At 37.8% G+C, this 230,686-nt stretch carries 194 protein-coding genes and 4 tRNA genes (1 of these 198 only partly in view); 128 read left to right on the forward strand and 70 right to left on the reverse strand.

Going from position 1 to position 230,686, the window contains the following annotated elements:
• From ACYT6F_RS12385 to ACYT6F_RS12445, 13 genes are all read left to right on the forward strand, one after another.
• On the forward strand, positions 1–5,274 hold the 3' portion of the coding sequence (locus tag ACYT6F_RS12385) for an alpha-2-macroglobulin family protein (RefSeq protein ID WP_472597977.1). 630 nt of this gene lie to the left of the window's left edge; the window shows 5,274 of its 5,904 coding nt (coding positions 631–5,904); its start codon lies beyond the left edge, outside the window; the stop codon is at positions 5,272–5,274.
• Positions 5,275–5,444: 170 nt separating this feature from the next.
• Positions 5,445–5,900 (forward strand): DUF1569 domain-containing protein, encoded by a 456-nt coding sequence (locus ACYT6F_RS12390; RefSeq protein ID WP_472597978.1) that lies wholly within the window; start codon positions 5,445–5,447, stop codon positions 5,898–5,900.
• Positions 5,897–6,442, forward strand: a complete 546-nt coding sequence (locus tag ACYT6F_RS12395) for a hypothetical protein (protein ID WP_472597979.1) — start codon at positions 5,897–5,899, stop codon at positions 6,440–6,442. Before ACYT6F_RS12390 ends, ACYT6F_RS12395 begins: the two co-directional genes overlap by 4 nt.
• A gap of 13 nt (positions 6,443–6,455) precedes the next feature.
• On the forward strand, positions 6,456–6,929 hold the full coding sequence (locus ACYT6F_RS12400; protein ID WP_472597980.1) for a hypothetical protein: 474 nt from the start codon (positions 6,456–6,458) through the stop codon (positions 6,927–6,929).
• A gap of 27 nt (positions 6,930–6,956) precedes the next feature.
• Entirely contained in the window at positions 6,957–7,328 is a 372-nt protein-coding gene (locus tag ACYT6F_RS12405; protein ID WP_472597981.1) for a VOC family protein, read from the forward strand.
• A gap of 22 nt (positions 7,329–7,350) precedes the next feature.
• Positions 7,351–7,800 carry a VOC family protein gene (locus ACYT6F_RS12410; RefSeq protein WP_472597982.1) on the forward strand — a complete coding sequence of 150 codons (450 nt, stop codon included), beginning with the start codon at positions 7,351–7,353 and terminating at the stop codon, positions 7,798–7,800.
• 168 nt (positions 7,801–7,968) lie between these two features.
• The gene (locus ACYT6F_RS12415; RefSeq protein ID WP_472597983.1) at positions 7,969–8,643 is read left to right on the forward strand and encodes a DUF2490 domain-containing protein; all 675 of its coding nucleotides are present in this window, start codon (positions 7,969–7,971) and stop codon (positions 8,641–8,643) included.
• A 165-nt stretch (positions 8,644–8,808) separates the two neighbouring features.
• Positions 8,809–9,234, forward strand: coding sequence for an SRPBCC family protein (locus ACYT6F_RS12420; RefSeq protein ID WP_472597984.1), 426 nt, complete (start codon positions 8,809–8,811; stop codon positions 9,232–9,234).
• Positions 9,235–9,360: 126 nt separating this feature from the next.
• Complete coding sequence (locus ACYT6F_RS12425; protein WP_472597985.1) at positions 9,361–10,383, forward strand: glutaminyl-peptide cyclotransferase; 1,023 nt, start codon at positions 9,361–9,363, stop codon at positions 10,381–10,383.
• Positions 10,384–10,402: 19 nt separating this feature from the next.
• Positions 10,403–11,428 (forward strand): glutaminyl-peptide cyclotransferase, encoded by a 1,026-nt coding sequence (locus tag ACYT6F_RS12430; protein WP_472597986.1) that lies wholly within the window; start codon positions 10,403–10,405, stop codon positions 11,426–11,428.
• 115 nt (positions 11,429–11,543) lie between these two features.
• Complete coding sequence (locus ACYT6F_RS12435; protein WP_472597987.1) at positions 11,544–12,506, forward strand: hypothetical protein; 963 nt, start codon at positions 11,544–11,546, stop codon at positions 12,504–12,506.
• 31 nt (positions 12,507–12,537) lie between these two features.
• Positions 12,538–13,152 carry a deoxynucleoside kinase gene (locus tag ACYT6F_RS12440; protein ID WP_472597988.1) on the forward strand — a complete coding sequence of 205 codons (615 nt, stop codon included), beginning with the start codon at positions 12,538–12,540 and terminating at the stop codon, positions 13,150–13,152.
• An 84-nt stretch (positions 13,153–13,236) separates the two neighbouring features.
• A complete protein-coding gene (locus tag ACYT6F_RS12445; RefSeq protein ID WP_472597989.1) occupies positions 13,237–13,587 on the forward strand; it encodes an arsenate reductase family protein in 351 nt (116 codons plus the stop codon).
• A gap of 37 nt (positions 13,588–13,624) precedes the next feature.
• Here the strand turns inward: ACYT6F_RS12445 and ACYT6F_RS12450 are convergent, their stop codons facing one another.
• Both ACYT6F_RS12450 and ACYT6F_RS12455 read right to left on the reverse strand, forming a co-directional pair.
• Positions 13,625–13,930 (reverse strand): DUF493 family protein, encoded by a 306-nt coding sequence (locus ACYT6F_RS12450; RefSeq protein ID WP_169230951.1) that lies wholly within the window; start codon positions 13,928–13,930, stop codon positions 13,625–13,627.
• Positions 13,931–13,969: 39 nt separating this feature from the next.
• A complete protein-coding gene (locus ACYT6F_RS12455) occupies positions 13,970–14,647 on the reverse strand; it encodes a DUF4197 family protein (protein ID WP_472597990.1) in 678 nt (225 codons plus the stop codon).
• 426 nt (positions 14,648–15,073) lie between these two features.
• Here ACYT6F_RS12455 and ACYT6F_RS12460 point away from each other — a divergent pair, with 426 nt between their 5' ends.
• The 14 genes from ACYT6F_RS12460 (at position 15,074) to ACYT6F_RS12525 (ending at position 36,406) form a co-directional block, all read left to right on the forward strand.
• Positions 15,074–17,896, forward strand: a complete 2,823-nt coding sequence (locus ACYT6F_RS12460; RefSeq protein WP_472597991.1) for a SusC/RagA family TonB-linked outer membrane protein — start codon at positions 15,074–15,076, stop codon at positions 17,894–17,896.
• Positions 17,897–17,900: 4 nt separating this feature from the next.
• Positions 17,901–19,364, forward strand: coding sequence for a RagB/SusD family nutrient uptake outer membrane protein (locus ACYT6F_RS12465; RefSeq protein ID WP_472597992.1), 1,464 nt, complete (start codon positions 17,901–17,903; stop codon positions 19,362–19,364).
• A 342-nt stretch (positions 19,365–19,706) separates the two neighbouring features.
• Positions 19,707–21,095 (forward strand): glucoamylase family protein, encoded by a 1,389-nt coding sequence (locus ACYT6F_RS12470; protein ID WP_472597993.1) that lies wholly within the window; start codon positions 19,707–19,709, stop codon positions 21,093–21,095.
• Positions 21,096–21,474: 379 nt separating this feature from the next.
• The gene (locus tag ACYT6F_RS12475) at positions 21,475–22,464 is read left to right on the forward strand and encodes an IS110 family RNA-guided transposase (RefSeq protein WP_472597994.1); all 990 of its coding nucleotides are present in this window, start codon (positions 21,475–21,477) and stop codon (positions 22,462–22,464) included.
• A 110-nt stretch (positions 22,465–22,574) separates the two neighbouring features.
• Entirely contained in the window at positions 22,575–23,282 is a 708-nt protein-coding gene (locus ACYT6F_RS12480; RefSeq protein ID WP_472597995.1) for a carboxylesterase family protein, read from the forward strand.
• 14 nt (positions 23,283–23,296) lie between these two features.
• Positions 23,297–24,493, forward strand: a complete 1,197-nt coding sequence (locus ACYT6F_RS12485) for a hypothetical protein (RefSeq protein ID WP_472597996.1) — start codon at positions 23,297–23,299, stop codon at positions 24,491–24,493.
• 81 nt (positions 24,494–24,574) lie between these two features.
• Positions 24,575–26,905, forward strand: a complete 2,331-nt coding sequence (gene bglX, locus ACYT6F_RS12490) for a beta-glucosidase BglX (protein WP_472597997.1) — start codon at positions 24,575–24,577, stop codon at positions 26,903–26,905.
• A gap of 274 nt (positions 26,906–27,179) precedes the next feature.
• Entirely contained in the window at positions 27,180–28,607 is a 1,428-nt protein-coding gene (purB, locus tag ACYT6F_RS12495) for an adenylosuccinate lyase (protein WP_472597998.1), read from the forward strand.
• 63 nt (positions 28,608–28,670) lie between these two features.
• Positions 28,671–29,669 carry a hypothetical protein gene (locus tag ACYT6F_RS12500; protein ID WP_472597999.1) on the forward strand — a complete coding sequence of 333 codons (999 nt, stop codon included), beginning with the start codon at positions 28,671–28,673 and terminating at the stop codon, positions 29,667–29,669.
• Positions 29,670–29,695: 26 nt separating this feature from the next.
• A complete protein-coding gene (locus tag ACYT6F_RS12505; RefSeq protein WP_472598000.1) occupies positions 29,696–30,649 on the forward strand; it encodes a WG repeat-containing protein in 954 nt (317 codons plus the stop codon).
• Positions 30,650–30,713: 64 nt separating this feature from the next.
• Positions 30,714–31,760: a PDDEXK nuclease domain-containing protein gene (locus ACYT6F_RS12510; RefSeq protein ID WP_472598001.1), complete on the forward strand. Its 1,047-nt coding sequence runs from the start codon at positions 30,714–30,716 to the stop codon at positions 31,758–31,760.
• 13 nt (positions 31,761–31,773) lie between these two features.
• Positions 31,774–35,472, forward strand: a complete 3,699-nt coding sequence (locus tag ACYT6F_RS12515) for a phosphoribosylformylglycinamidine synthase (RefSeq protein ID WP_472598002.1) — start codon at positions 31,774–31,776, stop codon at positions 35,470–35,472.
• Positions 35,473–35,518: 46 nt separating this feature from the next.
• A complete protein-coding gene (locus ACYT6F_RS12520; RefSeq protein ID WP_472598003.1) occupies positions 35,519–35,899 on the forward strand; it encodes a barstar family protein in 381 nt (126 codons plus the stop codon).
• Positions 35,900–36,073: 174 nt separating this feature from the next.
• Complete coding sequence (locus tag ACYT6F_RS12525) at positions 36,074–36,406, forward strand: gamma-glutamylcyclotransferase family protein (protein ID WP_472598004.1); 333 nt, start codon at positions 36,074–36,076, stop codon at positions 36,404–36,406.
• Positions 36,407–36,471: 65 nt separating this feature from the next.
• Here the strand turns inward: ACYT6F_RS12525 and ACYT6F_RS12530 are convergent, their stop codons facing one another.
• The 3 genes from ACYT6F_RS12530 to ACYT6F_RS12540 form a co-directional block, all read right to left on the reverse strand.
• Positions 36,472–36,993 carry a hypothetical protein gene (locus ACYT6F_RS12530; protein WP_472598005.1) on the reverse strand — a complete coding sequence of 174 codons (522 nt, stop codon included), beginning with the start codon at positions 36,991–36,993 and terminating at the stop codon, positions 36,472–36,474.
• Between the two features lie 4 nt (positions 36,994–36,997).
• Complete coding sequence (locus tag ACYT6F_RS12535) at positions 36,998–37,369, reverse strand: hypothetical protein (RefSeq protein WP_472598006.1); 372 nt, start codon at positions 37,367–37,369, stop codon at positions 36,998–37,000.
• Positions 37,370–37,502: 133 nt separating this feature from the next.
• Complete coding sequence (locus ACYT6F_RS12540; RefSeq protein ID WP_472598007.1) at positions 37,503–37,871, reverse strand: diacylglycerol kinase; 369 nt, start codon at positions 37,869–37,871, stop codon at positions 37,503–37,505.
• A 198-nt stretch (positions 37,872–38,069) separates the two neighbouring features.
• Between ACYT6F_RS12540 and dnaN the strand changes: the two genes are divergently transcribed.
• From dnaN to ACYT6F_RS12555, 3 genes are all read left to right on the forward strand, one after another.
• Complete coding sequence (gene dnaN, locus ACYT6F_RS12545) at positions 38,070–39,200, forward strand: DNA polymerase III subunit beta (RefSeq protein WP_029297223.1); 1,131 nt, start codon at positions 38,070–38,072, stop codon at positions 39,198–39,200.
• Positions 39,201–39,977: 777 nt separating this feature from the next.
• Positions 39,978–42,380 carry a phenylalanine--tRNA ligase subunit beta gene (gene pheT, locus ACYT6F_RS12550; protein ID WP_472598009.1) on the forward strand — a complete coding sequence of 801 codons (2,403 nt, stop codon included), beginning with the start codon at positions 39,978–39,980 and terminating at the stop codon, positions 42,378–42,380.
• A gap of 291 nt (positions 42,381–42,671) precedes the next feature.
• On the forward strand, positions 42,672–43,079 hold the full coding sequence (locus tag ACYT6F_RS12555) for an META domain-containing protein (protein WP_169230930.1): 408 nt from the start codon (positions 42,672–42,674) through the stop codon (positions 43,077–43,079).
• A 52-nt stretch (positions 43,080–43,131) separates the two neighbouring features.
• On the opposite strand, the gene ACYT6F_RS12560 is transcribed toward ACYT6F_RS12555, so the two are convergent.
• The 7 genes from ACYT6F_RS12560 to rplS all read right to left on the reverse strand — a co-directional run bounded on the left by ACYT6F_RS12560 (position 43,132) and on the right by rplS (position 49,521).
• Positions 43,132–43,371 (reverse strand): hypothetical protein, encoded by a 240-nt coding sequence (locus ACYT6F_RS12560; RefSeq protein ID WP_002977986.1) that lies wholly within the window; start codon positions 43,369–43,371, stop codon positions 43,132–43,134.
• A 38-nt stretch (positions 43,372–43,409) separates the two neighbouring features.
• Positions 43,410–44,726 (reverse strand): hypothetical protein, encoded by a 1,317-nt coding sequence (locus ACYT6F_RS12565; RefSeq protein WP_472598010.1) that lies wholly within the window; start codon positions 44,724–44,726, stop codon positions 43,410–43,412.
• A 74-nt stretch (positions 44,727–44,800) separates the two neighbouring features.
• Entirely contained in the window at positions 44,801–45,691 is an 891-nt protein-coding gene (locus tag ACYT6F_RS12570; RefSeq protein WP_472601119.1) for a 3-hydroxybutyryl-CoA dehydrogenase, read from the reverse strand.
• Between the two features lie 25 nt (positions 45,692–45,716).
• Complete coding sequence (locus ACYT6F_RS12575) at positions 45,717–46,124, reverse strand: hypothetical protein (RefSeq protein ID WP_472598011.1); 408 nt, start codon at positions 46,122–46,124, stop codon at positions 45,717–45,719.
• A 31-nt stretch (positions 46,125–46,155) separates the two neighbouring features.
• On the reverse strand, positions 46,156–47,034 hold the full coding sequence (gene bla-A, locus ACYT6F_RS12580; RefSeq protein ID WP_472598012.1) for a CGA/CIA family class A beta-lactamase: 879 nt from the start codon (positions 47,032–47,034) through the stop codon (positions 46,156–46,158).
• A gap of 226 nt (positions 47,035–47,260) precedes the next feature.
• A complete protein-coding gene (locus ACYT6F_RS12585) occupies positions 47,261–48,982 on the reverse strand; it encodes a cellulase family glycosylhydrolase (RefSeq protein ID WP_472598013.1) in 1,722 nt (573 codons plus the stop codon).
• Positions 48,983–49,164: 182 nt separating this feature from the next.
• Positions 49,165–49,521 carry a 50S ribosomal protein L19 gene (rplS, locus tag ACYT6F_RS12590; protein ID WP_034709455.1) on the reverse strand — a complete coding sequence of 119 codons (357 nt, stop codon included), beginning with the start codon at positions 49,519–49,521 and terminating at the stop codon, positions 49,165–49,167.
• Positions 49,522–49,804: 283 nt separating this feature from the next.
• Between rplS and ACYT6F_RS12595 the strand changes: the two genes are divergently transcribed.
• Together ACYT6F_RS12595 and ACYT6F_RS12600 are read left to right on the forward strand one after the other, a co-directional pair.
• Complete coding sequence (locus ACYT6F_RS12595; RefSeq protein ID WP_472598014.1) at positions 49,805–52,024, forward strand: purple acid phosphatase family protein; 2,220 nt, start codon at positions 49,805–49,807, stop codon at positions 52,022–52,024.
• A 187-nt stretch (positions 52,025–52,211) separates the two neighbouring features.
• On the forward strand, positions 52,212–52,541 hold the full coding sequence (locus ACYT6F_RS12600; protein ID WP_472598015.1) for a T9SS type A sorting domain-containing protein: 330 nt from the start codon (positions 52,212–52,214) through the stop codon (positions 52,539–52,541).
• A 286-nt stretch (positions 52,542–52,827) separates the two neighbouring features.
• Here ACYT6F_RS12600 and ACYT6F_RS12605 read toward each other — a convergent pair whose 3' ends face one another.
• A complete protein-coding gene (locus ACYT6F_RS12605; RefSeq protein WP_472598016.1) occupies positions 52,828–53,205 on the reverse strand; it encodes a DoxX family protein in 378 nt (125 codons plus the stop codon).
• Between the two features lie 131 nt (positions 53,206–53,336).
• On the opposite strand from ACYT6F_RS12605, the gene ACYT6F_RS12610 reads away from it, so the two are divergent.
• The gene (locus ACYT6F_RS12610; RefSeq protein ID WP_472598017.1) at positions 53,337–54,038 is read left to right on the forward strand and encodes a CoA transferase subunit A; all 702 of its coding nucleotides are present in this window, start codon (positions 53,337–53,339) and stop codon (positions 54,036–54,038) included.
• Positions 54,039–54,316: 278 nt separating this feature from the next.
• Here ACYT6F_RS12610 and ACYT6F_RS12615 read toward each other — a convergent pair whose 3' ends face one another.
• Entirely contained in the window at positions 54,317–56,110 is a 1,794-nt protein-coding gene (locus ACYT6F_RS12615; RefSeq protein WP_472598018.1) for an ABC transporter ATP-binding protein, read from the reverse strand.
• A gap of 120 nt (positions 56,111–56,230) precedes the next feature.
• Between ACYT6F_RS12615 and ACYT6F_RS12620 the strand changes: the two genes are divergently transcribed.
• The 19 genes from ACYT6F_RS12620 to gldG all read left to right on the forward strand — a co-directional run bounded on the left by ACYT6F_RS12620 (position 56,231) and on the right by gldG (position 81,367).
• The gene (locus tag ACYT6F_RS12620; protein ID WP_472598019.1) at positions 56,231–56,884 is read left to right on the forward strand and encodes a CoA transferase subunit B; all 654 of its coding nucleotides are present in this window, start codon (positions 56,231–56,233) and stop codon (positions 56,882–56,884) included.
• Between the two features lie 331 nt (positions 56,885–57,215).
• Positions 57,216–59,477: a family 20 glycosylhydrolase gene (locus tag ACYT6F_RS12625; protein WP_472598020.1), complete on the forward strand. Its 2,262-nt coding sequence runs from the start codon at positions 57,216–57,218 to the stop codon at positions 59,475–59,477.
• 16 nt (positions 59,478–59,493) lie between these two features.
• Positions 59,494–60,126: a Crp/Fnr family transcriptional regulator gene (locus tag ACYT6F_RS12630; protein WP_472598021.1), complete on the forward strand. Its 633-nt coding sequence runs from the start codon at positions 59,494–59,496 to the stop codon at positions 60,124–60,126.
• 260 nt (positions 60,127–60,386) lie between these two features.
• On the forward strand, positions 60,387–61,181 hold the full coding sequence (locus tag ACYT6F_RS12635; protein ID WP_472598022.1) for a sulfite exporter TauE/SafE family protein: 795 nt from the start codon (positions 60,387–60,389) through the stop codon (positions 61,179–61,181).
• 1,447 nt (positions 61,182–62,628) lie between these two features.
• Positions 62,629–64,035: an MBL fold metallo-hydrolase gene (locus ACYT6F_RS12640; RefSeq protein WP_472598023.1), complete on the forward strand. Its 1,407-nt coding sequence runs from the start codon at positions 62,629–62,631 to the stop codon at positions 64,033–64,035.
• Positions 64,036–64,232: 197 nt separating this feature from the next.
• Positions 64,233–64,796 (forward strand): YeeE/YedE family protein, encoded by a 564-nt coding sequence (locus tag ACYT6F_RS12645; RefSeq protein ID WP_472598024.1) that lies wholly within the window; start codon positions 64,233–64,235, stop codon positions 64,794–64,796.
• 10 nt (positions 64,797–64,806) lie between these two features.
• Positions 64,807–65,289 (forward strand): DUF6691 family protein, encoded by a 483-nt coding sequence (locus tag ACYT6F_RS12650; RefSeq protein ID WP_472598025.1) that lies wholly within the window; start codon positions 64,807–64,809, stop codon positions 65,287–65,289.
• A gap of 99 nt (positions 65,290–65,388) precedes the next feature.
• Positions 65,389–66,384, forward strand: a complete 996-nt coding sequence (locus ACYT6F_RS12655) for an isoaspartyl peptidase/L-asparaginase family protein (protein ID WP_472598026.1) — start codon at positions 65,389–65,391, stop codon at positions 66,382–66,384.
• Between the two features lie 83 nt (positions 66,385–66,467).
• Positions 66,468–67,130 carry a copper homeostasis protein CutC gene (locus tag ACYT6F_RS12660; protein ID WP_472598027.1) on the forward strand — a complete coding sequence of 221 codons (663 nt, stop codon included), beginning with the start codon at positions 66,468–66,470 and terminating at the stop codon, positions 67,128–67,130.
• Positions 67,131–67,309: 179 nt separating this feature from the next.
• Complete coding sequence (locus tag ACYT6F_RS12665; protein ID WP_472598028.1) at positions 67,310–67,687, forward strand: GxxExxY protein; 378 nt, start codon at positions 67,310–67,312, stop codon at positions 67,685–67,687.
• Positions 67,687–70,167: a beta-mannosidase gene (locus ACYT6F_RS12670; protein ID WP_472598029.1), complete on the forward strand. Its 2,481-nt coding sequence runs from the start codon at positions 67,687–67,689 to the stop codon at positions 70,165–70,167. Before ACYT6F_RS12665 ends, ACYT6F_RS12670 begins: the two co-directional genes overlap by 1 nt.
• 125 nt (positions 70,168–70,292) lie before the next feature.
• The gene (priA, locus tag ACYT6F_RS12675) at positions 70,293–72,740 is read left to right on the forward strand and encodes a replication restart helicase PriA (protein ID WP_472598030.1); all 2,448 of its coding nucleotides are present in this window, start codon (positions 70,293–70,295) and stop codon (positions 72,738–72,740) included.
• Between the two features lie 160 nt (positions 72,741–72,900).
• Positions 72,901–74,373: a D-alanyl-D-alanine carboxypeptidase/D-alanyl-D-alanine endopeptidase gene (gene dacB, locus ACYT6F_RS12680; RefSeq protein WP_472598031.1), complete on the forward strand. Its 1,473-nt coding sequence runs from the start codon at positions 72,901–72,903 to the stop codon at positions 74,371–74,373.
• 86 nt (positions 74,374–74,459) lie between these two features.
• Positions 74,460–76,388: a M1 family metallopeptidase gene (locus ACYT6F_RS12685; protein ID WP_472598032.1), complete on the forward strand. Its 1,929-nt coding sequence runs from the start codon at positions 74,460–74,462 to the stop codon at positions 76,386–76,388.
• A gap of 85 nt (positions 76,389–76,473) precedes the next feature.
• Positions 76,474–77,670, forward strand: coding sequence for a glycine C-acetyltransferase (gene kbl, locus ACYT6F_RS12690; protein ID WP_472598033.1), 1,197 nt, complete (start codon positions 76,474–76,476; stop codon positions 77,668–77,670).
• A gap of 185 nt (positions 77,671–77,855) precedes the next feature.
• Positions 77,856–78,317 carry a hypothetical protein gene (locus tag ACYT6F_RS12695; protein WP_472598034.1) on the forward strand — a complete coding sequence of 154 codons (462 nt, stop codon included), beginning with the start codon at positions 77,856–77,858 and terminating at the stop codon, positions 78,315–78,317.
• A gap of 9 nt (positions 78,318–78,326) precedes the next feature.
• Positions 78,327–78,875, forward strand: a complete 549-nt coding sequence (locus ACYT6F_RS12700) for a CopD family protein (RefSeq protein ID WP_472598035.1) — start codon at positions 78,327–78,329, stop codon at positions 78,873–78,875.
• 88 nt (positions 78,876–78,963) lie between these two features.
• On the forward strand, positions 78,964–79,692 hold the full coding sequence (locus tag ACYT6F_RS12705) for an ABC transporter permease (RefSeq protein ID WP_472598036.1): 729 nt from the start codon (positions 78,964–78,966) through the stop codon (positions 79,690–79,692).
• Positions 79,693–79,696: 4 nt separating this feature from the next.
• Entirely contained in the window at positions 79,697–81,367 is a 1,671-nt protein-coding gene (gene gldG, locus ACYT6F_RS12710; RefSeq protein WP_472598037.1) for a gliding motility-associated ABC transporter substrate-binding protein GldG, read from the forward strand.
• Positions 81,368–81,404: 37 nt separating this feature from the next.
• On the opposite strand, the gene ACYT6F_RS12715 is transcribed toward gldG, so the two are convergent.
• The 4 genes from ACYT6F_RS12715 to ACYT6F_RS12730 form a co-directional block, all read right to left on the reverse strand.
• Positions 81,405–81,734, reverse strand: a complete 330-nt coding sequence (locus tag ACYT6F_RS12715) for a type II toxin-antitoxin system RelE/ParE family toxin (RefSeq protein ID WP_472598038.1) — start codon at positions 81,732–81,734, stop codon at positions 81,405–81,407.
• Positions 81,725–81,967, reverse strand: a complete 243-nt coding sequence (locus ACYT6F_RS12720; protein ID WP_472598039.1) for a hypothetical protein — start codon at positions 81,965–81,967, stop codon at positions 81,725–81,727. The genes ACYT6F_RS12715 and ACYT6F_RS12720 overlap by 10 nt, the downstream gene beginning before the upstream one ends.
• A gap of 517 nt (positions 81,968–82,484) precedes the next feature.
• Positions 82,485–83,147, reverse strand: a complete 663-nt coding sequence (locus ACYT6F_RS12725; protein ID WP_472598040.1) for a hypothetical protein — start codon at positions 83,145–83,147, stop codon at positions 82,485–82,487.
• A 680-nt stretch (positions 83,148–83,827) separates the two neighbouring features.
• The gene (locus tag ACYT6F_RS12730; RefSeq protein WP_472598041.1) at positions 83,828–84,742 is read right to left on the reverse strand and encodes a helix-turn-helix domain-containing protein; all 915 of its coding nucleotides are present in this window, start codon (positions 84,740–84,742) and stop codon (positions 83,828–83,830) included.
• A 256-nt stretch (positions 84,743–84,998) separates the two neighbouring features.
• Between ACYT6F_RS12730 and ACYT6F_RS12735 the strand changes: the two genes are divergently transcribed.
• From ACYT6F_RS12735 to ACYT6F_RS12815, 17 genes are all read left to right on the forward strand, one after another.
• Positions 84,999–85,589 carry a Crp/Fnr family transcriptional regulator gene (locus ACYT6F_RS12735; RefSeq protein WP_472598042.1) on the forward strand — a complete coding sequence of 197 codons (591 nt, stop codon included), beginning with the start codon at positions 84,999–85,001 and terminating at the stop codon, positions 85,587–85,589.
• A gap of 76 nt (positions 85,590–85,665) precedes the next feature.
• Positions 85,666–86,070 (forward strand): VOC family protein, encoded by a 405-nt coding sequence (locus tag ACYT6F_RS12740; RefSeq protein WP_472598043.1) that lies wholly within the window; start codon positions 85,666–85,668, stop codon positions 86,068–86,070.
• A 24-nt stretch (positions 86,071–86,094) separates the two neighbouring features.
• Positions 86,095–86,619, forward strand: a complete 525-nt coding sequence (locus tag ACYT6F_RS12745) for a DinB family protein (protein ID WP_472598044.1) — start codon at positions 86,095–86,097, stop codon at positions 86,617–86,619.
• 72 nt (positions 86,620–86,691) lie between these two features.
• The gene (locus ACYT6F_RS12750; protein ID WP_472598045.1) at positions 86,692–87,390 is read left to right on the forward strand and encodes an alpha/beta fold hydrolase; all 699 of its coding nucleotides are present in this window, start codon (positions 86,692–86,694) and stop codon (positions 87,388–87,390) included.
• 607 nt (positions 87,391–87,997) lie between these two features.
• The gene (locus ACYT6F_RS12755; RefSeq protein ID WP_472598046.1) at positions 87,998–88,429 is read left to right on the forward strand and encodes a VOC family protein; all 432 of its coding nucleotides are present in this window, start codon (positions 87,998–88,000) and stop codon (positions 88,427–88,429) included.
• A gap of 63 nt (positions 88,430–88,492) precedes the next feature.
• Complete coding sequence (locus tag ACYT6F_RS12760) at positions 88,493–88,906, forward strand: SRPBCC family protein (RefSeq protein WP_472598047.1); 414 nt, start codon at positions 88,493–88,495, stop codon at positions 88,904–88,906.
• Between the two features lie 16 nt (positions 88,907–88,922).
• Entirely contained in the window at positions 88,923–89,186 is a 264-nt protein-coding gene (locus ACYT6F_RS12765) for a helix-hairpin-helix domain-containing protein (protein WP_472598048.1), read from the forward strand.
• A 201-nt stretch (positions 89,187–89,387) separates the two neighbouring features.
• Positions 89,388–90,254, forward strand: a complete 867-nt coding sequence (locus tag ACYT6F_RS12770) for a VOC family protein (protein WP_472598050.1) — start codon at positions 89,388–89,390, stop codon at positions 90,252–90,254.
• Between the two features lie 421 nt (positions 90,255–90,675).
• Positions 90,676–91,509, forward strand: coding sequence for an SDR family oxidoreductase (locus ACYT6F_RS12775; protein WP_472598051.1), 834 nt, complete (start codon positions 90,676–90,678; stop codon positions 91,507–91,509).
• Positions 91,510–91,544: 35 nt separating this feature from the next.
• Positions 91,545–91,973, forward strand: a complete 429-nt coding sequence (locus ACYT6F_RS12780) for an SRPBCC family protein (RefSeq protein ID WP_472598052.1) — start codon at positions 91,545–91,547, stop codon at positions 91,971–91,973.
• A 237-nt stretch (positions 91,974–92,210) separates the two neighbouring features.
• Positions 92,211–92,672, forward strand: coding sequence for an SRPBCC family protein (locus ACYT6F_RS12785; protein WP_472598053.1), 462 nt, complete (start codon positions 92,211–92,213; stop codon positions 92,670–92,672).
• 13 nt (positions 92,673–92,685) lie between these two features.
• The gene (locus tag ACYT6F_RS12790) at positions 92,686–93,144 is read left to right on the forward strand and encodes a DoxX family protein (RefSeq protein ID WP_472598054.1); all 459 of its coding nucleotides are present in this window, start codon (positions 92,686–92,688) and stop codon (positions 93,142–93,144) included.
• Positions 93,145–93,249: 105 nt separating this feature from the next.
• Positions 93,250–95,253 (forward strand): S9 family peptidase, encoded by a 2,004-nt coding sequence (locus ACYT6F_RS12795; RefSeq protein ID WP_472598055.1) that lies wholly within the window; start codon positions 93,250–93,252, stop codon positions 95,251–95,253.
• Positions 95,254–95,522: 269 nt separating this feature from the next.
• Complete coding sequence (locus ACYT6F_RS12800) at positions 95,523–96,077, forward strand: RNA polymerase sigma factor (RefSeq protein WP_472598056.1); 555 nt, start codon at positions 95,523–95,525, stop codon at positions 96,075–96,077.
• 13 nt (positions 96,078–96,090) lie between these two features.
• Positions 96,091–96,432 carry a hypothetical protein gene (locus ACYT6F_RS12805; protein ID WP_472598057.1) on the forward strand — a complete coding sequence of 114 codons (342 nt, stop codon included), beginning with the start codon at positions 96,091–96,093 and terminating at the stop codon, positions 96,430–96,432.
• An 83-nt stretch (positions 96,433–96,515) separates the two neighbouring features.
• Positions 96,516–96,785: a hypothetical protein gene (locus ACYT6F_RS12810; RefSeq protein WP_472598058.1), complete on the forward strand. Its 270-nt coding sequence runs from the start codon at positions 96,516–96,518 to the stop codon at positions 96,783–96,785.
• 1,745 nt (positions 96,786–98,530) lie between these two features.
• The gene (locus ACYT6F_RS12815; RefSeq protein ID WP_472598059.1) at positions 98,531–99,181 is read left to right on the forward strand and encodes a J domain-containing protein; all 651 of its coding nucleotides are present in this window, start codon (positions 98,531–98,533) and stop codon (positions 99,179–99,181) included.
• On the opposite strand, the gene ACYT6F_RS12820 is transcribed toward ACYT6F_RS12815, so the two are convergent.
• Positions 99,178–99,333 carry a hypothetical protein gene (locus tag ACYT6F_RS12820; protein ID WP_472598060.1) on the reverse strand — a complete coding sequence of 52 codons (156 nt, stop codon included), beginning with the start codon at positions 99,331–99,333 and terminating at the stop codon, positions 99,178–99,180. The genes ACYT6F_RS12815 and ACYT6F_RS12820 overlap by 4 nt on opposite strands.
• Positions 99,334–99,711: 378 nt before the next feature.
• On the opposite strand from ACYT6F_RS12820, the gene gcvP reads away from it, so the two are divergent.
• Both gcvP and ACYT6F_RS12830 read left to right on the forward strand, forming a co-directional pair.
• On the forward strand, positions 99,712–102,570 hold the full coding sequence (gene gcvP / locus ACYT6F_RS12825) for an aminomethyl-transferring glycine dehydrogenase (protein WP_472598061.1): 2,859 nt from the start codon (positions 99,712–99,714) through the stop codon (positions 102,568–102,570).
• Positions 102,571–103,115: 545 nt separating this feature from the next.
• Complete coding sequence (locus ACYT6F_RS12830) at positions 103,116–106,118, forward strand: LamG-like jellyroll fold domain-containing protein (RefSeq protein ID WP_472598062.1); 3,003 nt, start codon at positions 103,116–103,118, stop codon at positions 106,116–106,118.
• Positions 106,119–106,249: 131 nt separating this feature from the next.
• Here ACYT6F_RS12830 and ACYT6F_RS12835 read toward each other — a convergent pair whose 3' ends face one another.
• Positions 106,250–106,567, reverse strand: coding sequence for a nuclear transport factor 2 family protein (locus tag ACYT6F_RS12835; RefSeq protein ID WP_472598063.1), 318 nt, complete (start codon positions 106,565–106,567; stop codon positions 106,250–106,252).
• Positions 106,568–106,697: 130 nt separating this feature from the next.
• Complete coding sequence (locus tag ACYT6F_RS12840; protein ID WP_472598064.1) at positions 106,698–107,492, reverse strand: SDR family oxidoreductase; 795 nt, start codon at positions 107,490–107,492, stop codon at positions 106,698–106,700.
• 124 nt (positions 107,493–107,616) lie between these two features.
• On the opposite strand from ACYT6F_RS12840, the gene ACYT6F_RS12845 reads away from it, so the two are divergent.
• On the forward strand, positions 107,617–107,982 hold the full coding sequence (locus tag ACYT6F_RS12845; RefSeq protein ID WP_472598065.1) for a winged helix-turn-helix transcriptional regulator: 366 nt from the start codon (positions 107,617–107,619) through the stop codon (positions 107,980–107,982).
• A gap of 27 nt (positions 107,983–108,009) precedes the next feature.
• Here the strand turns inward: ACYT6F_RS12845 and ACYT6F_RS12850 are convergent, their stop codons facing one another.
• Positions 108,010–108,732 carry an AAA family ATPase gene (locus ACYT6F_RS12850; RefSeq protein WP_472598066.1) on the reverse strand — a complete coding sequence of 241 codons (723 nt, stop codon included), beginning with the start codon at positions 108,730–108,732 and terminating at the stop codon, positions 108,010–108,012.
• Between the two features lie 793 nt (positions 108,733–109,525).
• Positions 109,526–110,263 carry a DNA-formamidopyrimidine glycosylase family protein gene (locus tag ACYT6F_RS12855; protein ID WP_472598067.1) on the reverse strand — a complete coding sequence of 246 codons (738 nt, stop codon included), beginning with the start codon at positions 110,261–110,263 and terminating at the stop codon, positions 109,526–109,528.
• A gap of 134 nt (positions 110,264–110,397) precedes the next feature.
• Here ACYT6F_RS12855 and ACYT6F_RS12860 point away from each other — a divergent pair, with 134 nt between their 5' ends.
• The 3 genes from ACYT6F_RS12860 (at position 110,398) to ACYT6F_RS12870 (ending at position 115,128) form a co-directional block, all read left to right on the forward strand.
• Complete coding sequence (locus ACYT6F_RS12860) at positions 110,398–111,753, forward strand: deoxyguanosinetriphosphate triphosphohydrolase (protein WP_472601120.1); 1,356 nt, start codon at positions 110,398–110,400, stop codon at positions 111,751–111,753.
• Positions 111,754–111,891: 138 nt separating this feature from the next.
• Complete coding sequence (locus tag ACYT6F_RS12865) at positions 111,892–112,845, forward strand: SPFH domain-containing protein (protein ID WP_472598068.1); 954 nt, start codon at positions 111,892–111,894, stop codon at positions 112,843–112,845.
• A 261-nt stretch (positions 112,846–113,106) separates the two neighbouring features.
• A complete protein-coding gene (locus ACYT6F_RS12870; protein WP_472598069.1) occupies positions 113,107–115,128 on the forward strand; it encodes a DUF3857 domain-containing protein in 2,022 nt (673 codons plus the stop codon).
• Positions 115,129–115,197: 69 nt separating this feature from the next.
• On the opposite strand, the gene ACYT6F_RS12875 is transcribed toward ACYT6F_RS12870, so the two are convergent.
• Together ACYT6F_RS12875 and ACYT6F_RS12880 are read right to left on the reverse strand one after the other, a co-directional pair.
• A complete protein-coding gene (locus ACYT6F_RS12875; protein ID WP_472598070.1) occupies positions 115,198–115,539 on the reverse strand; it encodes an Mpo1-like protein in 342 nt (113 codons plus the stop codon).
• A gap of 105 nt (positions 115,540–115,644) precedes the next feature.
• Positions 115,645–117,315: an APC family permease gene (locus tag ACYT6F_RS12880; protein WP_472598071.1), complete on the reverse strand. Its 1,671-nt coding sequence runs from the start codon at positions 117,313–117,315 to the stop codon at positions 115,645–115,647.
• A 252-nt stretch (positions 117,316–117,567) separates the two neighbouring features.
• On the opposite strand from ACYT6F_RS12880, the gene ACYT6F_RS12885 reads away from it, so the two are divergent.
• The 3 genes from ACYT6F_RS12885 to ACYT6F_RS12895 all read left to right on the forward strand — a co-directional run bounded on the left by ACYT6F_RS12885 (position 117,568) and on the right by ACYT6F_RS12895 (position 122,526).
• Positions 117,568–120,528, forward strand: coding sequence for a tetratricopeptide repeat protein (locus tag ACYT6F_RS12885; RefSeq protein WP_472598072.1), 2,961 nt, complete (start codon positions 117,568–117,570; stop codon positions 120,526–120,528).
• Positions 120,529–120,622: 94 nt separating this feature from the next.
• Complete coding sequence (locus ACYT6F_RS12890) at positions 120,623–122,383, forward strand: TonB-dependent receptor (protein WP_472598073.1); 1,761 nt, start codon at positions 120,623–120,625, stop codon at positions 122,381–122,383.
• 69 nt (positions 122,384–122,452) lie between these two features.
• Positions 122,453–122,526, forward strand: a tRNA-Arg gene (locus ACYT6F_RS12895).
• Positions 122,527–122,623: 97 nt separating this feature from the next.
• On the opposite strand, the gene uraH is transcribed toward ACYT6F_RS12895, so the two are convergent.
• Together uraH and ACYT6F_RS12905 are read right to left on the reverse strand one after the other, a co-directional pair.
• Entirely contained in the window at positions 122,624–123,031 is a 408-nt protein-coding gene (gene uraH, locus ACYT6F_RS12900) for a hydroxyisourate hydrolase (protein ID WP_472598074.1), read from the reverse strand.
• Between the two features lie 101 nt (positions 123,032–123,132).
• On the reverse strand, positions 123,133–123,702 hold the full coding sequence (locus ACYT6F_RS12905) for a Crp/Fnr family transcriptional regulator (protein ID WP_472598075.1): 570 nt from the start codon (positions 123,700–123,702) through the stop codon (positions 123,133–123,135).
• A 202-nt stretch (positions 123,703–123,904) separates the two neighbouring features.
• Here ACYT6F_RS12905 and ACYT6F_RS12910 point away from each other — a divergent pair, with 202 nt between their 5' ends.
• The 3 genes from ACYT6F_RS12910 to ACYT6F_RS12920 all read left to right on the forward strand — a co-directional run bounded on the left by ACYT6F_RS12910 (position 123,905) and on the right by ACYT6F_RS12920 (position 126,867).
• Positions 123,905–124,669 (forward strand): tryptophan-rich sensory protein, encoded by a 765-nt coding sequence (locus ACYT6F_RS12910; RefSeq protein ID WP_472598076.1) that lies wholly within the window; start codon positions 123,905–123,907, stop codon positions 124,667–124,669.
• 55 nt (positions 124,670–124,724) lie between these two features.
• Positions 124,725–125,345, forward strand: coding sequence for a flavin reductase family protein (locus ACYT6F_RS12915; RefSeq protein WP_472598077.1), 621 nt, complete (start codon positions 124,725–124,727; stop codon positions 125,343–125,345).
• A 274-nt stretch (positions 125,346–125,619) separates the two neighbouring features.
• On the forward strand, positions 125,620–126,867 hold the full coding sequence (locus ACYT6F_RS12920; protein ID WP_472598078.1) for a hypothetical protein: 1,248 nt from the start codon (positions 125,620–125,622) through the stop codon (positions 126,865–126,867).
• 106 nt (positions 126,868–126,973) lie between these two features.
• Here the strand turns inward: ACYT6F_RS12920 and ACYT6F_RS12925 are convergent, their stop codons facing one another.
• The 7 genes from ACYT6F_RS12925 to ACYT6F_RS12955 all read right to left on the reverse strand — a co-directional run bounded on the left by ACYT6F_RS12925 (position 126,974) and on the right by ACYT6F_RS12955 (position 132,873).
• Complete coding sequence (locus ACYT6F_RS12925) at positions 126,974–127,255, reverse strand: TIGR03643 family protein (protein ID WP_472598079.1); 282 nt, start codon at positions 127,253–127,255, stop codon at positions 126,974–126,976.
• A 95-nt stretch (positions 127,256–127,350) separates the two neighbouring features.
• Positions 127,351–128,829 (reverse strand): cryptochrome/photolyase family protein, encoded by a 1,479-nt coding sequence (locus tag ACYT6F_RS12930; RefSeq protein WP_472598080.1) that lies wholly within the window; start codon positions 128,827–128,829, stop codon positions 127,351–127,353.
• Entirely contained in the window at positions 128,814–130,112 is a 1,299-nt protein-coding gene (locus ACYT6F_RS12935) for a DASH family cryptochrome (protein ID WP_472598081.1), read from the reverse strand. Before ACYT6F_RS12935 ends, ACYT6F_RS12930 begins: the two co-directional genes overlap by 16 nt.
• Positions 130,064–130,219 (reverse strand): DUF2256 domain-containing protein, encoded by a 156-nt coding sequence (locus tag ACYT6F_RS12940; protein WP_169230861.1) that lies wholly within the window; start codon positions 130,217–130,219, stop codon positions 130,064–130,066. Before ACYT6F_RS12940 ends, ACYT6F_RS12935 begins: the two co-directional genes overlap by 49 nt.
• 188 nt (positions 130,220–130,407) lie before the next feature.
• Positions 130,408–131,724 (reverse strand): ABC1 kinase family protein, encoded by a 1,317-nt coding sequence (locus ACYT6F_RS12945; RefSeq protein WP_472598082.1) that lies wholly within the window; start codon positions 131,722–131,724, stop codon positions 130,408–130,410.
• A 2-nt stretch (positions 131,725–131,726) separates the two neighbouring features.
• Positions 131,727–132,209: a DUF1905 domain-containing protein gene (locus tag ACYT6F_RS12950; RefSeq protein WP_472598083.1), complete on the reverse strand. Its 483-nt coding sequence runs from the start codon at positions 132,207–132,209 to the stop codon at positions 131,727–131,729.
• A 7-nt stretch (positions 132,210–132,216) separates the two neighbouring features.
• The gene (locus ACYT6F_RS12955; RefSeq protein ID WP_472598084.1) at positions 132,217–132,873 is read right to left on the reverse strand and encodes a TetR family transcriptional regulator C-terminal domain-containing protein; all 657 of its coding nucleotides are present in this window, start codon (positions 132,871–132,873) and stop codon (positions 132,217–132,219) included.
• Between the two features lie 486 nt (positions 132,874–133,359).
• Between ACYT6F_RS12955 and ACYT6F_RS12960 the strand changes: the two genes are divergently transcribed.
• From ACYT6F_RS12960 to ACYT6F_RS12980, 5 genes are all read left to right on the forward strand, one after another.
• Positions 133,360–133,938 (forward strand): CinA family protein, encoded by a 579-nt coding sequence (locus tag ACYT6F_RS12960; protein ID WP_472598085.1) that lies wholly within the window; start codon positions 133,360–133,362, stop codon positions 133,936–133,938.
• A gap of 350 nt (positions 133,939–134,288) precedes the next feature.
• Positions 134,289–138,221: a response regulator gene (locus ACYT6F_RS12965; protein WP_472598086.1), complete on the forward strand. Its 3,933-nt coding sequence runs from the start codon at positions 134,289–134,291 to the stop codon at positions 138,219–138,221.
• A 12-nt stretch (positions 138,222–138,233) separates the two neighbouring features.
• A complete protein-coding gene (locus ACYT6F_RS12970) occupies positions 138,234–138,590 on the forward strand; it encodes a response regulator transcription factor (protein WP_472598087.1) in 357 nt (118 codons plus the stop codon).
• A gap of 6 nt (positions 138,591–138,596) precedes the next feature.
• Complete coding sequence (locus tag ACYT6F_RS12975) at positions 138,597–139,661, forward strand: HEAT repeat domain-containing protein (RefSeq protein WP_472598088.1); 1,065 nt, start codon at positions 138,597–138,599, stop codon at positions 139,659–139,661.
• Positions 139,655–143,092, forward strand: a complete 3,438-nt coding sequence (locus ACYT6F_RS12980; RefSeq protein WP_472598089.1) for a sulfatase-like hydrolase/transferase — start codon at positions 139,655–139,657, stop codon at positions 143,090–143,092. Before ACYT6F_RS12975 ends, ACYT6F_RS12980 begins: the two co-directional genes overlap by 7 nt.
• Before the next feature lie 397 nt (positions 143,093–143,489).
• Here ACYT6F_RS12980 and ACYT6F_RS12985 read toward each other — a convergent pair whose 3' ends face one another.
• The 3 genes from ACYT6F_RS12985 to ACYT6F_RS12995 form a co-directional block, all read right to left on the reverse strand.
• Positions 143,490–144,722, reverse strand: a complete 1,233-nt coding sequence (locus tag ACYT6F_RS12985) for a YaiO family outer membrane beta-barrel protein (protein ID WP_472598090.1) — start codon at positions 144,720–144,722, stop codon at positions 143,490–143,492.
• Positions 144,723–144,848: 126 nt separating this feature from the next.
• Positions 144,849–145,493, reverse strand: a complete 645-nt coding sequence (locus ACYT6F_RS12990; protein ID WP_472598091.1) for a MarR family winged helix-turn-helix transcriptional regulator — start codon at positions 145,491–145,493, stop codon at positions 144,849–144,851.
• Between the two features lie 40 nt (positions 145,494–145,533).
• Positions 145,534–146,232 (reverse strand): SDR family NAD(P)-dependent oxidoreductase, encoded by a 699-nt coding sequence (locus tag ACYT6F_RS12995; protein ID WP_472598092.1) that lies wholly within the window; start codon positions 146,230–146,232, stop codon positions 145,534–145,536.
• A 113-nt stretch (positions 146,233–146,345) separates the two neighbouring features.
• On the opposite strand from ACYT6F_RS12995, the gene ribA reads away from it, so the two are divergent.
• The gene (ribA, locus tag ACYT6F_RS13000; protein ID WP_472598093.1) at positions 146,346–146,936 is read left to right on the forward strand and encodes a GTP cyclohydrolase II; all 591 of its coding nucleotides are present in this window, start codon (positions 146,346–146,348) and stop codon (positions 146,934–146,936) included.
• 39 nt (positions 146,937–146,975) lie between these two features.
• Positions 146,976–148,409 carry an SDR family oxidoreductase gene (locus ACYT6F_RS13005; RefSeq protein WP_472598094.1) on the forward strand — a complete coding sequence of 478 codons (1,434 nt, stop codon included), beginning with the start codon at positions 146,976–146,978 and terminating at the stop codon, positions 148,407–148,409.
• 267 nt (positions 148,410–148,676) lie between these two features.
• Here the strand turns inward: ACYT6F_RS13005 and ACYT6F_RS13010 are convergent, their stop codons facing one another.
• The 8 genes from ACYT6F_RS13010 to ACYT6F_RS13045 form a co-directional block, all read right to left on the reverse strand.
• Positions 148,677–149,498 carry an alpha/beta fold hydrolase gene (locus ACYT6F_RS13010; RefSeq protein WP_472598095.1) on the reverse strand — a complete coding sequence of 274 codons (822 nt, stop codon included), beginning with the start codon at positions 149,496–149,498 and terminating at the stop codon, positions 148,677–148,679.
• Positions 149,499–149,628: 130 nt separating this feature from the next.
• A complete protein-coding gene (locus ACYT6F_RS13015) occupies positions 149,629–150,147 on the reverse strand; it encodes a DsbA family protein (RefSeq protein ID WP_472598096.1) in 519 nt (172 codons plus the stop codon).
• 1 nt (position 150,148) lies between these two features.
• Positions 150,149–150,610 carry a redoxin domain-containing protein gene (locus tag ACYT6F_RS13020; protein WP_472598097.1) on the reverse strand — a complete coding sequence of 154 codons (462 nt, stop codon included), beginning with the start codon at positions 150,608–150,610 and terminating at the stop codon, positions 150,149–150,151.
• Positions 150,611–150,964: 354 nt separating this feature from the next.
• The gene (locus ACYT6F_RS13025) at positions 150,965–151,516 is read right to left on the reverse strand and encodes an antibiotic biosynthesis monooxygenase (RefSeq protein ID WP_472598098.1); all 552 of its coding nucleotides are present in this window, start codon (positions 151,514–151,516) and stop codon (positions 150,965–150,967) included.
• 97 nt (positions 151,517–151,613) lie between these two features.
• On the reverse strand, positions 151,614–152,672 hold the full coding sequence (locus ACYT6F_RS13030) for an NADH:flavin oxidoreductase/NADH oxidase (RefSeq protein ID WP_472598099.1): 1,059 nt from the start codon (positions 152,670–152,672) through the stop codon (positions 151,614–151,616).
• Positions 152,673–152,678: 6 nt separating this feature from the next.
• A complete protein-coding gene (locus tag ACYT6F_RS13035; RefSeq protein ID WP_472598100.1) occupies positions 152,679–154,871 on the reverse strand; it encodes an ATP-binding protein in 2,193 nt (730 codons plus the stop codon).
• 91 nt (positions 154,872–154,962) lie between these two features.
• Positions 154,963–155,658 (reverse strand): LytR/AlgR family response regulator transcription factor, encoded by a 696-nt coding sequence (locus ACYT6F_RS13040; RefSeq protein ID WP_472598101.1) that lies wholly within the window; start codon positions 155,656–155,658, stop codon positions 154,963–154,965.
• Between the two features lie 66 nt (positions 155,659–155,724).
• Positions 155,725–156,198 (reverse strand): Dps family protein, encoded by a 474-nt coding sequence (locus ACYT6F_RS13045; protein WP_472598102.1) that lies wholly within the window; start codon positions 156,196–156,198, stop codon positions 155,725–155,727.
• A gap of 271 nt (positions 156,199–156,469) precedes the next feature.
• On the opposite strand from ACYT6F_RS13045, the gene ACYT6F_RS13050 reads away from it, so the two are divergent.
• On the forward strand, positions 156,470–156,646 hold the full coding sequence (locus tag ACYT6F_RS13050) for a histone H1 (protein ID WP_034684091.1): 177 nt from the start codon (positions 156,470–156,472) through the stop codon (positions 156,644–156,646).
• A 157-nt stretch (positions 156,647–156,803) separates the two neighbouring features.
• Here ACYT6F_RS13050 and ACYT6F_RS13055 read toward each other — a convergent pair whose 3' ends face one another.
• The 3 genes from ACYT6F_RS13055 to ACYT6F_RS13065 all read right to left on the reverse strand — a co-directional run bounded on the left by ACYT6F_RS13055 (position 156,804) and on the right by ACYT6F_RS13065 (position 161,937).
• Entirely contained in the window at positions 156,804–157,304 is a 501-nt protein-coding gene (locus ACYT6F_RS13055) for an RDD family protein (RefSeq protein ID WP_472598103.1), read from the reverse strand.
• A gap of 9 nt (positions 157,305–157,313) precedes the next feature.
• Positions 157,314–159,437 (reverse strand): Tex family protein, encoded by a 2,124-nt coding sequence (locus ACYT6F_RS13060; RefSeq protein ID WP_472598105.1) that lies wholly within the window; start codon positions 159,435–159,437, stop codon positions 157,314–157,316.
• 97 nt (positions 159,438–159,534) lie between these two features.
• The gene (locus ACYT6F_RS13065) at positions 159,535–161,937 is read right to left on the reverse strand and encodes a hypothetical protein (RefSeq protein ID WP_472598106.1); all 2,403 of its coding nucleotides are present in this window, start codon (positions 161,935–161,937) and stop codon (positions 159,535–159,537) included.
• A 282-nt stretch (positions 161,938–162,219) separates the two neighbouring features.
• On the opposite strand from ACYT6F_RS13065, the gene ACYT6F_RS13070 reads away from it, so the two are divergent.
• From ACYT6F_RS13070 to ACYT6F_RS13080, 3 genes are all read left to right on the forward strand, one after another.
• Positions 162,220–162,897 (forward strand): YceI family protein, encoded by a 678-nt coding sequence (locus ACYT6F_RS13070; protein ID WP_472598107.1) that lies wholly within the window; start codon positions 162,220–162,222, stop codon positions 162,895–162,897.
• 360 nt (positions 162,898–163,257) lie between these two features.
• Positions 163,258–164,409, forward strand: coding sequence for a zinc-dependent alcohol dehydrogenase (locus tag ACYT6F_RS13075; RefSeq protein ID WP_472598108.1), 1,152 nt, complete (start codon positions 163,258–163,260; stop codon positions 164,407–164,409).
• 28 nt (positions 164,410–164,437) lie between these two features.
• Positions 164,438–164,965, forward strand: a complete 528-nt coding sequence (locus ACYT6F_RS13080; RefSeq protein WP_472598109.1) for a hypothetical protein — start codon at positions 164,438–164,440, stop codon at positions 164,963–164,965.
• Between the two features lie 83 nt (positions 164,966–165,048).
• Here ACYT6F_RS13080 and ACYT6F_RS13085 read toward each other — a convergent pair whose 3' ends face one another.
• From ACYT6F_RS13085 to ACYT6F_RS13100, 4 genes are all read right to left on the reverse strand, one after another.
• Positions 165,049–165,345 (reverse strand): hypothetical protein, encoded by a 297-nt coding sequence (locus tag ACYT6F_RS13085; RefSeq protein WP_472598110.1) that lies wholly within the window; start codon positions 165,343–165,345, stop codon positions 165,049–165,051.
• Between the two features lie 225 nt (positions 165,346–165,570).
• Positions 165,571–166,029: an RHS repeat-associated core domain-containing protein gene (locus ACYT6F_RS13090; RefSeq protein ID WP_472598111.1), complete on the reverse strand. Its 459-nt coding sequence runs from the start codon at positions 166,027–166,029 to the stop codon at positions 165,571–165,573.
• A 424-nt stretch (positions 166,030–166,453) separates the two neighbouring features.
• A complete protein-coding gene (locus ACYT6F_RS13095; RefSeq protein ID WP_472598112.1) occupies positions 166,454–166,852 on the reverse strand; it encodes a hypothetical protein in 399 nt (132 codons plus the stop codon).
• 84 nt (positions 166,853–166,936) lie between these two features.
• Positions 166,937–167,683, reverse strand: a complete 747-nt coding sequence (locus ACYT6F_RS13100; RefSeq protein WP_472598113.1) for an RHS repeat-associated core domain-containing protein — start codon at positions 167,681–167,683, stop codon at positions 166,937–166,939.
• A gap of 86 nt (positions 167,684–167,769) precedes the next feature.
• Between ACYT6F_RS13100 and ACYT6F_RS13105 the strand changes: the two genes are divergently transcribed.
• The 3 genes from ACYT6F_RS13105 (at position 167,770) to ACYT6F_RS13115 (ending at position 169,573) form a co-directional block, all read left to right on the forward strand.
• On the forward strand, positions 167,770–167,946 hold the full coding sequence (locus tag ACYT6F_RS13105) for a helix-turn-helix domain-containing protein (protein ID WP_472598114.1): 177 nt from the start codon (positions 167,770–167,772) through the stop codon (positions 167,944–167,946).
• Positions 167,918–168,133, forward strand: coding sequence for a hypothetical protein (locus tag ACYT6F_RS13110; RefSeq protein ID WP_472598115.1), 216 nt, complete (start codon positions 167,918–167,920; stop codon positions 168,131–168,133). The genes ACYT6F_RS13105 and ACYT6F_RS13110 overlap by 29 nt, the downstream gene beginning before the upstream one ends.
• Positions 168,134–168,235: 102 nt before the next feature.
• Positions 168,236–169,573, forward strand: a complete 1,338-nt coding sequence (locus ACYT6F_RS13115; RefSeq protein ID WP_472597713.1) for an IS1182 family transposase — start codon at positions 168,236–168,238, stop codon at positions 169,571–169,573.
• A gap of 126 nt (positions 169,574–169,699) precedes the next feature.
• On the opposite strand, the gene ACYT6F_RS13120 is transcribed toward ACYT6F_RS13115, so the two are convergent.
• The 7 genes from ACYT6F_RS13120 to ACYT6F_RS13150 all read right to left on the reverse strand — a co-directional run bounded on the left by ACYT6F_RS13120 (position 169,700) and on the right by ACYT6F_RS13150 (position 180,831).
• Positions 169,700–170,206, reverse strand: a complete 507-nt coding sequence (locus ACYT6F_RS13120) for a hypothetical protein (RefSeq protein WP_472598116.1) — start codon at positions 170,204–170,206, stop codon at positions 169,700–169,702.
• Entirely contained in the window at positions 170,203–171,102 is a 900-nt protein-coding gene (locus ACYT6F_RS13125; RefSeq protein WP_472601121.1) for an RHS repeat-associated core domain-containing protein, read from the reverse strand. Before ACYT6F_RS13125 ends, ACYT6F_RS13120 begins: the two co-directional genes overlap by 4 nt.
• 5 nt (positions 171,103–171,107) lie before the next feature.
• Positions 171,108–171,479: a hypothetical protein gene (locus ACYT6F_RS13130; protein WP_472598117.1), complete on the reverse strand. Its 372-nt coding sequence runs from the start codon at positions 171,477–171,479 to the stop codon at positions 171,108–171,110.
• A 116-nt stretch (positions 171,480–171,595) separates the two neighbouring features.
• Complete coding sequence (locus ACYT6F_RS13135) at positions 171,596–171,985, reverse strand: hypothetical protein (RefSeq protein WP_472598118.1); 390 nt, start codon at positions 171,983–171,985, stop codon at positions 171,596–171,598.
• A complete protein-coding gene (locus ACYT6F_RS13140) occupies positions 171,985–175,494 on the reverse strand; it encodes a DUF6443 domain-containing protein (protein WP_472598119.1) in 3,510 nt (1,169 codons plus the stop codon). Before ACYT6F_RS13140 ends, ACYT6F_RS13135 begins: the two co-directional genes overlap by 1 nt.
• Positions 175,495–175,499: 5 nt before the next feature.
• Complete coding sequence (locus ACYT6F_RS13145) at positions 175,500–179,075, reverse strand: hypothetical protein (protein ID WP_472598120.1); 3,576 nt, start codon at positions 179,073–179,075, stop codon at positions 175,500–175,502.
• 4 nt (positions 179,076–179,079) lie between these two features.
• Complete coding sequence (locus tag ACYT6F_RS13150; protein ID WP_472598121.1) at positions 179,080–180,831, reverse strand: T9SS type A sorting domain-containing protein; 1,752 nt, start codon at positions 180,829–180,831, stop codon at positions 179,080–179,082.
• Between the two features lie 493 nt (positions 180,832–181,324).
• Between ACYT6F_RS13150 and ACYT6F_RS13155 the strand changes: the two genes are divergently transcribed.
• The 3 genes from ACYT6F_RS13155 (at position 181,325) to ACYT6F_RS13165 (ending at position 183,016) form a co-directional block, all read left to right on the forward strand.
• A complete protein-coding gene (locus tag ACYT6F_RS13155) occupies positions 181,325–181,588 on the forward strand; it encodes a helix-turn-helix domain-containing protein (protein ID WP_472598122.1) in 264 nt (87 codons plus the stop codon).
• Positions 181,589–181,870: 282 nt separating this feature from the next.
• Positions 181,871–182,512, forward strand: coding sequence for a DUF6266 family protein (locus ACYT6F_RS13160; protein ID WP_472598123.1), 642 nt, complete (start codon positions 181,871–181,873; stop codon positions 182,510–182,512).
• 174 nt (positions 182,513–182,686) lie between these two features.
• Positions 182,687–183,016 (forward strand): GIY-YIG nuclease family protein, encoded by a 330-nt coding sequence (locus ACYT6F_RS13165; protein WP_472598124.1) that lies wholly within the window; start codon positions 182,687–182,689, stop codon positions 183,014–183,016.
• A gap of 307 nt (positions 183,017–183,323) precedes the next feature.
• Here ACYT6F_RS13165 and ACYT6F_RS13170 read toward each other — a convergent pair whose 3' ends face one another.
• Complete coding sequence (locus ACYT6F_RS13170) at positions 183,324–184,652, reverse strand: lipase family protein (protein ID WP_472598125.1); 1,329 nt, start codon at positions 184,650–184,652, stop codon at positions 183,324–183,326.
• A gap of 584 nt (positions 184,653–185,236) precedes the next feature.
• Here ACYT6F_RS13170 and ACYT6F_RS13175 point away from each other — a divergent pair.
• Genes ACYT6F_RS13175 through ACYT6F_RS13200 form a run of 6 tightly spaced genes read left to right on the forward strand, consistent with a single transcriptional unit; the run spans position 185,237 to position 195,091 of the window.
• Positions 185,237–186,784, forward strand: coding sequence for a type I restriction-modification system subunit M (locus tag ACYT6F_RS13175; protein ID WP_472598126.1), 1,548 nt, complete (start codon positions 185,237–185,239; stop codon positions 186,782–186,784).
• Positions 186,781–187,929: a restriction endonuclease subunit S gene (locus ACYT6F_RS13180; protein ID WP_472598127.1), complete on the forward strand. Its 1,149-nt coding sequence runs from the start codon at positions 186,781–186,783 to the stop codon at positions 187,927–187,929. Before ACYT6F_RS13175 ends, ACYT6F_RS13180 begins: the two co-directional genes overlap by 4 nt.
• Before the next feature lie 37 nt (positions 187,930–187,966).
• Positions 187,967–188,584, forward strand: a complete 618-nt coding sequence (locus ACYT6F_RS13185) for a transposase (protein ID WP_472598128.1) — start codon at positions 187,967–187,969, stop codon at positions 188,582–188,584.
• 14 nt (positions 188,585–188,598) lie between these two features.
• Positions 188,599–191,706: a type I restriction endonuclease subunit R gene (locus tag ACYT6F_RS13190; protein WP_472598129.1), complete on the forward strand. Its 3,108-nt coding sequence runs from the start codon at positions 188,599–188,601 to the stop codon at positions 191,704–191,706.
• A 47-nt stretch (positions 191,707–191,753) separates the two neighbouring features.
• Positions 191,754–193,655: an AAA family ATPase gene (locus ACYT6F_RS13195; RefSeq protein ID WP_472598130.1), complete on the forward strand. Its 1,902-nt coding sequence runs from the start codon at positions 191,754–191,756 to the stop codon at positions 193,653–193,655.
• Positions 193,655–195,091: a 5-methylcytosine restriction system specificity protein McrC gene (locus ACYT6F_RS13200; protein ID WP_472598131.1), complete on the forward strand. Its 1,437-nt coding sequence runs from the start codon at positions 193,655–193,657 to the stop codon at positions 195,089–195,091. Before ACYT6F_RS13195 ends, ACYT6F_RS13200 begins: the two co-directional genes overlap by 1 nt.
• 52 nt (positions 195,092–195,143) lie before the next feature.
• On the opposite strand, the gene ACYT6F_RS13205 is transcribed toward ACYT6F_RS13200, so the two are convergent.
• The gene (locus ACYT6F_RS13205) at positions 195,144–195,500 is read right to left on the reverse strand and encodes a hypothetical protein (protein WP_472598132.1); all 357 of its coding nucleotides are present in this window, start codon (positions 195,498–195,500) and stop codon (positions 195,144–195,146) included.
• Between the two features lie 61 nt (positions 195,501–195,561).
• On the opposite strand from ACYT6F_RS13205, the gene ACYT6F_RS13210 reads away from it, so the two are divergent.
• The 9 genes from ACYT6F_RS13210 to ACYT6F_RS13250 all read left to right on the forward strand — a co-directional run bounded on the left by ACYT6F_RS13210 (position 195,562) and on the right by ACYT6F_RS13250 (position 207,811).
• Positions 195,562–195,810 (forward strand): DUF1294 domain-containing protein, encoded by a 249-nt coding sequence (locus ACYT6F_RS13210; protein ID WP_472598133.1) that lies wholly within the window; start codon positions 195,562–195,564, stop codon positions 195,808–195,810.
• A gap of 389 nt (positions 195,811–196,199) precedes the next feature.
• Complete coding sequence (gene typA, locus ACYT6F_RS13215; protein WP_472598134.1) at positions 196,200–198,005, forward strand: translational GTPase TypA; 1,806 nt, start codon at positions 196,200–196,202, stop codon at positions 198,003–198,005.
• Positions 198,006–199,910: 1,905 nt separating this feature from the next.
• Positions 199,911–201,503, forward strand: coding sequence for a glycoside hydrolase family 10-like protein (locus tag ACYT6F_RS13220; protein WP_472598135.1), 1,593 nt, complete (start codon positions 199,911–199,913; stop codon positions 201,501–201,503).
• A gap of 1,481 nt (positions 201,504–202,984) precedes the next feature.
• Entirely contained in the window at positions 202,985–203,536 is a 552-nt protein-coding gene (locus ACYT6F_RS13225; protein WP_472598136.1) for a ferritin, read from the forward strand.
• Between the two features lie 208 nt (positions 203,537–203,744).
• Positions 203,745–204,836 (forward strand): redox-regulated ATPase YchF, encoded by a 1,092-nt coding sequence (gene ychF, locus ACYT6F_RS13230; RefSeq protein WP_472598137.1) that lies wholly within the window; start codon positions 203,745–203,747, stop codon positions 204,834–204,836.
• Positions 204,837–204,922: 86 nt separating this feature from the next.
• Positions 204,923–205,672, forward strand: coding sequence for a hypothetical protein (locus ACYT6F_RS13235; RefSeq protein WP_472598138.1), 750 nt, complete (start codon positions 204,923–204,925; stop codon positions 205,670–205,672).
• A complete protein-coding gene (locus tag ACYT6F_RS13240) occupies positions 205,641–205,967 on the forward strand; it encodes a hypothetical protein (protein WP_472598139.1) in 327 nt (108 codons plus the stop codon). Before ACYT6F_RS13235 ends, ACYT6F_RS13240 begins: the two co-directional genes overlap by 32 nt.
• Before the next feature lie 45 nt (positions 205,968–206,012).
• Positions 206,013–206,960, forward strand: a complete 948-nt coding sequence (locus tag ACYT6F_RS13245) for a helix-turn-helix domain-containing protein (protein ID WP_472598140.1) — start codon at positions 206,013–206,015, stop codon at positions 206,958–206,960.
• Between the two features lie 86 nt (positions 206,961–207,046).
• On the forward strand, positions 207,047–207,811 hold the full coding sequence (locus ACYT6F_RS13250; protein ID WP_472598141.1) for an SDR family NAD(P)-dependent oxidoreductase: 765 nt from the start codon (positions 207,047–207,049) through the stop codon (positions 207,809–207,811).
• Between the two features lie 233 nt (positions 207,812–208,044).
• On the opposite strand, the gene ACYT6F_RS13255 is transcribed toward ACYT6F_RS13250, so the two are convergent.
• Positions 208,045–209,193, reverse strand: a complete 1,149-nt coding sequence (locus ACYT6F_RS13255) for a methionine aminotransferase (protein ID WP_472598142.1) — start codon at positions 209,191–209,193, stop codon at positions 208,045–208,047.
• A gap of 338 nt (positions 209,194–209,531) precedes the next feature.
• On the opposite strand from ACYT6F_RS13255, the gene ACYT6F_RS13260 reads away from it, so the two are divergent.
• Genes ACYT6F_RS13260 through ACYT6F_RS13275 form a run of 4 tightly spaced genes read left to right on the forward strand, consistent with a single transcriptional unit; the run spans position 209,532 to position 215,200 of the window.
• Entirely contained in the window at positions 209,532–211,403 is a 1,872-nt protein-coding gene (locus ACYT6F_RS13260) for a DNA topoisomerase IV subunit B (RefSeq protein WP_472598143.1), read from the forward strand.
• A 59-nt stretch (positions 211,404–211,462) separates the two neighbouring features.
• Positions 211,463–211,975: a hypothetical protein gene (locus ACYT6F_RS13265; protein ID WP_472598144.1), complete on the forward strand. Its 513-nt coding sequence runs from the start codon at positions 211,463–211,465 to the stop codon at positions 211,973–211,975.
• Complete coding sequence (locus tag ACYT6F_RS13270; RefSeq protein ID WP_472598145.1) at positions 211,953–214,535, forward strand: DNA gyrase/topoisomerase IV subunit A; 2,583 nt, start codon at positions 211,953–211,955, stop codon at positions 214,533–214,535. Before ACYT6F_RS13265 ends, ACYT6F_RS13270 begins: the two co-directional genes overlap by 23 nt.
• 11 nt (positions 214,536–214,546) lie before the next feature.
• The gene (locus ACYT6F_RS13275; RefSeq protein WP_472598146.1) at positions 214,547–215,200 is read left to right on the forward strand and encodes a rhomboid family intramembrane serine protease; all 654 of its coding nucleotides are present in this window, start codon (positions 214,547–214,549) and stop codon (positions 215,198–215,200) included.
• Positions 215,201–215,253: 53 nt separating this feature from the next.
• Here the strand turns inward: ACYT6F_RS13275 and ACYT6F_RS13280 are convergent, their stop codons facing one another.
• The 4 genes from ACYT6F_RS13280 to ACYT6F_RS13295 form a co-directional block, all read right to left on the reverse strand.
• Positions 215,254–216,504: a hypothetical protein gene (locus ACYT6F_RS13280; protein WP_472598147.1), complete on the reverse strand. Its 1,251-nt coding sequence runs from the start codon at positions 216,502–216,504 to the stop codon at positions 215,254–215,256.
• 104 nt (positions 216,505–216,608) lie between these two features.
• Complete coding sequence (gene prmC / locus ACYT6F_RS13285) at positions 216,609–217,460, reverse strand: peptide chain release factor N(5)-glutamine methyltransferase (RefSeq protein ID WP_472598148.1); 852 nt, start codon at positions 217,458–217,460, stop codon at positions 216,609–216,611.
• Positions 217,461–218,219: a peroxide stress protein YaaA gene (yaaA, locus tag ACYT6F_RS13290; protein ID WP_472598149.1), complete on the reverse strand. Its 759-nt coding sequence runs from the start codon at positions 218,217–218,219 to the stop codon at positions 217,461–217,463.
• Between the two features lie 78 nt (positions 218,220–218,297).
• On the reverse strand, positions 218,298–218,912 hold the full coding sequence (locus tag ACYT6F_RS13295) for an L-threonylcarbamoyladenylate synthase (RefSeq protein ID WP_472598150.1): 615 nt from the start codon (positions 218,910–218,912) through the stop codon (positions 218,298–218,300).
• A 101-nt stretch (positions 218,913–219,013) separates the two neighbouring features.
• On the opposite strand from ACYT6F_RS13295, the gene ACYT6F_RS13300 reads away from it, so the two are divergent.
• From ACYT6F_RS13300 to ACYT6F_RS13315, 4 genes are all read left to right on the forward strand, one after another.
• A tRNA-Met gene (locus ACYT6F_RS13300) sits at positions 219,014–219,086 on the forward strand.
• Positions 219,087–219,125: 39 nt separating this feature from the next.
• Positions 219,126–219,198: transfer RNA gene (locus ACYT6F_RS13305), tRNA-Met, on the forward strand.
• Positions 219,199–219,237: 39 nt separating this feature from the next.
• Positions 219,238–219,310, forward strand: a tRNA-Met gene (locus ACYT6F_RS13310).
• A 103-nt stretch (positions 219,311–219,413) separates the two neighbouring features.
• Positions 219,414–219,824 carry a hypothetical protein gene (locus tag ACYT6F_RS13315; RefSeq protein WP_472598151.1) on the forward strand — a complete coding sequence of 137 codons (411 nt, stop codon included), beginning with the start codon at positions 219,414–219,416 and terminating at the stop codon, positions 219,822–219,824.
• A gap of 42 nt (positions 219,825–219,866) precedes the next feature.
• On the opposite strand, the gene ACYT6F_RS13320 is transcribed toward ACYT6F_RS13315, so the two are convergent.
• Together ACYT6F_RS13320 and ACYT6F_RS13325 are read right to left on the reverse strand one after the other, a co-directional pair.
• Positions 219,867–220,073, reverse strand: a complete 207-nt coding sequence (locus ACYT6F_RS13320) for a hypervirulence associated TUDOR domain-containing protein (protein WP_472598152.1) — start codon at positions 220,071–220,073, stop codon at positions 219,867–219,869.
• 111 nt (positions 220,074–220,184) lie between these two features.
• Positions 220,185–220,769 (reverse strand): hypothetical protein, encoded by a 585-nt coding sequence (locus tag ACYT6F_RS13325; RefSeq protein WP_169230796.1) that lies wholly within the window; start codon positions 220,767–220,769, stop codon positions 220,185–220,187.
• 334 nt (positions 220,770–221,103) lie between these two features.
• On the opposite strand from ACYT6F_RS13325, the gene ACYT6F_RS13330 reads away from it, so the two are divergent.
• From ACYT6F_RS13330 to ACYT6F_RS13345, 4 genes are all read left to right on the forward strand, one after another.
• Complete coding sequence (locus ACYT6F_RS13330; RefSeq protein ID WP_472598153.1) at positions 221,104–221,469, forward strand: BlaI/MecI/CopY family transcriptional regulator; 366 nt, start codon at positions 221,104–221,106, stop codon at positions 221,467–221,469.
• A 6-nt stretch (positions 221,470–221,475) separates the two neighbouring features.
• Positions 221,476–223,317 (forward strand): M56 family metallopeptidase, encoded by a 1,842-nt coding sequence (locus ACYT6F_RS13335; protein ID WP_472598154.1) that lies wholly within the window; start codon positions 221,476–221,478, stop codon positions 223,315–223,317.
• Positions 223,318–223,383: 66 nt separating this feature from the next.
• Positions 223,384–224,286, forward strand: a complete 903-nt coding sequence (locus ACYT6F_RS13340) for a GLPGLI family protein (protein ID WP_472598155.1) — start codon at positions 223,384–223,386, stop codon at positions 224,284–224,286.
• 96 nt (positions 224,287–224,382) lie between these two features.
• Complete coding sequence (locus tag ACYT6F_RS13345) at positions 224,383–224,943, forward strand: sugar O-acetyltransferase (protein ID WP_472598156.1); 561 nt, start codon at positions 224,383–224,385, stop codon at positions 224,941–224,943.
• A gap of 55 nt (positions 224,944–224,998) precedes the next feature.
• Here ACYT6F_RS13345 and fsa read toward each other — a convergent pair whose 3' ends face one another.
• Positions 224,999–225,652: a fructose-6-phosphate aldolase gene (gene fsa / locus ACYT6F_RS13350; protein ID WP_169230791.1), complete on the reverse strand. Its 654-nt coding sequence runs from the start codon at positions 225,650–225,652 to the stop codon at positions 224,999–225,001.
• A gap of 427 nt (positions 225,653–226,079) precedes the next feature.
• Positions 226,080–226,664 carry a tetratricopeptide repeat protein gene (locus tag ACYT6F_RS13355; protein WP_472598157.1) on the reverse strand — a complete coding sequence of 195 codons (585 nt, stop codon included), beginning with the start codon at positions 226,662–226,664 and terminating at the stop codon, positions 226,080–226,082.
• 185 nt (positions 226,665–226,849) lie between these two features.
• Between ACYT6F_RS13355 and pepE the strand changes: the two genes are divergently transcribed.
• From pepE to ACYT6F_RS13370, 3 genes are all read left to right on the forward strand, one after another.
• Entirely contained in the window at positions 226,850–227,542 is a 693-nt protein-coding gene (gene pepE / locus ACYT6F_RS13360) for a dipeptidase PepE (RefSeq protein ID WP_472598158.1), read from the forward strand.
• Between the two features lie 141 nt (positions 227,543–227,683).
• A complete protein-coding gene (gene dacB, locus ACYT6F_RS13365) occupies positions 227,684–229,054 on the forward strand; it encodes a D-alanyl-D-alanine carboxypeptidase/D-alanyl-D-alanine endopeptidase (protein ID WP_472598159.1) in 1,371 nt (456 codons plus the stop codon).
• Positions 229,055–229,060: 6 nt separating this feature from the next.
• Positions 229,061–230,224, forward strand: a complete 1,164-nt coding sequence (locus ACYT6F_RS13370) for a sensor histidine kinase (RefSeq protein ID WP_472598160.1) — start codon at positions 229,061–229,063, stop codon at positions 230,222–230,224.
• Positions 230,225–230,686: the final 462 nt, after the last annotated feature.

Genomic DNA, 230,686 nt, shown 5'->3' on the forward strand with positions numbered 1-230,686 from the left:
TTCACCAAAAATGAACTTGAAGAAAACCGTATTAAAATCAACGCCGATTTTGATGAATTAATCGCTCAGAACACCGGGAATTCCAAACTGTATTTTATGCACAAAAAACTGCAGCAAAACTGTAATTTCAATCAGTGTAAAGACAGGCTTACCCAGCTTCAGAACCTTTTGAAATCTGATGCAGAAGGCGATTATAAAGTTCTCATTATGGAGGATATTATGAACCAGCTGATTCTGGAAAAGAAAGAAAAGCAGGCTCTGGAAATTGCTGCCCAGGCGAAAAATCAATATCCGAAATCTCTATTCATCGGCAATATAAAAAATATAGAAAATCAGATTTTAAACCCGTTTTTAAATATTAAATATGAGCAGCAGACCCAGAGCAATAAACCGATTCACTTTGTTGCAGAATATAAAAATGTTTCTGGTTTTTCAATCAATATTTATGAAGTAAAAGAGGATGTAGCATCTTTTTTAAAATATGCCAAAAATCCCTACGCCAATAAATTAAGCAGTGTCAAAAAAAATCCCGTAAGAAAAGAGGTTTATCAACTGAATGATCCAAAAGACTTTCGGAATCACAAAACATCGTTAGAAATAAAAGCGCTTCCACCCGGAATTTATCTCGCAGAATATGCTGTTGACGGAATCAGCGCCAAAGATGCCGAAGCCGAAAAAGATTTTTATTTTCTGGTCTCAGACAACAGAATTATTTACCAGTCAAAGACAGACAGAAACCAGTTAGAGAATGAATTAAAGTTGGTTAACAGCGAAAACGGACAGCCTGTTGCTAATGAAAGTCTTACGTTTTATGAATTTGTTTCAAATAAAAACGTCAATACAATACAAGGTAAAACCGACGGTAAAGGGGGTTTTAAATTTCCAGCAACAACCAACAAAGATTATTACAGAACCTTTCTCCTTCTTCAGCCAAAAACAAATGATTTTCAGTTGATGGAAGTGTATGGAAGCAGAGTGTCTGCTATTGATCAGAATAAAGAAACGAAGCGTAGTAAAGCCCAGATTTTTACCGACCGGGCCATCTACCGACCCGGACAAGCGGTTTATTTTAAAGTGATTAATACCAGTCGCAATAAGGAAATAGAGTCTGTTGTTTCAGGATTACAGCAAAAAATTAAATTAACGGATGCAAACGGACAGGAAGTTTCGTCGCAGACATTTACAACCAATGAGTTCGGCTCTTATCACGGAAGTTTCATGCTTCCGAAGGGTAAGCTGAACGGAGTGTTTTATCTCCGGACCGATACCAATGAAGGCTATAAAAATTTCAGTGTTGAAGAATATAAACGTCCGAAATTTGAAGTAACGTTTGATCCTGTAAAAGAAGAATATAAATACGGACAAACCATCGAGCTCAAAGGTAAAGCCATGATGTTTTCAGGAGTTGCTTTAAGCAATACGACGGTAAATTACGAAATTAAAAAACACAATATTCGCTGGAGATATTTCTCATGGTACCCGCAAAATGATGACAATGAAAACTCTGTTTTAGGAGAAGCCAAAACCAATGAAAAAGGAGAATTTATCATTAAGCTTGATCTGAAAAAAGATGAAAATGTGGAAGGAATTCAGGTTGATAATTACGAAATCAATGCTTCCGTTACGGATATCAACGGGGAAACACAGAGTGCGGATACACAGTTGAAAGTTGCTTCGGTGTCTCATTATATACAGGCTGAAGAAATTAACAGTATTTCTTCGGATGAAAATATAAAGCTTAAAGTTGAAACCAAAAATTATAATGAACAGAACCTTAAAAAATCGTATCTGGTAACATTATCAAAGCTGCAGGCACCGGACAGAATTTTCAGAAATAACTTCAAATCTGAGGTTCAGGATCTGCCGAAATACTCAAAAGAAGAATTCATCAGCAAATTCCCGCATGATCTTTATGATAAAAATGATGACAAGAGAAACTGGAAAACAGCTTCTGTCATTTTGGATGGAACAAAAAGAAATGAAGAATCTCTTGATCTTGGAAAACTGGAAGCGGGAGATTACCGTCTCGAATTGTACAATATCGAAGGGAAAGACACGATAAAAACGATGCAGAATTTCAGTGTCTGGGATAAAAAATCGTTAAAGCCCAATCAGAAAACCTTCCTTACGGTTTTGAAGCCTAAAAAAGAATTTGCCAGAGGAGAAAAAGCGATGGTTACTGTTTATTCTTCAGTTCCGAACACTTTATTGAATATTTTCGTTCAGGATGGTTCAGGAAAAACAATTTCAGAAGTTAGAGAATTTAAAAACGGAATTATAGAGTATACGGCTGACATTCCGAAAGATAAAAATGTACAAAATTTAAATGTTCAGTTTCAGGTAGTGGCACTCAATGATGTTCAGACCGAATCTGTCAATCTTGCCATAAAAGATGCTGAACAGCCTTTAAGAATTGAAACCGTAACATTCAGGGATAAAATCCAGCCGAATTCAAAAGAAAAATGGTCGGTAAAAGTTTCAGGAAATGAAAAAGAGAAAATCAATGCGGAGGTTTTAGCGAATATGTACGATATGTCTTTGGATAAATTTGTAATTCATAGATTCAATTGGTATAACTTATCTGTTCAGACTTCAATGGTGACTTCTTATGATATCAGAAAATATCTTAATCAGCAGTACTATCAGAAAAGACTGGAATATTTTCAGCAAAAACAGGTTGAAATTCCTGCTTTTAATTGGTTCGACGGAAGTATAAATTCCTATCAAGAATATTTGGAAGGTAAAGTTGCTGGAATTGAGGTTTATAATAACGTTGTACCAGAGCCTGTAAAAGCTCCGAAAATGGAAAGCGCGGCTATGGGGAATGAAATCGTTGTAAGGGGCTACAGTAAGGCAAAAGTTGCCAGGACAGCTTCTGAAGTTGTTTATGATAATACTAATGGTGACGGAGTTCTTGATAAAGACGACAAACCGTTGGAAAATATTCCGGTGCGCCAAAACCTTAATGAAACTGCTTTCTTTTATCCGGATTTAAAAACCGATTCTGAAGGAAACGTAAGCTTTGAGTTCACGTCCCCGGAAGCCTTAACGAAATGGAAGTTAATGTTCCTGGCTCATACAAAAGATGCCAAAGCTGCAACTTTGGAAAAAGAAGTCATAACCCAAAAAGAATTTTCGGTAACCCCGAATTATCCAAGATTTTTAAGAGAAGGTGACGAATTAAATTTACAATCAAAACTGTCGAATTTAACGAATAAAAAATTAAACGGTTCGGCAAGCTTACAAATTCTGGATGCTTTCACCAATGAAGATATTTCTTCTAAGTTTGGATTAAATTCAGCGGTTCAGAATTTTGATTTAAATGAAAACGGAAATTCGGCATTAACATGGAAAATAAAAGTTCCTGAAAATGTTTCTTCGATTATTTTGAAAGTGGTAGCCAAAGCCGGTCAGTATTCTGATGGTGAGCAAAAAGCAGTAGCCGTTTTACCCAACAGAATGCTCGTAACAGATGCGGTCCCGGTTTTCGTGAAGGAAGGTGAAACCAAAACGTTTGCATTGGAAAATCTTAAAAATACAAATTCAACAACAATTTCCAATGTTTCCAATACGCTGGAACTGACGACGAATCCGATCTGGGAAATTATGTTTGCGTTGCCAAGCCTGAAAAATGACCCGAATAATTCTGCCGATGTGATCTTCAATAAATGGTTTGCAGATGTTCTTGCTTCAGTAACTTTCAAAGCAAATCCGAAAATGCAAGCTGTTTTTGAAGAGTACCAGGATAAAGGTTTATTAAACTCCAATCTTGAAAAAAATCAGGAACTGAAACAGTTGCTGCTGGAAGAAACGCCATGGGTTTTGGAAAGTAAAAATGAACAGGAACAAATGGCTAAACTGGCATTGTTATTTGACGTTAATTCGATGAAAAATTCAATTAACCAGGATTGGGACGATTTAAGTAAACTGCAGAACCCGGATGGAGGATTCTCCTGGTATCAGGGATATCCGAGTTCCTACTCCACATCATTGTACATCCTGAAAAACTTAGGGAAAATTAATGTATGGCTGAAAAATCATGTAAGTGATTATCAAAGTTCCGAACAAAATGAACTGGTGAAAAAACTGGTTCAGTACGTAGATAATGAAGTTGCAAAATATGATACTTCAGCTTCGCTCAGATCAAATAAAGAAAACATCCTGAACAACTGGACGCTGGACTATCTTGATGCCCGTAATTACTGGGAAAAACAATATCCTTTAAAAGGAAAAGGAGAAACAATAAAATCGTTGGTAAAGCAAAAAGCCAAAACGGCAAAAATCACGGATTTCACATTTTTTGGATTACATCGCGCGGCTTTACTGATGAATGATTTCGGTTTGAAAGATGTTTCAGATAAACTGATGAATTATTTAAAAGAAACTTCTGTAGACTCAAAAACTCAGGGCGTTTACTGGAAGCAGAATCTTGATGACTGGGGCTGGTTCAGTTCTAAAGTGGTGAATCATGCCGGGGCATTGGAAGCATTTAATAGATTAAAGCCTAATGACCAGAAATTCATTGAAGACATGAAAATATGGCTCATCACGCAGAAAGAAGTGAATTCATGGGGAAGTTCCCGTGGAACGGCGGAAGTTATTTTCACGATCTTAAATTCAGGAAAATCATGGACTTCTGCTGAAAGTGATAAAACAACCATCATCTGGGGCGGAAAAGAACTGAAGCCGGAAACTCAGGCAACGGGCTATGTGAAATCTACAATAAAAACGGATGTTCTCAATAAAAATCTTGCGGAGGTTACCGTTACCAAGCCGGGACCGGGAGTTGTTCAGGGTGGCCTGTTCTGGCAGTATTATGAAAATCTGGATCAGATCAAATCTTCTGAGAATTATGTATCCATAACGAAAGAACTGTACAGAAAAATTAAAACAGTTAACGGAGAAGAATTACAGAAAATTTCCCAGGAAACGCCATTGAAAATTGGTGATAAGGTGACAGTACGTATGATTTTGAACACAGACCGCGCTATGGAATTTATTCACATCAAAGACATGAGAGCCGCAGGTTTTGAGCCTTTGGATGTATTATCCGGTTACCAGTGGAAAAATAATTTAGGCTATTATCAGTCTACCAAAGATGCTTCCACAAATTTCTATATTCAGTACATGCCGAAAGGAAAATATGTATTTGAATATGATTATGTAGCCAATGCTTCCGGAAAATTTTCAAACGGGATCACCACAATCCAGAATTATTATGCCCCGCAGATGAATGCGCATACGAAAGGAAGCAACGTCAATATCTCGGAATAAATCATAATTATTAAAACTTCTCATTTTGAGAAGTTTTTTTATTTAAAAATAGTTTTTTGTTTAAAAAAAAATGACAAATAGGGGAAGTTGTGAAACAAATTCTTTTTAATAAAAGGTGAAATAAATTCTTCAAAAACTGATATATTTGCTTTTCAACAATATAATAAACTATGGAAAATGTTTTTGATGCTAAAGTAGCTCAGAATTACATCGACAGAATCAATGCACTAACTCCTGAAATACAGCCGTTATGGGGAAAAATGACGGTAGACCAGATGCTGGCTCACTGTAATGTTTCTTATGAAATGGTCTACGAACCGGAAAAGCACAAAAAACCGGGATCCATTGCGAAATTTATCCTAAAGACATTCGTGAAATCTAAAGTTGTCGGTGAAAAAGGGTATCCCCGCAACAGCCCTACTGCTCCGCAGTTTATTATTGCCGACAGAAAGAATTTTGAAGATGAAAAGAAAAGACTGATCGGCTTTATTCAGAAAACCCAGCAGTTGGGAGAATCTGCTTTTGACGGCAAAGAATCTTTTTCATTCGGTAAGCTGAAAGCGAAAGAATGGAGCAACATGTTTGCGAAGCATCTCAATCATCATCTGGCACAATTTGGCGTATGATGAGTATGAAAAAAATTGTACTGCTTATTCTGCTTTCACTTTTTTCATTTTCTTTCGGTCAGTCATTGAATAATTTTCCCGCGAAAAACGAAGACTTCAGTGCCTTTCTGATGAATTATGAAACACCTTTTCAAGGAACCATTGCCGATGCTGAAACAATAATAAAAATAAAGGTTGAAAAAGCAGTGAAGAATCCCGAAAGACAGGAACAGTACTTTATCTCCGGATATTCTGAAGTGAAGGAGGGGAACAGAACAAAATTTTCCGGTAAGATCGTATTTACCCAGAGATATAATGTGAAAGATCTTCCTGATGATATGCTGATCTTTGGAGATTTTGTTCTGAAAGAACCAGAATCGGGAGAGCATTCAGGCGTGTTCACGGGGAAAATAAGAATCCAGTCGCAGAAAGTTATTACAAAAACCAGCCGCGCAGGTGTTACCTGGAAAGGAAAATGGAAAAACTATTCCCAAACCCTGGAGTATGAAGCCTGGTGGGCTAATTTCGTACCTACCGATATTTCCAAAGTAATATTCAAATAAAAAGCAAAAACACATGAAAAAATTATTATTCTTCTTTGTTCTCATTTCAAATGCTGCGTTTTCGCAAATGCCCGATATATCTAATGTCTGGCTGAATAACAGCAAAGCTTACACGGGAACAATCGGCAGCAAAAATCAGGAGATTAAGCTTAAAATCGATATTTCCGAGCAGGACAGGAAAAATGATCAGGAATATTTTGTTTCCGGCTATACGCTTGTCGATAAGAACTATACAAAGTTTGAAGGCAAATTTAAAATCAAAAAGTATAAAGACTCCGGTAAAAAAGGAACTGTTTACGGTGAATATGAGCTTGCCGAAGAATACAAAGGAAAGCATTCGGGGATGTTCAGGGGGAAATTTGTTTATAATTTCCGTTGGGATAAAAACAGCGAAAAAATTGAACAGCAATATATAGAGCTTACTGGTGACTGGAAAAGCTATGACGGTACATTGGATTTCAAAACCCGCATACAGAACAGTCAGTAATTAAGATAATCCTTAAAAAAACAAAATATGAAATTAGGAGCTTTTTCAATAAGTCTTAGTGTCAAAGACCTTCAGAAGTCCAAAGATTTTTACGAAAAACTAGGATTCAGCCAGATGGGCGGAAATATGGATCATAATTATCTTATTATGAAAAACGGAGATCACATCATTGGCCTTTTTCAGGCTATGTTTGACGGAAATATGCTTACTTTTAATCCAGGGTGGGACCAGAATGCCCAGAACCTTGAGAGTTTTGACGACGTGCGCGATATTCAGAAACGTTTAAAAGAGCAGGGAATCGAACTTGAAAAAGAAGCCGATGAAAACACTTCCGGTCCGGAACATATTTACCTTAAAGATCCCGACGGAAACATGATCCTGATCGATCAGCACAGATAATAAATAATTAGAAATAAATTTTATGGCAACAGTAAATGTGTATTTAACATTCAACGGAAACTGCAGGCAGGCTTTCGATTTCTATAAATCCGTTTTTGGCGGAGAGTTTCCCTATATTGGTACTTTTGGCGAGATGCCTCCAATGGAAGGCAAAGAAACTCCCGAAGAAGACAAGGATAAAATTATGCACGTAAGTCTTCCGATTTCCCAGGAAACCATCCTTATGGGAAGCGATACAGGAAGAGAGTGGGCATCCAACCATAAAGAAGGAAACAATTTCTCGATTTCCATCAACGCAGAATCAAAAGAGGAGGCAGATAAGCTGTTCAACGGACTCTCCGAAGGCGGTAAGGTGACCATGCCGATGGAAGATACTTTTTGGGGAGCCTATTTCGGAATGTTCACCGATAAATTCGGAATCAACTGGATGGTAAATTATGACGATCCTGCAAAAATGCAGCAGCATCCTTAAACATTAAAGAATATACCGGCCTACACGCCGGTTCTTTTATGATAATTTGTAGCCGATAAACAATATTCCTAATATAAATCATTTTCATAACCTGATTATTTTGCTTATTATTGATAGATAATATTAAATTTTAATGATTTAATAGATTTTAATAATAAATAAAGCGAAATGAAAATTTTAAGATTGTTTGCAGCAGGGCTTTTTATGTTCGGAATCTCTTCATTGCAAGCCCAGAAAAATGATCTCGGTGCATGGTATATGTATTTTGGGAACAATAAGATCAGCAAAAAATTAAACCTGCATAACGAAATCCAGTACAGGAATTTTGATGCAGGAGGAGATCTGGAACAGCTTCTCGTCCGCACGGGAATCGGGTATGATCTTGCAGAAAACAACAATAATATATTGCTCGGCTACGGATTTATTCTCAGCAGGCCCTACGTAAACGGTGAAAAAACCGAAAATATTGAACACCGAATATTCCAGCAGTATATTACAAAACAGAAATTCGGGCGCTTCAATATTCAGCACCGTTACAGACTGGAAGAACGCTTTCTTGAAGACAACTTTAGGATGAGGTTCCGGTATTTCTTAGGATTTAATATTCCGATTAACAATAAAGAACTTCTTCCGAAAACTTTTTATGCATCTGCTTATAACGAAATTTTCCTGCATTTCGACAGTCCGGTTTTCGACAGAAACAGGGTGTACGGCGCTTTGGGATATGTGATCAACAAAAATATGAGAATCGAAGCCGGATATATGAATCAGATCCAGGAAAACAGAAACCGCGGACAAGTTCAGATCGGGTTTTACAACAATATTCCTTTCACCAAAAATTAATAAATGTAATATTCCGGGGATTTAATTTGTGTTTGTGATATGGTTTTTCAGCAGGTAAAATTCGTTAGCATTCTTTTTTAAAAAAAATAGTACATTTAGTAATGAATATGATTTATGTAGAAGAGAATGTCAGAAAAATTGCATTAAAATGATAAAACAAAAGATATGAGCCATCCGATTATCATAGAACAGAAAGTCAATGCTCCTGCAGAAAAGGTCTGGAAAGCGTTAACCGACAGGACCGAAATGAAAATATGGTATTTTGATATTCCTGATTTTATTCCGGAAGAAGGAGCTGTTTTTAATTTTTATGAACCCGGAAACGATAGGAAATATCATCATCAGGCAGAAATTCTGGAAATTATCCCGGGAAGAAAGTTGAAACATACATGGTTTTACCCTGAATTTTCGGATCGGAAGACAACTTTAAGCTGGGAGCTTCAGCCGGATGGTGAACAAACTATTCTAAGACTGGTTCATGAAGATATTAATGGTTTTAACGATCTTGGCGAAAATTTTTCCGAAAAAGCTTTCACGGAAGGATGGAGACAGATTATAGACCAGAGTCTTGTACCTTACCTTGAAAGTTAATTGTTCATCACAATCAGTCAGTACAAATATTGCAGGGTATAAATATTACAATTTAGTGAACCAATGAAGGAAATTAGCAGGGAGCAATAAATTTTGCTAATTTTGGAAAAATTTATTTAGAAATCAATGAAGAAAAATATTATAGCTGGTTTTGCAGCAATCTTGTTACTGACAGCTTGTAAGAATGATAAAAAAGTTCTGGATGCACTGATAGACTACAACAACTCAATGGAGCAGAAGGGTTATCACTTCGGAGACAAACTGATACTGCCAAATGAAGTCACCAGTGAAGCAGAAAGTATTTCCATAAGTTTCGGAGATAAAGAAACTTCTAATTTAACGATTGACCCGAGATTTTTCACCTTGGGCGATAATCCGGTTACGTTTAATATTAAAACAAAAGGAGGCGAAACCCTCACTCAGGATGCCACTATTAACGTTTTTGCAAAAAATCCGGAAGCAAAAATATCCTACGAAATTGTAGCAGAATATCCTCATGATCCCAAAAACTTTGTTCAGGGTTTCCAGATCGAAGGAAATACGATTTATGAAAGTGACGGACAGAACGGTTCTTCCCAGATTTTAAAATATACATTGGGCACTACAACGCCGCTGGCATCAACAAAACAGCCTCAGGAAGATTTTTCTGAAGGCAGTACCATTGTAGGCGATAAAGTGTATCAGCTTACATGGCAGAGTAAAAAAGGATATATTTATGATAAAAGTTCTTTGAAATTATTATCTGAATTTGCCTATCCCAATGTGTTGGGCGAAGGCTGGGGACTTACCTACGACGGTAAAAACCTGATCGCATCAGACGGCAGCAAGCTTTTATACTTCCTTGATCCGGCCAATCCTTCGAAACTGGTAAAATATATTGCGGTAGCCGGAAGCTCACAGGCCTACGATCAGCTCAATGAGCTGGAATACCACAACGGATTTATTTACGCCAATGTATGGCAAAAACCGGTTATTCTCAAAATTAATCCTCAAACCGGCGAAGTCGTAGGTACATTTGATTTCACTGATATTGCAAAACAAAATACCAAAGGAAGTGATGATGTACTCAACGGAATTGCCTTTAAAGGTGAAAATATGCTGGTAACCGGAAAAAACTGGCCTAAAATCTACGAAGTAGCTATTAAATAATTTAGATCGAAACAAAAAATTGAAAAAAAATCTCATCTCCGGTCTTGCACTGATAATGTTGCTGATATCGTGTAATGACGATAAAAAAATGCTGGATATTCTTGCAGATTATAATCATTCAATGGAAGATAAAGGTTATCATTTTGGAGAACGTATTAATCTTCCGGGAGATGTAACAGATAATGCAGAGGCCATTACCATCAGTTTCGGAGATAAAGAAACCTCTGCAATGATTGTTGACCCTAAGTTTTTTGAGTACGGAGAAAACAAAGTAACATTCAGGATCAGCACCAGGGGTGGCGAAACACTCAATCAGGACGCAACGATAAATGTTTTTTCAAAGTATCAGGAGCAGAATATTTCTCATAAAATCGTAGCGGAATATCCTCATGATCCCGACAATTTCCTGGAGGGTTTCCTGGTTGAAGGAAATACGGTTTATGAAAGTGATGGCTTAAAAAATTCTTCACAACTCATTAAATATACTTTAGGAAGCACAGCTCCTACAATTACGGAAAAGCAGCCTGCTCATATATTCTCAGAAGGATGCGCTGTTGCGGGTGATAAAATTTATCAGCTCACCTATCAGAATAAGCTCGGATTTATTTATGATAAGACAACATTAAAAAAGCTTTCTGAATTTCCTCTGCCGAATGAGATCGGAGAAGGATGGGGGCTTACCTTTGATGGTACAAACCTTATCGCTACAGATGGCTCAAACAAACTTTATTTTCTTGATGTTAATAATCCTTCTAAGGTAGTCCGGGAACTTTCTGTAGGAGGTTATAAAGATATTTATACGCAACTAAACGAATTGGAATATCACCAAGGCTTTATCTATGCAAATGTCTGGCATCAGCCCTTTATTCTTAAAATTAATCCACAAACTGGAGAAGCCGTAGGAAAATTTGATTTTACAAAGATTACGGAAGAAAATACAAAGAATGATAAAGAGCATGTACTGAATGGTATTGCCTTCAAAGGTGAAAATATGCTGGTAACAGGAAAAAACTGGCCAAAAATTTATGAAGTTGCCATTCGGTAACGGACATCATCACTGTTAAAATTTCCGGCATTTTTATAAATAATAAAATAAAATAGTAAATTGGTAGCGTTCCGGATGAACGCTACTTTAGTAGAATAATTTGAGAGTAATATATTTGATATTTGTATTCGTTTTCTGTTCACTTTCTGCACAGAAATCTCTTCCTTTGGATACTCTGAAACTGAAGGAAGCCAGAGATATGCTTGCCGATGATTACGGAAATCTCTATATCTACAAAAACAAAAATTTCAGTCTTACCAAGTATGATTCGCTTGGAAAACAGATCGGGCAGATGATGCTTACGGTGCCTTTCAAAGTCCAGTCTGTACAGAATCCGCTGAGTGTGCCGCTTTTCTCAGAAAATGCCCAGGAACTTAAATTCGTTGACCAGAATATGAATGAGATCCAGCGTGTGGATTTTAAACAGAAATTCGGGTTTATCAAAATAGCCTATGCGGAAGATCTTCAGCAGCTTTGGTTACTGGACGAGAGTACGAAAAGACTCATCCAGTACAATTTCAGGAACGAAACCATTATCAATTCTTATCCTTTTGATGCAAGTTTTGACGATCTTATGGATCTTCTGGTGTACGAGAATAAGATTTATATATTAACCAAACAGGCTTTCAGGGTATATACTTTTAAGTTTGAAAAAATCTTTGAGGCACCGGTAGAAAACGGAAAACGCTTCAGAAGAGAAAATGAATTTATTTTAGTAATTACCAATAATTCTATTCTAAAATACGTTCCGGAACAAGAAATGATTAAGATTTTTCAGGATCCGAAGGCACGGATTGTGGATAAAAATACTCTTTCTTATTTTGAAATCAAGGCCAACAAACTTTATCTTTACAGCCTCGAAAACAACGATGAGACTCAGCAACAGGCAGAACCTGATCTTCAGCAGAAAGTGCCGGAGCAGGTGGTAAAGCAACCGGAGGAGAAGGTTTCTGAAGCGGGCAGCCAGGAAGAAAAGCTGGAGAAAAAAACTCAGGAAATTGAGGAGAAAAATCCTGCCGAAAGTTCTTTGCAAAAGCTGATTGAGGAAATCTCTACGCTGGAATCGGTCGGTGATTAATCGGATAAAACCATAATATTAAGGAGAAGATATGCATATTGCAGTTACAGGAAATATTGGAGCTGGTAAAACTACGTTAACGACCATGCTTTCTAAGCATTACGGATGGGATGCACAATTTGAGGATGTCGATCACAATCCTTACCTTGAAGATTTTTATGCGGATATGAGTAAGTGGAGCTTCGCGCTGCAGATTTATTTTTTGGGAAGCAGATTCAAGCAGGTGAAAGAAATAAGGGAAAGTGGTAAAAATATCATTCAGGATCGTACGATTTATGAAGATGCCCACATTTTCGCAGAAAACCTGAACGATATGAATTTACTTTCAGACAGGGATTTTAATAATTATTCATCTGTATTCAGTTTGATGAAATCGTTTGTTTCAGCACCGGATCTTTTGATTTATCTTAAATCTGATGTTCCTAATCTGGTAAAAAAGATTTATAAGAGAGGAAGAGAATATGAAGCATCCATCAGCATCGAATATCTTTCCAAGCTTAATCAGAAATACGAAAAATGGATCTCTAATTATACGGAAGGTAAGCTTCTGATTATAGAAGTTGATGATCTTGATTTCGTAGAAAAGCCCGAAGATTTCGGATTTATACTGGAAAAAATAGAGGCAGAGCTTTATGGACTGTTTTAACAAAGATTTATTATAAATTAAACAGAATCTGGCGATATTCTTGCTAAATTTGTTAAGAACAGTATATTTTAAACACCAATAAACATGTTAGTGAAAGTTTTACACAACGGGAATTGCTCAAAATCCAATGCGGTTTTGGAATATCTTGATGAAAATGGGGTTCCGTTTGAAATCATTAATATAGTAGAGGAGCCGCTGAGTGTTCAGGAAATTAAGACCGTTCTAAAAAAGCTGAATCAGAATGTTTCTGATATCATCAGAAAAAATGAGAAGCTGTATCTTGAAAAATATGCTGATAAAAACCTTTCGGAGGAAGAATGGATACAGGTTTTATCTGAAAATCCTTCTCTTATCCAAAGACCTATCCTGATCAAAGGTTCCGTAGCAATGCTGGGAAGGCCGGTTGAAAATGTGAAATATTTTATAGAAAAGTAATAAACGAAAGAAGTCAGCCCTGGAGCTGACTTACTTTTTATAAGAGAATCACGCCTTCTATTTTGGCAACTTCCTTATAGATCCTCACAACCTGATGGGCATCCAATACAAAGGCGTTGATATTGCAGGCCGTATATTTTCCGTTTTTGCTTTCTCTGTTTCCCAGAGTGAATTTAATTCCGTCGAAAACCCTGTAAATCTCAGTAAGCTTAGCCTGGTCCGTCGGAATGATAAATTTAAATAAATAGTCTTCAGGAAAATCATGATGATCTTCCAGTTTCGTCCTTAAAGAATTATAAAAATCCTCAGGACTTGCATGTTGATTTCCTTGTAAAATATCCATCTCCAAATTGTAAATTATATAAATATAACGAAAATTCTTCTATTTTCCAAGCGGCCCTAGAAGCGAACTTGAATTCTGTATTTCGTAGTCTTCGATGATGTTGAACATACCGTTTACCAGCTGTTCAGAAGCAAGCTGGCTTAGTCCGCCGGCATTTACCGTACTTTTGCTGCCTCCAAGCAGTCCGCCCAGCAGATTGCTGCCGGATAAAGCGGTATTGATGCTTCTTGTAATACCATACTGATTCAGCTGCTCTTCAACTTTCGGGGTGATGGCTGCGATGAGCTGTTGCGATGTTTTCTCTTTCAGGATCAGTGTGGCAGTTCCTTTTTCTCCCTGGATAATTCTTGTGACATCCTGAGCATTCAGGCTGTTAACAGCATTTACAAGGATGGGTTTCGAAATATTCACGGTGTACACCGCTGCGTCTGCAATATATGCTCTCTCTTTTGCTACCAGCGCAGGAGCTACTTTTTCCAGCATAGAATTGATTTCCCGCAATTGTTTCGGAAGCGCCTTGTCTACCATATTATTTTGCAGAAAAGCATCTCTGTTGCTGTATATATTTACGCCTTTATCAATTCCGTTCAGTAGAAATCTTTTGATGACCGACAACCCGAGATCCGATGTTGCCAGAGTAGTGCAGGATTGCACGGTTGTATTAATAACAGCTCCCGTTCCTATGATCAAGGCAGCAGCAATAATGTACTTTTTCATTGTTGTTGATTAAAATAAATATATTCTCAAATAATAAACCAAATTTAATTACAATTATTGTTTTAACAAATTTTATAACAATAAAGGAGATGCATACCAAGAATTAAACTATAAGGCCATAATCTGGATTTTATATAAATTACCTAAAATGTTTTTTTTATTAAAATGGTGCTGGTAATTAATTATAATAATCATTTTGTTCTTAAAAATTAAATATCCTGTTTAAAATGGAATTATTATCTCTCTTTTGCGTAAAATTAACTATTTAACTAAAGAATAAAAACATTAAGTAAAATTAACATTGTTCAAGATATTTTTATAATTTTGACTAATGTCTTTTTATGAGAATAAGTATATTTTCATGATAAGCACGAAAAGATCAGGCATCTTTTCATAATTATGATTGTACGAATAAAAGATAACTATATGAAACAAAGTGATTTAAAGTATTCATGTCTCATTGCTGTTTTATACTTTGGTATGAATGTCAATGCACAAACTACACCAAGAGATACTGTTGCAAAAGAACAGAAAATTGAGGAGGTGGTGATGATTGGGTATGGAAGTAGAAAGAAAGTAGACAATACGACGTCTATTAGTTCTATTAATGCAGATGAAGTAACTAAAACAAAAGTCTTAAATGCAACTCAGGCTATTCAGGGAAAAGCAGCAGGTGTTCAGGTTATGGCTTCTGATTCACCTGGCTCTACACCTACAGTAATGATTAGAGGTTTGGGTACTGTTTTAGGAGGTAGAACTCCTTTATATGTAGTAGATGGGATGTTCATGGATAATATAAATAATATTAACTCTAATGATATTTTATCATATGATATTTTAAAAGATGCTGCAGCATTGGCTATTTATGGTAATAGAGCTGCTAATGGAGTAATTATAATTACAACAAAGTCAGGAAGAGGAAAGCTTAATGTGGAATATGATGGCCTAGTTGGTATCAGGAACCCTTTGAAAAAGGTAAAGATGGCCAATGCAAGCGAATTTGTTAATTATAATAATACAGCGAATAGCTATCTAACGCCGCCTGGAAGATCATTCTCAACAAATCAGCCTTACAATACAGATTGGTTTAAAGAAATTACGAGAACGGGTGTTTATAATCAACATAACGTTTCCATATCAGGTGCATCCGAAGCAGTTAAATATTTTTTTAGTTTAAGTAATTATGACGAAGAGTCTATACTTAGAGGGACTGACTATAATAGAACTACTGTCAGAACCAATAATGAGTTTAAGATTTCCAAAAAAATTACTTTATCACAGAATTTAAGTGTTGCATTTACCAATGTTACACCAAAACCTTTCAGTGCCTTTACTACGGCTTATAAGCAATCTCCTTTGGTGCCAGTGTATTACCCTTCAGGTCAATATGGACAGCCAATCTATGATGCTGGTGGTAATATAAGTTACTCAGGTGGTAGATTTAATAACGTTGGTAATCCTGTTAGTCAGTTGGCTTTCAATAATGAAAGAAACAAAAACATGTTGATGCAGGGGGGACTTAAATTAGATGCCGAAATTATTAAAGGTTTGAAATTTACTTCTCAATTTTCCGGAGAATATTCCAATTATAAGGCCTACAGCTATACAGATGCTTTAGGTATTTTCCTCGCTGGAGACCCTACTCGTGTTGAGTCACAATTTACAGATAGTGCAAGAAACACGTTAACAAATACCAGACAAGATTACTATAACTGGATATTATCTAATGTGTTAAGCTATAACAGAACTTTTGGGAACCATAACATAGATGCTATGATCGGTACCGAAGCTTCAGTTAAGAACGGAATTTCCGGTACATTTGTTTCCAGGAAGAACTTAGGAAATGTCTCAAATTACTGGAATCTTGAGGGAACAAATTATATTAATGATATTGTTGTTTTCAATTCTACACAAGGTAATAGAAATACCACTATTTCATACTTTGCAAGAGCGCAATATAAATTTATGAATCGTTATCTTCTAAGTGCTACGGTAAGAAGAGATGGTTCTTCTCAATTTGCTGCTGGCAATAAATGGGGAACGTTTCCATCATTTGGTGCGGGATGGATTATTTCAGAAGAATCATTCTTAAAAGACGGACCTTTTAATTTGCTGAAATTAAGAGGTGGTTGGGGAAGACTTGGAAATCAAAATGTTCCACTTAATTATCTTCCTCTGGCATCTGGTAATTCTTACAATTATGCCTTTGGCTCTAATCCGGTAAGTAATGGGATAACAATTAATAAAGGTCTTGATCCTAATCTGGGATGGGAAATTACTGAAGAATCATCCTTAGGTTTGGATTTCGGAGTTCTTAATAATAGGTTAACAGGTACATTAGATGTGTATAACCGAGAAACAAAAAACCTTATTCTTGATGTTACAAATTATTTAACTTCGGGTCAGAGTGATAAATTTAATTCACATGTGGGTTCTGTAACTAATAAAGGAATAGAAGCTTCGTTAAATTGGTCAGATAAAATAGGAGAAGAATTTTCTTATTCCATTGGAGCAAATTATTCTTACAATAAAAACGAATTAACCAACGTAAATGCAGCTAATAATATTTCACCAATCAATGGCGGAAGCTTAGGAAATGGACAATGGACAAAATTATTTGATGCTACGACTGTTGGGCACGCATTAGGAAGCTTCTACCTTTGGGAATTTGATGGTTATGATGCTAATGGAAATCTGAAATACAAAGACAATGATGGGGACGGTATTACCGGATCAGCAGATGCCGATGATAGAAAATATTTTAATTCTTATATACCTAAATCAACTTTAGGCCTAAATATCTCAATGGCATATAAAAATTGGGATTTTAATCTTAGTGGTTATGGAGCCTTTGGATTTAGCGTTTATAATGGTAAAAAAGCCCAGAGAATTTCAGGGGAAAATGTGGAAGCATCAGTCGCAAATGATTACTGGACAGCTTCTAATACAAATGCGGGTAATCCAAGACCTTATACCAGTATTCCTATTGCTTCTACCTTCTTCTTAGAAAAAGGCGACTATTTTAGAATTAATAATATTTCAGTGGGTTATACAATAAGAAATGTTGTAAATTATGTGAAGTCCGTAAGATTATATGTGAGTGCTATTAATCCCGTTATCTTTACGAAATACTCAGGATTTAATTCTGAATTAAATGCTGACGGAAATCCATATAACCTTACAGGAATCGAATTAGATTCTTATCCTTCACTGAGAACTTTTGTATTTGGTTTAAATGTTAATTTTTAAGAAAATGAAAAAAAAATATATAATAATATCAGCGCTTATTTTAACTGGGATTTTTAATCAGAGCTGCAGCGACGATTTTATAGAGGTGGCACCTACACAGCAAGTCAGTGCGGAAGACTTATCTTTGTACAATAACAATGCAGGTGCTACTAGTTTTGTAAATTCTATTTATGCAAAATTTTTAGATTGGGATATGAGCACATTCGCATGGATTGGTGTAACATCAATAACCTCGGATGATGCTGATAAGGGTAGTACTCCGGGAGATACTGGATCGGATAAAGATATCTTGGATGCTCTTACTTTTACCCCATCTACTCCTTCTTTTGAAAGCTTATTTTCTTCAAACTATCAGGGCATTAACAGGTGTAATCAAGCCCTTAAATACCTTCCTCAGCTAGATAAGGCTGATGAAAGTTTAAAATCCAGATTAGCTGGTGAAGCTAAATTTCTTAGAGCTTTTATGTATTTTACATTAGTAAGATCCTTCGGAGGTGTTCCTTTAGTCGATCGTGTTCCCACTTCAAGTGTTGAAGATGTAGAAATGCAATTAACAAGAAAAACTAAAGAAGAAATTTATGCTTTTATTGAAAAGGATTTACTGGAAGCAGCAGCAGCATTACCCGATAAAACAGCATACGGTGGAGCTGATATAGGGCGTGCTTCCAGAGGTGCAGCACACGCACTACTTGCAAAGGTTTATCTGTATCAGAAAAAATATCAATTAGCTGTTGATCAGTGCAATCTCGTTACAGGATACTCTTTAACGCCAAACTTTATAGATATTTATAAAGTTTCCGGTGAAAATAATGCTGAATCAATCTTTGAAATTCAAGGGTCAGGTAGTGAAAAAGGGAAAGGTATTCAGCAGTACACCCAAGTACAAGGCGCCAGAGGAACAGGTGGCTGGGGCTGGGGCTTTAATACTCCTACTCAAAACCTATACAATGCTTATACTGCAGAAGGCGATACTGAAAGAAGAGATGCAACAATTATCCGTAAAGGTATGATTTTATATGATGGAAGAGTTGTTGGAGCAGACGCTGATAACGAATATTATAATTATAAAGCTTATTCATCAGCATATACAACACAAAGTTCTACAGATACAAATATTCGTTATCTGAGATATGCGGAGGTATTACTGATCAAAGCAGAAGCGTTAAATGAATTAGGGCAGACTGCTGCAGCTATACCTTTACTAAATCAAGTAAGGCAAAGAGCAAAGATAGCAAATACAACAGCTACATCGCAATCGGCTGTTAGAACTGCAATTTGGAAGGAAAGACGACTTGAGTTAGCATTTGAACATGATAGATGGTTTGATTTGGTAAGAACTGGGCAAGCGCAATCTGCAATGGCAGCTAATGGTAAAACATTTATAGTTGGAAAGCATGAAGTATTTCCTTTACCACAGAGATTTATAACAGAATCCAAAGGTCGTTCGGTACAGAATCAGGGGTATTAATTGGATCTGAAAAGAATTTTTATAATCAGAATAATATTCAAGATGAATATTATTCTGATTAATCTCAATTTTGACTTCTTTAACCATTTTCCTTTCTCGCAATATCTTGCTTAAATATAATATTGATTGGAGCCAACCATTAAAATCTAATTAATGAAATTCCATGAAATATAAGTCATCCACTTAAATTAAGTAAATTAATGCTATGAAGGAAGTTGGAATAATTTTAATCTGAAGTTTCATACATAATTAATGACTAGCTAGCAATTTATTTAATTATATTTAGGATTACTTAGAAGTAATCCTTTTCTTTATAAATGTAAAACATTGTAATATTAAATTATGAAGAGGATTTTAATGTCAATCACCTTAATATCATTATTCACAGTTTCCTGTAAAAATTCACAGACACCGCAACAGCAGGCTGCGAAATCTCAGGCTGTAAAAAACGGTATTACAGACCAGCAGTTAATGGACCGCGTGCAGAAAGATGCATTGAAATATTTCTGGGACTACGCAGAACCGAACTCTAAACTGGGACGCGAGCGCTATCACGAAGATAATATCTATCCGGACAACGACAAACATGTTGTGACCACTGGTGGTTCCGGGTTTGGCTTGGCAACCGTTCTGGTAGGGGTTGAAAGAGGTTTTGTCCCAAGAAAAGAGGCGGTAAAACGATTGACCATAATGATGGACTTCCTGGCAAAAGCAGATCGTCACAAAGGAGCATGGTCTCATTGGATCAACGGAGAAACCGGCAAAACAGTACCTTTCGGGAAAAAAGACAATGGCGGAGACCTTGTAGAAACGGCATTTCTAACTTCAGGAATTCTAATGGTCCGTGAGTATTTCAAAAACGGAAATGCTGAAGAAAAAGCGCTTGCCAAAAAATGTGATGAACTTTGGAAAGGAATTCAGTGGAACTGGTACACCAAAGGAGGCGAAAAAGTATTGTACTGGCATTGGTCGCCGGATTATGGCTGGGAAATGAATTTTCCGCTTGAAGGCTACAACGAATGTCTGATTACTTACATTTTAGCCGCATCATCACCCACTTATCCTATTGATGCTGAAACCTACTATAAAGGCTGGACGAGAAACGGAACGTACCTTTCAGACAAAACAAAATACGGTCTCCCGTTATATGTGAAACATAACGGAGCCGAAGAATATGGTGGTCCTTTATTTTGGGCACATTACTCATACATCGGGTTGGATCCGACCAATCTTTCGGATAAATTAATCAAAAATTTTTTCGACCTCAACAAAAATCAGGTACTTATTGACTATAAATATTGTGTTGAAAACCCGAAAAACTGGAAAGGTTACGGACCAAACTATTGGGGATTAACTGCAGGTTACTCCAGAAATAATAACGGAACAGCCGGGTACGATGCACATTTCCCTCAGAATGACAGAGGAGTAATTACACCAACTGCCGCATTGAGCAGTTTTCCGTATACCCCGAAAGAATCTATGGATTTTCTGAGATTCATTTATACGCAGAAGCCTGAATTTATTGGTTCGGCCGGACCTTATGACGCAACGTCGATCAATTATGACAACTGGTTTACCCCAAGATATCTCGCAATAGACCAGGGTACCATTGCAACGATGATTGAAAATTACAGAACAGGATTCTTGTGGAAATTATTTATGAATGCACCCGAAATTCAGCAGGGATTAAAGAAATTAAGCTTTAAATCCGAAAAATATAATATCAGGTAATTGATAATTATTAATATCTTTAACAGATACATATAGCAGAAAGCATAAACCAGATTTATTTTGGAGCTTGATCCCGCTTTCGCTACTCGCTTTTTCATTTTCGGCGGCGCGGCGAAGCCGCACCGCCGAAAATGAAAAGAGCTCAGACATGCCGCTCAATGGTAAGTTTGTATTAAGAAATATAGATTACTATTTTAGTTAAAAATAATAACAAAGAGAAAAGCAGCAGGATAAAGGTAAACGCTCAATTGATACTCCGATATCGCCCCTGATTTTATTCCCCTGCTGCTGTTTTCTTCCAAATCCGGATAGAACGTTGTTTTCGGTAAACTTTTACCATGGTGGATCAGAAGAAAACCTCTTTATAAAAAGATTGACGATGACAAAATTATCAAAAAAAGTGATTGGTGTGGATGTAGGAGCGAAGTTTTTAACTGTGAGCTTCAATGACAACAATAATCAGGACCAGGTGCAAAACATTGAAAACAGCCAGCGTTCGATTTTATCTTTTTTAAACAAATTTTCAACAGATGATTATTGCTGTGTTATCGAAGCTACGGGTAATTACAGCAGCAGAGTGCTTCATCTTTCTTTGGGTAAAGGCTTTGAGACGAGCCTGATTAATTGCATGTCGGTAAAGCACTTTGCCAGGATGAAGAATATTATCACTAAAACGGATTCTGAAGATGCTCGGCTCATAAGGCATTACGGGGAGATGTTTAGCCCTGAATGTTATCAACCCAAAAATATTGAGATTGAACATCTTGATCAGGAACTCAAATTGCTGAACGATTTGGAAGAAGAGAAACGCAGGTATAGTGTTAAACTTAAAGCTCTTCGCTTTCATCCTCACCTGAATCCCAATACAGAGAAGCATTATGAAAAAAGGCTTAAACAATTGGAAAAAGAGATCAGGGAGGTTGAACTACGTCTTCCTAAACTTCAGGATGATGAATTTAAGGAAGTAAAAGATTTAATACAAAGTGTCTCGGGAATCGGTGAGAAAACAACGCTTCAGTTAATGGCTGCCACTTCCGGTTTTAAGAATTTTGATTCTGCCAAATCATTGGTTAAATACTTTGGCTTGGCACCCCGGATTTACCAGTCCGGCAGGAAATCTTATTCACCGGGTAAATGCAGAACTTCTAAACCCCATATCCGCAGCCTTCTTTATGTTTGTTCTTGGACAGCAATAAAGCATAATGTACCTTGTAAAGAGCTTTACCTTCGTTTACTAGGAAAAGGGAAGCCCAAGAAATTAGCCTTAATTGCTGTTTGCAACAAGCTTCTAAGAATCTGTTTTGGTGTGGTGAAAAACAAAATGGCTTATCAAGCAGATTATCAAAAGAACTTGAAAATTTTAACTTAAATAATTTGCATATGAACATAGAACATCGGGGCTATTTTAGAGAAAATTCAATATTGGTCACAGGATCAAATTAAATCAATTAAAGCCGGAAACAAACATAAAAAGTAAAAATGAAATTGAAGCTGAAATACTTACCGCTTTTATTCCTGCCATTCTCATTGAGTGTCGGCGCTCAGGAAATAAAAGCAGAATTAAATAAAGAAGTCAGAAGACAGGAAAAGATTTCCTATATCCTCGACTATCCGCAGAATACCAAAGGAAATGTACCGCTTATTGTTTTCCTTCATGGTTCCGGAGAAAGAGGAAATAACCTGGAGGTCGTAAAAGCACACAGTCCGTTCACCTATAAAAACCTGATTAAGGAACCCGTGGCAATTTTAGCACCCCAATGCCCGGAATATACATGGTGGGATACCGTTACTGTATATGCTCTGATCAAAGAAATTCAGGCAAAATATAAAATTGATGCTTCCAGAATTTATCTCACAGGACTTTCAATGGGAGGTTGGGGAACGTTAAAACTGGCGATGGAACACCCCGAAATGTTTGCAGCAGTTGTTTCCGTTTGTGCACCTACCGACCGGGTCATGTATGCCAATATCCATCAGTACAAAAATATGAATATGAAAATTTTCCACGGTGGAATGGATGATGTAGTGCTTCCGGAAAACGCTTTTAATTTTTACCAGAAGCTGCATCCGGTAAATCCTTCGGCAGAGCTTACCATTTTCCCTAATGACAACCATAATTCCTGGGATTCAGCCTATTCCAATCCTGCACTATATGAGTGGATGCTAAGTAAGCGCAAAGAAAGATAATAAAAATGAGTTCAATGCTTCATACCTTTTTTTGTAATAGTTTATGTCCGAGATCTTTTAAAGAAAAATCCGATGAGGTAAAGGAAATCCATTACTTTAAAAATGATAAACTTCTGTTTTCTACTTTCTATGAAAAATCAAAACTAATAAAGAAATTTGATTTTGAGAATAAAGAAAGATATAAATCGGTCTTAAAGTACCATCAGAATTATCACTTTAAAACTGTTTATGCTGAATCGGGGGAAATTTCTTCTATGTACATTAGTATAGACGATATTTTTAACGATAATGAAAGGAAGAATTATCAAATTCAGTCAGAAAATGATTGGCAAGTTCAAATACTGGAAAATGGAGTTCAGGAAATCAGTCTTAATGATGAAGGGGTAAATATTTCCTATAATTTTCAGGGAGACAAATTGGTTAAGTTGATTTTTGATGTTGCTGACTATAAAGACTCTTATGTTATTAGTGCAGAATATGACAACTTAGAAAGGATGGTGAAGAAAGTTAAAGAATTTACAAAACAAGGCTTTTCCGAGTTAAATTGGTTTGACTATGATGATGATTTAATCATAGAGAGATCACATGAAAGTAATTTTAAGGTAAAAAAACTTAATGATCAGAAACTTCCTTTAATAATTATAGATTTTAACAATCATGAAGGGAAATTGGATCTTGTTAAGAAATATATAAGAGATCCAAATGAAGAAAATTTAAGTCCCATTATGAAACTGGTTCACCTTGAAACTTTTCAATATGATCAGTTTGATAACAGAACTGCCCATAACGTTATGTATTACCGACCGGATTTTTCACAAGAATATCTGACTTCCTATATTGAAGATCATGTGTATTATGATCGGTACAATATTAATTACGGATATTATTACTGTAAAACAAAAGAGGATTATGATGACGGTTCGGAATCTCTTTCTAGACTGGAATATCTGGAAAACAAGGTATATCAGTATACTGATGAGGTTTTAGAAGCAATTCATTACATAGAAAATGATAAAAAAGTAAAATCAGAATTTTTTAGTAAAGAATATGATTTTGAAAAAACAAAAGAAGACAGAAATGCCGAAATAAGTATCAGTGATATTTATGTGGTTGAAAAATACGATGAATTTGGAAATGCTGTGGAATCTTTTGTCAACAATAGAACAACCGGAAAAATAGACAACTATAAAATTGAAGTAATTTATCAATAGATTTAAACAAAATAGAACTAATTAAGAAGATAGATTTATGAAATCGAAGATTCACGAATTCCTTAAAATAATGAAGAAGTTATGAGAAAAAAGTTAATTGTAATCGCCATGTTGGCACTGGCTCCTGTATTTTCTGCACAGGAAATGGTATCGCAGCCTGTCCAGTCTTATCAGACGGCTCAATACCAGGCTAAAAAGAAAGCTTTCGTAGACAATCTTTTGTCAAAAATGACCCTAGACGAAAAAATCGGACAGCTTAATCTTCCAAGCTCAGGCGATTTTACTACAGGTCTGGCAAAAAGCTCAGATATTGGTAAAAAAATCGAGCAGGGATTGGTTGGAGGACTATTCAACATAAAAGGAGCGGATAAAATTAAAGCCGTTCAGAAAGTTGCCGTTGAAAACAGCCGTCTCAAAATCCCTTTGATCTTCGGAATGGATGTAATCCACGGATATGAAACCACGTTCCCGATTCCATTAGGGCTGGCTTCGTCATGGGATATGAACTTAGTACAGCAATCTGCAAGAGTAGCGGCCAAGGAAGCTTCAGCAGATGGGATCAACTGGACCTTCTCGCCAATGGTGGATATTTCCCGTGAGCCAAGATGGGGAAGAGTTTCCGAAGGTTCCGGAGAAGATCCGTATTTAGGAAGTGAGATCGCTAAAAATATGGTCTACGGATATCAGGGTAAAGACCTTTCTTCAGGAAACACTATTTTAGCATGTGTAAAGCATTTCGCATTATACGGAGCCGGTGAAGCGGGGAGAGATTACAATACTGTTGATATGAGCCACGTAAGAATGTTCAACGAATATTTCCCTCCTTATAAAGCAGCTGTTGATGCAGGAGTAGCTTCTGTAATGGCTTCCTTCAATGAAGTGGACGGCGTGCCGGCTACAGGAAGCAGATGGCTTCAGACGGAAGTATTGAGAAACCAATGGAAATTCAAAGGGTTTGTAGTGACCGATTATACCGGAATCAACGAAATGGTAGATCACGGAATGGGAGATCTTCAGCAGGTTTCTGCACTGGCGTTAAAAGCAGGTGTTGATATGGATATGGTAGGGGAAGGTTTTTTAACAACATTAAAAAAATCTCTGTCCGAAGGGAAAGTTACTCAAGCTGAAATAGATATGGCAGCAAGAAGAGTGCTGGAGTCAAAATATGATCTGGGACTGTTTGATAACCCATACAAGCATGGAGATGCTAAATTAGCAGCTAAAGAAGTTTTCAGTCAGGAAAACAGAAATACCGCAAGAAATGTTGCAGCACAGTCAATGGTTTTATTAAAAAATGAAAATCAGACGCTTCCTTTAAAAGCAACAGGAACAGTGGCCGTAATCGGGCCACTCGTAAATAATGCCATCAATATGACCGGAACATGGAGTGTTGCAGCGAAGCACGATAAATCGGTTAATCTGGTTCAGGGTCTTCAGGCAAACTACGGTAAAAATGTAAGATTCATATCCGCAAAAGGAGCCAATATCGATGATGATGCAAAGCTGGAAGAAATCTATGCGGCTCATGGTAAAAAGACAGACAGAGACAGCCGTTCAAAAGAAGCTTTATTAAAAGAAGCTGTTGACGTAGCCAATAAAGCAGATGTTATTGTTCTGGCCATCGGAGAATCTGCTGAAATGAGCGGAGAATCTTCTTCAAGAACAGAAATTACCATTCCGCAATCTCAGGTAGACCTTTTAAACGAACTGAAAAAAACAGGAAAGCCTATTGCAATGGTATTGTTCACAGGCCGTCCCCTTGCGCTTACCAATGTTAAAGATGCTCCGGACGCTATTCTTAATGCGTGGTTCCCTGGTTCTGAAGCTGGAAATGCGATTGCAGACGTTCTTTTCGGAAAAGTAAATCCTTCCGGAAAACTACCGATGACATTCCCGAGAAGTTTGGGACAGGTGCCTATTTACTATAATGCTAAAAATACAGGTAGGCCTTTAGATCAGAAGCTTGTGGATAAATGTGAATACCAGAGATTCCGTTCCAATTATATGGATGAGTGTAATACGCCGTTATATCCTTTCGGATACGGTTTAAGTTACACAAAATTCAACTATTCTGATGTTACAGTTTCCAACACTAATCCAAAAGGAAATCAAACGATTCAGGCTTCGGTTACGGTAACGAATTCCGGAAATTATGACGGATCAGAAGTTGTTCAGCTTTACATCAGAGATATGGTAGGAAGCATTACCAGACCGGTAAAAGAGCTGAAAGGCTTCCAGAAAGTAATGCTTAAAAAAGGGGAATCAAAAAAAGTGACCTTTAGCATCAATCCTGAAAATCTGAAATTCTACAACGGAGATCTGAAATACGACTGGGAACCGGGAGAATTTGATATCATGATCGGAACAAGTTCCGAAGATGTGAAACATTCAAAAATCAACTGGACAAAATAATTTAACAAGTCACTCATATTGAGTGACTTTTTTTGTGTCTCAGAATGAATCAGAAATTAATAAAGACTCAACGGAAAAACTCTTTCATTGAGTATGCTGCTACTTTTCTCTTGTCATGCACAACAGAATGGAGTCGGAAAACTGGCTTTTTCCGTAAATTTTCAGAAAATAAAATTAAAACATTCAATCCTTTAATTAGCCGATCCGCCATAAAACCATTTTCAAATCTCAGCCAAAAACCTTATTTTTGCATAGCTAAAAAGTAAAAGAAAGAATGAATTCCTACAAAAATCCATTGGAAGAGCGTTACTCCAGTGAAGAAATGTTATTTAACTTCTCACACAATAATAAATTCCGTACCTGGAGAAAACTTTGGATCGCGCTTGCTGAAATCGAAAAAGACTTAGGCCTCGAAATCAGTGATGAACAAATTGCAGAACTGAAAGCCAATGCTGAAAACATCGATTATGGTAAAGCAGCCGAATATGAAAAAAAGTTTCGTCATGATGTAATGGCGCACGTTCATACCTATGGAGATGTGGCTCCTTCAGCCAAAGGAATCATTCACCTCGGGGCAACTTCAGCATTCGTAGGAGACAATACGGATTTGATCCAGATCCGTGACGGACTTTTAATCTTAAAGAAAAAGCTCGTTAATGTTATTAAAAATTTAGCAGATTTTGCTATTGAATATAAAGATCTTCCAACGTTAGGATTTACCCATTTTCAGCCGGCTCAGCTTACCACCGTTGGTAAAAGAGCGACACTGTGGTTGCAAAGTCTTGTGCTGGATATCGAAGAGCTTGATTTCTTTCTGGAAACATTAAGATTCAGAGGTGTGAAAGGAACCACCGGAACTGCAGCGAGTTTCCTGGAGCTTTTCAACGGAGATTATTCTAAAGTAAAACACCTGGATAAAGAATTATCCAAAAGATTCGGTTTCGAAAAAGTATTCGGAGTTTCCGGACAGACTTATGACAGGAAAATCGATGCTAAAGTAGTCGCTTTATTAGGAAATATTGCACAGTCTGCCCATAAATTCACCAACGATTTACGTCTACTTCAGAACCTTAAAGAAATTGAAGAACCGTTTGAGAAAAACCAGATCGGTTCGTCCGCAATGGCGTACAAACGCAACCCGATGAGAAGCGAAAGAATCGGAGCCTTGGCAAAATATGTAATGTCTTTAACGACAAGTTCTGCTATGGTAGCTTCGACCCAGTGGTTTGAAAGAACCTTGGATGATTCCGCAAATAAGAGACTGACAATTCCACAGGCATTTTTAGCAGTGGATGCGATCCTTCTAATCTGGAACAACATCATGAACGGCATCGTAGTATATCCGAACAGAATCAACAAACACATTATGGAAGAGCTTCCTTTCATGGCGACAGAATATATCATCATGGAAGAAGTGAAAGCCGGTGGCGACCGCCAGGAAATTCATGAAGTGATAAGGGTTCATTCTATGGAAGCCTCAAAGCAGGTGAAAGTAGAAGGAAAAGAAAACGACCTTATCGAAAGAATTCTGAACGACCACACCTTAAAGCTGGATAAATCGAAGCTAAAAGAAGTGCTTGATCCGAAAAACTTCATCGGTTTTGCCCCGATCCAGACGGAAGAATTTATCAAAAACGAAGTACAGCCGATTATCGATCAGAACAAAGACCTGATCGGGCTCGAAGCTGATCTTAAAGTATAAACGATATGCAGTCTTTTGGGCTGCATATTTTATTTAAATAGTATGAAAAGATTTTCTTTTTTTATGATACTCATAGTTCCTGTGATGATATTTTCACAGAACCTCAAACCTAATAAAAAGATCAAATCAACTACGGATTTCGATCATGCTATTTCCGGAATTTCCGCTCCGGTGAGTCTAGGAAATTTCTCAAGAACTGCACTATTTACAAACTCTAAAAACGACAGTATTCTTTCTGCAGAATATGAGGATAAAAATATTGACGCTGCCTTCCAGTTTAAAATAGTTCTCGGATATCTTGATGAAGAAAGACTTTTTAATTATTACTTTGAAAACCTGAAAAGCAGACAATATACTCCAAGACAAACCGTAAATAAAGCAGTTGTTTTTAATGACGGTGATTTCCAGTTAAATGGAATAAGCACTTATTTTAAACATCTCGACAGGTTAGTCAACGTAAGAGTATATGACGCAGGGTTCTGGATGTTTGTTTCGGAGACAAGCCAGAAAGGAAATGATACTTTAGCATTGGATGCCATGCAGGAAGAATTTCTTAAAAAAATAATGCCATCTAAAATTGTTAAGAAAAACCCTTTGACAAGATACACGAATATTTATTATGCAAAAGCAGCTTTTCGGGATTCATTGATGCTAAGAAGTGCAATGAGCAGCTCAATGAATAAGTTAAAATGGGTCTACGACAATAGCAACAGGTATAAAAGAGCATCTGGAATTCCCGGTATATTTTTAGAATATCAGCTTGCCGGAATTAATGGTTTTATTGATTATAAGACAGAGCTAAATCCCAAGCCCAGCAATGGTGTTTATGAAACAACAAATCTGATTGAGTTTTTCACAAAATTAAGAAATGCGGGTTTTATGGACGAGTTTTTAATGGAGAGCTATTACTATCTGCTTGTCCCGCCTGAAAAACATCAGTTTGATTTTGAAGGTTACCAAAAGTGGAAATCAGACAATCCGATAGAGTATGATACTTCTTCTAGATATTATGTGATTGCCAATGTACGCAGGAAAACAGACCTCAGCAAAGACGAAGAATAAGTAATTATGTCAGCCAGATGAACAAAATGTTTTTAGCTTTTTTAGTAATGCCTCTCCTTTCTTTTTCTCAGAAGAAGGATGTTTTAGTATATTTTAAATCTAAAGATTCATTATTTGGGGTAAAAAAACAGGATGGTAAAATCATCATCCCGGCACAGTTTAAGATTTTCTCATACTTAAAAGACGGAGATTTGGTAAAAGGAGAGACTATTTATTTTGACGGTCCGAAAGCAAATGAAATCCCGGAAAAAAATGCCTGGGGATATGTCTACGACAGAAATGGAAATTTCCTATACCGGCCTTTTTTCCATGACAATGGAGCAGATTATTTCTCAGAAGGAGTGAGAAGATTCGTTAAAAATGGGAAAGTTGGTTTTGCAGACAGAAACGGAACCATAGTTATCAGACCGGAATACGATTTCGCATCATCATTTAATTACGGATATGCTGCCTATTGCAACAGCTGCGACTGGGAGAAAACGGAAGAAGAACATAAAGCAATCGTTGGCGGAACCTGGGGTGTGATAAATTTCAAAGGAAAGATTGTTCAGCCTGTTGCAAAATCAGAAAATACCATCGAAATTAACGGTAAACACTATCCATACCCTTTTTCATATAATGAAAAAGAAAAAAATATTCTCCGGTTTTTTGAAAAACAGAATAGAAATATCTCCGGGATATATTACGTTAATTATTACAATAAGCTGTCAGAAGATGAGAAGAAATTATTCTTTGAAATCGTAGAACGGCCGAAGGAAAACTTCCCATTTTATCAGGTAAATGCTTATGATTACCGAAAAACACAAGCCGGATTATCCGGTTATAAATTCCTGGTTTCAGAAGACGGTAAAACAGTTCTCGAACTGGAATATGACGATGAAAGAATTCCTTTTGAAAAATGGCTAAAGGAAGAAAGAAAAAATGCGGAGAAATTTCAAGAAGAACATCCGGATAACCCGAATAAGTTAATTTTGAAATAATTTTTTAGTGAAGAATTTCGGATTGATTAATAATAAAACTACTTTTGTAAATTGAACATGTAATATGTTGCAAAATCAGAACCATCAGGATTTAATGAAAGATTTAAAAGACCTTGTTGCTCAGACAAAAAGTCAGCTGGCAATTCAGGTCAATTCCGCGATGGTAGTTTTGTATTGGAAGATCGGGGATAGAATCAACAAAGATATTCTGGAAAATAAAAGAGCACAATATGGTAAAGAAATAATTGTGCAGATTTCAAGACAGCTTACTTTAGAATTTGGAAGTTCTTTTTCGGAAAAAAATATCCGGAAAATGATGCAGTTTGCATCTGTTTTTGATGATTTTCAAATTGTCGCATCGGCGATGCGACAATTATCTTGGACCCACTTTCTGCTGCTCATTCCTATTTCAGAAGATGTAAAAAGAAAATTTTACCTTGAAATATGCAAAATTGAAAACTGGAGTGTAAGAACTTTAAAAGAGAAAATTAATTCTTTACTCTTCGAAAGAACTGCAATAAGCAATAAACCCGAAGAAATAATTGATAAAGAAATCAAAAACTGGTCTGAAAACAACGTCTTAAATCCTGATTTGGTATTTAGAGATCCATATTTTCTGGATTTTTTAGAATTGAAAGAAACATTCTCAGAAAAAGATCTCGAAGAAGCAATCATTGTTGAATTGCAGAAATTTATTTCCGAATTAGGTACTGATTTCGCGTTTTTATCAAGACAGAAAAGAATCACCATAGATAACAGAGATTACTATCTGGATTTGCTTTTTTTTCACAGAAAGCTAAAAGCCCTTGTTGTTATTGAACTTAAGTTGGGAGAATTTGAAGCCTCACACAAAGGACAAATGGAACTTTATCTCTCTTATCTTAATACATATGAAAAAGTAGAAGGAGAAAATCCTCCCATAGGTTTAATTCTTTGCTCAGGAAAAAATTCCGAACATATCGAGCTGATGAATCTTGATAGCAGTAATATAAAAGTTGCAGAATATTTTTTGGTTCTTCCTTCCAAAAAAATCTTACTTGAAAAATTGCACCGGTCGATAAAAATAGCCAGGAATAAATTTGAAAATAAAAATAAGTCTAATAATATATAATATCTGACATCTAATGTCTCAAAACAAAAGAATTTTCGTAGAAAAAAGAGGAATTTTCGATGTGGAAAGTCCAAAAATTTTTGATGAAGTAAAAGCAGTGGTTTCCACGGTACAGCAGGTAAAAGTGTACAATGTGTATGATATCTTCGCACTGAATGACGGAGAATTTGAAAAGGTGGTCAACAGCACCTTTGTAGATCCGGTGACGGACATTCTTCACGAAGAAAATCCGGCTTCATCCATTCATTTTGCCATGGAGTTTTTGCCCGGACAATACGATCAGCGCGCAGATTCTGCACAACAGTGTATTGCGTTGCTTACTGAAAATGAGAAGTCTAAAGTAAGAAGTGGTAAGCTGATAGAATTTGAAGGAATTTCAGAATCGGATTTGGTTAAAATTAAAGAACTGCTTATCAATAAAGTGGAATCTCAGGAAAAAGATTTAACCATTTTAGACATTCCTGCGGAAGAAGCGCCGTCAAAAGTTATCACCCACGAAAATTTTATCAGTTTTGATGATGCGCAGCTGGAAAATTTCTACAAAAACCACGGATTTGCACTAGGACTGGATGATCTTAAATTCATTCAGGAATATTTTAAGTCGGAAAACAGAAATCCTACGGAAACCGAACTTAAAGTTCTGGATACCTATTGGAGCGATCACTGCCGTCATACCACCTTTGAAACAGAACTGTCGAATATTGAATTTGAAGGACAGTTTAAACATACATTGGAAACTATTTTCAATGATTATATCGAAAAAAGAAAATTCCTGGGCCGCGAATTAAAGCCCATTTCCCTGATGGACTTAGCGACGGTTTGCGCAAGGTATTTCCATAAAACAGGCAATCTGGAGAACCTCGTGGTTTCAGATGAGATCAATGCCTGTACCATCCAGATTGAAGCAGAATACGACGGTAAAAAAGAACCTTGGTATTTATTATTTAAAAACGAAACCCACAACCACCCGACAGAAATTGAACCTTTCGGTGGAGCATCGACCTGTCTTGGAGGTGCGATCAGAGATCCTTTGTCAGGACGTTCTTTTGTATTTCAGGCGATGAGATTAACGGGGGCAGCAGATGTGCTGGAGCCGGTTGATCAGACTTTGCCGGGTAAATTACCTCAGAAAACCATCACAAAACAGGCGGCAAACGGATACTCTTCTTACGGTAACCAGATCGGTTTGGCAACAACTATGGTTTCTGAAATCTATGATGAAGGGTATAAAGCCAAAAGAATGGAAGTTGGCTTCGTTGCCGGAGCAGTTCCTGTAGACTGGGTAAGACGCGAAAAACCTGAAGCCGGCGATTCAATCATTATTTTAGGAGGAGCCACCGGCCGCGACGGAGTAGGCGGAGCAAGCGGAAGTTCTAAAGAGCAGGACGAAACCTCAATCCACACCATGAGTTCTGAAGTTCAGAAAGGAAATGCCGTTGAAGAACGTAAAATCCAGAGATTATTCAGAAATCCTGAAGTGACAAGGCTGATCAAAAAATCAAATGACTTCGGAGCTGGAGGAGTTTCTGTAGCAATTGGGGAAATTGCTGATTCTTTGGAAGTTAATTTGGATGTTTTACCTTTAAAATACGAAGGTCTGAACGGAACGGAACTCGCTATTTCCGAATCTCAGGAAAGAATGGCAGTTGTTGTGGAGCCGAAAGATAAAGAACAGTTCATAAAATTCTGTGAAGCAGAAAATATTGTAGCCGTTGAAGTGGCGAAAGTTACCGATTCCGGAAGAATGCAGATGTTCTGGAAAGGAAATAAAATTGTTGACCTTTCAAGGGCATTTTTAGATACCAATGGTTGTTCAAAAAGCCAGGAAGTTAAAATTACCCATCTTAACGAAATAAAAGAAGAAACACCTTCATTCAATGAAGAGAATTTCTTAAAAATATTAAGTGAAAAAAATGTAGCGTCTCAAAAAGGGCTGCTGGAAATGTTCGATTCCTCTATCGGAGCGACTACCGTTGCGATGCCTTTAGGCGGAAAATACCAGCAGACTTTGATGGAAGGAAGTGTTCAGACATTACCAATCATCGGGGCCAAAGATATTGAAACGGTTTCTTTGGCAAGCTGGGGATTTGATGCTGAAATTTCAAAGCAAAACTCATTGCTTGGAGCGTCATATGCAGTTGTGGAAAGTGTGGCGAAAATCGTAGCGATGGGTGGCGATTACAAAAATATCAGATTCAGTTTCCAGGAATATTTTGAAAAATTAGGTCAGAACCCTGAAAAGTGGGGCAAACCGTTGGCTTCTCTTTTGGGAGCTTATGATGCTCAGATCAACTTCGGGCTTGCTGCAATTGGAGGTAAAGATTCTATGAGTGGAACGTATCAGGATTTGAATGTTCCCCCAACTTTGATCTCCTTTGCCTGTGCCAATGGAGAAAAAACAACGATCATCTCTCCTGAATTTAAAAATGAAGGAAATAACATATATTTCTTCAACCATATCCCACAGGAAAACGGACTTCCGAATTACGATGCTTTAAAAGAAATCTATGAACTTATTTTCGAAAATATTAAAGCCGGAAAAATCGTTTCTGTAAAAACGGTGAAAGAAGGCGGAGTTGCCGTTGCCTTAGCAAAAATGAGCTTCGGAAACAGATTGGGAGCAGAGATTACAGTAGATGATGCTTCTACATTGCTCAGCAAGCAAATTGGTAGTTTAATTATAGAATCTAAAGAAGAATTAAGTTCTGTAAACCTTCAGCTGATCGGAAAAGTAGTTTCGGATGAAACTTTAACGATCAACCAACAATCAATAGCCATTGACAAACTTTTGGCTGCTAACACCAATACCTTCGAAAATCTTTTCCCAACGGTGGAAAAAGAAAAAATCACGGTTGAACTTGACGAAAAATTAAATTCCGTCAATCCAAGAAATATCATCATCAAAAAACACGGAATTGCTCAGCCGAAAGTCTTTGCACCGGTATTCCCGGGAACGAACTGTGAATACGATACATTGAATGCCTTTGCCAAAGAAGGTGCTGTTATAAGCAGTCTGCCGTTAATCAATATTAATCACCAATTGTTGGATGAAAGTATTGATGCATGGGTTAAAGAAATCGCTTCATCCCAGATTTTAGCATTCTCAGGAGGTTTCTCTGCCGGTGACGAACCGGACGGTTCTGCAAAATTCATCGTCAACGTTCTGAAAAACGAAAAGATGAGAAATGCCGTTCATGAGCTGCTGGACAGAGACGGGATGATCATCGGGATCTGTAACGGATTCCAGGCGTTGGTAAAATCAGGATTGTTACCTTATGGAAGAATAAAAGATTTAGATGAAAATTCACCGACGTTGGCGCACAATGCCATCAGAAGACATATTTCCCAGATGGTGAACGTAAAAGTCACAAATGACGAGTCACCTTGGTTAAAAGGCATGAAAGATCAGGTTTTCACTATCCCGATTTCTCACGGGGAGGGACGTTTCATAGCATCCGAGGCGGAAATTCAGAAGCTGTATGAAAACGGACAGATTGCAACGCAATACCTGGATCTTGATGGAAATATCGCCCACGGAATGCCGTTCAACCCAAATAATTCATTATTCGGAATTGAAGGAATAACAAGTCCGGAGGGGAAAATTTTCGGAAGAATGGGCCATCCTGAACGTTTTGCAGAAGGGTTGATGAAAAATATTCCTACAGCGAATTATCACAACATCTTCAAAAACGGAGTGGAATACTTTAAATAAGCTGCTGGTTTTAGTAAGCTTTTGGCTTCAGAATGTTAAAAATAAAATGAATAATAATTCAAATAAACAAATGACTGTCATCAATGGCAGTCATTTTTCTACCCTGGAAGGTTTCTATGATGAGGTTTCCGGACTTTTCATAAAGGATGAAGACTGGAAGATCGGAACGCTGGATGGATTTAATGACATCTTATATGGCTTTCAGGGCGAAATTATATGGAAAGGTTCCAAAAAGTCTAAAGAAGAGTTAGGTTTTGAGGTAACTAAAAAATTTTATGAAAATAAAATCCTGCAGGGAAAGCCTTTTAACATAAAATTGATTCAGCAAAAACTGGATGATCTTGCTGCAGGAAACGGACAGGCGCTATTTGAAATTTTAATTGAAATTATTGAATCTCATAAGAATATTACGCTCATTTTAGATTAATTCATGATATCATTAAAGTTATCAAATAGCTAAGATCATTTAATAAATCAGTAAAAATCATTTTAAATAAAGTACATTAGAATTCCGGAATGTTATGAGGAGTTTGCCGAAGCATCCTGATCTATTACTGCAATTTTATCGCTGACAATTATTTATTTTAAAAAACATTTTTCAATGCCCAATTTATTTTCATACGGAACACTACAAAAAGAACAGGTTCAGATCGAAACTTTCGGACGGATTTTACACGGACAGGAAGATATTCTGACGGGTTACAGACTTGAAATGCTGGAAATTACAGATCCTGAAGTTTTACGGAAAAGCAACCAGAAATATCATCCTATTTTGGTGTTTTCGGGAAATCCCGAAGATCAGGTAGAAGGCATTCTGTTTGAAGTAACAGATGAAGAAATCCTACAGGCCGACGAATATGAAGTGGATGATTACAAAAGAATTGAAACGGTTTTCAGATCCGGCAAATCCGGATTTATATATGTGGGAAAATAATCCGCTTGTGAAAATAAAGCCTGTCAGAACTGCTGACAGGCTATTTTATTGAGTTTTATTTTAATTTACTGAACATTTATCCATAAATCTCCTCCAAACATAAAAGCATCAGCATTGAAACTATAGTTTGTACCATTGAGGCTTCCCGTACCTGCAATACTTGCAGGCACTCCTGTACAGCTGTTATAAAAGCCTACAGATCCGCCAAGAGTTGGCGTGATTGGGCCGGGATTAAGAGGGTCGCTGAGTGAGAATTTTATATAGCTCCATCTTTGGGCACTTGCTATAATCGGAGGATAAGAAAGTACATCGGGAGACCAGTGATCTATAGGATAAGGGTGTCCTGCTGCTGAAGTTGAATTGATATAAGTAGTGTAGCTGGCAATTTCATTGGGAGGTAAATGTACAAGATCCAGTGCTTGTACACCTGCGCTGCAGGTGGACGGAACAACGGTAAAAATCGTATAGTATAAATCCAGCTTATGATTGATAATATCATTAAAAATATGCAAATTGCCTGACCCGTTTTGCGCAAATGCAGATGATCCTAAAGCTAAACCAAATATAATTGTGAATATTTTTTTCATGTAATTAGTTTTTAGAATTTTGATTAATTTTTTGAAGTTTTTCATTGTAGATCTTTACTGCCCATGTTAAAATCTTATCCCTGTCGCCTTGCGTATTTTGGGTAATTTCCCTGTCTTTTACCCCTGTGGATTTTATCAGTTCTAATGCCGAAGGAATCAGAATATCTTTTCTTCTGTCGCTTAATTCAAGAGATTTTTTGTTCCTGAGTTCTTCAGGAGTTTCACGGTTCTCGGGTCTGGATAAGCTTTTGATGGACTTTTCAAAATTCAGAACTTCTTCACTTTTTGTCGTGCTCATCGGGTTGAGAGTAGATGTTTCGGTGCTGCACGAAATAAATCCTGCCAATAGAATGACATAGAGTAATTTGACTTTCATATTATTAATTTGTTTATTGTGAAACAAATATATGAAATAATTTATCATTATATAGTGATAAATTACTTTTATTGCAGAAATATTAATATAAAAATGTTTTTAGATTAAAAAATTATCAATCTTAGAATAAAAATTAAAATAATGATAATTCTGAGATGTATTTCCAGTAGACTAAAGCTCCAACAACAACAGAAACGACTGTCATTAAAATAACTGCTCCGGCAGAAATATCTTTAATAAAACCGATCCGTTTGTCAAATTCGGGTTCAATAATGTCACAAATCCGCTCAACAGCTGTATTGAAGATCTCGGCGGCCAAAACGCCTGAAGAAACAATGATGATAAGAGCTGCATCAGTGGCAGTCAATTTTAAATAAAAAATCAGAAAAATATTAACAAAGAAAGCGAAGGCTTCAATCTGGAAGTTTCTTTCACTTCTCGCCATCATGTATACACCGCGGAAAGCATTGAAAAAACTTGTATAAAGAGGCGGTTTTCGCATAATGAAAAGATATTGGCAAATATAATTATTTGCGTGAAGAAAATCCTTACCTTTAGTCATTATCAATTTGATATCTGCTGATATCAGAAAATAGGGCAGAAGATCACAGAATCTTTGATGGTTGTTAATAACTCTCAGGATTATTCTTTTCAATCTGTTTTCTATTTATTATATTTGTAAAAATTTATTTTTAAATCTATGAAATTTATTATTTCAAGTGGTGAACTGCAGAAAGCTTTGCAAACTGTAAGTGGCGTAATATCAAGCTCTCAGTCGAGACCGATTTTAGAAAATTATCTTTTTGAATTAGACGGAACTCAGGTTACCATTACAGCATCCGATGGCGAGACGACTCTTGTGACTTCTCTTGAAGTAAAGTCTGATGACACGGGGAAATTTGCCGTTCCTGCCAAGATTTTTCAGGATTTTATCAAGACCTACGGAGAACAGCCATTAACGCTTGTTGTAAAAGACAATGCAGAAGGCACCGGAAGTCAGCTTGAAATTTTAGATGAAAAAGATAACTTTGCCGTAGCGCTGGATAATGCAGACGACTATCCGGAACTTCCTGAGTTTGACGCAGCACAAAGTGTTACCATGTCAGCAGGTGTTTTGTCTGAAGCACTTACCAATACTCTTTTTGCTACAAGTAACGACTCTCTTCGTCCCGTAATGACAGGGGTTCTGTTCCAGTTTGGAGAAAATGAAACCAACTTTGTTTCTACCGATTCTCACAGACTGGTTGTTTACAAAAGAAGTGACCTGATGAATGCCGAACCTATGGAATTCATCATGCCGAAAAAACCGCTGAACATTTTCAAGAATATTCTGGCCAGCTCAAACGACGATGTAACCATCGATTTCAATGAGAATATGGCAAGATTCACCTTCGGAAAGCATACATGGATCTGTAGGCTCATTGATGGGAAATATCCGAATTATACAGCGGTAATCCCGAAAGAAAACCCGAATGTATTAACAATCAACAGAAACCTTCTTTTAGGAGCAATCAAAAGAGCTTCCATTATGTCAAACAAATCGACCAACCAGGTGCGATTCAAATTGTCGGCAAATATTCTTCACCTTCACGCAGAGGATACGGAATATGCAAACAAGGCAGACATGCAGATTCCTTGCGATTATAACGGAGAAGATATCAATATCGGATTCAGCTCTAAATTCTTAACCGAAATGTTGACAATTCTTGGTTCAGACGATATTACCATGAAAATGTCCCAGCCAAACAGACCGGGAATTATTGAGCCTCTTGACGGTCTCGAAGAAAACGAAAGTATTTTAATGTTATCCATGCCGGTAATCGGATTATAGCATTAGTTTAAATAAAATTATAAAGAGGTCTTGATTTTCAGGACCTCTTATTTTTTGAAGCTTTTTCCCGCTTTTCGCACTCGCTATTTTACAGTTTCGGCGGCGCGGCGGAGCCGCGCCGCCGAAACTGTAAAATGAGCTCAAACAAAGCTGCAATCGGGGCTAGGTAGTAGTGTTTGATGGAATATTAGAGGAAATGGAAGACTTTTGTCATGTTGAAAACATCTAAGCGTAGTATTAGAAAAGATCCATGTGTAAAAGTTTTCAGCAGACTAATCTTGTTAAATAAGCTCATTGCAATAAATCTGCATAATCTGCACAATCAGCGGGAGAAACAACAATCAGCTTTAAAAAATAGGGTTTACCTGCCTGTGGCATACCAAACTTACGTAACAACATTAAAAAATCTGCGCCATCCATGGAATCCGCGGGAGAAAACAACAATTAGCTTAAGAAAATAGTATTTAGATGCTTCCAGCATGACAACTGCATGCAAATTTCTTTGTAATAAAAAATCTGCGTCATCTGTGAAATCCGCGTGAGAAAACAATACCTCAGAAATTATAAGAAAGGATAACAAAAATTCCAAGGACCGTACACCAACGAAGGAAGACAGTGAAAGCTGATAAAATTAACGCTGAAAATTCATTATAAATTTCCCTGTTTCTCAAAAAAACACGACATTTGTAAAATTAAAAATTCAACAAAAATTTTTCAAAATAGATCAGGTGAAAACATAAGATGACATCTGCTTCTGGAAAAAATAAAAATTATCAGATGAAAATATCAAACAATTGGCTTAAAGACTTTATCAGAACGGAATTGAAAACTGAAAAAATCGGTGAATTCCTTACAGATATAGGCCTAGAAGTTGAAGGGATAGAAAAATTTGAAAGCATACAAGGCAGCCTGGAAGAAATTGTTGTGGGTAAAGTTCTTACCTGCGAAAAACATCCCAATGCGGACAAACTCAAAAAAACAACGGTAGACGTTGGAAACGGGAAAATCTTAAACATTGTTTGCGGGGCTCCAAACGTAGAAGCCGGACAAACGGTTCCCGTTGCCGTAGTAGGAACAAAGATCTATGATAAATCCGGAAGCTTTTTTGAAATTAAAGAAGCAAAAATCAGAGGTGAAGTTTCCCAGGGAATGATCTGTGCAGAAGACGAATTGGGATTGAGCGACGACCACGGAGGAATTATGGTTCTTGATGAAGAAAAATTTGAAGTCGGAAAAAAATTCGCTGATTATTTTGAAATTGCAAATGACGAAGTTCTGGAAATAGGTTTAACGCCTAACAGAACCGATGCTATGTCTCACTATGGTGTAGCAAGGGATCTTCATGCATATCTTTCCACAAACAAACAAAAATCTGAGTTTGAAAAAGTTTCTTCAGTAGTACTGAGCAACGAAGGAACAAACGATTTCAGTTTAGTAGTGGAGGACGCTGAACTGTCTCCAAGATATATCGGAGCGGTGATTGAAGATATAAAAGTAGCGGAATCTCCGGCATGGCTGAAAGACAGGCTGAAAGCCATCGGCCTAAGCCCCATCAATAACGTGGTGGATATTACCAACTATATTCTTCACGGATTTGGTCAGCCGCTTCATGCTTTTGATGCCAACAAGATTGCAGATAAAACAGTGAAAGTAGGAACTGTAAAAGAAGGAACAAAATTCACAACCCTTGACGGTGTGGAAAGAACGCTGAACGGTTCTGAAATCATCATCAAAGACGGAAAAGACAACCCTATGTGTATTGCAGGAGTTTTCGGAGGCGCAGATTCAGGAGTTTCTAATGAAACAACAACAATCTTCCTGGAAAGCGCTTACTTCAATCCTGTAGCAGTACGGAAAGCGGCAAAATTCCATGGGCTGAATACCGATGCTTCATTTAGGTTTGAAAGGGGAGTAGATCCTAATATTACCAGAACAGCAATCACGCACGCCATAAAAATGATTCAGGATCTTGCCGGCGGAAAACTTGCCGGTGAATTGCTGGAAGAATATCCTAAGAAAATTGAGGATAACTACGTGATCATCAGATTTTCTAAAATCGAGCAGATTTTGGGTACCAAAATCCACAGGGAAAAAGTAAAAGAGATTTTAAAGGCACTTGATATTCAGGTGTTAAATGAAATACAGAACGGGTACGAGATTTCTGTTCCGGCATACAGAGCTGATGTGACGAGAGAAATTGACGTCATTGAAGAGATTTTAAGAATTTACGGATACAATAAAATTGATGCTCCTCAGAAAATATCTTTTACACCGGTAAAGCTTCATGCAAAAGATCAGGATGAACTAGAAAACAGCTGGGCAAGAACATTGCAGAGTCTGGGTTTCAATGAAGTGATGAACAACTCATTAACTTCCGTAAAAGATGAAACAGACGCGGTAAAACTGTTGAATCCGTTAAGCAGCGATCTTGCTTTTATGAGAAAATCCTTGCTGGAAGGGCTCTTACAGAATGCGATCTATAATATCAACAGGAAAAATCATGATATCAAATTCTTCGAATTTGGAAAGATCTATCATAAAAAAGAGAAATACGAAGAAAGAAAGCAATTGGCCATTCTTGTTTCGGGAAGAGATGTAGCTGAAAACTGGCTGCAGCCTAAATCTGCAACAAGCTTCTACAATTTAAAAGCATACGTAAAGGTATTGCTGGAGAAATTAGCAATTGATTATAAAGAAGTTGCTTTGTCTGACGATAGGTTTTCTGATGCCCTCGCTTATGAAGCTGATGGCAAGGCATTGGTAAGAATAGGGAAAGTTTCCGCTCAGATGCTGAAAGATTTTGATATCGATCAGGAGTGCTTTTACGCGGAAATCGAACTGGAATTTGCCCAAAAGCTGCGTTCTCAAAATGAACTGAAATTTAAAGATATTCCTAAATTCAACAAGATCCGAAGAGACCTTGCCTTATTGATTGATAAGCACGTGAATTACGAAGACCTTTATCAGGCTGCGAAGAAAAATAAATCGCCTTACATTAAAAACATCAACCTTTTTGATGTCTATGAAGGAAAAAATCTTCCTGAGGGTAAAAAATCTTATGCGATGAGTTTTGAACTGCTGAATGAGGAGAAAACGCTTGAAGAGAAAGAAATTACGGCAGTAATGGATTCTCTGATTAAATCCTTCCAAAAGGAATTCAATGCGGAACTAAGAGGTTAATTTCTTTACAATAATATTAAAAAGATTAAATATTAATAGAAGCGGGCTTTAGCCCGCTTTTCTAATAACCATATCAGGTCGGCTTTAGCCAAAACATACAATTAAAGGCGCAAATATTTCACCAATAAATTGAAGTGTTTCACCATGATCTCATGATTTGCGAACAGCAATTTCAACTATATTTTCTTTAAAAATTTCATTAAAAACTGTCGTTAAAAGAATAATAAAATCTTCTCAAGAGCGTTTAAATAATAATATTTCCGTAAATTTGATTGAATCAAAAAGAAAAAAATGAAAAATCTTTTTTTAAGTATAAGTACGGCAGTGGTTTTGGTTTCCTGCGGTGCGATGTCCGGTTCGGCTTCAAAAGTAGGGAAGGCACAGCCTTCACTGGCCGGTACAAAATGGGCTCTGGCTGATAATGTGAAAGGAAAAATTCCTACCCTGAATATTGAAGGTGAAAAGATCAGCGGAAATACGGGATGCAACAACTATTTCGGAACAGCTAAAGTAGAACCTTCCACAGGGAATTTCTCTGCCGGACAGATGGGTTCTACCAAAATGGCTTGTGAGAATATGAGCGTAGAAAAGAATTTTATGGATATGATGTCCAAAGCCAATAAATATGTCATCACAGGAAATGTGCTGGAATTATATCAGGATAACCTCCTTCTTTTAAAATTCAATAAAGCTGAATAATAATAAAAAGAAAAGGAACTCAGATGAGTTCCTTTTTTATGTTTAGATTGTATTAATCTTCCTCTTCTTCGTCGTATTTGGCCAACTCTTCATCGCACCATTTAAACGCAGCTTCCACTACTTTTGTAGCCTCATCCGCCATAGTTTCCTCATCGTCGCCTTCAAGATCATCCAGCCATTCCACTTCTTCCTCCTCAACATTCAGGATGAACCTCGGATATTCTGTGTGAACTACGAACAAATCTTCTGGAAATTCCGAATTATCTGCTAATAAAAACTTTGGTAATTTCATTTTTTTAATGTTTTAACTTTAAATCAAAGATAATAAAATTATTGGTATTTGTTCTTGTCTATCTTTATTTTTTGTAAAACTTTGTACCTCGTTAAAGTTGTTTTCCGTAAAGTGTCTTTCGGCTTAAAACTCAGTGTAATATTCGGATTTACGGTGCTGATCAATTCGGCAACCTGTATCTTGTCCAGGTCTTCAGCAGTTTCCAGAAAAAATTGTAAAGGTACCTTGTCCAGTTTTTCAGACTGTAAAAAATGTTGCATCTCTTTCCTGTTTTCCAGGTAATTTCCTCTTGACAGCCATGTGAAGAGCATCCCTGAAACAATACTCAAAAAGCCGATTGCATATACTTTACGAGTAAACACCAGGAACAGTTTTCTGAAATATATAAGCCACACCGGAAAGCTAAAGGGCGCCATTAAACGGTAATCAATTGGATTAACAGAATAAAAATATTGAATGAAATAGGAACAGACAATTCCCGCAACACTTATAAAAATAAAGAAAGATTCAGTCTCGGTAAGTTTATATCTTATAAAAAGCCAGCATATCAAAAGAATGTTCAAAAGTCCGATACCATAGATCGCATAGTTAATAAGCCCTCCTCCCGGATTTGCAATATGAATGAAAGGATTAAAAGTGGTACACAGACCCTGAAATAATTCAGCCAACAGCTTGGAAGTAGGATGAAGGCCGATTTCAAGGAATTCATTGACGTAGTTTTCATTAAAATAATCTATGAATAAAAATTTATATAAAACCACGAATATACCGCCGATTAACCCTGAAATAATGAAGACCGCCGAGTATTTTCTCTTCATAAAAATCAATCCGAAAAGTCCGGTTCCGGCCATGATGAAAAGCGAGCTGTACCGTATATTGTAGAGTGCAATTAAAGATAATGAAAGATAAAAAACAGCTTTCCCTTTTTCCAGTTTACCTTCAATGATTAAAGAACAGGTATAGAGAAATAACAGTACAAACGGCAGTATCAGCGCTTCGCTCATCGTATAAGAATAAATCGATAGAAAGCTAAAGAGCGCACTTAAAACGACCGATTCTTTAAAGAAAAACTTCTTTTTCCAGGTAAAAAAAAGAATGAACAGAAATGATGAAATTCCTACGATTTTACTGCTCCAGAATTCATCTGCCCCAAAAAAAGTAAAAAATTTAATACTCAGAGGATATCCTAATGGAGTAGTGGTATTATCAATTGTAGGAAAAACATGGGCAAACCGCATGTAGCGTATAGAATCCGGGTTGGTTCTGCCTTTTTCGTTGAGTAAAAAACGCAAAATGATCATCATTAACGTAATGATGATCATTGATATCTGAATATTTCGTTCTTTAAATTTCATCGGTGGTGAAATTAATCAATTTTGTAAAACAAATCAATTAAAATTCACTGTTGCCTATTCACCGTTCATAATTCTTATTTTGCAAACATCTTTGCTACTTTTTCTGCTTTTTTGCTTTCCGAGTAATCGTAGAAACCTTCTCCTGATTTTACGCCTAATTTTCCCGCCATCACCATATTTACCAATAAAGGATTCGGTGCGTATTTAGGATTTTTGAAGCCGTCATACATTACGTTAAGGATTGCCAGACAAACATCAAGACCGATAAAATCTGCCAGCTGAAGCGGTCCCATCGGATGAGCCATTCCCAATTTCATTACCGTATCGATTTCCTCAACACCGGCAACACCGTTGTATAAGGTTTCGATAGACTCATTGATCATCGGCATCAAGATTCTGTTAGCCACAAATCCCGGATAATCATTAACTTCCACAGGAACTTTCCCTAAGGTTTTGCTCATTTCATAAATCGCATCAAAAGTTTCTTTAGAAGTAGAATATCCTTTAATAATCTCCACCAGTTTCATGATCGGAACAGGATTCATAAAGTGCATCCCGATTACTTTATCTGCTCTTTTAGTAGCAGCTGCAATTTTCGTGATGGAAATAGAGGAAGTATTGGTCGCCAGAATACAGTTTTCGGGTGCAAATTCATCCATCTGACCGAAAATTTTCAGCTTTAATTCCTGGTTTTCCGTTGCTGCTTCCACGATAAGATCTGCAGAACTCACCGCATCCTGAAGTGCAGTAAAAGTATTAATATTGCCTAATGTTTCAGCTTTTTGTTCTTCTGTAAGGTTTCCCTTGGCAATTATTCTGTCGAGATTGGTAGTAATGGTTTTCAGCCCTCTGTCCAAAGCTTCCTGAGATACATCTACCAGGTTTACTTTAAAACCGCTTTGTGCAAAAGTATGGGCAATACCATTTCCCATGGTTCCGGCTCCGATAACGACAATGTTTCTGATCATTTTTCCTTATTTAGTTAATTATTTATTTTATTAAAGTTATATTTCTTCCGTTCAGCAATTCTGATTTTTTTATCATTTCGGTCTCGTCGAAACTCACATTCCCGTCTCTGTTGGGTTTTTTCATTCTGTTTTGGGCGTCAATTGCCGCTTTAAGACCATTTACAAACTGAGCTTTCTGTAATTTGGAAAGCTTATCGTTCCCGATATAAAGGTTGAATTCACCTTCTCTTCCTAATCCGTTCTGTCTGTACACCTCGAAATTCTTCACCTTGTTCTTTTTCTGGAACTGATTGATAAAGTCCATCACCGGCTGATCCGACGGCGTACCGCAGCAGATACTGTGATAACCGATCACAAAGTAATTTTCATTTTTCTGGGCAAAGAATAATACTGTGCTGAATAATCCTATGGTTAATAATACTTTTTTCATTTTTAACGGTTTTAAAATTAAGCTTAAATTTTTACTTATTAAAATAATCCCAGACCGACTTTGAAATATCCGAAATCATTTTACAGTTGACCACATCCGTTTCCGTTGAGTTACTGATAAATACAGCTATTGCATAATGCCTGCCATTCGGTAAAGTGACGATGGCAATTTCATTTTCAGCGCCTGTTAAGCCCGCATTATTCTTTCCGGAAGCTCCCGTTTTTCTTGCCACCGGAGTATCTTTCGGCAACTGCTCAATTAATTTGTTCTTTCCTGTAGAAGTGGAAAGCATTATTTTCATCAGGTAATCCGTAGACATTTTGGAGAGTAATTTTCCGTCATAGAATTTTTTCAGGACGTCTGTTGCAGAGGCTGCGGTGCTGTAATTTTCATACTGCGCGTTCCAGTCTTCATGCATTTCTGCTTCATTAAATTTTATCTGAAAACCTTTCACTCCTTTAGCATCCATAAATTTCTGCACCTTTTGTGTTCCTCCCAGTAATTTCAGGAGAATATCGCAGCCATTATTGTCACTCTTAGCAACCGTATATTCAAGGATTTCACTTAAAGGTACGCCGGCGTTTCCTTCCGGATATTTGTCACGAAGCGGCGACCAGGTATTTTCCAGTAAATTGGTTTTATCTAAAAGAATTTTCTGATCTAAAGACAGTTTTCCCTTATCAACATAATCCAAAACGGCTGCAGCAATATGAAATTTAAACACGCTCTGCATCGGGAGTTTCTTGTCAGCGTTTTTATTGTATTTAAAACCATTTTCAAAGCCCAGAACAGAAATTCCTACCGTAGCATTTTTATCTTTAATAATTGCGCTGATTTTTTGTTCTAAAACAGATTGCTGGCCAAAAACAAATGCCGAAATCAAAACAAATAATAACCCGATTTTTTTCATAATATTTTGTTTGATATTTTACCGCAGGAGGTAAAGATAGTTTATAGTGCTAATATTTTAGCTTATTTAAAGTCTGCAAAATAATAAACTCAGAAATTTTAGCTAATGTATTCTATTGTATAATAAAGATTAGTGCTAAAATCTGTTGTTTCTTTTGCGGTTAAAAAATTAAAAAAATAAATCCCTTTCAGATAGCTAAAAGGGATTTGCAATTTAAGATTTTTTCTTATTTCACCTCAAAATAATTAAGGTTTATGCCGTCATTTTCAAAATAGATCCGGATTTTGTTTTCTCCTTTTTTAAGGCTGATGCCTTTCACCGAAAGGGTTTTCCAGTTCTCATTGCCGCCTGTGGAAGCTAGTGAAACGGTAGATAATCGTTTTCCTGAAGCATCTTCAATCCTGATTTTTGCTGCATTGTTGCTTGCATAATTAATATCGAAAGTATAAGCTTTATCAGCTTTTGCACTAATCGTATACTGAAGCCATTCCCCGCTTTCTGTTTTTCCTACGTAATACTCATTATCAGAGGTTTTATAAATATCTACACCGTCATTTCTCAGCTGGTTTCCGGAATTCCAGTCAGATCTTTTTTCAGGATCACTTACCCAAAGGTTGACAAAATCTTTATCGAGATAAGCTGAACCCATTCTTCCCAAATCATAATCGGCTGCCAAAATTTTACCGGGAGCCTGAAGGTTTTTAAAAGGTTTTGTGGAAGCATCCGTTGTTTGCCTGAACATCGCATCGATCACATCATTTTTAATCTCTACATTGCTGAATTTGTAATTTTCTGCAATTTGCATCAATGCTTTTCGGGCAAATTCTTTTGAAGGTTTTTCGCCGCCGTTCTGCCAGTAATCTAATAATTTCTGATATTCAGGAGTGATTTTTACGTTGGTAACTCCTGCAATATTATCGATTTTTTTCATTGGCCAGAATGCATAGCCGATGTTGTGTTTATCCAAAAGCTGGATCAGCTCCGTAAACCACACATTAGAGTTTTCACCTGTTTCTCCCAGCCAGATCGGAATATTATGCTTTTCACGAAGATCCAGTGCAAACTTAATGGTTGCATCATCCGTATAATTCCAGTATTTATGGAAACTGAAAGCCATATTGTTGTCCCAAAGCGGCGTAAGTCCATTGTAATTATTTCCCCAGCCGTTTCCTTCAATAATGATGATGTGCTTTTTATCAACCGTTCGAATGGCTTCCGTAATATCTTTCTGCAGCTTCCAGAGTGGTGCATTCGACATTTCATCGGTTCCGTTCGGATTTTTTCCGGTGAAGTTGATGTTTGGTTCATTGATTAAATCATATCCTCCGATCCATGTTTCATCCTTATATCTTTCTGCCAGTTTTTTCCAGAGCGCAATTGTTTTTTTCTGGTTTTCATCACTTTCCCAAAGAGAAGGTTTCGATTTGTCGTTATCGGAAATATTCACGTCATTTCCCTGTCCGCCCGGAGCAGCGTGAAGATCCAGAATCAGGTACATTTTATTGTCGGCACACCATTTTAAAAGATCATCGGTCATTTTAAAGCCTTCTTCCAGCCATGTATTTTGCCCTTTTTTCGGCTCTTTTTCAATAGGCAAAGTATACAGATTATAATGCATCGGAAGCCTGATCGAATTGAATCCTGCTTTCTTCAGAAAATCAATATCCTGTTTTGTGATGCCGTTTTTCTGATATGCTTTGTAGAACTCATTCATTCCGTCTTCTCCAATAAGTTCAGCAATTTTTTCTTTTATTTTGTACTGAGGACCCGCAAAATCCCCGGTTTTCAGCATGTATCCTTCCTGAAGCATCCATCCTCCAAGGCCGAGGCCTCTCAGTTGTATGTTTTCACCATTGTCATTAACAATCTTTTGACCTTCAGTTTTTAAAAGCTGTGATGTCCCAAATTGAGACAATAAAAAAGCGGATAATAGGAGGGCTCGTTTCATAGTTGTTTTAATATTAAATATTATGGGGTATTTTTAAGAATTATTATTTGATAATCACAAATATATTTAAAATTTATTGAATAAAAACCATATAGCCCTGCAATATGAAATTAAGGTTTGTTGAAAATAAAAAGAGACTGCTAATTTTTAGCAGTCTCTTTTCGTATGTATTGTTGTCTGAATTATTTCTTCTTGTAAGCAGCGTCTTTAATTCTCGCTTTTTTACCTCTAAGGTCTCTGAAGTAGTAGATTCTTGATCTTCTAACTCTACCTCTTCTGTCAACTTCAATTTTTTGAAGAGCAGGCATGTTGATTGGGAATACTCTTTCTACACCTACATCACCAGACATTTTTCTGATCGTGAAAGTTTTTGTAGAACCGGTACCTCTTAATTGGATAACTGTTCCTTTGAAGAACTGAGTTCTTGTTTTCTGACCTTCTTTAATCTCGTAATACACAGTGATTGTATCACCTGCTTTGAATTCAGGGAATTCTTTTTTTGTAATGTACTTGTCTTGTACGTACTTTAATAAATCCATTATTAATAAAATAAAATGTTAAGGCTAAGCAACTTACACGGACTTCGTCAGAGGTTGAATAACAGGTTGCAAATATACAAATCTTTTTTTCAATATTCCAAACACATTACTATTAAAATATAATGAAATTTTAAAGAAAATTTCGGTTATAAATTAATATTTCCTTGAAGTTGGCATCAACTACAGTTTACATGCGTATTTTACTTTTGCACGATGATAAAAAGGGTTTCTTCAGCCTTACTGTTATCAGCTAAACTATTAAAACATTATACACATTGTACTCATGAAACAGCTCTTATTCTTTTTTTGCTTTGCCGTCCAGATGGCTTTCGGGCAGGCTCTGTATCCTTATTTACAGAATCCTACATCAACTTCAATGATTGTCAGCTGGAAAACTTCATCCAATAATGAAACAACCGTTTTCTATGGAACAAGCCCAGCCAATCTTAATGTGACTTTTACCGGAACCACCAATATATTTTCCGATACCGGTTACAACAATAACTATTATTATCATACGGCAAAAATCACCAACCTTCAGCCGAACACGAAATATTATTACAAAATCAAAACAGGAAGCAGCGAATCGGCTGTTTACAATTTCAGAACACTGCCTTTACCGGGACAGGCTGCTACTGCCAACGGAAAAATCCGTTTCCTGATTATGGGAGACAATCAGATCAAGGCAGAACCGAGATATGACACCTTGACGCTGAATGCCTATAAAAAGCTAAAGGAAAAGTTCGGTCCAAATTCTGACCCTTCCGATAATGTTGCTTTGACTTTTATGGTCGGAGATCAGGTGGATGTGGGAACACTCGATCATTATGAAAATGTTCATTTTAAAAAGAATATCAATCTTTCACCATATCTTCCTATACAGACCACGGTAGGAAATCACGAAACCTATGGGACGCTGGGAATGAATTCTTATTATGCCCACTTTTATATTGATGAAATAAAATATAAAAATATCTCATCCGGAAATGAAAACTATTATGCCCAACAGGCTGGCAATGTTTTATTTATCAGTTTGAGTTCTGAACATACCGGTTCTGCACAAATGACCTGGCTGCAGCAGATTTTAAATGCGGCTGAGAACGATTCTACTGTAGACTGGATTATTTCTTTAAGTCACAGACCTTATCAGGCAGAGCAATATGTAGGAGATATTTCAACCTGGGTAAGAAACAGCGCCGTTCCTCTTTTAACCACATCTTCAAAATATTTAATGCACGTAGGAGCGCATCACCATTTGTATCACAGGGGACAGCTGAAAAATACGCCGAATTACCAGATTATTTCCGGTGGCGTTGCCTGGGACCAGTATTGGGGAATGTCTACCGAACAGGATTTTGATGATGTTCAGAAAACTCTTACTGACTGGACATACCAAATCGTGGAAGTGGATGTCAATACAGGCAAAGTGGATGTTGAATCCTATTCCATCGGAGGAGTGTATCATAAAAAATATAATGAACTGATTGACACTTTCCACCGCTATAAAAATCAGCCTAAGCCGGCAAAGCCTGCTATTTCAAACACATTTACCGCACCGGTTACTTTACCTCTTACACTGAACGGATCAGCTTTTTCAAGTTCAAACGGAGAGTTGTTGAACACGACTCAGTTTCTCATCAGTAAAGCTGCCGATTTTTCCATTATTGAAAAGGAATTTTACAGAGATTACGAAAACTGGTTCGGGAAAGACGGAAACGGAACACCTGATATTACCAAAAACCTTAATGCAGGTGTTGACATTACAAAAGCTACCATCGGTGCAAACTCTATTACCAACGGTGTTTATTATGTGAAAGTACGCTACAGGGACCGAAATATGGAATGGAGTGACTGGAGCGATGTAAAAGAATTTACCGTTACGGGAAGTGTTGTTTCAAACCCTGTTTTTACTTTAAATAAAACAGAATATCTGCAGAACGAACCAATTACAGCCAATTTTACAGATGGTCCGGGCAATAATCAGGATTGGGTAGGAATTTACAGGAAAGGCCAGAATCCTGCGGCGGTAACTTCCCAGGCTTATGTTTATACCAACGGACAGACATCCGGAACAGCTTCATTTCCGAACGGAATTGCCACGAAAGGTCAGTATTTTGCAGGCTTCTTCGCAAATAACGGCTATACCGAAATTACCCCGAGAAAAAACTTTTATGTAGGACCGAAAGTAGTTCTAACAACAACTTCTGATGTGTATCCTGTCGGCGGAACGGTAACCGTTAATTTCTCCAATGGACCAAATCTTAGCAAAGACTGGATCGGAATCTATAAAATGGGACATACGCCGGGGAATGTAAATTCTACACAGTGGAGCTATGTGACAACGGCTTCCGGAACACTCAATTTTACAGGTCTTGCAAAAGGATATTATTATGCACAGTATTTCTTAGAAGATGGTTACACGACAATAGGCGAAAAAGTCTTCTTTAAAGTCGGAGATATTGTAACCGAACTTTGGACCAATAAACCTGTTTACATTAGGTGAAAATATCACAGCTTCCTGGACCGATTCTCCAGGCATCATCAAAGACTGGCTGGGAATTTATCCTCAGAATATTACCGTTCCGGATGATAATTTTATTTCTTATACATATTTTGACGGAATTACCCAGGGTACAAAAACCATTCAGGGAACAGCAGTTCCAACAACGCCGGGAAATTATTATATGGTGATGTTTACCAATGATTCGTATACCGAAGTATCTAACAGGGTACAGTTTCAGGTAACCGGTTCAACGCTGGGTACGGCCGAAACAAAAAGCACTGAAAAAAACGTAGTCTTATATCCGAATCCTACAAAACCGGGAGAACCGACCTTTATTAAAAGTGATTATCCTATCGAAAAAATAGAATTGCTGTCGGCAAATGGAGATCTTCTTTATGAATCAAAGAATATCAACAACCAGCGTTTCTCTTTAGTAAATGAAAACCTTCCGAAAGGCGTATATTTTGTAAAAGTACATACCAGAAAATTATTTACGTTAAAATTAATCATCCAGTAAAGAGTCCCGAAGGGACGACCTAGACCAGCATTGGACGTAAGTCCAATAAAAAAAAATTAATTTGAGAGAAATTCAATAAAAAGAGTCCCGAAGGGACGACCTAAAACAGCATTGGACGTAAGTCCAATGAATAAAAATAATTGGTCAGGTTAAAAGAAATATACAATAAAGAGTCCCGAAGGGACGAACTAAACTAGCATTGGATGCAAATCCAATGAATAATAAAATAAATCAATTTTACATTAAAAAAATCGGCAAAAATTTTAATTTTTGCCGATTTTTATATTTATTCATCAGTAGATTTCAGCGCCCAAGCTATTAAAGGAGCTTGCATAAAAAGCCTAGCAAATCTTTGATTATCGGTATTTAATCCGAAGGAATCGCGTCTGTTTTTATACTGGGCAATATTTCCGGGAAGTACGGCTGCAAAAAAGCCCGCTACAATTTTACCCATTGTCTTCCTGTACTTTTTGGGTGTAACAATTACCGCCGTTCCCAATGCTATTTCGGCAATTCCGGAATATACAACGGTGTCATCTTTTTCCAGAGGAACCCATTCCGGAACCTGCGCCTGAAATTCTTTTCTTGCAAAAGTAAGATGTCCGATTCCTGCGGTGATAAGAAATGCGCCAAGCGCAACCCTTGAAATGTTTTTCGTTTCCATATGATAATATTTTGTGACGTGATGATTAACAGTAACCAAAATTCAGACCATGAAAAAAATCAAAATATCCGGAACGTCTGGATATATGAGAAAAAGTATTAAATTTAAGCCAACAGAAAATCTAATATTTCATGATAGATAAAAGAGTAAAAAATGCAAAGGAAGCCATCGAGGGAATTAAAGATGGAATGACGTTGATGTTGGGTGGATTCGGACTTTGCGGTATTCCTGAAAACTCAATTAATGCTTTGGTAGAAAGTGATGTAAAAGACTTAACCTGTATTTCAAACAACGCCGGGGTAGACGATTTCGGATTGGGATTGCTTCTGAAAAAAAGGCAGATCAAAAAAATGATTTCTTCATATGTAGGAGAAAATGCAGAATTTGAAAGACAGATGCTTTCAGGAGAACTGGAAGTGGAGCTGACACCACAGGGAACACTGGCAGAAAAATGCAGAGCAGCACAGGCCGGAATTCCTGCTTTTTATACGCCTGCAGGCTTCGGTACTGAAGTCGCGGAAGGAAAAGAAGTGAAAGATTTCAAAGGGAAACCTCATATCCTGGAATATGCCTTTGAAGCAGATTTTTCAATCGTCAAAGCATGGAAAGGCGATCATGCAGGAAACCTTATTTTTAAAGGCTCTGCAAGAAATTTTAACCATCCCATGGCCGGTGCAGGAAAAATTACAATTGCTGAAGTAGAAGAGCTGGTAGAACCCGGACAACTGGATCCGAACCAGATTCATATCCCGGGGATCATGATCCAACGAATTTTCCAGGGAGAAAAGTTTGAAAAAAGAATCGAACAGAGAACCGTTAGAAAAAGAGATTAATTTGATGTTAATGTAAGCTTATTAAGTTAATCACAAAAGAATTTACATACAGCTTTCAACAAAAATCAAAGATTTTTAAGGCTTTTGGTCGCTTATTTAAAGATATATCTAAATCTTTTGCTTCTTTTGCGGTAAATATTAAACTTAAAGAATTTTTTAAATTTTTCTAAAAATATACCCCGAAATCAACTTTCGGGGTAATTTATTTTATTTATAAAGCCTAATTGTCATTCTGAACAAAGTGAAGAATCTCACAATCATATAAACTTCCATCTCATCTATACCAAAGTTTTCCTTTCTCCAATCTGCTGTCTCCACATTGCATAATACAGTCCCTTTTCTTCGATAAGGTTGAGGTGCGATCCGGTTTCTACAACCTGTCCACGCTCCAGAACGAAAATTCTGTCTGCATGCATAATAGTGCTTAATCTGTGGGCAATAAGAACGGTAATTTGTTCCTTCTCCCTGGAAATTTCTTTAATGGTAGTGGTAATTTCTTCCTCCGTAATACTGTCTAAAGCAGAAGTCGCCTCATCAAAAATCAGTAAATGCGGTTTTCTTAATAAGGCTCTCGCAATGGCAATTCGCTGCTTCTCACCGCCGCTTAATTTTAAACCTCCTTCTCCAATTACGGTTTCAATTCCGTTTTCTGCACGTTCTAAAAGATTTGTGCAACTCGATTTTTTTAATGCCAACTGCAAATCTTCTTCTGTTGCGGAAGGATTTACAAACAAAAGATTCTCTTTTATGGTTCCTGCAAAAAGCTGCGTGTCCTGGGTCACAAAACCGATCTGGTTTCTCAGTTCATCAAAATCAAATTCCTTTCCGTCAATATTATTATATAGAATAGAGCCTTCCTGCGGCCTGTATAATCCTACAAGAAGTTTTACCAAAGTACTTTTTCCGGAACCGCTTGGTCCAACGAAAGCAATTGTTTCCCCGTTTTTTACTTTAAACGAAATTGAATTCAGGGCTTTGTAATGAGCAGTCTGATGCTGAAAAGAAACGTTCTGAAATTCAAGATCTTCAATAGCCCCGATTTTCTTAGGAGTTAACGGTTTAGGCTCAACTTCTTTCTTCATCACCCGGTCGAAATTATTAAGCGATGCCTGTGCCTCCCGATAGGAAATAATGATGTTTCCGATTTCCTGCATCGGTCCGAAAATAAAGAATCCGTAAAACATCAATGATAAATACTGTCCTGGAGTTACAATATTTTTAAAAATCAATAATAAAAGCGTAAAGGTGATCATTTGCTGTAAAAAGTTAACCAGAGTTCCCTGTACAAAGCTCAGAGAACGGATGCTTTTTACTTTTCTAAGTTCCAGATTAAGGATTTTATAAGTATTGTTATTCAGACGTTCAACTTCCTGATTGGTCAATCCCAGGCTTTTTACAATCTCGATATTTCTGAGACTTTCGGTGGTGCTTCCCGCCAGATTGGTGGTTTCCGTAACAATATTTTTCTGTATGGTTTTGATTTTTTTGCTCAGTAAATTAGTTACCACTGCAATAAAGATAATTCCTACTACGTATACCGGCATAATAGACCAGTGCAGACGAATGGCATACACCGACACGAAAATAATGCTTACCAGAATTCCGAAGAATACATTGACGAAATTATTGATAAATTTTACGGAGTCTTCCCGAACTTTTGTTAAAATTGAAAGCGTCTCACCGCTCCTCTGATCTTCAAATTCCTGAAACGGCAGTCTCATCGAATGCTTCAGCCCGTCAGTAAATATTTTTGCACCAAACTTCTGAATGATCACATTCACGACATAATCCTGGAATGCTTTAGCGATACGGCTTATCATGGCGGTACCGACCAACAGCCCTAAAAAATAGAAAACACCATGATAAATATCAGTTCCGTAAAGATATTCATTCATGTTTCTAGGAAGCGTCTTCTCTTTATCGAAAAAATTGGGGTGGGTAACAAGTCTGTCTAATATATTCCCTGTAATAGCAGGAGCAAACAAAGAAAAAACCTGATTTACAGCGGCTAAAAACAGCGAAATAATAATCAGCCATTTGTAAGGTTTAAGATAGTGTAATAAAATTTTCATCGGTAAAATTAAAGCGTACAAATTTACAACAAATTGACATTCAAAATTTATCATAGGATAAGAAAGAAAGTATTTTGTAATTCCGTAAAAATGGCTAATTTGGCGGGATAAGATTAAGCTATGCTAACGAAAGAACAAATTGCACAAAGAATTTCCAGAGAAGTTAAAGACAGATACTACGTAAACCTCGGAATCGGGATTCCTACCCTGGTGGCCAATTACGTTTCGGAAAATCTCAATGTAGAATTCCAGAGTGAAAACGGAGTGCTGGGAATGGGACCGTTTCCATATGAAGGTGAAGAAGATGCAGACATCATTAACGCCGGAAAGCAGACCATTACCATTCTGGACGGAGGTTCATTCTTTGATTCTGCTTTCAGTTTCGGGATGATCAGAAGCAAAAAAGTTGACCTTACCATTCTTGGTGCCATGGAAGTTGCAGAAAACGGAGATATCGCCAACTGGAAAATCCCTGGAAAAATGGTAAAAGGAATGGGCGGTGCAATGGATCTCGTAGCTTCTGCTGAAAATATTATCGTTGCTATGATGCACGTGAACAAAGCTGGAGAAAGTAAAATCCTGAAAAAATGTACGCTTCCTTTGACAGGAGTAAACTGTGTAAAAAGAGTAGTCACCGAATTGGCCGTACTGGATGTTACGCCTGAAGGTTTCAGACTTATTGAAAGAGCTCCGGGAGTTTCCGTAGAGCATATCATAAAATCAACAGAGGCGGAACTTATTATAGAAGGTGAAATTCCTGAAATGCAGTTTTAAATAAATACAAACCTTGTCGCCGGCAAGGTTTTTTTATCGAAATAATTTTAACATCTCATAATAAAAACTGACATAGGAAATCGCAGCGTTAAGAAAATTAAAATTAATCCGTTAAGAAATTCCCACTGTTCGAAGCGCGATACAAATTGAAACGAAGAACAAATTTCGATTCGCGCAAGTTTTGGGAATTTTAGGATTAAATTTTAATTTTTAGCGGAGAGTTCCAAGTCTTGAATTTTTGTTTCTTTTGTTTCAAGACAAAAGAAATAATAAATTAAATAACAGATTAAATTTCAGAAAATAAGTATCTTAGCAAAAACCTAAAAATTGCATGATACGCGCTTTCTTACTTGTTCTTCTTTTCTTTTCAGGAGTGGCTTTTTCGCAAAATAAACTTCAGCTGATTCCATATCCGCAGAAGGTTGAATTTCAGAAAGGAGAATTCGTTATCCCTGAAACTTTTATATTAAGTGGAAATCTTCCTCAAAAAGAAACAGATTATTTAAAAAAACGATTGAGTCCAGTTTTAAAATTTGAAAATAGAGTAAAAGGAGGAGGAATTCAGCTTGAGAATTCTTCAATTCCCGCAACTCCTTTAATTACCGAGCAAGATAAAGAAAAATACATATTAGAAATTTCGCCAAAATATATTCAGATTAAATCTGTAACAGACCGCGGCTATTTTCTGGCGCTCCAGACATTAATACAATTAATAGAACAATATACAGATTCGGGAAAAATTCCGGCAATGAAAATTGAGGATGAACCAAAATTCGCCTGGCGCGGAATGCACCTTGACGTCTGCCGACACTTCTTTACGGTTGATGAGGTGAAACAGTATATCGATTATCTGGCCATGTACAAACTGAATACGTTTCACTGGCATTTAACCGACGATCAGGGATGGAGAATTGAAATCAAAAAATACCCGAAATTAACACAGATCGGTTCAAAAAGAAAGGAATCGATGATCGGAGCCTATGTTGATAATACGTTTGACCGAAAGCCTTACGGACCTTATTTTTACACCCAGGATCAGATCAAAGAAGTGGTAAAATATGCTCAGGAAAGACATATTACCGTAGTTCCCGAAATTGAAATGCCGGGTCATGCTTTAGCTGCACTTTCAGCTTATCCTGAATTGGCCTGTACAAAAGGACCTTTTGAGCCGGCAACGAAATGGGGTGTTTTCGATGATGTTTTCTGCCCGAAAGACGAAACTTTCAAATTTTTAGAAAATGTACTGGATGAAGTAATTCAGCTTTTTCCTTCACAATATATCCACATTGGTGGCGATGAATGCCCGAAAACAAGATGGAAAGAATGCCCGCATTGCCAGGAGTTAATCAGAAAAAATAATCTGAAAGATGAACACGGTCTTCAAAGCTATTTTATTCACAGAATTGAAAAATATGTCAATTCAAAAGGAAGAAAAATCATTGGCTGGGACGAAATCCTGGAAGGCGGTTTAGCTCCAAATGCTGCTGTCATGAGCTGGACAGGCATAAAAGGCGGTGTAGAAGCTGCAAATACAGGGCATTTTGCAGTAATGACCCCCGGATCTTATTGCTATTTCGATCATTATCAGGGAGATCCTGCAACGGAGCCGAATGCTTTTGGAGGGTTTACCCCTTTAGATAAAGTGTATTCTTACAATCCAATTCCGGAAGAACTGAATGCAGAACAGTCGAAATATATCTTAGGCGTTCAGGCAAATTTATGGACGGAATATATTCTTGATTTTAAACAGGTTCAATACATGATTTTCCCGAGATTACTGGCGCTTTCAGAAGTAGGCTGGGGAACGGCCGACCCTAAAAATTATAAAGAATTTGAAGGAAGAGTAATTCATGAATTTAAAAATCTTGATAAATTAGGTGTGAATTACGCAAAAAGCATTTATAATGTTTCTGGTAAAGTAATTCCTTCTGAAAATGGCGTTGCTTACGAGCTTTCGACCTCTCAAAATCCGGACGGAATAAGATATACATTGGACGGAAAAAATCCTTCAGCAAGCTCTGAGAACTATAAAAATCCCATACCTGTTTCAAAATCAATGACCATAATATCGGCCTATTTCGAAAACGGAAAACTGAAAAGCGCGGTATCTTCACAAGATTTCACCATATCAAAAACAACAGGAAAAAAAATCATTTTAGAAGAACAGCCAAGCGAAAATTATTCATTCGGAGGTGCTTTCACTTTAGTTGACGGAATTATCGGAAATCAGAAGCAATTGGGAAAAACATGGCTTGGTTTCCCGGGAAAAGATGTTGTGGCTACGATTGATTTCGGACAGAAAACTCAGTTTTCAGAGGTGTACTTTAATACTTTAGACAACAAAGGAAGCTGGATCCATTTCGCAAAATCTGCTCAGATTTTCGTTTCAGACAACGGAACGGATTTTAAACTCATTAAAGAAATCGCAAAAGATGAAATCCTTTCAGCAAAAGGTAAAATCAGGCTGAAAGTAGGAGATCAGAATTCAAAATATATTAAATTTAACATAGAAAATGCAGGAATTATTCCGCCAGGAAATCCGGGTGCAGATTCCAAAGCATGGCTTTTTGTTGACGAAATTGGTGTAAATTAGCCTTAGAAATTTTATTATGCAGGATTCGGTTCTTTCTTCAGAATTTACTTCTTCACCTGAACTGGTAGAAAAGCTCTATCAGTATGGCATCACGAAGACATATCAGGAAGGCGATATTATTTTGGATGAAAATTCGTCCATTCGTTCAATTCCGATCGTGATGAAGGGGATGCTGAAAGTCATTCGGACGGAAGAAGACGGCCGCGAAATTCTTCTGTATTACATCAAAGCCGGAGAAAGCTGTATCATGTCTTTTCTGGGCGGCATGCACAACGAAAAAAGCATTGTAAAAGCCGAAGTGGAAGAAGATACCGAAATTCTTTTTCTGCCTATAGACAAAGTTTCTTTGTTCATCAAAGAATATCCGGAATGGCTGGATTATATTTTCAGGCTATATCATAAGCGTTTTGAAGAACTTCTGGATATTATCAACGCCATCGCTTTCAAAAAAGTGGATGAACGGCTGCTGAATCTTCTCCATAAAAAATCTGAAATTCTTCATTCAAAAACAATAATTATTACACACGAACAACTTGCCAATGAACTCGGAACCGCTAGAGTAGTCGTCTCCCGACTATTGAAACAGCTGGAAGATGCAGGTAAGCTTCAGCTTGGAAGAAATAAAATTACCATTTTGGAAGACATTTAAAACTTTTTAGCGGCTTTGCTGAGTGCAATATGAAAGTTTACAAACGTAGTTCAGCATTTAATGTACTTCCATGAATCTCTTTGCGTGCTTATCTAAGTGAAAAGTTTATGCTGAGCTTGTCGAAGTAGCTTTGCGAAATTAAAAACATTGAGTAGTCAAAAAAAATCTTCCCAGCCTTTGCGTTAAAAAAAACCTTCTGTAACAAAAGTAACTGTACATCTTTTCCGATATATTCAATTTTGCATCATAAAGTTGAGAAAATGGAAATTTTTGGATATATCGCTTCAGTTTTAATAGGTATTTCATTAGGATTAATCGGTGGCGGAGGAAGCATTCTCACCGTTCCCGTGTTAGTCTATCTTTTTGGGTTAGACGCCTTTCTTGCAACAGAATATTCACTTTTTATTGTCGGAATAAGCAGTATTGTAGGTTCGGTTTCATACTTCAAAAAAGGGTTGGTAAATCTTAAAACAGCTTTCGTTTTCGGGATTCCTTCCATAATCTCCATTTTTCTTACTCGAAATTATATTTTACCCTTAATTCCCGATAACGTATTTAGGATCAGTGATTTTTTAATAACGAAAGATATCCTGCTGTTGTTGGTTTTTGCAGGTTTAATGATTGTCGCTTCCTACAAAATGATACGGAAAAGCACCGAATCTCAGATTAAAAACCAGGATTTTCAAAAGAATAGCACGCTTTTGGCAGCCGGAGAAGGCTCAATTGTCGGGATTCTGACCGGTTTAGTTGGAGCAGGAGGCGGATTTATGATTATTCCCGCACTCGTCAACCTTCTCAAAACTCCCATGAAAGTTGCCATCGGAACATCACTGGTTATTATATCTCTCAATTCGCTGATCGGATTTTTTTCTTCAATAAACAATGTAGCAGTCGACTGGAAATTGTTGACAACCATTTCTTCCATTGCCATTGTAGGCATCATTATTGGCTCACAGTTATCCAAAAAAATCGATGGCAGAAAACTTAAGCCTGCTTTTGGCTGGTTCATTCTGGTGATGGGAATTTATATCATCATAAGAGAGGTTTTCTTTTAATTTTATTTGTTATGGCAGCTATTTCCACCTGTAATTTATCCTGAGTTTATCGAAGGTTTCCAGCTTTTTGTTTCGCTGCACTCCACAAAAAGAGCTCCACTCAGGTCGGGCTGCGAGAGATTCCGTGGAATCTGAGAGAATTAAATTACTTTACTTTTTGTAATAATTTCACTTTGCGGACTTGGCTAAGTAGAACGTCTTTGCGACCTTAAAAACGTTTAGTAGTCAAAAACTCTTTGCGATCTTTGCGTTAAAAAGCATTACGATATCAAGATGCTTCCAGCATGACAATCACCTGATAAAGTAAATATTTACAAAAATCTGCATCATCCGTAAAATCCGCGAGAGAAATTAAACTACATTACTTTCCAAAATTCTTTGCGCTCTTATCTGAGTGAAACGCCTTTGCGCCCTTAAAAACGTTTGGTATTCAAAAAATCTTAGCGGTCTTTGCGTTAAAAATCTGCATCATCCGTAAAATCAGCAGGAGAATAAAATCTAGCTTTCTGTAGCATTTCATATCTTCGCGATCTTAATTTAGTGAAACGCCTTCGCGCCCTTAAAAACGTTTAGTATTCAAAAAAACCTTTGTGCGCTTTGCGTTTAAAAAACATTTCGAAATCAAGATACTTCAGCATGACAATCTCCTGATAAGTATAGGTTAAAAAAATCTGCGTTATCCGTGAAATCCACGTGAGAATAAATCTAACTAGTTTTCTGTAGCATTTTATATCTTTGCGCTCTTAGCTGAGTGAAACACCTTTGCGAACTTACAAAAAACAGTTAGTAGCCAAAAAAATCTTTGCGTCCTTTGCGTTAAAAATATATAACGATATCAAGATGCTTTCAGCATGACAATCTCCTGATAAAATAGAAACTTTTAAATAAATCTGCGTCATCTGCGTCATCAGCGAGAATTAAATTTAGTTTACTTTCTGTAGTAATTTCACTTTGCGGACTTGGCTAAGTAGAACGCCTTTGCGAACCTAAAACAGTTGGTAGTCAAAAAGTCTTTGCGTACTTCGCGTTCAAAATATATAACGATATCAAGATGATTCCAGCATGACAATCACGATAAATAAAAGCTTTTAGCCTAACACACTATACGCAAATTAACGATATGCTCGTTTATTTTAAATGCAATAAGTGGTTAAAAAACAATTCTTCGCGCTCTTAGTTGAGTGAAACGCCTTTGTGCCCTTAAAAACGTTTAGTATTCAAAAACTCTTTGCGCCCTTTGCGTTAAAATATATAAGAATATCAAGAAGCTTCCCGCATAACAATCTCATGATAAAGTAAAAACATTCAAATACATTCGCTTCATCTGCGGAACCAGCGAACTTCATGTTTAAAAAATCCCGTTCTGTAACAAAAGTAGCTGTACGCCAAATCCCAAACCTGGAAATTTGTATCAATAAAATAATTAAAATTTAAAATCATCAAAAAAATGAAAATAGAACAGATTTATACAGGATGTCTTGCGCAGGGAGCATATTATATTGTTTCTAATGGTGAAGCAGCAATTGTAGACCCATTGAGAGAAACACAGCCTTACATTGACCGGCTGGAAAAAGACAATGTTAAACTTAAATATATTTTTGAAACGCACTTTCACGCAGATTTTGTAAGCGGACATCTTGATTTGAGCAGAAAAACAAATGCACCGATTGTTTACGGGCCGACCGCAAAACCTGAATTTGAAGCCATCATTGCAGAAGACAATCAGGTTTTTGAAGTAGGAAATATTAAAATAAAAGTGCTGCATACTCCTGGTCATACCCTTGAAAGTTCATCTTTTCTGCTGATTGATGAAAAAGGAAAGGAAACAGCTCTTTTCAGCGGGGATACTTTGTTTTTAGGAGATGTTGGCCGACCAGATTTAGCACAGAAAGCAGCAAATATGACACAGGAAGAACTAGCCGGGTTGTTATATGAAAGCCTGTACAACAAAATCTTACCTTTAGATGATGACATTACCGTTTATCCGGCTCACGGAGCGGGTTCAGCCTGCGGAAAAAATATGCAGAAAGAAACGACAGATTCATTGGGGAATCAAAAGAAAACCAATTATGCGCTGAACCAGAAGGATAAAGAAAGCTTTATAAAAGCAGTAACAGAAGGCCTTCTTCCGCCTCCGGCTTACTTCGGAATGAACGTAGCCATGAATAAAAAAGGCTACAACAGTTTTGATGAGGTCCTGTCAAAAGGTTTACAGGCTCTTTCTCCCGATGAATTTGAAGAAATGGCAGAACAGTCAGGAGCGTTAATTTTAGATGTAAGAAATAATGAAGATTTCGTACGAGGATTTGTTCCGCAATCCATCAATATCGGTCTGAAGGGCGATTTTGCACCCTGGGTCGGAGCGTTGATTGTAGATGTGCAACAGCCGATTCTCCTTATTACGAACGAAGGCGAAGAGGAAGAAACTGTTATCCGTTTAAGCAGGGTTGGTTTCGACAACGTTCTCGGATTTCTGAAAGGTGGTTTTGAAGCGTGGAAAAATACCAAAAAGGAAACAGATTCCGTCAATAGAATTTCAGCACAACAATTTGAAAAAGAAATTAAAAATAAAGGAGCAAAAATTATTGATGTGCGAAAAGAAAGCGAGTACAATGCGGAACATGTCGATCAGGCATTTAATAAACCTTTGGCATACATCAATGAATGGATCAGTTCAGTCGATCCGGCAGAACACTTTTATCTGCACTGTGCGGGAGGCTACCGCAGTATGATGGCAGCAAGTATTCTTCAGGCGAGAGGTTACAGAAACTTCACCGAAATCGGAGGCGGGTTCAGTGCGATTTCCCAGACTGAAGTTCCGGTAAGTGATTTTGTTTGTCAGAGTAAAGTTTAAAGTAATCTGAACCGCAAAAGACACAAAATATTTATCTGTTAAGTAAATAGTCAACGAAAAATAGCATAATGTTTAAAAATTATTTGCTTTTGGAAGCTTTTAGTCTAGGTAAAAAATCAATACCGTTTTCTGTTTCTTTTGCGGTTTTAAATCAAATTAATAATTAATCCGAATATAAAAGTTTAATACAATCATCAATGTTAGAAATCATAAAAGAACCGTGGCCGTGGTATATTGCAGGACCTTTAATAGGTCTTACGGTTCCTGCCTTATTAATTTTGGGCAACAAATCTTTCGGGATCAGTTCATCGCTGAGACATGTCTGTGCAGCATGTATTCCTTCAAATATCAGCTTCTTCAAATACGACTGGAAAAAAGAACTCTGGAACTTATTTTTCGTCTTTGGGATTTTATTGGGCGGCATTATCGCTTCTCAGTTTTTAATCAGTCCGGGAGAGGTTTCTGTTAATTCTGCCTTGAAATCCGAATTAGCAACTTACGGAATTACAGACTACAGCAATATGGTTCCGGTACAGCTCATGAATTTTGCCGGTCTTTTCACTCTAAAAGGTTTCATCGTGATGGTCGTTGGTGGATTTCTGGTGGGTTTCGGAACACGGTACGCCGGCGGATGTACCAGCGGACACGCCATTATGGGACTGTCTAATTTACAGTGGCCATCCCTTATTGCAACAATATGTTTTATGGCAGGAGGGTTTTTAATGGCGAATGTGATTCTGCCAATTATTCTTTCACTTTAATTAAATAAAAATGAAAAAAGAACAAGATATACGGCATCAGGACAGCATCTGTACCAACGAAAGTCATCTCCAGCATCAATGGTATCACCACTTAAAGTATCTCATCGTAGGAATTCTCTTTGGAATTGTTTTCGTGAAGGCAGAAGTCATCAGCTGGTTCAGGATTCAGGAAATGTTCCGCTTACAGTCTTTTCACATGTACGGAATTATAGGAAGTGCTGTTGTAACGGGGATGATATCCGTATTTATTATTAAAAAATTTAATATCAAAACCATTTATGGTGAAAAAATTTCCATTGCTCCGAAGAAATTCAATAAAGGACAAATTTACGGAGGATTGATCTTCGGATTTGGCTGGGCAATTACAGGAGCTTGTCCGGGACCGCTTTTTGCCCAGATCGGAACAGGAGCTTTGGTCATTATTATTACTTTAATAAGTGCCATTTTCGGAACCTGGGTGTATGGATATTTCAGGGAAAAATTACCTCATTAATTTTCAATAAAACTCATGCTGAGCGGTAGAAAATCTGCCGCTTTTTTTATTTCCTGCAAATGCGAAAAATCCTTAATTTGGAGCCAAATAAATCTGAGTATGCAAAGTAGAAGAAAGTTTCTGAAAAAATCGGCAATCGCTTCCCTAGTTTTAGCAGTAAATCCATTGGATCTGCTTGCCAAAGATCTTCCGGAAAACAACAATACCGTAATTAATAAACCCATCGTTCTTTCCACATGGAATTTTGGTTTAAAAGCCAATGAAGAAGCCTGGAAAATCCTCGGAAAAGGAGGAAGGGCTTTGGACGCCGTAGAAAAAGGGGTTCGCATGGTAGAGGATGACCCGAATGAGAGAAGCGTTGGTTACGGAGGCCGCCCAGACAGAGACGGAAGGGTAACTTTAGACGCCTGCATCATGGATGAAAACTACAATATCGGTTCTGTGGCCTGTCTTGAACATATTAAAAACCCGATCTCTGTGGCAAGAGCAGTGATGGAAAAAACACCTCACGTAATGCTGGTAGGAGACGGGGCCTTACAGTTTGCGGTTTCACAGGGATTTAAAAAAGAAAATATTCTCACTCCCGAATCCGAAAAAGAATGGAAAGAATGGCTGAAAGACAGCAAATACCAGCCGATTGTCAATATTGAAAATCACGACACGATAGGAATGATTGCGATGGACGCTAACGGAAATCTCTCAGGAGCATGCACCACCAGCGGAATGGCTTTTAAAATGCATGGAAGAGTAGGAGATTCACCAATCATCGGGGCAGGTCTTTTTGTCGATAATGAAGTTGGGGCAGCTACGGCGACAGGTCATGGCGAAGAAGTGATCCGAACCGTGGGAACTCATTTGGTGGTAGAACTGATGAGACAGGGGAGAACACCACAGCAGGCCTGTAAAGAAGCCGTGGAAAGAATTGTACAGATTACGAAAAGAAGAAATAAAAATCTGAAGGACATCCAAGTAGGTTTTATTGCCATTAATAAAAAAGGAGAATATGGTTCATACTGCATTCAGGATGGGTTTAATTTTGCCGTGTACGGCCAAAAAGGCAACCGCCTTGAAAAACCTGATTTTGCCCTGAAATAATGTAGAGATCAATAGGAACGGGCTTTAGCCCGTTTTTTCAAAATAAAAAATCCATTGGCTTTAGCCTAAATTAAATAATATAAATGTCAAAAATAGAAATAGCATGCTTTAATCCCGAATCGGCAATAATCGCTTTTGAAAACGGCGCAGACAGAATAGAACTGTGCGACGGATTAAGCGAAGGCGGAACCACACCGGACTTTGAAATAACAAAACAGCTTCGCGAAAAAATCAAGATTCCGATATTTGTGATGATCCGTCCCCGTGGCGGAGATTTCACATATTCGGATGAAGAATTTGAGCAGATGAAATCGGATTTAATCCAATTAAAATCTTTAAACGTTGATGGCTTCGTATTCGGAATTTTGGATGATAATGATGAAATTGATATTGAACGCAATAAAATCCTGATTTACCTGGCAAACTCTTATCCCTGTACTTTTCACCGTGCCTTCGACCGCGCCAAAGATTTGGAAAATTCCCTTGAAAAAGTAATTGATTGCGGTTTTAAAACCATTCTTACTTCCGGACAAAAACCCAACGTAGCGGAAGGTAAAGAAAACCTTAAAAAACTAGTGGAATTATCCGGTGGCAGAATTGAAATACTTGTAGGGGGCGGACTGCGTTCTGCCAATATCGAAGAAATCCGCGAGTTTACTAAAGCAGGATATTTTCATTCTTCTGCGATTACAGATGGTGGTGAGTTAGCAAATGCTGCTGAGATAATTGTCTTGAAAAATAAATAATATTAAACGCAAAGCTTATATTAATTTGAATTATATTTAAGGAACAAAGAATGGTGACAAAGTCGCTTAATGAAGCTACTCGTTTAATTTTAGCTTAATAAAATCAATTTATTGATTCTTCTTTGCTCCTTAATTGTGAGAATATTATAAATAATCTTTGCGTTAAAAACAAAACACAAATGACAGAAAACGAATTGTCCTATAAAATTATAGGCGCAGCTTTAGAGGTTCATCGAAATTTAGGAGTAGGCTTATTGGAAAACGCTTATGAAACAGCACTGTTTTACGAAATTAAAAAAATGGGAATTAAAGTAGATAAACAGGTTTGTTTACCCCTCCAATATAAAGAAATATTTATTGAAAAAGCATACAGAATTGATTTAATTGTCGAAAATAAAGTGATTGTGGAAATTAAATCGGTTTTAGAGATGCATCCTATTTTTTATTCTCAAGTATTAACCTATTTAAAACTGACAAATTTGAAATTAGGGCTTCTTATTAACTTTAATACACCACTTATTAAAGATGGCATCCATCGAATAGTAAATAAATTATAATGAAAAAAAATATACTTTTTTCCTTCCTTTTCATACAAATTCTAATCAACGCTCAGTTTTCCGAACGGAATTTATCCTCGGAAAAATGGAACTTTAAAAATGTTAAAGAAAATAAATGGTTGACCGCCTCGGTCCCGGGAACCGTACATTTGGATTTGATGAAGAACAATGTCATTCCTGACCCCTTCAAAGATGAAAACGAGAAAAAAGTACAATGGGTAGAGAATGAAGACTGGGAATATCAGACAAAATTTAATATTTCTCAAAAGGAATTAAGCAATCAGAATATTGATTTGGTATTTTTTGGATTGGATACCTTTTCCGAAATTTATTTAAATGGAAAATTGATACAGACAACAGATAACATGTTCAGAAAATGGACAGTTTCCGTAAAGCAGTATGTAAAAAAAGGTGAAAATATTTTACAGGTAAAATTCAGATCTGCAGTAAATACCGGGAAACAGTTGGCTGAAAAAGTTCCGTTTACCATGCCGGAGTCCCCAAGAAGTTTTGTAAGAAAAGCACAGTATCAGTTTGGTTGGGACTGGGGACCAAGACTCGTCACTGCCGGAATCTGGAAAGATGTACAATTAAATTTCTGGAATCAGGCAAAACTGGAAAACATAAAAATTGAGCAAAAAACGATAACAAGGCAAAAAGCAGAATTAAATATTTATACTGAAATTTCAGCAGATCACGAAGGGAAATATTCAGTTTTAATCAATAATAAAATCAACACAATCCGGTTGAAAAAAGGAAAAAATACGATTTTGATTCCTTTTACTGTTAACAAACCGAATTTATGGCAGCCGAACGGATGGGGAAACCCGAATCTTTATGACATAGAAATTACCCTGCAAAAAGATAATAAACTGATTGATAAAAAATCTGAACGCATCGGACTAAGAACGGTTGAATTAATTCAGGAAAAAGACGAAAAAGGAAAATCCTTTTATTTCAAAGTAAACGGAAAACCAATGTACGCCAAAGGAACCAACTGGATTCCCGGCGACAGTTTTTCTCCAAGAATGACCAAAGAAAAATACCGGAAACTCATCAAAGACTGCAAAGAAGCCCACATGAACATGATCCGTGTCTGGGGCGGCGGAATTTACGAAGATGACGAATTCTACAAAGCCTGTGATGAAAACGGCATTTTAGTATGGCAGGATTTTATGTTTGCGGGAAGCTTTTATCCTGCAGACGAAAACTTTCAGAAAAATGTTGAACGGGAAATAAAAGATCAGGTAGAACGGCTGCAGAATCATCCTTCCCTGGCTTTATGGTGCGGAAACAATGAAATTGATGAAGCAATAGTCAATTGGGGATACCAGAAGCAGTTTAAATATTCCAAAGAAGATTCTCTTCAGGTATGGAAAGATTATAAGACCATTTTCCATGAAGTAATTCCTAATGCCATTCAAAAATATGCGGTTTCTGATAAACGGATCTATTGGCCAAGTTCACCGTCCATCGGCTGGGGCCACAAGGAAAGTTTAACGGAAGGAGACTCTCATTACTGGGGCGTCTGGTGGGGCGAACAGCCGTTTGAAATGTATAATGAAAAAGTTCCGCGCTTCTCTTCCGAATACGGTTTTCAGGGAATGCCGACTTTAGAAACCACAAAATCCATGTTTTCAGGGAGTCCTGAACTGAATTTGCAAAATGGAATTATCAAAGCGCACGAAAAACATTCCAGAGGCTGGGAGATTATTGAAAATTATATGAAGCGGGATTATAACATTCCGAAAGACTTTGTGAAATACAACTATATTTCCCAGTTGCTTCAAGCCCGCGGAATGCAGATTGCTATTGAAGCGCACCGCCGTGCAAAACCTTACAACATGGGAACGTTATATTGGCAGCTGAACGATTGCTGGCCGGTGGTTTCATGGTCTTCGGTCGATTATTTAGGAAATTGGAAAGCGCTGCATTATCAGGTGAAAAGAAGTTTTGAAAACCAGGTGATTTTAACGGAAGAGAAGGATGGAATTCTGAATTTTTACGGAATTAATGACGGATTGAATGCAATTGAAAACGTAACCTTAGAGTTTGAAGTAAACAATTTTAAAGGTGAAAATATTCTTACGGCAGTTTCAGATAATAAACAGAATTTGGAAGGAAATATAAAGTTTGATTCTGCATCCATCAGTGAACTCGTCGGTGATGGCAATAAAAATGAGCTGTTTTTAAATGTAATTTTAAGAGGAAAAAATGAAAAAGTAATTGCGGAGACCAACTATTTCTTTGCAAAACCGAAAGATTTAAAACTGCCAAAACCCCATCTTACAATCAGGAAAATTTCTCCGACTGAAATTGAAGTTTCTACCGATGTTTTAGCGAAAGATGTCTATTTAATGGGAGATACGCACTTTAGTGACAATTTCTTCGATTTGCTTCCAAAAGCTTCGAAAAGAATTACTCTTACAAAGCCTTTGGAAAAAATTGAAATCATGAGTTTGTGGGATACGATGAATTAAAACTTACTCCATCAAAATAACCTTTAATGTTTCAAAAACCTTGAAGATTTAGCTTTAGAAGTTGTTTAAACAAAGATTGCAGTTCCCGAAAGAATCAATTAATTTTACACTTTAAATATTTTCCTTTGCAGTACGCCCAGATTGTTTTACCGTTAAATTTAAAAGGATCTTTTACCTATAAAGTTCCCGAAGAGCTGCAATCCGAAATCCAGACCGGAATGCGCGTTTTGGTGCCGTTTGGCGGTAAAAAGATCTACACCGGAATTGTATTTGAACTTCATAATGACGCGCCGGAAACATTTGTGGCGAAAGAAGTGATCAGCCTTCTGGACGATCAGCCGATTGTTCCTCAAGAGCAGATTAACTTTTGGAACTGGCTTTCCGGGTACTATCTGTGCGGTCTTGGCGAAATTTACCGTTTTGCTTTTCCTTCTTCTTTAAAGCTGGAAAGCGAAACCTATTTAAAATTAAAACCGAATATAACGGTCGATTTCGAAAATCTGGATGTCAACGAAATGTACCTGATCCAGGCGCTGGAAGTCCGGCAGCTGATTAATTTGACGGATATCGAAGCATTTATTCCGAAAAAAGATATCATCAGAACCATCAACTCATTAATTGATCTTCAATATATCGAGATTGATGAAAAAATTGCCGAAAAATACAAAGCAAAAGAAATTGCCTATGTAAAAGTAAAAGATGAGGTTTTAAAAAACCAGAACCTTACGGAAATACTTTTAACCTTAAAAAGATCACAGAAGCAGAAAGACCTTTTCCTTCATATTCTCGAAAAACAGACGGAAAATCCTGATCTTCACATTAAAAAATCAGAGCTTTTTGAAGATGGTTATTTTGGAAGTTCACACTTTAAAGCATTAGCAGATAAGAATCTTGTTGAGGAATATTACATGCAGAAAGACAGGCTGGAGAGCTATGAAGGAGAAATAGAAGAAATAGAAGAGCTTTCGGAACCTCAGAAAACAGCAAAAGCGGAAATAGATGAAGCTTTTGAAGAAGGGAAAAATGTACTCTTGCATGGTGTCACATCATCAGGAAAAACACATCTCTACCTTGAAAAAATAGAAGAATGCATTAAAGAAGACAGGAATGTATTGTTCCTGCTTCCGGAAATTTCCTTAACCAAGCAGATTACCCAACGGCTAGAAAAAAAATACGGCAGACAGCTCGGTTTTTACCATCAGAAACTTACCGATTTTGAACGTGTGGAAGTCTGGAGAAGAATCCGCCAGAATGATATTAAAATCCTGATCGGAACAAGGAATTCCTTATTCCTGCCTTTCCGGAATTTGGGACTGATTGTGGTCGATGAAGAACATGACTCTGCGTACCGGCCAAGAGAAGTGTCTCCTTATTTCAATGCGAAAGATGCAGCATTAATCTTGGGAAATTTCTATAATGCCCGTGTGATTTTAGGTTCCGCAACACCCTCCGTGGGAAGCTATTACAATGCCAGGAAAGAAAAAATGGCCTATGTTTTTCTCGAAGAGCGTTTCGGGAATGTAAAGCTTCCGGAATATGAACTTGTAAATTTTAAAGAAGCCCAGGATTCCAAAAAAGTTTCCGGGAATTTTTCTCTACAGGTTATTGATGAGATTAAAAAAGTTTTAGAGGAAAAAAATCAGGTTATTGTGCTTCACAATCGCCGTGGTTATGCCAATGTGGTGGAATGTGAAACCTGCGGTTATGTCAATTACTGTTCCAATTGTGATGTGGTAATGACGTATCATAAAGCGGCCAATGAAATGAAATGCCATTACTGCGGCCAGAGGGCTTCCAAACCGAAAAACTGCCCTAAATGTTACTCCGAAAACCTGAATGAAAGAGGTGTAGGAGTGGAACAGATCCATGAAGAAGTTTCAAAGCTGTTTCCCGACAACGAAGTTGACAGAATGGATGTTGATTCGATGAGAAAGAAATTTGCCTACGAAAGATTATACGAAAAAATCGAAGACCGCGAAACCGATATTGTAGTCGGCACACAGATGATTTCCAAAGGTCTGGATTTTAATCACATTGAGCTGGTGGCGATACCTAAAGCAGATTCTATGCTGTATGTTCAGGATTTCAGGGCAGAAGAGCGGGCTTATCAGCTCATTACCCAGGTGTCAGGAAGGGCAGGAAGGGTATCCGGACAGGGAAAAGTAATTATTCAGACTTATAACCCGGAACACTCAGTTTTTCAGCTGATTAAAATGAATAATCCGGCAAAAGTGTATAAATACATTTTAACGGAACGTAAGAAATTCCATTATCCGCCTTTTACGAAACTCATCATGGTTGAGATGAAACACCGAAGAGAAGATAAAGCCAACAGGGCTTCACAGTTTCTTGGGTCAATTCTCAGAAAGTATCTTCCTGAAGACTGTGTCTTAGGCCCGGAAAAAGCGCAGATCGCAAAGCTTAACAACCTGTATCAGTTTCAGATCCTTCTAAAACTTCCCAGAGGAAAAAAATATGAAGAATATAAAAAACTGGTTTTAACAAGTTTAAAAGAATTCGATGAAATTACTGCGTACCAAAGCATTAAAAAAGATGTTTTTGTTGATTTTTAACAAATTTTAACAAATTTTATAGGGTTTTATTATCACCTTCCGCATCTACTTTTAGCAATATTTTCTACATTTGGTCGTTGATTATATGTTTGGGGTTTAACTTTCAATTTAACCGATTGATTTTTAATCCATCCAACATATAGCAAAATGAAAAAAATAGATGGTAAATTTCAGAAAGTATATTTCAGGTGTTGCGGTGCTGGCCGCAGGATTCGTCCTTGCCCAGTCTACCGTTTCTACAGTGCTGTATTCTCCGGGTTACGAAAATCAGAACAACAGTTTAAATCTGCCTTCACCGATCACATCGATGGTAGAAAAAACAGTTCTGTCGGCGAAAGAGCTTGTAGACATTAATGTAAACACAATGATGACCGATCCGGTGCTAAAAAATGCAACCTGGGGATTCGTAGTGTACGATCCGAAAACGAAGAAAATTATCTCTTCGTATAATGAAAATACTCCTTTAGTTCCTGCTTCCACCACAAAATTACTGACCACCGAAACGGCAATGAGCATGCTGGGTGAGAATTATCGTTGGAATACGCAGCTGGAATATTCAGGAAGTGTTGATGAAAATGGAATTCTTAACGGAAATCTTTACATCGTGGGAAGCGGCGATCCTTCTTTGGGAACCAATAAAGCAGGAGCCTGGGCCTACAGAGATATTATTTCAGATTTTAAAGAAGGGCTTTCACGTGAGGGAATCAAAAAGGTAAATGGTGATATTATCATCCAGACAGCGCTTTTCAAAGGCAATATTTCGAAGCTTCCGGAAAATGTTGTTTGGTTGGAGAATAATAATTACTACCTGCCTGCAGGAACCACCCGCGAGATCAATCCTGCTAATGAAAAACTGATTGTGAAAAAATCTGCCAACTTCTCAAACGAAAAGAAATTTTTCTACGTTTCCCCTTATAACAACCAGATGGTGTATGCCGACAAATATGAAGGTGACGGTATTTTAACCACAAAATTACCAGACGCTCCGGCGTATCTTGCCAACACATTCAGAACGACTTTGGTAAAAGGAGGAATTCCTGTAACCGGAAAAGTAATCCCGAAAATGACGGATGCCAATCCTGAAAGCAGAAAGCTGGTTTCAACGTATAAATCTCCGACTTTAAGCGATATTATTTTTTATACCAATCAGCATAGTGATAACGGTTTAGCTGAAGCATTGCTGAAAACAGTAGGTTTCCAGAGCTTGGGAGACCAGACTACGGAATCCGGAAGAAAAGTAGTGACGGAACATTTGAAAAGCGAAGGTTTTGATATGATGGGCCTGAATTATATCGACGGAAGCGGGCTCTCTAGAAGCAATAATGTTACGCCGATATCACAGGTAAAATTTCTTACCTCTTTAATGGATGAAAAGTATTATAAAACATATTTGAATTCATTACCTGTAGGCGGGCAGTCGGGAACGTTGAAAAGAATGTTCAACGGCCTTGGAAACGGACAGATTTTTGCAAAAACAGGCACCTTGAACAGGGTAAAAACCCTGGCCGGATATATGAAAACAAATACCGGCAAGACCTTGGTTTTCTCTTTACTGGTAAACAATTATACAGGGTCGGTAGACATGGTGAAGAAAAGAATGGAAAAAATTCTTGAACCAGCTCTAGATTTATAGATTTATTAAAATTTAATTAAGATAAAAACCTTTTAATCAATGATTGAAAGGTTTTTTTATATCTTTGATACAATTTTTTACTAAGTATGAAAAAATTCTATTTTTTGTTATTGGGTGTCTTTACGATGCAGCAGTCGTACGCCCAAAAAGACATAAACAATATTGAAAGAAAGGGACTGATCGCAAAAGAAATGAAATCTTTTGCCAACAAAATGGAAGCCGGAAATACAAATCCTAATACGCTCAATTATGATCTCCAGTACCAGAGAATGGATGTTACGGTAGATCCGGCCGTTTACAGCATCGCAGGTTCCGTAACTTCTCATTTTAAGCCGACCCAGAATATCAGCAGCATCTATTTTGATCTTGATGATCAGATGACGGTTTCACAGGTATCCTATCATGGTAACAATCTTAATTTCCAGCAGCTTTCCACAAAAGAAGTAAAAATTGATTTTGCTTCCGCATTGTCTGCCAATGTACTGGATTCTCTTACGATCAGCTATTCCGGAGCCCCGCCTACCGCCAATAATGCTTTTTTTAACGGAACCCAGGGCGGAACTGCAGTTTTGTCTACGTTAAGTGAGCCTTACGGAGCGCAGGACTGGTTTCCTACCAAACAGAGTTTAAATGATAAAATCGAAAGATTTGATATAAAAGTAACAACGCCTTCCCAATATAGTGTGGCTGGAAATGGTAAATTTATGTCTGAAACCATCCTTGGAAACGGACAAAAACGTACTTTCTGGAGAACACAATATCCTACTGCGGCTTATCTTATCGCGTTTTCTATTACTAATTTTGTTAAGCTAAATGACACTATGGGAAATCCGCCATTCCCTTTTGTGAATTATATTTTTCCGTCTACTTCCAACAATACAACAAGCATGAGCAATATTGAATGGACGAAAACAGTGATGAATACTTTTGAAAATTATTTCGGACCTTATCCTTTCCGAAACGAAAAGTACGGGCATATGGAGTTCCAGGCCGGCGGCGGAATGGAACACCAGACCATGTCTTCAATGGGAGGATGGTCCAGAGGGTTAATTGCTCATGAGCTTGCCCATCAGTGGTTCGGGGATAAAGTTACCTGCGGTGCATGGAATGATATCTGGCTCAACGAAGGCTTTGCAACATTCGGAGAACATCTGGCCAACGAAAAACTGCTGATGAATAATGCGGACTTTTTAAACTACCTGCTCGGACAGAAAAATTATATTACCAGTGCAACGGGTGGAAGTGTATATGTTGCCGACTCAAACCTTTGGAGCGTAGGAACTATTTTCAATGGAAGATTGTCTTATTCTAAAGGCGGATACGTTTTAAGAATGATTAAATGGATTCTTGGAGACACTGCCTTTTATCAGGCTATTAAAGAATACCATTCCAGACCTGCTCTTGCCTACAATTATGTAAGAACACAGGATCTTAATGCTTCATTACTGACTTCCACCGGCAAAGATTTTACAGAATTTTTCAACGACTGGATCTACGGACAGGGTTATCCAACTTATAATATCCGCTGGAAACAGGTAGGAAATACCTTAACTATTAAGGCTTCACAGACACAAAGCAGTCCTACGGTAAGCTTTTTTGAAATGCCTCTTCCGATAAAAGTAAACGGCACAGGTGGCCAGGTTGCGTATTTTGCACCGAATAATACGGTAAACAACCAGTATTTTACACAATCCGTGGCTTTTCCGGTTGCCAGTGTAGAATTTAACTACGAGTATCAGATTTTAGAGAAAAATTCAACGGTGGCTCAGGATAATATATTAGGGACAGCAGAAATGGTGAAGGATGAATTTGCCCTTTATCCCAATCCTGTCAGAAATGAAATCAATATTAAAGGCGTTGATAGGCCTGCGGAATTTACCATCTATTTCTCAGACGGAAAACTTGTGAAGAAAGGAACGTATCAGCCAGGAAAACCAATCAATACATCAGAATTTATTCCCGGAACATATATTTTCAGAATTAATGATAAGAACGTGAAGTTTTTAAAAAAATAAAAGACATATCGCAAATTACAAAGCCGTTTCATCCTTGTGAGACGGCTTTTTTTATTAAATTAGCGCATCTTAAAAAATATTAGAAATGATCTCTCAAAAGTATCTTGAAAATCTACAGAACGAACTGCAAAATATTGAAAACGACGGACTTTATAAAAGAGAAAGAATAATAACTTCTCAGCAAAGTGCGGAAATAGAAGCCAATGGAAAAAAGCTCCTGAACTTCTGTGCCAACAATTATCTGGGATTATCCAACCATCCGGAGGTGATGAAAGCTTCCCAGGAAATGATAGAATCTCACGGTTATGGAATGTCTTCCGTTCGTTTTATCTGCGGAACTCAGGATATTCACAAACAATTGGAGCAGAAGATTGCAGATTTCTTAGGCCTTGAAGATACGATTCTTTATGCCGCTTGTTTTGATGCTAATGGAGGGGTTTTTGAACCATTATTCACCGAAGAGGATGCGATCATTTCCGATGAGCTGAACCATGCTTCCATTATCGACGGAGTACGTCTTTGTAAAGCTGCAAGATACCGTTATAAAAACAACAATATGGAAGATCTGGAAGCACAGTTAATTGCCGCTTCCGAAAAAAATCACCGTTTTAAAATCATTGTTACGGACGGTGTTTTCTCAATGGACGGAATTGTTGCAGACCTTAAAGGCGTTTGTGATTTAGCCGATAAATACGATGCGCTTGTTATGGTAGACGACTCTCACGCTACAGGTTTCATCGGCAAAACAGGCCGTGGAACACATGAAGCCAACGACGTGATGGGTAGAGTAGACATCATTACTTCCACCTTAGGAAAAGCGTTAGGTGGCGCTTTGGGCGGATTTACCTCAGGTAAAAAAGAAATCATCGATATGCTGAGACAGCGCTCCAGACCATATTTGTTCTCCAACTCACTGGCGCCGGGAATCGTGGGAGCAGCGTTGAAAGTATTGGATATGATCTCCGAAGATACTTCTTTGCGTGATAAAGTAATGGAAAATGCTGAATACTTCCGAGCTGAAATGAAATCGAAAGGTTTTGATATTCCGGATGGAGATGCAGCGATTGTTCCGGTGATGCTTTATGATGCACCTTTAGCCCAGAAAATGGCAGAAAAATTAATGGATGAAGGAATTTATGTGATCGGATTCTTTTATCCGGTGGTGCCGAAAGGAAAAGCGAGAATCAGGGTTCAGCTTTCTGCAGCACACACAAGAGAACATTTGGATAAAGCAATTACAGCTTTTGAAAAAGTTGGAAAAGAATTGGGAGTTATTTCCTAATTGATAATATTGATGGGATGCTTCCACAAGTTGCGCATGACACCTGCATAATTGGCTTTAAAAGCAGTAATATTGCAATGTCATGCTGAACCTGTCGAAGCATTTTCTTATAATGTTTCCGAATTAAAAGAATTTATTTTTAAAAATTATATAAAAACTTATCTTTGCGGATAATTTTCAATGAAATGTTTTTTAAATCCAAGTATATAATTGAATTTTCAAAACCAAAAGAGGAAATTTTAAATGATATAGATAAAAATTTATATAAAAAATTCTTTGATTGGAACAAGCGTTTCGCGGGAGAGGTGTCTGAAAATAGTTTTGATGTTAAGTTTTTTCATGATAAAATGTCTCCTTACTTTAAAGGGAGATTTGTTGGAAAAGAAAATAAACCAGAAACAATTGAATTAACTGTATATTCAGGTGTTTTTTCCATTTTAGGAAGCATATTCGGAACTATAATTTTCTTGGGATTTACGATTGCATTTTTTTTACAGGAAAATTATTTATGGACTGCCGCCATGGTCATCATTAATATTTTAATTGTTTTATCAAACCAAGCTGGGATTAATAATACAAAAGATAATTTTTTTGAATATTTAAAAAATTTGGATGCATTTAGTAAGATTGTTCCTGTTAAAAAATAGAATTAATACATGCTTTACACTATAATAAAAGCGCTTCATATTATCTTCATGGTAAGCTATTTTGCAGGGATCTTTTACCTTGTGAGAATCTTTGTTTACTATAAAGATACCGACGAATTTGCCGATGATAAAAAGAAAATCCTGAGAGAACAGTATACTTTTATGGCACGCAGGCTGTGGAATATTATTACCGTTCCGGCAGGTGTCATCATGACCATCTGCGGAATAACCATGATTTTCCTGAATTTAGGATTGATGAAAACACCTTGGTTTCATCTGAAGCTGACGTTTCTTATCGGTCTCGCAATTTACCATTACTGGTGCTGGAAAAAGGTGTTACAACTGAAAGAACTTAACGGAAACACGTTAGAAACAGCCAATATCAAACTAAGACAGGCAAATGAAATAGCAACGTTCATTTTGTTCCTGGTTGTATTCACGGTGATTTTAAAATCTCAGGTTATTGAATATTGGTGGCAATTAATCACCGGATTTTTCGTTCTGGTATTTTTAATTATGATGACGGTGAAATTGGTTAATAAAAATAAGAAAAAGTAATGATTGGTTAATGGTTGTTAGCTCATGGTTGATCGTAAAAAGCTAACAACTAACAACAATTAACTAACAACATTTGACAATAAAAACTATGATTGCAATTTTAAAAAAAGAACTTTGGAGTTACTTCGGAAACTGGAGCGCGTGGATCATCATTGCTGCCTTCAGTCTGATCGCAACCCTGTTTCTGTTTTTTTTCGACAACGATTCCAATATTTTTGAGATCGGGATGGCCTCTTTACAGAGCTACTTTGTTTTGGTTCCCTGGCTGTTAATGTTCATCATTCCCGCTCTTTCTATGAAAACCTTTGCTGAAGAGCAGCAAACAGGAACCTTAAACTGGCTGTTTTCCCAACCTTTAAAAATTTCAGATCTCGTATTCGGAAAATTCTTTTCCGTTTGGATTGTTGGTATTTTATGCCTGATTCCATCGCTGATTTATTTATACACCGTTTACGTATTAGGTGTTCCGGCGGGAAATATAGATCTTGGGATGACGTTCGGAAGTTACATCGGATTGATTATTTTAATTGCAGCATTTTCAGGAGTTGGGATTCTGGCTTCTTCGCTTTCCCAAAACCAGATCATGGCTTATCTGTTGGGCGTTTTCATGTGTTTCATCATGTACTTCGGGATTGAGCAGCTGGCAAGTTATAAATTGCTCGGTGGCGCAGACTTTATTTTACAGAATGTAGGCTTTTATCAGCATTTCTTAGGTTTTACAAGAGGACTTATTGATTTTAAGGATGTGGCTTATTTTGTGCTGGTCATCGGTATTACTTTAGTGTTGTCCAATCATTTCATTAATAAAAAAAAGTAGAATTATGAAGAAGATATCATTTAAATCTCCGCTGGGAATTTTACTTTTCGTCATTTTACCGTTGGTAATTATTCTTGCCGTTTCGGGTATCAGACTGGATTTAACCAAAGAAAAAAGATATACGCTTTCCGACAATACCATTAAAGTATTGGAATCGGTAAATAAACCTTTGGTAGTGGATGTTTACCTTGAGGGAGATTTTCCTGCCAGCTTTAAGCAGCTTCAGAGTGAAACGAGATTCATGCTCGAAGAATTCAGAAAGATCAATCCGAAAATCGATTTTAAATTTATTGATCCCATCAAAACCAAAATGTCCCAGGATACTTTGATGGCAATGGGAATGCAGCCTTCCGTACTTCCGGATATCAAAGACGGAAAAGTTTCGCAGATCATGCTGTTTCCGTATGCGGTGGTAAAATACGACAAAAAAGGAGTTTCCATTCCTTTGGTAGTACAGCAGTCGGGAATTGACGCAGACCAGCAATTGACAAAATCCATAGAAAATTTGGAATACAATCTTGTTTCCAATATTAAAAATATTTCGGCTCATAAAAGAAAAAAGATTGGAATCCTAATCAATCAGGATGAGCTGAGCCCTACGGAATTCCAGGGATTCATGCAGCTGGCAACAGAAAGTTACGATGCAGGGCCTATCATTCCGAAAAACCAGACTGAGCTTAGCCTTGCAGATGTTCCGATGCTGAAGCAAATGAGCGCCTTAGTGATTGCAAAGCCAAGGAAAGCCTTTACGGATGGAGAAAAAGTGATCCTTGACCAATACATCATGAACGGCGGAAAAACCTTATGGATGATTGACGCGGTAAATGCAGAAATGGATACGCTGATGAGGTCTAAAAAAGTAATGCCGTTCCCGGTTGACATCAATATGACCGACTTCTTCTTCAACTACGGAATCAGGATCAATCCTGCTTTGGTAAAAGATGTGAAGAAATTTGCCCTTTTGAGATTAGTGACCGGTGAAGTAAGCGGAAATCCTCAGTACACCAGTCTTCCGTGGCCATATTATCCGTTGGGAATTGCAGAAAACAATAATCCGATTACCAAAAATATCAATCCGGTAAAATTTGAATTCCCGACTTCTATCGATACGTTGGGCGGAAGAAAAAATATTAAGACCAATGTGCTTTTTGAATCAAGTGAAAGAACGTTGCTGAAACAGGTTCCGAATTATGTTGACTTAAAAGAAATTTCCAGTGTAGACAGCCTCGGGCAAATGGAAAAACCCAGCACCCCGAAAATTTATGCGGTAGCTTTAGAAGGAAAATTCAACTCAGCGTATGCTTCTAGGATTGAAAGAAAATCTTACCCGAATTTTAAAAATTCAAGTCCTGAAAATAAAATGATCGTGATCGCCGACGGAGACGTAGGTAGAAATAAAGTCCTGAAAGGCGAAGCGCTTCCTTTGGGTGTAGATCTGCTCACCAACGAACAGTTTGGAAACGAACAGTTCCTGAGAAATGCCCTCGACTATCTTCTGGACGACAGCAACCTGATGGAGCTCAGAAACCGGAACATTGAAGAAAGGCTTCTGGACCGACAGAGAATCACCGAAGAGAAAAAAAACTGGCAATGGTTTAACTTGCTGCTGCCGCTAGTAATCATCGGGATTTTAGGAGGGTTGTTCTTCTGGCTGAGAAAGAAGAAATTTGGATAAAGAATATAGAAAAAGAGAAGTTTTGAGCTTCTCTTTTTTATTTTTTATTACGTTGATCGTCGATCATTTTAATGGGATTTTGTCTTGTGTCGAAAACGTCACTAATTTCAATTCTGTCTTTTTCTTCGTTAAACCAATAAATGATTTTATAATTTTTGTGAATAATATATCTGAAATTCTCCTTTCTGGTTAACAGCAATTCTTCTTTTTGTCCTGCTTCCTTTTGAAGTTTAAGTACATTTGTCTTTTTAACGATCCCGGTAACTAAATTCTGTGCAACTTGTACGCCAGCCTTTAGTTTGTAGTAATCAAAAATATCTCTTAACTGCTCTTTAGAAAAATCTGTCCAAAATATCTTTATTGCCATTGTTCAATTTCTGAAAGTAAATCATTAGAATCAGTAATCTTATTTTTTTTTGAATCATCTAAAGATTGATCAATTCTTTTATTTAATTCCTCCATAGTAAAAGGAACAAAATCAGAATGATCTTCTTTCTCCACTTTAGATAAAATATATTCTTCAATTTTCTCAAAGAAACTTTCATCCTGAAGTTGAGCGAGATAAGTAATTAAGTTTAATTTTCTGGTTTGAATATCCATAACTGAAATATTTAACTCAAAATTACAAATTAAATTTTAATACCAGACGCATTTAAAATGATAGTATCGAAGAGAAAAGCAATGGATAATTGTTTACCCAAAGCGACAAATTACGTAATCTATCACAACGTACGTCAGTTCGAGTTTTTTTCGCAGCACAGCGAAGAAAAATGTATCGAGAACCTTTGAGATAAACACAAACACCTTTCGATACGATTTTTTCAAATCTACCCGAAGCGACGAATTACGTAATCATCACAATGTACGTCAGTTCGAGTTTTTTTCGCAGCACAGCGGAGAAAAATGTATCGAGAACCTTTGAGATAAACACAAACACTTTTCGATACGATTTTTTCAAAATCTACTCAAAGCGACAAATTATAATCTCATCGCAAACATACGTCAATTCGAGTGTTTTCGCAGCAAAGCGAAGAAAATGTATCGAGAACCTTTATATAAACAAAAATGACCGGATTTCTCCGGCCACTCCAAATATTCTAATCTACAATCTCTGAAATTAATTCAGTTTAATAACTCCCGAAGCAGGAGCACCACCGCCTGAAGGAGGAGGTCCACCCGCAGAAGCACTGTCGGCCAGCATACGGTATTGTGCCGTTCCTTTTTCAGTTTTGATCGTTCCGGAAACGGTATATAAGTAAAGATCCCCGGAAACGGAATACGGATTCGCTGAATTATTAATATAAAAATTAATTTCTACGGTTGACATTTTCTTTGCCAGCTCCAGGAAAGCATCCATCAATGTGGTGATCTGAGCCTCTGTAAGCCCTTTTGACAGCATGCTCTCTTTTGTTTTCTCGTAGGAAGCAGAAGCGCCTCCGCCACCGAAAAACCAGGTCCATACCGAAAGATTGGCGCTGGCTGCGGTTTTTTCAAATTCTTTTACCTGGGTCTGAGCGCTTGCATCCAGCATGCCCATTGCAAGGCTGTTAAGTTTCTGTACATCTTCGCTGGACATGGCAGAGATCTGAAGCTTAGCTTTTATTCTCCCTTCAGCGTGGGCCGGAACCGTGTAAGAAAGTCCGGTAAGCTGGCCTTGTCCGGATACTTCAATCGAGTACGCTTCTGTAGCGCTGCCCGATGATTTTGCGGCGTCAAAGATTACGCGTTCAAAAGGATCGTTGATCCCGACTCCTGTTTTGGTGATTTCAATTGTTTCCATTTTCTTTTGTTTTTTGGTTAGTATTAGTTTTTACCCTTTACAGGTAAGTGATTTTGATAAACCAAAGTAACGAAGAAAAAAACAGGAAGGGTAGCGTAGAAATTACCAAATGCAGAATTGCGTGTAAATACTTAGCAAAGTGGTGATTATATTGTTGATAATTAGCTTTTAAAGGTTTTGAAAAGGCATGTGAATTCATTTGTATTTTTTAGCCATTTACTGAATCAGTATTATTTTTTTTTCGCTGAACATGGGTTTATTTGCAAAAGTATTTTCGGGTATGCTAAAATTTTCTACTTATTCGGTTAAATATTTAACTAATACAGGTCGGTATACGTTTAAGATCTATCATTATACGTCTGATTATAATTTTCATACGCATTAAAATTATATTTTTACGTTTTAAATATATACAGATACGCTTTAGACTCATCAATATATATCTTAAGTATAAAATTATACGTATATGACGTAGAAATAATATATCTTAAATGCATAAATACCTATCCGGAACCTGAATACATCTGTATTCGGAACATCTTTCGTTCTAAAATAAAGCTTCAGAGCTGTAAAGAATGGGTGATGAATGCCATTATATCTTTTAATACAACCCGGCCGGAATAAAGACTACGTGAATGAAGCTATAATAAACCGTTACCTGATAGAAGCAGTAAGTATTCTCAATTAAACGCCCTCCTGAATTCCCCCGGCGACTGATTCACCTTCTGCTTAAACAGTTTACTGAACGACTGCGGATGCTCAAAACCCAGCTCATATGCAATTTCGCTCACGGACAAATTGGTTGTGCTCAGACGTTCTTTGGCGTGATCGATCAGCTTATTCTGAATGTGTTGCTGCGTGTTTTGCTGCGTATGAATTCGCAACAGGCTGCTCAGGTAATTCGGGGAAATATTCAGTTGTTCGGCGATGGATTTTACCGAAGGAATCCCTTTTTCCAGAAGATTTCCGCTGCTGAAATACTGCGAAAGCACTTCTTCAAATTTCTCAAGCAGTTCGTGGCTGGATTTTTTGCGGGTAAAAAACTGCCGTTCATAGAAACGCTCGGCGTAGATGAGAAACAGTTCGAGCTGGGCGACAATCAGTTCCTGGGTGAATTTATCGGTATTATTCTGGTATTCCTTTTCAATATTCCTGAAAAGCTCAACAATCACCTTCTCCTCCTTGTCAGACAAAAACAATGCTTCATTGATCTGGTAGCTGAAAAACTCGTACGACTTGATTTTTTTGATCAGCGAAGTTCCCCACAGAAAATCGGGATGAATGAGCAGTAAATATCCCGTGGGTTCCACCACGACATCAGGTTTCATTTCAAGGCTCAGGAACTGGAGCGGGGAAACAAAGCACAGCACGCCCGAATCAAAATCGTATTCCTGCTGTCCGTAGTTGAACTTCGCATTGATATTCCGTTTCAGTCCAACCGAATAAAAATTCTGAATCCATTTCAGCTCCGTATCGTTCACCGGATACTGTATTTTGCTGTAATCAATAAGGCTGATCAGCGGATGTTCCGGATTCGGAAGATTACAAAACGCATGAAAATCTGAAATCGAATTAAATCTGAAAGTCTGTTTCATACCGCTAAATTATTAATTATTTTGAATCATTGAGCATCAGTTATTTACCATAATTGAAAATATAATGAAATTTTTCAACAATAATCATTGAATGGATTATTTTTTAACCATCAACCATCAACCATCAACCATCAACTATCAACTATCAATTATCATTAATCAATCTTCATTCAAGTCATCTTTCAAAATCTAAAAATTTCTCTTCACCGGTTCCCGTAAAAATTCTATTTTTAAAAACACAAAAAACAGTTACCTGATGACCAGCAAGGCTCTTGAAATATGCTATGATTTCCCGTTTTTCTTACCGGAAGAACTTCAGGAAATATTTAGTGCCCATGAGAAAATAACCTTCCATAAAGGAGATTTCATCCTGGAAGAAGGCAAAACAGCCAATGAATATTATATTCTGGAAAAAGGTCTTGCCCGATCATTTGTCACGGACTTTAACGGCAACGACGTTACCACCAATTTCTTTGTTGAGAACGAAATTATTATTGAAGTTTCCTCCCTTTTCCAGAGAATTCCCACCCAGGAAAATATTGTCTGCATTACCGACTGCGAATGCTGGAAATTTGATTTTGAAACCTTTCAGGAGCTTTTTCATAAAATCCCGAATCTCAGGGAGTGGGGAAGGGCATGGATGTCCCGGCAGCTTTTCATCTGTAAGCAGCGTTCCGTGGAAATGTTTACCCTCTCAGCCACCAGACGTTACCTCAATCTTCTGGAGCAGAAGCCTTATGTTATACAATTCGCGCCGCTTAAACAGATCGCTTCCTATCTCGGCGTTACAGATACTTCTTTAAGCCGTATCCGTAAAGAACTGGTTTCACATCCCGGGAAACTGTAAATCTTGCCTTATGGCAAGTTGATTTTCACAGCAAGTTGATAATTTTGGTTACAGGTTAAACCAATACAGTCACACTATGAAAATCAATCAGATCTATGTCAATCTTCCCGTAAAAGATATTCAGGAAACAAAAAAATTCTGGACGAATCTCGGATTTTCTGTCAACGAGCAGATTTCCGATGAAAGAGCAGTCTGTATTATGATGAATGATACCATCGCTATTATGTTCCTGACCGAAGAATTTTTTAAAACTTTCTCCGAAAGACCCGTTCCGAAAGGTGATACGACCCAGGTATTGGTCGCCATCGGATTAGACAGCCGTGAAGAAGTAGACCAGGTTGTGAATGCGGCTGTCGCCAACGGAGCAACACAGCACGAAGAACCACAGGATCATGGATGGATGTACCAGAATTCCTTTTGGGATATCAACGGCCACGGCTGGAACGTCATCTTTGCAGATCCTTCCCAGATTCCATCCTAATTACAAATCCTCAAAAAGAAAATTATGGACACGCCAACATCAAAAAAATTGGACATTATTATTCCTGCATTCCGCGGTCACAGCCAGAATTTCCTGATGGTACTGGATGGGATTTCCGGGCAGGACGCCCTGAAAAGAATAGATGGCAAAACCAATCACATCATCTGGATGGCCGGAAACTTTTTAGACATGAGATATGCTTTAGGATCGGTGCTCGGAATTCAGGAGGAATTTGAATTTAAAGAACTTTTCTTTCAGGGAAAAAGTCTGGACGAAAGTTTTGCGTACCCTTCTTTAGAACAGCTAAAATACGCCTTCCATAAAATTTCACCTCTGGTATATCAGAAATTACTGGCAGCTTCAGACGAAGAATTAGACAAAGCCTTTCCCATGGGAATGAATATCGACTTTTTCCCGGAAACGGTTCTGAATTTCATAGGAATGTGCATCGGCCGGGAAGATTACCTGTGCGGACAAATCGGACTGATGCGGAGAATTCTCGGGTATGAAGGCTTAAAATATGAATTTGATAAAAATTTAAAATATTAAAATGAATCCGGTTGAAAAAGGCTACCAGGAAATTAACGGAATTAAGACGAAATCTACGGTTCCGGAGAACCTTTGGTTTTGATTCATGGCGGCGGCGGTTCCATTCTGTTCGATTACAAAGAAGTTATTGCAAGGCTTGAAAATAAGTTTCAGCTTATCGGCATCGATCTTCAGAATCACGGGAGATCCGGTCATCGCGATATTCCCGAAACTTTTGAACAGGATGCACACGATATTGCTGCACTTCTGAAAAATATTAACATTGAAAAAGCTTCATTGTGGGGATTCAGCAATGGCGGAAATACGGTAATGCAGGTCGCTCATCTCTATCCTGAAGTCGTGGATAAATTGATCGTTGCTTCCGCATTCTACAAAAGAGACGGAATGATGGATGGTTTCTTTGAAAGCATGAACAGTGCTACTCTCGATTCAATGCCAGAACCGCTTAAAATCAATTTTTTAAACCTGAATCCTGATTCTTCTGCCCTTGAAAACATGTTCGATAAAGACAGCAAAAGAATGCAGGCTTTCGAAGACTGGGACCAAAATATTTTAAAAAACATATCATCTCCAACCTTATTTATTTCAGGCGATAAAGATGTGATAAAACCGGAACATACAGCGGAAATGTGGCGGCTGGTAAAAAACTCGCAGCTCATGATTCTTCCCGCAACGCATGGTTCTTATATGATGGCCGATTTCAATGGCAACACCGATGAAAAACTTATCGACTTTACCGTAAGCGAAGCAGAAAAGTTTTTAAATAATTAAAATTTTTCAAAATCAATAGCTCATGTAAATCTAACTCTAACTCTCTTTGCTGAGTAGATCGCCCTTGCGAACTTAAAAAAAATATAGTAGTTAAAAAAATCTTTGCGGTCTTTGCGTTAAAAAAATAAAAATTAAAATAAAAAATCATGGCTAAATTAAATTCTTAGAAACGATTGTTCACGTCACTCTCATCCTTGCTGAGTAGAACGCCCTTGCGAACTTAAAAAGTATAGTAGTAAAAAAATCTTTTGCGGTCTTTGCGTTAAAAAAAATAAACATTAAATAAAAAAATACTTAAATCAAGGCCAATTAAATTCTTAGAAAAATTGTTCATGTAACTCTTATCCTTTTGCTGAGTAGAACGCCCTTGCGAACTTAAAAAAGTATAGTAGTAAAAAAATCTTTGCGGTTTTAGCGTTAAAAAAAAGCAATTATTTTCTTTACTTCTGAAACAATTAACCTTTACTAAGATTAAATTTTTTAAAAATAATTGTCATTAAATCGTAACCTTTTGCTGAGTAGAACGCCCTTGCGAACTTAAAAAAGTATACTAGTAAAAAATCTTTGCGGTCCTTGCGTTAAAAAATAAACATTAAAATAAAAAATCATGGCTAAATTAAATTCTTATTTAAACTTCGACGGGAAAGCCGAAGAAGCTTTCAACTTTTACAGATCCGTTTTCGGAGGAGAATTTCTCGGAGAAATTTACAGAATGGGAAATGCTCCCGGAACCGAAAATTTATCGGACGAAGAAAAAAACAGGGTAATGCATATTGCGCTGCCAATCGGTAACGATCTTTTGATGGCTTCAGATATCGTTCCGGGATTCGGGCAGACCCTGACAATCGGAAACAGCAATTATGTTTCTATTTTCCCGGAATCCAGAGAAGAAGCGGAAAGACTTTTCAGGGGGCTTTCTGAAGGCGGCAATATCGAAATGCCTCTGGAAGATCAGTTCTGGGGAGACTATTTCGGAAGCTTTCAGGATAGATATGGTATCCATTGGATGATAAATTATAACGAAGAATACGTAAAATAGATTATCTTTAATCTCGTAAAGGAAGCGGAAACGATCCTTTCAAAACACCAAATATAGAATAATATGGAACCTATAAAGATTGATATTACGATTCTGGCACCCGTTAATAAAGTATGGAAATACTTTAATGAACCGGAACACATTACCCAATGGAATTTTGCCAGCGATACCTGGGAATGCCCTTCTGCTGAAGTCGACTTAAAAGAAGGAGGAAAGTTTACCACAAGAATGCAGGCCAGGGATGGGAGCTTCGGATTCGATTTTGTCGGAATTTACGATGAAATTATTCCTGAAAAAAGTATCACTTATCACACCGAAGATCAAAGAAAAGTAAAAGTAATCTTCGATACAGTTGATGAAAACACGACAAAAGTTACCGAGATATTCGATCCTGAAAAGCAAAATCCTGTTGAAATGCAGCGGGATGGCTGGTATGCGATCCTGAATAACTTTCATAAATATGTTGAGAATCATTAAATAAAACTTTCCTTCCATGATCAATCTGGTAATAATGGCAAAATGCCTGAACTCGATCTGCGCCGTAAGCCATGCTGAACGGGGGAATTTCCTGATCGGCATCATTCCTGGGCCGGCCAGAAGATCCCTGGAAAAAGAAAAGATAGATTCCCTGGAAAAACTTTCGGAATATTCTGAAAAAGAAATCCTGCAGATGCATGGCTTTGGTAAAAATGCAATGGAGAAATTAAAAATCCACATGATGAAAAATGATATGTATTTTAAAAATAATCAAAGTTAATTTTTGTATACTTAAACTTAATTTTTACTAAACAATCAAATAACATTTTTCGTTTTACGTAATTAAATGAAATGCCTTTGTTTATCTTAAAGATTATCGTATTGCAAAAACTTTGTCTGACCTTGCGATAATAAAAACGTAAAATGATTAATGATCATAAACTTATATTTTAACAGATTAATTTCCTATTAAATCAAAACAATGAACGACAATATATTTCCCTGTCTTTGGTACGACGAAGATGCCAAAGCATCTGCCGAATTTTACTGTAAAATATTCGACGGAAAAATTACCGCCGACACACCTGTAGTCATGAATATCGAACTTTTCGGACAAAAAATGATGCTCCTGAACGGCGGTCCACAATTCAAAAAAAACGCTGCGGTTTCTTTCATGGTGATCTGTGAAACCGAAGATGAAGTGCAGCGGTACTGGGATCAGCTGATGGAAGGCGGTATGGCTTTAATGCCGCTGGATTCCTATTCATGGAGCAAAAAATACGGATGGCTTAAAGATCAATATGATGTTACCTGGCAAATATTCCTCGGAGATAAACAGGAATCACAAAAAATAATTCCTACGCTGATGTTCATGCATGAAAACAATGGCAAAGCAATGCAGGCTATGGAATTATATACTTCAACCTTTCCCAATTCTAAAATCGGTAATATTTTGAGATACGGAGACGGAAGCGAGGGACATCCTGCTTCGGAACCGCGCGAAAATGTTCAGCATGGCCATTTTGTGATCGATGATTATAGTTTTTTCTGTATGGACAGTTCTTACGATCATCAGTTTGATTTTAATGAAGCCATTTCGATGGTGGTCATGACCGAAGATCAGGCGCAGACCGATCATTACTGGGACAGCCTGACCGCAGACGGAGGAAGGGAAAGCATGTGCGGATGGCTAAAAGATAAGTTCGGCTTCAGCTGGCAGATTGTTCCTAAAAAACTGATAGAGCTGATGAGCGATTCTGATCAGGCAAAAGCTCAAAAAGTAGTGCAGGCCATGATGAGAATGCAGAAAATCATTATAGAAGATCTGGAAAAAGCTTATCATTCTTAAATTAATTTTGAATTTTAATATTAATTCTGTTTAAACTTTTATTTAACCGCAAAAGTCACAAAAGATATACTAAACTTTTATTTAAAGTTGATAATTACAAACGAAAAAGTTCACAATAGTTTTTAAAAATCTTTGATTTTTATTCTTTTGAGCACTTTGATTATTCTCTTTAACATTATCTTTTGTACCTTTTGTGGTTATTCTGAAATAAGTTTAAACAGGTTTATTAGTAAATTAGGATTAAAGAACTGCTCTGATTATTTTAAATAATCAATTTTACTTTTAATAAACTTAATTTCTTAATGTTTAAAAATAATTCATTACATAATCTGAAAACTAAAAATTAAAATGTAATCCATATTATTAGATACCCTATTTTCGGCTTCGGCTTGCTGTTTGATGCTGTAAAGAAAAATATGATATGAAAACACACAACAAGTCACAATCTAAATCACAAGTACCTGAAGACGGAATTTTGCCGGAAATCATCCGCGATGATTACAGAGGAAGCGATAAGCTGTTGAATAAAAAAGCCATGATTTCAGGAGGAGACAGCGGGATAGGGCAGGCTGTTGCCGTACATTTTGCACGTGAAGGAGCCGATGTGGCCATTATCTATAAAGAAAGCGATGACGATGCGGAAGAAACGAAAAAGCTGGTGGAGAAAGAAGGTAAAACCTGTCTCTTGCTGAAAGGTGATATTTCAAAGAAGGATTTTCAGAAAGAATGCATTCAGAAAATTAAAAAAGAATGGGAATCTTTAGACATACTGGTTAATAACGCCGGAATTCAGTTCCCAAAAGATGATCTGGAAAGCATTACTGATGAGCAGATTTACGAAACTTTCAACACCAATATCATCTCAATGATCTCATTTACCAGAGATTGTCTGGAGTTAATGAAAAGCGGATCACGGATTATCTGCACAACGTCTGTCACAGCTTACAGAGGAAGCGATCACCTCATAGATTATTCGTCAACAAAAGGAGCTATCGCAACCTTTATACGCTCACTCGCGACCAATATTGCAGAGAAAAATATTCTGGTGAACGGCGTTGCGCCGGGACCGATCTGGACGCCGCTGGTAAAGGAAACCTTTGATGATGTCTCTGATTTCGGAAAAGATAACCCGATGAAAAGAGCGGGACAACCGTCGGAGGTTGCTCCGGCTTACGTGTTCTTGGCATCAAAAGATTCCAGTTTCATTACGGGTGAAATTATCCATATCAATGGAGGAGATTACGTAGGAGGATAATATGACACAAAACAACAGCTATTTTATACAGTTTTATGGAAAAATTACATTTTGATATTCAGATCAATGCGGAAGCAATAAAAGTATGGAGTGTCCTTTGGGATGATTTTTCATTCAGACAGTGGACATCGGCTTTTACGGAAGGTTCTTTTTATCAGGGAAATCTGGAAGAAGGAAGTGTCATCAAATTTCTTGATGGAAAAAATAACGGAATGTACAGCAAAATTACAAATCTTATTCCCAGCCAGGAAATAACCCTTCTACATTTAGGAGAGATTTATGAAGGAGTAGAAACACCCCGGGACTGGGGAGAAGCTACGGAAAAATACGTACTCACTGAAAATGAAAATATGACTCATTTACACGTGGAAATTGCAACTTCGGAAGAGTTCAGGTCTTTCTTTGAAGAAAAATTTCCGAATGCATTATCCAATGTGAAACATCTCTCTGAAAATCAGCTCTAAATAATAAGTCTGTTTAAACTTTTTATTTAACCGCAAAAGTCACAAAAGATGAACTAAACTTTTATTTAAAGTTGATAATTATAAACGAAAAAGTTCACAATAGTTTTTAAAAATCTTTGATTTTGTTCTTTTGAACACTTTGATTATTTTGGAAATTCGCTTTAATATTATCTTTTGTACCTTTTGCGGTTAATTCTAAAGTTATTTTAAACAAGTTTAATAAATAAAATTTCAGCTATGGAAACATTATCTTATGAAATCGTTATAAACGCGCCCAAACAAAAGGTATGGGACATATTGTGGAATGAGAAAACATATCGTGAATGGACGAAATTTTTTAATCCCGCTTCTGCTTCAGTGATGAAATCCGATTGGAAAGTGGGCGGAAAAACCTACTTTTTGAATACAGAAGGTGAAGGAATGGTTTCAACGATTGATAGCCTGGAGGAGCCAGATCAGATTATTTTTAAACATCTCGGAATGGTCGACAAGAACGGAAATGAAGATACCGAAAGTATGCAGGTAAAGCAGTGGAGTGGTTGCTTCGAAAAATATATACTGATCGATTATGAAGGAAGAACCAAGCTCCATGCTGAAGTTCTGGCTGAAAAAGACTGGGAAGATCATATGAATAAAGGTTTTACACAAGGCCTGGAAATTGTAAAGAATCTCGCGGAAAATAGTACCTTGCCAGTCTGAACAAATATAGAACATGAAACTATTAACAATTCTGTTTGTAACCTTCGTTCTTGCTTTGGCAGGAACGAAAATATTTCAGGGTGACTGGAACTTTGTATTTTCCGGAAACCTGGGAATGGCTGTCTTTATTATATTTACAGGGCTTTCGCATTTTAAATTTCAAAAAGGAATGGCAATGATGATCCCGGAATTTATACCTGCCAAACTATTTTGGGTGTATTTTACCGGAGTTATAGAGATTGCCGCGGGAATTGGTCTTATGATTCCTTCCATCCGTGAGCTGACTGCTGTCTTACTGATTATCTTTTACGTATTGGTGTTTATTGCCAATATCAATTCATCAAAGAAGAATATCAATATTTTTAAGGCAGATTTTACCGGCCCGGGAATGGATTACCTGTATAAAGAAAGAATTCCGATGCAGATAATTCTGATAGCCTGGACCTGGTATTTCGGGATTTATCTTAATTAATTTGACGGATAATAATTTGATAAAATATTTCATGGTCCGGATGTAACAATTCTTCAGGCTTAGACGTCTTATTATTATACATACATTTAACCAAACCATGAAAATATGAATATCACTGCTAAAATTTTCGGGATATCACAAGTGGTAATAACCGCCTTAATGATGAATGCACAGACCAACACTGCCAAACTGCCGGGAGACCCTTCCCTGGTTTCTACAAAAGCAACGTTCGACCAGCTTATTTCTTATGACAAAGGAAACTTCAAATATAAAGTGGAGGATTACTTTGCAAGGCCGAAAGCTTCACAATTTAAAATTTCGCCGGACGGCCAGTATCTTTCTTATAAGGAAAAAGACAAAGACAGTAAAAACCATGTCTATGTAAAAGACCTGAAAACAGGAAAAGTTACCAAAGCACTGGAAGAAAAGGACGATCTGATCAGAAGCTATGGCTGGCTGGACAAAAAACGACTGTTTTACACACAGGACCGTGGTGGAAACGAAAATCTGCATCTATATGCCGCAGATATTGATGGTAAAAACTTAAAGGATCTTACCCCTTTTGAAGGAATTACCTTAGGAACCGTAAGGCTTATTAAAGACACGCCGTTTGTAGTGGTGACGATGAACAAAAACAACAAGCAGATTTTTGAGCCGTATAAAATTAACTTTAATACTGGTGAAATCACGCAGTTGTACGAAAACAAAGACGTTAAAAGCCCGATTGACGATTATATTTTTGATAAAGACGGAAACCTGCGCGGATATGTTGTTCTTGAAAACGGCCTGACCTCAAAACTGTATTACAAAGACCTCCAGACCGGGAAATTCAATCTGCTGAAATCTACAGACTGGAAAAATACGTTCTACATCGCAAGTTTTAACGAAAATTCCAAAAATAAGGATGAAGCGTACGTTGTTACCAATCTTGATGGTGACAAATCAAGAATTGTCCTGTACGATTTAAAGAAAGACGCAGTGATTAAAGAAGTTTATTCCCATCCTGATTTTGATGTCAGTTCCATCGGTCTTGCGGGAAAAAACAGAAATTATGAGCTTGACGAAATCAGCTATAACGGGATTAAAAATGTAACGATTCCCGTAAGTAAATTTTATAAGGAAGTTCACGATAAACTTGCTTCAGAATTCGGCGACAAACAATTCTATGTTGTTTCTTCCGATGACAAGGATGAAAAACTTTTAATAGTTGTAGACAGCGATAAAGTATACGGGAAGTATTACGAATATGATACAAAATCAAAAACCGTCAAACTTCTTTTTGATCTCATGCCTCAGCTGAAAGAAGAAGATATGGCGGAAATGCGCCCGATTGAATTTAAAAGCAGGGACGGATTAACCATTCGAGGTTATATCACACTGCCCAAAGAAGCATTGCAGGGCAAGAAAGTCCCTTTGATTGTTAATCCTCATGGCGGTCCACAGGGGATTCGTGACGATTGGGGGTTTAATCCGGAAACACAGTTGTTTGCCAGCAGAGGATATGCGACATTACAGGTAAACTTCAGAATTTCAGGAGGATACGGGAAAGAATTCCAGCAGTCCGGTTACAAACAGATCGGAAGAAAAGCAATGGATGATGTGGAAGACGGTGTAAAATATGTTATCGAGCAAGGCTGGGTTGATAAAAGTAAAGTCGCTATTTACGGCGGAAGCCACGGCGGATACGCTACTTTAATGGGATTGATTAAAACGCCGGATTTGTATTCCTGCGGAGTTGATTATGTCGGGGTATCAAATATCTTCACTTTTTTCGATTCCTTCCCGGAATACTGGAAGCCGTACAAAGAAATGGTGAAGCAGATCTGGTATGATCTTGACAATCCTGAAGAAGCTAAAATTGCCAAAGAAGTTTCCCCGGTTTTCCAGATTGATAAAATTAAAAAACCTTTGTTTGTAGTTCAGGGAGCGAATGACCCGAGAGTAAACATCAATGAATCTGATCAGATTGTAAAAGGTCTAAGAGCTAAAGGCTTTGAAGTTCCGTATATGGTAAAATATGATGAGGGCCACGGGTTCGGAAAAGAACCCAACCGTATCGAATTTTACAAAACCATGATGGGTTTCTTTGCTAAAAATTTTAATCAGTAAATCCAATACATTTTTATAATTAAACTACGGAAAGTTCTCAAGGCTTTCCGTTTTTGTTTTAATGATAAATAGTATTACGATAGATTTCGATTACTGATAGAAAAGTCATCCTCTTAAAAAGTCCCTCTCCAAAGGAGAGGGATTTAGGGAGGGGCTAAACACGATTAATAAAAGAAAATCCAGACTTTCCGAAAAATATTTTAAATTTATTAAAGTAAAACAAAAATTTCAACCGTCATAGCAATATGGAGGTTGTCGAAAAAATAACAATGCCACAGAAGGAGAAGGATAATATCATCTCGCAAACCGTTTCAAAGTACGGAGGAAAGCTGATGTCTTATATTCGTCCTAAAGTGAAAAATGCGGAAGATGCGGAAGATATTCTGCAGGAGGTGTGGTATCAGTTCAGCAGCCTTACCAATCTTTCCGAAATTGTAAACGTAGGCGGGTGGCTGTACCGGGTAACTGCCAATAAAATCACCGATAAGTACCGTAAGAAAAAAACGGAAAATCTTGAAGATTTTGTGTATGAAGATGAAGACGGTGACTTTTCCATTAAAGATATCCTCCTGATGGATGAAAGTGCCGGTCCGGAAGTGAAAATGTTTCAGGATGAAATCTGGAAAAAATTATTTGAAGCACTGGAAGAACTGCCCGAAAAACAGAGAATCGTCTATGTGGAAAATGAGCTCAACGACAAAACCCTTCAAGAAATAGCCGATGAACACGGCGAAAATATCAAAACCATTATCAGCCGAAAAAATTACGCGGTAAAGCACTTAAGAAATAGGTTGAGAAGGTTATACGAAGATTTAAATAGTTAGTAAAAAGAAAAATATGAATCATAAACATAAAAAAGGCTGGATTTTTTTGATACTATGTCCGCCGCTGATTTTTTTAGGAGTGACTTGGATCGTGATGGCCCTTTGGAATCATCTTCTTCCCGAAATTCTGGGAGTGAAATCGATTACTTACTGGCAGGCCATGGGAATTCTCGTCTTAAGTAAGATTCTTTTCGGAGGTTTTCATTTCGGCAAAGGAATGCGGGATTTCAAGGAAAGAAAAATGAGACAGAAAATGATGCACCTTTCACCAGAAGAAAGGGAAAAATTTAAGGAAGTCTGGAAAAACAGATGTGAAAGCGGTTTTTTCGGAAGAAATAAAAAAACAAACGAATAATTGAAATTTAAGAAGTAGTAAAGTAAAGTTCAATACGATTCGTCTTTATAAAAAAGAAGTAGTAAAATTTAAAATTTAAGAAAGTGAAAAATTCAGTATTAAAAGGAGCTCTTGGAGCATTAGCTATTGCAGGTGTTGCCATGATCGTTAAAAAAGCAGCCCAAAGAAAAAGATTTGTAAAAGGTATTTTTGAGGAATACGGAATCAAGGAAAAATCACCTTTCGGACTGGCCGATAAAATCAGGGAAATGAGTGATGAACAATATCAGGAAATGAAAGGGAAGTTCAGAAAAGAGTTCGCTTCAAGATGCCACCATCGATTTGAAAAGAAAGAAAATATTGCGGAAGCATAATAGAAAGTAACTAAATTGAAATTGTTTATTCCGGCTCGGGAAGCGAAGCTTCCCGAGCCGGAATTTTTTATAGCTATTGCAATGAACAGAGAAGAAGCAATCTCAAATGACATCGATTTAATATTACTATTTTGCAGCTCTCAAGGATCCCTTTGACTTCGCCGAATCATATTTATATTTTTTTTAGAAGCAATTTGATTACATCGAAAAGCGGTTTATATTTTTATTTGAAGCTTTTTCCAGCTTTCCGCACTCGCTATTTTGTATTGGTTTCGGGGCGGCGGCTCCGCCGCCGCCCCGAAACCAATACAAAATGAGCTCAGACAATTGCTTCAATCTGGGCTAGGGTTGCAGTCGTTCCTTTCAATATTTAGAAATGTCGACAATAGTTGCCATATTGAAAGCATAATAACTAACGCATTCAGCATTTGCTGAGTGAAACGCCTTTGCGAACGAAACGATATTCTCAGGCATTTAAAAAAAACTTCGTGTACTTCGCGTTTAAAATGCTTGTTGAGATGCTTCCAGCATGACAACATTAGATTAAATTAAACCATTTAAAAAAAAATCTGCGTAATCTGTGAAATCTGCGGGATAAATAAAACTCTGCATTTAATTTCATTAGTCTATTTACGAACTTTGCTGAGTGAAACGCCTTTGCGAACGAAACGATATTCTCAGGCATTTAAAAAAAACTTCGTGTACTTCGCGTTTAAAATGCTTGTTGAGATGCTTCCAGCATGACAACATTAGATTAAATTAAACCATTAAAAAAAAAATCTGCGTAATCTGTGAAATCTGCGGGATAAATAAAACTCTGCATTTAATTTCATTAGTCTATTTACGAACTTTGCTGAGTGAAACGCCTTTGCGAACGAAACGATATTCTCAGGCATTTAAAAAAATCTTCGTGTACTTCGCGTTTAAAATGCTTGTTGAGATGCTTCCAGCATGACAACATTAGATTAAATTAAACCATTTAAAAAAAATCTTCGTAATCTGTGAAATCCGCGGGATAAATAAAACTCTGCATTTAATTTCATTAGTCTATTTACGAACTTTGCTGAGTGAAACGCCTTTGCGAACGAAACGATATTCTCAGGCATTTAAAAAAATCTTCGTGTACTTCGCGTTTAAAATGCTTGTTGAGATGCTTCCAGCATGACAACCTTAGATTGAATTAAAACTTTTATAAAAAAATCTGCGTAATCTGTGAAATCCGCGGGATAAATAAAACTCTGCATTTAATTTCATTAGTCTATTTACGAACTTTGCTGAGTGAAACGCCTTTGCGAACGAAACGATATTCTCAGGCATTTAAAAAAATCTTCGTGTACTTCGCGTTAAAATGCTTGTTGAGATGCTTCCAGCATGACAACATTAGATTAAATTAAACCATTTAAAAAAAATCTGCGTAATCTGTGAAATCCGCGGGATAAATAAAACTCTGCATTTAATTTCATTAGTCTATTTACGAACTTTGCTGAGTGAAACGCCTTTGCGAACGAAACGATATTCTCAGGCATTTAAAAAAATCTTCGTGTACTTCGCGTTTAAAATGCTTGTTGAAATGCTTCCGGCATGACAAACTTAAGGCAAAAAATAAAGTGTTCACCCTTCGCTGAGTAGATGCCTTTGCGAACGAAAATATCCTCAATCATTACAGCAAATCTTCGCGTCTTTGCGTTAAAATAAATTCTCTTGCTTTGCCCGCAATAACAAATTCCTTACTTTTGTATAGCTCAATGAAAGATTACTATTATTTTCTCGGGATTCCGAATGATGCTTCAGAAGAAGACATCAAAAAAGCCTATCGGAAACTTTCTTTAAAATATCACCCCGACAAAAACCAAAATGATGATTTCTTTGCAGACCGATTCAGGGAAATACAGGAAGCTTATGAAACGTTGAGCGATAAAAGCAGGAGATATTCTTACGATCAGAACTTAGAAAGCCAGCAGAAAAGCTTTCGGTATACGGTTCCGCCATCCATAAAGACATTTTCAGCCAATAAAATCCACGCAAAAAAAGGGGAGGAGATTATCGTGACGTGGCAGACACAGAATGCAGATGTGGTGAAAGTCTTGCCTTTCGGACTGGAAAAAGCTTACGGGGAAAGAATATTTAAAATAACAGAATTTAAAGACGGTAAATTTCAGATTTTGCTGCATGCTACCAATTCATTGCTGCACAAAACGGCAGTACAGGGAATCACCATAACCGAGGTTTTTGAAACCGAGACGGATCAATTCAGAGAAAAAGCGGAAGAATTCTTCAGATCACAGCCAAGAACAGCTGCAAATCCGCACGGTCAGCCAAAAATCATGAAAATGATTGTGGCTGTTGGTTTACTTATCCTGGCCCTCTATTTTTTAATAAAAAGCTTCGGAAATTAAGCCATTTTCTTTCTTCCGGGACACTTCTTGCACCGTTTTCCTTTCTTGAATTTCTTGCAGCAGGATTTCTTATCGCCACAAAACATTTCTTCAGGATTGGCAGAATACACAGGCGCTAAAGGCGGTACTTTAAAAGGGACAATCATATTCATGATGCAAATATATTAATTTAGAATAAATACAGATAGTAAAATTACATGAATTTTATTAGGTTGAATTTTAAATAATTAGAATGTAAATAATCTTCCCTAATGTAATGACATATTATAGTATTGTAAAAGCTTGAATTTCTTTATTATTAAATGTTTTTACTAGAAATTTTGTAGTATTTTGAAAAATGAAAATATTATGAGATTTATATTAAAAATAATTTTACCTGATTTTACGTTTAAAATGATAATAAAAACCTGTTAATCCTGAATAACATAGAATACATTGTCGATTTTAGTGTGATTTCAATTTACTTGTACAATTTTCTAAAAAACCGTAATTTTACGAATCTTTTTACAAACAAAATCTAATAAATAAAAATGAATACAGAACAGTTTGTGAGCCGCCACATTTCCATGAATGAAGCCGATAGACAGGCAATGCTGGAAAAGATCGGCGTTTCAAGTGTTGAAGAGCTCATCTCTCAAACCATTCCTTCTTCTATCCGCTTAGAGAAAGATCTTGACATTTCAAAACCGCTTTCAGAGTACGAAATGCTGAATCATTCGAAAGAGCTGGCATCGAAGAATACGGATTATACCAGCTATATCGGTTTTGGATATCACAATACCTTGCTGCCTTCGGCTATTCAGAGAAATATCTTTGAAAATCCGAGCTGGTACACAGCCTATACCCCTTACCAGGCAGAAATTGCACAGGGAAGGCTAGAGGCTCTTCTTAATTTCCAGACTGTTGTATGCGATCTTACAGGATTTGCTTTGGCCAATGCATCATTATTGGATGAGTCTACGGCAGCAGCAGAAGCAATGCACATGTTCTTCAACAACAGAACAAAAGATCAGAAAAAGGCGGGAGCAAATAAATTCTTCGTTTCCGATCTTGTTTTACCGCAGACGGTTTCTGTTTTAAAAACAAAAGCACAAGGCCTTGAAATCGAGATAGTTGAAGGAGATCATGCTTCTCATGAATTCGACGGTTCTTACTTCGGTGTGTTATTGCAGTATCCGGGGAAAAACGGAATCGTTTTAGATTATACCCAAAACATCGCTGAATATAAAAAATCAGATCTACAGGTAGTAGTTGCCTGTGATCCGATGGCTTTGGTTAAGCTAAAATCTCCTGCATCAATGGGTGCCGACTGTGCAGTAGGTACAACACAGAGATTCGGTATTCCGTTGGGTTACGGTGGGCCTCATGCGGCATTTTTCTCTTGTAAGGAAGATTACAAAAGAGATATTCCGGGAAGAATCATTGGAGTTTCTCAGGATGCTTACGGAAAACGGGCGCTTAGAATGGCCCTGCAGACCAGAGAGCAGCATATTAAAAGAGAAAGAGCAACATCAAACATCTGTACAGCCCAGGTTCTTCTGGCAGTAATGGCAGGAATGTACGCCGTTTACCACGGTCCTAAAGGATTGAATTATATCGCAGATCAGATTCATTTTAAAGCAAATGCTCTTAAAAACGGACTTAAAGCGTTAGGATATGAAATTGTTGAAGAACCGATTTTTGATACGGTAAAAATCAACATCAATGAAGAGGAGAAAGGAAGGCTGATGATGATGATGCTTGATCACAAGCTGAACCTGAATTATTTCACTGAAGGTGTGGTAAGTATTGCCATCAACGAAAGCACGACATTGGAAAAACTAAATTATCTGATGGCTTCTTTTGCTCAGTTTAAAGACAAGCAGACATTCAAATTAGAAATAAAAGAAGGATACAGCATTCCGGAAGAGAATTTGAGAAAAGACGAAATTCTTACGGAAGAAGTATTCAACAAATACCATACGGAAACAGAATTGATGCGTTACATCAAGCGTCTGGAAAGAAAAGATTTATCATTGACGCACTCTATGATTTCTTTGGGATCTTGTACGATGAAGCTTAACGCAGCAACACAGATGCTGCCGCTTTCATGGGAAAACTGGGGCGCAGTTCATCCATTCGTACCGGTAAACCAGGCAGCAGGGTATCAGGAAATGATCCGCGAACTGGAAAAAGATTTAGCTGAAATCACAGGATTTGCAGGCACTTCTTTACAGCCGAACTCAGGAGCCCAGGGAGAATATGCCGGTTTAATGGTCATCAGAGAATATCACATCTCAAGAGGTGAAGGTCACAGAAATGTAGTGTTGATCCCGCAGTCGGCGCACGGTACAAACCCAGCTTCCGCTGCAATGGCAGGAATGAAGATCGTTGTGGTAAAAAATCTTGAAAACGGAGAAATTGATTTTGAAGACCTGAAAGCAAAAGCAGAGCAGCATTCTGAAAACCTTTCCTGTGTAATGATCACATATCCGTCAACTTACGGATTCTTCGATGCCAACATTAAAGAAATTACTTCTTTGATTCATGAGCACGGCGGACAGGTGTATATGGACGGAGCCAACATGAACGCTCAGGTAGGATACACAAGTCCGGGGAATATCGGCGCAGATGTTTGTCACTTAAACTTACATAAAACTTTTGCCATTCCTCACGGTGGAGGAGGCCCTGGAGTTGGTCCGATCTGTGTAGCGAAACATTTAGTACCTTTCTTGCCTTCCAACGCAAATATTAAAATCGGTTCTAAAGAATCGATCGACGGTATTTCAGCGGCACCTTACGGTTCAGGATTAATTCTGAATATTTCTTATGCTTACATCAAAATGTTAGGAACTTCCGGATTGAAAAAAGCAACAGAGCATGCTATTTTAAATGCTAACTATTTAAAAGAAATTTTAGCCGAGCACTTCCCAATTTTATATTCCAACGAAAACGGAAGAGTAGCCCACGAATGTATTGTAGATTTCAGACAGTTCAAATCCTTAGGAATTGAAGTAGCTGATGTTGCGAAAAGACTAATGGACTACGGATTCCACGCTCCGACTGTTTCTTTCCCTGTGGCAGGTACATTAATGATTGAGCCTACAGAATCTGAAAGCAAAGCTGAAATCGATCGTTTTGCAGAAGCATTAATTGCTATCAAACATGAGATCGATGAGATCGCAAACGGTGAAGCTGATGCTACAAACAACGTGTTGAAAAATGCGCCTCACACCGAGCAGATGGTGATCTCTGATTCATGGGATAAACCGTACAGCAGAGAAAAAGCAGCCTATCCGTTAGAATGGGTGAGAGACCACAAATTCTTTGCTACCGTTTCAAGAGTAGACGAAGCATACGGAGACAGAAACTTAGTTTGTACTTGTGAGCCTATTGAAGCCTATATGTAATTAAACTTTTTAGATATAATTAATCCCTTTCAGCAGTGAGAGGGATTTTTTATAAACGCTATAAACCATTGAAATGTAGTAAATTGTACTTGATTGCCTCTTCTAAGTACTTGATTGCCTCTTCTAAACGGTTGATTGTTCATTCGAAGTGCTTGACCGCCTATTCTAAGTGGTTGATCGGCTCTTTGAAATACCTGATCGCTTCATCGAAATGGTTGATTGCCTGTTCTAAACCCTTGAAGAAATTAACAATACAATTGGACGATCTGTCGTAATGCTTGTTTCCGCGTAAGCTTCCGATGACAGATTTAATTTGTACTTGCAAGTCGATGGAAACTTATATACAATTAAAATTTTTTAGATATAATTAATCCCTTTCAGTAATGAGAGGGATTTTTTTGAATAAGTTTAACAATAAAAAAAGGGTTAAAATATTTTATTTTTTCTCGTTGAAGCTGTTCTAATGAATTGATTATTAAGACAGGACGCAACAGGATGCCTGTGTTTACGTTTGTGTTTAGATTAGTTAACACAAAATTAATCATATGATAAAACCACTACTATCTAAACGTACACTTACGGCTTTGCTGTTTTGCGGATTAACATTTTCCACACTTGATTTGAATGCCCAGACACTGGCTTTTCCCGAAGCTACCGGTTTTGGAAGATTTACAACAGGAGCCAGAGGCGCTGCCAATCCCCAGATTTATTTAGTTACCAACTTAAACGACAGCGGTCCGGGTTCGTTCCGTGATGCGGTGAGCCAGCCGGGAAGATTTGTCATATTTAAAGTGGGAGGCATTGTGAATTTACAGTCCGTAGTTGCCGTAGCGGCCAATACAACGATTGCCGGACAAACCGCGCCGGGAGAAGGAATTGTCTTTTTAGGACCGAGAGTTTCGTTTACAGGAGCCAATAACACGATTGCGAGATATTTGAGAATCCGTTACGGAGGCACCTCACAAAACCAGGATGCCTCGGGAATTGCCAACGGAGCCAATATTATTTTGGATCACATGACTTTCACCTGGGGTACCGATGAAGTTTTCTCGGTGAACTGGGATAATAACGGTACAGCTCCCGATAATATAACCATTCAGAATTCCATTATCGGGCAGGGCATGCACCGTCACAATCACTCTGCCGGCGGTCTTATGCAGCCCCCGCCAGGCGGTAAGATAAGTCTGATCGGGAATTTATATATCTGTAACAAAACACGTAATAATAAAATAAAAGGGATCAATGAGTTTGTAAACAATGTGGTGTACAACTGGGGAAACTATGGAAATACCTATGGACATACCCAATCGGGAGAAGCCTACATTATGGGCGGTGATTCGGCGGGAAGCTCTTTTGCAAATATTATCAACAATTATTTTATTGGCGGACCTAATACCAGCACTACGGTTTCTACACCCTTCAGTGTGGGAAATGCCAACTTCAACCTTTATGGCTCCGGGAATTATTTTGATAACAACAGAAACGGTGTACTGGATGGCTCTTTGGTTCCGCAGGATTTGACAGGTTACCCGGTCGGAGATCCCGCAGCAATTCTTTCTGCTCCCTACGATTATCCAATGAAAAACCCGGCGTTAAGCGCTCAGGCTGCATTCGATAAAATTGTTTCAGGAGCAGGCGCTTCATATCCGAGACGTGACCAGGTCGATAATTTAATGATCTCAGATTTACAGTCTAAAGGAACAACCGCAACTTATGTGTATGTACAGACAGATTTAGCCAATCAATTTGGCTTTACCAATGGAGGAGCAGGACATGTGTATGGCGCTCCGGCTCCTGTAGACACAGATAATGACGGGATGCCTGATGCGTGGGAAGATGCCAACGGGACCGATAAAAATGTTTTTGATGCTCTTGCGGTAAGTGCCAGTAATGCTCCGTACCTGAATATTGAAGTGTATATTAATGGTCTGCCCAATACGGCACCACCGGATTTTATTATTCCACCAACCAATCTGAATTTTACAAATGCAGTGACTACAACGGGAAATCCTGCTGCGAGCTCTTTAACCGTCAACTGGAATGATAATGCGACCAACGAAACCGGTTATGTTTTGGAACGTTCAGATAACGGAACAAATTTTACTGCGATTGCAACGATAGGTGCCAATACTACAACTTATAATGAGACCGGTTTAACACCAAATACCCAATATTACTATAGAGTCAAAGCAATAAATGCTTCACAGTCTTCCGTTTATACTTCAAATGCTTCCGTAACCACGCCACCGATTCCTTCTCCGCCGACAAAAGCGGTCAGCCCGGTTCCTGCAAATGGAAATAACAGTGCAGAACTAAGCAGCGGAAATTTATTGTTAAAATGGAACGGAAGTGCAAATACCGAAACATATTCGGTTTATTTCGGAACTGATCCGGCAAATTTGAGCAATGTGGGGACTGTACCTTACAGTACTTCACCGTCTTATCAGCTAAATAACCTGAATCCGGCGACCAATTATTACTGGAGAGTTGATGCTGCTAATGCGTTGGGAACTGTAACGGGAGATCTATGGACTTTTCGGGCATTAACGCAGACATTAGTTGGTAGCTGGCCGTTTTCAGAAGCTCCTTCCGCCGGTGCTCAGATCGCAGACGTAACTTCTTTTGCAAATCATGGTATTTTAAACATCAGCTACGACAATGCCAGTGTAAGGGTTCCCGGAAAAGAAAATAATGCGCTTGATCTGGCAACCTCACCGAATAATATGTATATCGCAAGTATTCCGCACCAGGATCAGATTTTATTCGATACCAGTTCCTTTACGGTTTCTTTCTGGATGAAAGCGCCGGCAAGCATGATACCGTCATCTTCATCTACAAGCCTTTACGTTTTATGCAAAGGTTCTATCACGGCTAATGCGACAACCGGAGCCACAGGCAAACGTTTTAACGTAGAAATAAAAGGAGGCCAGCTAAGGTATGCAATTGACGATAATGTGACGAAAAAAGAAATCACATCACCCATTGCCAATTATTTTACGAATAACTGGGTACATGTCGTGATCCAAAGAGATATCATTACCCATAAAATGAGAATTTATACCAATGGTGTTTTAAGTGCTGAAGGGGATGAAACCGCTGTTACAGGAATTGGCGAAGCCAGTGATTTTATCATTGGAAATATCGGGGAACTTGAATTTCAGGCAACAGCCAATGCATCTGCTCCGTACAAAGGAGCATTTGACGAGCTTAAAATGTACAACTATGCATTAACGCCCGCAGAAGTTTATTCGTTATACAACCAGGGAGTATTGAGTAATGATGAATTCAGCATCAGTAAGAACATGGGAGCGGTTTATCCGAATCCCGTAAAAGATCAGGTCTCCATAAAACTTCCGGAATATAAAAAATCCACCCTTACGGCGACGGTTATCGATATGACAGGAAAGATCATCGTTAAAGAAAAAATTAATGCCAATGGAAACGGAATTTTTAATTTGAATATGGCAGGCAGAAAGATGTCAGGAAATTATATTCTCAATGTTTCCGGCGAGAATTTGAACAGTAATTTTAAAATTATTGTTCAGTAACGGAACATACTTAGTTCATTCATATTTAATTAGAAGAAATCCCTTTCAGTAATGAGAGGGATTTCTGCTTAGATGCCAATTAATTCAGAGTTACTTCGTGTGAATTGAAATATTCTGAACAAGATTGATTTTTATACCGTGATCTTCAGTGAGTTGATTAATCCGTCTTTTAATTCAAGATGATATTTCAAAATAGCCGGACTTCCGGGAAATGTTCCGGAGATTTCCGCTGACAGGATATTTTCTTTTTCATTATAATCTAACGGTTTCATAACTGTTTTAAATTCCTTATTAGCTTTATCGATCCAATTTTCGATTTCTGATTTTCCGTTGTAGGTGTTGCCTTCGTCTGTTACAACCGCTGTTTCGGTGAAACAATCGGCAAAGGCATGGCTGTCAAAATTCTGTTGTGTTTTTACAAGTTCTGTGATGATGTCTGGTAAATTCATTTTGCTTTATTTTAATATTATTGTTTTAATTTTTAACACAAAAAGTGTGGATATTGAGATTTCTGTTCCTAAAATCAACGATCAACAATCAACAATCAACAATCAACAATCAATCATCAATCATCAATCATCATACAGTAGGTATCGTTCCTCCGTCGATCACATATTCTGTTCCGGTAAGATAATTTGCACGAGGTGAAACCAGGAAGCCCACCAGTTCGGCAACCTCTTCAGGCTCCGCAGGTTTTCCGTAAGGAATTCCGCCTAATGCATCCATGACAGTCTGGGTAGCTTCTGCAGTACTGATTCCGCTGCTTTCTGCAATCCGCTCCATCATTCTTGTGGAAGACTCTGTCATGATCCAGCCCGGAGAAACCGTAAGGACACGTACACCTTTCGGAGAAACTTCTTTCGAGAGACCTTTGCTGTAATTTAAAAGACCTGCTTTGGCAGCCGCATAGGGCAGGGTGCTGTCATGCAGCGGCAGCCTGGCCTGTATGGAAGCGATATGAATAATGACACCGCTTTTTCTTTCGATCATTTGAGGAAGAAAACCTCTGTCTAATCGTAACGGAGAGAGAAGATTCGTCTGAATGGTTTCCAGCCAGTCTTCATCCGTGAGCACTGAAAAGCCGCCGGCTTTAGTCTCCGAACCGCCCATATTATTGACAAGGATATTAAGCTGCCCGAATTTTTCCATTACTTCATCTATTACCTGCTGAGTACCATTCGCAGTGCTGAGGTCTGCTGATATGAAATGCATTCCCGGATAAAGTTCTTCGGGTGGATTTCGTGCCGTGATGATCACGGTTGCTCCGGCAGCTAGAAGTCTTTGTGCAATGGCTTTTCCGGCTCCTTTAGTACCGCCTGTTACCAAGGCTTTTTTTCCTTTCAGTTCATTATTAAAATTAAATGCATTGTTCATACTGTTGTTCTTTGGTACAAATTTCTGAAGTATCTACAGTCCTTGCAATAACGGAAAACCGAATTGCATAGGGAAAATTTTTTCCCCTATTGTACGTTTTGGTGCATTAGGCTAATTTTGTTATATGCGAGAAAGAAAAATTCCCCTGAACTTAAACTGCGGCCTCGATCTGATCGGTGAGGTGCTTTACGGCAAATGGAAGATCCGTTTGCTTTGGTTCATCAATGAAGGTTATCTGCGGCCCAGTGAACTGCAGCGGAAAATTCCCGATGCGTCCCGCCGGGTACTCAATATTCAGCTGAAAGAACTGGAAGAGCATGAGCTGGTTTGCCGGAAAATCTATGCTCAGGTTCCGCCGAAAGTAGAATATTATCTGACAGATTTCGGGAAAACACTTATTCCTGTAATCGCTGTACTGGGAAACTGGGGTGATGAACATGAAGACCGCTTGAGGGATCTTATCCTGAAAAGATCTGAAAATGGTGAATAGTTACAATATTTATCATCTAGAAGCGACTCAAGGCTTTAAGAGAATATTTTCGCCTTCAAGCTTTCTGATCAGATTTCCTTTCACCACCGTAAAAGCATGATCTTTCGCCTCTGCAAAAGAAATACTGTACTTCCGTTCGATATTCCTGAGATCCTGAGGGAATTTATAAAGGATTTTATCGTAAAAAAGATCAAGATATTCTTCGGAAGGCATTTCATAATGAACGGAAAGCTGAAATCGTCTCATCAGCGCAGTATCAATAATTTCCGGATGATTGGTGGCACAAATCAGCAGCGCATTTTCGGGATAATAATCAATCAACTGGATTAATGTATTCACAAGTCTTCTCATTTCGCCAACATCTTTATCGTCACTGCCTCTGGCTTTTCCGATCTGGTCGAGCTCATCGAGAAAAAGTACCGATCTCTCCCGTGCTGCTTTATCAAAAATCATTTTTATATTCTGTGAAGTTTCCCCGATTCTAGAAGAAACGATATTGCTTAAATTGAGGATAATAATGTTTTTGCCCAATGCATGGGCCACTGCTTTTGCCGTCATGGTTTTTCCGCAGCCGGAGCTTCCCTGCAGCAGTACTTTATTGTTTACAGGAAGTCCGTATTCCTGCAATTCCCGGGAATAGGTATTTTCTTTAATAAGCTGCACGATCTGATCCTTATTATGGCTGTCGAGGAATACATCGTCAAGCATTATTTCTTCTTTATCCTGGATAATAAGGTTGTAGAGGTTCATGTGGCAAAATTTTAACGGCAAAGATAAAGGTTATTCAACAAAAAAGCCGAACAAATACATGTTCGACTCTATCGGCTATTATAAAAATTAAAAATTGTCCTTAGTGTGGATTATCTTATGTTTTGGATGCCCTTTTACTCCTGTGAGTAAAAGAGCGGCAACCGTTAAAGGTTGAAAACATAAACAATATAATTCATTTGTGAGTTCTTAGGCTATTTGCAGCCGCAGAATTTAAATTAGTTTCTTTCTTCTCTCTTAACTGTTGCGAAATAAGAAGAAAAAACGACTAAACATGTTGCGATTCCGATGTAAGCTATCATTTTATTGTATTTTTAATTATTTGATTAATTATTGTTGATTTGATATTGCAATATTACGACAATAAAATGATACCTGAAAATAAAAATCATGATGTATATCAGTGTTTTACCGCTTTTAAATTAACATTTAGTCTAAAATAGGTTTACGTAAATTTAATATAAACCGGAAAATTTATTTATGGATTTATTAATTTTTTGAAATAATTTTATTGATTTGTTAAAGGATAGTATGTAAGCTTCAATACTTAATAATCAAAATGCATCGCATAGCATCAAATAAAACCTGATTTAAATCACCTCAAATTGATTAAATTATTTAAATATGAACAAAATTTAATCTTAAATCCTGTAATGGTGAAAAGTATTTCGGAAAAATGGAAACGAAATATTGCTGTAAATGTGTTATTTACGGAAGAAGATGTGATTCGAATTGAATATTTTTAAAAAAGTAATGAATGAGGAGATGACGGATATTATTGATATAATTTCTGATCGGTTTCGCAAAAAAAGCTTCTTCTTTTCCCTTTGCCAGTCTGCTTTTTGATGAATTTTTGTCCGCATTTCGGGCAGGTTTTCTTAGTATGAGCCAGCCAATGCTTTTTAAGCGTAAACTCTCTTTTCCATTCCAGAAAATCAAAGCTGTAATTTCGGGCTTCTTTGATCAGTTCTTTTATTTTCTTAGCCGGCATTTTGCCTAAAAGGCTTTCAGGATGTACACCGATTCTGAAGAGTACTTCATTTTTAATAATATTGCCAACTCCGGAAAAAATATCCTGATCCATCAAAGCATCGCAAACCATCATTTCGGGATTTGATTTCAGTTTTCCTGCAGCTTTTTCCGGATTCCAGATATCACTCATGACATCGGCTTCCCAATCAATGCTTTCTAAAAATTCTTTATCTACCATTTTTACATGACAGGTATAGAAATAGATGCTCCCTTCGGAAAATAGTAAAGATAATCTGAGCTGACGGTCAGGTTTCGTCTGTTCATCAACACTGTGAGAACCGAACATCAGCAGGTGAATTCTTACGGCAGTGTTATCAAAAACGAGATAGGTTTGTTTTCCGAAAGTTTTTATTTCCTTAAGCGTCTGTCCGACAAGAATCTCTTTTTCGATCTTGGCATTTCCGGTGGCTTCAAGCACTTTTCCGCATTCAAATTTCTGAATGCTTTCTTTCATTAAAAGTATGGAAGGACCTTCGGGCATGATGTTCTTTTATTGTCGAAATAACAATAATTCTGCCATAACAAATCTGGAAGGAAACTAAGAACGTCTGCTCATAACAAAAAATGACCGGATGTATCGAAAAAAAACAAAATTTGAAGTAATTTTGGCGCATGATGAACTTAAACCAGATTTTCACGAATCAGCGTACAGGTAACAATCCGCATACGAAAGCTTCGAGAACGGATTTCCAGAGAGACTTTGACCGAATTATTTTTTCATCGGCATTCAGAAGACTTCAGAACAAAACCCAGGTCTTTCCTTTGCCGGGAAGTGTTTTTGTGCACAACCGTCTTACGCATTCACTGGAAGTTTCGTCTGTAGGACGCAGTTTGGGAAGCGTAATGGGGGAGTTCATCCACGATCAGTATAAAAACGACCTTACGGAAGATGCTAAAAGTTTTTACCTTCATAACTTAGGAAATGTGATTGCTGCGGCGTGTCTTTGTCATGATGTAGGAAATCCCGCTTTCGGGCATTCCGGTGAAGATGCTATTGCAAGCTATTTTGAAAGGAATGAGTCTGATCTGAAACCAAAATTCAATGAAAAAGAGTGGGCCGACCTGATGAATTTTGAAGGAAATGCCAATGCCATCAGAGTGTTGGCGCAGCAACAGCAGGGTAAAGATGCGGGAGGTATACAGCTTACGTTTTCAACGCTGGCAAGTATCGCCAAATATCCGTGTGAGGCCATTGCTAAAAAGAAAGGTTTTATTCACCGTAAAAAATTCGGCTTCTTTCAGAATGAAAAAGATATTTTTCTTGAAATTGCTAAAGAAACGAATCTGATTTCAGAAAGCGAAGATCCTCATATTTTCAAAAGACACCCTTTTGTATGGCTGGTAGAAGCGGCTGATGATATCTGTTATAATATTATTGATATGGAAGACGCACACCGCCTCGGAATCGTATCTACCGCCGATTGCAAAAACCTGTTTTTTGAACTGGTAAAATCTGAAACGGACGATGTGCAAAGAATTGAAACGAAACTGAATTCCATATCCAACGAAAATGAGCAGATCTCTTATCTCCGTGCCAAGGTGATCAATGCGCTGATTAATAAATCGCTGGAAATGTACAAGCAGAATTTCGAGAAAATTCTGGAAGGAAATCTTGATAAGGCTCTTTTGGATCTTTATAAAACCGAAAATACGACCTTACAGGATATTGAAAGTTTTTCCATTGAGAAAATATACAATCATAAAGCCGTGGTTGAAATCGAAAATGCAGGTTATAACGTAATGTATGAGCTTTTGGATCATTTTATTCCTTCTATTCTGAAGCATGAGGACGAAAGAAAGTCTTATGACAAAAAAGCATTAAAACTTCTTCCGCAGCAGTTTGAATATAAGGACGGGACTGATTATCAGAAAGTGTTGGGCGTTATTGATTTCGTTTCGGGAATGACGGATAATTATGCCACGGATCTCTACCGTAAAATAAAAGGAATTGATATCGGAATGACGATGTAATTGAATATTATGTTAAAGCTATTGATCTCTTTTAGAAATTAAATTAAAACCGGGCGCAAAACAGTGTTCGGTTTTCATTTTCAATCTAAAAACCATACCTTTATGAAAAATACAAATTCATATTAAAAAATTATGACTATGAGCCTTTTTTTAGTACCTATTATTTTTATCGGATTAATTATTTTATTTGCTTCCTTCTTCGTGGTGAAACAGGAAACTGCAGCCATCATCGAACGCTTCGGAAAATTCCAGGCTGTGAAGCATTCGGGTCTTCATCTTAAATTACCGATTATTGATCAGATTGCCAAAAGACTGAATCTGCGAATTCAGCAGCTGGATGTCATGATCGATACCAAGACCCTTGATAATGTTTTTATCAAAATGAAAATCTCGGTTCAATACCAGGTGATCAGAACACAGGTGGGTGATGCATATTACCGTCTGGAAAACCCGGAAAACCAGATTACTTCTTACGTATTTGATGTCGTTAGGGCGGAAGTTCCCAAGCTGAAGCTGGATGATGTTTTTGTAAAAAAGGATGATATTGCAATTGCCGTTAAAGGAGAGTTGCAGGAAGCTATGCAAAGCTATGGTTACGACATTATCAAAGCATTAGTAACAGATATTGATCCGGATGAGCAGGTAAAACATGCCATGAACAGAATCAATGCGGCGGAAAGAGAGAAAACCGCTGCAGAATACGAATCTGAAGCACAGAGAATCCGGATTGTTGCCGTAGCGAAAGCCGAAGCCGAATCTAAAAAGCTTCAGGGACAAGGTATTGCAGACCAGAGAAGGGAAATTGCCAAAGGTCTTGAAGAATCCGTACGAATGCTGAATAACGTGGAAATCAACTCACATGAGGCTTCTGCATTAATTGTAGTTACGCAACATTATGATACGCTACATTCTGTAGGTTCAAGCAACAGGAGTAATCTTGTTCTTCTCCCTAATTCACCGACGGCCGCAAGCAATATGCTGAATGATCTTGTGGTGGCTATGACCGCTGCAAACACGGTAGGAGAGGTTACCAAAGGAAACTATCCAAAGCCGCCTAAGGATCATAATCACAATACGAATAACGATCTTTAACATACAACCTCAGTTTTACTGAGGTTATTTTTTTGTCATAGAAATCTGCCGGATAAGGCTGTATTATATATAAGAATCAGCATCTTCGTCCTTTTGCGGTTAAAATAAAGATATACAGGTTTATTGCAATTGACGGCAGAAGCGTCAATTTTAGTGCTGTATTTTTAAGTTATCTTAACATTTTCCGTACTTGTTTTTACAATTTTAAATACCTAATTTAACCTTTCTTTTTTTATACCAATACACAACATTAAACATTATATGGATAATCAGATTGAAATTGAAAATTACAGAATCCGAAAATCGGAAGAATGGGCAGGAAATATTGATGATCAGGAACTGATAAACAGGATACAGGATTCTGACTTCGCCAGACAGCAAAATAATGACGGAAAAGATTTTTGTTATTTCTTAGATAAAAAATATCACACCAGCAATACCGAAAACAGTGAATATGTCTGCATGGCATATACTTTAAATGAGCCTGCTAATCTTGAAAGAGCATCGGTCTCCGATATTGTGGTTGAAGAAAATGAAGTCTATAATATTCACCGCATCAGTGTTTTAAGAGACGGTATTTTAATCGATAAAATTCCGGATACTAAAATTAAAGTGCTGGACAGCGAGAACCACAGCAGCGGAGGAATCCTGAGCAGCAACAAGAAGATCAATATTACCATAAAAGATCTGCGGTTGTATGATGTCCTGATTCTTGAAGATTCGAGAGTAAAACCCTTTACCAAACGCGATTTTCTGAGAAAAGAATTTTCAAAATATGTCTGGGTAAGTCCTGACAACTACTGGGCATACGGCAGGTATACTTTTACCTTCATTAATGAGCGGAATGAAAAGATTGCGTATAAGAAAACATTCTTCAGGGATGAAAACGGCAATGTCATGGAACCGGAAATTCATTACCTTGAAAAGGGTGAGAAATTTATTTTTGAAGAAAACAATTATATCAATCCGGTAGATGCCAGTCGGGAAATTTTTCCTTTTATTGATTTTGCCACAGCTAACAACTGGAAAGAACTTTCCAATTATATCGCGCCTATTTACCAGGAAATTTTTGATACTGCCTCTCTGAAAGATTTTGCACCGGCCCTTATCGAAAAACTTGATGCCTTACCTGATCTTGACGACAAAATACAGTTCGCGATTGAATATGTTCAGAACAATATCTATTACATCTTTAATGCTGATGAAATGAACGGCCACAAACCGCAGGAACCTGCCATTACCTATGAAAACAAACAGGGTGACTGTAAAGCCAAATCGGTGCTTTTAAAAGTTATTCTGGATTATATCGGGGTAGAAGCTTCCATCGTGCTGGTAAATTTCCATACGGATTTTTATATTAAATATTATCTCCCTTCTCTGCTCACGTTCAATCATGCGATTGTGAAAATTAATCATAAAGGAGAAGAGTTTTTTATAGACGCTACGACACGTGATGAATTCGGGACTCTTGAAAACCGTGGATTTATTTACTTCATGCACTACCTCGAAGTTAAGCCCGATCAGGAGCTGAAGCAGAGAGAGCCGTACCGTTATCCTTATTTCTGCGTCGATGAAAAGGTGGATTTCCGGGTTCAGAACACAGTAGGAAAACTTACCCTTACCACCACCTATAAAGGCAACCGTGCCAATGCCATGAGAAGGTATTTTAAAAATACAAACAGACGGGAAGTTATCGATAGCTGGAACAATTTCCTTTTTTACAGCCTGAATTATTCGGGTGACAGAAACGGAACGGATATCAGGGATATTTTTAAAGATGCCTCAATAGATATCGTGAGTGATGATAAACAACGGAATGAATTTAAAATTCAATACCAGTCAAGTATAGAAAATCCGTATTATACAGATCCTAAAAATAACCGTTTTCTGATGTACTTCGACCGGAATCTGGTAAAGGCAAGCGCACGGGATTATATTCATAAAGATCTTCCTTTCTGGCATAACTTCGACAGTGAAAAGTATGAGATCAGTCTGTATACCGACCAGAAGATAGACACGGAGGAAAAATATACGGTGCAGGAAAGTACCATCAACAATCCGTATTTTGATTTTAAAAGCCGGAAGAAGGTAATGAAAAACGGTGCAACGGTATCTATAGAATACAGCCCTCTTGTTAATCTTGAGATTCCGCAGGATGAATTCGAGAAATTCCGGACGGATCATCACACGGTTGCAGACAGCAATTTCGGTTTGGGAATCGATATTATTGAACCGGGTCTGATGAATATGCTGAAGTTTAATTTTAAGAAAAGATTCAAGTAAGGTCTAACGTAAAATTTCGGCGGGTTTGCTTTACAAACCCGCCGAAATTTTTATTAATAATAAAAGTTTTTAAATCTCTTCCGTTTTTTTCGGAGTTGGAATTCCCGTGAATTTCTGTTTTCCGATTAAAAGCTCAAAGAAAAGTCTAAAATCAGAAATTAACGACCATAACGGATAGCGAAATGTCGCCGGCTTATTCTTTTCGATAACTGCGTGACTGAACCATGCAAAACCGTACCCGAATATCGGAACGTACCATAAAAATCTTTCTTTTCCGGAACTTATGACGTACCCGATGACGAAAAATACTAATAAAATTCCTATGAAATGGAAAATACGGGTTCCCATTTTACTGTGCTCAGTGAGGTAAAACTGGTAAAACTCCCTGAATGTTTTTATTCTTTCAGACATGGCATTTGTAGTTTATATTATTGAAAAGCTAAAGCAAGAAGTTCGCCAATGTTGAAGAAATAAAAAGCCGGAATCAACAAAGAATCCGGCTTCCGTATATTTAAATTAAGCTTTTCTGAGCTTACTGTTTCTGTATCCGTAGCAGAAATAAATAATAAGTCCTATTGCAAACCATAGCCCAAACCAGAACCAGTTGTCGTGGCTCATCCCGGTTAAAAGATACAGGCATGAGCTTAAACCAACCAATGGAATCAACGAGAAATTCTTAATAAAAGTAAAGATGCACAACACCAGATTGATCAGAATAAAGAAAAAGATCGAAGCTCTGAATTCACCTTCTTTCGGATCTTTCCATTCCATTAGCGTATGGAAAAACTCAGGCTGCCAGAAATAGAAACCGATCAAACTTCCGATGAAAATAACCGGGAAAATAATTTTACCATTAATATAAGGAAGATGGAATCTGCCTTTCAGTTTCTCTTTTGCAGGAAGCATTAAAACGCCGGCACAAACCAGTACAAATGCGAAAATAGTTCCGATACTTGTAAAATCAAGAATAAAGCTTTTATCAGTAAACAGAATAGGAACACCTACTACAATCCCGGTAACGACCGTTGCATAAGAAGGAGTTTTATATTTAGGATGTACCTTCTGAAACTTTGGAGACATCAGTCCGTCACGGCTCATGGCATACCAGATTCTCGGCTGGCCCATCTGGAAAACCAAAAGAACGGTTGTGATGGCAATTATGGCAACAAAAGATACTACAAGTTCCATCCACGCAACATTTGCATTGGATTTTTCAAAGATAAAGGAAAGCGGATCTCCCACACCGTCGAATTTGCGGTAATCTACCATACCTGTTAACACAAGCGTTAATGCGATATAAATAAAAGTACACAATACCAAGGAAATAATCATTCCTTTCGGCAGCGTTCGCTGCGGATCTTTCGTCTCTTCGGAAAGCACGCTTAAAGCATCAAAACCGATGTAGGCGAAGAATACGCCTGATACCGCACTCATCACTCCGGCAAAGCCATTCGGCATAAAAGAAGCTACCTGAGTTTCAGGATTTACCGGCGTCCAGTTATCCGTATTGATGTATGCAAAACCTACCAGAATCACTAAAACAATCACTGCAAGCTTCAGGATCACCAATACGTTATTGAAGTTTTTACTTTCTTTAACCCCAACATAACATAACCAGGTAATGAGCCCGTTGATTACCAAAGCAGGTACATCAACAATGAATTTTAAGCTTCCCAATAAAGGAGCATTTGTCCATGCGTTGATCAGTTCTTTGTTTTCAGAGCCGTTCATAAAAGCTTTTTTGGCTTCCGTATAGCTGCAGGTGAGGTAATCGGGAATATGCATTCCCATCCTTTCTAAAAAGCTGGTAAAATAATCTGACCAGGAAAATGCCACATAGATATTTCCGAAGGAATATTCCATAATGAGCGCCCAGCCGATGACCCATGCAATAAGTTCCCCGAAACTGGCGTACGCATACGTATAGGCAGAACCTGCAGTAGGAATTCTGCTGGCAAATTCAGCGTAGCAGAGCGCGGTAAATCCGCAGGCAAAACCACAAATCAAATACAGTAAAATTACTCCAGGACCTCCTCGAAATACGGCTTCTCCCAAACTGCTGAAACTCCCTGCACCAATAATCGCCGCAATACCAAAAAACACAATATCCCAGACTCCCAAAACCCTGTGCAGGCTCGTGGATGTGTCTGAATCTGAATAGATTTTCCTTCTAAATAGCTGACTCATTCAATTCTAAAATTTGATTTGAAAAAAGCAAATGTAATTATTTATCTGAAATAATTCAGATTTTCTTAAGGTTTCTTGGCGAAAAGTTAAGAAGTCTTAAAAATTTATCCACTTATTAACAATGTGTTAAAAGGCTTGTTTATACAATATCTTTTCAATATTTTCGTTAATGGATTGTGGATAATTTTTCCGCAGAATTTTAAATATATTAGACCTGATTATCAGTCTTAAACATTTTAAAATTTAAAATTAATGAAATCAAAAAAAATACTCTTAGCGGCTGCGGTGTTCTATTTCGGGATTTCCGATGCACAGCAGTCTCAATACTTTACCCAAAAAGAAAACTACAGATTCAACCTCGCTGAAAATCTTTATCAGACCAAAATATACAACGCTTCTCAATACGAATATGCCAGACAGTATTTCTACAACCAGAACTTGTCCAGGTCAAAACAGGAAGCAGCGCAGTTTTTTGATAACGTTATTGGTGTAATTCTTCAGAAAAATCATGCGGAAGAAGGTTTAACGGCTTTTATTAAAGAATATCCGAACTCGGCGTATTTTGCGCAGGCCAATTTACCGTTAGCCGATTATTATCTTGCTAAAAAGGATTTTTCTAAAGCATTGGAAACACTTAAAAAAGTAAACCAATATCAGCTTTCAAAAGAAGAAAATACACAGTATGTCCTTAAATTAGGATATGCTAAATTCATGATGGGAGATTCTAAAGGGGCAACCGATGCCCTTGAAGAAGCTTACAAAACGGCAGATGAATCCCAGAAAGGCGACATCGCTTACATGCTCGGACATTTATATTATTCCGACAGGCAGAATGACAAGGCGTTCCAGTATTTTGACTCGGTAAAAGACCAGCCTAAATATTCCAAGCTTGTTCGTCCTTATTATGTTCAGATGTATTATAATGATAAGGACTATGACAAGGCAATTTCAGAAGGAACGGCTTTATTGAATGAAGATATTTCAGAATCTTATAAAGCGGAAGTTCATAAAATCATCGGCGAAAGTTATTTTATGCAAGGGGATTATACTTCTGCATATCCTCATCTTAAAGATTATCTGAGTGTTCAGCAGAACCCTTCGGAAAATGATTTATACGAAATGGGATTTGTGGCGGCACAGCTTAAAAAATATGATGAAGCCGTTTCGTATTACAATCAGTTGTTAAACAGCAATTCTGCACTGGCTCAAAATGCTTATTATCAGCTTGGAAACGCCTATCTCGCGGTTGATAAAAAGCAGGAGGCGCTTTCAGCTTTCCGGTCGTCCTATCAGATGAATTATGATCCGAAAGTGAAGAAGCTTGCCCATGAACAGTATGCGAAATTAAGCTACGATATTGGGAATCCTTTTGAAAGTGCTTCTACGGTAATTCAGAATTATATCAACGAAAACCCGAATAACAATGCTTCAGAGATGAGGTCGCTTCTGGTGAAGTCTTATCTGTATTCCGGAAACTATAAAGAAACGCTGAACGCAATAGACAGGCTTCAGAATTCATCCCCGGAAATTAATAAAATTGATCAGGAAGTTTCTTACTTGCTGGGAACGGAAGAATTCAACAAAGGAAATTATGATGAAGCGGAACAGTATTTCCTGAGAAGTTTAGGATTTAATATCAACAAAGAATTTAACAACAGAGCGTTGTACTGGCTCGGACAGGTGTATTACCAAAAAGGGAATTATCCTTCTGCAATTGTACGCTACGAAAAGCTATTGAACGAAAATTTCCCTGAGAAGCAGCAGCTTCCTTACGACTTGGGATACGCTTATTTTAAGTCTAAAAAGTTTGATCAGGCGGAACAGTATTTTACCCAATATTTAAAAAATCCGAAACCTGAATTTAAAAATGATGCTGAACTTCGTTTGGGAGACATCAATTATGCCAATAATAATCTGAATGAGGCGATCGCCATCTACGAAAAAAATGAAGATGCCACAGATTATACATTGTATCAGAAGGCAATGGCCTTAGGATTTAAAGGTGATACGCAGGCAAAGATCTCTAACCTGAAAAACCTTCTGTCAAAATATCCGGATTCTGAATATTATGATGATGCTCAGTATGAAATAGGAACGGCGTACGCGGCGCAGGATGATTTTGCCAACTCGAATGACTTCTTTGCCAAAGTAATCAGAAGTTCTTCTGATAAAGATCTTGTAGCCAATGCGTCAATTTACAGGGCTCAGAATTATATTGATTTAAATCAGAACGATAAGGCATTATCTGAATTAAGATCTCTTGGTGAGCAGTACAGAAATACAGCGTATGCTGAAAAAATTGTACAGGCTGCGAAACCGATCTTTACTAAAAACGGCGACGTTGCAGGATATGAAAGTTTCGCCAGAAATATCGGTGTAAATATTGATGCTTCTGAAATTGACGAAATCAACCTTTCTACAGCAAAACAGTATTTTGCTAAAAAAGACTATAAAAATGCGATTTCTTATTATGAGAAATATTTAACGCAGAATCCTACAGGAGAAGGTCTTTACCAGGCTAAGTATGAGCTTGGGGAAAGCTATTATCAGACAAAAAATACAACAAAAGCATTGCTTGTTTTACAGGAAATTGCCAATGTGCAAAACGATTATCAGGATGATGCGCAAACCCGTCTTGCACAGATTTATATTGCACAGGGTGATTCGGCAGAAGCGAGAAAATATTTAGAAAATATCAGAAATTCTTCAAACGTAAATGTTAAAAACTATGCGAATGTGGAACTGATGAAGTTATATGCAGAAGAAAAGAATTTTTCGGAAGCTGAAAAGCTTGCGAATGCGGTAATTGCCAACAGCAAAAACTCAGCAGCCGTTATTGAAACTGCAAAAGTGATTAAGGCAAGAAGCCTCATGAATTCAGGGAAAGATAAGGATGCGCAGGCAGCTTACGCTTCACTGGAAAAATCTTCCAACACGGAAGTTGCGGCAGAATCGCTTTATGCAAAAGCATTTTATCAGAATAAAGCAAAGGCTTTCAAATCTTCCAACGAAACCATTTTCAGACTGGCCAATAATTATTCTTCCGAAGAATACTGGGGTGCCAAAGCGCTTGTGTTAATGGCGAAAAACTATGTAGGCTTAAAAGATAATTACCAGGCAAGTTATACCTGCGATCAGATTATCGAGAACTACAAGGATTTTCCGGAGATCGTAGCGGAAGCAAAAGAAGTGAAAAAGCAGATTAAAAAGTAAAAGTATAAAATGTAAAACGTAGAGTGTAAAAAGTAAAATGTAGCGTTCAGATACATTATACATCCCACATTATACATTAATACCTATTGTAAAAATGAATAAAAGAATTCAATTATTATCCATTATATTTTTAGGGTTTTCCTCGGTGGCGTTTTCCCAGATCAAAGAAGAAAAACTGATTCTTAATAAAAAAAGAGAACCTGAAGTAAAGAAGATCGAAAAAAAGAAAACTTCGGTAGAAACCATTAAAAATTATCCGCCTGAAGAAAAGTCCCAGAATCCTGTACAATACAAGATAACGGATGTTCCTGCAGTTTCGGATTTTAAAACGTCTACGATCCAGGGACAGGATGTGACCCCGAAATTTGAAGGTTCGGCACAAAATAATTACATCCAGTTCGGAATGGGGAATTACGGGAAAATTCTCGGAGATGCCAATTTTTCAAAAACACTGGAAAACAAAATCGAAGTTGGTGTTGATGCTCATTTTCTTTCCACACAAGGGCTGAAAAAGGTCTACGACTGGGATTCCAAGCAAAGCTCCACAACATTGGGTGCTTTCCTTAATTCTTACGGAGATAAGGGGAAATTCAACCTAAATGCTGAATATGGATTAGACAGCTACAATTACTACGGAATTTATGCTATGGAGCCCGGAGATGTTGATTTGGATCAAAGGGTGAATCAGTTTAAAGTAAACGGATATTATGATTTTTATTCCAATGAAATCCTGAATGACGTACGGGTAAAATCATCTTTTTTGAAAGACCATTTCGATGCACAGGAAAACCAGGTTTCCGTTTTAGCCAACTTATCAAAACATGCCGTTGAAATCGGGAAATCCGGAATCAACCTGAATGCTGATCTTGGTGTAGGTGTAGAAGCCGTGAAAAGTGAATTTGCCATTGTCGATAAAAATACATCCAACTTTGTTAACCTGAATCTTGCTCCTAAAGTAACTTTCAGAAAAGGAGATTCCTACTTAATGTTAGGTTCTTCCTTCGCATTTTTGAATTCAAAAAATCAGAATGCGATGATGGCTGAACAGATGAAAAATAATAAAACCTACTGGTTTCCTCAGGCTGAATTCCAGTATGCTGCCGCGGATGAGTTTAAATTCTACGGTGGGGTAGACGGAGGTCTTAAGCTCAATACGTATGCCGATCTTTTACAGCAAAACCCATTTGTTGTTTCCGATCAGTACCTTAGACCTACCGAGACAAAATATCATTTTTATGTAGGTTTGAGAGGAGATATCGACGAGATGTTTAAATATGATGTTTCTGCAGGCTATGGAAAAATGAATGATATTATGTTCTTCAGAGCAAATGACCTGTTTGATTACACTGCGGTGAACCGTTCTGCTTATGATTATGCCAATACTTTTTCAGCTGTCTATGACAACGGAAATGTAGGCGATATTAAAGGAAGCCTTCAATATTTCCCGTTGGCCAACCTTATTCTGGATACGGAAGTAAAATTCACCAAATTTGACCTTGATAATTACTCGGATATTTATAATGTACCGCTTGTAACGGCATCAATCGGGGCAAAATATACCATGCTGGATCAAAAATTAATGCTTGGTTTTAAAGGGATTTTTGCCAGTGACAGAACAACGAATTCCTTTGTGCTTGAGGGAGTTGGAAGTCCGGTTACCTACCTTTCTACCGAGGATACGAATGATAAAGTTGGAGGGTATGCAGATTTAAACTTGTCGGCAGAGTATAAAATTCACAAAAATTTCAGTATTTTCGCACTCGGAAATAATCTTCTGAACTCAAAATACCAAACCTATAAAGGCTATAAAGTTCTTGGGGCACAGATTTTGGGAGGTGTGAAGATTACATTCTAAATATAATTGATAGATGATAATTGATGAATGATTAATCATTTATAATTCATCAGTTATCATTTATAAAATGGCTCCGTAGTTCAACTGGATAGAATAACGGATTTCGGCTCCGTCGGTTGGGGGTTCGAATCCCTCCGGGGTCACCTTTAAGGAAAAAGCAATTAATTGCTTTTTCCTTTTTTATTTTTTATAATTCCTTAATTTGAAAAACGGAAGTCTGAATTTTCAGTGACTATTCAATCAGCTTCCTCTGTATGTGGAATAACCATACGCCGAAAGTGTTATAGGAACATGGTAATGGTTTGTATCCCTGATTTCAAATACGACCTCGATATATGGATAAAAACTTTCCGTGTTATTTTTGTTGAAATAATCTTTCGTGTAATAGATCAATTTAAAAATACCCGTATTTTTATTTTCTGCTGGAAGGAAATCTGAGATTCTTCCATTTTTATCGGTCTTTTTTTCATCCACAAAATTCCAGGCTTTCGACTGTTCATTGTATTTTTCTAGCTTTATACTGACCCCTGTGGCAGGAACGCCTCTGGAAACGTCCAGGATATGTGTTGAAAGCTGGAAATTATTTTTCTGTGCAGAAATTCCTATCGACAAAAACGTAAATAAGATCGTAACGATGAATGATTTCATTTTGTATTGGTTTTAAATTATTGATATTGAATTATTTTTAGAATAACCTTTTACAAAATTAACTCTGTCAAAAAACAAAAACGTTGTCTTATGTCAACGTTTTATAGTTTTGATTTTATCCTGCTTAATGTTGAAGGAGATATTCCCAGATAAGAAGCAGCCATTTTATTGGACACCCGGAGTAAAAGCTGGGGCTGATATTCAATGAGCCATTTCACTTTCTCTAAGGCATCAAAACCCTGAAACCCATAGATCCTCTTTTGGGCAACAATAAATCCGAGCTCCAAAATTTCAGTGTACACTTTGGCAAATTGAGGTATCGTTTCAACCAAATGATAAAAATCCCTCCTCGAAATACAGAGTAACTCCGATTTTTCAATCGTCTGCAGGTACTCGTGAGCCGGTTTCTGATCAATAAAGCTTGGCAAAGCAGTAGCAAAGCTCCCTTCAAATGCAAAGTATCTTGAGGTGTCTGCACCATCCTTCGTAGTAGTAAACAGCCGGATACATCCTTTGTTGATAAAGTAATAATATCTGCATACCTGATCATATTGGATCAGTATTTCATTTCGTTCGGCTGTAAGCTTTGTAAAAAAAGATTTTATGGTCTCCATTTCCTGTGAAGAGACATCGCCTTTGCTTCGGATAAAATTTTCAAGAATTGAATACATGATATTTAATTACAGGTGAGTACAATTATTTTTTCAAATTATTTTTTTTGGATACACTATGATAAGATACCCTCAAAAAATATACCCCAAAAGTTAGCGATATTGTCTCTGATAATTTACTTTTTTGATAGTTCCGGCTAAAAAAAAAAATCAGTAATTTAACGGTAAAATAAATTCTAAAAAGCGCTCTAAAAAATACATTATGGCAAGGCTACTCAAGATTTTAAATATCGTCGCTCTGGTTGCGACAATTGGTATCAACTACCTTTCAAACACCGGAATCCTGAATGGTGAAACGATGGGCAGTATTTCTGCAAAATTTCAGAATCTGTTTATCCCTGCAGGATATGCTTTTTCCATCTGGGGACTAATTTATCTGGGTCTTTTAGGTTTTGTGATCTATTACGGACCATTCACGAAAAATACGGATGCCAAAGAAAAAGTTGTTTTAAATGTTGGCTGGTGGTTTATCATTTCATGCATTGCAAACAGCCTTTGGATATTTACATGGCTATATGAATATACCTTACTTACAATTCCGGTTATGGTTGTCTTATTTATCTCTTTACTTAAAATTATTCTCAACAACCGGGATCTTATAGAATCCGGAGATTTTAAAACAGCAATTTTCCTTCGCTGGCCTTTTTATATCTATTCGGGTTGGATTTCCGTAGCACTGATTGCAAATACAGCAGCATATCTGAAAAAAATCGACTGGACAGGCTTCGGGATTTCCGAAACTGCCTGGACGATCTCCATGTTCGTTATTGCGGCGGTAATCCATTTATATATGATCTGGAAGATGAATATGAGCGTGTTTGCATTAGTGGCGGTGTGGGCATTGATCGCTATTGCGGTCGCCAATCAGCATTCTAATTATACAGTGTATATTTCGGCCATAGTAACTGCAGTATTCATTTTAGTCAATGTTGTTTTTAAAATGCTAAAAAAGAGAGCGGTGTTTTGAAAGTTTAGCAAAATCATATTAATAGTAATCAATAAAAAAATAATTTCACTCATTGATGTTAACACATTTTACCAACCAGCAGATTGCCAATATGGAGAAGAGGGCAAGAACAGCACTGATCAATTCCCTAAGCGGTTTTAAAAGTCTTAATTTAATCGGAACGGTAGATAAGGGCGGTCAAACCAATCTCGCGGTCTTTAATTCTGTAATACATCTCGGAGCCGATCCTGCCTTAATGGGTTTTATTTCCCGGCCTGATTCCGTCGAAAGGCATACGCTGGAAAATATAAAAGAAACAGGATGCTATACTATTAATCACGTTAATGCAGATATTTTCGAAAAAGCGCACCAGACTTCAGCACGGTATAAAAAAGAACAGTCGGAATTTGATGCTGTAGGATTGAAGGCTGACTATAAAAATAATTTCTCAGCGCCCTATGTTCAGGATTCTCGTATTCAAATCGGGTTACGCCTGAAGGATATTGTCCCTGTTCAAATTAACAATACCCAACTGATTATCGGCGAGATTGCAGAGCTTTATTTCCCGGATGAAATCTGGGATGCAGATCAGGGTATTTTTGATATTGAAAAGGCAGGTACGATTGCGGGTTCTTCTCTAGACGGCTATCATTCAACCCAGTTGATAAAAAGAATGAAGTACGCAAAACCTGAGTGAAAAATAGGATGAAAAAATAAAAAATGATAGTTTTTATATAATTTTAAAAGGATCATCTTAGTTTTATTTTCATTGATAGTGAATCCGTATATAATGCTATTTTAAATGTTATCAGCGGCTAACTGATTTCAAATAGTAAATTTAACTTCAGTCACATCTTATCCTGAATATAGAATCATAAATTTAATACATAGTTAACGCTTACGAGATCTGAATAAAAAGAGAATCCGATAGTTTCGCAAGCAATTTATAACGATTAAAAATTAAATTACTTATGATTCAGAAACAGGTCCTCGGATGGATGCTTTTGCTTGCCTTGACAGGCGTCGGATGTCAGAATGATGAATTTGCCTCAGCTTCAGTGGAAGAAGAACTTTCAGCAAAAAACACTGCAGGTAAAGAAGCTGCAGATATTACGGTCAATCCTTATGTTGACACAAGTGCTTATATCAATTCCGGTTTTAGTTTTTTAAACCCGTCTCAGGTTGACAAAAACCGTCAGGCGATCGGCGGAAATGCCTACACCGAGGTCTACGGATTCAACGTCCCTGAAGAAAACAGGGTGCGAGGAATCCGCTGGAACACCGATGATGAAACGACATCAATCTGGAGACCGCAGGGAATTGCAGGATTTACCAAAGATGGCGTCCGTTATCTTCTGGTAAGCTGGTATGCAAAAGATGATGCAGGTTTTAAAGGCTCCCGGATTACACTCATTGACATCAGCCCGAGCTCAAGTACTTATCTTACTTACCGTCATATTCTGTTGGTGCAGCCGGATATTCCGGCAAATACAACCGCCTATTCGCAATATGGTTCCTATGCACCGTTAAATGTACACGCCGGTGGAATTGCATATTTTAAAGGTAAAATATATTTAAGCAGTACGAATTTAGGGGTTCGCGTTTTCGATTTGAATAAAATAATTGAAGTCAGTACAGGCGATACAACCAATGATAAGTGCGGAAAAGATGCTAACGGCAATTTATTCGCTTTCAATTACCGCTATATATTGCCACAGATCGGTTACCAAAAAATCAATAATGCCAATCCTTTTTCTACTGTACAGGTCAATGATGAAGGAACTCAGTTGTGGACCGGGCAATATTATGCAGGCAGTGCCGACGCTTCTATTGTTCCTAAAATATTTGGTTTTCCCATTAATGCAAGCGGAATGCTTCAAAACACAGGAATCGTAGAAGTCGCTCCAAAGAATAGTCTCTTTGCGGATAATCATGCGCATGGCATACAGGGCGTGTTCCGGAAAGGAAACAGAACGTGGCTATCGTGTACTGGCTCTCCAAGCAATTCTTACGGCTCAAATGCGAGATTGGCGCGTTATACAGACGGAGCCGATGATACCGTTCGTTACCGATGGCCGTATGGAGCAGAATCGCTTTATTATGAATCTCAATATGGCTATTTATGGAGTCTGACGGAGTATGAGCCTAATGCCGGAGCTCAAAACGGAAGCCAGGTCAACAGGTGTATATTTGCGGTAGATTTTTCTAAATATGAATAGAAATTTAGAAATCAGATAATAATGATCATAAAAAATCAATAGAACTTAAATCAAATAATTAATTAAACCAAAGCAGAATTTTTTGCTTTGGTTTTTTTGATTTTCATTATCGTTTTGAAATTTTATTATTGCTGATCGCTTTTTGTCTGCTGCATTTAAACCGGCTGATTTCTTCACTTCTTTTTTTGAGGTGTTTCCGGCTTACTCCCGAATTCACTCTTTTTCTCCAAAGCCTGAAACTTGATTCTTTAAGCTCGCTCCGCATGAGTTCGATCACTTCCGATTCACTGGTTCCAAACTGAAATTTTATTGCTTCAAACGGCGTCCGGTCTTCCCACGCCATTTCTATGATTCTGTCGATTTCCTGTATGTTGAGGTTTTTGTTCATTTTTATTGAATTTATAATTTCATCAAATTGCGTCGGGCTTTAGCCCGATGTTACATTTTATTTTCAATCAGTTCTTTGTGACTTTGCGGTAAAATTTATTTAAAATTGTCAATAAACTCTTTTGCCGTTTTAAAATGCTGGTTTCGTTTTTCTTCCGGCATTTTTTCTAATGTTCTCAACATCATTCCCAATCTCGGATTTTCAGCAAAGAAATTCTTATGGTCATTAATAAAATTCCAGAAAAGGGCGTCCCATTGTTCTGCCCAGGTACCATCGGGATAATCGCTCATTTTTTTGATATAATTGCTGCCGCTGACGTAGGGTTTTGTGCTCATTATTCCGCCATCCGAAAAACTGCTCATACCGTAAACATTCGGAACCATCACCCAGTCGTAAGAGTCAATGAACATCTCCATAAACCACTGATACACTTCATCCGGATTGAACCGGCATAAATTCATGAAATTGGCAAAAATCATCAGTCTTTCAATATGATGTGCATAGCCGGTTTTCAGAATCTTCCGGAGCGAACTGTCAATCGGGCGGATTCCCGTTTTTGCCGTGTAAAAAGATTCCGGAAGTTTTTTGTTGTGTTTCCAGTAATTTTTATTCCGCTGATACGTTCCCTGATACACATAAACACCACGCACAAATTCACGCCAACCCAGAATCTGGCGAACAAATCCTTCCAGAGAATTTACCGGAATATCGTTGTCTTTAGCAAACGAAATGGCTTTTAACAGTACATTCCCGGCAGTCAACAACCCAACATTCATCAAGGGAGAAAGGACGCTGTGATGCAGAAAATGTTCTTTTTCAACAATGCTGTCTTCATAAAAGCCAAATTCATGAAAACGTATTTTCAGGAACTGTTTCAGCCATTTTTCAGCTTCTCTGAAAGTAGTGGGGTAGAGCTGTTCATCGGTCAGTGTTCCGTAGTTTTCCGCAAAATGCTTTTCGGTATACTTTTTAGCTTCCTCGTAATATTCATTGTTTTCCGGGAAATGAACAGGAGGAGCGTTCCTGTTTTTCGGATATTTTTTCCGGTTTTCGGTGTCGTAAGTCCACTTTCCGCCAAGCGGTTTTCCTGCTTTCATCAGGATATTCCGGGTAATGCGCTGCTGTTTGTAGAAATCGGTCTGATGGTAGGATTTTTTACCCTCAAAATAATCTTTGAGTTCTTCTTTGGTATTGATAAAGAGAGGACTATCGAGAATTTCTAATTTCAATTTCGTCTCTTTGAGTCTTTTTTCTAACCAATTATCGCATACATCTGTGGTTTTGATTATTTCAAAATGTTCTTTTTCAAGTTCCGGAATTAAATTTCTGATATCCGAAAATTTTGATGAACTTTCAATATATTCAACTTCGAAGCCTGATTTTTCCAGTTCATTCTCATAGAACTTCATGGTCGCTCTGTGAAAGGCGATCTTCTGTTTATGAAATAAATATTGTTTAAAAAATAGGAATTCTTCAACCAGAAACACAGGCTGACTTTTATCCAGATAATCAGTATCCTTAAAAAGCTGATGCGGAAAAATAAGCTGGGCGGTATGTTTTACTGTATTAGCCATAATCTTCGGAATTCTTGCTTGGGATCATATAGTTCTGCCTGCTTTTCAGGATTGAAAGTCCGGTCACGGTTATCATTTCCGGTTCCGGCAAGATACATCCAGTTGGCGTAATTGCTGTGTACGTCATAATCAATCAGCATTTCCTCAAAATACGCTGCGCCGATTCTCCAGTCCTGCTTCATAATTTTGCAGAAATAAGAAGCCGCGTTTTGCCGCCCTCTGTTGCTCATCCAGCCGGTATTTTTTAATTCGAGCATATTTGCATTTATGAAATCGGAAGATGTTTTTCCCTCTCTCCATTGAAAGACGAGTTTATCATTGTTTTCAGCAGTGTATTGTCTGTTCGTAATTCCGTTTTTACTGAAGATCAAATCTTTATGCTGTAAAGAAACGTACCTGAAAAAGTCCCGCCAAAGCAGTTCGAAAATCAGCCAATAGGTAGAATCATTACTTCCAAATTCTTTTTCGTATCTTTTAATTTCATGATAAACGGTAACGACGGAAATACTTCCATTAGCAAGCCAGGCAGAAAATTTCGAGCTGTATTCTGTTCCGGTGAGTCCGTTGCGTGTCTCTTTATACCGGCTTATGTTTTTAGTTGCTGAAAAATAAGAATCTAACCTTTTCAGGGCTTCATTTTCACCACCAAAAAAAGGAAAAGCGCTTCTTTTATCTGTTTTAAAATCATTAAAACCTAAGGATGGAAGGGTAATTTCGTCACTTTTAAAATGAATTTCAGTCTTACGGTATATCAGGTTTTCCGACTCAAATTCCGGACGAATCAGAAGGTTTTTCTCAATTTTCTGCCTGAATGTCGTAAAAAGCATCGGAATTTTACCCAGTGTTTTAAAAACAAAAAGCGGATGAATCAGAAACTGTGAGTAGGATTTTACCCAAAAAGCAGACGGAACAATCTGATGAATTTTTGTTTGCAGCTCCAGCTCTTCTTTCGTCCATTCTTCCTGACAGAAAATTTTTACGATTTCAAATTCTCCGGAAATTTCTTTGAAGACTTCATCTGTTCTGCCGTATTTTACTAAAAAAGGAATATTTTTTTTGGCTAAATTCAGCTTTAGATCTTGTACGCTTTCCAGAGGAAATTTTGCCCTGTATTTCCCGATTTTTCTGAAGCCGAATTGTTTTTGGTCAAAAAAGTCAGCGTCAAAAACATAGACGGCAAGAAAAGGCAAATCTTCCTGCATGATTTTATATAACGATTCAGAATCTCTCGTTCTCAAATCCTGGGTGAACCAGAGGATATTGATTTTTTGTTTTTCCGGCATCTTTCGCTGCAATATTTTACTTCGTCCCAGTTTTTCTTCCACTTTTTCCGCCAGTTGAAAGGCAGTCCGCAGACTTCACAGATCTTAGACGGTAATCCTGAAGGCATATTCTTTTATTAAATTTTAATTCAAATACAATTGTAATATTAACATGTCGCTCATCTTTTAAGCGAGAGCTCCGTAGGAGCGACCTGTTACTGATTTATTTATCCTAATACAATCGTTTCAACCTTTTTTGCACTTTTGAATAACTTATAAAACATCGAAAATCTTTTGTGGCTTTTGCGGTTAAACCTTACTCACAATAATTTTTAAAATTATTAATCGCCACATCTTTCGCTTTCAGATCGTGCATCATATTGTACAACCCGAAAAATGTCCGGTTCAGGTAAATAAAATGTCTTGAACCACGGTTGGTATTCATTCCTTTCATATCACTTATTTTGGCATATCTCTGTCCCAGATCGGCAATTTCCCGGAAGAAAGATTCATCTGAAAAGTCGAATATTTCCCGGTTGAAAGGTCTTGTAAAAAGTTCCAGCAATTCGTAGAACAGCGTAGAGAAAAATTCTTTTTCCTTTTCAGAATCTTCTTCGCGAAGAATTTCGAGTGTGAATAATTTCTCACGGAAAATTGCAGGATTTTTAAGGTTTTCTTCTTTGGCAAGCTCGAAATAAGGAATATAAAAATCCTCCGGAATCTCTTTGATACAGCCAAAATCAATAACCAGCAATTCTTTATTCCCGGAAATCAGGAAGTTGCCGGGATGTGGGTCGGCATGAACTTTTTTCAGGACATGCATCTGGTACATATAAAAATCCCAGAGTGTCTGCCCGATTTTATTTACGTCTTCCTGAGTGTTTTGTTTTTTGGTGAATTCCGAAAAATGCAGCCCGGACATCCAGTCCATCGTGATGATTTTTTCGCAGGAATATTCGGGATAATAGTGTGGAAATTTCACATTCGGAAGATGCTTGCATTCTTCTGCAAAATGCCGGCTTCTTTTAAGTTCCAGATTGTAATCGGTCTCCTCAAACAATTTATCTTCCACTTCCTGGAAGTAAGATTCCGAACCTTCTTTTTTAATATTAAACATTTTCATCGCAATCGGTTTTACCATCTTCAGATCGCTGGAAATACTTTCTCTTACACCGGGATACTGTATTTTTACCGCCAGTTTTTTATCGCCCTTTTTTGCGGTATGCACCTGCCCGATACTCGCCGCATTTACAGATTCGGAAGAAAATTCATCAAAAATATCTTCAGGATTTTTTCCGAAGTACTTCCTGAACGTTTTCTTCACCAACGCACCCGACAAAGGCGGAACGGAAAACTGTGAAAGCGAAAATTTTTCTACATATTCCACCGGCAGGATGTTTTTCTCCATACTCAGCATTTGCGCAACTTTGAGAGCGGAACCCTTCAGCTCTTTCAGTGAATCGTAGATATCTGAAGCGTTATCTTCATTTAAAATTTTGCGGGCTTCATCTTCGTCTTTCGTGATTTTATTGCCGTAATATTTCAGGTAATTGACACCGACTTTTGCGCCGGCTTTCAGGAGGCTGCTGGTCCGTTCAATCTTTCCTGTGGGGATTTTATTTAATGTTTTCATTTCTACAATTTCTTGGGTCTTCCGATATCGGGATTGTTAATAAGTTCAATCGCTCTTGAAATCTGTTTATCAATCGCTTTTATTTTGTTTATCTGGATAAGAATACTTCGTTTCTTTCCGTCTGTAAAGGCTTCAAACTTTTGTTTTAGCACATCATCCTGTTCCAGTAAGATATGTATGGTTTCAGGGATTTCAACGCCTAACGGGTTGGGATCTTCGGTAATTTCAAAATAAATGGTATCGCCGGATTTTCTGTTAATTAATTTCATATTTTTCGAAGAAATGATGATGAAAAAATTACCGTCTCCGGAATGATTTAGTCCACATTGAAAGGAAATTGTATGGTCCAATCTGCAAATCAGTCTTGTTTGCTTCTTACGTTTAAGCTGCTCAACCGTTTCTGCATCTACTGTAAGAAAAAAGTAACCTCCTTTTCTCTTATCAAGCTGCTGCACGATTTGTTCCCCTTTAAAATCTCCTTTCATACCGTATTTAGCTCATTTTAAATTTTTCCTTCCAAAGGAATTTTCCAAGGTCAAAAACTTTTCTAAGCGGCTCGTTGTCTACCAGCTCAAAACCGGTATCAATGGTTTTTTCGATGAAAATATCTGTTTTTTCAAAGTCCGGCGATGTGTCATTTTTCCAGAAATTAATAATGGAAACCAAATGAAGCCAAAGGACTTCTTCTCTTGATTTTTCGTTGAATCTCCTGATATCTTCCTTTGCTTTTTCAATCATTTCCCATTCATTAAAATCCAGTGTTCTGATGAACTGCCTGTGTGTTTCACGAAGGTTCTGAAGGGTTTTTATATTCTGAAATTTATACGGCCCTAAAATTGAAAGTATAAGAGAACGGTTAATTGTAAGATTTTCAAAGAAAATGAAATAGATATTCAGGAGCTTTTCTTTGGTAGAAATTCCTTCGGAGGAGTTAACTTCGGCGCCTAACTCAATTGATTTTATAAAAAGATGGTTCAGTATCTCTTTTTCAATATGATCAAATCCTGAAAAATAATGATAAAATTCTTTTTCCTCGAAGTTGTTTTCTTTGGCGAAGAGGTAAACATTTTTTGGCTTTTCTCCATGATTTAAAAGATAGTCGCCATATAATTCAAATATTTTTTCTTGAGTAATTGTCTGTTCTTCCATGACTGATTTATTTACATGTAAAAATAGTAATAAATTTTATTTTTAAATATAATATGGTATTAATTTATACTATATAAGTGATGTGATTTTTAAATCATGTTTTGTCTGCATTCTTTATCAAACATTCAAGCTGTTTTTTCGGTATTTGCCGCAGGAAATTAAAAACATATTCAAACTGATTATAATCATAACAATTTAGGCGCACATTAACTAAATTGAATAAAATTCATCCGGATTCCTTTTGTATAATCATTTTACATTACTGCAATTGTTTTTATGCGAGAACTAAAAAAGTTAAAGCGACTATCTGCATGAGCATTAATCGGAAAGCATTTATTGGCGCAGGCTTTGTTATGATACTTTAAAAATTGCAGGACAGATGTAGGAGATGTACAGAAGAAACCGGATATGATCATGAGTGCAGCACAAAAGAGATGAGGCCATTTCAGATCCTTAAAATAAAGAATTACAAAATACACAGAATTAATGATTTTAAAACATTCAAAAATAGGAGTCAGTTCAGAAGAACTCTCCGTAAGATCACTTATATATTTTATTATAGAACTGCAAAACCTGTTTGAATACATCGGAAACTACCTTTTAGAGGAAGAAGAAACCATCTCTTTAGCGGAAAGCGTAACTTCCGGATTTCTCCAGTTCTCTTTTTCGCAGATGAAAGATGCTTCACAATTTTTTAAAGGAGGCATCACTGCATATACGCTTGAACAAAAGGTAGAACTTTTACAGGTGGATGAGGCTGAAGCTGCCTCCTGTGACTGTGTTTCTCCCAATATCGCTGAAACGATGGCCCTCAATGTGGCAAAAACATTTAAAACCGATTGGTCAATTGCTGTTACAGGATATGCGACACCCGTACCGGAGTCAAATCAAAAGTTATATGCTTATTTTTCTATTGTGTATAGAGGGCAGGTGATTCTTTCCGAGAAACTCGATCTGCATTCCAGAACAAAGCAGGTAAATGCACAGTTATATTACACAGAATTTATATTGGGATGCCTTAAACTTGAGCTGGATAAGCAAAGGGAGAAAAAGTCGATATCTTAAAGTGATAAAAATGTGAATGAAAACAGTACAATATGACAGCGATCATAAACCTTCCGTCACATATCATATATCTTTGATATATCTATACACTTCATTTTGCAGTCACTTCTATAAGCTCCTCATTTATCTGGGGAGCTTTTTTGATTCTTTAATACATGACCGTATAAAATATACCACATCTACCCATATATAACTCAAATTTTTGATACTCAGGCAAATTTTTATTAGTTTTAAACCCTGAAAAATGCTAATCTCTTTAATGTGATATAATACCAAAACTTTATAAAAAACTATTTTTTTAGCAATTTTCTAATTATATTTAACATTACTAAAGAAATTAGTTGTCAATTATGAATAGCTATCCATTTCCCGACAACGAAGCCGAAAGAATAAAAAAACTGGAGCTTCTTGATCTCATAAAACTTGCTAAAGACCCCCAACTGGATGTTTTTGCACAAACGGCATGTCTTATCACAGACTGTCCATCTTCTATTATATCAATAATGGAAGCAGACACGCAAAGAATACAAAGCTGTATAGGACTTTCTATGGATTCTGTAGAACGGAAGAATACGCTTTGTCAATATTCCGTAGCGAGTGGTGAAGTCGTGATTATTAATGATACGCTCCTGGATGAAAGATCTTCAGATAATCCGCTGATTCTGGAAGGAGGAATTCGGTTTTATGCCGGCGTGCCGCTTATTGACGACGAAGGATTTGCACTGGGAACGATCTGTGTGATCGATTTTAAACCTAAAACATTAACGGAAAACCAGATATCTGCACTTAAAAAACTTGGAGAAGTTGTTACAAATCTCCTGATGAACAGCAGAGAGACCATAAATGCAGAATATTTTCACCAGACATTTAATATTTCAAACAATCTGATCTGTGTTCTGGATAATCATTTCATGCTTAAAGATGTGAATCCTTCTTTTGAAAAAGTTTTTTCAATTTCTAAGGAAAAAGCTGTTGAACATAGTTTTCTCGCTCTTTTAAAACAGGATCTGAAGTCACTCCCTGAAATTCAGAAATTACCGCACGGGGGGAAAGAAATCACCTTTACCACATCTACCAAAATGGAGGACGGAACTTCAGTTGTTGTAGAATGGTATCTTACACAAAATCAGAAATTTTCTGAAATCTTCTGCTTCGGAACAAATATTACGCAGCAGATTAAAGAAAGACAGCAGCTTGAAAGCTCAGAAAGACGCTTCCGGAGTTTCTTTGAAAATGCTATTGGCCTGATGAGCATGCACGATATGGAAGGAAATATCCTGGCGGTAAACGAAAAAGGCAGGGAAACACTGCATTATTCTGCAGATGAGGTAAAAAGCCTGAATCTTAAAGATCTTGTACCAGAGCAAAACTGGCTGTTGCTGAAACAGTATCTGGAGCGCATCAATCAGAACGAAGAAGATTTCGGAACCATGATCCTGAAAACAAAAGAAGGGGAAGAACTGATATGGATGTACCACAATCTGGTCGAGATCGATAAAGAAGGAAAACCGTATGTTGTGAGCACTGCCCTCAACGTTACCGAAAGAATGACCTTAGAAAAAGATCTCATCTATACTAAGAAAATGCTGGAGCAGACAAGCTCTGTTGCCCAGGTAGGAGGCTGGGAAGTAAAGATGAAAACCGGTAATGTTTTCTGGTCTCAGAGTACTAAAGAGATTCATAAGATCAAAAATAATTTCCAGCCGGATTTTGAAAATGCTCTCGGATTTTATAAAGAAGAAAGCAGAGAGCGAATGAAGTATTTATTCGACAGAGCTGTAACAGAAGGAGTTCCCTTTGACGAAGAATTCCAGCTGGTTCGCAATGACGGTGTTACGATCTGGGTAAGAGTAAAAGGAATCCCCGAATTTGACGGCGATGTCTGCAACAGGGTTTTTGGAATCATTCAGGATATTGATGTCTTTAAGAAAATGTTTCTGGAAGTGGCCAGAAAAGAAGCCATGATGCAGTCATTCGTAACCGACGTGCCGATTCCTCTGGCCATGTTTGATAAAGACCTTAACTATGTTTCGGTAAGTACCCGCTGGAAAGAAGAATTCTATATGGATGATATGGATCTTATCGGTAAAAACCTATTCACCATATCTCCTGATGTTCCCGAAGAAAGAAAAGAAATTTATAAAAATGCCTTGCTGGGAAAAACCCACATCGATGAAGACTTTACCATGAAGATAGATGGTAGGGATGAACTTCAGCATTACGACCTGAAAGTAGGACCGTGGTATCTTACGGAAGATGAAGTAGGCGGCGTTATAGTTTCTATACAGAATATTACACATGCCGTACATGTAAATGAAGAATTGAAGAATGCCAAGAAAATAGCAGATCTTGCCAGCAAGGCAAAATCAGAATTTTTAGCCAATATGAGCCATGAGATCCGTACCCCGTTAAATGGTGTAATCGGATTTTCTGATCTTCTCCTCAGGACACCGCTGAACGAGATACAGACCCAATACCTGAATTACATCAATGAATCAGGTGAAAACCTGCTTAATATCATCAATGATATTCTGGATTTTTCTAAAATAGAATCCGGGAAAATGGAACTTGTAATTGAGAGCAGTGATGTCTATGACATGCTGAGCCAGGTTATCAATGTCATTTTATATCAGTCCCAGAAAAAGAATATTGAGCTTCTTCTGAACATTGAGCCGGGACTCCCGAAAACGCTTTTGATCGATGAATCCCGATTAAAACAGATCCTGATCAATCTTTTGGGTAATGCTGTGAAATTCACAGAAAAAGGAGAGATCGAGCTGAAGGTGGAGAAGTTACGCATGGATGATAAAAATATTGCCCTGCGGTTCTCTGTACGGGATACAGGAATCGGTATTCCTGTTGAAAAGCAGAAATATATTTTTAATGCGTTTACCCAGGAAAACAGCTCCATCAGTAAACGATATGGCGGAACAGGTCTCGGGCTTACCATCTCGAACAATATTCTGAAATATATGGGAAGCCATCTGTCGCTGATCAGCGCACCGGAAAAAGGTTCCGTGTTTTTCTTTGATATTGAAATTCCTTATGAAATATCAGAACTACGGGAAGATGATGATATGAACATCCAGAGAGCTTTGGTAGTGGATGATAATGAAACTAACAGGATCATTCTTCAGCATATGCTTGCTTATAAAAATATCGAATCCACACTGGCCGCCAACGGAATGGAAGCACTACAAATCCTGCTGAAAGGCGAGCGCTTCGATGTGATTTTGATGGATTATCATATGCCCGTTATTTCAGGATTGGAAACCATAGATAAAATCAGGGAGCTGTTTAATCAGCGAAATGAAATTTCCCCGCTGGTCGTGCTTCATACTTCTTCAGAAGAACATGATGTGATCAATTCATTCCGCAAAGAAGAAAATTCATATTTCCTTCTGAAGCCTATTAAATCAGATGACTTATATAAAACCCTCAGAAGGGTCGCACAGAGTAATGTAATCGAGGTGATTCCTCAGGAAACGATGGAAGACGACTCCTATTCCTTTATGAATAATCTCGAAGTTCTTCTGGTAGACGATAATCCTGTAAACATGGTGCTGAACAACAGGATGATGAAATCTCTTACTCCGGATGCACATTTAACCGAAGCTGTTAACGGGCTGGAAGCTCTGGAAGAATGCAGGAAAAAACAGTTTTCTATTATCCTTATGGACGTACAGATGCCGGTAATGAACGGTATCGAGGCTACACAGCAGATACGCCTGCTTCCGGAATACGAAAATGTACCGATTATTGGCGTTACGGCAGGAAATGTATTGGGTGAGAAAGAAAAATGTCTCGCTGCGGGAATGAATGATTTCCTTCCTAAACCTCTAAGACAGGCAGACCTTCTGGAAATGCTCGAAAAATACATCAGCGTAAACGGTAATAATAGTAAAAAAGCAGACGTCAGTCAGAATGAAAATCAATCGGAAATGAAACCGGAAAAGTATATTAACATCAATACGCTGAACGAGCAGATAGGTGATGATGATGACGATTTTAAAGAAATGTTTCTCAATCTGCTGATCCAGGAACTTAGCCAGGTAGAAATAAATATAGAAAAGGCAGCTGAAGAGAAAGACGTTGCAGAAATAAAAATGATTCTTCACAAGCTTAAAGGTACCGGAGGAATTGCAGGACTTTTCAAGCTTGCGGAACGTGCATCGAAATGGGAAAAGATGACGGCAGATGACATGGATTTTTTGGCTATGAATAGCGAAATAAAAGAAGAAATAAGAATAGGAACAGATATAATAAAAAATTTAATAAAGTAAAAAATCAGAACTATGTTAATTTTGATCGCAGAAGATGATGAACTGATTCTTAAAACAATAGAACATAAATTGTTGAAAGAAGGGCATGAGGTTATATTAACCCGAAATGGTAAAGAAGCTATTGAAACTTTACAGCAGAGAGATGTTGATCTTGCCATTACGGATATTATGATGCCTTTCGCTTCAGGAATAGAAATACTATCAGCAATAAAATCAATGGGGAAAGATACGCCCGTAATCATGCTTTCCAGCATGGGACAGGAAGAAGTGGTGCTTAATGCTTTTGACCTGGGAGCTTCGGATTTTATCGTAAAGCCATTCAGCCCCAGTGAGCTGATGTTGAGGGTCAAAAGGTTCTTATCAAATTAAAACAGAATGGTTATTGCATCAGTACATTTTCTTTTCCTCATTTTTATCGTGATGCTGTCACTGGTAATGCTGCTGGCCATTATTGTGCTTATATACAATCTGATCGAATATAACAAATCTGTGCGTACAGCAGGATGGTCCGAAACAATCAATAAGAAAATATCTGATGTTATTGTGTACGGAGAAGAAGAACTCTCGGAAGATATCTACTTTAAAGCACTTTCTGTAAATGCTTCATTCAGAAATCTTTTTCTTGAGAAACTGGTAGATTCGGAAAAAAAATTCTCCGGAGCTGCTAAAAACAGGATACAGGATTTATTTAAGGAATATGATCTCCGCAAAGAAGCAATAAAAAAGCTTAACCAGAAAAAAGCTTACCTTATTGCCAGAGGAATACGCGAACTCACCGTCATGGAATTTCAGGAAGCGATACCGCAGATTGAAACGTATTTATCCCATCCGTCACCACAGGTTTACCAGGAAGCACAGTATGCTATGGTAAGATTCAGAGGTTTCGAAGGTCTGAACTTCCTCGATGATTTTCCAACCAGAATTTCAGAATGGCAGCAGCTTCGGTTTCTGCTCTCCATATCCTCGTTGCCGGAAGATTCGGAAGAAAAAATAGCAGACTGGCTGGAAAGTAAGAATGACACGGTTATTATTTTTACCCTCAAATTAATTAAGAAGTTCCAGCTGCTTTCCTTTTACCCAAAAGTCATTGGCTTGCTCAGTATTGCTTCGGTTGAGGTGAGAGTAAAAGCGGTACAGACCCTGATGTCACTGGAAAATCCGGAAACGGTTGAATATCTTTCCGGTATTTATTACGATCAGCCGGATGAAGTACGCCTTGAAATCCTTAAGGTCATAAAAATATCAAAAGATCAATGCTGCATAGATCTGCTTAAAAAAGAGCTTGCGGAAGATGTACCTTCAGGATTAAAAGTAAATGCTGCACAGGCCCTTTATTCGCTGGGACATGCTGAATATTTATCAGAACTTGCCGAAGAGGAAGATGCACCGGAAGAATTAATTCAAATTATCAAATACGCATTGCAGGAAAAAATATGTTAGAATTTTCAAACGTTGTATATGAAGTCGTTATCTGGCTGTATTTATTGTATGGTGCTGCTGTAGCTATTATTTACGGTTGGGTAGGAGTGTACGCCTTCGGAGCGGTCTTACGATATAAAAAAGAAAATGTTTTTACCGATTACAGCATTATTGCAGCCAATCCCAATGCTCCTGTCTTCAGTCTCCTGGCTCCGGCTTATAATGAGGGAATGACGATTGTTGAAAATGTAAGATCCCTGTTATCTCTTTACTATCATAATCTTGAAATCATCATTGTCAATGACGGAAGTAAGGACGATTCTATGCAAAAGCTTATTGAAGCCTACGATCTGGAGTGTGTATCTTACTTTGTACAGGGAAAAATTGAAACCAACAAAATAAAAGGAATTTATAAAAGCAGGAACCAGGCTTTCAGAAAACTTATTGTAGTAGACAAAGAAAACGGAGGGAAAGCGGATGCCCTGAATGTAGGAATCAATGTTTCTTCCGGAGATTATCTTGTATGTATTGACGTAGACTGTATCCTGGAACAGGATGCTATTCTCAGGCTGGCAAAACCTTTTCTTGAACAGACAGACAAAAAAATTATCGCCTGCGGCGGGGTGATCCGTCTGGCAAACAACTGTGTGATTGAAGATGGTAAAGTGGTGAGCGTAAATATGCCGAAAACCTTATTGGGAAGAACGCAGGCATTAGAATATATCCGCGCTTTCGTACTTGGAAGAATGGCCTGGTCCAGGGCTTCAGGACTTATTCTCATCTCCGGAGCCTTCGGAGTTTTTGACCGGAAAATTGTTTTGGATTGCGGCGGTTACGACAGAAATACGGTAGGTGAAGATATGGAACTTGTCGTAAGGATGAGAAAATATATGGAAGAACGGAATGAATCTTACGAAGTGCTTACCATCCCCGATCCTCTGTGCTGGACTGAAGTTCCGGAAACCAAAGATATCCTTAAAAAACAAAGAAACCGATGGATGCGCGGAACAATAGAAACGCTGTGGAAACACCGCAAGATGATGTTCAATCCTAAATATAGGAAACTGGGAATGGTTAGTCTTCCGTACTGGTTCTTCTTTGAGTTTTTAGGTCCTCTGGTAGAATTCTCCGGTTATATTGTCTTTATCCTATTCCTTCTTCTGGGCATTATCAACTGGCCGTTTTTCTTTGTATTGTTTGCCCTTGTGCTTTCCATGGGATTCCTGTATTCGGTATACGGAATATTGGTAGACATGGTAAGTCACCAGGTATACGGTAAAAGAAAAGATTTCTTTGCCCTCATCGGAACAGCCTTTTCAGAACCTTTCTATTTTCACCCTATCGTGGTAAGAGCGGGAGTGAACGGCTTTATCGATTATTTTAAAAAGTCGCACGGTTGGGGCGAAATGACAAGGCAGGGTTTTAATCAGAATACAAAGAATTTACCGCTGAAGGATAAAATATGGGCAATTTTAAAACACGGCCTCAGAAAGTGGGGTGCTCTGGCTTCTGCTTTCAGTATTCTTTTTATCCTCGGGATTCTTGCAGAATGGCTCTGGTACAGATTTATGTTCACAAAAATTGATACTTCATCCGTTGTAAGTTCTCTTTTTACCGACAATATTCTTTTCATATTCCAGCTGGCGTTCGGCTTTGGAATTATGTATCTCATCATTAACTTTATTAAAGAAGGCTGGGCAAAAATACTGGCTATCGCTGCATGCGGCTTTGTGGTCGTCTTACAGTATATTTTGTTCCTTTATTTTTCCGAAACAGGAAATTTACTCGGGGCAGACCTCATTTACTACAGCAAAGAAGAAATGAAGCAGATTCTGCAGGCCAGTGGAATGCTTAATTTTAAAAACTATGCGCTTTTTGCTATTTTACTGGCGCTGTCCTTTATTCCGTTATGGATATCCGGCCGTTCCGGGTTCAAGTCCATTTATCCGGGAGTGGCATTTCTTTCATTGGGGTTAATTGCTTTCTTTATTCCCAGCGAAGCTCTGCATCCTGCAACATTAGACAAGGCCAACGAATTCAGCCAGAATGCTGCAAAAAGCAAATGGGCTTATTTCTTCAAAGCGAATGAAGAAAATTTCATCAGCGACCATCCTGAGATTACGGAATTTCTGGGCAGCGAAGAGGAGATCGCCTCGAGCAATACGATGCTGAACAAGGCATTTCCCTTCTGGAAAAAAGAAGATACCCAAGATTTTCTTGGACCTTATTTAAATAAATCTCAGGAAGTTCCTAACCTTGTATTTATTGTGCTGGAAGGTTTTGGTCATGCCTACACCTCTCCAAAAGGATATGTAGGGAATTTTACACCTTTTCTGGACGCGCTCTCCAATCAGAGTCTGTATTGGGAAAACGGCCTCAGTACTGCAGGAAGAACATTTGCCGCTTTACCTTCGCTTACGGGATCTTTGCCTTTCGGTAAAAACGGATTCCTGGAAATTGAAGAAACTCCGGATCATTTTAATCTTTTCAATATTCTTAAAGCAAACGGCTTTGAAACCGGATTCTATTATGGCGGTAACCTGAATTTTGATAATTACAGAAATTACCTTCAATACAGCAAAGTAAATCATATTGTCGATATCGCATCTTATGGAGGAGGTACCTACAAAAGGCTTCCTGCAACCAATGAAGGAGAAAGCTGGGGATACGAAGATCAGGCAGTTTTCAGAAAAGTACTTGAAGTTCAGAAAGTACAGGCACAGCCTTATTTCAATATGATTCTTACGCTTTCTACCCACAATCCGTTTTTGATTAATAACAAAGCGTATTATGAAAAAATGTATAATGAAAGATTAAGATCCAATCTTCTGACACCTGAACAGAAAAAATGGGCAGTACAGTATAAAGATCAGTTGATTTCCATCCTAAATGCGGACGAAGCCTTAAAACAGTTCTTCGATAATTACCGTAAAAGACCGGATTTTGCTAAAACGATTTTCTTTGTGACGGGAGACCACAGTATGCCGGAAATTCTTATCCAGGATAAAATTGACAGGTTCCATGTACCGATGATGATCTATTCGCCATTGCTGAAAGGTTCCAAGAAGTTCCTTAAAAATGCAAGCCATTTTGATATTGCTCCTTCGGTACTGGCATATTACCGCAAAAACTACAATCTGCATACGCCATCTACCGTAACATGGGTAGGGAAAGGATTGTCTGCAGATTCAGATATAACTAAAGCAGACTATCCGATCATGCAGAGTAAGAGTCTTCTTACAGATTTTGTAGCGGACAAGTATTATATGCATGACAACAAACTTTTCGTCCTTAATAATCTGGATGAGGAAAGCTATGATAATCCTGATATATTAAAAAAGATTAAAGGACGCTTTAATCAGTTTAAAAGAATGAATTCCGAATTCTATCAGACGAAAAAGCTGATGCCGGATTCTGTATTTACCAATTTTAAGAAAAAAACGGGTCATTAAGGTTAGGTTATAAGCGATACCTGATAAACCTTATCTATCCATTATTAATACAGTAAAAGTTTATTGAATCAAATTCAATAAACTTTTTTTGTTGAGAATTAAAGCCTGCTTATATTTTACTAAATAAATTTTTATAGCTAGTTATTAATGATCTAAACCAAATGAATTTTGTTTATTCTAGATTTAATGGTAATAATTTCAGTGACTTAAGCTGATTCTAATTGAGGAACCAGTAATTAATTTTTTAAGCTAAAGAGCCTTAATTCCTTAATCGTAAAAATAAATTAAAAATCATTTTTAATCATAGTTTTAATATAAGTAATGAAAAAAGGATGGATAAACCATCCTTTAAGCTATTGTTATAGCATTAAAATTATTTTTAATGATCAGTATTAAATCAAAACTTTCTTGTATACCCTAAAGTCACATCAAACTGATTGCCTTTCTCGTTAGGCCGGTATTCCTGATTATAATACATCGTTCCAATAGAAAACAGGTTTCTTTTGATTGAGAAATTGTATTCTCCGCCTACTTTGAAGGTTTTCAGTTTAAAGGTTTCGTTTTCCAGAAGATTGTTTCGGGATTCCTCAGGACTGATCCCTGTCCCGATCTGGAATGCAAAATAATCCTGTGCGCTTTTGGTATAATAGCGTATGGTTCCTGTGTAAGAATGGGAAATGTTTTTATTATCCGGGGTAATATATGTACGGATATTGAACCAGAAGTTCTTATAATATTTTCCTACGGAAGCCGTATACATCCAGATATTATTGCTGAAATAAAGCTGTCTGTAGCCGATCTCCGCTTCAAAGCTGTGCGGCAGATTCGCGTTCAATGAAACACCTGTACGGTATTTAGGGAAAATTCCAACGTCGTTGGAATACGCTCCGCCTACATAAAGATAAAACATATCAGATAATCTAGGATAGGCTTCCAGCTCTGCCTGTACGCCGTTTTCTGCAAATTTATTGGCGTAGTTTGCTCTCAGGATCACAGATCCTATCGGTGTCACTCTCTTGTAACCTACGCTTACAATATGCCAGTCATCCGGAAACTGCTTGTCAAAATGAGAATAATTATAAGTGACACTTATCGAATTTTTAGCAGCAAGGTCGTTGATTCTTACCGCAAGATTAATTGCCTCCGTATTTTTAGGGTTAATGGCCAACAGGTTTTTAATAGCCGTTTCAGCTTCATGATATTCTTTATTGGCATAATGAGCTCTTGCCTTCAGAAGCAGCAATGCCTCTGAATTAGGATGATAAGATAACCCTTTATCAATGATTTCGATAGCTTTGGTATTGTCGTCATTCCAGTACTCGAGAGAAGCATAGGCAACAAAATAATCCTCATCCTGAACCTCTCTTTTACCTAGCTCTGTAAAAACGGCTCTGGCGGCTTCCGTATCCTTATTCCATGTATATAATCTTCCTAAAAAGACGGAAATATCTGTATAATTGGGCGCTTTCTCTAAAGCCTGTTTTGCAAGATCAATAGATTTTGTGTAATCTTTTTCGTCGAATGCAGCGGTTCTTGCCTTTACAAATAATTCGTCTGCAGACAGATTCTGCTGGCTGTAAGCATTAAGCGGAAGCAATACGAGTAACAGAAACCCAAAGTATTTTTTCATTGAAAGAGATGGTTTGGTCGGTTTTTTCTTATGATATAGTAGACAAATATATTGAACTTTTTGTATGTATAAATAAATATGGGTATGTAAAATACTGTTTTTGCCTTAAAAAGAATAAATAAACTGTTATAATAATTGGATCATATCATTAAAACCGGAATTTCTGTACTCATGATAAAGATGGGAATGGAATTCATTGAGTTTTTTCAGCAGTTTCAATAGTTCTTCCCGTTCTTCCTTGGCCAGTTTACCCGACAGAAGCTGGGAAGTTCTGTTGACACTTTCTACCGACTCGTGAAACAATTCTTCACCTTTGGCTGTAAGTTTCAGCCGCTTGCTTCTTCGGTCTTCATCATCATTTCTTTCTTCCACCATTCCTGATTCCAGAAGACGTTTGATGATCTGTGTCCCGGTCTGTTTTTCGTGTCCGTTTCTTTCAATCAGCTGAATTTTCGTGAGGTTGGGTTCATCTTTCAGACGGTAAAGGTACGTAAACTCCTCATTGGCAAGATTCGGGAATTCCCCGAGGCCTTTTCTGATGAGCTGCTTGGAATATCTGCCCAAAAGTAATACCTGCTTACAGATCTCATTTTCTGTAAACGACACTTTATGCTCTTCTGTGGTAAATAATTTTGTGGGGCTTTCTTCGCGGTATTTTTTATCATTCAGCCAGAGACGGAAGTCTTCGACACTGGAATTCGGCTTATAAGCATCCGAATTCTCAAAATCTTTTACCTGATGAAGCAGATCGATAAAAAAGTCAGTATTCATACTGCAAATTTAGATTAAAAATATTGTTTAATAATGAGAATTACAGTTTTATGGTACTTAAACCTCCATCAATCCCGAAAATCTGTCCCGTAATCCATGATGCATCATCCGAAAGTAAAAAAGCTGTGAGCCTGGCAATCTCAGCAGCATTACCAATTCTCTGCAACGGATGTCTTTTTGCTGAAACTTCCCGTTTTTCAGTTGTAGATAGAAGCTGCGAAGCAAGCGGAGTATCTGTTAAAGAAGGCGCAACAGCATTAACTCTTATTTTCTGAGCTGAAAATTCAGCAGCCAGACTTCTTGTGAGGCCTTCCACAGCACATTTGCTGGCAGCAACGGAAGCATGAAACGGCATTCCCGTTTTTGCTGCTACGGAACTGTAAAGAACTACCGATGCACTGCCGGATTTCTTCAGGTTCGGAAGCAGCTTCCGGATACACTTTACGGCGCCAAGCACGTTAATGGTAAAATCACTGATGAAATCTTCTTCAGAAAGCCGGTTAAAAGGTTTCAGGTTAATACTGCCCGGTGCATAAACAAGTCCGTCTACTACATCAGGAAAACTAATGTCGTCTAAGTTACCAGACAAAATATCCATCTCGTAAAACCTAAACCCGGTACGTTCTGAGTCTGGATGTTTACTTCTTGAAATTCCGATTACAGTATGGTTTGCGGAAAGGATTTTTGCTGTTTCCAACCCAATGCCTGTTCCGCATCCTACGATCACAATGTTTTTCATAATAGTACTTTTTTGTGATTGAAAATATTAATACACAAATTTAGTAAAATTATTTACTTTATATATAAATAAAGTATACATTTGTATTAGATAATAATTTAAAAAAAAACATTATGATAAGAATACAGGCACAATCAAATATACCGACCGATTTCGGATTATTCACAATGTATGCTTTTTCAGAAAATGAATCCGACTGGAATCCGCATCTGGCTCTTGTAGCACAGAATACAGATTTTAACGGTACCGTAAATGTACGTTTTCATTCGGAGTGCATTACCGGAGAGATTTTTCATTCTAAAAAATGCGAGTGCGGCCAGCAGCTGGAAGCGGCCATGAAATTTATGGCTGAAAACGGCGGTTTGATCATTTATCTCAGACAGGAAGGACGGAATATCGGGATCATCAATAAGCTAAAAGCGTATGCGCTTCAGGAAAAAGGCTTTGATACCGTTGAAGCTAATCTGATGCTTGGCTTACCGGCCGACGGAAGAAACTTCGATGTTGCCGTAGAAATCTTGAAAATTCTGGAAATAAAGAAAATAAACCTGCTCACTAATAATCCGGACAAATTGAAGTCTCTGGAAAACAGTGGAATAATCTTAGAAGAAAGAATACCTCTGGAGATAGATTTTAATGAAGTTAATGAGAGTTATCTTGCCAAAAAGAAAGATTATTTCGGACATCTTCTGGAAAGGGTATGATTTTTTCGGGGATAAAAAAGTGATCACAAAATCTTTCGTATGAAAAAAATACTGCTTACAGGAGCGACAGGATATATCGGTAAAAGAATGATCAGCGTCATTGCTGCGCAGGGATACAAAGTGGTCTGCTGCTGCAGGGATGCCACGCGGTTTTCAAAAAATACGGATATTGATGAATCGCTGATAGAAGTAGTAGAGGTAGATTTTCTGAAGCCGGAAACTCTTGAAAATATTCCGAAAGATATTTCCGGGGCATATTACATGATGCACTCCATGAGCAATACCAATGATTATGAAGACTCCGAAAAAAAATGTGCCGAGAATTTTGCCGCATTTATAGAAACGACAGAATGTGAGCACGTGGTTTATTTATCAGGTCTGGTGAATGAAAAAGAACTTTCAAAACATTTAGGCTCCCGGTTTCAGGTAGAAACAATTTTAATGGAATGCAAAGTTCCCGTTACGGTTCTCCGTGCGGGAATCATTATAGGATCGGGGAGTGCCTCGTTTGAGATTATCCGTGACCTGGTAGAAAAGCTGCCGGTAATGGTGGCGCCGAGGTGGCTCGACACCAAATGTCAGCCGATCGGGATTGCCAATGTTCTGGATTTCCTGATCTTCGTACTGTTTAAAGAAGAAAGCTTCCATAAAAGTTTTGATATAGGATGTGATGATGTGCTTACCTATAAGCAGATGCTCATGGAATTTGCCAGAACAAGAAATCTGAAAAGAAAGATTTTTACATTACCTGTAATGACACCGAAACTTTCTTCGTACTGGCTTTATTTTATCACATCCACTTCCTATAATCTTGCCTCGGCGCTTGTAGGAAGCATGAAGATAGAGGTAATCTGCAGGCCCGAAAGTCTTGCAGAGATAAAACGGATTACCGGAATACAGCCGTTCTCTTATGAAACAGCATTAAAAAGAACACTCGCTAAAATTCAGGCGAACGAGATTGTATCTAGCTGGAAAGACAGCTTTATCAGCAGCCGCAGGGATACCAGTCTTAAAGATTTTATGGAAGTCCCTCATTACGGATGTTTTACCGATCTGAGAAGTATGGAATATGATGACCGCGAAAAGTGTATCGAAAGGATTTTCCGTCTCGGAGGAGCCAACGGATGGTATGGACAAAGCTTATGGAAAATCCGCGGATTTATGGATCTTCTGGTAGGAGGGCCGGGCCTCAGGCGCGGGCGTACCCATCCCGACCGGCTTCATGAAGGTGATGCGCTGGATTTCTGGAGGGTTTTATATGCAGACCGGCAGGAAGGCAAACTCATTCTTTTTGCTGAAATGAAACTTCCCGGTGAAGCCTGGCTGATGTTTAAAATGTATCGCGGAAAGCTATGGCAGAAAGCCGTTTTCCGACCGCACGGAATTTCCGGAAGATTATATTGGTATTCTGTTTTACCTTTTCACGGAATTATTTTTAAGGGAATGCTTAAAAAACTCACAGGTAATTCCTAATTTTCTCTGAATGTTTTAAGTACAGAAATTCCTTTTTTAGTAAGTAAAAAATACTACAGGATAACGTTAAACAAAAAGTCTTTAAAACTTAATTTAAAGACTTTATTCATTTTTACTTTTAAAAATTATCTCCTGAAAAGATAGAAATATCTGTGCTTTATCATAGAAAACTTTCAGTATTAAAACCAATGCATCAGCATTCTGATTTTCATAAATTACCTGATATAGAGGACAATAATTTTCTAAATATGTATTCTATTGCTCGGGTTATGCTTCGATAAAATCAAGAATGTCTTTATTAATGGTTTCATGCTCAGTAGTCGGCATTCCGTGAGGAAAACCAGGATAGGTAATCAGCTTGCCATTCTTTAATAATTTTGCTGATTTAATTGCAGAATTTTCAATTGGTACAATCTGATCGTCTTCACCATGAAGTACCAGGACCGGGAGGTCAACCGCTTTCAGATCTTCTGTTAAATCAGTTTCAGAGAATGCTTTAATTCCATCGTAATGAGCTACGATTCCACCCATCAATCCCTGTCTCCACCAGTTTCTCTGAATGCCGTCTTTTACATCGGCGCCTTCTCTGTTGTAACCGTAAAAAGGGAAAGTCAGGTCATAGTAGAACTGGTTTCTGTTGTTCATCGTCTGTTCTCTGATGTTGTCGAAAACTTCCATAGGAACTCCGTCAGGATTATTTTCACTCTTTACCATTACCGGAGGAATAGCGCTGATTAAAACTGCTTTTTTCGCTCTTCCGTTGGCATATTTATTAACGTATCTTATCACTTCACCGCCACCTGTTGAGTGACCGATGTGTACAACGTCTTTTAAATCTAAAAACTCTACCAGTTCTGCCGCATCAGAAGCATACTGCTCGATGGTGTGGTTATAAATATTCTGACTGGATCTTCCGTGACCTCTTCTGTCGTGGGTGACTACTCTGTAACCTTTCTTTAAGAAGAAAATTACCTGTGCGTCCCAGTCATCGGAGGAAAGCGGCCATCCGTGGTGAAACATCAATACCGGTCCTTCGCCCTGGTCTTTGTAAAAAATTTCTGTTCCGTCTTTTAATGTAAGTGTACTCATTTTGTTTAATTTTTAATGTTGTTAATATTGTGATGTAAAATTGTTTGTCTCTGATTCTTTAGCAAATGTACAAAGGTTGAACCTGATGAAAGTTAATCTAGTTTAATTTCGTTCAACAAAGCTTAAAATGTTAATTAATGACATTTTCTCTTACCAGCTCGAGCAGATCTGCTGCACCGCCATTGAATTTTTTTCCATTCACGAAGAAGGAAGGCGTACCGTTTACTCCGCTGATTATCCCGCTTTCAAAATCCGAATCTACTTTTTCTGCGGGTTCGCTGCTTTCAATATCATTTTTAAATTGACTGATGTTCAGGTTTAATTTTTCCGCAATTTCCTGAAGCAGGTCTTTGTTCAGATATTGCTGATTTTCGTAGATCGCATCATGCATTTCCCAGAATTTACCCTGAAGATTGGCCGCTTCGGCTGCAATGGCGGCAGGTCTTGCATACTGATGCATCTCCGATAGCGGAAAATTTCTGAAGACAAACTGAACCTGGTTTCCGAATTCATTCATTAGCTCTTTAAGAACGGGATACGCTGCTCCGCAATACGGACATTGATAATCGCCATATTCTACAATGACCAGTTCGGCGTTCGCATTACCCAGAATGTGGTCGTTTTTGTTTACTGAAGGTTTTAGTGACATATTATTTTGTTTTTAAGGTTTCTAATGCTTCCAGAATACCGTCTGCTCCGGGATTTACTGCGGTAGGAGAGAGGTAGCTCCATGCTATGATTCCGTCTTTATCAATAACAAATAACGCACGGTTGCATTCGCCTTCTTCCTCATTATATACTCCGTATTGTTTTGCGGTTTCTCCCTTGGCTTCAAAATCTGCCAGTAAAGGAAAATGTAAATTTCTGGATTGTGAAAAAGCCATGTGGCACCATTTGCTGTCTACGGAAATTCCGAAAATCTCGGCATCGTATTGTTTAAAAAACTTTAGCGTTTCGTTGTACAGTGCCATCTGGTCGCTGCATACAGGGCTCCAGTCTGCAGGATAAAAAGCAAGGATTACGTTCCGCCCTTTGAATTCGGACAATGTGATTTTCTGATCGGGGGTTGCAAATAAGGTAAAATCGGGAGCAACGGCATTCTTTTGTAACATTTTGGTTGGTTTTTTATATTAATTATAAAGTGATTGGACAGGTTGTTTGTTTTTTCTATGATAAAGCTACCACATAATCCTGAGATTTGAGACTGTTATTCGTTAAACAGGCAAAAACACTCGGTGGAAATGATCATCCGAAAGATCTCCGTTTTCTATAAGATAAGAATAGAAAATCTGCTTAGTTTAAAAATACTGGATTAAATTAAACAGAAACCTATTTTAATCTAAAAGGCAAATTAAATTACAACAGAATTCTTTATCTAAACATGTGTAATGAAATCAAAAGTACAATAGGTTCTCTAAAACAGTTTCGGCTTCCGGCTTCGCCGGAAGCCGAAACTTATAAACATCTTACTTGTAAAGCCATTTCCTGATCAGCCTTGTATACACCGGCATCACGGCAAATACCATTAAAAAGACAATAGCTCCTGAGATAAGTAATGATTCAAGATAATGATTCTTAGGAATATCAAATGTTTTAAGCAAAGGAAGGACTATGAGTGGAATAATTAAAGATAAAGGATAGATGGCAGACCATGTCACCAGGAATTGTTTCCATCGTACAGGCGCTTTACCGGTAGTGCTTCCTGAAGTAAAAAGAAAATCCAGTCCGGATCTGATCTCATAATTGTCATTCTTCCGGAATAAAGGAGTAGCTTTTTTAATAAGACTTTTTCTGTTGTCAGATTCCATCCAGTTTTTCAGATGAGTAATCGTGTCGAAACGGATAATCACCGTATACACAAACGTAAGACCGGGAATCGGCCTTACGATCTGCAGGTCTATGAAACCTTCCGAATGTTTAGTCTGCGGAATAATTTCGTCCAGCCAGCTTTCGTATTCTTTTTGTTTTCCGTCCAGAATATGATGGGTAATTACTACAGACTCGCCCTGATCTTCCATATGTACTTATTTAAATATACTGTTGTGCATTGAATCCGATATTTCGAAAAAAATAAAATTTGATGACAATAAATTAGTTTTTAATTTCTATCTAAAATTAAAAAGCCCTCTGATATTGCCACGGAATTTCGGTTTCAATACCTAATTCTTTCGCAGAATGAATCGCAAAATAGGGATCCCTTAAATGTTCTCTGGCAATAATTACCAGATCTGCCTTTTCAGAAGTAATGATTTCATTAGCCTGGTGCGCTTCCGTAATCATGCCGACAGCACCGGTAAGAATCCCGGTTTTCTCTTTTATCGCTGCAGCAAAAGGAACCTGGTATCCCGGAAAAACTTTGTCCTTACTGACGTTGGTGAAGCCACCACCGGAAGCGGTGATAAGATCTACTCCGCATTCTTTTAAAATTTCCGAAAGCGATACACTGTCTTCCAGTGTCCATCCTTCCGGTGTATCAATATAGTCTACTGCCGAAACTCTTACCAGAAGAGGCATGATTTCAGGAATGACTTTTCTCACTTCACGAACTGTTTCAATTAAAAACCGGATCCTGTTTTCAAAGCTTCCGCCATACTCGTCTTCTCTTTTATTAATCACCGCAGAATAGAACTGATGAAAAAGATAGCCGTGCCCTGCATGAAGTTCAATGGTATCAAACCCTGCCTCAACAGCACGTACTGCTGCGTCAGCAAACTTTTTGGTGAGTTCATGAATCTCTTCAACAGTCAGTTCTTTGGGAACAACGCCGTTGATCTCGGTAGCGGAAGATGACTTTACCGTCCATCCGCCTTCCTCATCATTTAGTGGCTTCATTCTCTCGTTGGGATGTCTTAGGCTGCCTTTACCACCGGAATGCCAGAGCTGTATTCCTATTTTAGCATCCTGTTCATGCACAAAATCCACGATATTCTTCCATGCGGTTTTCTGTTCGTCATTCCAGATACCGACATCATTCAGGGTGGCAAGTCCTTCTGGGGAGACGGCGGTACATTCAGTAAGGATCAGTCCGGCACCACCTACGGCACGGCTTCCCAGATGTACGAGATGCCAATTTCCGGGAATTCCGTTGATGGCACTGTATTGCTGCATGGGAGATACTACGATCCTGTTTTTCAGCGTGAGGCTGCGTAAGTATAACGGTGAAAATAAGTTCATTTTCTTCTAATTATTTTGTGATGTTAATAAATTTGCTGCTTCTGCAAGGGACTGTGTTAGTATATTTTTTACTTCATCAAGAGCCTGTTTTAGTATATCGTGATCTTCCGAAGGTTTTTCTAGGATATCCAGCTTTTCTTCGAGTAAAGGAAGAAGTCCCATAATGGCAACACTGGATTTCAGATCATGCGCACGCAGTTTTAAGGTAACAAAATCTTTATTCTGATAAGCGAGCAAAAGTTCTTCCAGATGCTGCGGAATTTTTTCCGTAAACTGTAGGGTTACGAGACGCTCAAAATTTTTATCGCCACCGCTTACCGACTTCATATAGGTGAGATTGATATAATTATAATCGGGAAGGTAAGTTTCCTGACTTATATTTTCCTGTTCTTTTCTTTCAAATCCGAACCCTGAAATAATTCTGAAAAGTTCTTCTTCATTAATAGGTTTGGAAATATATTCGTTCATTCCACGGCTTAAACATTTCTCTCTTTCTCCGGCCAATGCGTGAGCGGTCATAGCAATAATCGGGATATCCAGCTTCAGCACTTCACGAATCTGTTGGGTAGCGGTATAACCGTCCATTTTTGGCATCTGTATATCCATCAGTACGAGGTCGCTGGAATTTTTTTTGAGATAATCTATGGCTTCCAATCCATTTGATACAATATCAAAATCAATGTTCCACTGCAGGAGAAGATGGCTCATAAGGCTCTGGTTAATGGCATTGTCATCCACAACCAAAACGCGTAAAGGAATATTTGAACGGTCTTTAAAGTAATCTGTGTCTACCGGGACTGTGGTTTTAAGCTGTTCATCGGCAACGGTATAGGGAATATAAAAATGAAATGTTGTGCCTTTTCCCTGTTCACTCGTTACTTCTATATTTCCATTTTGAAGAAGGATCAGCTGTTTTACGATAGAAAGTCCAAGTCCGGTACCTCCATAATTTCTTGTGATGGAATCTTCACCCTGATTGAAACGTTCAAAAATCTCGTCAAGCTTTTCTCTTTCAATTCCGATACCGGTATCAGAAATCTTAAAGCCTAAAACAATATTGTTTCCTGAACGTTCTTTGATGTATACCGTAATGCTTATATTTCCCTGCTGTGTAAATTTTACCGCATTGCCGATGAGGTTCACCATAATTTGAGTAAGTCTTGTAGGATCGCCTATAAGCGTGTCGGGAATCGAAGGATCTACGGTGCCGGAAATTGTGAGTTTTTTTTCTTTTACTCTTTCGGTGAAAAGTGTTTTTACAGAATCTACCAATCCGTTAATGCTGAATATTCCGGGTGTGATCCGCATCATTCCCGCTTCAATTTTAGAAAGATCGAGAATGTCATTAATAATTGCCATTAAATTCTCTCCCGACTGCTGGATGGAAGTGACAAACTGTGCGGAAGTCTCGTCCAAAGGTCTTTTTTGTAATAAATTCGTGAATCCCAGGATGCCGCTCAGCGGCGTACGGATCTCATGGCTCATATTGGCAAGGAAATTTTCTTTGGTCTGCGCCGCAACCGATGCTTTTTTCTCTGCTATATCCAGTTCTTCGATCAGGATAGATTGTCTGCGGAACTGTCTAAGAATATGAAAGCCTACAATGCCTCCGCTAAATACCAGTAAAGCAAGAAGAGCGGCATCATAAAAACGTGCTTTTCGGCCCATTTCTTCACTTTTGCTGCTGAGTGTCACCATATGCTGACGCCGGCTCTCATAAATCTTCGCTGTAATAGAGGTAATTTCATTAGAGATTTTTCGCGCGCGCGGATTGGCAATGGATGTATTATCATCCATATTTCCCACTGTGAGATACCGGTTAAGCAGTCGCTCTTTGGTGTTCTTTTTTTCCATGGCAAGCACGCTGAGCCTGTGGATCAGCTGTTCTTCTTCAGCATCCGCATTGTCTTTGGAAAGTGAATCAAGAAACCTTTCGATTTCGTTGATTTTCTTGTCGATTCCTTCAAGATGGGTGGTGTCGTTGGTAGCAATAGAAGCCCTGATGCGGCTTTCAACGCTCAGAATATCGCGGTCGATCTCTCTGAGATGATTGCTGGAACGCAGCTCATTCAGGAGTGTATTGTTGTTCTGTATTAGGGCTTCGGTATTTCTCGCCGAATTGACCTGCACGGCGATCAGCAATATGCTTCCTGCAATAAAGCTGAGTATGATGAAATTGCGAAATCTTTTATTGCCCATAACGGATTTTACCTTTATCATAATAAGTTATAAAATGATGACTGTTTTAAGCAATGGGTTCAGGCTGGGCTAAGTAATTTGCAATAAAATCTTAGAAAACATTCATTCTTGTATTGAGCGCTTTTCGGTAAGCATCCGCTACCGGAATGAATTTTCCGCTGATCATGATTCCGCCATCCTGAAGCGTATCAATTTTCCCGACAGCAATAATGTAGGAACGGTGCACCCGGATAAAACTGTCTTTTGGGAGACGTTCTTCTGCAGCTTTCATAGTACCGTGAATCACGTATGCTTTTTCTTTGGTGAAAAATTTTACATAATCGCCCATTGCTTCTGCATAGAAAATATCGTCAAGCTTTAATCGCCGTGTAATATTGGAGTCCCGCACAAACAGAAACTCATCTTTACCAACCTGTATGTTTTCTTTTCTGCTCTCAAGAACCGCCTGAGCTTTACCTACCGCCTGTAAAAATCTCGCAGGAGTTACCGGTTTCAGGAGATAATCTGCGATATTAAGCTCAAAAGCTTCCAGCGCATACTCTTTTTTAGAAGAGGTAAAGATAATGATGGTATCTTTACCTGAAAGATTTTTTGTCAGTTCAATCCCTGTCATTTCCGGCATTTCAATGTCCAGAAACAACAGATCTACAGGATCGTTCTGAAGATGGAGATAAGCTTCCACAGCACTGGCATATTCCCGGACAATGGTAAGATGAGGAATCTGTTTTGCCAAGTGGGCTAAAGTCATTCTCGCAATATCATTGTCGTCAACGATTAAGGCTTTCATAGGAACAGTTTATTATGATAAACAAATATACTTATTCCTTTTTTATTTTATGCTCAGGATCATCGCTTATCTGAAATAGGAACGGATCATCCAGGCCATTTCTTCGTGAGTTTCCATGAGTCCTGTAATAAAGTCGCTGCTACCGTAATCTTTGTATTTTTCTGCAAAAGGAGTTATGTTTCCGCGGAGAAAGTCGATGATGCTTTCGTGGTCGCTGAGCAGATCTTTCATATAACCCAGGCCGTCATTGGTTCTATCGCTGTATTCGGTTAGATGAGTGAGCTCAAGATATGCTTTCATGGTGGCGGGAGCATAGTGACCTATTTTTTGCATACGTTCTGCAACGCTGTCAATGAGGTCATCCAGTTGATTATACTGTTTTTCAAAGAAAATGTGCATTGCGTGGAAATTATCTCCGGTTACGTTCCAGTGGGCGTTTCTTGTTTTGGTGTACAGCACGAATTCATCTGCGAGTAATTTTGCCAGTTCTGCAGCAACGGCGTCTGCATTTTTTTCTGTAAGTCCGATTTTTGCTTTCATGATGGGAATTATTTAAAATTATAAGCACTATTGCTCTTTTTCTGATGTAAAGTTCCGCATGAATCGGGATTAAATGATAATGATTTCGGTAAACAGGCAAAACGGATCGTTGAATACCTTATGAAAAACACTAAAAAGTAAATTTTGATTTAAAAAATAAATTAAAAGTAAAGACGACAGGTTAAATTTGATTAATTATTACAAATTTTTTCGTCTGTATTAGGCTGGAATAGTGATAAAACATATATTTGCAGCCTAAATTTTAAAAATAATGAAAGAATTAATTGAAAAAATCAACGCGGAATTTGAAGCTTTCACAACTGAAGCAAACCAACAGGCAGAAAAAGGAAACAAAGCAGCGGGTACAAGAGCTCGTAAATCAGCTTTGGAACTAAGCAAGCTTTTCAAGGATTTCAGAAAAGTTTCTGTTGAAGAATCTAAAAAATAATAATGAAGCCGGCTCACTCAGCCGGCTTTGTTTTTATCTCTCTTATTGGTCTGAAATATAAACAGCATCACATCAATTCATCATGAGCCAGGCAGCTTCTTATTTTCCTGCGGCTCAACATCCATTAAACTTCTTATTTCTTCCATTTTGCTCTCTTTTACAATGTAGGTTTTGCATATCTTATTATTAGGTGCATGCTGAAATTCATCTGTGTTCCTGTTCTCCTTCCCATAGCAACAGTTTTTGATGTGTATTCCGTAAAAACGGGATATAGATTTGCCAGACACAGCACATTTCTTTTTAAAGAATGAAGAAAAGCAGGATGATTTCCTTCATCATCAATTACTTTCATTCTGAATAATTTTTTTCCTAATGTAGTTCCGAAATAATATTCCGTTATTGCCCCTGAAATGATAACAGCGGGAACGGATAATGCAATACTTATGATGAGCCTTTCATGGAATAAATAATAAAAAAGTGAAACAAACAAGGCCATATCTATCCATTTAGCAAATAATCTCTGGGTCTCATTTCCTTTAAATCCGGGATTATAAGGAAGATAATACTCGTAAGCATGATAGATTCTTTTGCCGGACCTGTCAAAATCGATAGTCGGTCTGTGAATGACTTTTCTTTCTTTAATTTCTGATATTTTCACAATAAATTCTTACAGGATCATACTCAGCTGTATTCTTTTCCTTGCTTCATCCACATCTGTAACCTTTACCTGAACGTGCTGATGCAGTTTTATGACTTCATTCACATCAGAGACGAACCCGTCTTTCAGCTGGGAAATATGTACCAGTCCGCTTTCTTTAATGCCCAGATCTACAAAACAACCGAAGGCGGTAATATTATTAACGATTCCCGGAAGAATCATCCCGATCTTCAGATCGGTGATCTTCTTTACATTCGGATCAAATTCAAAAACTTTGGCGGCTTTTCTTGGATCTAATCCTGGTTTTTCAAGCTCTTTTAAAATATCTTTAATACTTAAAATTCCGATATCTTCCGTAATATATTTTTCAGGACTGATCTGTGCTATTTTTTCTTTATTGGCAATCAGTTCGTGCGTTTTGATGCCTAAATCCCTCGCCATTTTTTCAACGATTCCGTAGGCTTCGGGATGCACGGCAGAATTGTCCAGCGGATTTTTAGAATTGCTTATTCTCACAAATGCCGCAGCCTGCTGAAAAGCTTTTTCACCTAGCCTTGGAACTTTTTTAAGCTGTTTCCTGTCCTGGAAAGCTCCGTTTTCTGCACGGTAACTGACGATATTCTCTGCCATCTTTTCACCGATTCCGGAAACGTAACTCAGCAATGATTTGCTGGCGGTATTGAGATTGATTCCTACTGAATTTACGCATTTCATTACCGTAGAATCCAGCTCGTTTTTCAGTTGAGTCTGGTCTACATCATGCTGGTATTGTCCGACACCGATGGATTTCGGATCAATTTTCACAAGTTCAGCGAGAGGATCTGACAGTCTTCTTCCGATAGAAACTGCTCCGCGAACGGTTACATCATAAGACGGGAATTCTTCCCTGGCGATCTTACTGGCGGAGTATACGGAAGCTCCCGCTTCAGAAACCACAAAAACCTGTAAAGGTTTGTCAAAAGCAATTTTTTTAATGAAAAATTCCGTTTCACGGCTGGCGGTTCCGTTTCCGATGGAGATGGCTTCGATGTTATAGGCATTGACCATGGAACGTATTTTCTTCATGGCCATTCCGGATTCGTTTTGCGGTGCGTGAGGATAGATGGTTTCATTATGCAGCAGATCACCTTTTTCGTCCAGACATACGACTTTGCAGCCGCTTCTGTATCCCGGATCTATGGCAAGAATCCTTTTTTCTCCCAAAGGTGGTGCAAGAAGCAGCTGTGTGAGGTTTTCGGAGAAAATTTCGATGGCTTTTTTGTCTGCTCTTTCTTTGGCTTCCTGAAGCGTTTCATTGGAAATAGCCGGTTCCAGCAAACGTTTGTAGCTGTCTTTTATGGCCAGTGCAATTTGCTCTGCTGTTTCGTTATTGGATTTGATAACTGCATTTTCGATGAATTCAATTGCTTCATCTTTGTCGATCCCGACATTCGTTCTCACAAAACCTTCCGATTCTGCCCGTAACATCGCCAAAAGACGGTGGGAGGGCGTTCTGCTGAGATTTTCTTCCCATTCAAAATACTGGGAGAATTTTTTTGCATCCTCTTCTTCCTGCTTTGCTTTTACGACCTTTGAGGTAATCACAGCTTTCCTCTGGAATATTCTTCGGAGGTTTTTGCGGACGTACATGTTCTCGTTGATCCATTCAGCCATGATATCTCTGGCGCCCTGAAGTGCTTCTTCTTCGGTATCAACTTTGTCGTTGAGGTATCTTGAGGCTAAAGACTGCAAATCCTGGGCTTTCTGGCTCATGATGATTTTAGCTAAAGGTTCCAGGCCTTTTTCCTTTGCAGCATCTGCTTTTGTTTTTTTCCTTTTCTTAAAAGGCAGATATAGATCTTCAAGCTCCTGCATATCGAAGCTTTCTTCGATTCTTTGTTTTAATTCTGGTGACAGTGCATTTTGCTCGTCAACAGCTTTCAGAATGGTTTCTTTTCTCTTTACAATCTCTTCGAACTGCCTGTTGATTTTTGAGATCTGCTCAATCTGTGTTTCATCCAGGTTCCCAGTTCTGTCTTTACGGTAACGGGCAATGAAAGGAATGGTACAGTCTTCCGCCAGAAGCTGAAGGGTAGGGGTAATATTTTTTTCGGGAATATTAAGGATCTGCTGTATGTAAAGGGTTGCGTTCATTTTAAAATTTAAGCGGCTAAAATACTGACTTTTTATAAAAAAAGCAGGTATTGTAAACCAAAAAGACAGTACCACAGCACTGTCTTTAATTTAGTTTTTATCTGATGATTTCATTATAATAAATAGGAATATAGTCTTTCTCATCGAATCCTATTATAATAATTTTAAAATTTTTAGCGTCATCATTATTGAAGAATTGTATTGTGACCGGCTCTTTTGCCTGTGATTCAACGTACGGGCTCCAATAAAGTATCGTCCGTAAATCCTGGGTGATCGTGCTGAAATTTTGATCGTTATAATCCGGGCTGACAAAAGGAGTTTCTTTATCGAATCCGTGAAGGACAGTCTGTTTCAGCTGAGTGGGTGCCGAAGCATCGTTTATAGATCCTGTGTCTCCGCCACGACGTGTGTAAATGGCAATTGCACCGTTTCCACCTCCTGAACCTCCTGCAAAATAATCCTTAAGTACTTTTACCATAGCAATATCTGATACAGGCAGTGAACTGATTTGTGAAGCATCGACTTTCATTTCATCCAGATAAATATTTATAGTACTCCCTCTGAGTCTGGGAATATAGCTTCCCATATTGGATTCCAGGGTCAATCCTGCAACTCTTCCCTGAAGCCACTGTAGAATATTCATGTAGCCCTGAGCAGAATTGTTGTCATTCACAAAATCAAAAATGGTTTCATTCATGCTTCTGAATAATGGGCTGCTTAGTTTTTGGTTAAGCTCTTTTGTTTTGTCTTTTTTCCTGGCCTTTAATTTAACTTCTTCGATAAGCGTTGCTTTTTCTTCAATATTGCTCTGTGTATTTTTTGTTGCCATATATCTTTTAACTGGTTCGGAAAGCTGGTCATCACTTTGACGTTGAACAAGCATAAAGTTACTTTCCGGCAGGGATTTTTTTAAAGAAACAAAAGAATAATCGGGCTGGAAAATTACCTGAATCTGTTCTTTAGGTATTTTGGGATCATTCAGCTGATATGAGAATTTTATAGCATCTTCAAAAACCAATCCCTTTAAAGTAAAGAAACCATTTGTGTCCGTTTTTATCTGTGTAAGCTTGTTGCCATGTTCAGGCATTTGGAATAATAGATTAACTTCCGTGTTGGCAGCAGGTTTACCCATTACGGTTACTTTCCCTTTATAAGAAATGTAAGGCTGCGGTTTATTGCTGATGATCGGGAATGTTCCGGATATGATGGTCCGCCAGTCGAATCTTTTCCACTTTTCTGAGATTAAAAGAGCATCAAGCGCTTCGTTGTTACGGTTTGCTGTAAAATATTGGGATGGGTTACCTATTTTTGAAGGGATATCACCGGTAAGCCATAGTGTGCTTAAAAAACTGTTCTCATCTTCAGCGTTTTCTGAACTGCCATCCAATACCAATACGGTATAAGCATTGTTATTTTCATTTGGCGAAATAGTGAAAGAGTTTGATGCTCTAGGAGATTCGTTAAGTTGGATCGACTGTATTGCAGGTTTCTTGATTTTTAATAATCCGGGCTGAACAAAGGTAAGTCTTTGTGCTATAATGTTTTCTCTATCGTCGAACACTGTAAGCTGGAGAATTCCGTTAATGAGCTGCTCTGCGGGAATAGAATAAGTTTTCTCAAGAATTTTGTCTGAATTGATCTTAAAAACCATTTGGTTACCGATTGTTCCAATCACTTTATATACTGTTCCGGAGGCAATATTTTTTGATTTTACAGAAAATTTTACGGCATCATTGGCGGTTGAAACCTGAAGGTTTATCCCTGAATCTGCAACATACGGCAGATCCACAACCTGCCTGTTTCCTTTAGAATCAGATAGAACAGCCTGATATTTTACGCCTGTTTTCGGTGTCAGAGAAAACGTTCCTACATTTTGATCGAAACCCTTGAAGGTTGTTATTTTTACATCAGGCTTTTCCGTACTAACGATATATCCATTCCAATCTGAAGGTGTATTGCCTTTTGACTGTAACCGGACTGCAAATTTTGTATTAATGCCATCTATAAAAGTTCCGCTTTCCGGGAAAACGGCAGCCGTCCATTCTGCGGTATTATTTAAAACCAGTTTCCGGGGAGATGAAGGGTTGTACACGATAATTTGTCTTAAAGCCTGAAAGTCTTCGCTGAAATTGGTCATCCAGGTTGTGTAGGCTCTTATATAATAAACTCCTTCCTGTAAATTTTCGGGTAATGTAAAACTTCCGCTGCCCTGTCCGTTAAGAAGGGGAAGGATTTTTTTACTGATCTGTGTTTTATTGCTGTCGTACAACTCCACAAATATAGATGTGGAGATAGAGGAGGGGCTGTATCCGTCAAAAACAAAAGACTTGAACCACAGATTTTCTCCTGCTACAAAGCTGTTTTTATTAAAGACCAAATGTATTTTTTCCTGAGGATATTTTTCTGAAAAGGTTTCGAGTGCTTTTTCTGCTTTGTCTTGTGCCGCTAAACTGCCTAAAGCCAGAAATATGCATAGCAGATAAAGAATTTTTTTTGTCATAATCTGAATTTCATTGGAATATTAGTGCACAAATTTACATGATTTAAAAAGACAACACAACAGAAAACATGGGATGTTGATTAAGATATTATTAATATAGGATGCCTGCTAACAGTGAGATTTTTTATTGCATAAACGGATTCAGACAGTATTACTGAATTTTATTGATGTATGGTAAGAGATACCATAGATAAGTTTTTCTATTTTTGAAAAATTAAAAGCCGGAAATATATTTTAGTGTTTTCGGGTATGAATTAATAAACTTTTAAAACAATTGGCAATATGAAAAAATTGAGTGTTATTGCATTGGTGGGAGTAGGGCTGTTTGCCGCTTCATGTACTAAGGAAAAATCTGCGGAAAATGCTGCAACGGCGCAGGAGCAAACGGTTGCTGAAAGCAAAGGGGAGATGCTGGCTGTAGATACTGTTGCTTCTGTAGTGAACTGGAAGGCTTTCCATAAAGGCGGGCTGGCTCCGCGCTGGGGCACGCTTCATATACAATCCGGAGACCTGAGTGTTGAAGGTGGGCAGCTTGCAGCAGGAAATTTTGTGATCGATATGAATTCAATCAAGGTAGATCCTGCTTCCGTGACGGAAAAAGACAAAAAACCAGCAGACCTAGAAGCGCACCTTAAAAATCCTGACTTTTTCGATACTGCAAAAAATCCTACTTCGGATTTTAAAATTACCAGTGTAACCGATCTTAAAAATGCTTCTGCAGATGCTGTTGCCGGAGCCAATAAAACGGTAAGCGGAAATCTTAGATTGTCAGGAAAAACGATGAATGTGACGTTTCCTGCAAAAGTTGACGTAACAGAAAATTCAGCTTCTATCCAGGCGAAGTTTACGGTAAACAGAGCAGATTGGGGAATCAAATTCGGGACTTCCGAAGCTGATCCTGCAGAATGGATGATCAGCAAAGATATTGAGATCGCTGTGGATGTAAAAGCGAAGAAATAATATTGTTAGCTATAAAATCTTGGAGCTGTCTGAAAGGACAGCTTTTTTTATGTGTTAAATTCAGTTTTCAAGACTTTCCAGATAAACTATTAATTTGTCATCTATTCTCCTTTATTCATCCAATTTAGTATATCAATTATAAAATTATTAAATCTGCTGTTCTGTTAAACTGTAAAAAAAGCACACTTTAAATTAAAACCGATTAATTGGTATTAACTGCTATTGTCAACAAAACAGGGAGCTTTTACATTTCATTTTAAACGCCGGATTTCTTCAAAAAAATGATAAATTATGTCAAAGTTCGTTACGGTGGTCTCTGTTTTGCTCTTTATACTGCATCACCAATCAAAAAATATACATATGTTAGCAATGAATTTTCGCGGACCTTTTCGCGTGCGCGCAGACCGCAATATGCCTGAGCCACAAATAGAACATCCGGAAGATGCCATCGTACGGGTTTTAAGATCATGTATCTGCGGCTCGGATCTGCATCTTTATCATGGCCTCGTTCCCGATACGCGGGTGGGTACTACTTTTGGACACGAATTCATCGGCGAAGTAGTTGAAGTTGGCTCTTCTGTACAAAAACTCAAAGTAGGAGATAAGGTAATGGTACCATTTAATATCGCCTGTGGAAAATGTGCCTTTTGCCGACAGGAACTTTACGGCAATTGTCATGAATCTAATCCAATGGCAACAGCAGTAGGAGGTATTTTTGGTTATTCGCATACGGCCGGCGGCTATCAGGGCGGGCAGGCCGAATATGCCCGCGTTCCTTATGCAGATGTAGGACCAACTGTGATTCCTGACTGGATGGACCCCGACGATGCAGTGCTGCTTACCGATGTTGTGCCTACAGGATATCAGGCAGCGGAAATGGCGGGTATTCAGAAAGGCGATACGGTAGTGGTTTTCGGTGCAGGGCCTATCGGTATTATGGCGGCCAAATCTGCCTGGCTTTTTGGCGCGGGAAGAGTAATCGTGATCGACGAGTTGGAATACAGGCTTGATTTCGTAGCAAAATATGCACAATGCGAAGCTTATAATTTCAATAGTATTGGCGACCCTGTGGTTTTTATAAAGACACAAACTGATTCCCTGGGTGCAGATGTCTGCATAGATGCTGTGGGCTGCGAAGCCAAAGGGAATTTAATGAATACGGTGCTGGGGACCAAATTACTTTTACAGGGTGGTTCTACAACGGCGCTTCACTGGGCTATTAATTCTGTAAAGAAAGGCGGAATTGTTTCTGTCGTAGGTGTTTACGGACCTACAGATGCTCTTGTACCAATAGGTAATGTGGTAAATAAAGGTATTACGATCCGCGCCAACCAGGCAGCTGTAAAACGTAACCTGCCCAAACTTATTGAGCATGTAAAAAACGGTGTTCTTGATCCCAAGCAAATCATTACTCACCGGGTTCCGATGGAAGAGGTAGCCGACGCCTATCATATATTTTCACGCAAGCTGGACGGCTGTATAAAGACAGTGCTTATTCCGCCAACTGCATAACAAGTTTTTAACCCAAAAATATTACAACATGCTTACAGACGAAACAAAGCCTTCCGATTTTAAAAAAAGCGAACAGGCAGATTATACTCATATAAAAGGCTGGGGGATAGATGCCGATCCTGAAAATGATCCTGTATATCCTATGAAAAAGCGTACCAATGAAGAACATGACGGTTACGCATGGGATAGGCCGCAACAACAACCTGAAGACGTTGAAATCTTAAAATCCGTGGAACGGCCGAATTTAACCGCCGTTTTCGGTACCGGCTCACCGCCGGAAGGTGTTAACGGAGCAATAAGAAAAATAGCCTTCCGCTACAGTGAATCGAGCTATGGAAGGTGGCTTCCGCTTGTGCTGGCAGACCGCATCGGTGCATTCGAAGGAATTGTCAGCGACTTAAAAAAAGGTTACGTTCCCAATATTTTTGCCGAAAGAGGCTGGGGAGCCGAATGGAAATACAACAGAAAAGGTTTTCTGGTGAAAGCGGCTCTGGCCGCTGCAGTGACGGCCGTTGCTTTAAGCATACTATCTTCAAAAAAGAAAAACAACAATTAATGTTCATTGGCCGGAATCTTTCCGGCCTCTTTTTATCTTCAGCAGTTGGTTATTCGCAGGTCAAACCAGATCAAATCTTAATTTTACAATATCTGAATAATTTTTCCCATGCCAATTGACACAGGATAATTTCCGACATTAAATTCACAGCTTTCTAATAATCTTCCTATTAAAAAATCTCTTTCTATTACATTGATTCGAGCTCTGTAATTTCTATCCAACTCAATATTTTCATTATTGAAAATTATTTCGCAAAATGTAGAAGTTGTAGAATTTGGTAACCAAAAAGAAATTCTTATAGAACTATTTAATGGAAAATTAAATTTTTCTTGCGCAGTTGCAAGAAATGATATATCTGTAATAAGACCAATTTCTTTCATTTTTAATACAATTATTTAATAATGAATCTTCACATTGTCATTTTTAGCTACTGTTGATGAAGATGGCTCAAAATTTATTTGTAAGATATATCATTTTCATCTGCTCCTTATAGATATAGTTATATTTTCCACTAGTGTCATTCCATGTTTTAATTGCTTCATCTAGTGAAGCCATAGCGCTGGCAACTATAGTATTACTGTGACTCCCAACGGATCTACGACGCCTCATCGCCCAATATCCGGCATATAGAACTTCGCCTCATAATCATACATTCCTGTCTCCTGAAGTTCCTTTCCGTTGTACTTATACTGGTACGCATTATTAAAATCATTAGCCTGCGCATTATGCATCAGCCCAAAAGGATAGTAATTGGTAGCGCCTTCTGCTTCTCCGGCAATGATGTAGCTGTTACACGCCATATTTCCATCCGGAAAAATCTGGCAATTTTCAATCACAATATCTCCGGTTATCTCTCCGTTTCCATCTGCATCGCTGTAGCTTAATCTTACATTCCCCAGACGATCCGTATAATTATAAAAATACTTGTTCCTTAATCCGTTAAAATAACCTTCCGGGGTAGGGATGATCCTTAATTTCATTCCATCACTGGTCATGGTTCCCGTTTCATCTTCCCAGGCGTAGGTAAATTTATACTGGAAACCATCCAGGTAATCCGTCTGCAATCCTCCAAAGAGCTTCTTTACTTTTACTCCGTCTGCACGGTATACATAATCTGTTACCTGAGCATTCTGAGTGATCTTTTTCGGTAAATTTAAATAATTATACTGAATGAATAATGTTACTAGTTGATAAAATTTTTAATGAAAACGTAGCCGCTTTATAACACAAACCCACTGCAATGCGGTGGTTTTTTACTTTTTATTTAGCCCACTCAAAGTCGGGAGACTTTGCATAGCGGGGAGATTGGTAATTTGCCAAAGTCTGCTAAAGAAAAATCTATTTGGTTATTGATGCTCTGGTAAGAGATTTTAAAGCTAAACAAGCATATTCGTAGAAAATTTACTTCATTATAAAACACAATAACCCTCGCATTTTGCGAGGGTTATTATTATATCAGTTGCGGATTGCAAATCCGCAACATCGGGATTAATTTGTACGCATCTTAGTTTTAAAAAAGAGAGATTTTCTAGCCTGCTTACCTTTTTCCTCTATGGTTTTATAGCCATCTTTTTGTAAAAGAACATACACATAAGCACTTTTTTTTAACACAGTTGAATAATATCCTCTACTGTCTGTTATTAGTTCTATTTTATCTTGCCCTAAATATTCATCATAATTTTTTAGTCCACTATCGTTCTCGTATCTTTCATTAATTATTGTTACTCTAACATTCTTTAAAGGCTCATCACTAAAACTAAAAACATAACCTTCAACCTTTACATCATTTATATCTTGATTGTTAGAATAATAAATGAAAAAGTATATAGCTATAGCTGTTAATATAGCAAAAACTGTCATTAATAATTTACCTACTATTTGCTTCATCTAGTCTTTTGTTTATTGCTGTTTGAATATTTCCTCCGGCTCTTGTCTGAATATTTCCGTGATTTAGATTAGGATTGGTCATTTTTATATTTGTAACCTTTGCTTTTCCTTCAGATGTATGGCGATATCTTCTTGATTCAGGTGAATTACTACTACCACTATCACTTCTGTTGCTACTATCACTACTATTACTTGAAGACCGGACGAAGAACCAGAAGCTCTGGATGAACTGGATGCTCCTGAATTATTTTCTTGATAAAAAACATATGCAGAATCCACATTATTTGAAATAGATGGATCTACAGTTGAGCCTCTTAATGGTCCGTCTGAGCTATCTACAATTATCATAGTATTAATAGGTATATTAGGGACTTCTTCGGCTAGATTTACTGCATTGTCTCTACCATAACTATAACCGTATACAAGAACTATATCTCCTGGTTGGTAGTTTTTTTCTAAAAACTCTTTTCCTGTTTCGACTCCTGCTCCTTGTGTTAATGCTGGTGATATCATAGCTCCTTTAAAATCCATTCCCAATGATCTAGCATAAGAAGCTGTAGCATTATATCTAATACCAGCTCCTCCAGCATCTTTCGTATTGCTTCTTATTTTTCCATCTCCAGTAGGTCCACCATGATAAAATACAGCTAAAACCCTAGGTTTAGGTCCTCCAGGAAGATCTGGTTCTCTTCCATCGGGATCAATATACATTATCGGGTTATCAAAAGCATAGTTGTAAGGACTAAATTTTGTCATCTTCTCAGCAAGCGGATCTACAACGCCCCATCTTCCAACATCAAGCATATAAAATCTTGCTCCATAATCATACATTCCAGTCTCTTGCAGCTCCTTTCCGTTGTACTTATAGTTGTACGCATTATCAAAACTATAAATTTGTTGTAGTAAAAGTCAACAACATGAACGTCGGGGAAAATATCAAAAGAATAAGAACCGCAAAGAACCTTTCCCAAAAGGAAGTTACTATAAATGCGGGGTTAGATACTGCGCAATACAGCCGTATTGAAAATGGCAAGACAGACCTGTCTGTAAATACTCTGGAACGCATTGCCAAAGCTTTGGGAAACACTTGCTGAACTTTTTGCTTCTACCAATGAACTCAAAGAGATTAACTCGCTCGATAAATCCCTGATGGAAAAAGTAGCATTGATGGAAAGTCTTTCCGATGAAGAAAAACAAACAATCTACACAATGCTCGATGCTTTTATCGGTAAACGTAAACTCAAAGATGCACTTTCTAACGTATTACAAGATGTAAAATAAACAAAAGAGGCTGTCTCAAAAGTGAGACAGTCTTTTTTATTGATCATAAAAAAAGGAAAGTCTGAGACTTTCCTAATTGCAGCAATTTTCATAAATTGCTGTATGCATAGTAGATCAAAGGTAATCTTTAAAGATTATAATCCCAAACAAAACTTTTTGTTTCCGCCCAATTTATTAGATTTTATAGAAGAGAATCATCCGGTACGGTTGGTTTCTGAGGTTATAGACCGATTGGATATCCGCAACCTGATTAACGAATATAAATCAGGGGGAAGTTCCAGCTATCATCCTAAAATGCTTCTGAAGGTTCTGATTTTTGGATATCTCAATAATATTTATTCGAGCAGAAAACTGGAACAGGCATTAAAGGAAAATGTCTACTTCATGTGGCTTTCAGCAATGCAGAGACCTGACCATAACACGCTTAACCGCTTTAGGAGCGATAAACTCAAAGGTCAGATCAGGGATATTTTTACTCAGATTGTGATGCTGCTTCATAAAGAAGGACACGTTAGTTTAAAAACAACCTTTGTAGACGGAACCAAGATAGAAGCCAATGCAAACCGCTATACTTTTGTCTGGGGAAGAGCTTTGAAGAAAAGCAGGGAAAGAATAGAACACCAGCTGGAAGAATTATGGAATTATACGCAGCAGATTGCTCAGGAAGAACTTAGAGATACCGAACCTGTTATTTTTAAATCTATTGATAAAGAAAAAGTAAGTAAGGTCATTCAAACCATAGATTCTGTTTTAAAGAAAAAGAAGATTTCCTCAAAAGTTCGCCAGAAGATTGGTTATGCCCGTAAAAACTGGCGTAACAATCTGGAGAAATATGAAGCATATGAAAAGATTCTGGCCGGAAGAAACAGCTTTAGTAAAACGGATCATGATGCTACTTTTATGAGGATGAAGGAAGACCATATGCGAAACGGACAGCTCAAACCCGCTTATAATCTGCAGCTTTCTACCGAGAATCAGTTTATTGTTCATTATACCCTCCATCCTAATCCTACTGATACCCAGACCCTGGCCTTGCATATAGAAAGCTTTGAAGAAAATTATGGACACCCACCTGGTGAAGTTGTTGCAGATGCAGGATACGGAAGCTATGAGAACTATGAATTTCTAAGACAGAAAAAAGTAAAAGCATATGTAAAATACAATTACTTTAATAAAGACCAAAAATCAAAACAAGTTACCCAGTCTGCATCAAATCCCAAACTTGCAAAACATAGGAACAGGATTTTCAGGCTTCTCAATACCAAACGGGGAATTGCCTTAAGAAAGCAACGATGTTACGACGTAGAACCTGTTTTCGCCCAAATCAAGCACAATAAAAGTTTTAAACGCTTTTTCTTACGAGGAAAGGTGAAAGTAGAAATTGAAACCGGTCTTCTCGCCATCGCCCATAACCTTAAAAAACTACAAAAAGCAGCATAAAACAACTGCTTTTTGTAGTTTTTTATAAAACATAGAAAATGTCCCGCTTTTTATAAACTTCAAAACTAAATAAAAAAAACAAAAGAGACTGCCTTTTGAGACAGCCTCTTTGTTGCTTTATTAAGATTAATCTATATAATCCTTTGAAAATTTTACTTTATTTTTTCTTAAAAATGGGAGTATATCTTTTATTGGGTACTTTGATTTTATTGATAAAACTTCATTTTTATTATTAAGTTCTGTATGAAAAGGAACTAAATCATAAGTCATACTATATTTTGCTTTATTAAGGTTCTCATAAGGAATTTTTTCGAAAAGATTTTCCAACAATTGACTCTTATCCAAATCCTTAAATATTATAACCTTTAGTCTATCTATTTGATATAAATCTTTATAATCCATACCATATAAAGTATTGCTGTTATCAAATACAATATCCAGCCAATAAGTATTCTTATCAATAGAATTTGCTCCTATCAAAATAACATCATTTTCTGTATCAAATTTTCCAATACTCTTTTTAAAATCGATGTAGGATTGGGTAATTCTTTTTAAATTATCCCGTTTCTCTTCTATGTTCTGTCCCTTGCAGGATATCAATAAAAATATTAATATAAGTCTTAAAAATCTCATTTCTTTGTTTTTGTATATGTTGCTCCTTGTGTATTATACTTGATATAACCACCACCATTTAAATTATGCAGATATTTACTAAAAACATAATTATTTGTAGCGGTTGCTGATTTTCTGTCATACCAAGGTAGACCAGGGGTAAAAGTAGGATTACTATCTTTTCCGTGATTATTAAATCCTGAAGGCCAAAATGGATTTGCATCAGGGTGAGAATGCGACATCTCTATTTTAGTAGAATTTCCTACATTATGACCCGCTGAAAAAGTATAATCTTTTCCAAAAACATCACCAACTCCCAAAACTAAATTTTTCATACCATTTGTAGTAATCATATTTGTAGAGCCTTCATCGGAAAAAGAAAATTGTTCTTGCCTAAATTCAACATTTGTATTAAGTGATGCAAATTCAAACACTTGAGTTGCTACATCATAATTTTGAATTTGAAAAGATGTAAACTGTGTTCCTCCCAGTACACCATCCATTCCAGGTACTTCTAATGGAATTGTATTTATATTTCCTATTTGCGAATCTCCTGTTGGATTTGATTCTGATACATTTGTCCGCGCAATTTGGATAGACTTAGACTCATCTTCGTTTGTAATAGTATCATAGGCATTATCGTCTTTTGTTCTTTCTATAGTACCATTATTGAAAATCTTAATTTTATCCTCATTCTGCATTCCATCCGGATCAATAAATCTGATTGGGTTGTTAAATGCATATGTATAAGGACTCCATCTTCGGGAAGTTTCCGCCAGCGGATCTACAACACCCCATCTTCCAATATCCGGCATATAGAATCTCGCTCCATAATCATACATTCCCGTCTCTTGTAACTCCTTTCCGTTGTACTTATAATTATGGTATCCACCTAAAAATCCTTTAGACCCCCCAATATGATTTAACCCAAATGCATAATAGTCGTTTTATCTGTAATTTCCAATGTGCCGTCTGCATTTTTAGCATAACTAATCCTGGCATTCCCCAGATGATCAGTATATTGGTAAAAATACCTGTTTCTCAATCCATCAAAATAACGTTCCGAAGTAGGGATGATCCTCAATTTCATTCCATCACTGGTCATTGTTCCGGTTTCATCTTCCCATGCATAGGTAAACTTATACTGGAAACCATCCAGGTAATCCGTCTGCAAATCTCCAAAGAGCTTCTTCACTTTTACTCCGTCTGCACAGTAGACATAATCTGTTACCTGCGAGTTCTGAGTAATCTTCTTCGGTAAATTTAAATAATTATACTGAATGACATAGAGCATGTATGTTTGCTATTAAAATAACATCATAAAAATGTAGCTGCATTATAACAAAACCCACCGAAAAAACGTTGGGTTATTTATTATTGCTCACGGTTTACAAATCCGCGAAGATCAGCTTATTTTTTATTGGGCTGTATGTAAAGTCCACACATATTTGCGCAATCTGTATAATAAAGCACCCCTTTCATTTTTGAGTTCCAGATTTCTTTTCCGTCAATACTTTGGCTTATAAATTCTCTTTGAGTTTTAGCATAACTTATTTCTTTGGATAAAACAAAATTATATTTTTTTCCAACTTTTATTTTTCCAAAATAGTCTTTCTTATTATTACATTCCTTAAAAACAGGAACAATAATCTTTATTTTTTTATTTTCTAAATTAAGAATATAATTCCATGAGGTAGAATCTATTTTCTTTACAACTGCTGATATAACATCTTCACTTTTATTTGTTTGTGAAAAGCAGCTAATATTAAGAAGACAAATTATAATAGTTAATACTTTCATTATTTCTTTTTTAAGTTTTTATACGTTCCCGAATAACTTCCAATGGGGGTAATCACTCCTGTTTTTACATTTCTTAATGAAAGATTATCGGTTATAGTAACCCTATTACTATCAATAAATGTTCTGCTTGAACTCTGTATTAATTTAAATCCATCGCTGTCCTTATATCGAGGATCAACATAAGCCGCAATATCATGTGCATCATTGTATCCCTTTGCTGATGCTTCTGATGAAAGTGAAGCAGGGCTTCCTGGAAAAAGGACTGCACCAATGTATGATTCTAAAGCTTCGTGCAAAATATTTGTTCCTTTAGCTGCACCCATAACATTCTCGTACTTCCCTAAAATATCTGGATTAACAATATTAGTGGCACGAACTTTTCCTCCATATTCGAAACTACCACGATAAGCACCTCCTTCGTATAAAGGATATTCACTTCCCTCTGCTTCATCGACTCTCATGTCACTATCTGTTCGTAGGGTAACAATATTATCATGATCAACATTTGTAGCATGAAAAAGAAGGTTTGATGCATCTGTCTGTTCAGCTCCTTCAATTTTTGTTGCGGTGACCTTTCCATCGTTATCTATAGATAAATTAAGTTGCCCTTGAACGGAAGCCTGTAGTTGTTCAAATGCCTTATCTTTTTCACTTCCGGTAATAATAACATCTTTATTTTGCATTCCGTCTGGATCAATAAATCTAATTGGATTGTTGTAAGCATAATTGTAAGTACTCCATCTCCTAGATTTCTCCGCGAGCGGATCCACGACTCCCCATCTCCCAATATCCGGCATGTAAAATCTAGCGCCGTAGTCGTACATACCCGTCTCCTGCAATTCCTTTCCGTTGTACTTATAATTATGGTACCCACCTAAAAATCCTTTAGACCCCCCGATATGATTTAACCCAAATGCATAATAGTCGTTTTTATCTGTAATTTCCAATGTGCCGTCTCCATTTTTAGCATAACTAATCCTGGCATTCCCCAGATGATCTGTGTACTGGTAAATATAGCGATTTTCTTCGAAACTGTAAAAGCCCTCCGCGGTAGGCACAAAACTTAAAATCCAGCTAGGGGTGAGTGGCGGTTTTACTCCACCTGGTGGTAATACTACGCCTTTCTGCTGGTAGGCCTGCTCTTCATAGGCTACTTCAGTACGGCACCATAAACACTGTGTGACTTCTGAAAAACTATACTGAAAGCCATTCAGGTAATCGGTAATATTTGTTGTTGTTGTACCTCCCTTAGGACCAGCGTTGATATATGTTTTGCGTAGTTTGGTCCCGTCAGCACGATACAGGTAATTTAAAGTGACATTAGATATAGCCCCTAAATTGTTTTGAGTAATTGCATACGTGTAAGGCAAATTCAAATAGTTATATGATATCGTTTGAATACCTTTGTCTTTCATAGTAATCATATTGCCGTTAAGATCGTAGTCAATCAGGTTATTTCCTCCCTCATACCCTGTCTCATTCGTTGAATTTTCGATAATCTTGTCAAGACGGTTTCCTGTATATTGATAGTCCAGATTATCTACCAATGTACCTGTAAGCCCCGGAATCGCCGTACGCTTAAGATTCGAGATATTTCCGTTCAAATCATAGGTGAGATACTCATCAAAGCTACCGCTGATCCCCGTGCTTGGCTCTTTATAAAATGCGTTGGTCAGTCTGTTCAGTTTATCATATTCATAAGAATATCTTCGTTTAATATCATTTGCTACCGCTCCTGTTATCCAGTCTACTTCAGCGATATTACCATTAAATTTAGCCGCAGCATTTTCAGGATTATTATATTTTATTTCATACCCGAATAACTTGCCATTCAAATTAGAAGGATCATTGATCTTGGTCATCCAACCGCGGATGTTGTATTGATAATCAACCGTCTGTAATCCGTTTCCTAAAACTGTTCCGCCCACTTTTTTGGTTTGAAGCTGCGAGAGCTCGTTGTACGTGTTCTGCGCTAAATATTCCACCGGGTTATTGTCTACCTGGTGGGTATGGGTCAACAACCTGTTCTGCGAATCATAGGTAAAGTTTTCGGTAATGACTTTATCGGTGTCGGTATCCAGCCTTTTATGAAGGGTAATGCTTTGCTGAACCACCCCTGCAAAATCCAGTTTGGATTCCACCTGGGTACGTCCTCCCAAATGGTTGATCGAATGACTTCCTATAACTCGACCTTTATTATCGTACCATGTATAATTTTTTGTCCAGTTATCATCTTCAATGTTCTTCACATAAGAAGCGGTTGGAAGGCTCTTAGTGCTGATGTTTTGAGTATAGTCGTCAGTAATAGCAGCCGCTGAATTTGGAATCGTTGGCGTAAATGTAGGGGTTCCCTGCGGGTAAGTATCATAATAATTAACAGACAAAAGCGTATAATTATACTGAGGATAGGCTGAATTGGTGGTATAATACACATCCATTCCCGCATTATTAAAGCTGGAAGTAGTCCTTACTTCATTATTAGATCCTAATCCTTCTACAGCCACCACCTGTTGGGCTCTGCCCGGAGGGCTATACACCAAACCTGTGTAAATAAGCCGTGAAAACTGGTCGTATTTTGTAAAAAGCCATTTTCCCTGCGCTTCGAGGTTAGCATCACGGGTGAGGACCAGCCTGTCCTGCTTATCATACACCATGTATTCCCAGCCTTTGCCCGGAAGTTTCTTTTCTACTAGGCGGTTCCTGCCGTCGTAACGGTACTGGTAATAGAGATTTTCTACCGTAGTGCTTTCAACAGTGGGAGCTGATGCTAAAGGAGGAATGACAAAAGCCAGCTGGTTATATTCATTGTACACATAATACGTGTCGGCATTTTCTGTAGGGCTTATTACTTTTCTTACCAGAATTGTCTGACCCTCTCCGTTTTTGAATTCGATGGTTTTGTTGCCGTCTTCGTCAGTAACCGTATTCTTGTACAGCTGATTGGGTAAAAAATACTGCAGGAGCTGAACAGAGGTCTGCGTTCTGCCTTCAATCCAGGTGGTAGAAGTTTCATACTTCCTCACATAATCCCCCTGAATATTGGCATCATACCCGAACTGTAGGGGTTTATCATTCCACGCATTGCCCACCTGCTTCTGCTGTAAGATTCTGTCTAAAGGTGAGTTTTCCAGGATTTTCTCTGAAAATATTTTCTCCGAACCGTAAAGCGTGGGCTGGGTGGCATTGCTCAGCGGAGAAGTGTAAATGCCTCCGTTCTGGGTTCCCTGCTGGGGAACCGGAAGGTAATCTTTTACCTGCCTTCCGAAGCCGTCGTATTCGATGTGGGTTACCACGTCTTTTCCCGTTGGGGAAGCTTTGACATTCACTACTTGCTTGGGTCTTCCCAAACCGTCAAAATACTGAACGGTTTCTGTAGTTTTGGTAGGTTGTCCATTATTATCATAATCTAAATAGGTTTTGGAATAAACGTAGTTTTCTGTCGAGCTCAATTGTGCATGAACTAAACCGGATAAAAGTAAAGTTCCAATGGGGATTATTATTTTTTTCATCGATATTAGTTTTTGTAGTTGTACCTGAATTCTTTTAACAGCTTTCCGGTCTGGCTGCCTTCTCTTATTTCTTTCAGCCTGTTGGCAGCATCATATAGATACACTTCCCGGATTCCAGATGGTGGGGTAATACTTCTTACCCCGATTAATGGATCATACGTATAGGTGGATACTTGAAAATTTGCCATAGACGGATCTTTCCTGAAGTTGTCCAAGACGCTTAAAAGAGCTGATTCGTCGTTTCCGGAAACTGTTGAAGCGTCCGTATCGGAAGCACTCACAATACTGTTGATAATAGATTGCTGGATATCGGAAAGCTTAGCACCTGTTACCTTCGCAATCGGCTGGGTTTGATTGTAGCCCCAGATAATAACTGTTGAAATGCCGTCTTTGGCGGTGTACTGTTGTAAGTTACCTTTGTTATCGTATTGATCGTAGGTAACTTCCGTGGATGCCGTATTTTGTAAATCATAAGACAGTACAGAAGTCGGAAACAAATGAGCAGGATTGTCGTACCTGGTTTCAGTTTTGGAGATGGTTTTACCGGCGTCAGAGGCATTTTGCTTCTTTACCACTGAAGTTTCTAACGGAATACCAATCATATTGACATTGATCAGCCTTTGATTGTTTTTATGATTAGCATACTTAAAAGATTTTTCTACACTTGAATTATCTGCAAAAATTGTGTTTTGCTTTTCCAGTTGCCTGTATATATCATTATAATAAGAAAAAGTTTCTTTCGTCGTAACAATAGAATTATCTGGAAAATAGTCTGTGGTAATTTTAGACTTTACCCTATCAAATCCAGAATAAATCTTAAAATAAGGAATGAATGTATTCGCAATATGTCCTGTAGGATTATAGATATTGAGTGGGATTTCGACAGGCAGAGGATTACTAGTTTGATTAATAAAAGGCTCAAAAGCAGGGACATAACTATTTATGAAATCTAAGTGTTTTGAAGTTTTTTCATCATTACTACAATGAAACTCAGTGTAGTCAACTAAATCAGTATTTATTTCATCCACCTCATCCTGTTCATTTTCTATACTTTCACCATTGTAACTATAAATTTCTTCCTTTATAATTTTATTATTTTTAAAATATTGCGTTTTTAATGGTTTTCCTCTTTGCCAATCCCTCGGTTCATAACTTTTTGATAACGCGTATGAAGAAATATCACTATATTGTGGATCTTGAAAAGTAAAAAAACCAACTTCCTTTATGATTTCATTATTTGCAAGATTTATATCTTGTCTAGCGACCCTCGTATATCCTACATTCGAACCTGATGTTTTATACAAAGGAAAAACAGGATCCGTAGTTGTTTTCTTTCCCAATATGTATCTACTTGGCTTTTGAATTCCATCTACTAATACAGAAGCAGTAACTGTATTTACAAGTTCATAATATGAAGGAGCATTCATTGCTTTACCTGATGATTTTCCATTTTCATCTTTGTATTCATACTTTGTTTTGTAAGAGGGTACTATGTCTAAGACATTGGTATAAGTATTAATTTCTTTAATTCTCAGTCCTCCAATCTTTACATCTTCTTTTTCTTTCTTTCTATAAGAAAGATTAATTGATGTATAATGATAAAAGTCGACATTTGATAAATTCTGTAGAATTGGCTGAAAAACAATGGTTATAAATCTATAAACACCATTGTTAATTGCGTCAGCCTCACCTGTATTAATCTTGATATTTTGTTTTATCTCTCCACTGCTATTTTCTGTTCTTGAGATAGTACCAAAATACTTGTAAAATTTAAAAACACCGTTTATATCTTTCTTTTGAAGTTCAAAAGCTATAAAATTATAAGTGGATGAAATGTTTTGATAATCAGGAACTTGAAAAGGAAGATTAGAATTTATAGTTAAATTATTTTCATTAATACCTACAGATACATTATTATCAGTTATTTCAAACTCTTGGCCGATAAAAACTTTATTATCTGGAGGGTAGCTATTATGTTGGAAATTTGCAGGGGGAATCGAATAATTATTCAGATTGTATCCACTCAAAGTTAACCCAGAAGCTTTGGTAAGATAACGGTCATCACTTATATCATCATAATATTTTAGAATTCTAGGATGTGGAATTGCTCTGTGACTTTCATAAATAAATTCTTTTTTACTCCCTTCCGGAAAAATAATATTTTTTAAACTGAAAGTTTGTGTGTAAACTGTGTCAATTTGTTTGGTTTTTGGATTAAAGTGTATAATATTGTTTGACTCTCCGAAACTTCCTTTGTTATAAAACCCCCAATGATCTCTTTTTGATGTTGTTTTAGAAGGAATAGATCCGAAATTATTATAGTCAAATTTATAAACTTTCTTATCATTACTTTGTGTACTTGTTCCATCAATAATCTCAACTGAATTTAACTTTAGCCTTTTATTTAAGGTGTTATTCATATCTTGATTATTTGATGAGTAAGCTAAATCCCAGTTTGCAATAAAATAATCCTGATTAAACTTTATGGTTTTGGTTACGTGATTATTCCTATCTTTAATTTCAATCTTTTCGAGTCGTTTTGAACCTGGCATCATATCTTCACGTTGATTATAGGTAAAAATAATTTTTCCTTCGCTAAAATTTATTTCATTTGGAATTTTATCATTATTATTAACCTCATTACAACTCACGGAAGTATCTGCTAAATAAGAATTAGGTCCTAAAACATAAGAGTGTGATGGCACTGGATTTGTACACAGCATATATGATATCGGAGTATAACTATAATCAATTGTTTTTCCCGAAGGTGCTGTAATTTGATTAATCTGCCATGACTGATCTAAATATCGACCTGATGAAAATTTATAAAGAGTTCTCATACCGGCACCATTAAATTTAATTGTGTGACCAGTTGGTAACGTAAAATCAAATTCAAGCCGCTTACTCCCACCATTTTGGTTTGAGATAATATTATAAGCAGGTTTAATATCATCAAAAGGTATAGTTATGAGTTTTGTGTTTTTTTGGCTATACATAAATTTCCCAGAGTGACCTCCAAAATTATAAAAGAACTCATCTGGTCTAGAATCAAAACTTTCATAAGGAGATAGCGGGTCACTGGAATTATAAGCAGAATTATAGAAATTAATTAAATTTTGTATCTGAGTTGAAATACTAGATGTACAAAAAGCTTGATAATACCCAAGTGATGCGTTATTATTGACTGTTACATTTTTTAAGGAACCAATACCCAACATATCAGCATTATATGAAGTCTGCATTAAAAAATTTTCGTCTACAGCACCGTGATTTGTTCTGCTAATTTCACCGCCAATGTTAAGCATCCAACCTAATCCTATGAATGTTGCATCTTCATCTGTGGTAATTCCTCCACTATTGTAACTTATACTTAAAGGAATTTCTAGTCCGTCAAGATTAATTGTGTATAGTGGTATTGTTATATTTGGCTGTCCAGTATATAGCGAAACATTATTTACCAATCTTTTTTTAAATTGGTATGCTTCCGGCGGCATTGGAGTATGGAAATTAAGTTCTGTAGACTTCTGAGAAAAATATAATGTTGAGGAGATTAATCCACCTAGTAAAAGTATTTTTTTCATTTGGTTATTTCTTAATCAATTTAGCACTCGCTGTTTTGTTATCATTGGTTTTCACGGTCACCAGGTACGCCCCCTGAATAAGGTTCTGGGTATTAATCTTGGTTACTTTATTTTTTGTTTTTAAGCTCTGAAGCTGCCTTCCACCCATATCATATACAATAATTTCTGCTTCGAACGGAGGCTCCCCTCCTTTGGAGGGGTTGGGGGAGTTTCCAATTTCCACGTAAGCATACTCACTCACCGGATTCGGGTAAATCCTGATATCCTGCTTCTCAATAAGCTGGTCAATCTGTTTATCTCCAAGTTTCACAATCTTCCAGTTTTCCTTTCCAAGCTCTTCTGCACTGGTTCCGGCTAGAATTATGGAACCATCCCTGTTCAGCTTAATATCCGACAGCCTTTCTTGTTTTTTTCTGGATTCGCCCTTTACATGCTTTCTCCACTGTTCTTCTCCCTTTTCATTCAGATACAGCATCCAGAACGTTTCATCGTCACTTTCTATCCTTCCTTCAGCCTGGGTATAACCTCCCAGCAGAATTCCTTTGACGTTCTCGGATCCCCCTCCCTTGGAGGGGTTAGGGGAGGATATTACGCTCATTCCCATCAGCACATCCCGGTTCTTGAAATTGTAGGATTTCTGCCAGATTTCTTCCCCTCTTTCGTTTAAAGAAATCAGCCATAGATCCGTTCCCTCTTCAATTCCCACGGTTTTATTTCCGGATCTTTCCGATCTTGACTCACCGCCAACCAGGTAGCCTATGGAAGTCAACGCCAGCGTTCTTAAATGGTCATCACCTTTCCCGCCGAAATTCTTTTCCCATTCTACTTTGCCTTCCTTATTGAGCTTAATAATCCAGTAATCGCCTTCCCCGAAATTTTCGGTAGACTTTGCATAACTGGAAAGTGACTTTGAATTTTGGATTGAACGGTCTTGCTCCCCTCCTTGGGAGGGGTTGGGGGAGGATGTACTTCTCGAATACACTCCGAGCAATGCTCCGCCGTCTTTCGTGGGAATCATCTTCTCTACTTCATCCAAACCTTTTCCGCCCAACACTAATTGTGATAATTCCTTTCCGTTTTTATCCAGTCTAACAATCAGGACATCTTTAGATCCGTAACCAACCGTTTCCTTCGAGAGCCTCAGGGAACGCTGATCTGCTGTTCCGGAATCATTCAAGGGAAGGGAACCTGTCGTTCTATTCCCCGCCACAAAGAATCCCATATCGGTCGTCTGAATCACTGCTCTTGCTTCTTCATCTGCTGTACTGCCAATGGTTTTCTGCCACAGTTCATCCCCGAACTCATTGATTCTGATTAACCAAAAATCGCTTCCGCCTTTGGAATCTTCTTTTTTATCCAACCCTTTACCGCTGAATGACGTTCCGGCAAGAAGAAAACCTCCTTCCTGAGTATTCACTGTAGCGGATAAAAAATCATGGTTTTGCCCGGAGAAATATTTTTCCCAAACCTCATCACCCTGTTGGTTGAGCTTAATTAAATGGAAATCGTAACCGTTGTTTTGTGTACCCTGAGCTTGTCGAGGGGTAGTCCCTGAACCTCTTGAAAGAGCGGACCCTGAGCCTGTCGAAGGGTGGATGGAGCTTCCTGTTATCAGATATTGCTGGTCAATGGTAGTGGTAACCTGGGAAAGAAAATCCTGGGTGGAGGATTTGATGTCTTTCTGCCAGACTACTTCCTGGACAGAAATGCCCAGAACGGAGCATAAGAAAAGTGCTCCTGAGTAGATTTTATTCATTCTCAATGTTTATTTCGAGTTGTTGATTATTAATTTTTAAATCGCTGCAAAAATATTCTTTTTATTTCTCCCGTAAAAGATATATAATGTCAATTGTATGTGAATATTATCATAATTATTATTTCTTGGTATCGTATAGTAATGCAAAGATATTTTGCACATGCGACAAAAGTTGTCGTATAATCAAAGATGCAGTTTTTTTTTATCAGGTTGGAAATATTAAGAGCAGCAGTAAAGAAAACACAAAATGAAAAAAATATTAATAAAATGTAAAGAAATGTTATTTTGTTTTTTGCGGATTATTTGTCTTTTTATTCTAAATAAAAGAGTATTTAAAGAAAATAATGCACCCATAAAAAACATTAGATTAAAATAGAAAAAATATGTTTTTTACAGGAAGAATACTTGTTATCATAATGGCGCAATAAATTTAATTCCCTTGCGTTTGAACTGAAAAAAACGAAATTTTATTTTTAACGTAAAAGAGCACAATATGAAAAACCGACCAAACTCTCCGTTACCTAATGACCAGCTGATAAATGCCATACTGGAAATTTTCTCAAAAATACTGAGACATCTTGAAAAATCAAAAGAAGATGAAGTGATGTACTATGACAGTGCTGATGTGAAAAGACTTCTGAACATCAGCGATAGTACCTTATTCAGGATCAGGAAAGCGCAGAAAATTCCGCATATCAGGATCGGACGGAAGATATTTTACCCAAAATCTTTTTTTACTACTACCCTCAGAAAATGAGGGTATTTTTTTTTCCAAAATTAACTTATATCAATCTGATGGTTTATAATGGTGTCGCATATGGTTTTGCGATCCTTGTATATTGCTTCGGGAACTGTTCGGAAAAGTAATGCTTTTTCCGAACAGTTCTCGAAGCTGACCCGAACGGTTCCCGAAGAAATAAACAGCCAGGCCTGGCAAAAATAAGCATTTCCCGTCAAAACCGGTCACGCTTTTCATCACAGGTTGATATATGAAGTTTCCGTTATATCTTCGTTCCGTTAACCTTTAAAATAATTTAAAATGGCAAGAATAACAAAAGGAATCCTCGGAGGATTTTCAGGAAAAGTAGGAACTATCGTAGGAGCCAACTGGCGCGGGCAGGACATCATCAGAAGTACCCCGAAACCAAGCAGCAGGCCTCCAAGTGAAAAACAGCAGATTCAGCAGGCTAAATTTAAGCTGGTCATCAGTTTTCTGCAACCGGTAAAAAGGATCCAGACCAGATATTTCGGGTCAGGGAGCGGATCAAAGTCCAGAGTAAATATGGCTGTATCGTATACCATTAGTGAAGCTATACAGATGACGGGCGATATTCCTGAACTGGTATACAATAAGGTCCTGATTACGAAAGGGGATCTTAGCGGTTTTCAGAATGTGGCTGCAGCTCCGCAAAACGGCAATATCATAAGGCTTACCTGGGAAAATAATTCCGCACAGGGAAATGCTTCGGAAAGTGATCAGGCTAATCTGGTATGTTATTGTGAAGAGCTCGACCGCTTTGAAATTTTTGAATCGGTAGCCCTGCGTACCGCTCTTACGTCAGACATCACGCTTCCCGCTATCTATACCGGAAAAGAAATTCAGGTCTGGAGCTATTTTCATAATTCTGAAGAGACTCAGGCTTCCAATAGCATCCATCTGGGTAACTTAACATTGATTTAACTTTGATCTCCACCGCAACAGGTGGAGATTTTTTATGGTGGCTTCGAGTACCTCAGCCACCTTTGGGGGTTGCTGTTATCTAATAATTTTATGTAACGATGCCTGAGGCTCTCGAAGGCAGAGTATCAGAATATTCGAAAAGTTTTATCTTTGAATATATAAAAAACACAGATTATGAAAGGATGGATGTATATTCTTCTCTGTTCCGACGGCAGTTATTATACCGGCAGCACAAATGATCTTCACCGAAGGATCATACAGCACCAAACAGGGCAAGGTGCTAACCATACCAAAAAGAGACTCCCCGTAAAACTGGTCTATTACGAAGAATATGACCGGATCGATCTTGCTTTCTATCGCGAAAAACAGGTTCAGGGATGGAGCAGGAAAAAGAAAGAAGCGCTGATCAACGGTACTCCGGAACTTCTTCCCCCATTGGCCATTGCTTATAGAGATCTTACGGATGAAAGGTCAGGTGGCTTCGAGAGCCTCAGCCACCTTTGATACATTGTTGTCACCTACGAATTATACTGGAACGATGCCTGAAGCTCTGTAGAAGAGGTGGCTTCGAGAGCCTCAGCCACCTTTGGGGATTGCTGTTTACAAAAAAATGTACCGTAACGATGCCTGAGGCTCTCGAAGGCAAAGTACCGATGCCTCAGCCACCTTGAAGTATTACTCTTATCTAATAATTGTACCGTAACGATGCCTGAGGCTCTCGAAGGCAGAGTACCACCGTTACAACAGCAAACCACCTGTCACAGCGTATACGGCGACAGGTGGTTTTTATATGAAATCAATATATTGGCAATTATTTTTCTTCCTGCAGCACGGATTCGACATCCGATAAAGCATGTCTGGAAATCCAGCCGATGATCTGGGAAATGATGCTTGCAATCATTTCGGCTTTCGTTACTGGAGAAACACCCGGCACCGTTCCCGTATTGGGTGATTTTGGCAAAGGCTGCGGAAGGATCAGGCCTGTAACTTCAGGATTTGAACCGACAGCAGGAATACCCGAATACATTTCAACATGCTGGATATACAGCTGTTCTACAAAATCCTGTATTGATTTTGGCGGAACGTTAATTGCTGAAGTCCCGTTTGAATACTGCAGAGTTCCGGACAGCGGACTGTTTTGTAATCTGGTATAAATAACCCCGGATTTTGCAGAATCCACGATCGCATAAGCCTCAAGTGCATTCAGAGTGGCACCGGTCCAGAAGTCGGGTGAGTGACCGTACAGGTCGGCAATCTGTAGCAGATCCTGTTTCTGCCAGGCGTGAGGTACGACATCCAGGTCATTCCAGTGCATGGTGTTCCAGCTTTGGTAAGGGAGCGGTTGCGCTTGCCAGCCGGATGGCAATGCCGGAAAAGTATTGTTGAAAAGACTGGCGAAATGAGCTTCTCCCGGTGTTGCTCCGGCAGTAGGATATACCAGAGTCAGGTCGAAAGCTTCCAGTTTCTTCTGTTCCGTAAGATAAAGTGCTAAAGTAGGAGAGAGGGCTCCGGCCAGGCTGTGGCCACAGAAAATAATGGCTGAATTCGAAGCCGGCTGCAGGCTGCTCAGGAATTGCTCAAGCGTAGTTCCCGGAGCGGCGGCGGTTGCTGCAGACGTAAGTCCGAGAAGATTGCTGATCCCCGTAGCAGTTCCCAGTGAAATATAAGGATCGGTACCATTGTACTTGGACGGACTGAAACCGGATGGATTATACGTGCTCCAGTTCACTACCTGGGAAACGGCAAAATCTTCAGATTCCCAGTCGTATAGTGAATCGGGGTTGGTCGCGGCGATGGCTACCACGTAGGTTGGCAGTACAGGTCCTCCCGGAAATGCTACGGCATCACACTGCGCTACGAATACGGCATTGTCAGCAACGCCATCATTGTTTTCTTCCATCAGTGCAGGTCCCCAAACCAGGTTCCAGCTGCCTAATACCGGGGTAACCGATGCATCGGCGGTAGACGGACCGGTTTGTCCCATCACAGATACAGGCGGAACGTTGTTCAGGTAGAAAGAAAGATCGTACTGCAGCTGTTGCTGTAATTCACTCGCGGTACCTTTGTACCCGGAAGCACGGCCCACAAGGCATGCCATCCCGAATACCTGCTGATAAGCGTCTAATGTTGGATTTGTCATGATATTTTTGTTTTTTGGTTGTTTGTTTTTTTTGAATGATCTAATTATTTATTCATTTAAAATGATAGAGTAAAGTTCGGGACAAATTGTGATTTGCGAATCCGTGGAAATGACTAAAATGAGGGGTAGGTGTTTGTACGGATGATGTCCTGATCATCGTATGTCACTGTGATATTGTTGAGCAAATCATAATGTCTTTAAGGGTTTCAGTAAATAAGGAATTGTTTTTTTATTTATATTTGGCAAAACTTTTACCCATGAAAAATTTTTACTACAAAGTACCAATAATTTTGGCTGCAAGTCAATGTATTAGTCAATGTTCAAATTGACGTATAGTAATATCGGATTCTTAGATTGCTTAAATAAATAGTATGGTTCTATATTATTTTATTTCGATACTATAAAAGGAAAAATAAAAATTTAAAGGTGAATTTTTATGCCTTACCGTAAAAATAAAAACTGGTTTTTGGCTATATTTGACGATTAATCGATATTCAGAAAGAATTAATATTACAGATATTTTATTAATCGTTAAGTGATTGATATCAAAGTTTTAATAAATAAACCTTATTTAAAAATTAAAAATGACAAGCATAGCACAGAGAGCGGCATTACAAAATCAGATTTGGAAAATAGCCAATGATGTTCGGGGTTCGGTTGACGGATGGGATTTTAAACAGTTTGTATTAGGGACATTGTTTTATCGCTTTATCAGTGAAAACTTTACCAATTATATTGAAGGGGGCGATGAAAGCATTAATTATGCAGCCTTATCAGATGACGTTATCTCGCACGAAATAAAAGATGATGCCATTAAAACAAAAGGATACTTCATTTTACCCAGTCAGCTTTTTGTAAATATTGCTAAAACGGCCAATACCAATCCTAACCTCAATACAGACTTAAAAGCCATTTTTGATGCTATTGAAAGTTCTGCCAATGGTTATCCTTCCGAAGAAGATATCAAAGGTTTATTTGCTGATTTTGATACCACCAGTACACGTCTCGGTAATACTGTTGAACATAAAAATGTCCGTTTAGCAGCAGTGATCAAAGGAGTAGAACAGCTTGATTTTGGTAAGTTTGAAGAGAATCAGATCGATCTTTTTGGGGATGCCTATGAATTTCTCATCGGTAATTATGCAGCCAATGCCGGAAAATCGGGCGGTGAGTTCTTTACTCCGCAACACGTTTCCAAGCTTATTGCACAGTTGGCGATGCACGGGCAGACTTCCGTAAACAAAATTTACGATCCGGCAGCCGGTTCCGGCTCATTATTGTTACAGGCAAAAAAACATTTTGACAATCATATTATTGAAGAAGGCTTCTTCGGACAGGAAGTGAATCATACCACGTATAACCTGGCGCGTATGAATATGTTTTTGCACAACATCAATTACGACAAGTTTCATATTGTATTGGGAGACACGCTGAAAGATCCGCAGTTAATGGATGAAAAGCCTTTTGATGCCATTGTTTCCAATCCGCCGTATTCTATCAACTGGATCGGAAGCGACGACCCTACGATGATTAATGATGAGCGTTTTGCACCTGCTGGTGTTTTGGCACCCAAGTCCAAAGCAGATTTTGCCTTTGTGCTGCATGCGCTGCATTATCTGTCTCCGAGAGGAAGAGCAGCCATCGTTTGTTTTCCCGGTATTTTTTACCGTGGCGGTGCCGAACAGAAAATCAGGAAATATCTGGTCGATAACAATTTTGTGGAAACCATTATTTCTTTGGCGCCTAACCTGTTTTACGGAACTTCTATTGCGGTGAATATCCTGGTGCTTTCCAAAAATAAAACCGATACCAAAACCCAGTTTATTGATGTGACGGGTGAAGAGTATTTTAAGAAAGTCACCAACAACAATATGCTGACCGATGAACATATTAACAAGATTATGCAGATGTTTGACAGCAAGGAAGAAGTACCGCATGTAGCCACTTCTGTTGACAATACCAAAATTGCGGAAAACGATTACAACTTATCGGTAAGTTTTTATGTAGAGGCCAAAGACAACAGAAAGAAAATTAATATTGAGGAACTGAACAAAGAAGTGGATCTGACGGTAAAAAAGATTGACCAACTGCGTGCAGATATTGATGCCATTATAAAAGAGATTGAAGCATGAGTTTTTTAGAGAAATTATTGGAGGGTATTGCTGTAGAATGGAAAGCTCTTGCAGAAGTTGCGGAAATTAAAACAGGTCAATCTGTTAGTAAGCAAATGATTTTAGATAATCCGGGTAAATATCCTGTAATTAATAGTGGTCGTGAACCACTTGGTTTCATAAATATTTGGAATACAGATAATGATCCAATAGGAATAACTTCACGAGGAGCAGGCGTAGGTTCAATTACTTGGCAAGAAAGTAAATATTTTCGAGGTAATCTTAATTATTCAATAACTATTAAAGATAAACGTCAATTGAATATAAGATTCTTGTATCATTTATTAAATGAAATGCAATTAGAAATCCATTCTTTATGTACTTTTCAGGGCATACCAGCTTTGAATGCAAGTAACCTAAAACAACTTTCAATCCCCGTCCCTCCACTGAAAATCCAACAAAAAATAGTTGCTATTCTCGATACTTTTACAGAGCTTACCGCAGAGCTTACCGCAGAGCTTACCGCTCGTAAACAACAGTATAGTTATTATCGGGAGCAGTTATTAAGTTTTAAAAGCGGTAATGTGCAATGGTCAACATTAGGTGAGGTAATGATAAAATCATATTCAGGAAGTACTCCAAGAGCTGGTGATCCGAAGTATTATGACAATGGTACAATCCCTTGGCTCAGAACCCAAGAAGTTAAGTTCTGTGATATAGAAAGCACGGAAATCAAAATTACCGATTTAGCAGTTAAGAGCACAGCAGCAAAATGGATTCCTGTTAATTGTGTAATCATAGCAATTTCTGGAGCAACTGCAGGACGTTCTGCCATTAACAAAATACCATTAACGACTAATCAGCACTGTTTATGCTTAGAAATTAATCCTGAAAAGGCATTATATAAATATGTGTTTTATTGGGTTAGTTTTAATTATGATAAACTTAAAGCTCTAGGACAAGGCGCAAGAGGTGATCTTAACTCAAGTATTATAAAAGGCTACAAAATCCCTGTTCCTCCTATAGAAGAACAAGAACGCATTGTTTCCATTTTAGATAAATTTGATACCTTAACTACTTCCATCAGTGAAGGTCTGCCTAAAGAAATTGAATTGCGAAAAAAGCAGTACGAATATTACAGAGATTTGTTATTAACGTTTCAATAAAAAATATCAATTTGCCCCAACGGAAAATATAAATACCATGAAATATAATCCTCAAATTCATCACCGCAGATCAATCCGCCTGGAAGGGTACGATTATTCGCAGGCTGGATTGTATTTCATCACCATTTGCTGCCAGGACAGAGCACCGCTGTTCGGGCATATTGATAACGGAATAATGAACCTGAATGAATATGGAGAAATTGCCTTTTCTGAATGGCAGAATACGGAACATATCAGAAAAAATTGCCACGTTCATGAATCTGTCATTATGCCCAACCATATCCACGGTATTATTGAAATCGCTTATAAAGAGGGAGAAAAAAATGAGACAGGCAAATTTCAATCGCCATCCCAAACGATAGGCGCTATCATCAGAGGATTTAAAATCGCTGTTATCAAGAGAATTAAAGATTTGATTCAGCAGAATGATGATAGCAGCAGTACGGGCGAATTGCAATTCGCCCCAACGGAATTCGCCCCAACGGAATTCAATCCAACGAAATTCGCCCCAACGGAAAAGATAAAATCCCTGGATTTTAAAATCTGGCAGCGCAACTATTACGAACACATTATCAGAAATGAGCAGGCATTTCAGAAAATAGCAGCCTATATTGAAAATAATCCACGTTCGTGGGAAAATGATAAATTCAGATAAATACATTCAGATTAATGAGCACCTATACTACCATCGCAGAATCCAATAATTTCATTGTTTTAGACAATTACAATAAATATTCGGCAGTTCATGAAGCTCCAGCAGGTTATCAGTCGGAAACCGCATTGGAAAGGGAGTTTATTCAGGATCTAGTCAGTCAGGGATATGAAAATCCTTCCGGTCTGAAAACGTATGAAGCCATGTTGACTAATGTAAGAGTTCAGTTACAGGCGCTGAATACTATGGTTTTTACAGATGGAGAATGGACCCGTTTTGTGGAAGAATATCTGGACAGGCCCAGTGAAGGGATTGTTGATAAAACAAAAAAGCTGCACCATAATTACATTTATGATTTTGTATTTGATGACGGACATATCCAGAATATTTATCTGGTTGATAAAAAAAACATTGCAAGAAATAAATTACAGGTAATATCGCAGTTTGAACTGAAGGGAACCCATGCTAACCGTTATGATGTTACCATTTTGGTCAATGGATTGCCATTGGTGCAGGTAGAGCTGAAAAAACGTGGAGTAGCCATCAGGGAAGCCTTCAATCAGGTACATCGTTACAGCAAGGAAAGTTTTAACAGTGAGAATTCGCTTTTCAAATATTTACAGATATTTGTGATCTCCAATGGTACGGACAGCCGTTATTTTGCCAACACGGTAAAAAGGAATAAAAACAGTTTTGATTTTACGATGAACTGGGCAAGAGCAGACAATTCATTAATTAAAGACCTTAAAGATTTTACGCTTACTTTTTTCGAAAGACGGACTTTATTAAGTGTTTTGCTCACGTATTCGGTTTTTGATGTAAGCGAGACTTTGCTTATTATGAGGCCGTACCAGATTGCAGCCACTGAAAGAATGCTTTGGAAAATAAAAAGTTCTTTTGAAGCTAAAAAATGGTCGTCCACAGAAGGAGGCGGTTATATCTGGCATACGACAGGCTCCGGTAAAACTTTAACCAGTTTTAAGGCGGCTCGCCTGGCTACTGAATTAGACTTTATTGATAAAGTGTTCTTTGTGGTAGACCGTAAGGATCTGGATTTTCAGACCATGAAAGAATACCAGCGCTTTTCACCTGACAGCGTAAACGGTTCCGACAGTACGGCAGGTCTGAAAAGAAACATTGAAAAGGATGACAATAAGATTATTGTAACCACCATACAGAAGCTTAATAATCTGATGAAAACCGAAAATGATCTGGACATCTACCAAAAGCAGGTGGTTTTCATTTTTGATGAAGCACACCGTTCGCAATTCGGTGAAGCCCAGAAAAATTTAAAAAAGAAATTTAAAAAGTTTTATCAGTTTGGGTTTACAGGCACGCCTATTTTTCCTAAAAATGCGTTAGGCGCAGAAACAACAGCCAGCGTATTTGGCCGGGAACTGCACTCGTATGTTATAACAGATGCCATTAGAGATGAAAAAGTTCTGAAATTTAAAGTGGACTATAATAATGTCCGCCCGAACTTCAGGAATATAGAAAAAGAAATCGACGAAAAAAAGCTGACTGCTGCCGAGAATAAAAAAGCTTTTCTTCATCCGGCACGTATCAAAGAAATCTCGCAATATATCTTACAGAATTTTAGATACAAAACGCATAGAACACGTGGCGGCAATACTGGATTCAATGCCATGTTTGCTGTTAACAGCGTAGATGCTGCCAAATTATATTATGAAGAACTGAGTAATCTCCAGAAGGATACAGAAAAGCCTTTAAAAATCGCTACTATCTTTTCCTTTGCAGCCAACGAAGAGCAAAATGCCATTGGGGAAATTCCCGACGAAAACTTTGAGCCTACCGCAATGGACAGTAGTGCAAAAGAATTCTTAACAAAAGCAATCAACGATTACAATGCCATGTTCAGAATGAATTTTGGGATTGAGGGAAAAGGTTTTCAGGATTACTACCGCGACCTTGCAAAGCGGGTGAAGGATAAGGATATCGACCTCATTATCGTAGTCGGAATGTTTTTAACAGGTTTTGACGCTCCAACACTCAATACATTATTTGTAGATAAAAATCTTCGGTATCATGGTTTAATGCAGGCTTTTTCGAGAACCAACCGTATTTATGATGCTACAAAAACTTTCGGGAACATTATTACCTTCCGTGATTTAGAACAGGCAACTATTGATGCTATTACATTATTTGGGGATAAAAACACAAAAAATGTTGTTCTTGAAAAAAGCTACAAAGAATATCTGGAAGGCTTTACCGATGTTGCCAATGGAGCAGTAAGAAGAGGTTTCATTGATATTGTAAAGGATCTTAATGAGAAATTTTCGGATCCGGATGAGATTGTAACAGAGAAAGACAAAAAGGAGTTTGTAAAATTATTCGGGGAATATTTGCGAGTAGAAAATATTCTTCAGAATTATGATGAGTTTACCCACCTCAAAGCACTTCAGACAATTGATATAAATGACGAAGAAGCAGTACAGAACTTTAAAGAAATTAATTTTGTCACAGACGAAGAATTTGAAGAATTACAGAAAATAAAATTGTTGCCAGACAGAACAATTCAGAATTACCGGTCGACATACAATGACATCCGTGACTGGCTGCGCCGTGAGAAAAGCGGAAAAGAAGCGGAAGAATCTAAAATTGACTGGGATGATGTGGTTTTTGAGATAGACCTGTTGAAATCCCAGGAAATAAATCTTGATTATATACTGGAGCTGATTTTTGAACATAACAAAAAAAACAAGGATAAAGCTGCTTTAATAGAAGAGATCCGAAGAGTAATTCGTGCAAGCCTCGGCAACAGGGCAAAAGAAAGTTTAGTGGTGGATTTCATTAATGATACAGAACTGGATTCAATTGAAAATAAGCCTAATATTTTACATGCATTTTATACGTATGCTCAAGAAAAATTAAAAGATGAAGCTACGGAATTAATTGCAGATGAAAACCTAATTGAAGATGCCGCTAAACGATATATTAACACGTCATTAAAACGTGAATATGCCAGTGAGAACGGAACAGAGCTTAATGCTCTTTTACCTAAAATGAGTCCTCTTAATCCTCAGTATTTAACGAAGAAGCAAAGTGTTTTCCAAAAAATATCAGCTTTTGTAGAGAAATTTAAAGAAGTGGGAGGTAATTTGTAGGTAACAGGATGATATGAATTAATACTATTTAAAAACTAAATAACTACATGAAAACATTACAGGACATTGCCAATGAAATAGACATTTGGGAAGATTGGCGCGATAAGTACGGAGAATTTGTTCCAAAATTTATTGAGGAAGCAAAAAAAGGTAATAATTGGAGCGATTGGAATCCGGATACTTTTTTTGAATTCTTTGAGAAATCTGGCGATCAGTGTGTCTCTTCTTTAAAGCTTGGATATTTCACAGGCGAAGAACAGGAAAAGATTAAAGAAAATTGGGTGGAAATAGCTCCACTGTTACAAAAAATATCTTCTTCTCAAAATGAGCCGCTGTTTGATGCATATCATGAATTGAAGAGCATTATAAGAAAATATACAAAACAAAATCGCAAGGCTTCTACCAATCGATTAATTGCGGGATTACAGCCTAAATTATTATGTACCATCGTAAACGAAGGTAAACTAATAGATTTCATTAAAAAACTAAATGAAGTTATTGAAAATTCTAATATTCCGATTACAGGCGATTGGTTTAAAAATAGCCATGCCGTTTGGTCATTCTTTTTAGAAAACCTTGGTAGCAATTTGCCTTATGAAAATGTGACCTTACCTTGGCAAATCTATGAATATTTAATGGATGATCAAATAACTGCAAACGATATGAGTGAAATACCTGAATACAGAGAACTTATTATAAAACTTTTACAATACAAAAAACAAATCATCTTACAAGGCCCTCCCGGAACCGGGAAAACAAGAGAAGCAAAACTGATTGCACAAAATATCTTAGGGTTAGATGAAAAAGAACTTCAAGAGAGCGAACAGTTTAAAATCATTCAGTTTCATCCAAGCTACACCTATGAAGATTTTGTACGGGGAATTGTTGCAGAATCAAAAGGTGATAAAATTGAGTATAAGAATGTCAATAAAATTTTGGGAGAGTTTGCCGATGCAGCGTTAAAAAATTATTTAGATTCAAAGAAAATCCCGGAACAGGTTTCAAAAGAAAACTGGGTAAATACGCAGTATATTAAGTTTAAAGAAAGCATACAGAAAGAAATTGAGACCGATAATGAGGTGTTGATTAAAGAAGGAACAAAACCTAAGATCAATTTTGTTGAAGATGATTCCCTGAGAGTGAATCGTTACAGTAACGAAAACGATTCGGTACTAGTTAAAGATTCAGATATTATTAGTGGTTATATAGGATTGTATTTATCCGAAATGACAAGTAAGATCAGAGACAATGAATTGTTGTCTAAATCTGCAAGAAGCGGAATGTATTATCTTTATCAAAATCTGGTAGAAAAGTTTAAAAAGTATCTTGATGAAAATAATTTGCAGTACAGTGTCACAAATGAGACTGAAAGAATAGAGAAAAAGCCTTACATTCTTATCATCGACGAGATCAACCGTGCAAACTTATCCTCAGTTCTTGGCGAATTAATTTACGCATTAGAATATCGTGGGGAAGAAGTTGAAAGTATTTATTCCGTAGATGATTCTTTGATGAAAAACAAACTTATTCTTCCACCCAATCTCTACATCATCGGAACCATGAACACCGCAGACCGAAGCGTAGGGCATATTGATTACGCCATCAGAAGAAGATTTGCGTTTGTGGATGTTATGCCGAAAGATTTATCATCAGAAAACGAAGGTGAAGAATTTTACACAGCATTGTTTTCTGCTGTAAAAGCACTTTTCACAAAAGATGAGTATGAGACAAAATCAGATTTTATTTCTCAGGAATTTGAACCTAAAGATGTGACTTTAGGACAGTCTTACTTTATTGATAAATCAGCAGAAGGAGGAGATATGAAAGTACGATGGAATTACGAAATTAAACCTATCCTTTTGGAATATGTACGAGATGGGGTTTTAAAAACTGATGCTTTAGAACAAATTAATGAGATTGAAATTACATTCAGTTTAAAAATTGATTAATGATGGGTATCATTCTGAAAGAACATATTCATTATAGCTTACTGATTACAGAAAATTGGTATGATGTAGCAGACGAAGAAAGGAAAAACTATTTTCAAAAATCTTCTTTATCACAAATAAAACCGCGTTTTTTTAAAAAAGCAAGAGGAAAAGAGTATCCTTGTTACAGACATACTATTACCGAAAACGAGATTAAGATTATTTCCGACTATTTCGTAGGAATTGATTGGCTCACTAATGATAAAAGCCGCTTTATTAAGGTAGAGCCAAAGCTTAACGACAAGGTTGTAGAATCTTTTGAATATGTTTCTGATATCGACAATGAAAATATTTCTGAAGACGAAATAAATAAGCTCAATACAAAGGCTAAAGACGAAATTAAACATTCTTCAGGAGAAAAGGAAGTTGATGTCATCGGAATGCTCATGCAGATTATGTCTCATCCCGAAGTATCAAAACATACGAGAAATTTACTGTTTGTAGATTGGGAAGATAAAGAAATTGAAATTACTCAAAGACAGGATTTACTGACCCCTTTTTTGGTAGTTAGATTCCTTAATCTATTAAAAGACATTGTAAGGAAAGGATTAAAAAAATCATATTATAAAAAACAGGAAAATCTTAGAAACAGGGTAAAAGGTAAAATCTTAATTGGACAACAGATTAAACAGAACGTTTTTAAGAACCGACTGACAAACACCGTCTGCGAATACCAGGTTTTCGGGGAAGACTCGCTGGAAAATCGTTTTTTGAATAAAGTATTTATATTCTGTACGAATTATGTAGAGAACAATAAAATCTATTTTAAGGAAGAGAATGAAATTTTTTGGCTGATCAATTATATACGCCCGTCGTTCGAGCATATTGGATCAGAGATCAATATACAGGAAATCAAAAATTATAAGCATAACCCTTTTTTCAAAGAATACAAAGAAGCAATAACCATCGGACAACAAATCTTAAAAAGATTCTCTTATAATATTACCAAAACCACTGAAGAGAAAATTTCTACACCGCCATTTTGGATCGATATGCCCAAAATGTTTGAGTTGTACGTCTATGTCCAATTGTTGAAACATAATCCTGAACTCAAAACGGAAAATTTCAATTATCAGTTCTCTACCTATGGTAATGCATTGGACTTTTTGATTTGTACTGGTGAAAAAAAAATTGTAGTGGATGCCAAATATAAACTGCATTATAATTATAGTCAGATTCATAATGATATAAGGCAGGTTGCAGGGTATGCAAGATTAAAAAAAGTAAAAAATCAATCTCCTCAATTAAATGAAGAAATAGAATGTCTGATTATTTATCCAAAACCAATTGGTAGTATTTCTGAGAATAATTTGAATTTAAATTCATTACAATGGGATGCAATTAATGCTTACCATAAAGTTTATAAAATAGGGATAAATTTACCGGTGATAGAGTAAACTGAATTAAAAAAGCTGTTCGAGATTGCTTCGCTTCGCTCGCAATGACCCATCAATTCACCACCCCATCCCCAAAAATCCTCACCCCATACTCAGTCCCCAGAAACCTCGGATCCCCGTGCTTCTCAGACCAGAAGCCGTCCAACACATCCGGGTTGATCCAACGGTAAACGGCAACGCCTTTATAGATCTTTTGGCCGTCACCTTCATACCGGAAGTTGATGACTAAAATGCCGTCTTTGTAGAAGCCGGTGCCGTGCTGTTCGTGGTCGCCGATGAGCCATTCAGCGATGATGCGGTTGTTTTCGTCGAGGGATAAGGTCAAAATTCCTTGGTAGGAACTGCTCCCTGCTTCCTCCTGGTTGCTGCCCTGAATGGCATAACTTCCTGCCAGATCCTGTATCGTCATTGATGGTATTTAGAATGCAAAGGTAAAAAAACGGATCATTTTTTTGTCTTAGATTTGCAGCATGTTTTACGCAATAGCCTTCATCAGCATTATCACGTTTATCATCTTCGGATTCGATAAAAGAAAAGCCGTGAAGCACCAGCGGAGAATTTCCGAAAATACTTTGTTAACTGTTACATTCTTCGGCGGAACGGTGGGAGCTTTACTGGGAATGCTTGTTTTCAGACATAAAATTTCAAAAAGATCATTTCTGTTGAAGTTCTCATTAATCGTCCTGATTCAGGCTCTGTTTATCTGTTTTATCTTTTAAATGCATAACCATAAACCAAGCTTTGGCGTAACCAAATGTTGCAGGACTATTTAAATAAAAAGATCTTAAAATAAAAAAATCAAAGATGTTAAACTGTTGTATTCTCTTACCTGTTTAATAACTTTATCAGAGTCTTTGTTCTTTTGCGCTAAAAACTAATCCGGCAGCATAAACAAGAGTTCTTGGCTTATTAAATATCAAAGATATTTCTTTATTCATCTTAAACCCTTACAAAATCTTAAGGTTAAAAATCAGCATTATAAAAGTTAATCTTAAAAGACTATTATCTAAATTCACAAAACATCCTCATTATGAATTTGTTAATTAACACAACTTATTAGCAGGTATTTCATTAAAAATCACTACTTTTGCACCCGTAAAAATCTTTTATGCAAAACATTAGAAATATTGCGATCATCGCACACGTTGACCACGGTAAGACCACGCTGGTTGACAAGATCATCCACGCAACCAATATTTTCAGAGAAAATCAGGAGAGTGGGGAGTTAATTATGGATAACAACGACCTTGAAAGAGAAAGAGGGATCACCATCTTATCCAAGAATATTTCTGTTACTTATAAAGACACGAAAATTAATGTAATTGATACACCCGGTCACGCCGATTTCGGGGGAGAAGTAGAAAGAGTATTGAAAATGGCAGACGGGGTAATCCTGTTGGTGGATGCCTTCGAAGGGCCGATGCCACAGACCCGTTTCGTACTTCAGAAAGCACTGGAATTAGGATTGAGACCACTGGTGGTGATCAACAAAGTTGATAAGCCGAACTGTCGTCCTGATGAGGTTCACGATCAGGTATTTGATCTGTTCTTCAACCTTGATGCTACCGAAGAGCAATTGGATTTCCCAACATTCTACGGATCTTCAAAACAGGGATGGTTCAACACTTCATTGGAGCAGACTGAAGATATTTTCCCTTTACTGGATGGTATCCTTCAATATGTTCCTGAACCGAAAGTAACCGAAGGTAACCTTCAGATGCAGATCACTTCCCTGGATTATTCATCTTTCTTAGGAAGAATCGCGATCGGAAAAGTAACCAGAGGGGAAATTAAAGAATCCCAGTGGATCGGTCTTGCTCAGGCAGACGGTAAAATTGCCAAAGGAAAAGTTAAAGAATTATACGTTTTCGAAGGATTAGGAAAGAAAAAAGTAACTGAAGTTCAGGCAGGAGATATCTGTGCTGTTGTAGGTTTCGACGCTTTCCAGATCGGAGACTCTTTCGTGGACCTGGAAAATCCTGAACCGTTGGAAAGAACGGCGATCGATGAGCCTACCCTGAACATGACATTCTCTATCAACAATTCACCTTTCTTCGGGAAAGACGGTAAATATGTAACCTCTAACCACCTGAAAGAAAGATTAACCAAAGAATTGGAGAAAAACTTGGCATTAAGAGTACAGCAGACAGACGATGCCAATACATTCCTGGTTTTTGGTAGAGGGATCCTTCACTTATCGGTTTTAATTGAAACCATGAGAAGAGAAGGGTACGAAATGACGATCGGTCAGCCACAGGTTATCCTTAGAGAAATCGACGGAGTAAGCTGTGAGCCTTACGAATCTTTGGTAGTAGACGTTCCTGAAGAATATGCTTCAAGAGTAATCGATCTGGCTACCCAGAGAAAAGGTGACCTTCACATCATGGAAACCAAAGGCGAAATGCAGCACATGGAATTCGAAATCCCTTCAAGAGGTCTGATCGGATTGCGTTCCCAGATGCTAACCGCTACAGCCGGAGAAGCCATTATGGCGCACCGTTTCACGGAATACAAGCCTTTCAAAGGAGCCATTCCGGGAAGAAACAACGGAGTGTTGATCAGCAAAACCCAAGGTCCTGCAACAGAATATTCCATCAACAAACTACAGGACAGAGGTAAATTCTTCGTAGATCCGGGAGAGGAAATCTATGCAGGAATGATCATCGGAGAACAGAACAAACCGGGTGACCTTGTGGTAAACATCGTGGAAGCAAAACAGCTGAACAACATGAGAGCCGCAGGAAAAGATAAAGATACAGGCGTTGCTCCGAAAATCCTATTCTCACTCGAAGAATGTATGGAATACATCCAGGCTGACGAAGCCATCGAGGTAACTCCGAACTTCATCCGTATGAGAAAGAAACTCCTTTCCGAAGAAGAAAGAAAAAAAGTGGAAAGATCTGCAAAAGCATAATCCCACTTTCACTACTATATCAAAGCTCCGAATTCCGGAGCTTTTTTTATTCAATCGCAAAGCTAAACGAAGGCTTGTCCAGTATATGCTGTATCAACGTAAACAAATGCATTTAATCTATTGGAACAGACAATGAATAATAATATTAATAACAATAAATCATTGTTTTCAATAATAAACAAAAAGGTTTGCCTATCTTAAGAATCAGTTAGAGCTTGCAAAGCCGTCCAAAAAAATCCTTTGCGCTCTTAGCTGAGTGAAACGCCTTTGCGAACCTAAAAACAGTTAATATTCAAAAAACTCTTTGCGTCCTTTGCGTTAAAAAACATTTCGAAATCAAGATGCTTCCAGCAAGACAACCTCCTGATAAGTAAAGGTTAAAAAAAATCTGCGTCATCCGTAAAATCAGCGGGAGATTAAAATCTAGCTTTCTATAGCATTTTATACCTTCACGATCTTAGCTGAGTGAAACGCCTTCGAGCCTTTAAAAAATGTTTAGTATTCAAAAACTCTTTGCGCCCTTTGCGTTAAAAAACATTTCGAAATCAAGATACTTCCAGTATAACAATCTCTTAATAAAGTAAAGTTTACAAAAAAATCCGCGTCATCCGTAAAATCAGCGGGAGATTAAAATCTAGCTTTCTATAGCATTTTATACCTTCGCGCTCTTAGCTGAGTGAAACGCCCTTGCGAACTTAAAACGTTTAGTATTCAAAAACTCTTTGCGCCCTTTGCCTTAAAAAACATTTCGAAATCAAGATACTTCCAGTATAACAATCTCTTAATAAAGTAAAGTTTACAAAAAAATCCGCGTCATCCGTAAAATCAGCGGGAGATTAAAATCTAGCTTTCTATAGCATTTTATACCTTCGCGCTCTTAGCTGAGTGAAACGCCTTTGCGAACTTAAAACGTTTAGTATTCAAAAAAAACATTTGCGCCCTTTGCGTTAAAAAAACATTTCGAAATCAAGATACTTCCAGCATAACAACCTCCTAATAAGTAAAGGTTAAAAAAATCTGCGTTATCCGTGAAATCTGCGGGAGAATAAAATCTAGCTTGCTTTCTGTAGCATTTATACCTTCGCCCTCTTAGCTGAGTAGAACGCCTTCGCGCCCTTAAAAACGGTTAGTATTCAAAAACTCTTTGTGCGCTTTGCGTTTAAAAAACATTTCGATATCAAGATGCATCCAGCATGACAACCTCCTGATAAATAAAGGTTAAAAAAATCTGCGTCATCCGTGAAATCCGCGGGAGAAATTAAACTACATTACTTTCCAAAATTCTTGGCGCTCTTAGCTGAGTGAAACGCCTTTGCGAACTTAAAACGTTTAGTATTCAAAAAAAACATTTGCGCCCTTTGCGTTAAAAAAACATTTCGAAATCAAGATACTTTCAGCATGACAATCTCCTGATAAGTATAGGTTAAAAAAACCTGCGTCATCTGTTAAATCTGCGATAGAATAATATCTAGCTTTCTGTAGCATTTTATATCTTCGCGATCTTAGCTGAGTGAAACGCCTTTGCGAACTTAAAACGTTTAGTATTCAAAAACTCTTTGCGCCCTTTGCGTTAAAAAAACATTTCGAAATCAAGATACTTCCAGCATGACAACCTCCTGATAAATAAAGGTTAAAAAAATCTGCGTCATCCGTGAAATCTGCGGGAGAAATTAAAATACATTACTTTCTAAAATTCTCTGCGCTCTTAGCTGAGTGAAACGCCTTCGCGTCCTTAAAAACAGTTAGTATGCAAAAACTCTTTGCGCCCTTTGCGTTTAAAAAACCTTACAATATCAAGATGCTTTGACTTCCGTTAGTAGAAAAAAAACTTTGCGATCCTTGCGTTTAACTAATTTTATTATCGTAATTTAAATCAACAAAATAAATTAATGTAGTTTTGCAGATATGAGAATAAATCACTTAAAACTAATCATATTATCAGGCGTCTTTACGTCATTCATGGCTTGTTCAACCCAGAATAATTATGTAAAAGCTTCCGCCCCTTCAAAAAATACAGCTAAAAATAAAACCTTACCGCCAGCCGGCCCGAAACCAGGAGCCGCAATTCCACCTGATGAAACATTCAGGACGGTTCTTCCTGAGATCAAAAGAGAATTCCGCGGTGCCTGGATTGCCAGTGTGGCCAACATCAACTGGCCCTCAAGAAACAACCTTTCCGTGGACCAGCAGAAGGCAGAAGCGGTCAGCATGCTGGATATGCTGAAAGATAATAATTTTAATGCCGTGATCTTCCAGGTAAGACCTTCCGCTGATGCTTTATACACCAGTAATATCGAACCATGGTCTTACTTTCTGACAGGGCAGACGGGTGCTGCGCCTTATCCCAATTATGATCCGCTGCAGTTCTGGATTGAAGAAGCCCATAAAAGAGGCCTCGAACTTCACGTTTGGCTGAATCCTTATCGGGCCCATCATTCCAACGGCGGAAGCCCGAATAGTTTATCGATGGTGAACAAACTTTCAGATATTGTGATCCGGCTTAAAAACGGAATGTACTGGTTTGATCCCGCCAATCCGAAAACCCAGGGCCACGTTTCCAATGTGGTGAAAGATATTGTAAAACGATACGACATTGATGCCGTCCATTTTGACGATTATTTTTATCCGTATGCTACTTACAACAGGGGCGCCGATTTCCCGGACCATGCAACCTGGAACGAGTACGTAAGAAATGGCGGAACGTTATCCAGAGCAGATTGGAGAAGAGATAACGTCAATAAATTTGTTGAAAGGATTTATAAGGAAATTCATGCTGAAAAAAGCTATGTCCGGTTCGGAATCAGTCCGTTCGGCATCTGGAAGCCGGGATATCCGCAGGGAATTGTCGGATCATCTCAGTATGACGAATTGTATGCCGATGCTAAATTATGGTTAAATAAAGGCTGGGTAGATTACTTCTCTCCTCAATTATACTGGCCGATTGAATCAAAGGGACAGCCTTTCGAAGCCCTTTTAAACTGGTGGAAATCGGAGAATACCTTAAACCGCCATCTCTGGCCGGGATTAAATACAGTGGAAATAAGATCTTCGGATCGTCCTTCAGAAATCAAAAACCAGATTGAAATTTCGAGGCAGGTTTTAGGAAACGGTGCCGGAGAAATACACTGGAGTATTGCAGGACTTACCAAAAATCCGGGGATGTTACCGGCATTGAAAAACGGGCCGTACAAAGAAAAGGCCCTCGTTCCGAAAACGCCATGGCTGAAAGCGGCACCTTTACAGATTCCAAGTCTTTTTATCAATGATAACGGAAGTTTGGTACAGGTAAGCTGGAGTACGAAAAATATAGGGGATGTTTTTCAGTGGGTGCTTTTCACGCAGTACAACGGGGTCTGGGAAACAGATATTCTTACACTGGATCAGCTTTCCAGGGAAATCCCGAAGTCTAAAGACGGAAAAACGCTTACTGCTGTTGCCATAAAAGCCATTGACCGGTTAGGAAATGAAAGCGATTATACAGCAAAACAAATAAAATAGACCAATAACTATTTCAAAAAATGCAGTGAAGAATCTTAAACTTTTGTAGTGAGATTCTTCGCTCCTCTCAAAATGACAAACTACAGCATAATCATCTGCGGCATCTGAGAAATCTGTGGGCAGTAAAAAATTCATCATTCCGCTTTGCTGTATTCAGAATAACAAAAAGCCACACGATCATCTGTAACCATCTGCGAAATTTGCGGTAGGTAAAAAGATTCTTCGCTTCTGTCAGAATGACAAACTATAGCACAATGATCTGTCGCATCTGAGAAATCTGTGGGCAGTAAAAAATTCATCATTCCGCTTTGCTGTATTCAGAATAACAAAAAGCCACACGATCATCTGTAACCATCTGCGAAATTTGCGGTAGGTAAAAGATTCTTCGCCGCTCTCAGAATGACAATACTACAGCATAATCATCTGCGGCATCTGAGAAATCTGTGGGCAGTAAAAAATTCATCATTCCGCTTTGCTGTATTCAGAACAACAAAAAGCCACACGATCATCTGTAACCATCTGCGACATCTGTGGTAGGTAAAAAGATTCTTCGCTTCTCTCAGAATGACAAACTACATCATAATCATCTGCAGCATCTGAGAAATCTGCGGGCAATAAAAAAATTCATCATTCCGCTTTGCTGTATTCAGAATAACAAAAAGCCACACGATCATCTGTAACCATCTGCGAAATTTGCGGTAGGTAAAAAGATTCTTCGCTTCTCTCAGAATGACAAACTACATCATAATCATCTGCGGCATCTGGGAAATCTGCGGGCAGTAAAAAAAATCATCATTCCGCTTTGCTCTATTCAGAATAACGAAAAGCCACACGATCATCTGTGACCATCTGCGACATCTGTGGTTGAAAAAAGATTCTTCGCTTCTCTCAGAATGACAATACTACAGCATAATGATCTGCGGCATCTGAGAAATCTGCGGGCAGTAAAAAAAATCATCATTCCGCTTTGCTCTATTCAGAATAACGAAAAGCCACACGATCATCTGTGACCATCTGAGAAATCTGTGGTTTAAAAAGATTCTTTTTTAAATAATCAGATCACATAAACAAAATTCCCCTCCTTTGGAGGGGTGGATTCGACCATAGGGAGAAGACGGGGTGGTCCTGTAAAGTTGAATTGTAATAATAAAGTCAAATATTGAAATGAATGACTTAAACCCTAGCCCCGATTGCAGTGAAAATCCTTTTTTGCGGCTGAAAATCCCTCTCACTGGAGAGGGATCAGGGTGAGGAAAAAAGATTGCAGCGGAAAGCGGGATTAAGCTCCGAAAGAAATGAAAAATATTTCTGATAAAGCTGCAGTTTCATAGGTGCAGAAGTTTAGAATAACTATAAATTATCCATCTAAAATAAAGTATTTCAAGCTATTATAAATACCACAAAAACAATAACTCCCTCTGGAATATTCTCGGAACTATTTTTGCATCGTATTGATTCATAATCACTAAAAAATATGAATTATGAATACCAACAGACTTTCCGAAGCGATGGAAAAAGCGCTTAGTGATCAGATGAATAAAGAGATCCATGCATCACATGTTTTTTTATCTTACGGAATTTGGGCAGATGATAAAGGATATCAGGGGATTGCCAACTTTCTTTACAGACACGCTCAGGAAGAAAGAAACCATTCCATCAAATTTATGGAGTACGTTCTGAACAGGGGAGGGAAACCTAAAGTGGAAGCCATACCGGCGCCACCTGCCGATCCGGAATCTCTTACCGCATGTTTTGAAGGCGTTTTCAGACATGAGGTAGACAATACGACGGCGATTTACAGACTTGTAGATATGGCATTAGAGGAAAAAGACTGGGCGACATGGAACTTTATGCAGTGGTTCGTTCAGGAACAGATCGAAGAAGAAACCCTGGCGATGAACCTGATGGACAAACTGAAAATCGCAGGCGGAGACCGGGCTACCAATGAATCTCTGTTTACTTTGGATAAAACACTGGAAAACGCACCAAACGATGTTCCGCTTGCTCAGGAAGCAACGGGTGACAATCCGTAAAGCTAATCCGGTAAATTGAATACATAAAAAATCTGTCAGCTTCTGGCGGATTTTTTTATTATGAAACTCTCTTTAAAATCACTATCTTTGCACACTCATAATTCAAAGATTATAGTTTCGAGTTTAATTTAATTGTTTATATAAACTTTAAGCCTAACTCTAAACATTAAACCTTGAATTTTAAACATTAAACTTTGAATCTTACGTTATGAAATGTGGAATCGTAGGCTTACCGAATGTAGGTAAATCAACTCTTTTTAACTGTCTGAGCAACGCAAAAGCACAGTCGGCCAACTATCCTTTCTGTACCATCGAACCCAACCTCGGAACGGTTTCCGTACCGGACCAGCGTTTGTTTGAACTGGAAAAAATAGTAAAACCGGAAAGAGTTTTGCCGGCAGTGGTGGAGATTGTGGATATTGCAGGTCTTGTAAAAGGAGCCAGCAAAGGAGAAGGGCTGGGTAACCAGTTTTTGGCCAACATCCGCGAATGTGAGGCGATCATTCATGTATTAAGATGTTTTGATAACGGAAACATCATCCACGTAGAAGGTTCCGTAGATCCGTTAAGAGACAAAGAAATTATCGACATCGAGCTTCAGCTGAAAGACCTTGAAACCGTAGGAAAAGCCGTTGAAAAAGCAAAAAAATTCATCAAATCCGGAAAGAAAGAAGATATTCTGACGTATGAAACGCTTCAGAACCTTCAGAAATTTTTGGAAGACGGTAAAAATGCCAGAGAATTTCCAACGGATGATTTTACTAAAACAATCATCGGAGAAGTTCAGCTGTTGACCAATAAGCCGGTGCTTTACGTTTGTAACGTGGATGAAAACTCCATTAAGAACGGAAACGAATGGATCGGCAAGATTGAAGAGATGGCTAAAAATGAAGGAGCAGAAGTAGTAGTACTGGCTGCTCAGATCGAAGCGGACATCAATGAACTGGAAACCTACGAAGAAAGAGAGATTTTCCTCGAAGAATTGGGACTTACAGAACCGGGAGTTAACCGTCTGATCAGAAAAGCTTATGATTTGTTAAAACTTCAGACGTATTTCACGGCAGGAGTTAAGGAGGTAAGAGCCTGGACGATCGGTCAGGGATGGACGGCGCCTCAGGCGGCTGGAGTAATCCATACCGATTTTGAGAAAGGTTTTATCCGTGCAGAAGTTATTAAATATGATGACTATATGCAGTACGGTTCCGAAGCGAAAGTAAAAGAAGCCGGGAAACTTTCTGTTGAAGGTAAAGAATATATTGTGAAAGATGGCGACATCATGCACTTCAGATTCAACGTATAAGAAAATATTAAAGTTAGTTATTATAGAAAAACGCTTCCGATTGATTTTGGGAGCGTTTTTTGCATTCATGTCCGAAACTTTTAAGTATGAAAATTTTATATTTCCTTGCGCTGATACCGCTTATTTCCTGTTCGTCAACGATTGAGAAAAATTGTTTTGAATCCGAAAAAGAAAAACCTGAATATATTGAGCAAAAGCCTTTTACTGTAAAAGAAATCCTGACTAAAAAACCTTCTTATTTAGAGATTGTAGATTTAAAAACCTTTAGGAGTTTTAAAGAAGACAGCTTGTACGCACATGAATACAAGTGGAAGAATTATGATGAGATTATGAAACAAAAAGAAACTGAATTTAAAGATTTTAAGGATGCTTTTCATAATAAGTTTATGATCTACAAACAGCAAAATGTTGAAAATACAAAATATGCTTTAGGCAGAAATGATCTGGGATACTGGTTGTTGAAAATAGCTGATCGCAAACCTTCTGCTTATTTCTTGGGTTTAAGTTTCAGTCATTACTATTTCAATGAAATTCAGAATCAGCCACTTATTAAAGATGGAGTGTTACAGGTAGAAGGAAGTCTGATACAGATTGTTAAAGTTCCCAGACATGATGATTATTCTGCGATCGCTGATGGCAAAATGTTCAAAGTTAATCTCAAAGAATTAATGAAGGATACGGATCAGGATGGTTACAATGATATTTTTGAGAAATGCTTTGATCTGAACCCTGATGATAAAGATTCTGACGGGGACGGAATTAATGATTTTACTGACATAAATCCTATGTATAGATCAGAAAAAAATGCTTCTTCCGACGTATGCAGGAACTCCTGACTTCAAAAAAAACCCGTATTATTTTGAGGTTTTTAAAACAGATTGCGATTATTTTCATCAGATTAATCCCGCAGAGTATAAAGTGTTATTTATCCCCGAAAACGAAGACAAACAGAGTTATTATGTAAGGTTTACAGATGTCTGCGATTTCGGGATTTCCAAAATCAGAAAAAATAAAGAATTTCCGGAGCGATTTTATATTAACAAATGGGACAGCAGCTCTTCTACCGATTATGCAGCCGAATACAGAAACGGGAAATGGGAGCTGGAAATGATCGGAGGTTTTGTCATTTAATTTTGTGTACAATATTCGTACATTTGAATTATACAAATTTTAGGTATGGAAAAAACAGCACATACTTCCTATGCATCACTGGATGATTTTTACCGTGAGATAACTTCTAAACTGGGAACGGATATCGAAAGCATATTTCCCAAAGGACTGCACAAAGAGATCGGGCATTTCAATGTTTTTGATATTGCGCAGACCATCGAAAAGGTAAAGCTTACTTCCGAAATGCCCTACAACAGGAGAAAATATTACAAGATAAGCCTGATAAGAGGAAAGAACAGAGCCGAATACGCAGACAAGGTCATACAGATTAAAAACAATGCATTGTTGTTTGCTACCCCAAAAGTTCCGTACCATTGGATTCCCGAAGATACGAACCAATCGGGGAGCTTCTGTGTATTTACCGAAGATTTTTTAATCAAAGACAAATCATACAATACCCTTGAAGACCTGCCGATCTTCCAGCCAGGAAATATTCCGTTATTTGAAATTGATGATGAATTGGCAGACGAAATCGAACAGCTGTACCGGAAGATTAAAAAAGAAATAAATTCGGATTATATTTTTAAATATGATCTGATCCGGAATTACGTGCTGGAGCTTATTCACTACGGACAAAAGCTGCAGCCGGCTTCAAAATTATCGACCTCGAATGATGCTTCTTTACGGGTAGTTTCCCTGTTTATCGAATTGCTGGAAAGGCAGTTTCCCATCGAATCCTCCGACCAGAGACTACAGCTGAAGACTGCAAAGGACTACGCCGACAGGTTAGCCGTCCATGTGAATTATTTAAACAAAAAATTAAAAGAAAGCACCGGGAAAACCACTACGGAAATCATTGCCGAAAGAATTGTGCAGGAAGCCAAGATTTTGTTAAAACAGACGAAATGGAACATTTCCGAGATCTCCTACGCTTTGGGATTTGAAGAGATTGCTCATTTTTCCAACTTCTTTAAAAAGAAAACTTCACTGGCACCAATGGAATTCCGTTCGTGATTTGAATTTTGCAAATTTCAGTTTGATTAAAGCAAACCATAACGGTCTGAAATTTCTGAACTTTGTTTCATCAAAAAAATAAAATAATGGAAGCAAGAACAAAAATTGCAGTAATTACCGGCGGAAGCCGTGGTCTGGGACGAAACTCAGCCCTTAAAATCGCTCAGAAAGGTCTTGATGTGATCATTACCTATAACAGCAATAAAGAAGAAGCTGATAAAGTAGTAAGTGAAATTCAGGCATTAGGAAGAAAGGCAATCGCTTATCAGCTTAACACAAAAGACGTAGGAAGCTTTGATGCTTTTGTAAAAACGGTGGGAGATCATCTTGAGGAAAACACAGGCAGCAGAAACATTGATTTTCTGATCAATAATGCCGGAACAGCACTGTATGCACCGATTCCCGATGTAACCGAAGAGCAGCTGGATGATGTGGTTGATATTCACTTCAAAGGCGTATTTTTCCTGACCCAAAAGTTTTTACCTTACATGAGTGATAACGGAGGAATCATCAATATTTCTTCAGGTTTGGCAAGATTTGCATTACCGGGATCTTCAATATACGGTTCCATCAAAGCCGGAGTGGAAATGTTAACAAAATATATGGCGAAAGAATTAGGGCCAAGAAGAATTAAAGTGAATGTTGTAGCTCCCGGAGCGATAGAAACAGATTTCGGAGGAGGAAGAACCAGAGATGATGAGCATATCAATGCAATGGTTGCCGGAGATACGGCTTTAGGAAGAGCAGGACTTCCAGACGATATCGGTGGAGTGGTAGCTTTCCTTTGTACGGAAGATGCCGGATGGATCAACGGGCAGAGAATCGAAGCCTCCGGCGGAATGTTTTTATAAACTAAAATCCGGCGGCTTCGAGGACCTCAGCCGCCGGATTTTAATGAATAACTGAGGTTTTCGGTGCTGGATCTCTTTGGTGATTTCGAGAACCTCAATCACCAAAAAGATTGTAGGGTATTTTCAAATTATGCAAAAAGTTGCTGGATTATTCTCAATCACCAAAAAAGGTGGCTGGGGTCCTCGAAATCATTAAAAAAGGTGGCTGAGGCTCTCGAAGCCACCTTTTTTATTTATATTTTCGACAAATTCTCAATCGCTTTTTCCAATGTTTCCTGCTTTTTCGCAAAGCATACACGGATCACGTTTTCATTCAGCCTGTTTTTATAAAAAGATGAAAACGGAACACTGGCTACTTTATGGGTAATCGTAAGTTCGCGGGCAAAATCAATATCACTTTTATCAGAAAGCTTATCATATTTCAAAGCCTGGAAATAGGTTCCTTCGCAATCTAACAGTTCGAAAGCCGTACCGGCAAGACCTTGCCTAAGAAAGTCCCGTTTTTCCTGGAAAAAAGCGCTTAATCCGTTGTAGTGTTCAGGGTTTTTCATATATTCTGCCAAAGCAAGCTGAATAGGACTGTTCACGGAAAACACATTGAACTGATGAACCTTTCTGAATTCTGCAGTCAGATTTTCGGGAGCGGCGCAATAACCTGTTTTCCATCCTGTTACATGAAACAGCTTTCCGAAGGAGGCTGCTAATAAACTTCTTTCTTTCAGTTCGGGATATTTGCAGATGCTGATATGCTGTCGTCCGTCAAACACTATATTTTCATAGACCTCATCGCTTAAAATAAGAATGGAAGTATTTTCGACGATTTTGATCAGTTCCTGAAAGTCATTTTCCTTCAAAACCTTTCCTGCAGGATTATTTGGGTTGTTAAGGATGATCATTTTTGTTTTTTCCGTTACCAGGTTCTGTACCGCATTCCAGTCGATTTCATAGTCCGGAGCTTTCATTTCAAAGCGTCTGACAATTCCTCCAAACAGCTCAACCGTAGGTTCATAGCAATCATAGGCAGGCTCGAAGATAATGACTTCGTCATCTTTTTTTATAAAGCCTGCAATAGCGGTAAAAATAGCCTGCGTTCCCCCTGCAGTTACGGTAATTTCCAGATCAGGATGGTAGATAGCCTGATGAGAATTTTCAATTTTTTTCGCAATTTCTTCCTTTAGAGCCATCATTCCGCCCATTGGTGCGTATTGATTAAATCCTTTCCTGATAAAATGATCAACGTAACCAAGTAATTCAGGATCCGGCATAAAATCCGGGAATCCCTGAGATAGATTGATCGCCTCGTTCTCATTCGCAAGCTGCGTCATCTGGCTGAAAATCGATGTTCCGACGTCGGAAAGTTTAGATAAAGGAAGTTGTATCATAAAGATCTTTTAGAATATCGAATTTAATTCAAAATTTTCAATATTGGCCTATACAGTTGGGTTTTGATTTGAATATTTCAGGCGTATGCTAAAATATTTGCTTGATTATTAACCGGTCGCCCTTCCAGAGCTTATCAACTTTACTCCTGATTAGCTTAAATTCATCAATAAATTTTAAATAAATACAGTTTATTGTTTTTATTTTACGGGATAATGTAATTACGTGTTTTTAGTATTAAAAACCTTGGGTTTTCAGATAAATATTCGTGAAAAATAATGCAAAAACTTCGGATATTTTTGTTCAATTTCGTATTTTTGTATGTTTGCTGAAATTACATATGTCACAAGAAATAAATCCAATCTATTCCGAAGATAACATCAGAACCCTCGATTGGCAGGAACACATCCGTTTACGCCCCGGAATGTACATCGGGAAGCTGGGAGACGGTTCTTCTGCTGATGATGGTATATACATTTTACTTAAAGAAATTCTGGACAACTCCATCGATGAGTTCAGGATGAAATCCGGTAAAAGAATCGAAATAAAAGTAGATGACGGCAAGGTTACTATCCGTGATTTCGGAAGGGGTATCCCGCTTGGAAAAGTAGTGGATGCTGTTTCTAAGATGAATACCGGAGGGAAGTACGACAGTAAGGCCTTCAAGAAATCCGTAGGTCTAAATGGTGTCGGTACAAAAGCCGTAAATGCTTTGTCTGAATATTTCCGCGTCCGCTCATTCCGGGACGGAAGACTGAAAGTGGCCGAGTTTTCCAAAGGAATGATCACGGAAAACTATGATGAAAAAGATACTTCCGACCGAAACGGAACTGAAATATCATTTATTCCGGACGGTGATATTTTCCTGAATTTCAAGTTTAGAAAAGAGTATATTGAAAGAATGCTCCGCAATTATGCCTATCTTAATCCCGGGCTTAAAATATTTTTCAACGGTGAAACTTTTTACTCCGAAAACGGACTGAAAGATTTGCTGGAAGAGGAGCTTGAAAATGAAACGCTTTATCCTATCGTTCACCTGAAGGATAATGATATTGAAGTGGCTATAACGCATACAGACAAATCCCAGACGGAAACATATTTCTCCTTCGTTAACGGGCAGAATACTACGCAGGGAGGAACACACCTCAATGCTTTCCGGGAAGCGTATGTGAAAACCATCCGTGAGTTTTTCAATAAAAATTTCGACGCTTCTGATGTCAGAAAATCAATTGTAGCGGCAATTTCCATCAATGTGGAAGAACCTGTTTTTGAATCCCAGACCAAAACAAAATTAGGTTCCAATGATATCGGACCCAACGGGCCGACCGTAAGGACTTTTGTGATTGATTTCCTGAAAAGTAAACTGGATAACTTTTTACATAAAAATCCTGAGGTAGCCGAGGCTATTCAGCGAAAGATTTTAATTTCCGAAAGAGAAAGAAAAGAACTTTCAGGAATCCAGAAGCTGGCCAGAGAACGGGCTAAAAAAGTTTCTTTGCATAACAAGAAGCTTCGTGACTGCCGACAGCATTACAACGATCAGAAAAACGAAAGAAAAGGAGAAACCCAGATCTTCATTACCGAGGGAGATTCTGCATCGGGATCGATTACCAAATCCAGGGATGTGGAAACACAGGCGGTATTTTCATTAAAAGGAAAACCTCTGAACTGCTACGGACTTACCAAAAAAGTAGTGTATGAAAATGAAGAGTTCAATTTGCTGCAGGCTGCTCTTAATATTGAAGAAAGTCTGGAAGATTTAAGATACAACCAGGTAATTATTGCAACCGATGCCGATGTTGACGGAATGCACATCCGGCTTCTGATGATCACATTCTTCCTGCAGTTTTTCCCGGACCTCATTAAAAACGGCCATCTTTATATTCTTCAGACCCCCTTATTCAGGGTAAGAAATAAAAAAGAGACAAGGTACTGTTATTCTGAAGCGGAGAGGGTAAAGGCACTGAGCGAACTTGGAAAGAATCCTGAAATCACCCGATTTAAAGGTCTTGGAGAAATTTCACCGGATGAATTCAAGCACTTCATAGGAAAAGACATCCGCCTGGAGCCCGTTGTTGTAGGAAAAGACCAGACCATCGATCAGCTCCTGGAATTTTACATGGGTAAAAATACACCGGACAGACAGGTTTTTATTTTGGAAAACCTTGTGGTAGAAGATCCGGATATAGATAAAAAAGAAGTATTGAGTTGATATAGTGCAGATGAAAAAATAATATTCGATAACCGAAAAAACACAAAACACACACAAATATGAGATTAAGTAACCGCAACAAAACTTCGGTATACAGCTTTATCAATACATTGCTGATGATGTTCCTGGCAGCCGGCGCAGTAGCCTATTTTCTGGAAGAAAACAGATTTAATATCCTGGGAAAGGAAAGCCTGCTGTTTATTGCTGTGCCACTGCTGTCATTGATATTGTTTTACCTCAACGGGAGACAGATTTTTGAATATGACAGTGACGGGGAGGCCCTTCATTTCAGGAACAGGAATGTAATTCCTTTTCTGCAAAAACCTCTGAACGATGAATTTCCAAAGTACAAACTGCTGAAATTTGAAATCATCAACATGTTTTTTATGAAAAGACTGTACATTACGATATCAAGCAAAAGCAACGGAGTAACCCTGCTGAAATATGAAATCTCATACCTTACAAGAAAACAGATTGCTGATTTAAGGTTTTCCTTGAATAAAGTAACAAAAACAAATAAAGAGAACAGCGCTAATAATAAAATAAATAATGACAGAAGAACACCCGCATGAAGGTGAAAGCCTAAAAAAAGTTTCCGGCCTGTATAAAGACTGGTTTCTGGATTATGCTTCTTATGTAATTTTAGACCGGGCCATTCCGTCGGTTTACGATGGTTTTAAACCTGTTCAGCGAAGAATCATGCATTCGATGCGTGAGCTGGAAGACGGACGGTACAACAAGGTTGCCAATATTGTAGGGAATACGATGAAGTATCATCCCCACGGTGATGCTTCTATTACGGATGCAATGGTAGGAATCGGGCAGAAAGAACTGCTGATAGATACCCAGGGAAACTGGGGAAACATCTATACCGGAGACTCTGCCGCTGCCGCAAGATATATTGAAGCACGCCTTACTCCTTTTGCACTGGAGGTGGTTTTCAATCCGAAAACTACAGAATGGGCAAAGTCGTATGACGGCAGGAATAACGAGCCGATTGACCTTCCGGTAAAATTCCCGTTGCTTCTGGCACAGGGTGTCGAAGGAATCGGGGTTGGACTTTCCACGAAAATTCTCCCGCATAATTTTAATGAATTAATCAGTGCTTCCGTTGCATATCTTAAAGGAAAACGATTTGAGCTTTTTCCTGATTTTATGACGGCAGGATATCTTGATGTTTCGGAATATAATGACGGTCACAGAGGCGGTAAAGTAAGAGCCAGAGCCAAAATTTCACCGCTGGACAAACATACGCTCATCATTACGGAACTTCCGTACTCCAAGACGACAAGTGATCTTATTGATTCCATTCTCAAAGCCAACGAAAAAGGGAAGATCAAGATTAAAAAAATCGAGGACAATACCTCGGATAAGGTTGAAATTCTGATTCATCTTCATAATGATGTTTCTCCGGATAAGACAATCGATGCTTTATATGCTTTTACCGACTGCCAGGTTACCATCTCACCGAATGCCTGTGTAATTGTTGGGGATAAGCCAATGTTCATGAATGTTTCCGATATTTTAAAAATGAATACCGATCATACGGTTTCATTGCTTAAAAAAGAACTGGAAATCGAGCTTCACGAATTGCAGGAAAGCTGGCATTTTTCTTCCCTCGAAAGAATTTTTATTGAAAACAGGATCTATCATGACATTGAAGAAGTAAAAACCTGGGAAGATGTGCTGAAAACGATTGACGCAGGGTTAAAGCCTCATACAGGACACCTTTTAAGAGCGGTTACTGAAGAAGATATCCTTAGACTAACAGAGATCAGGATCAAAAGAATCTCAAGATTCGATTTAGATAAATTTAAAGAAAATATAGCTGCCCTGGAAGGCAAAATCGAAATGGTAAAACACCATCTGAATAACCTTGTTCAGTACGCCATTGATTATTACCTCAATATTCAGAAAAAATACGGAAAAGACCGCCAGAGAAAAACAGAACTCAGGATTTTCGATACCATTGATGCAACGAAAGTTGCGGTGGCCAACGAAAAATTCTACGCGAATTTCGAAGAAGGCTTTATCGGAACGTCACTCAAAAAAGACCAGTATCTGTTTGACTGTTCGGATATTGACGACATTATTACCTTCAGAAAGGACGGAAGCATGAAAGTCGTGAAAGTGGAAGCAAAGACGTTTATCGGAAAAGATATCCTGCACGTTGCCATCTGGAAGAAAAATGATAAAAGAACGGTGTATAATATGATCTACCGTGAAGGCAGGGAAGGTCCGTATTATATGAAACGATTCTCTGTAACAGGAGTTACCCGGAATACCGATTATCCTTTGGCTTCAGACAAAAAAGGTTCTGAAGTGCTGTATTTCTCCGCCAATCCAAACGGGGAGGCAGAGACCGTTTCTGTTCTTTTAAAACCGAATCCGAGAATCAGGAAGAATAAAATGGATGTTGATTTCTCTGAGCTGGCCATTAAAGGACGGGATTCCAAAGGAAACCTGGTAACCAAATATTCGGTGAAAAAGGTAGACCTAAAAGAAGAAGGTGTTTCTACCCTTGCGCCGAGAAAAATATGGTTTGATGATACCGTAAGAAGACTGAATGCCGATGGGCGCGGTACATTGCTCGGAAGTTTTAAAGGAGATAATAAAATACTGACCATTAATACGAACGGTGAAGCGAAACTGGTCTCTTTTGACCTTGGAAACCGTTTTGACGATCAATATCTTGTCCTGGAAAAATGGCGCCCGAACCAACCGGTAACATGTATTTATTTCGACGGAGAAAAGGATATTTATTTCATTAAGAGATTCTTATTTGAAAATACCCCGAATATACAAACTTTCATGCCTTCGGAACATCCGAAATCGTTTATTGAAAACGTAATTGTTGCCAACGGCGCTACTGCTGAAATTATTTTCGCGAAAGATAAAGGCAAAGAAAGAGAGCCTGAAACCGTAAATATTGATGAGTTCATTGCCGTAAAAGGTATTAAAGCCATCGGAAACCAGTTTACGAAATTTAAGGTAAAGACAATCAATATTACCGTTCCCGAACCTGAAGAGGAAGAACCTGAAGTGTACGAAGACCCGGAGCCGACAGCCGGCATTGATGAAGATGGCATGATAGGTGATCTGTTTCAGAGTGAAAACAATTCTGATAATTAAATTGAAAAAGTATGAATATTTTAATATTAGTAATAGCCATTACCGCGATTATAAGCTTTGTTGCGCCCAACGGAAGCAGTAATTTCGAAAAATATAAATTCAATGTAGGAGCTATCCGCAACAGAAAAGAGTATATCCGCCTGCTTTCATCGGGATTTCTGCATGCAGATATTTTCCACCTTTTGTTTAATATGATGACGCTTTATTTTTTCGGGCCAGTGGTAATGCAGGCGTTCGGTAATGTGGGCTTTCTGCTGATTTATTTAGGATCAATCTTACTTGGAAATATATTCTCACTTTTTGTATACCAGAGACAGCCGTGGTATTCTGCAATTGGAGCGAGTGGAGGCGTTTCGGGGATTTTGTTCGCTTCAATCGCCATGATTCCCCACCTTGAAATTTATATGTTCTTTATTCCGATCGGGATTCCCGGATTTGTATTCGGACTTGTGTATTTCAGCTATTCCGTTTATATAATGCTGAATCCGAACCAACATGATAATATCGGTCATGCTGCACATTTGGGAGGTGCATTTTTTGGGCTGGTGTATGCTGTTGCTGTTCAGCCGCAGGCTGCCATCGCCAATTCTCCTTTTTTAGGAATTATGTCGCTTCCGCTGATTTATCTGGCGTATGAAATCTTTGTACGAAAAAGGATAGGATAGGTTAAAATTAAATGATAAAGTAAAACCAATGAACATTTCATTGGTTTTTTTGTTTATATCGTTTCAACTTTAATATTGTCCGAAAGGTATTTTGGAAGCCTTTTTACAGCATTAATGACCTTGGCATTATTAAATTTTTTCTCTGTTTTGCTTTTGGTGTAATAATTACAGTTTATATATAGAAAATAGGCTAAAACTCTGTTGTAATCATCAAGTTTTTCATCCTCGATCATCGAAAGAATTTTCGTAAGAAACAGCGCTCTGTCTTTCGATTCTGAAATAGCCCTTCCAAGTCTTCCGATGTCTCCGTAATAATGGTTTTTCTCCGCATTATCTATTCTGAAATAAATTCCCAGTAAAAGATCAGGAACATTAATGTCCAGTTCTTCCAGTTCTTTAATATATGTTTGACGGTCTTTCCACGCATAGCTTGCATCAGATACTCTTTCAAAACGGTCGTTCATGATATCGAGATGGGATCTTAAAAAGATTTCCCAATGAGCGGTTTCAGCAGATAAAAGTGCCATACTGATACCCTGAATTCTTGGGCTAAAATCCTGACTGCAGGATCCTACAGCCTCAGAAGCTCTCATTTTATCTAAAAGTTTTTCTTGGTCATTTTTAGATAAACTCTGCCAATTTTCAGGAAGAGAGATGACCGCATCAAATCTTTCTCTTTTAGCATTTTCTTTGAATTTCGTAATTGAAGTATCGATCAGACAATCGGAGTAAATAATTTGTTTTGAGTATTTTGGATCTAAAGGAAAGCTCTTAAAATTTTCCGGTAAATAAAATGCTTTGATATATGCCCCGGAATAAGAAGTTTTAGGGTGATATTCGTAAACCCACATCTCATTTTCGGGATTTTCTGCAGTAGATTTTTTATAATCTTTTTCTATATAGACTCCATAATTATCATCAAGTGACAATTCGTTATATATTACGATGTCCTTTTTATGATAATCCTTTGTCTTTGTTTTTGTAATAAGAATATCTTTTCTTACGGCAGCATCAGGATATTTCAAAATGAAATTTTCTAAAGAAATATTACTATCCAAATCATTTTTTGCCTCGGCAACATTTCCTGAGTTAAGATTGATAATACAGCCTTTTACCTGTTTCTTAGAATAATAAACTTTGGTAAGATCGCAGGTTTTATATTTAAGATGTAAGGAATCAACAATTTTCCCAAGCTTATCCATGGTTTTTTCATTGTAAATAAGCCCGTTCCTAAAAGTGGTAAATTCCTGCGCGGAGGTTAATGAAATAAATAGAATTCCTATAAAGCAAAATGTCTTTCTCATGTAATACACGGTTAGTTTGATTGATAACGTAGAGCTTTATAAAATATTTTATCTATTAAACATAAAGCCTATTCACTCCTTCTTCAACACTGGTATTAAGATTATTACTTTTTTCCAAAAACAAACCGGTCGTTTCCGGATAAATCTTTGATCAGCTCCGCTTCTGCAAAATGTTTGGTGTACAATTCCAGCGTTTCAGGACCCAGTTTCTGATTGATCTCAAGAAACAATAATCCGTTGTCTATTAAGAAATTCTTTGCATCCCCGGCAATTTTCCGGTAGAAAATTAAGGCGTCTGAAGTTGGGGAAAAGAGCGCCATTTCCGGTTCAAAACCTTTTACGGAATCTTCAATTTCGTCCTGCTCATCAATTCCAATATAAGGCGGATTGGAAATGATCACATCAAACTGATCTTTCAGTTCAAAATTCAGGTAATCGGCATGGATAAAATTGATCGAAAGCTGATGAAAATCTGCATTCCTCTTTGCCACTTCCAGGGCTTTTTCAGAATAATCAACAGAAAAAACTTCCGCATTTGGAAAATGCTTTTTCAAAACCAAAGGAATGATTCCGCTTCCCGTTCCGATGTCCAGGATTTTCAGGCTTTCAATTGGTAATGCTGAGGCATGGATTTTTTTTATAGCCAATTCCAGCAATTCTTCCGTTTCCGGCCTTGGAATCAGTACATGCTCGTTCACAAAAAAGGTCATTCCGTAGAATTCAGCTTCACCAAGAATATGCTGATATGGTTTACCGGTTTTCAGTTCGGTAAGAACTTCAGAAAGTTTTTTTTCATCGTCAATCAGCAATTCCTGATCTGAGAATCTTCTTTGGTAAAAAGAATTAAATCCCGTAATTTTTTCAATAAAAATTAAGCTTAAAAAAGCGGTTTCAGAATCTGTATATATTTCGGAAAGCTCTGTTTTAAAATGTTTTTTATATTCGGAAATCGTCATTTATCTTGTAAAAACCAGTTTTGTATCAGTAGATTTTTCCTCATCAATTCTATAGCCTTCATAGTTGAATGCTTTCACGTCATTCAGTGTTTTGGCATTGGTCTCTGCACAAAACCGAACGACCATTCCTCTGGCATGTTTGGTGTATACAACAATCGTTTTAGGATTTCCGTTTTTTAATTCATAAAAATCAAAATCAATAACCGTATGATTGAGCTTTTTTCGGTCTATTACTTTAAAATATTCGTTACTTGCCAGATTTAGGAGAATTTCATTTTTTTTCATTTCAGCATTCAGCTGGTCTGTAATCTTCTCTTTCCAGAATTCATACAGATTTTTATAGCTTTCAAATTCAAACGGCCGTCCCATTTCCAGGCGGTAGAGCATTACTTTATCCGAAGGTTTCAGCAATCCGTATAACCCGGAAAGAATCCTGTGGTTTTTCTGTAGGTAATCTACGGCGCTTTTATCCAGTGTTTTGGCGTTAAGACCTCTGTACACTTCTCCGGTAAAGGCATAAAGTGCCGGAGCAGATTCTTTTGCCGTAGGTTTTGCCTTCCATTTCTGGTTTCTTTCCCAGTTTTCGTCTGCCAGTTTTGCTGAGATTTCCATCAGCTCAGAAAGATATTTCGGAGATTTTTCTTTAAGGTATGATTGTATAAAAGCGGCGTCATCAATGAATCTGGGAACCGTTGTTTTCAGCAGATCCGTAGAATTCTCGGTATTCATCAATTTGGCAGGTGAAGTGAGTATTTTCATAATATTCAGTACAGAAATAATTCACTAATGCAAATGCATTATGAGTATAAAAATTTATTAAATGATTAAAATAAGACACTATAACATGATTCCTTTTCCCTGACGGATTACTTCGGGTTCTCCGGAGGTCAGATCGACAATCGTAGAAGCCACATTATCTCCGTATCCGGAATCAATGACAATATCTACCAGATGATCGTATTTTTCTGCGATCAGTTCCGGATCGGTAGAGTATTCAATGATTTCGTCATCATCTTTAATGGAAGTTGAGGCGATAGGATGTCCTAATTTTTCAACAATCAGATGGGGAATCGGGTGGTCCGGAACCCGGATTCCGATGGTTTTATGGCCTTTATAAGCTAAAGGCAGGCTTTTATTGGCATCGAGAATAAACGTAAAAGGACCCGGAAGGTGGCTCTTGAGAAACCTGAAAACTGAGGTGTCAATAGGTCTTGTAAAATCCGACAGATGGCTCAGATCATTACAGATTATTGAGAAACGCGCTTTCTCCAGCTTTGTTTTTTTTATCTGTGCGAGCTTTTCCATAGCTTTAATATCAAAAATATTGCAGCCCAAAGCATACACCGTATCGGAAGGATAGATGATAAGTCCGCCGTTATTTAAAGTTTTAATCACCTCATTGATAAGATTTTCCTGAGGGTTTTCGGGATAAATTTTCAATATTTTTGCCATAGTTCAAAGATACAAATATTAAAATAGTTTTGGTGAAAGTCCTTTATTTAAAAGAAAAATTAGGATTTTCAAAAAATTGTCGTATATTTGCAATCCAATATCGCGGGATGGAGCAGTAGGTAGCTCGTCGGGCTCATAACCCGAAGGTCATCGGTTCGAGTCCGGTTCCCGCTACTAAGATTAACGTTGTCGGTAACGTTACAAAAAATATACCGCGGGATGGAGCAGTAGGTAGCTCGTCGGGCTCATAACCCGAAGGTCATCGGTTCGAGTCCGGTTCCCGCTACTAATATAACGCTTGTCGGTAAGCGTTTCAAAAATATACCGCGGGATGGAGCAGTAGGTAGCTCGTCGGGCTCATAACCCGAAGGTCATCGGTTCGAGTCCGGTTCCCGCTACTACAGAGAGTATTGTCTATGGCAATACTCTTTTTTTTGTATGAATGTTTTTCCAATGGCTTAATTTATGCAGTTAGATTAATACACCATAAATTACAATACTATGTACAAAAAAATCCTGGCAGGTTTGGGCGGCGCCGTAGCACTAAGCCTTCTGCATGAAGCCATCAGAAAAAATTTCGATAATGTTCCCGAGATCAATAAAGTGGGAGAGAAAGCTTTAAATAAAGCGCTGGATAAAGTTGACGCGAAAGTTACCAACCAAGATCAGCTGTATGCTGCAACATTGGCAGGAGATGTCATCGGAAACGGGATGTATTATGCAGCTACGGCTACCAGCGGCTTTAATATGGCCTCCGGAGTATTGATGGGACTTGGAGCGGTTGTTATCCCTGAAAAATTAGGTCTTGATGATACGCCGGTTGCCGAGAATAATCAGAAGAAAATAATGACGGTTGCCTATTATCTCTTCGGAGCGATTGTTACCAAATTTATTTATGACAAAATAAAATAGATCAATATATAAATATAAGTAAAGGCCGCACTTTTGCGGCCTTTACATTTTCTTTAAGGCTGATGCTTTATGTACAGCTGATTTCCCGGTTTTTTCGCTCATTACTTCGTATTGCGGGCTGTCTTCGGAAGCTCTCCGCTGCCTGTCCATAAATACAAAATCCTTGGTGTGGACTTTCGTAACAGCTCCGTGGGTTTCGCCATTACTGGAATTCCACCGTACCATATCTCCTTTTTTTAATGTGCTCATCTGTATTGAATTAGTATTAAAATGGTACTAATTATTATGCCATACAATAATTTAGATAAAGGCAAAAAAAATCCCGCCTGTAAAAGCGGGAATATTTTGTTTAAAGAAAAATTATTCTACTATAAGCTGATTAAACGGTTTCAGCGCATTGTCGTCTGCTGTTGTCTGGCTTAAGAATTCTTTTTTCTGGTTTCCTTTCATTCTGTTGGCAGCATCACTTCCGTTGAAATAAGATTCGCTTAATTTTGTGGTTACTTCAGAAGGATTCATTTCAAATTTTGTATCACCTTCTACTCCAAGATATCCGTTCTTTCTGGTAAGGTTGGTAATATAGTTGTTGTAGTTGATAAGGGTACCTCTGAACATTGAGTTATGATACTCCATACACTTTTTAGCTTTTTTGGAAGAATTGTTGAGGATGCAGTTGTTCATGTTTCCTCTGTAAAGACGCCACTCCAGTTCTACTTTTCCATATTCTTTTGCTAACGCAGTGGTTCCGTTGGTAAGGATGTTGGGATCATTTTCTTTTTCGCTGATCTCTTTTAAATGTTTGATGACTAAAGGAACTGTATTTTCAATCTTGGTTTTCGCTTCACCTATTGCACTGAAATCTGCCGCGGGAGAACCCTTCTTCTGAGCATTGGTAACATTAAAAATCAGTAGTAATAGTACAAATAACAAATTATATCTTTTCATGAGAAATTTTTAAAGCACTAAAATAAATATATTTTCTGAGTTAAGACAAATTCATTTTAATTTTATTTAATAAAATTTAACAAGTTTTAAGAATTTTGGCGAGAATTATTCCTTTTCCTGAACATTTGTAGATTGATAATTTACTGCTGTTAAAAATTTAACAAATTTTAATAAAAAATATATTGCTGATTTTCAGTTAATTATAAATTAACACGTCTTATCACTAAAAAAATAGTTGTTTGAGAAGAAAATATTTCTACATTTGTATAACTAATTTCTTAGTGATATTGAAAATGTGAATAGATATCACGTAAAATGATAAATGAAAAAGAATATGAAAATTCAGACATTAACAAAAGCAGAAGAGCAGGTAATGCAGTATTTATGGAAACTGGAAAAAGGATTTTTAAAAGATGTCCTTGATCTTTTTCCTGAGCCGAAACCCCATACCAACACCGTTTCTACCATTCTTAAAGTATTGAAAGAAAAAGAATTTGTAGATTATAGTGTATATGGAAGACAGCATGAGTACTTTCCGCTGGTATCAAAAGAACAATACTCCGGAAAGACTATAAAAAGCCTGGTAAAAAACTATTTCAAAGGTTCTTATAAAAGTGCTGTTTCATTTCTGGTAGAAAAGAATGAAATGACCGTAGAAGACCTTGAAATGCTGTTGGATGAACTCAAAAAGAAAAACTGATAGCGTATGGAAACTGTACTTCTCTACTTAGGAAAAGTTATTTTATGTTCCGGTGTAATGTTTTTGTATTATAAATTGTCTTTAAAAGACAAGACATTTCATCACTACAACAGATTTTATCTTTTGTCTGCGATGCTCATATCGCTCTTGCTTCCCCTGATTAAAGTAGAAGACTTTACCATCGAAGTAAGCAGTCATATATATAAATTAATAGACACAGTACAGAATTTTAACACTAAAAACCCAACCCATGATTACCCTTATTTTAGAATTATTTTTTCAGCTTTGGGACTGGTTTCTTGCTATTTTTTAGGAAGATTTATCTATGGTCTCTTCAGAATCCAGAAGCTTAAAAGCCAGTTCCGGAAAGAAAGTTTTGACGGGATCAACTTCTACCAGACCAATCTTACCGAAGCACCGTTTTCCTATTTTAAAAATCTTTTCTGGAAGAATTCCATCACATTGAATTCTGAGGTAGGAAAACAGATTTTGAAGCATGAAATGGTTCACATTGAACAAAAGCACTCGTTTGATAAAATCTTTATTGAAATCATTACTTCTGTTTTTTGGTTCAATCCGTTCTTTCATATCATTAAAAAAGAAATTAGTTTAATTCACGAATATCTGGCTGATAAAAAAGCCGTAAAACAATCGGACACCAAAGCATTTGCGCAGATGCTTTTAGCAAGCCACTTTTCCGGAAACCAGTTGCCCGCCACCAGTCCGTTTTTAAGTTCTAATTTAAAAAAACGATTAAAAATGTTACAAAAACCTAAAACCAAATTCGGGTATGCGCGTAGAATTTTTGCGTTGCCGGTCGTATTTTCAGTAGCTTTTGCTTATCTGGTAAATGCTAAAAACCAGGAGATTAAAGCAACGAATATGGAGATTGAGAAAGTAGTTTCTCAAATAAAACCAGAAAATAAAATCATTATTAAAAAAGATACTATTTCTCCTAAAACATCTGAAAATAAAACTATTATTACACCTAAAGTATACAGAAAAGCAGATGACGACAGGAAAATTGCCGAGCTGAGCAAAAAAATCCAGGAAAGAACCGAAGCCCTGAAAAACTTTAAGCCGGAAAGCAATGAATACAATAAGAATCTTGAAGAAATCGGGAAACTTTCCGGTGAAATCGGAAAAATAGCAAGCTCCAAAGATTTTCTCAATTCTGCAATGGTTATTAAAATAGACGGAAAAGATATGAAGTTTGACGAATATTTTAATTCCAAAGAATTTAAAGACGCAATGAAGGAAGTTAAAGATTTCAAATATGAATTTGAAATGCCGGAAATGGATTTCGAATTTCCGGATGTTCCCGCACCGCCCGATGCACCTAAAGTAAAAGTATATAAGTTTAAAGGAACAGGAGATATGAAATGGACTCCTGAAGCGGATATGGCTTTCAGATCTTCGGAAAACGCCAAAGAATCTGCTGCCAAAGCAAAGAAAAGAGCCAGGCTGGATAAAGAACGTGCGAGACTGGAAGAAAAAAGAGCCAAGCTGGAAGGCGAGAGGGCAAAAATTGAAGCAGAACGAAGAGCATTAGACGGCGGAAGAAGAGCATATATTTACAGCAATACATTTAGAAATTTTCCCGGAGATCGCACGTTCAGGATTAATGCTGATAATATAAAGATAAGCAACAACGGAACGTCAATTATTACTTCAGGATTTAAAAATGCGGAAGGCATTGGTGATATGAAAATTTATATTGACGGGAAAGAATCCACAAAAGAACAAATGCAGGCTCTGAAACCGGAATCTATCAGAAGTATGAACATCAACAAGAGTAATACAGACGGAAAAAGCACCGGGGAAATAAGAATTGAAACCAAAAAATAAAAGTTCCGGACAGCTCCGTTAATAAACTGACAATATTGACGGGGCTTTTTCAAAACACTTTAAACTATGAAAAATATTGTATTTCTTTTTATTTTTTTCTGCATCAGTACCCATGCTCAGATCAACCGGTTTTTTTACGAATATAAATTTATTCCGGACTCCAACAATAAACAGGAAGTAAAAACCGAAATGATGCTGTTGGATATTGACCAGAAAGGCTCAAATTACTACAGCAGAGACAAGTTTGTTGCCGATTCCACATCCATGGCGGAGGTTCAGAAGCAGATAAAAGGCGGCTCCGGGAACATCAATATCAGCAGGAGAGACAATTCCGGACAGGTCGCTTACAAAGTGACAAAGTCCTATCCTGATTTTAAAACCTACCTTTTTACAAGGATCTCCATGGATGAGTATAAGGTAAAAGAAGATAAAAAACCCGAGTGGAAAATCCTTCCCGAGAAACAAAAAATAGGCGAATACAATACACAGAAAGCGACCACAAACTATGGAGGCAGAGAATGGATTGCCTGGTTTACTACCGATATTCCTTTTCAGGATGGACCTTATAAATTTTATGGACTTCCCGGGCTTATCGTCAGGCTTGAAGATACCACAGGTTCACATATGATGACTCTTGTAGGAAACAAAAAAATGGCCGCTCCTGTAGCTTCAGAAGAAATGGATGTTCCGGGAAACGTGAGAATTATGGGATTGGGAGGAAAAGAGCTGGAAATTTCCAGGGATCAGTATAAAAAGCTCTGGAAAGACTATGTGAATGATCCTTCTAAGAACATGCGGGAAATGATGATGCGAAATGGAAGCGACAATACACGGGTAAACTTCAAAGTAAGAACACAGGACGGTAAAGAGATATCAGACCCGAATCAGGTGTTCAGGGAAATGGAAAAAAGAACCAAAGAATCTTTAGCAAAAAACAATAACCCTATCGAACCGGATTTAGTAAAATAAATTATAAATTGTTTTTAAAAGCAGGATGGAATATATTTTTCATCCTGTTTTCTTTTTATTATCTTTATGGTTACACCATTAAATGATCACAAAATCATGACAGAAAAAAAAAAATGTGCGGCCGGACTCTTGTACAATGCCAACTATGATCAGGAACTGATACAGGAAAGAATAACCGCAAAAGATCTCTGCGGAGACTATAACCAGCTTAAAAATTCTAATACCGACGGAAGAACGTCATTATTGAAAAAAATATTGGGAAAAACCGGTCAAAATATCTGTATTGAACCCGCCTTCTGGTGCGACTACGGCTACAATATCGAAGCAGGAGAAAATTTTTATGCCAACCACAACCTCGTTATTCTGGACTGCGCAAAGGTCACTTTCGGGGATAATGTATTTATCGGTCCCAATTGCAGCTTTTATACGGCCAGTCATCCCATTGATGCGAAACAGCGCAACGAAGGACTGGAAACAGCGCACCCGATACAGGTGGGCAACAATGTATGGTTTGGCGGAAATGTAGTGGTGCTTCCCGGGATTTCAATTGGGAATAATTCCGTGATTGGAGCAGGAAGTGTAGTTACCAAAGATATTCCGGATAACGTAGTAGCAGTAGGAAATCCGTGCAAACCTGTAAGGAATATTGAACAGTAAAAATTTCGGCGCGGAAACTTCGTTTCCGCGCCGAAATTTTATATTAAAAAAAAGATTAAGCCAGTTTCTGAGAATCTGCAATAAACTGAGCCAGTCCGTTATCTGTTAAAGGATGCTTTAAAAGACTCAGGATCGGAGGAAGAGGTGAAGTAATCACATCAGCACCAATCTTTGCACAATCGATAATATGCATAGAATGACGGATAGAAGCTGCCAGAATTTCAGTTTCATACATGTAATTATCAAAAATCAATCTGATTTCCTGGATTAAGTTCAGGCCGTCTGTTGAAATATCATCCAGTCTTCCCAGGAAAGGAGAAACATAGCTGGCACCTGCTTTAGCTGCCAAAAGCGCCTGTCCCGGAGAGAAAATTAAAGTACAGTTCGTTCTGATTCCTTTATCTGAAAAATATTTTAATGCCTTAATTCCGTCTTTGATCATTGGGATTTTTACCACAATATTCGGGTGGATGGCTGCTAACTCGTCACCTTCTTTGATCATTTCTTCATAAGTCGTTGAAAGAACTTCCGCAGAAATATCGCCGTCTACGATTTCACAAATTGCTTTATAGTGATTTTTAATCGCTTCAGCACCCTGAATTCCTTCCTTAGCCATTAATGACGGATTGGTGGTAACACCGTCAAGAATTCCAAGATCTTTAGCTTCTTTAATTTGCTCTAAATTAGCAGTGTCAATAAAAAATTTCATGTTTTACAGATTTATGTACTACAAAGATAAACATTCCTTTTTGGAGTGGGAAATTATTAGGTAAGGTTAATCTAATTAAATAAAGATGAAAGATTGAAAGTAAATATTGGTATGAATATAAAACAACTTTATCAATAGAGGCGGACTTTAGTCCGCCCAGCCCTAAAAGTAATATCAAGCGGCTTTAGCCAAAACATACAAATCCGGGCCGAAAGTCTGTTACACCCCTGCATCAGGTCTTCGGGAATACCCGAAAAGCTGTTACACCCCTGCGGTAAAATTTCGGCCGTACCCGAAACCTTGCTACAGCCTGCAGCATACTTTCAATGACTCCCGACTATGCCCTGCAGTAAGCAGCGGACTTTCGGATCATTAAAACAAAAAAAGATCCGGAAGTCCGGATCTTTTTTCAATATAAACTCATTATTTATGAATTCAACGCCTGGCTAAGTTTGATCGCATCCTGATTGGTAGGATCATACTGTAATGATTTTGCAATATGCTCTTTTGCCTTATCGGGATTCGACTGCTGCTCAGAAAATGCTACATAAAAATAGGCATAAGCAAGATTTTTCTTATTTTGCTCTACCTCTTCAGGCTTTACTGTCGCTATATATTTTTCATAAGCTAACTTTGCATTGGCATCATCTTTAGCATTCTGATAAGCATATGCCTGGCTGTAATATGATGGTGCCCAGTCTGGTACCAGAACTGATATTTTTTTCCACGTATCAATGGCATTGGTCCAGTCTGACGCCTCCTGGTAAGCGCCTGCCAGTTTTGACAGAGCTTCGGTATCCTTGGGATTTGCTTCTATCTGTTTTTTTAAAGCTTCGATAGCCGGGTTAGACTGGCTAGCTGTTGTAGCAACGGTTGTAGTTGCTGTAGATGATGTACTAGCTGTACTGTTTGTACTGTCTGTCTGTGTGGTTTGTGCGCTCGCAAAACCAGCGGTTCCTATCATCATGATTCCTAAAAACAGGTTTCTGATATTCATTTTAGTCATTTTCATAATTCTGATATTTTTCAATTGCGTAGAATAAAATTCAATAATAATTCCATAAAAGTTGATATTTTAGAAGCTTTAAGTTTTTTTTGAAAAAATTAACGGCTTTTACAGCTGTTTTATATTAATTTTAGATTCAGCATTCTAAAAACTATCTTTGCCAATACTAATTTTTAAACCAATATATACCGATGAATATCATATTAGCTTCAACATCCACTCTCTTTGGCGGAGAATATCTTGAATATTTAAAAGAAGAATTAATACAGCTGTATGCAGGAATTGATGAAATTATTTTCATCCCATTTGCACGGCCCGGCGGTATCTCATACGATGAATACACGGCAAAAGCGAGTTCTTTTTTTGAAAAAATGGGTGTAAAAGTAAAAGGTCTTCATGAATTTAATGATAAAGCTGAAGCTTTAAACAATGCAAAAGGTTTTTTTACCGGTGGCGGAAATACATTTTTATTGGTTAAAACCCTGCATGAAGAAAATCTGATGTCAGTATTAAAAACTAATGTTGAAAGCGGAAAACCTTATCTGGGATGCAGTGCCGGAAGCAATATTGGCGGACGGAATATGAAAACTACCAATGATATGCCGATCGTTTATCCTCCGAGCTTTGATTGTATGGGATTGGTCCCGTTCAATATCAACCCGCATTATCTGGATCCGAATCCCGAGCTTAAACATAACGGGGAAACAAGAGAAACAAGAATCAAAGAATTTCTCACCCAAAACGACCTTAAAGTAGTAGGGCTTCGCGAAGGAAACTGGATCCGGAGAAAAGGTGATAAAATAACCGTTGAAGGTACTGAACTGACAAGAATTTTCGAAAAAGATAAGGCTCCCTACGAGATCGAACCGGGAACGGAATTGTAATTTATTTTTAATTATATTTGAATGAATAGAATAGCATTTATGCTCATGTTAAATGATATTTAAAGGTAAAATGTGAAGGCATTTATAAGCATGTCATCCTGATCCTGTCGAAGCACCAATAAATTTAAAAACCAAAATGCAATGAGAAAAACATTAGCAGTCCTTACTTTATCCGTGCAGGTTGTTTTTGCACAGGATATATCCCAGAAACTTGATGAAGCCACAAAAAATCTGATGAATTCATCAGGTGCTGTTTCGTCAAACTTATCATTGTATGTTTCCGATGAAAACGGAAATTTTATTTATGAATATCAGGGAAATAAAGGGCTGTCGACCGCTTCCACTCAGAAAATATTTACTGCAGCGGCAGCACTTGAAGTGTTGGGGAAAAATTATACCTATAAGACGACATCAGGATATTCGGGAACTATATCTTCCGGAAATTTAAAAGGAAATTTAATCATCAGCTCCACAGGAGATCCTACACTGGGAAGCTGGCGTTATGATGGGTATAAACCTGAAAATTTTAAGCAGAAACTGATAGAAGCGATAAAGAAAGCAGGAATTAAAAATATTTCCGGTGATCTTATCATTGATGATTCTTATTTTGATCACCAGACGATTCCCGGAGGCTGGCCGTGGGATGACCTGGGAAATTATTACGGTGCGGGAGTCTGGGGAACCAACTGGCGCGAAAATCAGTTTGATATCACTATCAACGGAAATGAATTTAAAAGCTTCTCTTATGATTTGGAAGGCGTCAACTGGCTGAATGATGTGAAAGTAGGAGGGAGCTCAGACCAAAGTCTGATTTTTACAGCACCACATTCAAACGTAGCCCTGATCAACGGAACGCTGCCTTCCAAAACGGTGACTGTTTCCGGTGCTACTCCCAATCCGCCTTTACAGCTTGGTGTTGAAGTAAAAAAGTGGCTGAAAGATTCGGGAATTGATTGCTCGGGAAAAGTAATCACCAGCTCCCAGCTTGAAATTGAAGGAAAAGAGCCTGTTCAAATTCCGAAAAACAATATCATCTTTACTTATGAATCTCCGACACTCGATAAGATCATTTACTGGTTTTTAAGAAAGAGCATCAATCTGTACGGAGAAACACTGGTTAAAACCTTAGCAAAGGAAAAAAAAGGAAATTCGTCTTTTAAAAGCGGAGTTGCGTATTTAAAAGAATTCTGGAAGTCGAAAGGAATTAATCCGAATATGATCAATTTTGCCGACGGAAGCGGGCTGTCTCCACAAAACTATGTATCTGCCAGAGCCGAAGTACAGGCATTGATCTATGCAAAGAAGCAGCCCTGGTTCGAATCCTATTACGATGGCTTCCCAACCCAGGACAACGGAATGAAAATGAAAAGCGGAACCATGAGAGATACTAAATCTTTTGCAGGGTACCATACCTCCAAAGACGGGAAAAAATATGTGTTTTCAATCATCATTAACAATTATCAGGGAAGCGGAAGCACAGAGCTGCAGAAAATCCTGAATGTTTTAAAATAATCTGCTTTGAGAAAATCAATATTTGCCAGGCTTAACAACTGGATCATTTTTGTTCTGATGACCATTGTTGTGCTCACCATTGTGATCGCTTCCACCATTCTCATCAATTTTCTCCGTAAGGAAGAGATTAAAAGGGTTGATATTTTGGTAACCGCACTTAAATTTCAGCAGGAAATTAGTCCTAGTTTAGATTTACAGGAGCTTATTCTTACAATTAATGCTTCTAATAATACAATTCCATTTATTGTAACTGACAAAAATAAAGAGCCAATATTAGAATTAGGTTTCTATCGAAATATTCCTGAAGATATAATAAAAAATCCCAAAGATTTAAGAAGTTTAATGGCAAGTATGGAAAAAAAATATAAACCTATTGAACTCAAGATTGCAAATGGAAATAAACAATTTGTTTATTATGATAATTCAAAATTGTTAAATTATCTTCAGTATTCACCTTATTTGCTGGGCTTATTTCTTTTAAGTTATTTCCTGTTTTCGTTCTGGTTTTTCAGGACCATCAAGAAAACAGATGAAGGTTATCTATGGGCGGGACTTGCCAAAGAAACGGCACACCAGATCGGAACACCTTTATCTTCCATGATCGGATGGATGGAAATCATGAAGCTGGATGATCCCGAATCTGAAGGCATTCATGAAATAGAAAAGGATATTGACCGTTTAAAGACCATTTCAGAAAGATTTTCGAAGATCGGTTCGGTTCCTGAGTTAAATGACAAGGATTTTAATGCTACCATTCAGGAGAATTATGATTATCTGAAAACAAGGATTTCCAGGAAAATTAATTTCGGACTGCATCTGCCGAACTATACGATTTCTGTACCCCACAATAAGATCCTGATGAGCTGGGTGATTGAAAATCTGGTGAAAAATGCTGTTGACGCAATGAAAGGAGAAGGTTCGCTTTCCATTTCGGTAATCGAAAGAAATAAAAATATTATCGTGGAGGTTCAGGATACCGGAAGCGGCATGACAAAACACCAGGCTCTGAATGCCTTCAAACCCGGCTATTCTACCAAGAAACGCGGATGGGGATTAGGCTTGTCACTGGCAAGAAGAGTTGTACAGGAATATCATAATGGTGATATCAGGATTGCCCAGACAGAAGTCGGGAAGGGAACGACTTTTAGGATTACAATTAAAAAAGCATAGCTGTTACTTTTGGTTTTCTTGAAATATTGGAAAGTCAGAGTATTACATATTTTCAAAGCATAACCTGTCATTCTGAGTGAAGCGAGGCGAAATGCAGAATCTTTCCTTTTACATCTTTATACCGTTTGTAGTTTTGGAATTAAATATAAAAGTTTAGATGCTTACAGCATGACAAACTCACGGAATTTCTATCCCGATTCATGATTCCCCTCCTTTGGAGGGGTGGCGAAAATTTTTTCGAAATTTTTGTCGGGGTGGTTTAAAAATGCATAATCTCATATGAATAAGAAAATTCACCATTGACTATTCACCTCTCTTAGCGCCGATTGTAGAGAAAATCCTTTTTGCAGGCTTCGACAGGCTCAGCCTGACAGCAACGGGAAGCAAAAAGATTGCAACGGAAAGCGGGAAAAAGCTCCTAAACATTTTCAGAAATTTACTTCAAAACAAAAGCGGAGAAAA

This window comes from Chryseobacterium sp. NG-CE01 (genome assembly GCF_055695505.1).

What these genes read in the sequence shown, in the direction of transcription:
- ACYT6F_RS12390 (WP_472597978.1), top strand. Translation starts at nt 5,445, where the DNA reads ATGGAAAATGTTTTTGATGCTAAAGTAGCTCAGAATTACATCGACAGA.
- ACYT6F_RS12395 (WP_472597979.1), top strand. Translation starts at nt 5,897, where the DNA reads ATGATGAGTATGAAAAAAATTGTACTGCTTATTCTGCTTTCACTTTTT.
- ACYT6F_RS12400 (WP_472597980.1), top strand. Translation starts at nt 6,456, where the DNA reads ATGAAAAAATTATTATTCTTCTTTGTTCTCATTTCAAATGCTGCGTTT.
- ACYT6F_RS12405 (WP_472597981.1), top strand. Translation starts at nt 6,957, where the DNA reads ATGAAATTAGGAGCTTTTTCAATAAGTCTTAGTGTCAAAGACCTTCAG.
- ACYT6F_RS12410 (WP_472597982.1), top strand. Translation starts at nt 7,351, where the DNA reads ATGGCAACAGTAAATGTGTATTTAACATTCAACGGAAACTGCAGGCAG.
- ACYT6F_RS12415 (WP_472597983.1), top strand. Translation starts at nt 7,969, where the DNA reads ATGAAAATTTTAAGATTGTTTGCAGCAGGGCTTTTTATGTTCGGAATC.
- ACYT6F_RS12420 (WP_472597984.1), top strand. Translation starts at nt 8,809, where the DNA reads ATGAGCCATCCGATTATCATAGAACAGAAAGTCAATGCTCCTGCAGAA.
- ACYT6F_RS12425 (WP_472597985.1), top strand. Translation starts at nt 9,361, where the DNA reads ATGAAGAAAAATATTATAGCTGGTTTTGCAGCAATCTTGTTACTGACA.
- ACYT6F_RS12440 (WP_472597988.1), top strand. Translation starts at nt 12,538, where the DNA reads ATGCATATTGCAGTTACAGGAAATATTGGAGCTGGTAAAACTACGTTA.
- ACYT6F_RS12445 (WP_472597989.1), top strand. Translation starts at nt 13,237, where the DNA reads ATGTTAGTGAAAGTTTTACACAACGGGAATTGCTCAAAATCCAATGCG.
- ACYT6F_RS12450 (WP_169230951.1), bottom strand. Translation starts at nt 13,930, where the DNA reads ATGGATATTTTACAAGGAAATCAACATGCAAGTCCTGAGGATTTTTAT.
- ACYT6F_RS12455 (WP_472597990.1), bottom strand. Translation starts at nt 14,647, where the DNA reads ATGAAAAAGTACATTATTGCTGCTGCCTTGATCATAGGAACGGGAGCT.
- ACYT6F_RS12460 (WP_472597991.1), top strand. Translation starts at nt 15,074, where the DNA reads ATGAAACAAAGTGATTTAAAGTATTCATGTCTCATTGCTGTTTTATAC.
- ACYT6F_RS12465 (WP_472597992.1), top strand. Translation starts at nt 17,901, where the DNA reads ATGAAAAAAAAATATATAATAATATCAGCGCTTATTTTAACTGGGATT.
- ACYT6F_RS12470 (WP_472597993.1), top strand. Translation starts at nt 19,707, where the DNA reads ATGAAGAGGATTTTAATGTCAATCACCTTAATATCATTATTCACAGTT.
- ACYT6F_RS12475 (WP_472597994.1), top strand. Translation starts at nt 21,475, where the DNA reads ATGACAAAATTATCAAAAAAAGTGATTGGTGTGGATGTAGGAGCGAAG.
- ACYT6F_RS12480 (WP_472597995.1), top strand. Translation starts at nt 22,575, where the DNA reads ATGAAATTGAAGCTGAAATACTTACCGCTTTTATTCCTGCCATTCTCA.
- ACYT6F_RS12485 (WP_472597996.1), top strand. Translation starts at nt 23,297, where the DNA reads ATGCTTCATACCTTTTTTTGTAATAGTTTATGTCCGAGATCTTTTAAA.
- bglX (WP_472597997.1), top strand. Translation starts at nt 24,575, where the DNA reads ATGAGAAAAAAGTTAATTGTAATCGCCATGTTGGCACTGGCTCCTGTA.
- purB (WP_472597998.1), top strand. Translation starts at nt 27,180, where the DNA reads ATGAATTCCTACAAAAATCCATTGGAAGAGCGTTACTCCAGTGAAGAA.
- ACYT6F_RS12500 (WP_472597999.1), top strand. Translation starts at nt 28,671, where the DNA reads ATGATACTCATAGTTCCTGTGATGATATTTTCACAGAACCTCAAACCT.
- ACYT6F_RS12505 (WP_472598000.1), top strand. Translation starts at nt 29,696, where the DNA reads ATGTTTTTAGCTTTTTTAGTAATGCCTCTCCTTTCTTTTTCTCAGAAG.
- ACYT6F_RS12510 (WP_472598001.1), top strand. Translation starts at nt 30,714, where the DNA reads ATGTTGCAAAATCAGAACCATCAGGATTTAATGAAAGATTTAAAAGAC.
- ACYT6F_RS12515 (WP_472598002.1), top strand. Translation starts at nt 31,774, where the DNA reads ATGTCTCAAAACAAAAGAATTTTCGTAGAAAAAAGAGGAATTTTCGAT.
- ACYT6F_RS12520 (WP_472598003.1), top strand. Translation starts at nt 35,519, where the DNA reads ATGAATAATAATTCAAATAAACAAATGACTGTCATCAATGGCAGTCAT.
- ACYT6F_RS12525 (WP_472598004.1), top strand. Translation starts at nt 36,074, where the DNA reads ATGCCCAATTTATTTTCATACGGAACACTACAAAAAGAACAGGTTCAG.
- ACYT6F_RS12530 (WP_472598005.1), bottom strand. Translation starts at nt 36,993, where the DNA reads ATGAAAAAAATATTCACAATTATATTTGGTTTAGCTTTAGGATCATCT.
- ACYT6F_RS12535 (WP_472598006.1), bottom strand. Translation starts at nt 37,369, where the DNA reads ATGAAAGTCAAATTACTCTATGTCATTCTATTGGCAGGATTTATTTCG.
- ACYT6F_RS12540 (WP_472598007.1), bottom strand. Translation starts at nt 37,871, where the DNA reads ATGCGAAAACCGCCTCTTTATACAAGTTTTTTCAATGCTTTCCGCGGT.
- dnaN (WP_029297223.1), top strand. Translation starts at nt 38,070, where the DNA reads ATGAAATTTATTATTTCAAGTGGTGAACTGCAGAAAGCTTTGCAAACT.
- pheT (WP_472598009.1), top strand. Translation starts at nt 39,978, where the DNA reads ATGAAAATATCAAACAATTGGCTTAAAGACTTTATCAGAACGGAATTG.
- ACYT6F_RS12555 (WP_169230930.1), top strand. Translation starts at nt 42,672, where the DNA reads ATGAAAAATCTTTTTTTAAGTATAAGTACGGCAGTGGTTTTGGTTTCC.
- ACYT6F_RS12560 (WP_002977986.1), bottom strand. Translation starts at nt 43,371, where the DNA reads ATGAAATTACCAAAGTTTTTATTAGCAGATAATTCGGAATTTCCAGAA.
- ACYT6F_RS12565 (WP_472598010.1), bottom strand. Translation starts at nt 44,726, where the DNA reads ATGAAATTTAAAGAACGAAATATTCAGATATCAATGATCATCATTACG.
- ACYT6F_RS12575 (WP_472598011.1), bottom strand. Translation starts at nt 46,124, where the DNA reads ATGAAAAAAGTATTATTAACCATAGGATTATTCAGCACAGTATTATTC.
- bla-A (WP_472598012.1), bottom strand. Translation starts at nt 47,034, where the DNA reads ATGAAAAAAATCGGGTTATTATTTGTTTTGATTTCGGCATTTGTTTTT.
- ACYT6F_RS12585 (WP_472598013.1), bottom strand. Translation starts at nt 48,982, where the DNA reads ATGAAACGAGCCCTCCTATTATCCGCTTTTTTATTGTCTCAATTTGGG.
- rplS (WP_034709455.1), bottom strand. Translation starts at nt 49,521, where the DNA reads ATGGATTTATTAAAGTACGTACAAGACAAGTACATTACAAAAAAAGAA.
- ACYT6F_RS12595 (WP_472598014.1), top strand. Translation starts at nt 49,805, where the DNA reads ATGAAACAGCTCTTATTCTTTTTTTGCTTTGCCGTCCAGATGGCTTTC.
- ACYT6F_RS12600 (WP_472598015.1), top strand. Translation starts at nt 52,212, where the DNA reads ATGTTTACCAATGATTCGTATACCGAAGTATCTAACAGGGTACAGTTT.
- ACYT6F_RS12605 (WP_472598016.1), bottom strand. Translation starts at nt 53,205, where the DNA reads ATGGAAACGAAAAACATTTCAAGGGTTGCGCTTGGCGCATTTCTTATC.
- ACYT6F_RS12610 (WP_472598017.1), top strand. Translation starts at nt 53,337, where the DNA reads ATGATAGATAAAAGAGTAAAAAATGCAAAGGAAGCCATCGAGGGAATT.
- ACYT6F_RS12615 (WP_472598018.1), bottom strand. Translation starts at nt 56,110, where the DNA reads ATGAAAATTTTATTACACTATCTTAAACCTTACAAATGGCTGATTATT.
- ACYT6F_RS12620 (WP_472598019.1), top strand. Translation starts at nt 56,231, where the DNA reads ATGCTAACGAAAGAACAAATTGCACAAAGAATTTCCAGAGAAGTTAAA.
- ACYT6F_RS12625 (WP_472598020.1), top strand. Translation starts at nt 57,216, where the DNA reads ATGATACGCGCTTTCTTACTTGTTCTTCTTTTCTTTTCAGGAGTGGCT.
- ACYT6F_RS12630 (WP_472598021.1), top strand. Translation starts at nt 59,494, where the DNA reads ATGCAGGATTCGGTTCTTTCTTCAGAATTTACTTCTTCACCTGAACTG.
- ACYT6F_RS12635 (WP_472598022.1), top strand. Translation starts at nt 60,387, where the DNA reads ATGGAAATTTTTGGATATATCGCTTCAGTTTTAATAGGTATTTCATTA.
- ACYT6F_RS12640 (WP_472598023.1), top strand. Translation starts at nt 62,629, where the DNA reads ATGAAAATAGAACAGATTTATACAGGATGTCTTGCGCAGGGAGCATAT.
- ACYT6F_RS12645 (WP_472598024.1), top strand. Translation starts at nt 64,233, where the DNA reads ATGTTAGAAATCATAAAAGAACCGTGGCCGTGGTATATTGCAGGACCT.
- ACYT6F_RS12650 (WP_472598025.1), top strand. Translation starts at nt 64,807, where the DNA reads ATGAAAAAAGAACAAGATATACGGCATCAGGACAGCATCTGTACCAAC.
- ACYT6F_RS12655 (WP_472598026.1), top strand. Translation starts at nt 65,389, where the DNA reads ATGCAAAGTAGAAGAAAGTTTCTGAAAAAATCGGCAATCGCTTCCCTA.
- ACYT6F_RS12660 (WP_472598027.1), top strand. Translation starts at nt 66,468, where the DNA reads ATGTCAAAAATAGAAATAGCATGCTTTAATCCCGAATCGGCAATAATC.
- ACYT6F_RS12665 (WP_472598028.1), top strand. Translation starts at nt 67,310, where the DNA reads ATGACAGAAAACGAATTGTCCTATAAAATTATAGGCGCAGCTTTAGAG.
- ACYT6F_RS12670 (WP_472598029.1), top strand. Translation starts at nt 67,687, where the DNA reads ATGAAAAAAAATATACTTTTTTCCTTCCTTTTCATACAAATTCTAATC.
- dacB (WP_472598031.1), top strand. Translation starts at nt 72,901, where the DNA reads ATGGTAAATTTCAGAAAGTATATTTCAGGTGTTGCGGTGCTGGCCGCA.
- ACYT6F_RS12685 (WP_472598032.1), top strand. Translation starts at nt 74,460, where the DNA reads ATGAAAAAATTCTATTTTTTGTTATTGGGTGTCTTTACGATGCAGCAG.
- kbl (WP_472598033.1), top strand. Translation starts at nt 76,474, where the DNA reads ATGATCTCTCAAAAGTATCTTGAAAATCTACAGAACGAACTGCAAAAT.
- ACYT6F_RS12695 (WP_472598034.1), top strand. Translation starts at nt 77,856, where the DNA reads ATGTTTTTTAAATCCAAGTATATAATTGAATTTTCAAAACCAAAAGAG.
- ACYT6F_RS12700 (WP_472598035.1), top strand. Translation starts at nt 78,327, where the DNA reads ATGCTTTACACTATAATAAAAGCGCTTCATATTATCTTCATGGTAAGC.
- ACYT6F_RS12705 (WP_472598036.1), top strand. Translation starts at nt 78,964, where the DNA reads ATGATTGCAATTTTAAAAAAAGAACTTTGGAGTTACTTCGGAAACTGG.
- gldG (WP_472598037.1), top strand. Translation starts at nt 79,697, where the DNA reads ATGAAGAAGATATCATTTAAATCTCCGCTGGGAATTTTACTTTTCGTC.
- ACYT6F_RS12715 (WP_472598038.1), bottom strand. Translation starts at nt 81,734, where the DNA reads ATGGCAATAAAGATATTTTGGACAGATTTTTCTAAAGAGCAGTTAAGA.
- ACYT6F_RS12720 (WP_472598039.1), bottom strand. Translation starts at nt 81,967, where the DNA reads ATGGATATTCAAACCAGAAAATTAAACTTAATTACTTATCTCGCTCAA.
- ACYT6F_RS12725 (WP_472598040.1), bottom strand. Translation starts at nt 83,147, where the DNA reads ATGGAAACAATTGAAATCACCAAAACAGGAGTCGGGATCAACGATCCT.
- ACYT6F_RS12730 (WP_472598041.1), bottom strand. Translation starts at nt 84,742, where the DNA reads ATGAAACAGACTTTCAGATTTAATTCGATTTCAGATTTTCATGCGTTT.
- ACYT6F_RS12735 (WP_472598042.1), top strand. Translation starts at nt 84,999, where the DNA reads ATGACCAGCAAGGCTCTTGAAATATGCTATGATTTCCCGTTTTTCTTA.
- ACYT6F_RS12740 (WP_472598043.1), top strand. Translation starts at nt 85,666, where the DNA reads ATGAAAATCAATCAGATCTATGTCAATCTTCCCGTAAAAGATATTCAG.
- ACYT6F_RS12745 (WP_472598044.1), top strand. Translation starts at nt 86,095, where the DNA reads ATGGACACGCCAACATCAAAAAAATTGGACATTATTATTCCTGCATTC.
- ACYT6F_RS12755 (WP_472598046.1), top strand. Translation starts at nt 87,998, where the DNA reads ATGGCTAAATTAAATTCTTATTTAAACTTCGACGGGAAAGCCGAAGAA.
- ACYT6F_RS12760 (WP_472598047.1), top strand. Translation starts at nt 88,493, where the DNA reads ATGGAACCTATAAAGATTGATATTACGATTCTGGCACCCGTTAATAAA.
- ACYT6F_RS12765 (WP_472598048.1), top strand. Translation starts at nt 88,923, where the DNA reads ATGATCAATCTGGTAATAATGGCAAAATGCCTGAACTCGATCTGCGCC.
- ACYT6F_RS12770 (WP_472598050.1), top strand. Translation starts at nt 89,388, where the DNA reads ATGAACGACAATATATTTCCCTGTCTTTGGTACGACGAAGATGCCAAA.
- ACYT6F_RS12775 (WP_472598051.1), top strand. Translation starts at nt 90,676, where the DNA reads ATGAAAACACACAACAAGTCACAATCTAAATCACAAGTACCTGAAGAC.
- ACYT6F_RS12780 (WP_472598052.1), top strand. Translation starts at nt 91,545, where the DNA reads ATGGAAAAATTACATTTTGATATTCAGATCAATGCGGAAGCAATAAAA.
- ACYT6F_RS12785 (WP_472598053.1), top strand. Translation starts at nt 92,211, where the DNA reads ATGGAAACATTATCTTATGAAATCGTTATAAACGCGCCCAAACAAAAG.
- ACYT6F_RS12790 (WP_472598054.1), top strand. Translation starts at nt 92,686, where the DNA reads ATGAAACTATTAACAATTCTGTTTGTAACCTTCGTTCTTGCTTTGGCA.
- ACYT6F_RS12795 (WP_472598055.1), top strand. Translation starts at nt 93,250, where the DNA reads ATGAATATCACTGCTAAAATTTTCGGGATATCACAAGTGGTAATAACC.
- ACYT6F_RS12800 (WP_472598056.1), top strand. Translation starts at nt 95,523, where the DNA reads ATGCCACAGAAGGAGAAGGATAATATCATCTCGCAAACCGTTTCAAAG.
- ACYT6F_RS12805 (WP_472598057.1), top strand. Translation starts at nt 96,091, where the DNA reads ATGAATCATAAACATAAAAAAGGCTGGATTTTTTTGATACTATGTCCG.
- ACYT6F_RS12815 (WP_472598059.1), top strand. Translation starts at nt 98,531, where the DNA reads ATGAAAGATTACTATTATTTTCTCGGGATTCCGAATGATGCTTCAGAA.
- ACYT6F_RS12820 (WP_472598060.1), bottom strand. Translation starts at nt 99,333, where the DNA reads ATGAATATGATTGTCCCTTTTAAAGTACCGCCTTTAGCGCCTGTGTAT.
- gcvP (WP_472598061.1), top strand. Translation starts at nt 99,712, where the DNA reads ATGAATACAGAACAGTTTGTGAGCCGCCACATTTCCATGAATGAAGCC.
- ACYT6F_RS12830 (WP_472598062.1), top strand. Translation starts at nt 103,116, where the DNA reads ATGATAAAACCACTACTATCTAAACGTACACTTACGGCTTTGCTGTTT.
- ACYT6F_RS12835 (WP_472598063.1), bottom strand. Translation starts at nt 106,567, where the DNA reads ATGAATTTACCAGACATCATCACAGAACTTGTAAAAACACAACAGAAT.
- ACYT6F_RS12840 (WP_472598064.1), bottom strand. Translation starts at nt 107,492, where the DNA reads ATGAACAATGCATTTAATTTTAATAATGAACTGAAAGGAAAAAAAGCC.
- ACYT6F_RS12845 (WP_472598065.1), top strand. Translation starts at nt 107,617, where the DNA reads ATGCGAGAAAGAAAAATTCCCCTGAACTTAAACTGCGGCCTCGATCTG.
- ACYT6F_RS12850 (WP_472598066.1), bottom strand. Translation starts at nt 108,732, where the DNA reads ATGAACCTCTACAACCTTATTATCCAGGATAAAGAAGAAATAATGCTT.
- ACYT6F_RS12855 (WP_472598067.1), bottom strand. Translation starts at nt 110,263, where the DNA reads ATGCCCGAAGGTCCTTCCATACTTTTAATGAAAGAAAGCATTCAGAAA.
- ACYT6F_RS12860 (WP_472601120.1), top strand. Translation starts at nt 110,398, where the DNA reads ATGAACTTAAACCAGATTTTCACGAATCAGCGTACAGGTAACAATCCG.
- ACYT6F_RS12865 (WP_472598068.1), top strand. Translation starts at nt 111,892, where the DNA reads ATGAGCCTTTTTTTAGTACCTATTATTTTTATCGGATTAATTATTTTA.
- ACYT6F_RS12870 (WP_472598069.1), top strand. Translation starts at nt 113,107, where the DNA reads ATGGATAATCAGATTGAAATTGAAAATTACAGAATCCGAAAATCGGAA.
- ACYT6F_RS12875 (WP_472598070.1), bottom strand. Translation starts at nt 115,539, where the DNA reads ATGTCTGAAAGAATAAAAACATTCAGGGAGTTTTACCAGTTTTACCTC.
- ACYT6F_RS12880 (WP_472598071.1), bottom strand. Translation starts at nt 117,315, where the DNA reads ATGAGTCAGCTATTTAGAAGGAAAATCTATTCAGATTCAGACACATCC.
- ACYT6F_RS12885 (WP_472598072.1), top strand. Translation starts at nt 117,568, where the DNA reads ATGAAATCAAAAAAAATACTCTTAGCGGCTGCGGTGTTCTATTTCGGG.
- ACYT6F_RS12890 (WP_472598073.1), top strand. Translation starts at nt 120,623, where the DNA reads ATGAATAAAAGAATTCAATTATTATCCATTATATTTTTAGGGTTTTCC.
- uraH (WP_472598074.1), bottom strand. Translation starts at nt 123,031, where the DNA reads ATGAAATCATTCATCGTTACGATCTTATTTACGTTTTTGTCGATAGGA.
- ACYT6F_RS12905 (WP_472598075.1), bottom strand. Translation starts at nt 123,702, where the DNA reads ATGTATTCAATTCTTGAAAATTTTATCCGAAGCAAAGGCGATGTCTCT.
- ACYT6F_RS12910 (WP_472598076.1), top strand. Translation starts at nt 123,905, where the DNA reads ATGGCAAGGCTACTCAAGATTTTAAATATCGTCGCTCTGGTTGCGACA.
- ACYT6F_RS12915 (WP_472598077.1), top strand. Translation starts at nt 124,725, where the DNA reads ATGTTAACACATTTTACCAACCAGCAGATTGCCAATATGGAGAAGAGG.
- ACYT6F_RS12920 (WP_472598078.1), top strand. Translation starts at nt 125,620, where the DNA reads ATGATTCAGAAACAGGTCCTCGGATGGATGCTTTTGCTTGCCTTGACA.
- ACYT6F_RS12925 (WP_472598079.1), bottom strand. Translation starts at nt 127,255, where the DNA reads ATGAACAAAAACCTCAACATACAGGAAATCGACAGAATCATAGAAATG.
- ACYT6F_RS12930 (WP_472598080.1), bottom strand. Translation starts at nt 128,829, where the DNA reads ATGGCTAATACAGTAAAACATACCGCCCAGCTTATTTTTCCGCATCAG.
- ACYT6F_RS12935 (WP_472598081.1), bottom strand. Translation starts at nt 130,112, where the DNA reads ATGCCGGAAAAACAAAAAATCAATATCCTCTGGTTCACCCAGGATTTG.
- ACYT6F_RS12940 (WP_169230861.1), bottom strand. Translation starts at nt 130,219, where the DNA reads ATGCCTTCAGGATTACCGTCTAAGATCTGTGAAGTCTGCGGACTGCCT.
- ACYT6F_RS12945 (WP_472598082.1), bottom strand. Translation starts at nt 131,724, where the DNA reads ATGAAAACATTAAATAAAATCCCCACAGGAAAGATTGAACGGACCAGC.
- ACYT6F_RS12950 (WP_472598083.1), bottom strand. Translation starts at nt 132,209, where the DNA reads ATGAAAGGAGATTTTAAAGGGGAACAAATCGTGCAGCAGCTTGATAAG.
- ACYT6F_RS12955 (WP_472598084.1), bottom strand. Translation starts at nt 132,873, where the DNA reads ATGGAAGAACAGACAATTACTCAAGAAAAAATATTTGAATTATATGGC.
- ACYT6F_RS12960 (WP_472598085.1), top strand. Translation starts at nt 133,360, where the DNA reads ATGATTTTAAAACATTCAAAAATAGGAGTCAGTTCAGAAGAACTCTCC.
- ACYT6F_RS12965 (WP_472598086.1), top strand. Translation starts at nt 134,289, where the DNA reads ATGAATAGCTATCCATTTCCCGACAACGAAGCCGAAAGAATAAAAAAA.
- ACYT6F_RS12970 (WP_472598087.1), top strand. Translation starts at nt 138,234, where the DNA reads ATGTTAATTTTGATCGCAGAAGATGATGAACTGATTCTTAAAACAATA.
- ACYT6F_RS12975 (WP_472598088.1), top strand. Translation starts at nt 138,597, where the DNA reads ATGGTTATTGCATCAGTACATTTTCTTTTCCTCATTTTTATCGTGATG.
- ACYT6F_RS12980 (WP_472598089.1), top strand. Translation starts at nt 139,655, where the DNA reads ATGTTAGAATTTTCAAACGTTGTATATGAAGTCGTTATCTGGCTGTAT.
- ACYT6F_RS12985 (WP_472598090.1), bottom strand. Translation starts at nt 144,722, where the DNA reads ATGAAAAAATACTTTGGGTTTCTGTTACTCGTATTGCTTCCGCTTAAT.
- ACYT6F_RS12990 (WP_472598091.1), bottom strand. Translation starts at nt 145,493, where the DNA reads ATGAATACTGACTTTTTTATCGATCTGCTTCATCAGGTAAAAGATTTT.
- ACYT6F_RS12995 (WP_472598092.1), bottom strand. Translation starts at nt 146,232, where the DNA reads ATGAAAAACATTGTGATCGTAGGATGCGGAACAGGCATTGGGTTGGAA.
- ribA (WP_472598093.1), top strand. Translation starts at nt 146,346, where the DNA reads ATGATAAGAATACAGGCACAATCAAATATACCGACCGATTTCGGATTA.
- ACYT6F_RS13005 (WP_472598094.1), top strand. Translation starts at nt 146,976, where the DNA reads ATGAAAAAAATACTGCTTACAGGAGCGACAGGATATATCGGTAAAAGA.
- ACYT6F_RS13010 (WP_472598095.1), bottom strand. Translation starts at nt 149,498, where the DNA reads ATGAGTACACTTACATTAAAAGACGGAACAGAAATTTTTTACAAAGAC.
- ACYT6F_RS13015 (WP_472598096.1), bottom strand. Translation starts at nt 150,147, where the DNA reads ATGTCACTAAAACCTTCAGTAAACAAAAACGACCACATTCTGGGTAAT.
- ACYT6F_RS13020 (WP_472598097.1), bottom strand. Translation starts at nt 150,610, where the DNA reads ATGTTACAAAAGAATGCCGTTGCTCCCGATTTTACCTTATTTGCAACC.
- ACYT6F_RS13025 (WP_472598098.1), bottom strand. Translation starts at nt 151,516, where the DNA reads ATGGAAGATCAGGGCGAGTCTGTAGTAATTACCCATCATATTCTGGAC.
- ACYT6F_RS13030 (WP_472598099.1), bottom strand. Translation starts at nt 152,672, where the DNA reads ATGAACTTATTTTCACCGTTATACTTACGCAGCCTCACGCTGAAAAAC.
- ACYT6F_RS13035 (WP_472598100.1), bottom strand. Translation starts at nt 154,871, where the DNA reads ATGGGCAATAAAAGATTTCGCAATTTCATCATACTCAGCTTTATTGCA.
- ACYT6F_RS13040 (WP_472598101.1), bottom strand. Translation starts at nt 155,658, where the DNA reads ATGAAAGCCTTAATCGTTGACGACAATGATATTGCGAGAATGACTTTA.
- ACYT6F_RS13045 (WP_472598102.1), bottom strand. Translation starts at nt 156,198, where the DNA reads ATGAAAGCAAAAATCGGACTTACAGAAAAAAATGCAGACGCCGTTGCT.
- ACYT6F_RS13050 (WP_034684091.1), top strand. Translation starts at nt 156,470, where the DNA reads ATGAAAGAATTAATTGAAAAAATCAACGCGGAATTTGAAGCTTTCACA.
- ACYT6F_RS13060 (WP_472598105.1), bottom strand. Translation starts at nt 159,437, where the DNA reads ATGAACGCAACCCTTTACATACAGCAGATCCTTAATATTCCCGAAAAA.
- ACYT6F_RS13065 (WP_472598106.1), bottom strand. Translation starts at nt 161,937, where the DNA reads ATGACAAAAAAAATTCTTTATCTGCTATGCATATTTCTGGCTTTAGGC.
- ACYT6F_RS13070 (WP_472598107.1), top strand. Translation starts at nt 162,220, where the DNA reads ATGAAAAAATTGAGTGTTATTGCATTGGTGGGAGTAGGGCTGTTTGCC.
- ACYT6F_RS13075 (WP_472598108.1), top strand. Translation starts at nt 163,258, where the DNA reads ATGTTAGCAATGAATTTTCGCGGACCTTTTCGCGTGCGCGCAGACCGC.
- ACYT6F_RS13080 (WP_472598109.1), top strand. Translation starts at nt 164,438, where the DNA reads ATGCTTACAGACGAAACAAAGCCTTCCGATTTTAAAAAAAGCGAACAG.
- ACYT6F_RS13085 (WP_472598110.1), bottom strand. Translation starts at nt 165,345, where the DNA reads ATGAAAGAAATTGGTCTTATTACAGATATATCATTTCTTGCAACTGCG.
- ACYT6F_RS13095 (WP_472598112.1), bottom strand. Translation starts at nt 166,852, where the DNA reads ATGAAGCAAATAGTAGGTAAATTATTAATGACAGTTTTTGCTATATTA.
- ACYT6F_RS13100 (WP_472598113.1), bottom strand. Translation starts at nt 167,683, where the DNA reads ATGTATGATTATGGAGCAAGATTTTATATGCTTGATGTTGGAAGATGG.
- ACYT6F_RS13105 (WP_472598114.1), top strand. Translation starts at nt 167,770, where the DNA reads ATGAACGTCGGGGAAAATATCAAAAGAATAAGAACCGCAAAGAACCTT.
- ACYT6F_RS13115 (WP_472597713.1), top strand. Translation starts at nt 168,236, where the DNA reads ATGCATAGTAGATCAAAGGTAATCTTTAAAGATTATAATCCCAAACAA.
- ACYT6F_RS13120 (WP_472598116.1), bottom strand. Translation starts at nt 170,206, where the DNA reads ATGAGATTTTTAAGACTTATATTAATATTTTTATTGATATCCTGCAAG.
- ACYT6F_RS13130 (WP_472598117.1), bottom strand. Translation starts at nt 171,479, where the DNA reads ATGCTCTATGTCATTCAGTATAATTATTTAAATTTACCGAAGAAGATT.
- ACYT6F_RS13135 (WP_472598118.1), bottom strand. Translation starts at nt 171,985, where the DNA reads ATGAAAGTATTAACTATTATAATTTGTCTTCTTAATATTAGCTGCTTT.
- ACYT6F_RS13140 (WP_472598119.1), bottom strand. Translation starts at nt 175,494, where the DNA reads ATGAAAAAAATAATAATCCCCATTGGAACTTTACTTTTATCCGGTTTA.
- ACYT6F_RS13145 (WP_472598120.1), bottom strand. Translation starts at nt 179,075, where the DNA reads ATGAAAAAAATACTTTTACTAGGTGGATTAATCTCCTCAACATTATAT.
- ACYT6F_RS13150 (WP_472598121.1), bottom strand. Translation starts at nt 180,831, where the DNA reads ATGAATAAAATCTACTCAGGAGCACTTTTCTTATGCTCCGTTCTGGGC.
- ACYT6F_RS13155 (WP_472598122.1), top strand. Translation starts at nt 181,325, where the DNA reads ATGAAAAACCGACCAAACTCTCCGTTACCTAATGACCAGCTGATAAAT.
- ACYT6F_RS13160 (WP_472598123.1), top strand. Translation starts at nt 181,871, where the DNA reads ATGGCAAGAATAACAAAAGGAATCCTCGGAGGATTTTCAGGAAAAGTA.
- ACYT6F_RS13165 (WP_472598124.1), top strand. Translation starts at nt 182,687, where the DNA reads ATGAAAGGATGGATGTATATTCTTCTCTGTTCCGACGGCAGTTATTAT.
- ACYT6F_RS13170 (WP_472598125.1), bottom strand. Translation starts at nt 184,652, where the DNA reads ATGACAAATCCAACATTAGACGCTTATCAGCAGGTATTCGGGATGGCA.
- ACYT6F_RS13175 (WP_472598126.1), top strand. Translation starts at nt 185,237, where the DNA reads ATGACAAGCATAGCACAGAGAGCGGCATTACAAAATCAGATTTGGAAA.
- ACYT6F_RS13180 (WP_472598127.1), top strand. Translation starts at nt 186,781, where the DNA reads ATGAGTTTTTTAGAGAAATTATTGGAGGGTATTGCTGTAGAATGGAAA.
- ACYT6F_RS13185 (WP_472598128.1), top strand. Translation starts at nt 187,967, where the DNA reads ATGAAATATAATCCTCAAATTCATCACCGCAGATCAATCCGCCTGGAA.
- ACYT6F_RS13190 (WP_472598129.1), top strand. Translation starts at nt 188,599, where the DNA reads ATGAGCACCTATACTACCATCGCAGAATCCAATAATTTCATTGTTTTA.
- ACYT6F_RS13195 (WP_472598130.1), top strand. Translation starts at nt 191,754, where the DNA reads ATGAAAACATTACAGGACATTGCCAATGAAATAGACATTTGGGAAGAT.
- ACYT6F_RS13200 (WP_472598131.1), top strand. Translation starts at nt 193,655, where the DNA reads ATGATGGGTATCATTCTGAAAGAACATATTCATTATAGCTTACTGATT.
- ACYT6F_RS13205 (WP_472598132.1), bottom strand. Translation starts at nt 195,500, where the DNA reads ATGACGATACAGGATCTGGCAGGAAGTTATGCCATTCAGGGCAGCAAC.
- ACYT6F_RS13210 (WP_472598133.1), top strand. Translation starts at nt 195,562, where the DNA reads ATGTTTTACGCAATAGCCTTCATCAGCATTATCACGTTTATCATCTTC.
- typA (WP_472598134.1), top strand. Translation starts at nt 196,200, where the DNA reads ATGCAAAACATTAGAAATATTGCGATCATCGCACACGTTGACCACGGT.
- ACYT6F_RS13220 (WP_472598135.1), top strand. Translation starts at nt 199,911, where the DNA reads ATGAGAATAAATCACTTAAAACTAATCATATTATCAGGCGTCTTTACG.
- ACYT6F_RS13225 (WP_472598136.1), top strand. Translation starts at nt 202,985, where the DNA reads ATGAATACCAACAGACTTTCCGAAGCGATGGAAAAAGCGCTTAGTGAT.
- ychF (WP_472598137.1), top strand. Translation starts at nt 203,745, where the DNA reads ATGAAATGTGGAATCGTAGGCTTACCGAATGTAGGTAAATCAACTCTT.
- ACYT6F_RS13235 (WP_472598138.1), top strand. Translation starts at nt 204,923, where the DNA reads ATGAAAATTTTATATTTCCTTGCGCTGATACCGCTTATTTCCTGTTCG.
- ACYT6F_RS13240 (WP_472598139.1), top strand. Translation starts at nt 205,641, where the DNA reads ATGCTTCTTCCGACGTATGCAGGAACTCCTGACTTCAAAAAAAACCCG.
- ACYT6F_RS13245 (WP_472598140.1), top strand. Translation starts at nt 206,013, where the DNA reads ATGGAAAAAACAGCACATACTTCCTATGCATCACTGGATGATTTTTAC.
- ACYT6F_RS13250 (WP_472598141.1), top strand. Translation starts at nt 207,047, where the DNA reads ATGGAAGCAAGAACAAAAATTGCAGTAATTACCGGCGGAAGCCGTGGT.
- ACYT6F_RS13255 (WP_472598142.1), bottom strand. Translation starts at nt 209,193, where the DNA reads ATGATACAACTTCCTTTATCTAAACTTTCCGACGTCGGAACATCGATT.
- ACYT6F_RS13260 (WP_472598143.1), top strand. Translation starts at nt 209,532, where the DNA reads ATGTCACAAGAAATAAATCCAATCTATTCCGAAGATAACATCAGAACC.
- ACYT6F_RS13265 (WP_472598144.1), top strand. Translation starts at nt 211,463, where the DNA reads ATGAGATTAAGTAACCGCAACAAAACTTCGGTATACAGCTTTATCAAT.
- ACYT6F_RS13270 (WP_472598145.1), top strand. Translation starts at nt 211,953, where the DNA reads ATGACAGAAGAACACCCGCATGAAGGTGAAAGCCTAAAAAAAGTTTCC.
- ACYT6F_RS13275 (WP_472598146.1), top strand. Translation starts at nt 214,547, where the DNA reads ATGAATATTTTAATATTAGTAATAGCCATTACCGCGATTATAAGCTTT.
- ACYT6F_RS13280 (WP_472598147.1), bottom strand. Translation starts at nt 216,504, where the DNA reads ATGAGAAAGACATTTTGCTTTATAGGAATTCTATTTATTTCATTAACC.
- prmC (WP_472598148.1), bottom strand. Translation starts at nt 217,460, where the DNA reads ATGACGATTTCCGAATATAAAAAACATTTTAAAACAGAGCTTTCCGAA.
- yaaA (WP_472598149.1), bottom strand. Translation starts at nt 218,219, where the DNA reads ATGAAAATACTCACTTCACCTGCCAAATTGATGAATACCGAGAATTCT.
- ACYT6F_RS13295 (WP_472598150.1), bottom strand. Translation starts at nt 218,912, where the DNA reads ATGGCAAAAATATTGAAAATTTATCCCGAAAACCCTCAGGAAAATCTT.
- ACYT6F_RS13315 (WP_472598151.1), top strand. Translation starts at nt 219,414, where the DNA reads ATGTACAAAAAAATCCTGGCAGGTTTGGGCGGCGCCGTAGCACTAAGC.
- ACYT6F_RS13320 (WP_472598152.1), bottom strand. Translation starts at nt 220,073, where the DNA reads ATGAGCACATTAAAAAAAGGAGATATGGTACGGTGGAATTCCAGTAAT.
- ACYT6F_RS13325 (WP_169230796.1), bottom strand. Translation starts at nt 220,769, where the DNA reads ATGAAAAGATATAATTTGTTATTTGTACTATTACTACTGATTTTTAAT.
- ACYT6F_RS13330 (WP_472598153.1), top strand. Translation starts at nt 221,104, where the DNA reads ATGAAAATTCAGACATTAACAAAAGCAGAAGAGCAGGTAATGCAGTAT.
- ACYT6F_RS13335 (WP_472598154.1), top strand. Translation starts at nt 221,476, where the DNA reads ATGGAAACTGTACTTCTCTACTTAGGAAAAGTTATTTTATGTTCCGGT.
- ACYT6F_RS13340 (WP_472598155.1), top strand. Translation starts at nt 223,384, where the DNA reads ATGAAAAATATTGTATTTCTTTTTATTTTTTTCTGCATCAGTACCCAT.
- ACYT6F_RS13345 (WP_472598156.1), top strand. Translation starts at nt 224,383, where the DNA reads ATGACAGAAAAAAAAAAATGTGCGGCCGGACTCTTGTACAATGCCAAC.
- fsa (WP_169230791.1), bottom strand. Translation starts at nt 225,652, where the DNA reads ATGAAATTTTTTATTGACACTGCTAATTTAGAGCAAATTAAAGAAGCT.
- ACYT6F_RS13355 (WP_472598157.1), bottom strand. Translation starts at nt 226,664, where the DNA reads ATGAAAATGACTAAAATGAATATCAGAAACCTGTTTTTAGGAATCATG.
- pepE (WP_472598158.1), top strand. Translation starts at nt 226,850, where the DNA reads ATGAATATCATATTAGCTTCAACATCCACTCTCTTTGGCGGAGAATAT.
- dacB (WP_472598159.1), top strand. Translation starts at nt 227,684, where the DNA reads ATGAGAAAAACATTAGCAGTCCTTACTTTATCCGTGCAGGTTGTTTTT.